Consider the following 230686-nt stretch of genomic DNA (forward strand, 5'->3'; position numbering starts at 1 on the left):
CGGCTACGCCTCCCTCCAGCCCGGCGCAAGCAGCACCGAGAAGGCCTCGTACTACTTCCAGGGCTCGCCGAACACCGCCTCCCGCACACACACCTTCCGAGGCCCCTACGAGGACAACTGGCAGGCCACCGACAACACCGACTGGGCGCAGCTCGTGTTGGCGCCCTGCGGTGTGCAGCGGAACTTCAACATCAACACCGAACTCCGGGTGAACGCCGGCACGTCCAACCCGGCCACCACCAGCTACATGACCATGGACTCCACCGACGGTGACATCAACACCGTCTACCACCTCGCCTGGAAGGAATGCCCCAGGAAGTGAGCTGACCCACCGTGCAGCGCCCCGGACCGGCTTCCCCTTCACGGCCGGGGCACTGCCCCCCAGCGGCCCCCGGGGGCCGCGGACCGCGCGGCGCGCAGTCCGGCAGCCTGCGGCCTGCGGAGAGCCGGCGCGGGCGCGGACACCCCGCCGGCCACCGGCCACCGACCGCCGCGAGCAGCCCGTAGCTCCCCGCTCCCCGCTCGCCGCTCCCTGTTCCCGGATCCCGGATCCGGGATCCGGGATCCGGGATCCGGGATCCGGGATCCGGGAACAGGTGCGGGTGCGGGTGCGGGTGCGGCGCCGCCACCGGCTGACGTTGAACCAGCCGGAGAAGACCGAGCATGGAAGGGCCTCGGGCGACGCCTCCCGGGGCCTCGTGCCGTCGAGCAGCTCCCGGCGACAAAGCGACCCCTGTCGACCGCGAACAGCTTCTGCCACACGGCCTGTTCGATGATCGTCACGCCCGCTCAGCCGCAGCCGGTCAGCCAGGTGCCGGCGACGTGCTCGCCGGCCAACCGGTCCAGGCTGCACGCCACCTCGGCACGGCCGCCCGCGCCCGGGAATCCACAGGCGCACCGCTACCGGAGGCCGAACGCGACGACGTCGAACGCATCACCGCCAGGATTCTTACGGCGCTTCACGCGGAGGAGTTCGCCCTCGAGTTCTCCACCGGCGTCGGCGGCGACCCTGACGCAGGACACGTCTGCGGGCGGACGGGGAGTGTGGAGAGGGCTGAGGAACCGGACACGGTCACCTTGTCAGGACGCCACTTCGGCTCGGCGAGGGAGAGGCTGAGCTTGTCGTTCGACGGTTCAGGCTGAGCAACGCCTCAGTCTCCCAACGGATTGGGGGGCTGGGTCCGAGGATCTCTGGGTCAGTCGGCTCTGCCGATGACGCCGCGGGCCGCGAGGCGGAAGTCCTTGACCGCCTCGTAGAGGGTTCGCTCCCGTTCGGCGGCGAGAGCGGTGTCCTCGGCCTTGCGGGTGGTGTTTCCCGCGTGGGCGTTCTCGGCCATCCGCCGCATGACGTGTGAGAGATCGCCGGAGGCGTTGGCAACGCGTTCGGCGACTTCCGCGAGGCGTGCCGGCCCTTCGAGAATGACGACTTCGCCCGCACGGTGGACCTCACGGGCCAGAGTGACGAACCGGGCTATCCTCTCGTCGACATCAGCAAGGTCGGGGTGGTCTGAACGCAGCGCGTCGAGGACGGCGTCCATGGTGATGTCACGGTCATGAAGCGCGCTGAGGTAGCCGGCGTAGGCGTCACGGCGACGCTGCCGGCTCCATTGGGCATGCTGGGACCGCGCCTGAGCACGGCCGTTGACGATCGCGGCCCCGAGAGTGGCGGCGGAACCGACAGCGGCGCCCAACAGCGCGGCAAGTCCTGAATCCATGAGCCCCAGTCTGCCGTTCCCGCTTGTTCATCCAAGTCGCCGGGGCTTCCTGCCCTTTCGTGGTGGGCGGGTCGCAGGGCGCCCGCGCCGGCCACCGGGCGGCGGGGCCTGGGGTGCTGGCGGGGTGTCCGGAACTCCATGATCCCGGCCCCACCCCCGGCCGGAATTGACCCATGATTCCGGGCCTTCAATGCACCCTTCCCCGGGTCTTTTCGGAGTCTAGATTCAGTGGTGTCGCCGGGAACACCAGCCGGCGGAACCACCAAGAACCCGGGAGTGACCATGACGTTCACCAGTGCCGCGAAGCCCGTCCTCGTCCGGGCCGAAGAGGCCGAGACCCTGCAGGACGGAGCGACCAGCCTGATCACGCTGCTCGCCGACTCGAACGCCACCGGCGGTGCGCTCACCGCCAACCGCGCGACCCTGCACAAGGGCTCACCCGGCGCTCCCGCACACTTCCACACCCGGGCCACCGAAATGTTCCACGTCCTCAGCGGAACCATGCGGATCCTCCTCGACGACCAGATCCTCACCCTCGGCAAGGGCGACTTCCTGACCGTCCCCCCGACCGTCCCGCACGCCTTCGCACCCGCCCCCGACAGCGAAGCCGAAATGCTCATCGTCTTCACCCCCGGAATGGACCGGTTCGACTACTACCGGCTGCTCGAACGCGTCTACCGCGGCGAGGCCTCCGTACAGGACATCCGCGACAGCTCCCAGCAGTTCGACAACCACTACTACGACAGCCCCCTCTGGCAGCAGGAACTCACCCGCCGCTGAACCGCCCGCCACACAGGACGAACGACCTGGGGCAGAACACGCCAGCGCAGGTCAGGTCGGGCCAGGGCCAGGTCGATGGGACCGCCGAGCCGGTGGGGATGCGTCCTCATCGCAGCAGGGCAGGGCCGGGTCGACGGGGAACGCAGAGCCGGTGGGGATGCATCCTCCTCGCACCGAGGGGCGCGCCGCCTCCCGGCCCAGCCCCCCCGCCCGGGTCCGCCGCGGGTTCAGGAACCTGCGCGCGAAGACGGGCACGCCGGCGGGTGCACCAATAACCCACCCGCCCCGGTCCCGGCGGCCCGCCCGGCTCGAAGAACCGGCGGCCCGCCGGGTCCCGGTTCAGGGTGGGGGCGGGGTTCATGCCGGGCACGGGTTCACGCCGGGGCCCGGCTCACGGCGGGGCGGGGGCACGCTGGGGACAGATTCACCCCCGGGGCTCGGTTCACAGTGGGGCCCGGCTCACGGCGGGGGCGGCAGGATCTGGCAGAGCGCGGCGAGGGCGGCGGCGTACGCGTGGTCCGGCGGGGTCGCGTAGCCGACGACCAGCCCGTCCAGCGGCGGCGTCTCGGCAGCGGGGTGCCTGAAACCGGTCAGGCCGTCCAGTGCCAGGCCCAGCCAGGTGGCGGCGTTCACCGTGGCCGTCTCGGTACCCGGAGGCAGCCGCAGTACCGCGTGCAGACCCGCGGCGATCCCGGTGACCTCGACATGCGGCGCGTGTTCGGCGAGCGCGGCAACGAGGCGGTTGCGGCGCTCACGGTAACGCTGGCGCATCTTGCGGATGTGCCGGTCGTGAGCACCGGAGGTGATCAGGTCCGCGAAGGTGAGCTGGTCCACCACACTCGTCCAGCGCTCACGACGGCCCTTCGCGTCAAGGACCGGACCGAGCAGATGCTCCGGCACAACCATCCAGCCCAGCCTCACAGCCGGCGACACACTCTTGCTCACCGACCCGACATACAGCACGTGGTCGGGATCCAGCGCCTGAAGGGCGCCGACCGGCTCACGGTCGTAGCGGAACTCGCCGTCGTAGTCGTCCTCGATCACGCAACCGCCGCGGGCGCGCGCCCAGTCGACCGCCGCGTTACGCCGCCCGGGATCGAGCGGCCCGCCGACGGGAAACTGGTGGGCCGGGGTGAGCAGCACCGACCGCACCCCGCGGCGGGCGGGAAGCTCCTCGGTCCTCGTGCCGCGCTCGTCCAGGCCGAGCGGCACCGTCCGCACACGCTCGGCCGTCAGCAGGGCGCGGTGGAAGGCAAGTCCGTAACCCTCGACCGCGAGCGTTCCACGCAGCACGCCGCCGCCGAACAGCAGCCTGAGCGCGTCGGAGAATCCCGAGCAGATCACGATGCGCTCCGGGCCGGTGCGCACACCCCGTACCCGGGCGAGGTAGTCCGCCAGCGCGGTACGCAGCTCGATCCGGCCCTGCGGATCACCCGGCCCGAAAGCGTCGTGCGGGGCCGCGGCGAGCGCCCGGCGGGCGGCGGCCGACCAGGCGTTCCTCGGAAACGACGAAGCATCCGGCTGACCCTGCATCAGATTGTGTACGGGTGCGGCCGGCCCCGCCGGCGGCCGCTTCGGCACACGCACCACCCGGGCCGGTGCGGCCCGCTCCGCGACCCGCGTGCCGGAACCCTGCCGGGCTGTCAGCCAGCCCTCGGCGACCAGTTCCGCGTACGCGTCGGCGACCGTGTTCCGTGTGATGCCGAGATCGGCCGCGAGCGACCGGTACGGCGGCAACCGCACCCCGGCCGCCAGCCGCCCCTCCCCGATCGCCTCACGCAGAGCCCGGGCAACAGCGGCCCGCCGCGAACCCGACCCGGCCAGCTCCAGATGCAGATCGGCACCGATGCGCTCGGCCAGATTGACCCATGAACCCGACACTCCAATGCACCTCTCAACGGGTCTGTGGGCTCCCTAGATTAATGACCATGACCCACACCACCACACCCCGGGCCGACTTCGCCGCCACCGCCCCCAAAGCATTCAAAGCCCTCATCGCCTTCGACACCGCCGCCCGTCAAGGCCTCGACCCCGCCCTCGTCGAACTCATCCAGATCCGCGCCTCCCAACTCAACAACTGCACCTACTGCCTCACCATCCACCTCAACCACGCCCACAACGCCGGCGAGGACAACCTCCGCCTCCACATGATCGCCCACTGGCGCCAGGCCACCCACTACTTCACCCCCAAGGAACAAGCCGCACTCGCACTCACCGAAGCCATCACCCTCATATCCACCCACGGCGTCCCCGACGAGATGTACGCCCAGGCCCGAGCCGAATTCAACGACGACGAACTCACCCACATCCTCGCCGTCACCTGCTCCATCAACACCTACAACCGCATCACCATCACCACCACCAAAACCAACCGCCCGCCCACAGACACCGGCACGCACCAACACCACTGACTCCCGCGACGGCATGGCCCCGTGAGCAGCGGCCACCTCCCATCAACAGGCCAACGACGAAACGCCCCCCTCGTCGCCTCGGCGCGGCCTTGGCCGCCACTCTGTCGCTGACGACCCTCGCCGTCAGCCCGGCCCAGGCAGGCACTCTGCCCTGGCCGAAGACCGACTGCCCCAGCGAGATGGCCATCAACGCACACTTCAAGGTGGCCGACCCCAACGATCCCCGCATGTACTCGGAATGTAACGCCTGGTTCCCGCTGAAGAAGACGTGCAAGAACGGGATGCACTTCTCTCCCACGCAGCTGAAGTGCATGAGGCCCGAGGATGCGGGCGCGGACCCCAAGTACGCACGTTAGGGCGTCTCCTGGGGGTGAGGTTGACCGGTGTCAGGAGCGAAGCCAGAGGCGAATGGCGGCGACGGCCACCGTGCCGTGGAAGATGTACGCCCGTGTGTCGAAGCGGGTGGCGACGGCGCGGAAGCCCTTGAGCGCGTTGATTGTTCGCTCGACTTCGTTGCGGCGCGCGTCTACGTCCATGCCCACCGTCAAGGCCGCGTAGATCCTCGAACTCCCCCTCATCGACGGGGGCAAGATTCGCAAGGCCGACATCCCCGAACACTGGGGCCTGAGCGACTGGGCCGCCGGCGACATCGAAGGCATCCTTTGCGACTTCTACAAGCGCTGGCGCGACGAAGCCGAACTGCCCCGCGCAGCGGCCTGATAACCAGCGCCCCCGCCGGACGACCGGCGGGGGTGCCCGCAACCCGGACCAGGCGCACAAGTGTAACCGCCGGTAAGATCAGCGTTCAATTCAACAGAAAGTTGAAGTGCTGTCTCTGTGCGAATCAAGGGCGGCCCGCCCCCACCCCACTACACCGAAGGGCCACAGCCATGACCGAGCCCGCGCCCGAGCTGCCCCCCCGCCCCACAGAAGCAGCCCCGGGGGAAGACCGCGCTCCTGGTGGCCGCCGCCGTCGCCGCCACCGCGATAGGCGCTGGCGGCTACATCCTCGGCCGCATCACCGCCCCGACCGACACCGCAGCAGCGGACCCCTCGCCGTCGATCTGGCAGGACACCCGCGATTACCCGGACTCCTCAAGCCAGACCAGCACCCCCGAACCCACACCCACCCCCACGCCCTCCGGTGCGCCGATGGGCAAGAAGGTCACCAACGGATCTGCCACTGTCGTCGTCGAAAAGGTCTACGAGGCCGACACCGCCCGCACCTACGACGACAAGACGAAGAAGGCTGGCGAGGGAGCGAAGTACGTCCTCGTTGACGTGACCGTCTACAACGACGGCAGCGAATCCTTCACGCCTGCGTGTGCGCAAGGCATCTCCGACGGCGTGATGGACGCCGACGGGCGCACCTTCGACGCCGTCTACGACCTGACCCTCTCCCGGGATCAGGACAACTGCCAGGAACTTCAGCCCGGTTTCAAGGAGCGCGTCACCTACGTGGCACGGATGCCCAAGGACGCCACCGCCGCGCAGTGGCTGTTCTCCGGCGACGACAGCGACACCAGTACCGCCGTAACCCTGAACACCAAGACCACCAAGAGCTGAGGGCCCCATGACCACCCCTGCCCGCCTCGCCTACGCCGCTGATCAGCTCCTCACCTGGGGAGTCATCCGCCACGGCACGCCCCTCACGATCCAGTGGCAGGAAGGCAAGCGCGGCGAGACCACCGAGAAGGTCAACGCCTGGAACGCCTGGCTCGACGCCGACCCCGCCCGCCGTGACATCACCTGGAACGCCGACGCCCGCCCTGGGTGCCACGAATACCTCACGTGGGGGGCCGAGCCCGGTGAGCACTACGCCGCGAGCGGCCTGCTGAAGCAGATATGCAAACTCTCCAGTATCTACCCCTACACGAGCCTCGACGGCCTGTCGTTCGAGTCGCCGAAGTACCTCATCCTGCCCGGCGGCGTCTCCCTGTGGGAGCTGCGCCGGTATATCGACACCACGACCGGCCAAACCCCCGTCTGACCCTGGAGGCAGCCGAGAACGGCGAATTCGCCGATTCCCTGGGCTGCCCCTCCCACGACCGCGGCCCCCGCCGGCCAGGCGGGGGGGTACCCATGCCGGATTGTCCGCCGGCACAACCCGAACCACCGGAAGGACCGCCATGCTCGTACGCGCCGACCACGCCGAAATCATCCGCGAGACCCTCGCCGCACCCCACGCCGAACACCTCCGCGCCTACCTCGCCCACCTCTTCCCGGACCACGTGACCGCCGTCGCCCACCAGACCGACACAACACCCCGGCACATCCGCCTGTACTCGCGGCACGCCACCGACGAGGGATGCGCCTCCCTGCTCCACATGACCGGCCACTACGCCGACATACACATCCCCTGGGGCGTCGCACGCCGCTACCTCCCCGGCCACCAGCGCACCCAGGACGAGCGGAATAAGGGCTATATGCGCATCCACCTCACTGACGAGGCGTCCGTCACCCTCGCGGCCAACCTCACCCGCGCCGCCGTCACCTGCGCCGACCTGCGTGCCGCCGGACTCCTCCCCCCGGTCGCTGTGACCGCGCGACAGGAGCGCCACGACGACTGACCCCGTCCGGCTCCCGCACTACAGCGCCCCGACCGGCGGAGGCGCACTGCTGCCCCCACCTCGAAAGGCCCCGCACCGCCATGCGGAAGACCACCACCGCCGTCATAGCCACCGTCACCGCCGCCGCGGCCCTCACCGGCTGCGAACTCCCAGACCCACCGAAGGACGACAAGGCCAAGTCCAGTGCTCCGGCGCCGAAGCCGACCGGGCCGCAGTGCCCCACGCGGGGCAAGAAGGTCACCGCCCACGGGGCGACCGTCACCGTCACCACGCCCGAATGCGACGAGGACCAGGACACTTTCGCCCCCAACCGCGCGAACGTGGAGGTCACCAACCACCGCGACCCCACCGCCACATTCGAGATCACCACGCAGGTCGTCGACGCAAAGGGGAAGGTCTACGCCACCGAGGAGTCCAACCCCGGCTACGCCGACAAGGGCACAACCGAGCGTCAGGCAGTCCTCTTCGACATCCCCCAGGACGGTACCCGCACAAAGCTGGTGATCACCAAGATCGTCCGGTACGACTTCGAAAAGCCCGACCGATCCTCCGGCAGCTCCAGCGGCGGCGCAGACGTGCCCGACGTCGACGTACCAGAGGTCGACCGGCCCTGGATCTGCCGCCGGAAATGGTGGTGTTGAACCCGCCGGCCAACGCCGCGCCCCCGAGCCCCGTCCCGTCCGGCGGGGCCTCGCCGTACCCGGGGTCAGGACTCCCGCGCCGCCCTCTGTTCCTCCACCAGCACCGCCACCCGCGACTCCATGGCCGTCGCCGACTCCGCCGCTGCCTGCGAGAGGTCTCCACCAGCAACCCCAACAACCTCCCCGCGACAGACTCGACCCGCGCCGGCAGCGCCGCCCCCTGCTCGGCGGGATCTCTGCAATCGGCTAGGGCCGCTCGCCGCCTCGCTCGGTCCGGCGTTGAACGAGGTGAGGAGCACAACGAGCTCCGCCGGGTTTCCGGTCGGTGCCACCCCCTCGTGGAGTGTGTGGGCCGCGACGGCCCGCAAGGGTCACCATCCGCTTCCCCCGCACCAGCCCTCTGCGCTCGTAGCATGCAGGCAGCGATGTCACGCGGGAAGACGGCACGTGGGTAAGCCTGTCTCTCGACGTACAGGGCCACCACCGGCCGGGGTTGTGCGTGTTCAGCGCGGAGCGGCGGATACTGCTCTCCCAGCAGTCGCGGTCCGTGCTGCTCGCCGTTGCCGATGGACACCTCCACGGCGTCGACTACTGGCGCACCGACGAATACCGCCCCTGCCACCCGCCACTCCGCGCCGATGCGGGGCGTGCCCTGGCGGGAAACCCGGAACGGTGGGCTCACCGCATCGCCCAGCACCTCATCGACTCGCTAGTCCGGGTGTGGCGTCGACGGACGTGGACTGGGAGCGGATCGAGCCGCCACGCCCGGACCGGCTCCGACTGATCAGCGAGCTCCTCGCAGCGGGAGACACTGTCCGTACGTCATGAGTCGCTCCTCAGCCGTCTCAGGGAGTCACGCGCCGTGGCTACGACGAACGCCGGGCACAGGGTGTTGGGCGACGCTGAAAATGCCGACGGGTGCGGCATTCAAGGTGCCGATGAGTGGAAGCGGAATCGCCCCGCTGGATGTGGTCCCAACGGGGAGATCGTGGGCGAGGTGTCGCGCCGGTCGGCAAGGTGTCGGGGTCAGTGAGTTCTCTGCGACTGTTGCCGTCCCCGATGGGGACCCACTGTGATCGATTCGTCTACTGTGCTGGTCATCATCGGCAACGCTGTTCGTGTCTGTGGGGGGCCGGAAAGTGAAATTCAGCCCACGTGTTCGGTTTTGGGCGAACATCGGTGGTTGCGTCTTTTGGGTGGCGGCCGGTTTCCTGTTGGTGCCGGAGGGCCCCGTCCTTGAGGGTCCATGGTTGTGGGTCGCCTGGATCGGCGCTGTGTTCGGGTTTCTGGGCGCGTTGCGGGGTGTGTATCTGGCGAGGCAAGAGAGACCTTCTTCTGAGTGAGCGAAGGCCGAAACTCTCTGTCAGTCGAGGACTTCGGTGACGGCAGACTGAGCGGCTTTCTCGTCGACGAGGGACTTGCCGGCCGCGAACGTGGCGACAAGGGACTGCAGGCAGAGGTTGTTGACCGCGCGGGGGAAGCCGCGCGAGGTGGCGTGGATCAGGGTGACCGCGTCATCGGTGAACAGCTGGTCGCTGCGGCCGGCCAGGCCGAGGTGGTGCTTGATGTAGCTGGCGGTCTCGGCCGATGTCATGCCGGGCATCGTGTAACGCAGGGCGGTCCGTTGCTCGAGGGCGGCCAGGACCGCGAGTTTCATCGTCCGCCGCAGGGTCGGCTGGCCAACCAGCAGGCAGGACAGAGGCGAGTCCTGGTCCATGGCAGTGTTCGTCAGCATTCGGATGGCTTCGAGCTGTTCGTCGGACAGCAGATGAGCTTCGTCCAGCACCAGAACCGGGGTCCGGCCGCGCTCTTCGCGTTCGGCGGCCAGGGCCAGGCCGGTCTGGGCGGTAAGGCGGGAGCCGAGGTGGGAGGGCTGCTGGCCGAAGGCGGTGACGATCGCCTCGTGGATGCCGCGGACCCCGATCATGGGGTTGGGCAGGTAGATCACGGTGTGTTTCGACGGGTCGATGCCGTGCAGGACGGTGCGGACGGAGACGGTCTTGCCGGCGCCGACCTCACCGGTGACCACGCCGATGGAGCGTTCGGAGATGCACCAGGTGATGCGGGCGACGGCTTCGTTGTGAGACGCGTGGCGGTGCAGCATGCCGGGGGCGAGGTCACGACCGAAGGGCGTGCGGGTGAAGCCGTAGTAGGCCTGGAGTTTCTCAATCACGGTGGTCCTCCGAGGGGGTGGCGGCCAGGTCGGTGAGGTCGACAGTCGGTGGCATCGGCTCGCTCAGGGCGGCGTTGACCTTGTCGGCGAGCTCGGCCTTGTGGGCGGTGTCGATCAGGCCGAGGTAGTCGATGCCGGTGGTCGCCCGGGGTTCCTCGGCGGGGGTCTCGGGCCGGGCCTTGGGGTGGGAGTGGCGGCTGACCTGGTAGGGCAGCGCGGTCCCGGCGTCCTGGCCGTTCGCCCTGACCCGCAGGAAGGACAGGTCGAAGGGGTCGAAGACCAGCTCGACCCTTTGGCCGACCAGCAGAGGGTCGACCTGGTAGCGGTTGCCGTGCAGGGACACCAGCGCGGTCTTGGACACGGTGCGGTGTTCCGACCAGCGGAAAGCTTCCGCGAGATCGGCGGGGTTGGGGACCACGAGCGGACGGTCTCCCATCCAGCGGGCCAGCGGTGCGGCTCCCGTCTCGGAGTGCACCCGGCGGTGGTAGACGTTCTCCGTCCAGGCCGTGAACAGCCGGTTCATCTCCAGCAGGCTCTCGATCTGCCGTCCCGCCTTGCCGTCACCGGAGGCGATCTCGACGACGAACTCACTGTTCACGGTGCGGAAGAACCGCTCGATCTTCCCCCGGCCCTGCGGCCGGCCGGGAGTGGAGTGCACCAGCTTGACGCCGAGCTTCGCGCAGGCCCTGAGCAGCCACGAGTCCACGAAGGCGGAGCCGTTGTCGACGTAGATGTAGCGCGGGACACCCCTCGCGGCCAAGGCCGGCCGCAGAGCGGCGGCCAGGCGGACGGTGTCCTCCGCGAACCCCCAGCGATGCCCCATCACGGCCCGCGAGTGATCGTCCACGAACGCGAACAGATACGTCTTTCGGCCGGCGACCATCGGCCCGTGCAAGGCGTCCCCGGTCCACAACTCGTAAGGACCATCCGCCTCGAACCGCCCGAACACCGCAGACGGGGCGGCAGCCTTCAACGCATCCAGACCTTCGCGGACGATCATCCGCTGGATGGTGCGTTCGTCAGGCGCCCAGCCCCGCTGAGCGCCGATGATCCGGCGGATCTGTGCCGCCGACCGTGACGGATTCTCCTTCTTCAGCGCCGCCGCCAGGTCCAGGATCTCCTGCGGCGTGCGAGGCCGGGACTGACGGGGCGAGGGGACCAGGGCCTCGAACCCGGCCCGCTTCCACTCGTAGATCCAGCGGTCCAGGGTCCACCGGGTGATCCGCACCGCCCGGCCGTCCGGGTCGACATGCGTCATCGACGCCAGTTCCCGTACCAAGGCACCGCGTTGGCGCCTGGACAGCGTCGGATCAGCCGCCTCCCTGATCAGCATGTAGCGGAACAGCCCGATCGCCTGAGCCCGCTCCAGCCGTGTCTGGTCTTCCTGACCTGGCATCTGACCACCAGCCCTCTCACGCAGCGTGAACACACACGCGTGACGGTGACAGTCCGTGTCGGCGTGGCGTCAGAGTCGACTGGTGTTGATCGTTTCTGAGGGCCAGGACGGCGCCAGCAGTATCCCGCCGGACACAGCGCAGGCCACCAGCCAAGGCGACACCTTGCCGACATTCGGCCACCGCGACACGACCGACCACCAGGCCCCGACCACCGCACTGACCGCGTCCGCGAAGACCGTGCGGGCCGGCCCGGGAGGAGCCGGGTCAACCCCGGCATCCACCAGCACCACCGTGAAGAACCGCCTCACCCGCTCCGCCCGGGAGGCGAACCTCCGCAGCCACCCGCGAACCGTCTCGACCGGGCGGCCCAGCCTCTCGGCGATCACCCGTGCCCCCGCCCCCGCTGCCTTCGCAGCAAGGGCCCATCCGATCACCTCAGCCAGATCCGCCCGCCTGACCAGCGCGAACACCGGAAGGAGCACATGCGACATGCCGCAGCCCAGACACCTCGCCCGCCGGGGACGGACTCCGAACGGCCTGCCGGCCGCATCCCGTAGTACGCGCGAACGTGCCCACCCCCACGGCCGCAACGAGCCAGCACAATCCGGGCATACCAACTCGCCTCGCAGCAGCCGCACTTCAGCCCTCGCCGGGTCAGCCTCTACCGTGAGCACAGCCCTCCGCGCGCTACACGGCCCTCCCGGCGCTCGGCCAAGAGATACCGGGAGGGCCTTTCACATGCCCTTCGTCGGCAAGGTGCCGCCCCAAATTTGCACCTCTTCGTCGGGCAGGCACGCTTACCGATCATGTCGGCACGAAGCTGCCCAGACTGCCGCACTCGTAGGCATTTTCAATGACGTCTAACAGGCCAGCGCCCTCAGAACGTCCGCCATGTTCCCGAGCTCCCCCTCCAAGTCGCCCTGGAAGGGGTGGCCCTGGTGCGTGCACGGCGCGTCCCGCAGCGCCCGGTCGCCGGCCTGCGCCGCGTCGAACGCCGCCTCGACCTCACCGTCCTGCGGCGTCCTCGTAGCCAGGTACGGAAGCGCGAGGACCAGACCCAGCGTCCAGAAGTACGCGAGCGGCCCGCGCGGATCGGCGGTCAGTTCACGGGCGCACTCGACGACGAGCCGCTCGTACGCCGGCGGCTCGTGGTCGACGTACTCCCTCATCTCCTCCCAGGCGTCGATCAGCTCGGCCGCACTTCCAGCGGTTGACCGTTCCGTCATCGCCAGCCTCCTTGTCCATCTCCCCGCACCGCTCGTATGCGCGACGATCGGGTCCCCCGCCCAAGTCAGCGAGCAGGCTCGCACATGCCCAGACATCGAAAACAGCCGGCACCGCCGAGGCACCCGTGAGCACACCGCCCTGAAGCCGGACACCCCCCACGCCGCAGCCCGAGCCGCGCTCACCCCTGTACATGACCGACCAGGAAGAGGGCAGGGAGAAGCCGCTCGGGCTCAGCCCCGACGAGCACGCCAGCCGCTGGATCGGAAAGCAGGGCGCGTCTGCTTGTCGGAGCCCGCAACCTACCGCTGGTCATCCTCTGACTCCCACACCCTGCCCTCAAAGGCAGGGAGTCCCACCACGGCCCGCCGACCGTCCCGGCCGAGCCCCCCTGCCTTCTCGCGCCACGCCGTGGCAGGTGCCGTGCATCGAGGAACCGACAGAAATCCGATGACCCGCTGGGGCGCGCCCCGGGCCAGGGCGACGAGCACGCTGAACGCCGCCGCACCGGTCCGGCGACGTCACCCCCGGTCCCGGCGCTCCTCGTCCCCTCCCCCACCATGCTCCGCGCCGGGCGGACCGGACCGGACATGGTCAACGCTCCGCCTCACACCTCACACCTCACACCTCACACCTCACAGCTTGACGCCGCCGCTCGGCCACCTGGGGGAACACGCTGTGAGCCATACAGGCCTCACAGCTTCGACGCACCCCCTTCGATGTGCCGCCCGGCGCAAGGTCCGCTGGTCCAAGGACACTCTGCAGACCCCGTATCTCCCGGCTCCGCAACCGCCTGGGCACCGACACCGACGGCACCCTCCACACGGGCAGGACACGGGGAGCGCCGGCCGGGGGGCTCGCACCCACCCGGGGCCCCCGGCGGTGACGGTGGCGCGTGAGGGGGCTGGTCCGGTGCGGGAGCCAAGATCGATTGTCAGTGGCGGGTGAGACGGTGGAGCCATCAAGTCACGAGACGGGGAGTGGCCATGTCGGGCAGTCAGAACTACATCAATCACGTCGCTCTGGTCCTGGACGCCAGTTCGTCCATGTCGCACCTGAGCCGCAAGGTCGTCGAAGTCGCCGACCAGCAGATCGCCTACCTCGCCCGCCGCTCCAGGGAACTGGAACAGGAAACCCGCGTCACGGTGTACGTCTTCGCCGACAAGGTGGAGTGCGTCATCTACGACAAGGACGTCCTGCGGATGCCGTCCCTGAAGCAGCTCTACCGGGTCGGCGGAATGACCGCACTCCTCGCGGCGGCGCTGAAGTCGCAGCGGGAACTCGCGCAGACCGCCCAGCTCTACGGCGACCACAGCTTCCTGACCTTCGTCCTCACCGACGGCCAGGAGAACGCAAGCCACCGCAGCCCCGACGCCCCCGCCGGCAACCCGCGTGAACTCGTCGAGGCCGTCGCCAAGATGATCGGCACCCAGGACGACAACTGGACACTCGCCGTCCTCGTCCCGGACCAGATGGGCAAACGCGAAGCCATGCAGTGCGGCTTCCCGAAGGAGAACATCGCCATCTGGGACGCCACCAGCACACAAGGCCTCGAAGAAGCCGGCCAGGTCATCCAGCAGGCCACCGAAAAATTCATGGTGGGCCGCGCCCAGGGCATCCGAGGATCCCGGGCGGTGTTCTCCACCGGCGCCGACGCGGTCAACAAGGACACCATCGAAGCAGCCGGCCTCACCCCGGTGAACCCGTCCACGTACCAGCTGATCCCCGTGGCACGTGACGCGGCGATCCGGGACTGGGTCATCGAATGCGGACACACCTACCGCACCGGCGGCGCGTTCTACCAGCTCAGCAAGGCCGAAAAAGTCCAGGCACGCAAGCAGATCGCCGTACTGGAAAAGAAAACAGACAAGGTGTACACCGGGCCGGAAGCCCGGGCCCTGCTCGGACTCCCCGACACCGAAACCCGCGTCAAGCCCGACCACAACGACGACTACACCATCTTCATACAGAGCACCAGCGTCAACCGGAAACTCGTCCCCCACACACGCCTCCTCCTCATGAACTGACACCCCGAAACCCCACAAGACCCGCGCGCCAACCGAAACCCACCACACCACAACCTCACCGGAACCACGCTCGCCCCCGACCACCCACAACCCGCGGCCCGCCTGAAACCGCCGCGAACCCACCACCAGGGCCCACCAAGAGCACGGAGCCCTGCCACTCGGGAGGGGAAGCGGCACAGCACCCCAACAGGGACCGCAGAGCCGCCCAGCCCTCTCAACGAGCACAGCCGCACCCGCCTTCATGAAACGGCGATCGATGATGTCCACTGCGTGCGGAAGACCCAGGAAGCCGGCGTCCGGGCACGACCCATGCTGCGGGGCCGGTGAGACAGGTCTGCCGGGTTGCCCGAAAATGGCTCTCCGCTCGGGTGGTCGGGCTCACAGTTCGGGGCCGTGGATGACCTTGCGGTTCGGCTGAAGAATCTGTTGTTCCCGTCGGTGGCGGACGTGGTGGTGCTGCCGTGGACGTGAACACCGCGAAAGTGCGCCTCGGTGTCCGGTGCACGACGGCAGGCGCGTCATCTCCGTTGTGCGGGACGTGGCCGGACCGCATTCATGGCTCCTACTCGCGGACCGATGCACCGTTCTGGGACTGGCTGGTGTTCGAGCAGATCGACGATGTGGATGTCGAGGTGGCTACGGCTGCGTTCGGCACGGTCGCGGTGGTGGCGAGAGGCCGGGAAGCCGGGAAGCCGGGAAGCCGGGGCGGCGTGTCCGGGCTGCGGGCGTTTCTCGGACTGAGTCCACGACCGTTACCGGCGCAGGCTGAAGGACCCTCCGCGCAGCGGGCCACGCGCCACCAGGCGACGCCCAGGGGCCATACCCGCGGACGCGGGGAGCAGGGCCTCGCCGTCATCGAGTACGGGCGCAGCGTACCGATGACGTGGCACGCCCAGTCACGCTGGGCATCGTGCTCCGTTGGGTCTGACGCACTCCAGGAGAACAGCGTTCACGGCAGCATGATGATCTCCTGCATAGAGTGACCATGCGCCTGGCTGGTCCGTACGAGGGCCTCCGGCGGCGAGCGAATGAGGCTGCAATGAGTGAACCGGCGAAGCCCGAGATCGACCTTCCGGAGGGTGAGGCTCCCACCGAGCTGACAATCCGCGACCTCGTCGTCGGGGACGGGCTCGAGGCGAAGCCGGGCAGGGTCGTCCAGGTTCACTACGTCGGGGTCACCTTCGAGTCCGGAAAGGAATTCGACACCTCCTGGGACCGGGGCCAGACGTTCAAGTTCGCCGTGGGCGGTGGCAAGGTCATCAAGGGCTGGGACCGCGGGGTCAGAGGGATGAAGGTCGGCGGCCGGCGCGAGATCATCGTTCCCCCGCGCCTCGGCTACGGCAACCAGTCACCCTCGCCGCTGATCCCGGCGGGCTCGACACTCGTCTTCGTGGTGGACCTGCTCTCCGTCGCAGTCTGAGACCTTCTGCTACCCGGCCTCTCCGTGGGGGAACCAAGGCCGGGCAACACCTGCCGGCCGACCGCGACACCACACCCGTACACCCGTACACCCGTACACCCGTACACCCTTCACCCGCAGCCACGGACACGGACCACGCGCCGGCAACACCGCATCGGCGCCCGTGATCCGCAAACGGCAGACACCCCGGTACCGGGCCTGAACCCCAGCTTGCCCGGACCGCCGGGCCGGCGGCCATGAGTGCCGGCGGCCCGGGGGGGCCGGCGGCCGGGGGTGCCGGCGGCCATGAACCCCGCGAAAGAATCGTCCGCGCGGCGACCTCACGCTGCCACCTCTCGTGGTCGCCGGGTCCCGCCCCTCGATCGCAGCCAGGACTTCTCGTACGCTCCCAGCCCGGCGCTCCCGGACCGACGATGCCGTTCGATTGAACGGCTGGTCACGAACTCCGGCTGCCCCACTCGTACGCTCACCTCGTAGCCTCCGCACATGACTGATGATCCGTTCCAGTGCGGCGGCGTTCTCTGCCATGACTACGGTGACCGAGACGAAGCGGACCACGCGGATCTGACGATCATCGAGAATGTGCAGCACCACGGATGTCACGTCGTGACGGTTCCCTCCCGAGGACGAGATCGGTCCTGGATTCGCCTACACGATCAGCCTCTCGCACACTCACGGCGCACCTGAACTCGCCATGTTCGGGCTCGATGTCCACGTCATGCACCGCATGCTCAACAGGCTCGGAGCGAAGTCAGCCGCGGGCGCTGTACCGGCTGAGGGCCAGAGGCATCCTGACGTGTCGACGGTCACCAAGTCGCGCTCAGGCAGGTCGATCTCCGCTGGTACCGGACGTTCTTCGGCCGGGCCATCGGGTTCTACCGGCGGCCTCCTTTCCCCATGCTGCACGTTGCGTGGCCCGACGTGGAATCGGTTCACGGCGCCCTCGATGCTGCCCGAGTTCCAGTCCAGGGTGAGCCCGGCTGTCACAGCGTCGAGGCCCCGCAATAGGTGCAGTGCGAAGCCGGTGAGACCGGGTAGCCGGCCGGCATCGACTGCGTCGATCCAGGCAGGGAGCGTGCTGCCGAGGCGGCCTCCGAGCATCTCGCCGAAACCGCGGACGTGTCCGACGGCCGCTTCCAGTCCGGGGCAGCGTGTCAGAACATCTTTCAGGGCTACGCGGTCCCCCTCGTTCGTAGCGGTGGGGTGAACGGTGAGCCGGCCCGTGACCTGCCGCACTGTCGGCGACCGCGGCGGTGCGGCGGACGGAGCCCCGCGCAAGGTGGCGATGTGCGCGCGGACCATGGAGTAGGTGACGGGAGCGTGCTCGGCAACCAGCTCGCTGTGCGGTCGGGTGGATGCTGGTGCATCCTGCGGCGAATCGCCGCCCCAGGGAGGGCTTGCAGGGGTCCAGCCTGCTGGACCGGGCCGGTTCTCGCGGAAGGTCTCCCGCCGGCGTGCGGCGGCCGCGTACCGGAGAGCAGCGCCAACTGCTCATGGCCGTCACCCAGTTGGAGCCATGACAAGCACGGTCCGGCGGTCTCGGCCGCCGGGCCCACTGCCCACTGCCGGCTGCCGGCTGCCGGCAGCCAGGCGGATCGTGGCGCAGCGCCTACGACAACGTCGTCGAGACCGACACGGCCCGCCCCGACGTCGACCACTTCGTATCCGTACCCGCGACAGCTCGACCCGCTGTCTCCCCTGGTCATAGCGAAAGCGGGATGCCGCTGACGGATGGCGGGGCGCCGATTTCCCGGAAGCCGCCCAAGGCTGCTCCGCGACAGCGACCGGTGACGGACACATGGGTCGTGACCGGGACCACCCCGGCGGGCCCGCAAACCTGTGCCTGAGCCTCGGCCGGCGCTGTGTGGCGTTCGGCCCAATGGCCGGCGTCAATGACCCACTGCGGATGTCGCGCGACGTACGTTGCCGGGGAAACCGCAGGAGGCGTTGATGACCGATCACCCACACATCGCCGTATTTCACCGCACCTTCGCTGCATTCTCAGCCGGCGACATGGATGCGCTGGCGGAGGTGTTCCATCCCGATGTGGTCTGGCACGTCGGCGGGAGGAACCTGCTGGCAGGAGATCACCAAGGACGTGAGGACACATTCGCGCTGTTCGGCCGGGAATTCCAGCTGACAGGCGGAACGTACCGTCCGCAGCTCCACGACGTGCTCGCCAACGACGACCACGCGGTCGCTCTCCTCCATGTCAAGGCGTCACGTGAAGGCAAGGACCTCGACATGGACTACGCCCTCGTCCTCCACATGAGGGACAGCAGGATCACCGAGGGCTGGGTGCTCGTCACCGACCCGAGCACGTACGACGACTTCTGGTCGTGACCGCCCGCGCCGGGACTCCCCCACAGCCAGGTCCATCAAGCGCCCCACGTCCTCCGTTCGTGTGTCCGCCGCCGTCACCGTGACCCTTCCGCTGGATCCGCTGCTCCCACGCAAGGCCTACCTCGGGGTGGCGGCGCGATATCGCCCCAAGCGCGCGATACAACGAGGTTCTGCCACGCTTTGCGGGGCGCTCCCAAGTCTGCTGACGGTTCCGGCGGCCGGCCACGTACACACCCCGATCCGAGGAGCCAGAACGAGATGGACGACGACGGACTCCGATCGAAGGTCGCCCTGGTGACCGGAGGAGCGACCGGGATCGGGCTCGCCACCGTTCGCCGGCTTCTGCCTGAGGGCTGCGCAGTCATGATCGCGTCCAGGAACCGTGAGGTGGGCGACGCAGTGGTTGCCGATCTCGGCACCGAGCGAGTCGCGTTCCACAAGGCTGACGTCACAGACGAGCCAGCGGTCGAGTCCGCGGTCGACGCCACGATCAAACGCTTCGGCCGCCTGGACTATCTGTTCAACAACGCCGGCGTCGAAGGAACCGTCGGACCGATGGCCGCTTGGTCCGGTGACGACATCGAAGCGGTCCTGAGCGTGAATGTGAAAGGCGCCTTCTTCTGTATGAAGCACGCCGCGCCACGAATGGAACCCGGGTCGGTGATCGTGAACAGCAGCTCCTTCCTCGGGACGATTCCCATGCCGCTCGCCAGCCCGTACGCGGCCAGCAAAGCAGCCTTGCTGAGCTTGACCCGCTCGGCCGCCGCCGAGCTCGCCGAGCACGGGATCTCGGTCTTCGCGATCTGTCCCGCAGTTGTCGACACCCCCTTGATCGACCGGGTATCACAGGCGGCGGGAGTGCCGAAGGCAGCCCTCGCAGAGATGGTCTGTCCCAGCCACCGAGTAACCTCCCCCGACCGGGTCGCAGACGTCGTGACCGGACTGCTGAAATCGCCCACCTCCTTCGAGACCGGATCGGCACTGCGGATCGATCCGAACGAGGTCCAGCGCATCGGGCCCTGACCCGCAGTCTGCGGCTTTACGGCTACGGCTACGGCTACGGCTACGGCTACGGTCACCGTGCGGCGAACTGGGCCAGGCGCCGACGAAGTTCCAGGTCCTCTCTCGCCCTGCGCGACCTCCAGGGCCTTCCGAACCTGGGCGACCTCTTCCCGGTGAGCCTGCTGTTGTTGCGAAAGGCGTGCGCTGAGGGCTCGTACCACTGCTGAGGCCGACGACGGTTCGCCCGCATCGGGACCGGTCGCAGGCGCCGCTCGATCGCGGCACCCAGTTCCTGGTGCCCGTAGAGGAAATCGGCACTCACCGCCACTTCACGGGCGCAACAGCCGTGAAACTGACGGACTTTCCTGCCATGGCCAAACGGGAGAGGGCCTCCGGCACGTTCTGCGGCGTCCTCACTCCGGGCGCTTGTGACTGCTTGCAGAGGTTGTGGCAGCGGGCTCATGAAACGGCTTCCTTCGACCCTGCGGAGGGCGGCTCGGGCGGTGAGGCCTGCTCCGCGGACCGCCCGGAGTCGGCCATCGTCGTGGACGCCGATCCGGTCGAGGACGACGAGGACCTCGGTCAGGGCGCTCGTCCCGGTGAGCCGGCCGGCGAGCCAGATATTGTCCCCGCCCATCGGCTCGCCGTAGCGGGCGGTGAACTGTGTCCGGCGGCGGGTGACCAGGGCCTCAGTCTGAGCGAGCTGGTGCTGGAGCTCGTCCCGGTGGCCGGCGCCGATGACGAACTCGTCGCACGAGCCTGGTCGCGGTGACCGCCCGGTCCAACCGATCCAAGAGCGACCAGGACCCGGCCCAGTGGACGCCGCCGCTGCCCGACGCGCACTGCCGCTACGTCGGCGAGTGGACCGCCACCAAGCTCCGCCGGGGCCTCACCGCCTACCAGGCCGAAGCAGACGCGCTGAGGGTCTACGCCGAAAGCTCGTGCGAGACCACCGTCGTCCACTACACCGGACCCTCACAATCGAACCTCTAGGTGACGCTCCGCGACCGCTCCCCCCAATCTCTATGCCAGAACCGACTTCGGCATTACTCGTCGTCCGGAGAGCTCTTCACCCTTCACTGTTTGGACCCTTCTCGGGGATTGCTGGTGCTGACTATCTTGACTTTGTAGTGGCTCGCACCGGGCGCCGGCCAATTGGCCGGCGCCGGGGCTGGGGAAACCGCCGTTGCAGGCCGATGGGGGCTTCTGCTGTGCCGCGGTGGCGAACTTGACCAAGGGGGAGTCAAGTTGACGCGAATACGAACGCGACCGTGTGCCTGGTTAGGGGTGCTGGCCCTTGTCGTGGTCAGTGCCGTGTTCACGGTTCCGCTGGCCCCGTCCTCGCAGGCCGCCGACACCCGGCAAGCGGTCGCTGCGGAGAAGCCGATCCCGACCATCACGATGCGGGTGGAGATTCCCGCGCAGGAGCTCGACCGGGTCAGTGCCGAAGCCCGAAAGCTTGCCGGGCACGCTCACCGCAGTTGGCGGGGCTGAAGTATGTGAAGCGAACGGCGGTGCCCCCGGCCGCGCGAAGGCCGCTGTCACTGCTGCGCGCCTCGCAGCTTTCCGCGCAGCATGCCAATACCTACCGCCAGGCGACCACGAACGACGCGGCGACGCTGTCGGCGGCGTCCCGGGCACCGGCGCCCATCGGCGAGGAACCCGCGGCCGCTCGGCTGGCCGAGTGCTTCAACGCGGGAGGCGCCGGCCAGGGCAACGGCCGCATCCACGACCGGTTCACCTACTGCCTGCGGATTGACATCGTGGTGAGCTATTTCAAGATCAGCAAGGACAAGCCGCCAGAGCATCTAGGCGACACCTACGGCACGCTTGAGGTGTTCGCCCAGGGCGACAACCTCCAGCGGCGGGTGCGGGTGTTCTCGCGGATTCAGGAAAACTCCGTGCGCTACGACTGGAACAAGCCGGGGGACAACATCTGGATAGCGCCGTACCTGGCACTGGGCTTGCTCGGCCAGTGCGACGCAAAGTCCAGCGATCTGTGCTCCGCCACAGGACTCGCCCCCCAGCATGCCATGGGCGGAATGGAACAGGAACACCCAATGGTTCTATTGGGACATCCTCGACAAAGAGCGCGCCACGCTCGGCCGCGACAAGATTTCCGTGATCCGATGGCACGTAGAGTTCTTCCAGAGCGATCCGCGGTACGCGGGCACGCGACGCGGGACGGACCCACGCATCATGCGCTGCGACTCGGCCACGTACTTCAACCGTCCGCGTGTGGGCAACGAGCCGAAGGCGTGCGTCTTCTTGGAGGCAATCCCGCGCCTGACCTACAACCTTGACTCCAAGGCCCGCGCGGTCGCGGAACACATTCAGCAGGCACAGAACCACCCGAACGACACCTACCCACTGCTGGTTCCGACGGGGACTCCACCACCGCGCGACAAACGCATCCCCGGCAAGTACATCGCCGGTGACCCCTACGCTCCTGGTCTGCACCGGATCACGCCTGAACTGCACCCCGAGTCCAAGGACAACGAGAACCACAAGGACGGCGCCTGCTACTTGAAGGGGCCCTATCAGGACATGTACTGGGACACCGGGCTGCCCACGCCGCCACTGCCGCCCGACGAACAGTGCGACGAGTACCCGTTCAGGTCAACCCTGGAAGGAGCCGCCAACGACTACTGGGACTTCTCCGGCAAAGCCGTTCCGCGGAGGGACAACGCCAGCGCCGGCGGGGAGTTGTTGTGGTACTACCTGAATGACCGGATCCTGGCCTATGACTTCGAGCTGCCGTCGCCGCGGGACATCAACGACCGGTTCTACGTAGAGATCACGACTGGCTGCGGTGAATGCGGCGGCGGTGGCGGCGGACCCGTGCCGCCGGGGAACGCCCCACCGACGGTGGATGCCGGACCCGATGTCACCGGACCGGAGGGCGCGGCCGTCGCACTGAACGGCACCGTCACCGACCCGGACGACACCCCGGACGTCAACTGGTCCTACCAGCTGGGCAGCAACACGGATCCCGGGATGACCTGCCGGTTCAGCGCCAAGGAGCAGGCGAGGACGACCATCAGCTGCACCGACGACGGCACGGTCAAGGTCACGCTGGCCGCCGACGATCACCACCATGGGGGCCCGGTGACGGACACCGCGACCGTCAGCGTCACCAATGCCGCTCCAGCCGTGCGGATCGACAGCCCGAAACCGGACCAGCTGTTCAACGGCCGTGAACCCACCCCGGTGACCGTCTCCTTCGCCGATCCGGGTGCGAACGATGCGCACACCTGCACCCTCACCTTCGGTGACGGCAGCCCACCCGTGCGCGGCACCGTGCAGGAGCAGGCGGGCATCGGGCAGTGCACCGGCGGCCACACCTACGGCTACGACGGCCTCGGCCCGCGCACGATTCGTGTCACCGTGGACGACGACGACGGCGGGACCGCATCCGACGCGGTTCGGGTCGTCATCTACGTACCGGGCGCAGGCTTCGCCGCACGTGTCACCGGCCTCATCGGCATTCCACGCACCCCGGACGTGCACTGCCCGCCGAGCGACACGCAGTCGACGGCGGCCCTCAGTACGCTGCTGGGAAGCGTCAAGGGACTCAACGTCGACTGCAGCCTCGACACCCAGGAGGGCCGAACCGTGGTGGACACGACAGTCGGTGACGTCAACCTGCTTGCCGGTGCCATACGGATCACCGACATCGAGAGTCACTGCACCGCCGGCGCCGAGGGGATCAGCCGGTCGTCGCGCCTGGGCGCGATCAACGGGATCTCCATCGGTACCGGCAAGGGCTCGCTGACCATCGGGGGCATCGCCACCGTCAGCTACAACGAAACCACCACCGACGACCGTGGCCGCCTCGTTCAGAACGCCATCCGGATCACGACTCCGGTACAGGAGATCACCATCGCGAACTGCACGCTCGGCTGACGCCACACGCCGAGCAGGGAACGCGGAAGCCGTGCCGCGGGAACGACCTGTCCCCGCGGCACGGCTTCCCTGTGCTCGCCTGTCCTGCTCCTACCGAGCCGTCCTTCTCGTCCTCGTCACCCTCGTCGTCCCCCCGACTCGTCCGCGTTGGCGTCGAGGACGTAGCCGCTGAGCCTGTCGATGGCCTCGGGGTCGTCCTCGGATTCACGACGTACGCGACCCGAGCGAGCTCGCACCCGGCACGGTGGACGTGACCCAGCAGGAGCTCGACGAGGCGGTCGCCCTGATGGAGGCCATCCTCGCCCATGCCGAACGGCGTGGGCCTGCGGAGCACCGGCCGATTCCCCGGTTGAGACCGACGGTCCCGGACATACTGGAGGTGTGCCCTTGCCGCCCCTTGTCGTGCCCAGACTGCGGGAGCGAGCCGGTGAGGCGCTGCTGCGCCGGGTCGCGGGTCCTGCCGCGCACGAGAAGCGCGACCGCATCCACGGCACACCCGGGCCCCGGTGGTTCGCCCCCGATCGGCCCGTGCGGGTGGTGCACGCCGACGCGTCGATGTACGTCGGCGGGCTCGCCGCCCTGCTCCTCCAGTCGCTCCACCCTGTGGCCATGGCGGCCGTCTCGGCCCACTCAGGCTTCCAGGGAGATCCGTGGGGCCGACTGCAGCGCACGAGCACCTTCCTCGCGGTGACCACGTTCGGCACGAGTGAGGACGCCGAGCGCGCGGTGCTGCGGGTGCGCCGGGTGCACGAACGCGTCGTCGGGACCTCGCCGGCCGGCGTACCGTACCGGGCGTCCGATCCCCACCTGCTCACCTGGGTGCACACCGCCGAGGCCTACTGCTTCCTGCGCGCCCACCAACGGTACGGTCGGCATCCGCTTCCCCCGGAGGGGCAGGACGGTTACGTGGCCGACATGGCTCAGGTCGCCCGCCGACTGGGCGTGACGCATCCGCCGGAGACCCGGGCCGAGCTGGTGAAGTGCCTCGCCGGCTACCGGCCCGAGCTTCGGGCCACCCCGGAGTCCCGCGCGACGGCGCGCTACCTGCTGGCGCACCCTCCGCTGCCGCGTCCGGTGCTGCTCCCCTACGCCTTCCTCGCCGCCGCGGCGGCCGAGCTGCTGCCGCCGTGGGCCAGGGCCGCGGTCGGCCTGCCCCTCACCACCCGCCTCCTGCTGCCGCTGGCCCGGCCGGGTGGGCGGGCGATCACGGCGGCGATCCGCTGGGTGACGTCCGCGGTGCCGGTGAAGGAGGCAGCGCCCGTCTCACCGTTGCCGTAACCCGGGGCGTCGGGCTGGGCACCGCTGCTCGCGGAGAGCCGGGACAACGCCCGCAGGGCCCTGGAACGGCCGCGGCGAGGGACGGTCCAAGGGTCTGTCCGCGGAGCCCCCAGCGCCGCAGGTGGGCGTTGGCGGCGAGGAACCCCGTGTTGGTGGCGCGCTCCGTCAGGGCTACTGCCGGGGCTGTGCGCACGAGGTCTCCTGCCAGGGTGACGGCGGGGTCCGGAGTCCGGGCGGCGGGCCGGTCCCATTGACCATGGGCGGGGAGGGGGACAGCCTGCGCGCGTCGTGACGCTGGTCGACGATCTATGTGGAATGGGGCTCCGGGTAGACCCGGTGCAGCTGCGCGCGACGCTCGCCGGTACATGGCGGCGCCGTCCTTAGTCGGCCGACACGCCTGCGCCAGTCCGGCGTCGGCGTGCAGCACGCCGACGCCCTCGCGACGAGAGCTGGGCATACAGACAGGACCCATGAAGTCGCCACCCGCCCGTCATGGAGCGCGACCGCCACGCCTCCCGGCGATCTCCGCTGCCGCGCCGCGGGCGCCGATTCACGGGAGGGTGACGTGCATCCCACCCTCGGCCAAGACCCAGAAGCGCCGACTGAGGCCACCCGGCCCGGTGGGTCCCGCTGCCGGACGGGCACCACGATCGCCAGAGCGCTATGCCCTGATTGCACAGATATGGTGGGAAGCGTGATCGAGTCTGGACGGCCGCGGCTCCGCAGGCGCCCCGGCACGGGAATGTTTGTGCGGCTGTCGCCGGTCATCCTGACCGTCGTCATCGCCAGCCTGGCATACAGCACTCCGCCGGAAATGGCGTTCAGCCGCCTCCTGCCCGCAGCGCCGGCTCTCGCCGCCGCCATGTGGCCGGTGCTCCCCACCGTCCTGCTCGGAACGGTCTGCCTTTTTCTGATGATCGGCCTCAGCCTCGTCTTCCCCGATCTGGGGACGTGGTGGACGGCTGCGGGGATCATCGCGGTTACCGTGGCCGCCGCGTATGGAAGCCATGTCCGGCTCCAGCGGGAGCGCACGCTCTTCCAGGTACGGCTCGTCGCCGACGCCGCGCAGCAGGTAGTGCTGAGCCCCATGCCCCGCCGCTTCGGCAGCATCGAGATCGAGTCGCTGTATCTCGCGGCCGCGGCGGAGGCCCGCATCGGCGGGGACTTCTACGAGGTGGTCGACACGCCATACGGGGTCAGGCTGCTCATCGGTGACGTGCGGGGCAAGGGCCTGCCAGCAGTGGGCGCGGCCGCGGCGATCGTCAACGCCTTCCGGGAGGCGGCCTACAGCGAGACCGACATGGTCGACGTCGCACGCAGGCTTGACGCCAGCAGCACCCGCTACAACGCCGGCTTTCCCCCCGAGGGGCCGATGGAGCGCTTCGCCACCGCCCTTCTCGTCGAGATCCCGCACGAGGGCAGACATATCGACATCCTCAACTGCGGACACCCTCCACCGCTGCTCCTGAACCGCAGGAGACTCCGCGTCCTCGAGCCGGCCACCCCGTCGCCACTGCTCAGCCTCGCGGAGCTGATCGGCGATCAGTACAACGTCGATACCTTCGACTTCGCTCCCAACGACCTGCTGCTTCTCTATACCGACGGGATCGCCGAGGCCCGCGCCAGCAACGGCGAGTTCTTCCCGCTGGCAGCTTGGATGCGTCGACAGCCACCGACACCGCCGCGCGAACTGCTCACGGCTCTTCACCGCGATCTCGTCCGCTACAGCAGAGGACGCCTTGACGACGACATCGCCGCCCTCGCCGTACGCCTCTGTGAGCCCTGAGGCACGGAGTCCCAGGGTCCAGCACGAGCTGGGTGACCGGGTCGCGACGGCAGCCGAGCAGCACCAGAACCTCTGGGAGCAGCTCCGGGCGGGCTGTCGGGCCTTCCTGGCCGCAGGTACCGACCCGGCGGTGCGGCAGATCCTGCTGGTCGACGCCATGACCGTGCTGGGCTGGGACGAGTGGAGGGCGCTGGACGAGGAGTCCTCCGCCCGGCACCTCACAGATGCCCTGACGGCGCTCGCCGCGGCCGGGACCGTCGCCGAGCAGCCAGTGGAGCCCCTGGCCCGGCTGCTCTCGGGGGCGATGAACGAGGCCGCCCTCTGGATCGCGGGGGCGGGGACCCTCAGGCCGCGGAGCAGGCGCTCGACCGGCTCCTGGCTGGTCTGCGCACCGGGACGTAACCCTCGCGCGAACTCCCAGGATCGAGCCGTTCGACGCCACTGGTTGGCTTCCTGACATGTGTGGTGGGAGGGGCGGAGACGTTCGGAGCGCAGGAGTTCGGCGGCTTCGTCGCGTACGAGACGCTGCCCGACACGCGCGGCATCGCCGCAGCTAACCCGTTCGAGTAGGTACCCCGCCTGGAGCAGTCCGCATGCGTCCGATCCGTACCGGGCTGACGCTGTACGCATGTCGCATCAGGAGCCGCAGCCCGGCTGGGGCCAGCCGCCGCAGGGCCGGGGGGCACCGCCCCCTCGCCGTAAGGGCAGGACGGGAAAGATCCTCGGCTTGTCGTGCCTCGGCCTGATCGTGCTGATCGTCGTTGTGGTCGTCGCCGTCTTCGCCGTGGGTGGAGGGGATGACGAGCCCGACCGGACGCCGACAAGCCCTGCCACGCAGCCCACGGCGGGCGAACTGACGGCCTCCCGGCAACCGCAGGAGGAAAGCGGCCCGCGAGGGGACGTGAAGATCACGGCATGCCAGGTGGACCCTGTCACGAAGTGGGCCGGCGCGAAGCTGCTGATCACGAATCGGTCCAGCAAGGCCAGCAAGGCCAGCAACTACATCGTGCAGGTCGAGTTCGTCGACGCATCAGGCAAGCGGCTGAGCGAGGCGACCACCGCCACCAACAACGTGGCTCCGGGGCAACAGTCGGAGGCTACTGCGCAGGGGCTGGACCAGATCACGACCAAGGTCACGTGCCGGATCACGGATGTGACCCGGTTCGCATCCTGACCCCTCAACGCCTTCGTGCGGTGAAGCAGTATGGGCGGGCCGCGTCGCAGCCGCCCCTGATTTTCGGGGTAGCCACGCCGGTATACCGCGCGGCATACTAAATGCATGGCAGACACGACCGTCAAGATCGACGACACGACACGTGACCGGCTCAAAGCGCTGGCTGACGGCGCGGGTATGTCCATGAAGGACTACCTCGCTCAGGTGGCCGCCGAGAAGGAGCAGGAGCGCCTTCAGGACACCGCGACGGCTGCCTTCCGCCGTGCGATCAGCGCTCCGGGCGTCGTGGACCGGTTCGATACCGAATTCGGCGGGCTGCCGGCGGCGGTCAAGCGCGAGAATCCGCAGGCGGCCTGAACCGGTGGATCTGCTCATCGACCACCGGTGGCTCCTGGAGCGCCAGGAGGACATCCTCCGTAAGGACCTCACGGTCGACGACCTCTCGGTGCTCGTCGGCATGGCCGCCCGCCACCGGGTCAACACCCCACGCCTCGACCAGGCCGACCCGGACGCCTTCTGGCGCGCCGCGGTGTTCCTGGAGGAGTGTGTCCTGCTGCGCCCGCTCCCTGCCCGGAACGAGCTCTACGGGTACGGCATCGCCATCGCGTACCTCGAGGCATCCGGCCACCGTGTGGACACCACGTTCGAACCGTGGCGCGACCTGGTCAACGACATTCGCGCACTCCGTCTGAACTCCTACGACATCGCCGATCGTCTTCGGTCCTGGGGCATCTCCTGAGGCGGGCACTTCGACGTAGGCGTGTTGTCTGTTCAGTCGGGACCTGTCCGGCCGTTCCAGGCCGTCGTGGTGCGTCGCGTAGGCGGAGGAGGTACGCCGCAGTCAGCGCAACGGCACGGTCCTCGTCTTTCGACAGCTCCACGAGCGCGCGTGACGCCGTCGTGCCCGGGACTGCGGCCAGCGCCTGGGGCAGGCGCCGCGGACCACGACGTCGGGGTTCGCGAGGGCAGAAGGCTGCCCGAACACCACCGTCGCGCAGGAATCGGCCCCGTAGCCAAGGGGCCCCTGGCCTTTGCTCGTCGAGCACGGGAGTACGCGGTTGTAAGGCATCCCGCCGCTCCGAGGCCAGTTCTCTTCTCGACAAAACGTCAGGAGCGCCGATCCGGCGCTTGCGCCCGTGAACGGCATCCGCGCCCGAACGATCGCGGTATCCCACGGGCCGGGCCCGTGGGATACCGGAGCGTCACTTCGAGCAGTACGCCTGGGCGTTGATCTCGTCGCGTGTCAGGGTCTTGCCCTCCTCCGTCAGGTACTCGTCCGGAGCCAGGATCTTGTTCTTCAGCCGGGCAAGGGTGACCCAGTGGTCCTGGCCGTTCTTCTCCTTGCCATGAACCCGTTCCATCACCGCGACGTAGAAGCCGTCGGGGAGCGGGGCCTTCAGGGGGCGGAGTTCGTTGCGGAAGCTGGACTGCACGCCGACGGTGAAGAGGCCGCGCTTCGCCTCCTCCGTCGCCGCGGTCGTCGCGCTCCACAGGGTCGTGAAGCCGTTGCCGTCCTCGCCCTCGCCCACCGCCTCGACGTAGATGCTCGCACCATCGACCTCGCTCGTGGCACACAGCGGGTACGCCACCACCAGGTTGCCCGAGGCGTCCAGACGGAAGCCGAAGTCGATCTGACGGGGGGCCGTCCCGGCCAGGTTGCAGCCCGTCAGGGTGAGCGCCGCCGCCGCGAAGGCAGCGGCGACGCTCACCCTGAGCGTTCTTCTCACGGCGTGGGGCACGAATAGTCGCCCTTCATCAGATCCGCGTCGATCTCGTAGCTGTTGGTGCACGGCTCCAGGCCCTCGCCGAAGTACTTCCAGATCATGGACGTGTCATTGCGGTCCCACTGTTTGTCGTGGTCGTGTCCGGTCACATAGGTATGGCCGAACGTCGTCCCGCCCCGCCCGTAGCCCACAACGAAACGGGTGAAGGCAAGGCGTCTTTCCGCAGGAACACTGACCCACGCCAAGCCTGAAGGCATCGACCTCTGCTTCCACTGCACCCAAGCGGACCCACCGTTGAGCGCCTGACCGCGAGAGCCCCCCGAGCGGTGGGCACCCACCCCATCCACGGTTCGCGAACAGGCGGACCGAGCACTTCCCGCCCGCCCCGAGTAGTCGGCAAGCCCGCGCAGCTCGTGCAGCCGCGCGCCCTGTACCCCCGGGCACGGGACCGCACCCGGGGGCGGGCAGGCAAGCTGAAGGCCGAGGGGGGCGAGAGATTGCAACCAGTGACGGCAAGGACCGAGGCGCGGGACCGTCCCGTGGGCACGGGGTGTCAGGCGGCGTGGTCGAAGCCGTGGCCTACGTGGTGCAGTACGGCTTTCTGGCCGCCGGCGAAGGGGGCGCGCCAGTCACCGGTGGTCCGGTAGAGGTAGTCGGCATATATGCCGAGGCCGATGAGGTCGGGGCGGCCGTCCTCGGTGACATCGCCGACAGCGATGATCTGGTAGTACGCGTTCCAGCCCCCGCCGATCCTGGTGCGCGGAGCGAACGCGCCGTCACCCTTTCCGAGGTACAACCAGAGAACGCCGTTCTTGTCACGGGCGACCAGGTCACCGGCCGCACCGCCGGCGATGTTCCCGAGGGCACTCAGCTCGTTGTAAACACCCCAACCGTCTCCGATCTTCTGCCGGGGAGAGTAGGGCTTCGCAGCGTTCCCCGTGCCGGGGTACAGCCACAGGCCGCCAGCCTTGTCCAAGGCGACGACATCGGGGCGGCCATCGTTCGTCAGGTCACTGCCGGCCTTGATCTTGTCGTAGATCTGCCAGCCTGTGCCGACCTTGAGGCGGGTGGCGTAGTTGCCTCGGCCGTTGCCCTGGTAGAGCCACAGCACGCCGGACCGGTCGCGGGCGAGGAGATCGCCGACCGCCGTCCCACCGAGGTTGCCCGTCGCTTCGATCGTGTCGTAGATATGCCAGCCTCCGCCGACTTGCTGGCGGGTGATCAGATGCAGCGACTTGTCGTAGTAGGTGGTGTCGACCCGCCACAACACGCCCATGTGGTCCCGCTGGAGCACATCGAGGGAGCCGTTGTCGTTGAAGTCGTGCGGTTGGGCCTTCCGGACGACTGTGAACGATCCGGAAGCCGTGAAGTCGAGAGGGACCCCGTCGGTCGACTCGGCTGTGATCGTCCAGGTGTAGTCGCCGTTCGGGGCATCGCCGCCGTTCACCGGGTCGAAGGCTTCCCAGAACATCCTGAACGTGCGCGGGGTCCCCGCGCTACCGAGCGGGTGCGTGGTCGTGATCCCGGTCTGCTTGTGACGCAGGACCACGGTCGCCCATCCGTCCTGGGTGAGCTCCCACTCCAGCGGGACGTAGTCCTTGCCGGTCATGTCGATCACAGGCGGGACCGTGTGCCGGACGAGCGAGACGTCGTCCCCCACGACAACCGCTCCGGCTGCCTTCTCCGCCGTAAGCGATGCAGCTCCAGCCGGGGCGCCCAGCGCGCCCGCTCCGGTGACCGCGAGGACGGTGGTGAGGGCAGCGAGAAGCCGCCACCGGGTGGAGTCAGCACGACGCACGTTCAGTTCTCCCTCAGGACCTCAGGCGCACAGCGCGCCACACCCTTGGACGCACGAGAAGGCGAAGGGGTGTACGGGCCGGTTACGTTCCCCGCAGGATCGTCGAGAACTGTGCCGAGGGCCGTGGGGATGCAGACGATCAGGACCCGGCCGCACCGCGCGAGGGATGATGGCGATGGAATGACGGAACACAAGGTCAGGAGCTTCCATGGCGCAGCGGGTTCACCAACCCCGTGAGGACGCGGAGTTCGATTTCATCCTGAGGATGAGCGGACTCCCGGTCCTCGCATACTTCACCGGGACATGGCCCAAGGCAATCGAGCCCTGCCGGGCGATGGACCTCGTCGTGGCCGGCATCGCCGACGAGTACACCGGCCGCCTGACGGCCGTCCGCACCGACATCACACGATGCCCGGCCGCAACCGAGCGATACGGGGTCACCGGAGCCCCGTCCTACGTCCTGCTGAAGGAGGGAGAGGTGGTGGCGCACGGCACAGGGCCCATCACCACCGCCGAGGTACGGGAGCTCCTCGACGGCCACCTCTGAGCGGTCGCCGCGACACCGCACCCACACCCTCCTGGTACAGGGAGCAGTACAGCACCGCCCACCGTCGCACGCTCCTGACCACCTGCGACGACGTCTGCGTGAAGCGCTGCCGCGCAAGCGAAGCCGCCACGACCACCGGCTGACCAGCAAGCCGGGAAGAGAGGCAAGGCGCAAGCAAGCCGGACCCAGCCGTCTGGCCGGTCCCAACTCCGTTGAAAACAGACGAGCGGGACTGCTGCGCCAGCGCCCGGCGTCTGAACCCTCCGGGCCATGCTGAGACGGCTAGCGGTCGGACCCAGCGCCCTGGACGGTGCCGGGGTAGCCTGCGCGATACGGCCATAGAGGAGCCGCGGGCCCTGGCAGGGCACCTCCACCGAGCCTGCGAGGATGTCACCTCTACCCGCTGCTGCGGGACACCGTGGTCTGACGCGGCAACTGAGGTCAATCGCCCAGGTGGGAGCGCCGGTGTGGCGGTCGTGCCCCGCTGCGTGGGCGCCGGATGATCTCACGGCCGGGTTCGGCGGCGGCCCCAGCAGAAGAGACTTATCCAACCATCCTCTTTGCTCACGATGCCCGGACCGTCCTCACGGTGGTAACGACGCAACATGCGGCGGCGCAAAGGAGTCCCAGCCACGAAGAGGACTGGAGCGGCAACGACTGCACCGACCGTCACGGCGGGTCGGACGGCCTGGACCCTGACGACGTTCTCTATGCGCATCGCTCCAGTCTGCCCAACAGAAGAGACTCGTCCACCGCTCTCACGGAATGTGTGCCAGAACCGAGTTTTGACACCACTTGGAGGCTTGTGGTGGGAGCCTCCGGGTGCTCTGCGTGGTGAGCGGGCGCCGGTGCCACCGAAGACCAAGGCCGGGCTGGCCGTCTCTCGTCCCGGGCTCGTCCGATTGGTCGGACCTTCAGTTGGTCGCGCCAGGCGCGGCAGAGCTGAGGTTATGAATACGTCACCGGACCATCCATGAGCATCAACCTCAGGAGTCACACGATGCGCCCCATCAGAGCAGCCTGTCTCGGCACGGCCACCGCGCTGGTCACGCTTCTCGCCTGCGCCCCTGTCGCGGCCGCCTCCGCGACGGGCACCGATACCGCCCACACCAAGGGCAAAGACCGCGTCATCACACTCATCGGCCGGCTCGCGGAGCAGTCGCGCTTCCCCGTCAACCCCGGCGGCGCCCCCGCCCAGGGCGATCGGACCGTCGTCCGCTCGATCCTCTTCGACGAGGCCGGCAAACAGGTCGGCGAAACCGCCGGCACCTGCACCACCACCCGCGTCGCCGACGGCGGAGCAGAGGTGTGCATCGTGACCTACACCCTCCCCGGCGGCCAGCTCTCCGTGCAGGGGATGGTCTTCGGCCATCTCAACCCGGGCCCTCCCCCTTCGTTCGACAACGGGATCACCGGCGGCACCGGGGAATACGACCGGGCTCGCGGCTCCGTCCACGCCGACACGATCGCCACAGGCACGAGACGCTTCACAATCGACCTCAAGGGCTGAACCGGAAGGAAAGGGACGGCGCGGCACGGGCCTACGACCTGCGTCAGAGGAGCCGGTCGGCAGCATGACAGCTTGTCGGCCGACTCCTCCGGAGCGGAGCCCGTCTCAGCTGGCTCCGTCAATGCCTGAAGGCGTCCTTTCCCTTCTCCCCTGCCTGCTTGACGTCGGCTTTGACCTGATCTGCCCGCCCCTTCATTTCCAGGCTCTCGTTTCCGACGACCTTGCCGGCGGCCTCCTTGGCCTTCCCCTTGGCCTTCTGGCCGATGTTCCCGGCCTTCTTTCCCGTAGCCATCTCAAACCCCTTGCTCGACTTTTCCACGGAACGACGGAGTGCCGTTGACGTAGGGGGCACCCCCGCGGCTTCCCTCTCCCCGGACGGTTACTCGGAACCCTCCGGATTCTCCGCAGCGATCCGCGCGTCCTTTCGGGATGCGGAGCCGACCGGACCCATCAGGGCAGAGGCAGCAGCGTTCCGAGAGGGCCGAGAGCGAAGGTTGAGGCCTCCAGCGTGAGGCCGTAGCGGTCGAATGATGCGGTCATCCGGTCGTGGAGGATCGGCTGGGGCGCCGGCCGCCCTCGCGGGGCGTAGCAGATGCACGATCGCGGGCTGCGCCTCGGCCACGGAAGGCACCAGCTCCTCAGCGTCCTCGTGCCGATTTGTGTTGACCGTGGGGAAGTAGGCAGATACGAATCAGGCCGATGCCGCCTTGCTCGCCGGGTGCACCTTCAGCAGCACCCGCTCGCTCCGATAATGGCGAGCAGGTCATCCAGCAAGTCCAAGGATCTTTACGAGACACGCGCTTAGCACGATCAGAAATGCCGCCGAAGCCGAGCGTCAGTCCGTGCCATTCGCCGTCTCTTCATCGTCCCCGGCCAGCGCCATTCCCGACCGGGCACGCCGTCGATGGCTCGTGTCGCACCAGGGGTAGCTACGGCTGCGGCGACAGGTGCAGAGTGCGACGCAGAACCGCTCCGATGTGACAAGAACACCGCCGCCCTGCCTGCTCCGGTGCGACGCATCGCCTCAGCGAGCCGGGCTGACCCGGGCGAGGAAGTGATCTCCACAGCTGCGAAGTGACCCACGAGGCACCCGCGCAGCGCGCGGTGCAGCCCGAACAGCGACATGAGGTTCACGACGGCCAACATCTGCGCCGGCGCCGCGTCGACATGCCTGCCGTAGGTCGTGTCCACGCCCAGATCGGTCATGAGGTCCGCGAAAGTTGCGCGTGGACACGTTCCGCCCTGCCACCGCCGAACTCATCGAATTCAACCGCCGCCATCGCCGCCTTGGCACGTCCCCTACGCCGGGGCAGCACCCAGGCGTGCGGGTCCGCCTCCTTCAGGTGGTACAGGGAGCGCAGCATCGCGTACTCCTTCAGCTGCCACAGCTCGCCCTCGTCCCGCAGGAAGTGTGAGATGCCGCCTCCGTGCACGGGCTCCACGCGAATCTGGCCTGGTCCCCATGTCGTGGCGAAGGAGTGGTGCTGTAGGAGGACGCTCCCGACGACGGAAGGTCCTGGCAGTACGCCGTGGTCGGGGCTGACACGAGCGCCTGGCGAAGCTGGAAGTGGCCCTGGCAGACGCGATGCGCCTCCGGCTGGACTGACGCGCGCCGCCTCCCACGGGCCGAAGCCGACCGCACCTACGCCACGCCTTCCAGGCCGCGCATGAGGCTTGACATCAGGGGCAGTCGCTCGGAGACAGGAATGCCGCGCCGGGGAGGCCGGTGCGACCACGGTCTTTCGGAGGTGTGGTCATGGTCCCCCTTCTTCTTGTCCTCCTGCTGATTCTGGTGCTTTTCGGAGTCGGGTTCGCTGCGGAAGCCCTGTGGTTCGTCGCCATCGCGGTTCTGGTCCTGTGGGTGCTGGGGTTCTTCATGCGTAGCGCATCAGGACGCTGGTACCGCTGGTGAAAGTGGGAAAGGTCGCGCCCGTCTCCCTGCAGGGAGACGGGCGACACTCCGCCGTCCGGCGCGAGGAAAGGGCCCGTCGCATATGTCATGCTCACGGCAAGCCGGCGTACGCTCGTACAGCGGGGCGAAGCGTCCGAGCTACGACCAGTTGTACGCCGAGGCGCAGAGGCGGACCTTCACGGCAGGTCCACCATGAACAATGCCGAGCTGAAACGCTCACTGAGCTACTGCCCAGCGCAGCCGCTGTCCCTCACCCGTCCCCCGCGAGCCGGAGCCGCGTCCGCTGACCCGATGAGCCTCCTTCCTGAGCCGCGGGGCTGAAGTGGGCGGGGGCTCGGGTCTGAAGTGGGTGCCGCGGTATCCCCAGGATCACGACCACGCCGGGGCCACGGGCCTCAGTTCTGCCTACCAAGCCGGACCGGGCTCTCTCTTGGAAACAAACGTGACGGGCTTGACCGCACCGGTGGGGCACCCCGCGCCTTCAGCGACGCCCGCCTCGCGCAGGGCGATGGCAACCAGTCCGTTGTGCCTGCGAACTGGCTTCCTGTGCAGTCCTCCTGGTCGCCCGGTTGTTCACCGACGAGGACCACGGAGCTTCGGCGAGCGAATTCCCGTCGTCCACGGTGGCTGGCACGCATACGGAAAATTTCATCAGGCGCGGAGCGCCCGGCGCGATGTCCGGCAACGGAGCCGTCATGTCGAACCCAGCCAATGAACCCGTCGGGCTACCGTCAGCGACACGGCGGATCGCTTTCGCGCGGGAGAGAGGGGTCGCTGGGACAGCGAACTCGAGCAGAGGGACCGAGGGCGAGATGAAGTGGTCACTGTCGCTGCTGGGTGCGGCACTGGTGGTGTTCATGCTGCGCGACGTGTTTCACACGCTGTGGCATCCCACGCGTCACGGCGGGCTGAGCAGACTCGTGATGACGACGCTGTGGCGTCTCTCCAGCCACGTCAGTGGCCGTCGCAGGGCCGCCGGGCTCGCTGGACCGCTGGGCATGGTGGTGGTCGTCTCGATCTGGACGCTGGCGATCGCGATCGGTTGGGCGCTGGTGTACTGGCCCCACATGCCCGAAGCCTTCACGTATTCCCCCGGGCTCGAACCCGACGCGCACGCCGGCCCCATGGACGCGCTGTACGTATCGCTCGTGACGCTGGCGACACTCGGTCTGGGCGACATCGCACCGACGACGGGCTGGCTACGCCTCTTCGCGCCACTCGAGGCACTGGTCGGATTCGCCCTTCTGTCGGCAACCGTGACCTGGATCCTCGGCATCTACCCCGCGCTCGCGCGGCGCCGAACGTTCGCCCTGCGCCTCTCTCACCTGCGCCGCACGCATGCCACGACCGAGGCACTCGACTCCGACGCCGGCGCGGCCATCCTCGACAGCGTGGCCGCCGACCTATGCGTGGTATCGGTCGACTTCATGCAGTATCCGGAGTCGTACTACTTCTACGACGGCGACGATCGCGCGTCGCTCGCCGAGCAGATCGGCTACGCAGCGCAGCTCGCCGATCATGCGGCGAAGGCCCGGCACCGTGACGTCGGCCTCGCTGCAGAGGTTCTGAACGCCGCGATGGACGATCTCGCGATCATTCTGGACGAGCGATTTCTGCACACCAAGGGGAACACGGACAACGTACTGGACTCGTACGCCGCCGAGCACAGCATCAAGACACCGTAGGCGACATGCACACCGCACCAACCAGCGTGGGCCCTCCCGCCAACCGGATGGGCCACCATGCCCAGCGGGCCGCAGGGCCCGAAGTACGACGCTCTGAATTCATCTGCCAATGAGGCGCCGCGCACGATGGGTTTCATCAGGGTGATTGCGGCAAGCCGCATCACATGGTGCGTATCGGCTACACGATGATGACCGAGCAGGCCGGGCCCCGAGAACTGGTGTCCCACGTCGTCGGAGCGGAGCACGCCGGCTTCGACTTCTCCGTCATCTCCGACCACTCGTTCCCCTGGCTCGACTCCCAGGGGCACGCGCCGTACGCGTGGAGCGTCCTGGGCGCGGCGGCGCAGGCAACTTCGCGTATTCCCCTGATGACGTTCGTGACCTGTCCGACCTTCCGATACCACCCTGCGGTGATCGCGCAGAAGGCCGCGACCATGCAGTTGCTCTGCGACGGCCGCTTCCGCCTCGGCCTCGGCTCCGGCGAGAACCTGAACGAACACATCGTCGGACCCGGCTGGCCGGCCGCCCACGTCCGCCTGGAGATGCTGGAGGAGGCCGTGGGCATCATCCGTAGGCTGCTCGATGGCGGGTACGTCACTCATCACGGTACGCATTTCGACGTGGAGAACGCCAAGCTCTGGGACCTTCCCCCGGCACCGCCCCCGATCGGCATCGCCGTCTCGGGAGAGCAGTCCTGCGAGATCGCGGGCCGCCACGCGGACGTGCTGATCGCCGTCGAACCGGACGAGGACCTACCGAGGGCGTTCGCGGCGCACGGTGGCGCCGGCAAGCCCTGCGTCGGCCAGCTCCCGGTCTGCTACGACCCCGACCGCGCCGCGGCGGTGGCCCGGGCGCACGACCAGTTCCGCTGGGCCCTCGGCGGCTGGGAGGTCAATGCCGAGCTGCCCGGTACGGCGGGCTTCGCCCGAGCCAGCGCGCACACCCGTCCCGAGGACGTCGCCGAGGCCATCCCTTGCGGCGACGTTGTGCACGACTTCATCGACGCCGTGCGCCCTTACGTCGAGGCCGGGTTCACCGAGGTCGCCCTGGTGCAGATTGGGGGCGACCGCCAAGAACCCTTCCTGGACTGGGCGGAGAAGAAGCTGCTGCCCGGCTTGCGGGACCTTTGAGGGAGTCGAGATGAACCGGGCAGCGCTGTTCGATGTCGACGGCACCCTCGTCGACACCAACCACCTGCACGTGACTGCGTGGTGGGAGGCCCTGCGCCAGGCAGGGCACTCCGTCCCGATGCACGCTGTCCACCGTGCTGTCGGTCTGCCCGGCGAGGACCTGCTCGATCACCTACTGGGTAACGACCGCGACCGTACGCACGACGATCGTCTGAGCGCTGCGCACGACACCCTCTACGCCACGTACTTCGACCGCCTTCCGGCCTTGAACTCCGCCTCTGAGCTGCTGCGGGCACTGGCACGCGGTGGCTGGAGAGTCCTGCTCGTCACCTCTGCCAAGGACAACGAACTCAGGGCTCTGCGCCGGGCGATCGACGCCGGCGAGGCGATCACGGAGACGGCCACCGCAGAGGACGTCGAGGACGGCAAGCCGGCGCCCGAACCGGTTCGACAAGCCCTGGAGCTGGCGCGAGTGCCGGCTGAGCGTGCGGTGTTCGTCGGCGACACGGTCTGGGACATGAAGGCCGCCACGGCGGCCGGTGTGACATGCGTGGGAGTGCTGTGCGGCGGCATCCCCCGACACGATCTGGAGGAGGCCGGCGCCGCCGCCGTCTACCGGGATCCCGCTGATCTTCTGGACCAACTCCACGACAGTCCCTTCTCCTCGGTGACTGCCTGATGCGTCGTCGCCCGAGAGCCGGTCAACGTGTCCCGATGGAGCGCCGCGTCACATATCGCCGCGTCACATTTCGGTGAAGGGCCGTGTCGTCTCGGTCGTCCATTCGATTCGGTCTGCCTCACTGCCGTCGGGCCGACGGCCTACGTCTCCCCCGGCTAGCGCCATAGGTCCGCAAGGTCGACGTCGACGAGGGCGTATGCTCCACCCCGGCCAAGCAGCATCCGGACGCACCCCCTCCGGGCGCCCGGCCTCAGCGGCCAGCCGCGGCGGGAACCGCTCTCACGGTAGTGGCGTGCCGCCGGCGGCATTAACGATCTCGCCCGTAATGTAACCGCCCGGCGACCGGCCTCCGCGACAAGGCGCGAGGTTCTCTCGGCCCTCCTGCTTCCCCCGGCAGGTGCGCGAGACGACGTCGGCGCCTTCGCGTGCGTAGGCGAGAGCGACGGCCTGGCCTACGCCCGAGTCGCCACCGGTGATCACGGCAAGTCGTCCCACGAGGAGTCGACGCCCCTCATAGGACGATTCACCATGATCCGGAGGTGGATCCATCGGACCGGTCCAGCCAGGATCCTCCTGCTGTTGGTCGGGAAAGTCCGGTCGCGGGTGGGCCGTGACGAGGTCTCGCTGTTGACCTTCTTGTGCCGCCATGCCGCATCCCGGATGCTCATCGGCTCCTGAGTCAGTGGCCGAGCGACTTCTTCAGCTCCGACTTGTTCATCGACGACCGGCCGTGGATGTTGCGGCGCTTCGCCTCTTCGTACAACTGGTCGTACGTGGGGCCTTGCAAGCCGCCACCCGAGCGCTGACCACCACGCTTCGACGAGGACTTGTCCTGCGTCGAGGTCTTGCTCGCTGTGCGGGACTCGCCGGAACGTGCGCGTTCCTTGTTCACGGTGCGGGCTGCGATCTCCTTCGCACGCTTGGTGCTCTCACCCCGCTCCTCCGCACTCTCCTTGATGTGCTCGTACTGCCGCTCCCGCTTGGAACTCGATCCGCGAGGCATGACGGGTCCTTCCCTGGTACCTGGAACTGGTCGCTTCGCCGTCAGCTTCTGGCGACCTCCGGCATCCGGCAGAACGTGCGCCGCCAGACGGCTCACGCCGGCTCTGTCGGGCTGCGGCCGGGGGCCTCGCGGCGACGATCAGCCGTGGCGCATGTCATCGGGGTCGACCGGGACGGGGCCCGGCCCGGATCCCTGAGCCTCGGACTGCCGCGGTCCCCGAACGGAGGCATCGCTGGGCGTCAGGCCTGCCTGCCCGCTGCCCGGCAGCGCGGTTTCGCTGTCGGACGGTGCGATGCGGCCGCGCCAACCGCCGCTCTCATGTCCGCGCTCCTCGATGAACCCCTTGAAGCGCTTCAGATCACCCTTGACCCGCCGGTCGAGAATACCGAGCGTGTCGCCAGCCTTCTCGGCGAGCTCTTGGGGTTCAACGTCCATCGCCAGGCTCACGCGCGTGTGCATCTCGTCCAGGGACTGGAATGTGACAACCCCCTTCTGCTTGACGTCCCCGCCCATCGTCCGCCACGAGATGCGCCCGTCGGGCAATTGGTCGACAATCTCGTCCTGGACACCCTCTTCGGGCACGGGTCCGCAAGGCGATGTTCATCGCGCTCCTCAAGGACGGGACCGGAGTCGCAGCGTTGGGCCGGGACGTCGGCCGGCGCTGGCGCGAAGCAGTGCCCAGTTGGCGGCAGGCCCGTGTGGTGCTCTTCGGTGAGGCCGCCAGAATCCTGACCCTCGCCGTCTGCGACTGGGCGGGCGTAGCCCTGTCCGACGCGGCGGCCGCCGACTTGGCACGCGACTGCACGTCCATGGTCGACGGCTTCGCCACCCCCGGCCCCCGCCACCTGCGCGCTCGACGGGCCCGTCATCGCCAGGAGGAAGCCCTCGCCGACCTGATCAAAACCGTGCGCGAGACCCAGGAAGCAGACCGGACGAGTTCGGCGCTGCAGACAGTGGCGTGGCACCGTGATCCGGACGGGAACCTCCTTCCCCGCACACCGCCGCCGTTGAGCTGCTGAACATTGTCCGGCCCACGGTCGCGGTCGCCTGGTTCGCGGCGTTCGCCGCTCACGCGCTGCATCGGTGGCCCCGTCACCGGGACCTGCTGCGCACCGATACCGAGGGAACGTACGCCGAAGCGTTCGCACACGAGGTACGGCGCTTCTACCCCTTCGCGCCCTTCGTCGGCGGCCTTGCGGCCCAGGACCTCACCTGGCGCGGGGAACACATCCCGAAGGAGACCCTGGTACTGCTCGATCTGTACGGCCAGAATCACGACCCTGCACTCTGGGAGCACCCGTACAAGTTCGACCCCCATCGATTCACCGGCCCGGACGGCCCGCGGAGCCCGCTGGACAACCTGATTCCCCAGGGCGGCGGGGACCCCGCCCGCGGCCACCGCTGCCCCGGGGAGGACGTCACCGTGGCAGCACTCGCCGTCATCGCAACGGAGCTGGCGGGGTTGGAGTACATCGTCCCGAGGCAGGACCTGACCATCCCCCTGTCTCGCATGCCAACTCTCCCACGCAGCGGCTTCGAGCTGTGCCTGGTGTAGTCACCCGGCCCCTGCCAGGGAAGGGACGATCTGGCGCAGCCAACATGGCGATGCCTCCCTTCGACCGCCAGGGGCTTCACGGTGCGGTCGTTGACAGCGAGGCGTCTTCGGGCCAGGCAGCGCGCAGCATGCGTCGGGGTCGCGTCGCCTCCGCCTGATCAGGGGTGTTGTGGGTTGGCATGCTCCTGCGGCGCGTTCCAGTCCCGTCAGGGAGCTTCCTGTCTGCCGTCAGCGATCCGAAGGCCGCACCGACGTGGGCAGGTCGCGGAGGGGCTGCCGTCAGTGGATCGGCAGCGGGGAATCGGCACCCCGCTGACGCAGTTCGGCAGCGATCGCCTGTACCACGGTGTACTCCGGGCCCCCGGTGTTGTCCGCGATCAGCAGCCCGATGAAGGCACCGGTCGCACCCAGAAGCAGCAGACCCAGCAGCAACATGGCCGCACGTCCTTCCGCGAGGCGCGCCCCCGCCCACGGCTCGCGCCTACCCCCGCGGCTCGCATGAAACGCACCACGCCATCGGGCTGCCCGCCGTCGACGACGCCACCACGTCGACCGGCCGACCTGCCACCCGGCCGGACGGCCAGGTCAGTCCGTCCTCGGTGTTGCTCCTCGTCGGGGTGAGGCATAGCGGTGTGGCGGGCGGGCACGCGAGGTGCATGGCCAGAGACACGGACAACGACGAGCAGGTCCGGCGCCCTGGGGCGGGCGGACATCGGACGGTGCCGCACACGGCCGACGTGCGGATCGAGGCGTGGGGTGCGAGTCGGGAGCAGTGCCTGGTGGAGGCGGTGCTGGGCATGGTCGAGTGCTTCGCGGACGTCTCCGGGGTACGGGCCAGGGCCTCGCGACAGGTGCAGCTGGCCGAGGGAAGCGACGACGAGCTGCTGGCCGCGCTGCTCGACGAGGTCGTCTTCCGGCTGGAGGTGGACGGCGAGGTGCCCGTGGACGTCGAGGCGGAGACGGTCGACGGCGGGCTTGACGTACGGATGGCGGTGACGGACGTACGGTCGGTGCCGATCACCGGCGCCGTGCCGAAGGCCGTGTCCTGGAACGAGCTGCGCCTCGCGCCCGACCCGTACGGCTGGGCGTGCGCGGTGACGATCGACGTCTGAAGCGGCGGGCACGGCCGGCGGCGTGCACGGCCATGGGTGCCGCCCCCAGGCGCAGCTAGCCCTTGACCACTCCGAGCGGGACCAGTCGGGCCACCTTGCGGCACAGCCCCGCGCCCTCGCTCGCCCCCACGACCGCGTCGACGTCCTTGTACGCCTCCGGGGTCTCCTCGGCGAGTCCCTTCAAGGACCGGGGGCGGACCGCGATGCCCTCGGCCTCCAGGCGTGCCCGCAGCTCCTTGCCCCCGACCGTCCGCGCCGCCTGGTGGCGGCTCATCACGCGGCCCGCTCCGTGGCAGGTGGAGAAAAAGGCGCCACCGCCGGGTATTCCCGCGAGGACGTACGAGGCGGTGCCCATGGTGCCGGGAATGAGTACGGGCTGCCCTGCCTCCCGCAGGTCCGCGGGCAGCTCGGCGTGTCCCGGCGGGAAGGCGCGGGTGGCGCCCTTGCGGTGCACGCACAGGGAGCGCGGCGCACCGTCCACCACATGAGTCTCGATCTTGGCCAGATTGTGGGACACGTCGTACACGAGAGTCAGCCGGGTGTCCGCCTCACGACGGAAGATGCGGCGCGCCGCCTCTGCCAGCAGCTGGCGGTTCGCGCGTCCGTAGTTGGCGGCCGCGGCCATCGCTCCCAGGTAGGCGCGGCCCTCCGGGGAGTGCACCGGGGTGCAGGCCAGCTGCCGGTCCGGCACCGTGATCCCGTAGCGGTTCATGGCCCGGTCCATGGCACGTACGTGGTCGGAACAGATCTGGTGGCCCAGCCCGCGCGAACCGCAGTGGATCATCACGCACACCTGGTCGAGGGCGAGCCCGAAGGCGGCGGCGGCCCGCTTGTCGTACACCTCGGTGACCTGCTGGATCTCCAGGAAGTGGTTGGCGGAACCGAGGCTGCCGACCTGCCCGAGCCCACGCTCCCGCGCCCGCTCGCTCACCTGACCGGCATCGGCCTCGGCGACCGCTCCGCCGTCCTCGCAGCGCAGCAGGTCGCGCTCCTCGCCGTGCCCCTGTTCGACCGCGTACCGCGCCCCGCCCCGCAGGACGCGTTCCAGCTCGCCATGACCGCTCAGCCGCCACACGCCACCCGGTCCGGCGCCCCGTGGGACGGCCCGGTCGAGTCCGTCCATGACCGAGGGCAGCACCGAGTCCAGCTCCCTCCGCTCGCGGTCGGCGGCCAGCAGGCGCACGCCGCAGGAGATGTCGAAGCCGACTCCTCCGGGCGACACCACGCCGCCCTCCTCGATGTCGGTGGCGGCGACTCCGCCGATGGGGAAGCCGTAGCCCCAGTGGATGTCCGGCATGGCGTACGAGGCGACCACGATGCCGGGGAGCGTCGCGACGTTGGCCACCTGCTCCAGCGACTGCTCGGCGTCCCGCAGCAGCTCCCGGGAGGCGAACACCACCCCGGGCACCCGCATGCCCGGCCGCTTCTCGATGCGACAGCGGTACGGGCCTTCCTCCACGAGCTTCATGACTACCGCCTCCTGGCACGGCCGTCGGCTTCGTCACTCTCCACGCGTTACCTGCACAGCGCCGCGTAAACGGCTGCGCCGGAGGTCCTGACGCTCGTCGGCTCCGACGCGGGTGCGGAAGCCCATCACGTGGTGTGCGTCGCGTTCCGCGGTCCTGCCGAAACGGGCCGTTGAACCCGCGGCGAGATCGGCGATGTCGAGCGGGGCCGACGACCGACGAATCATCACGTGCCGTGCTGTCGGTGGGGGTGCAGACTCGCTCCATTGGTGGATATGGGGGCGCTCCAGGACGCGGTCGGTGACTGGGCGAGCGGCGGTCCCGGCGGGCCGACGAGCGAACTGGCCGTGCGGCGGGGCCTGCGGACGGCGGTGCTGCTGGAAGGGCCGAGCGACCGCGCAGCCGTCGAGGCGCCGGCCGCCAGGCGTGGCCGGGACCTGGCCGCCGAGGGGGTGGGCCTGGTGACGATGGGCACGCCGCCGCCCCCGCCCCCGACCACCCCATCCCCAACAGGTGTAGGAGCGCCAGGGGTTATTCCGGCGGCGTCCCGAGCCGCTCGGCCAGGAAGGCGATGATCTTGTTTCGGGCCTGCACGGTGGGGTGACCTTCCTGGTCGACGAGGTGGGCCGTGACGACGCTGTGGGCGCAGCCGACGACGTCACGGAAGAAGGGCGGAGGATTCGTGTTCGCCGTCTCGGCCTTGAGCACGCGGCCGTCGAACGCGTCCCCGAGCAGCGCCCGGTACGCAGCGAACCGTTGGCCGGTGCACCACCTGTCGTGCTCGAAGCGGTACGCGAGAACCTTCAATCCGTCTCGCGCTACGCGGTCAGCCACGGCAGCCGCGTCCTCGTCGCTCATCTCCAGGCCGCCGGGGTCGTCCAGCGGAAGCGACGGATGGTTGACGACCGGCGCGATGACAGCGGGTTCGAGCGCCATGGTCAAGGCGAAGTTCCCGGTGAAACACAGACCGACGGCCCCGACGCCAGGTCCACCACGCTCGGCGTGCGCCAGGCGAGCGAGGCCGCGCAGCCATGTGACGACGGGGCTGGTGCCGCCACCGGCAAATGCCCGGAACTCGGCACTGACGCACGCGCGTCGAACGACGGTCTCGCGGGCCTCGGCGAGCGGATAGGCACCGTCGACGCCGAAGAGAGAGGGCACGTACACGCAGAAGCCCGCATCGCGCACCCACCGCGCGAACCGCGCGACGTCGGGGCTGATGCCCGGCATCTCGGGCATGAGGATGACCGCCGGTCCCGACCCGGCGACGTACACCGTCTTGTCGACGTCATCGACGCTGACGGCTCGCCGAGAGAAGTCGTCCAAAGGGTCGCTCTGACCTCGCTTGATTGTCATGACCGAGATGATGCTGAAGCGGGCGCCCTCCTGAGAAGCGGCGGCATCGCCACGTATCCCGGTAATATCGCCACCCGTTTCCAAGGCGCCGGAGGGGGCCGCATGAGTCCGCTGCGAGTGGGTGTGCTGGCCTACCCCGGCTGCTTCGCGTCGGAGGTCTACGGAGTCCCCGACCTCCTGGCCATGGCGACTCACGTCGCCGCGGCGCAAGGAGCGGCCCAGCCGGCGTACGAGACGTGGGTCATCTCGCCCCGGCGGCGTGTGATCGCGTCCGGCGGCTCGGTGCTCGACGTCTCGGCGGTGCGCCCCGTGGACGTCCTGATCGTGCCGGGCTTCGAGCTGTCGCCCACCCTCGATCTCGACGCGACACTCGCGAACCTGGGACCGGAAGCAGCGTCGATTCGGTCGCAGGCGGCCTCCGGGACGGCTGTCGTCTCGATCTGCGTAGGCGCCTTCCTGGTCGCTGAAGCCGGGCTGCTCGGCGGACGCGAAGCCACCACGTCCTGGCTGTTCGCGGACCGTTTCGCCCGCCGGTACGCCGACGTGGGCCTCCGCCCGGAGAGGCTGGTCGTGACCGACCGGGGGGTGACGACCACCGCGGCCTTCAGCGCCATGTACGACTTCGCGCTGCAGTTCATCCGCGAGCACGACGGCCCCCGCGTCGCCCGAAGCACCGCGCGTATCGCGCTTGTCGATGACGCACGTTCCACGCAGGCGCCCTATGTCGACTGGGAGCTCATACCCACTGCCGGCAGGGAGTTCTCGCTCAGCGTCAAGCGGTGGCTCGACCAGAACCTCGGTGCTCGCTATGACCTGCCCGCCCTCGCCCAGGAGTTCCACGTGAGTACGAGAACCATGCTCCGGCGCTTCGGCGACGAGGCCGGTGAGACGCCGCTCGCGTACCTGCAGAGGGTCCGGGTACGTCGCGCCGGACACCTGCTGGAGACGACAGACCTGACCATCGCGAGCATCGCCGCCGAGGTCGGGTACCGCGACGCCGGGGCGTTCAGCGGCATCTTCCGCAGACACACAGGCCAGCGGCCGAGGGAGTACCGGGCGGTATTCCATCGCACCGGCGGCCTCCCCCGAGGTGATCCGACGCTGACCTGCACATAGAGCAGTGAACTGCCGTACAGACAGCGCGATGATGTCCCGGTCCGCCCAGAAGCGGCCGACCGGGACATCGGGATCGATCAGGCGAGGTCGAAGCGATCGAGGTTCATCACTTTGTCCCACGCCGCCACGAAGTCACGCACGAACTGCTCTCCCGCGTCGTCGGACGCGTATACCTCTGAGACCGCACGAAGCTGGGAGTGCGAACCGAAGACGAGGTCGACGGCCGTGGCCGTCCACTTGACCTCGCCCGTGGTCCGATCCCGGCCCTCGAAGACGTTCTCCGCCGACTCCGACGTCTTCCACTCCGTGCCCATGTCGAGCAGGTTGACGAAGAAGTCGTTCGTCAGTGTCTCCGGCCGCTGGGTGAGAGCGCCGTGTGGCGATCGTTTGAAGCCGGTGTTCAGGGCCCGCATGCCGCCGATGAGAACCGTCATCTCGGGAGCGGTCAGGGTCAACAGGTTCGCGCGGTCCAGGAGGAGGGTCTCCGGCGACAGCTTCTCTCCAGCCCGGAGGTAGTTGCGGAACCCGTCCGCCCTGGGTTCGAGCACGGCGAACGCCTCCACGTCCGTCTGCTCCTGCGAGGCGTCCGTGCGCCCCGGCGTGAACGGGACCGTGATGTCGTGCCCGGCGTTCTTCGCGGCCTGTTCGACGGCCGCGCACCCGCCCAGGACGATCAGGTCGGCGAGCGAAACCTTCGTTCCGCCGGACTGCGAGCGGTTGAAGTCCTGCTGGATCTGCTCCAGCTTCCGCACCACCTCGGCCACCTCGGGCAGGTCGTTGACCTCCCAGTCCTTCTGCGGCGCGAGTCGGATCCGCGCCCCGTTGGCTCCACCACGCTTGTCCGTCCCGCGGAAGCTCGCCGCCGACGCCCAGGCGGTGGTGACCAACTGCGGGACTGACAGCCCCGAGGCGAGGATCCTTTCCTTGAGGGCGGCGATGTCCGCCTCCCCGACCAGTTCGTGATCGACCTCGGGCACGGGGTCCTGCCACAGCTGCGGCTCGGGAATCCACGGGCCCAGGTAGCGGGAGAGGGGTCCCATGTCGCGGTGCAACAGCTTGTACCACGCCTTGGCGAACGCGTCCGCGAGCTGGTCCGGGTTCTCGTGGAAGCGCCTCGCGATCGGCGCGTAGACCGGATCCAGCTTCAGCGAGAGGTCCGTCGTCAGCATCATGGGAGCGTGCCTCTTCGACGGATCATGCGCATCGGGCACCGTGTCCTTCGCCGAGGGATCCTTCGGAGTCCACTGGTTCGCACCGGCCGGGCTCGTCGTCAGCTCCCAGTCGTACCGGAACAGGTTGTCCAGGTACCCGTTGTCCCACGTCGTCGGCTCGGAGGTCCACGCGCCCTCCAGCCCGCTGGTGAGCGTGTCGGTGCCCATACCGCTGCCGTACGTGTTCCGCCAGCCGATGCCCTGCTGCTCCATGGGGCAGGCCTCGGGCTCCGGACCGATGTACGAGGGATCGACCGCACCATGGCATTTGCCGAACGTGTGGCCGCCGACGATGAGCGCGACCGTCTCCTCGTCGTTCATCGCCATGCGCCCGAACGTCTCGCGAATGTCCCGGGCGGCCGCGATCGGATCTGGATTGCCGTTGGGCCCCTCCGGATTGACGTAGATCAGTCCCATCTGTACGGCACCGAAGGGACCGGTGAGTTCCCTGTCGCCGGTGTACCGCTCATCTCCGAGCCAAGTGTCCTCGGGGCCCCAGAAGATCTCCTCGGGTTCCCAGATGTCCTGTCGCCCGAAGCCGAACCCGAACGTCTTGAACCCCATCGATTCCATGGCACAGTCGCCTGCGAATACCAGAAGATCGGCCCATGAGATTTTCCGGCCGTATTTCTGCTTGACCGGCCAGAGCAGCCGGCGCGCCTTGTCGAGGCTCGCATTGTCGGGCCAACTGTTGAGGGGGGCGAAGCGCTGGGCGCCGGAGCCGCCACCGCCCCGGCCGTCGGCGATGCGGTACGTCCCCGCGGCATGCCAGCTCATCCGGATGAAGAGCGGCCCGTAGTGGCCGTAGTCGGCCGGCCACCAGTCCTGCGACGTCGTCATCAGCTCGAAGAGGTCGCGCTTCAGCGCGTCGACGTCGAGGGTCGCGAACTCCTCCGCGTAGTCGAAGTCCTCGCTCATCGGATTGGCCTCGGGCGAGTGCTGGTGGAGAACCTGAAGGTCCAGCTGATTCGGCCACCAGTCCCGGTTGGTCCTGGGCCGGGTCGGCGTAGGTGTGGGGGAGGAGATTGCCGGGTTCTCGCTTTCGCTGCCGGACACGTTCGTCCTTCTTCCTGTCTCGGTGTTTCCTCTCGGCGACCGTATGGTCGCGCACCGTAGACCGCACCGCTACGAGAACACGCAGGGCACCCCCGCGTAACAAACAGTCAAATTCCGAAGCTGTTTGGGACCGGCTCAAGGATTGACGGCCGGAAAGCACCGCATGCGCGCTTACCGTCGGACCCCGACATCTCCCGGTAAACTTCCTCACCCCACCGAGCCAGAACAGGTGAACCCATTATGAGCGACCTGCTGGAAGCACAGTTGGGCTGTTCAGGCCGCCCCCGTGAACCCGCCGCATACGCTCCGGCTCGCGGTGCCGACCGAGGCGTTCGCCGGCCTCGATGCCGGGCCGCGCGATGCGCGCGACGAGCCCGCGCTCGCGCAGCCAGGCCAGGTGTTCGGCGGAGAAGTACGCCGTGTCCGCGCGGAGTTTGACGGGTCGGCGCCGCCGTGGTCCCCGGCGGGAGCGGACGGCGGGAATGCCGCGGATGAGCGGTTTGAGGGCGAGGCTGTCGTGCATGTTCGCGCCGGACACGGCGACGGCGAGCGGGATGCCCTGGGCATCGGACAGCACGTGCAGCTTGCTGCCCTTCTTGCCGCGATCGACCGGGTTCGGCCCGGTCAGCGATCCCGCCCTTTGGCGCGAACGGAGGCCGCGTCAACGATCGCCGAGGTCCGGTCCACCTCGCCCCGGGCCCCGGTTCGTCCAGTACCGCCCAGTGCAGCCGACGCCAGAGGCCGGCCTCGGTCCATACCGTGAAGCGGCGATGCGCGGTGGCGGGCGACGTGCCGAACGTCGGCGGCAGAGCCGCCAGGCACAGCCGCTGGTCAGCGCGTACACCACTGGCGTGAACACGGCCCGCTCGTCACACGGAGCGGTCCCACCACCTTGCGGACGAGCAGCGAACGACGGCAGCAACGGGGCGGCCAGCTCCCAAAGTTCATCAGGAACCAGACGCTTCGACAGATCAGCACCCACGACCGGCATCATGCCGCAGGAACATCAAGTCACGTGAGACAACCTCTAAGCCTTGATTGGTGCGGCCGACCGGGCGGCCTGCTCGATCTTCGCGCAGTAGGCTGCACGGGCTTCCTCGTCGATCTGCCTCTCGTGTTCGGCGCGCAACCCGGTCCGGCCGTCGAGGCCCTCGCGCAGGATATCGGCGTGCCCGGCATGCCGGATGGACTCGCCGAGGACATGGACCATGATGGCGAACAGGTTCGTGTCGGCATAAGGCTCCGGCCACCACGGCACGTGACCGGGGGCGTCGAGGGGAAGCTCGTTGATCGTCGCGTCCGAGTGTTCCCACGTGCGCCGGTAGAACCCGATGATCTGATCGCGAGTCTCGTCCTCGTTCGCCCACAGATCGCTGCCGTCGGAGTCCTGCCACCGGGGCAGCGGATCCGGGGAAGGGCGGTCGAAGACCTCGCCGAAGTACCTGGCCTCGACGGTGGCCACGTGTTTGACCAGGCCGAGGAGGTTGGTCCCGGTCGCTGTCAAAGGTCGGCGGGCGTCGTATTCGGACAAGCCGTCGAGTTTCCAGAGCAGCGCCTTGCGGTCCCGCCGCAGCCTCCCGTGCAGGTTGTCTTTCGCGAATTCATCGATCATGCGGCATGAGCCTGCCATGGGCTGCTCGTGGTCTCAAGATCCCGTACATGGTCCGCAACGACTGGCAGAGCCGAGGCCTGGCCATGGCCGCCGCCCTGACCTGCCACAAGAAGCTCGCGAAACTTGCCACGTGAGACAACCTCTAAGCCCCACCCCAGGTGGCCGCTAGTTTCCGCGGTGCCCGGAGGGCCTCGACCTCGGCGCGGCATGGCGGGCAGAGCGGTTCTCCGAGGCGTCGCGGGCGTGCGGGTCGACTTCACGCAACTCAGAAGCGGTCAGGACCGCCATAACGGTGCAACTCGTATGGGGTGCAGCGGCTCGGTGGAAGACCCACTCGGCAGGAGGCTGCCGGGGAAGGAAGATCGGCGACCACCAGCCTCGTGGTGGGCGGCGGCCGCCCGGGGCGCGCCCGGGCTCGGCCAGACACGAAGGCGGAGACGGCCGACAGCACGGTGCGGGCTGAAGGTCATCGGCGGGCGCAGTCGAACGGCCGCCGGGTGGCGTGCGCGCGGAGCCGCCCGTCGGGCGGTTCCGCCTACGGCGCGTCGGGTTCAGTCGGTGATGTACCAGTCGTTCTTGAGGTACTCCAGGGTGTAGCTGCCGAGGTCGCTCTCGGAGAAGGTGGCGGAAGCCCTGACCGCTTCGACCGGCATCTCGATCTTGTCGGGCGTGCGCACGGCGATGCGCTGTGGGTCGACCGTCGCGGTTTTCAGGGCCTCCTTCTGCGCGGGCGAGATCATCTGGAACACGGCGGCGTACGTCGACGCGCATGGACCGAACCCCTGGTCCTGTGCCTTCTTCGCGGCGGGCCCGGCCACTTCGCAGACCGTGTCGATGTCCTCACGGCCCAGGGCATGGAGGTACTGCACGTAGCGCTGGATCGCGCCCTCCTTCGTCCTGGGCGCGGGCTGGTCGCCGGTCGGCTCGGCCGACGGCTTCTCGGTCCGAGCGGAAACGGACGGCGTGGCCGGCGGCTCTTCGGCACCCGTGGACGCGGACGGCTGCGGAGGCTTCGCGTCCGTGTCCTCCTTCGCTGTGTCCGGACCGCACGCGCACGCCACCAGCGCCACACAGGTCGATACCGCCACGCTCACCATCGTCCGCGCTCTCATTCGGTCCCCTCACCATCAGCCGACAACACGTCAAGAGGTCACGCAGGAGCCGGGGGAACGGTTCCCCAGCCGGTCCAGGCGGGACATCGGCCGGTTCACGGAGGGCACCCGAGTCCGCGCGCGCCGCTGCACGAGGCCCCGTGCGCTGAAGGCGGGAGCCGGGGCCGCTCGCGCGCGCCACCGCCAAGGTCCACCTGGGCGGGGACGGCCGCATAGATGGCCGAGGCCGGCTTCTGCTGTCCCTGCCGGACATCTGCCAACCCAGCCATCAGCAGCTCCTGTTCGGAGTCGTACAACAACCCGCCGCAGAGCTACACCCCCCGAGAACGAGGCCGCCCAGGAGCTCAACGAACCCACCTCACCCCACGTCACACCACACCTGGCTACGTTGATCTCTAGGAACAGCGTTTCTTGATGGATTCCGGACTCAGTCGGTGATCATCCGGTGCGGGAATGTCGAGCAGAAATGACGGCGTTGCCGTGGGGCGGCGAGAAAAAGGGAAGGCGGGAGCCAACTGGTCGTTGGCAGGATGTCCGCGCTCAACATCCGATGGGAAAGGACCGACAGCCGTGGCTCGTGCCATCACTTTGATCCGCTCCGCCTCCCTGTCCGACGTCGCCGAGTACGCCTACGCGGCCACTGCGCCCGCCGAGTCACGCCTGATCTTCCTCGCTGGGGCGTGTCCGCTGAACGATGACGGCTCCACAGCAGCGATCGGGGACTACGCAGGCCAGGCAGCGAAAGCCATGGAGAACATGCAGGCCGCTCTCTCTGCCTCAGGTGCGTCACTGCAGGACGTCATCAGTACCCGGGTCCTCGTCGCATCGGCCCGGCGGGAGGACCTGGTGGCCGCCTGGCAGGTAGTCCGGGACTTGTTCGCTGACCATGACGTCCCCAGCACCTTGATGGGCGTCACCGTGCTCGGCTACAAGGACCAACTCGTCGAGATCGAGGGCGTCGCCGCCGTGCTCGATTCTTGAGACCTTTTCCAAGGACACCGCGAACGCGGGGACGGCCAGCCGTCCGCCAGGACGGCTGGCCGCCGAGGAACGTAGGCTGCGGTCAGCCGGCCTTGGCGGGCTGCTCAGCTCGCGCTGGGGTGTGACCGAGGTACGCGCCAAAGGGGCAACGAGATGATCTTGAAGCCCTGAGCGCTCGGCCGCATTTCAGAGGGACACGAGGGTCACACGCTGTTCTGCCAGCGGCAGAACAGCGACCGAACCGGGCTCGACGATCACTACAGTCCAGTCTCATGACGACGATCACGACGCGCACGGTCGAGTACCCGGCGGACGGTTTGACGATGATCGGGCACCTCGCGCTCCCGGCCGGTGTCGACCGCCGGCCCGCGGTGCTGCTCGGACCAGAGGGCATGGGACTCAGCGACGTCGAGCGCCGGCGGGCCGATGCTCTCGCCGAGCTGGGATACGTAGCGCTGGCCTTCGACCTTCACGGCGGGCGCTATTTGGGCGACCCCGAGGAGATGCTGGCCCGTTGCATGCCGCTGCTCGCCGATCCCGACCGGATGCGGGGCATCGGCCATGCGGCGCTCGACGTGTTGCGCACCGAACCGCGGACCGACCCCGACCGGATCGCCGCCGTCGGCTACGGCACCGGGGGCGCCGTCGGGCTGGAACTCGGGCGCGACGGCGTCAACCTGCGCGCGATCGGGACAGTCAACGCGCTGACCACGGGCCGACCGGGCGAGGCAGCGCGCATTCGCTGCCCGGTGTGGGCCGGGGTCGGGTCGGAAGACCCGATCATGCCGCCCGCGCAACGGAACGCGTTCACCGCCGAGATGCAGGCCGCGGGCGTCGACTGGCGCCTCGTGGTCTACGGTGGCGCCTTGCACGCCTTCCACCACCCGCCGGTCGACCACCCCGTGGTCCCCGGCGTCGGCTACCACCCACAGCACGCGCAGCGAGCATGGCGCGACGTCGTCGACCTGCTCGCCGAGTGCCTGCCCGTGACGGAGGATCTGGGGGCATGACCCAGGCAAACAGCCTGGCGCCAGGTTTGGTTCGCGTCGGGCACTGACAGTCCCCTCCCCTCAAGTCCGCATAGCAGAAGCACATTAGGGCGGGTGCTCGATCGCGGAGACGCGTTCGCAACTGCCGCAGTAAATGCCGGATTTACTGCGCGACGGAGCCCCGGCTGTGACCGTCGCGACCTGCGGCTGCAGTCCGCCTGGCTCAAGGCCCACCATCCGGCCGCGCTGTACGCGGGGCTGTTGGAGCACGACCCCGGCATGTGGCCGGCCCGTGTCATCGTCGCCGACGCCCGCCGCCACGACGTCCCCGTCCTCCCCGTCCTCCCCGTCGACATCAACCGCTCCCGCCCCGCGTACGCGGTCGAGGAAACCGACACCGGCTGGGCCGTACGCATCTCGCTCTCCGCCGTGAAGGGCGTCAGCGACGCGGAGGTCGAGCGGATCGCCGCCGGACAGCCCTACAACTCCCTCCAGGACCTCTGGCAGCGCGCCCACCCCTCCCGATCGCCGAACGGCTCATCCAGATCGGCGCGCTCGCCCCGCTCCAGGGCGATCTCACCGCCGCGACTTGTTGCTCCAGGCAGCCGAGCTGCACCGTCACACCCGCGCCCGGCCCGGGGCCGGGCAGCTCCCCAACGACGACGCTCTCATCACCGCCGGACCATCCGGGCTCAGGAGATGACTAGCCGCGAAGTCCTCGACAGCGAGCTCCAGGTGCTGAGCATCGACGTGTCCCAGCATCTGATGGAGCACCACCACCGGCTCCTGCAAGAGGTCGGTGCCACCAACGCCGCACACCCCAAGGCGATGCACCCCGGGCAGCAGGTACTCGTCGCCGGTGTACGGGCCTCCACGCAGACCCCGCCGATCGCCAGCGGCAAGCGGGTCATCTTCGTCACCCTCGAAGACGGGTCGGGGCTCGTCGACATCGCCTTCTTCGAGGACTCCCACGACGACTGCGCCCACACCATCTTCCACAGCGGCTTGCTGCTCGTGCGCGGCACCGTGGAGGCGCGCGGCCCGCGTCGTATGGTCGTCGGACGCCTGGTGTGGGACCTGGAAGAGCTCGCGGCCGCCCGCCGCGACCACGGCCCCCAGGCCGTCCTCGACGTCCTCGGCCGCACCACCTCCGCGCCCACCCCCGCCCAGCAGCCCATGCCGTCGAGGACGCTCGCCAACGGCACCACCGGCGCCCGCCTCCATCCGTACGCCGACCTTCTGCCCGCCGGCACCCGCTCCGCCGACCTCAACAATCGCGGCCACATCAGCCCCGGTTCTCCAGGCCGACGCATGTCTCACGAGACGTACCTGGAGGCTGCGTGCGGTGAGGGGGGTGGTCGTGCCGAAACCCTGCCGGCCTCGTCGGTGATCTCCGGCGCCGCAGTTCTGGCCGCCGGAGCCGCTGCCTACGCGGTCGCGCGGTGACCGCCCGCAGGGCGTGACCGCGGCAGACACGCATCAGCTCTGGTCAGCGGGTGCGGCGGGAGCGGGCCAGAGCTCGCCCGCCCAGGGAAGCACCGGTCAGCCCCAGCAGCAGGGCCACGTAGGCTCCGCCCAGCCCGTTGCCCGTGCCGAGCCCACCGTCTGCGGTGGCCGCGACCAGCCCTCCGAGAGCCATGGCGATCAGCCCCGAGATCACGGCCGCCGTAGCCCCGAGCGAGCCGTTGGCGATGCCGAGACGACCGGCGGGTCGGGTCAGCGCCAGCACAGCGATGACCACGGCGGCCAGCCCCAGCAGCCCGCCGGTGGTGGCTCCGAGCCTCCCGAGGCTGAAGTCGGTGACGTCGGCGGCGACAGGCTGGACCGAGGTGTGTGCTGCCGCTGGTGTGGCAAGACCGAGCCCGCAGAGCAGGGCGGTCGCGGAGGCGGCGAACAGGCGACGAGCGGACATCAGGGTGCTCCTTCTCTATCCACGACTGGATGTGGATAGAGCATGGCGGCCGGACCCCTGGCAGGTCGTCCAGCAGGCGCAGGCACTCACCGCTACCGCGGACGCGGCAGACGCCGCGGAGCTACTGCGCATGCGGTAGTCAGGCGCTCGTCCATGAGCGGGATTCGCCCGCGGCGGCCTCGGGCTACGGTGCGCGCATGAGTAAAGGACGGTTCCGCGTTCGAGTCGGTGTCAGGGACTTGCTGATCGCCGTAGGCGTCGCGGCGGCGCTATTGGTCACTGGTCTGTCGGGGCATCACTCCGCCACGGGCCTCGACCTGCTCGGCTACGTGCTGTTGGCGGTGGGCGGCCTGGCGCTGGTCGCGGGCCGCCGGGCTCCGGTTGCCGTCCTCGCGGTCAGCGGGTTGTGCGCGGTGGGGTACCAGGCGGCGGGGTTCGACGTGGCTGCCGTCGCGTTCCTCTTCGCGGTGTACGCGGCCATGCGGGCGGGACATCGCATCGCCACGGTGGCGGTGAGCGTGGCCGTGCTGGCCGCTCTCCCCCTCGCCGCCCTGGCATCGGGCCTGCACGACACGGGCGAGGCGTTCGCGCAGGCCCGGGGCGCCCTCGAAATCGCCTGGCTCATCGCTGCCGGCGCCGCTGGCGAAGCGCTCCGGCAGGCTGAGCAGCGGGCCGACGAAGCGGAACGTACCCGCGAGGAGACCGCGCGGCGCCGCGCCGACGAGGAGCGGCTGCACATCGCGCGCGAGCTGCACGATTCGCTCACCCACCAGATATCTGTCATCAAGGTGCAGTCCGAAGTGGCCGTCCACGTTGCCCGTAAGCGCGGTGAACCGGTGCCGGAGGCCCTGCTGGCGATCCGGGAGGCCGGCCGGGAGGCGTCTCGCGAGCTCCGCGCCACCCTGGAGGCGCTGCGCGACGACGACAAGTCCCCACCCCGTGGGCTCGACCACGTCCCGGAACTGGTCGAACGGGCCGGCAAGAGCGGCTTGCAGGCGACGCTGACGATCGACGGACAGCGCCACGACGTGCCTGCCGCAGTAGGCCGGACCGTCTACCGGGTCGTTCAGGAATCGCTGACCAACGTTGCCCGCCACGCCGATGCCGGCACGGCGTCGGTCTGCATCGACTACCGGCCGGACGCCCTCGCCATCCGCATCGACGACGACGGCAAAGGCACACCGGGCAGCGCGCCGCAACCCGGCATCGGGCTCCTCGGGATGCGCGAACGAGTCACCGCCCTCGGCGGCCGGCTCCACGCCGTACCGCGCAGCGAGGGCGGCTTCACCGTCCAGGCCGAACTCCCCCTGGAACCAGCCTCATGATCCGTGTCCTGCTGGTCGACGACCAGCCGCTCATCCGAAGCGGATTCCGCGCGCTCCTCGACCTCGAAGACGACATCGAGGTCGTGGCCGAGGCCGCCAACGGGCAGGAGGGCCTGGAGCTCGCCACAGAGAACCTGCCCGACATCGCGCTCATCGACATCCAGATGCCGGTCCTTGACGGCATCGAGACGACCCGGCGCATCGCAGCCGACCCGGCCCTGGCCGGAGTGCACGTCGTCATCCTCACCAACTACGGCCTGGACGAATACGTCTTCAACGCACTGCGCGCCGGCGCGGCCGGATTCCTCGTCAAGGACATCGTGCCGGAGGACTTCCTGCACGCCGTACGCGTCGCCGCGCGCGGCGACGCCCTCCTCGCACCCTCCATCACCCGCAAACTGATCAACCGATACGTCACCCAGCCGCCTCCCACCGCCACCAACACGGCCCTTGAAGGGCTGGACCAGCCGCGAACGCGAGGCCGTTGTCCTGGTCGCGCAGGGCCTTTCCAACGACGAGATCGCGGACCGTATGGTGATCAGCCCACTGACCGCGAAGACCCATGTCAACCGGGCCATGACCAAACTCCGGGCCCGCGACCGCGCCCAGCTCGTGGTCCTCGCCTACGAATCCGGCCTGGTGACACCGCACAACTCCTGACACCCAGCAACGGCTACGTCAAGGTCGCTCAATGAGGGGGGTCGGTCCGGACGTGCGCATGTTCTTCTCCAGGGACGTAGTGCGGGAACCCGTTACTGCGTGAAGCCGGTCCAGGTGGCCTGCTCGACGGTCCGCTCGGCTTCCTCGCGCCGCCACCGCCGGAAATCCAGCACGTCTGACTCGGTTGCCAGCCGCAGGTCCAGGCCCTGGCCCTGGCTTTGTTCACGACTCCCGGTTCTGGCTGAACTTCTGTGATGTGGTCACGCTGGGAGACGACCGGGCGGCTCCTAGCGGCGTCTGAGGTCGCAAAGAAGGAGTAGTGACCGGCTACTAAACGATAGCTGGGATGGGGCTGACCGGATTCGAACCGGTGTCCTCCCACATGCGGTGAAGGCGCGACGACCACTGCGCTACGAACCCCATCCCTGTCGTGATCATACGAGCCGCCGATGCTTCGTCGCTTCGGATTTCGAAGGCATCCCCGTGCTCTGCGTGGTGAGCGGGCGCCGGTGCCACCGCAGACCAAGGCCGGGCTGGCCGTCTCTCGTCCCGGGCTCGTCCGATTGGTCGGACCTTCAGTTGGTCGCGCCAGGCGCGGCAGAGCTGAGGTTATGAATACGTCACCGGACCATCCATGAGCATCAACCTCAGGAGTCACACGATGCGCCCCATCAGAGCAGCCTGTCTCGGCACGGCCACCGCGCTGGTCACGCTTCTCGCCTGCGCCCCTGTCGCGGCCGCCTCCGCGACGGGCACCGATACCGCCCACACCAAGGGCAAAGACCGCGTCATCACACTCATCGGCCGGCTCGCGGAGCAGTCGCGCTTCCCCGTCAACCCCGGCGGCGCCCCCGCCCAGGGCGATCGGACCGTCGTCCGCTCGATCCTCTTCGACGAGGCCGGCAAACAGGTCGGCGAAACCGCCGGCACCTGCACCACCACCCGCGTCGCCGACGGCGGAGCAGAGGTGTGCATCGTGACCTACACCCTCCCCGGCGGCCAGCTCTCCGTGCAGGGGATGGTCTTCGGCCATCTCAACCCGGGCCCTCCCCCTTCGTTCGACAACGGGATCACCGGCGGCACCGGGGAATACGACCGGGCTCGCGGCTCCGTCCACGCCGACACGATCGCTACAGGCACGAGACGCTTCACAATCGACCTCAAGCACTGACTGACCCTGCCCCCGCCCGGTGAAGCCTGGCGGGGGCACCTTTACGTGCTCTCGGCAGGCCGATCCCAGACATCGCCGCGTACGGCTCGGCCGGCCCTCGTTGACCGCCGCCGCACCATAAGCCCCCGACCCTCACGGACCTCGATAGCGGCGGCGTCTCCCCGGCATCCCTCCGGCCGTCGTCCACTGGTCGACCGACTGGGGATCCGGACCGGCGCCTCGCCGACGGAGTTGTCGACGGACTCCGAGTGGGGGTGCACGAGCGCGGCGAAGCGGACGACCGAACGGTGACGATCACCGGGACAGCCTCAGAGACCTGTCCTGTAGTGAGAGGCGAGCTAGCGAATGAGGGGACGTCATACGATCGGAAGGGCCGAAGCGGCGGCGAACCTCCACGTCCACGGCACGGCCGGTCACTCCGGCTCTCCTCCAAGCCGAACCCGGCGAACGCCGTCATCCGGGCGGCTCGCCTCGTGACCATGCTGGAGGGTCAGCCGCTGCCCGCCTCCTCCGCGGCCGGAATCCCGCGGCCACGGAAGATACGCGGAACGATCACGGTGCCGTCGGCGAATTGATGTGGGTTCACGCTGCAGCCGACAGCCTGGCATGCCTCGATCGCGACCCGCGTCCAGCGGCGAGGAACCGCCATCAGGCTATGATGTGACTCACATTGACAACCTGTCACGTCCTGTGCGTGTCGCTTGTCCCATGAGCGTCACCGACACCGAGTCGGCGTCCGACCTTGGGAGATCGAGATGAGCAACGGCCACCACATCGTCGTGCTGGGCGCCGGCTACACGGGCATGTTCAGTGCCATCCGGCTGGCCCACCGCACCCGCCGCACCGGCGTGAGGATCACGCTGGTCAACCCGTCGAGCCGGTTCGTCGAGCGGCTGCGGATGCACCAGCTCGCCACCGGTCAGGAGCTGGCCCACCACCAGATCCCTGACCTGCTCACCGGGACCTGCGTCACGTTCGTCCAGGGCACCGCCACCGCCATCGACGCCGAGGCCCGGCAGATCACCGTCGACGGCGCCAAGATCCTCGGGTACGACACGCTCGTCTACGCGCTGGGCAGCTCGACCGACACCGGCAGGGTCCCCGGCGCCGACACCCACGCATTCACCCTCAACAGCCCGGAGATCGCCGCCCGATTCGCCGCGCGGCTGACCGAGGTCGCCTCGTCCGGCGGCACAGTCACCGTCTGCGGCGGCGGCCTGACCGGCATCGAGGCGGCCACCGAGATCGCCGAGAGCCACCCCGGCCTGGACGTCACGCTGATCAGCCTGGACGAGCCCGGCGGCATGATGGGCGTCAAGGCCCGCGCCCACCTCTACCGCGCGCTGGCCCGCCTCGGCGTCACCCTGGTCAGCGGCGCCCGCGTCACCCACGTGCGGCCCGACGCCGTCGAGCTGGCCGACGGCCGGCTCGTCCGCTCCGACGCCTGTCTGTGGACCACCGGCGTCAAGGTGTCGCCGCTCGCCGCCGACGCCGGGATCGCCACCGACGACCGCGGCCTCATCCTGGTCGACGCCACGCTGCGGTCGGCGTCCCATCCGGAGATCCACGCCATCGGCGACGCCGCCGCCGTCCGCCTGGCCTGGGGACAGATCCACGGCACCTGCCAGAGCGGCATGCCCACCGCCCAGTACACCGCCGACACCATCCCGCGGCTCCTGCGCGGCAAGGCCGTCAAGCCCTTCCGCTTCGGCTACTTCCACCAGCCGGTCAGCCTCGGCCGCCGCGACGCCGTCATCCAGTTCACCAAGGCCGACGACACGCCCCGCCGCATGCACCTCACCGGCCGGAGCGCCGCCGCGTACAAGGAACTGGTCAGCGGCAGCCCGCTGACCACCTACCGGTTCAGCAAGCGGATGAACGTCACCACCATCATGTCCAAGGGCGGCCGCGCCACCCGCAGGCCTGCGGCATGAGGGGCCCAGGGCGCTCCCGGCGCCGTGACCTGGGCCTCGCCGCTCGGGTCGTGACGCCGGCAGCATGAGCCGACGGCCGACGCCCAACAGGACCCGTACATCGCACAACGCAGGCTGCTGTTCGGCCTCGACGGCGGGAGCAGAGGGTCAGCGTCGCAGCAGGGCGCAGACGAAGTCCTCCTGGACGGCGCGGACCTTGGCCAGCAGCTCAGGCTTCATGCTCTTGCTGGTCTGGGTGTTGATCGAGAAGGTGAGGGACCGCTTGCCGTCCGCCGTGCCGACCGCGAGCTGGGTGTAGCCGGGGAAGTTGCCGGTGTGGCCGTAGACCGTGCCGCACCGGGTCGCGTAGCGGAAGATGGCCAGTCCGCCCGCGTTGACGCCGGGACCGGCGGGCTCCGAGGCGGCGCCGGGGATGAAGGTCCGCTGCTGGCGGCGAGTCTCCTGCGACAGGAAGCCGGGGCCCCCGGCCCAGGCGCGGAAGAAGGCGCTGAGGTCTTTCGGTGTCGAGACGATACCGCCGGAGGCCCAGACTCCCGACGCGCTGAGGACCTCGCTGATGTCCTCCGGCGGGGCGGGCGGCGTCACGTCGTAGCCGTGCAGGTACGGCCTGGGCAGCCGGTATCCCTGGGGAAGGCTGGTCTGCTCCAGGTCGAGGGGTCGGTACACGAGCCGTTCGAGCAGTTGCTCGTAGCGCTGTCCCGTGGCCGCCTCGGTCATCAGGGCGACGGCGATGTTGTCGGAGTTCGAGTACCCGTAGCGTGATCCCGGCGGGAACAGCAGGTCCTCGCCGGCGACGAAGTCGAGCAACCGGCGGGAGTCGAATTGGTGTCTGGGGTCCTCTTGCAGGATGTCGACGAACGCCTGCGCTGTCGAGAATTCGGGCAGCCCGCTGGTATGGCTGAGCAGCTGGCGGAGCGTCACCTGGTGCCATGCGGCGGGCAGTGACGGCAGGCGCTCGCCGATCGTGTCGCCGAGGTCCAGCTTGCCGCGGTCCACCAGGCGAAGGGCGACCGCTCCGCTGAAGGCCTTGGCGACGCTCGCGATCCGCATGTGATCGGTCGCACGGGGCGGGCGGCCGGTCCTGGTGTCGGCGACGCCCGCCCGGTAGACCGCCGTCCGGTCGCCCTGCCGCATCAGCGCGATCACTCCGGGCGGCCCTCCGTCCGTACGGACGAGGTCGTTCAGCAGCTTGCGCAAGGCCTTGTCCGGGGGTGGCGGCGTGCGCGTGGCCTGCGCGGGATGGACCAGGGCGGCGAGTGCCACGGACGCGGCGAGGGTGGCGACGCACAGGCGCAGACGTGCGCGCGAGCGGGAACGGTTGCCAGGGTCAGGGTGTGCCGGCACGGGGACTCCTTCACGGTGATGCCGGGTGGACGTGCACCCGGCCAAGGGGATCCGACCCAGCATCAGACGCACCGCCGGGACCTGCCCGCCCGATGCTCCATCCGGCTCAGACACCGCGCGTCCCGGCGTGAGCAGCCACTGGCGGGAGGGACGGCGGGACGGCCGTCGGGACGGGCGGCTCCCGCGTCGGAGCGTCGGAGAACCCGCGCCGAGGCTCTGCGTGGCGGTGGCCTGCGACCGTCGCCGAGCCGGGTCCGAGTCCGTGACGACGACCCGTGGCTTCGTTCGTTGCCAGTGCTTCTGGCTCAGATGGCTGCGCACCGACTTACAGGGCACGCCCTAACGCGTCGGCCCGCCCGCTCCTCACCTGCCCCGGCTCGGCCGCCGGCAGCGTCACCGACCGGTGCGGCTCAGCGGGTCCGGTAGCGCGCGTAGATCAGCCCGCTGTCGAAGGCACGCTCCTCGACCAAATCGAGATCGAGGCGCACGCCGTCGGGAAAGAACCGCTTGCCGCCGCCGACCACGCTCGTGGTGATGAACAGGTGGTACTCGTCCACCAGGCCGGCCGCGATCGCCTGGGCCGCGAGGTTCGGGCCGTCGACGGTGAGGTCGTGATCAGCCTCGGCCTTGAGCTTGCGCACCGCGTCCGGGTCGAAGGTCCGCTCGATCCTGGTCTTCGCGCTGGACACCGACTCAAGCGTGGTGGAGTACACGATCTTTTCCGCGGCCTGCCAGTCACGGGCGTACTGGAGGATGTGCGGCGGCTGGTCCGGCTCGGTGTGCGCGGTCTCCCAGTAGACCATCGTCTCGTACATCCGTCGGCCGTAGAGGTACGTGCCGACGTGGCGGAAGACGTCGCCGATGAAGGTATGCACCTCCTGGTCTTCGGCCCCGGTACCGAGGTCGCCCTCCGCCGCCTCGGCGTAGCCGTCGAGCGAGGTGATCATCGAGTAGATGAGCTTTGCCATGCGTCTCCTTCGGGTACGAGCGCGACGGTGCGCCAGCGGTCCTGCAGGCTGTGACCTCCGCACGACCCGGAACTCATCGATCGACTGGCCGGCCGGTTCCGCCAACCGTCAGATCCCGGACGAAGCGCACCTCGTCGGCAGCCTGCCCGCGCAGTTCCGCGTCCTGGCCACCCGCTACGCAAACGAGCGGCCTACTACCGGTCGGAGACCATCATCGCGGCCCATCGTGTGGTCCGCGCGTGGCGCCATGACACGACTTCCCGACCGCGTAAATCGAAGATCCACTGCCCCATCATCTCGCATGGCAATGACAGCCGATCAGCAACTACATGCTCTGCACGTTCATCCCTACCTACCTCTGCACATACGCGAGTAGGCCGGCACCAGCGTCTCCAGAAGATCCAATCCGCTTGTGTGATGGGATGTCCACCAGCGCTCGCAGAGGGCCGGGGGGCACGCCTCAGCAATGAACGAGGGAAGGGGGGAGGGGGGAGGGGGCCATGACGAGCGGGCACCAGACGCACGGGGCGGCCTCCGCCCGGCGGCCGTTGCAGACGCGCGCCCTTACCCGTGAGGCCGGGCGGGCACGGTGGCTCCTGGACGCCGGGGAGTGGCGCCCTGCCACAGCGGACTCCGACGCAGCAGCGCGCGTCCTGGCCCGCCTCGCGGCCCCGCTTCCGGCCCGACGGGCAGCGGCTACACGGACGCTGGACACGGACCGGGACCGGCGCCTCCAACGCATCCTGCGGACCACCCTCCACCACCTCGACGCAGGCGCCGTCAGCCCGCCCGCAGCCGCCCTCCTGGCCGCCGTCGCCCGCGCCTTCCTGCCTTGGCACGCAACCCCGAACCCACCGCCCGCAGCGGCGGCCCCGAGATACGGAACTCAGGCGGGGACGGCAGACGGCCTGGCCGTGCCACCGACGGAGGCGGGTGAGGCCCTGCTCCCCGATCTGATCGCACTGTTCGCCGTGCTGGCCTCGGCGAGCCCGCCCGGGACCGTCCCGCTCACACCCCCGGTCGAGCCTTGGCAGATCCGGTATGCGGGCCGCTTCCGTCGTTACGGCAGAGCCGCTTTCGGGGTGTGGACGGCCGAGACCGTCGGCTGCCCGGCGTGTGGAGGTAAGGCCGGCCCGTGGACGGTGACCTGCGACTGGCGCCTGATCTCGCTGGGCTGCCCGTGCGGGGTGGTGACCCACGAGCACGGCCTCGCCTTCTCCGAAGTCTGGCTTCTCCTACCAGACACGTGACCGGGCGTCGCGGCCGACCGCCCGTACTGCGACGCTCTGTTGGCCAACTCGAACGCTCACTGGCCAACTGAGGCGCTCAGTCACAAGACCTGAAACGGCGACCCGCGAAGTCCGGGGCTGGTACTCCAGCTGTAGATCGTGATCTTGCTAGTCGGGTATGCGGTGGAGATTCCCGGAGTGGCACGTGTCAGGACACCCGCCCTCGTCCGTCCCGCAGTCGCCCAGCGAACGCCCGCGCGACGGCCAAGTCCCCAACGTTCGGCCGCTGCTTATTGATGCCGCCGACGAGCTTGAAGGGCGTCCAGGTGTCGAATGCCCGGCACGAGAAGCTCCCGTCCACCTCAAAGCCCTTGCCTTCGAGGAGCCGGACCAGAGGGCGGGTGAAAGGCGCCAACGGCATTTCGGGGAGCCCGCTGGTGGCGAACACGAACGCCCGGCCCCGACCGGTGGGAAGTTCCTTGACGAAGTCGGTCAGGCGGGGGTGGAGCCTGCCGTAGAAGACACCCGAGCCGAATCCCACGAGGTCGGCGCCAGCCAGCTCCGCCAGGTCAGCCTGCTCGGGGGAGACGACCTTCGCGCCCAGCACCTGGGCCATGCTGTCGGCTACGCGACGTGTATTGCCGTGTGAAACGGAGGTGCACACGATGACGGCCTTCATCCTCACGATCCCTTCTCTCGCTTCCGTAATAGAGGACAACGCAGCAGCGTCAGATGTGACACCCCGTGAGTGTGATGACAGCCACACGCTATGGGCCCAGCGAAAGGCCCCGGCCGTCCACTAGCCCAGCAATCAGTGGTGATGCTGCTGTTCGGGGGCGGAGCGGGAACGGGCGTGGCTACCGTTGATCACCGTGAGTTGTGTGGACAAACGATGAGACGGTGCCCGCAGGTCACAGCAGAGATCCAGCCCGATGGCGTGTGGCGTTCGAGGTGGCCATGGGCCGGATCGCGGGCCGGATCGCTCGGTACGAACCTAGCCTGCGTGCTGGGCGATTGGTGCTGAGTCTGCTGTCGGACCTGCCGCGCAGGAACTGCTGGACGATCGCGGAGTGGGCCGGGGATGCCGGCCCACACGGCATGCAGCATCTGCTGTGCCGGGCCGCCTGGGACGCCGATGCCGTCCGCGACGACGTGCGCGAATACGTCGTCGAGCGCCTCCACGAGGAGGACGCGGTTTTGGTCGTCGACGAGACCGGCGACGTGAAGAAGGGCACCCACACCGTCGGGGTCCAGTGCCCAGCTGTCCTGTTGGCGGCACGAGGCGGAGTGGACGAAGGACGTCATGGTGGCCGAGACCTGGGCGCTCGTACGGGCCTTCGTCCACCACGCGGTCGCGGCCGCGCAGCCGGACGCCGTGGTGACGGCCCCGCGCGCGGCAACCGACACGACGTCGCGAGCGTGACAGCGAGGTCTGGTCCTGGGTGGTGCCCGTGATGGCGTAGTGTTGCGCTTACCGACGCGGGGTGGAGCAGCTCGGTAGCTCGCTGGGCTCATAACCCAGAGGTCGCAGGTTCAAATCCTGTCCCCGCTACTGAAGTGACATGAGGCCCGGATCCTGTGGATCCGGGCCTCATGCGCGCTGTCACCAGGGAGCGCCTTCATCAGCGACTGAGTGCTTCCTTCAGTTGGCGAGTTGAGCACAGCGGCGGGAGGGTGGCGTCCCGCTCGTCCACGGACGGCCGCCGGTCTGGCCACGGACGGCCGCCGGTCTGGCCACGGCGGCAGCTGATCAACGGCGTACGGTTCCGGGTCCATACCGGTGTTCCGTGGCGGGACGTGCCTGGCGAGTACGGACCGTGGGGCCGGATCTATGACCTGTTCCGCCGATGGCAGCGGGACGGCACCTGGCATCTCCTCCTCACTCGGCTCCAGTCCCTGGCCGACGCGAAAGGTGCGATCGCGTGGGACCTCGGCGGCGCCTCCACGGTGTGCCGTGCCCATCAGCACGCGGCTGAGGCCCGGAAGCAGGGTGACCTGCAGAAGGAACTGCCGGGCACTGTGTTCACCGAACCCGGTGAACACGGGCTGGGACGTTCGCGCGGCGGGTTCACCACCAATCTGCACCTGGCCGTCGAGCGGGGGCCAAAAGCCCATGTCGCTCGTGGTGACCGCTGGGCAGCGCGGGAACTCGCCGCGGTTCGAGTCGGTGCTGGGGAAGGTCCGCGCGCCCCGCATCGGGCCGGGCCGGCCCACGGGTCCGCCCTGATCGCGTGCGGGCTGACAAGGCCTACGCCTCCCGGAAGAACCGGGCCTACCTGCGCCGCCGCGGGATCCGCTGCACCATCCCCGACAGGGCCGACCATGCGCGTGACGCCTGCCAGAAGGGGGCTCTCGCGGCGGCCGACCTCCGCAATTCGACCCGGTCGACTACCGCGAGCGTCATGCGGTCGAATACGGGATCAACCGCCTCAAGAGGCACCCTGCCGTCGCCACCCGGTACGACGAACTCGCCGACCGCTTCGAAGCGTGCGTGCCGGTCGCAGCCATCAACGAACGGCTGTGACCGGTACGTGGCCACGTCTCAAGCCCACACCGCTTTGACCACGGCGTGGCCTGACGGAGCCGCCCGCCCGTAGAACCCTTGGAGGTCCCTGTGATGGTCAAGGAGTTCCTGCCTGGTCCGGCCGAGGGCAGTGAACCTGGCGCCGACAACGTTCCACAGCTCGTCGAAAGAGACAGTTGCAAGGAAATGCGCGGCCTGTGACACCCCAGGCGACTCCAGAAACATCAGCGGCGGATCGGAGGGGTCAACCGCCGCTACCTGCGACGACGCCAGATCAAGCACACCATTCCCGAACCGAGGAACCAGCGGGCCAACCGGCAACGAACGGGAGGCAGAGGCGGCCGACCCGCAGGCTTCGACAAAACGATCTACAAGCGAAGGAACGAAGTCGAGCGGACGATCAACGCGTTGACGAATTCCCGGGCCGTGGCGACGAGGTTCGACAAGCGCGGCTACATCTTCCACGGCACCGTCACGGTCGCCTCGATCCGACTTTGGCTCCGCCCGTGATCTACACCCGATCTCTAGTTGCCGGTCGTGCCGTCGAGCATCTCGCGCAGGATGTCCAGGTGGCCGTTGTGGCGGGCCGTCTCCTCGGTGAGGTGGAGGAGGATCCAGCGCAGGTCGACGTGGAGGCCGTTGCGGATGGCTCGCTGGGCCTGCTTGTCCAGGTCGTTCCCGGCGACCAGTTCGCGGTAGCGGGCGCTCTGTTCGGCGTATTCGTCGAGCAACTGCGTGAGCGGGAAGTCGACGGCGATACGCATCTCGCGGTCGGGGTCCTCATCGGTCCAGGGGCCCTGGTCTTCCTCGCCGAGGAAGACCACCTGGAACCAGTAGTACTCGACCCAGCGGAGGTGGTTGATCACTCCGCTCATGGTCATCAGCGGTGAGCCCGGCAGGAGCGCCTTGCGGGCGTTCTCCGCGGAGACACCGTCGCACTTGGCGCGGGCGGTCTCACGTGCGTAGTCGAGGAACGTGGTGAGCTGGGTGCGCTCGTCCCACGCGGGCGGCGTGTCATCGATTCTGGTCATCGCGCGAAGGATCCCCAACCACCGCGCCCGCTGTCGAGGCATTTATCGACGGACCCCACCTGCTCCACCCAGCGCCTTGTCCAGCGGGGCGCTACAGCGACGCAGCGCCGACAGGCCGCCCGGCATGATCCGCCGGACGGGCCCTAGTGTCCTGAGTCGGAGATTCGTCGGCAGTAGGCGGCGACTTTGTCGAGGATCTCGTCGGCGGTCTTCGTCCAGATGAACGGCCTGGGGTGTTCGTTCCAGTCAGCGAGCCAGCTGCGGATGTCGCGTTCCAGGGCTTGGACGGAGCGGTGGACGCCTCGCTTGAGCTTCTTCTGCGTGAGCTCGGCGAACCACCGCTCCACCAGGTTCAGCCAGGACGAACTCGTCGGTGTGAAGTGAAGATGGAAGCGCGGATGCGCCAGCAGCCACTTCTTGACTGCAGGCGTCTTGTGGGTGACGTAGTTGTCCAGGATCAGGTGGACATCGAGGTCGGCGGGGACTTCCTTGTCGAGCTTGGCCAGGAATTTCTTGAACTCGACGGCCCGGTGGCGCCGGTGCAGGGAGCCGATCACCTTGCCGGTGGCGACTTCCAGTGCGGCGAACAGGGTGGTGGTGCCGGCCCGGACGTAATCATGACTGCGGCGTTCGGGGGTGCCGGGAACCATCGGCAGCACGGGCTGGGACCGGTCGAGAGCCTGGATCTGGGACTTTTCGTCCACGCAGAGCACCAAGGCCTTCTCCGGTGGGTCGAGGTAGAGGCCGACGACGTCCCGGACCTTGTCGATGAACAGCGGGTCCGTAGACAGTTTGAACGTCTGCGACCGGTGCGGCGCGAGCGCGAAGGCCCGCCAGATCCGGGAGATGGCCGACTGCGACATGCCCGTGGCCGCCGCCATCGACCTTGTCGACCAGTGGGTGGCGTTCTTCGGCTTCTCCTCCAGCGTCTTGACGATGACCCGCTCGACGTCAGCGTCGGTGATCTTCCGCGGGACACCCGGCCTGGGCTCGTCGGACAGGCCGTCCAAACCGCGTTCGAGAAAGCGCCTCCGCCAGGTGCGGACCGTGTCCGGAGTGACCCGCAGCCGACGTGACACCTCCATGATCGAGTGCCCGTCGGCGCATTCCAGCACGATCCGCGACCGCTGGGCCAGCGCCTGAGCCGTCGTGCGGCGGCGCACCCAGCCCTCCAGCACAGCCCGCTGGGCATCGGTCACCGACAACGGCGGAATCTTCGGACCCGGACGACTCATACCGAACCAACGACGAATCTCCGACTCAGGTCACTAGTAGTGCTTCGTTAGGTTCTGCGTCTGGTTCTGTTGCGGGGCAGGGTGTGTCCGCAGGTGGTGCATGTTCCGGTCCAGCACCTCAGCAGGTCCTGAATCGCGTCCAGGATCTGGTAGAGGGTCAGGCCGGTGTGCGGGCTTTTGGGTGGAGCCGGTGGAGGGTGAGGAATGCCTGGGCGGCGGTGACGAGGGTGACGTGGTGGTGCCAACCGCGCCAGGTGCGCCCCTCGAAGTGGTCCAGGCCCAGGCCGTGTTTGAGTTCGCGGTAGTCGTGCTCGATCCGCCACCGCATCTTCGCCCACCGCACCATGTCCTCGATGGGCGTATCGGTCGGCAGGTTGGTGATCCAGTAACCGTTCGGCTCGGCCTGGCCGTCGGGCCGTTCGACCAGCACGGTCCGCACCGGCAGGACCCCGTCCCACTGGTAGCGACCGCCGCCGGCTTCCTGGGCGGCCCGCAGGGCCTGCTTGCCCGCCGGCCGCACCCGCAGCACCGTCAACCGCGAGGTCATCGGGCCCTTGCTGCCCTCTCGCCAGGTGACCTCGCTGAAGCCGACAGATTCCGCCGAGGCCAGGCGGGACAGCGAGCACGGTTCGGTGCGATAGCGCGGCAGCGTGGGCGGACCGAGCCCTCCACAGGGAGGCTGGAAGGGCTCGACGCCCTCCGGATGGGCGACTTCCTTGCCGGTCAGCGCCACCACATAGTGCAGTCCCCGTTCCTCCAGACCGAGCCGGAACGACGTGCTCGTCCCGTATCCGGCATCGGCCACGATCACCGGCGGGGCGAGTTTCCAGTCGGCGAGTGTGTCCAGCAGGTCCAGGGCCAGACGCCACTTCTCCCGGTGTCCCACGTCCTCGGGAACTCCGGCTGCCCGGCAGCGGGCAGCATCGTCGGTCCACTCGCGAGGCAGGTAGAGCTGCCAGTCGAGCGGACATGATGCGGTGTCGGTGGCCGCGTGCACACTGACCGCGACCTGGCAGTTCGCCCGCTTGCCCAGAGCGCCGCAGTACTGGCGGGCCACCCCCACCGACCGGGTGCCGCACTTGGGGAACGACACGTCGTCGATCACCCACACCTCGGGCGTGACTGCCTCGGTCAGACGCTGGGCGATCCGCTGCCGCACCGGCAGTGGATCCCACGGCGACTGGTTCACGAACTGCTGCAGGGCCTGCATGTTGCCGTCCGGCAGCCGCTCGGCCATCGGCTGGATCGACTTCCGACGCCCGTCCAGCATCAGACCCCGCAGATAACACCCGCCCCACCGCCGCTGATCCCGCCGCGGAAGCGAGGCGAACACATCGGCAACGAACTCCGATAACTCACCCCGGAGCCGTTCCACCTCCCCAAGCCTCATGACCGGAAGATGCCCACCACCAGGCGAGATCACCCGACGTAACGAAGCACTACTAGGCGCGGATCCGCTGCATGGCGGGTCGAACTGGGTGCAGCCGTTGACATTCCCGTCGGTGACGTGAACGCCAGGGGCCGGCCCTGTCCGTCGCAGGCGAGGCGCATCTTGCTGGTCAGCCGGCCTCGCGACCGGCCGAGTGCCTCGCCTTCCCAGGCCCCATTTCGGGCCCCGGCCGCGTGCTGATGCGTCCGCACCGTCGTCGAGTCGACACACACGATCGTCCAGTCGACCGCGCCGACCGCGTCGGTGTGCTGCTGGACGTGGGCGAGCAGCCGATCCCAAGTTCCGTCGGCCGATCAGTGACGGAACCGTTCGTGGACCGTCTTCCAGGGCCCGTACCGCTCGGGAAGGTCACGCCACGCGGCACCCACGCGGCACCCGTGAACAGCTTCCGCAAGATCCGTTCACCACCTGGCGGCGGTCCCGCACGGGTCTTCCCATCCGGCCCGGCACCAGCAACGGGGCGATCAACGCCCATGACTCATCTGTCAGTTCATGACGTCGCACCACGAACGGGCCGACGACCCACCCACTTTCCCGACACGACCGAGGACCTGTCCGACCAACCCTGCGGGTAATCCGAGCACCGGTCCGATCCGGCAGGTCGGGAACCCGGAGGCGCCGGGCCGGGAGATTCTTGGCGCGCTGGCCCTGGTAGACAGTGACCGGTGGGTATCCAGGAGCGCGAGCGCAAGATGTACCGGCCGCTGCGGCGGGCCGGCCTCGAGGTGATCCCGAACGCCGTGCCGGACGGCACGATGCCGTTCGTCTTCGGATACCGTCCCGACGACATCGTCGGCGGCTTCTCCCACCGGTACGAGACCCCACGGCTCGTCGAGCGTCTCAACGAGGACTGGTACGACCTGGCGGTCTCCTCGGGGCTTCTCGACCGGCGGCGCGAGTTCCTCGTCCAGCTTCCCCAGGGCACCCGCACGCACGGGGCCGCCTTGCAGGACATGCACTGGGGCCGGCGTACCGCACCGACGGCCTGGACCCGGGTCCGGCTCCTGGACCGCTGGGACATCATGGGCCGGGGCGCGGCATCGGCGTTCCTCGGCGTACACGCGGGCCACCCGGGCTTCGGCATGATGGCTCTCGACAGCAGTGTGTACGTCAGCGCCTCGACGGGCGAGAGAGGCGTCGATGTGATCATGGTGCGCCACCCGGACCGCTCGGGGAACATCCTGCAGTGGCTGGAATGGTTCGCACGGTGGGACAGTCCCTACTCCGACCGCGAGTTGCAGGAGCGGATCGCCGTCTGGCTCGCGGGCCGCGACGCACCGTGTGCTGTCAGCCGTTCAGACCGATGACGCCGCGGCGCCAGTGGCCGAGGCCGGCGAGGTTGTTGTTGTCCAGCTGATCATGTGACGTTCTGCCATTCGGCGACGGTCCTCGCGGCCGGTGGCGGGATCGCCGACGGGCGATCAACGGGATCCTGCACCGGGTGCGGACCGGGGTGCAGTGGTGTGACCTACCGGAACGCTTCGGCCCGTGGAAGACGGGCTGTCCAGGGAGCAGGTCACCCCGTTCAGTGCGGTGACGGTTGCGGGTCCAGGGCGTTGCCGACGGTGCAGCCACCCTCTCCGGGCATCCGCTGGATCCGGGGCGGCACCCACACCTCGGTGGCGCCGGGGCCCACGCGGGCAAGAAGGCAGTCCTGCGCGTCGAAGCCGTTGCCCGCTACCGACAGGAGAACGCCGACCCGGCCGCCGTTCGCCTTCACCTCGGTATGGATCGCCGGATGCAGGTCCAGGGCGGCGAGCCGACGGCGTACCTCGGCCTCGTCCGCCCGGCCGCCCTCCGGCACCCGGGGAAGATTCGCGCGGAGCTCCTCGTACGGCAGCCGCGGCGGTTCGGGTGGCGGGGCGAACGTCAGCGGAGGGCCGTCCGGGCAGTCCACGTGGCGGGGATGCTCACGCCACTCCGACCTGGGCGACACCCGCACCGCGAAACAGCGCCGCACGGCGACCTCCTCAAGGTCGAGCCATCCGTTGTACGCCGAGCCGGACGTGCGGACGACCACGTCGACGCCGTCCCCGCCGTGCGTCGAGATACCGTCACCGGCAGCACCTCCACCCCGTCGATGCCGGAGGCGGAGCGCCCGACCTCCTCGGCCGTGCGCGGACGCCGGCCGTAGAGCCGCTCCCCCGCCTTCCTGGCCACCTCCCGTGCGGCGTCCACCGCCTCGTCCTCGGAGGACTGCACCACCCCGCAGCCGACGGTGAACAGCAACAGCGGGGCGAGCAGCAGCAGTCGGCGCATGCGTCCACCCTTCCGGCGCCGCGCGCCGCGGGCGACCGCTCGCGTACTCAGACCGGCGTAGGTGATCGTGCTCACTGCCGGACGCTACTGACGTTGAGCTCCTGGCCTCGTAGGGGCCCGACCGGCACCGCCGGCAGTTCCACGATGTGTTTCCTCCGCCGCCTCCTGTGAAGGTGTTCGACGTGGCGACGTGTGGGTGGTGCCGTCTACGAGCGGTGCCAAGGAGCTGGAGCCGGCCCCCGCGCGCCGAGCGGTGCGCGGGGGTCGGGTGTGGCCTCGGCGTGCCCCGGCGTCGGTGTGAGCTAGAGCGGCGGGCGGGTCGGTTGGGTTTGCCAGAAGTCACACTGGTGGTCCGACGCGAACGACGAACTGGTACGCGTCGAAGCCGGGTTCAGGGTGAGCACCTTCCCGGAGCCCGTGGGGGGCCAGGCGGTCTGTCCCGGGACCGTCGGGGAGCCGAAGCGGGCGAAGGCGCCCCAGTAGCGCTTCATCCGCGTCGCCAGCGCCGCTTGGGCCGGGGCGAGCGGCCGGTCGCCCGCCGTGAAGTCGTGCAGGTAGGCAAGCTCGGCGCTGTGCGCGTTCGACATGTCGAGACCGGGAACCTGGGCACCTGCCAGTGTCGGGGAGTCGGGGTCGTCGAACTCGTAGACGTACGTCGGCACTTGCGAGGCGAAGAGCCGCCCCGACCACGCCGTGTGGCAGGCGAAGGAGGAGTCCGTCATCACCGCCGACAGGGCCAGGTACGGCGAGCCGTACGCCGAGACCGGATAGCGGGCGAGCACCTCCGGGCCCGCCGTACCGTACGTCGCCAGGATCTGCGCCGTGTACTCCGCCTCCGTCAGTCGCGGCTGTGACAGCGCCACGAAGAGCCGCGACTCGGAGCGGGTGCTCCCGATCAGCACCGGCACCTTGTTCCAGTCGCCGCTCCCGATCGCGGCGGCCGGATCCAGCGGCAGCAGTCCGTCACCCGAGGCCGGTCCCGAGGTCGGCAGCGTGCGCGCCGCCTCGACCAGTGCGGCGGCCGGGGCGGCGCGCAGGCACGCGGCCACCTCGGCCGGCTCGGCGCAGCCCGCCGCCTCGGCGAACGCCCGGGCCTGTGTCGCGGCCCGCGCGCTGTCGGGCGTACGGAGCAGTGTGCACGGACCGCTCTGGAGCACGACACGGTGGAACAGTCCGGCCGCGGAGGGCGCCGCGAGGAGGCCGCAGACCGAACCGCTGCCCGCCGACTGCCCCGAGACCGTCACGTTGGCGGGGTTCCCGCCGAACGCCGCGATGTTCTCCCGTGTCCAGCGCAGCGCCTGGATCTGGTCCAGCAGACCGAAGGAACCGGAGCGCCGGGCGTTCTCCCGTGCAAGTTCGGGAAGAGCGAGGTAACCGAGCTGCCCCAGCCGGTAGTTGATGCTGACGACGACGCTGTTCGTGAGGTCTGCCGTCGTCCGGCCGCCGAACTGGGTGCCGGTTCCCTGGCTGTACGCACCCCCGTGTATCCAAAGGATCACCGGCAGCCGGGCTCCCGCCCTCGCCCCCTTGGGGCGGTACACGTCCAGATAGAGGCAGTCCTCGCTGACGGCGGTCGGGTCCGCGAGGCCGAACGGCGAGAACTGCACACAGGCCGGCGCCTGGCGGTTCGCCTCCCGCACGCCGCCCCATCCACGCGGCTCGCGCGGCGCCCCCAGCCGGGCATCCCCGACCGGGGGCGCGGCGTAGGGAACGCCGAGGAACTCCTGTGCCCCGTCGTGGTTCTGGCCGCGCAGCGTGCCCTGCGCGACGGTGACCACGGGCCGCGCGGACGTACCCGTCGAGGCAGTCGCCGAGGCCGAGGCCGTGGCCGGGACCGTCGACGCCAGCAGTGCCACCAGTGTGAGGGCCGTACCCAGCACAGATCGATCTCTTGCCGGAGTGGGTCGTTTACCGGGCCGCTTCATCCGTCCTCCTGAGCTCGTTGGTGGGGATCGGTCAGGGAAGCAGACCGGTGAGCAGGGCTGCGGTGACGGCGTGGTCGGCGGCGCCGGTGTTCCAGTTGGCGCTGATCGGGCTGACGGCGATCCTGCCCGTGCCGACGGCCTCCAGGTCGCCACCCTTCGCCGCCGGGCGCAGGTCCACCGTCACGCCGACCTTCCAGGTGCCGTCGCCGGAGTCGGTGAAGTCCGGTTCGAGGACCGTCTGCGGGTCCTGGAAGGTGGTGGACACCCCGGCGGCGGTGCCCTTGCCGTCTGCTCCGACGACGGGGTGGTTGACGTTCAGACCGACGCCCTTGGGCAGCAGCGGCCCGGACTCGGCCCGCGTACGCAGCCGGTCGATGAGCTTGACGGCGAAGTCGAGCGTCGGACCCATCGCGTTGACGGTGGTGACCGGGTCGGGTGCCGAGAGGCCGCCCGTGCTCAGCGCGATGGCGGGTACGCCGGACTCCACCGCCGCGACGGCACCGCCGACCGTACCGGAGTGGGTGGCGAGACCGGCGACGTTCGGCCCGAAGTTGGTGCCGGACACCACCAGGTCGGGGGCGCGGCCCTCGAACACTTCGGAGAGACCGAAGGCGACCGAGTCGCCGGGGCTGCCGTCGACGGCCCACACCTTCGGTTCTGGGTGCTTCACCGTGATCGTGGGGGCGTTGGACATCTTCGTACCGGTGCCGCTCTGATTGGTGAGCGGGGCGACGATGGTGACGTCGTGTCCGGCGGCGGTCAGCCGCTTGAACGCCTTGCGGATACCGGGCGCGTTGTAGCCGTCGTCGTTGGTGAGCAGGATCCGCAGCGGCGTCGCGGGCCTCGCGGGCGCGACGGGCGCCGCAAGGGTCCGTGTGGTCTGCGGGGAGGCGACCGCGGGGGCCGTGCCCACGAGGGCGGCGGTGCACAGGATCAGCACGGCCGGCGGCAGAACTCGCTTGCGACTCACAGAAGGCTCCTGGGAAGTAGGGAAGGAGAGGGTGGGGTGGCGCGAGGGCGCGGTACGGGAGGGTGTGGTGCGTGAACCGGCGGGCACGTGGCCCTCGGCATGCGCCCGCCGGAGCAGGGGCCGGGCGCGTCGGCGCGCGATGCGGCCGACACGGCTCAGTGGGACCCGCTGGATCCGCTGGACCCGCCGGACGCGCTGGATCAGCCAGTCGCCAGGACCAGCACGGTCAGTTGGGTCAGCGGATCAGGTCGGTCAGGTGGATCAGGTGGTCAGCGCACGCTGCGGATCGGGAGGATGGCGAGCGCCCCGATCAGCGACAGGGCGCCGCCGGCCAGGAAGAGGGGGGTGTACCCGCCCAGCCCGGTGACGATGGCGGACGCGACGAACGGCGCGATGATCTGCGGTCCGGCGTTCGCGATGTTGAGGACGCCCATGTCACGCGCCGCGTCCTCCGCGCGGGGCAGGACCAGGGTGACGAGCGCGGTGTCGACGGCCATGAAGCAGCCGAAGGCGAGACCGTTGAGCGCGCTGAACACGAGCATGCCGGTCCAGGTCGGGCTGACGACGGGCACCACCATGACCAGTCCCGCGAGCGCGGCCGAGACACCGACGAACACCTTGCGGCGGTTCCACCGGTCGGACAGCAGGCCGCCGACGATGGTGGACAGCGCCACGGCGACCATCGACACCGGGGTGAGGATCGCCATCGCCGCGGGCGGATTCAGCCCGGCGGGAAGGGCGACGTGGTCGCCCAGGATGTACAGCTGGTAGCCGACGACGGAGAAGTACCCCAGCACCATCAGGGCGCGGCCGATGAAGGCCCAGCGGAAGTCGTGGTTGGCCAACGCGGAGAGGAACGCCGCGAGTTGAGATCCCTTCGGGGCCTTCTCGACGGGCTCGTCGCGGGGGGTGTCACGGCAGAAGACCGAGAGCAGCAGGGCGGCGACGGCGACGATCGCACCGAAGGCCAGGTATCCGGTACGCAGATGGGTCGCCGTCTGCGCGGCGAGGAGGACTCCGACGGTGCCGCCGATCGGCATGCCGAGACCCACCAGCGCGGACGCCGTGCCGCGGCGCGCGGCGGGGACGCGGTCGGGCACGATCGCGGTGACCGCCGCCTGGTAGGTGTTCATCGTCGCCTGGACCAGGCACCAGCCGATACCGACGAGCAGCGCGGTGGAGACGCTGCCGAGGAAGGCGAGGGCGATCAGCGCGCCGAGGGCACCACCGAGTATCCAGGGGTTGCGGCGGCCGCTGCGGTCGGAGAGCGCGCCGGCGATCGGGTTGAAGGCCGTCGCGAAGATGGCGCTGATGCCGCCGATCAGGCCCAGGACGGCGACCTTGTCGTCGGGGGCGATCGCGGCGACCTGGGTGGGCAGGAGGACGGAGCCGACGCCCAGGTAGACCGCCATCATGGCGGAGTTGGCGACCAGCAGCAGGAGCATGAGCCCGCGCTGGCGCGGAGCTTCCGGTTCCGAGGTGGCGGCGGCGGTCGTGGTGGCGGCGGTGATGTCGGCGCCTGCCGGGGGCGGTTCGATCGGATCGGTGAGCTCGTTCGTGGCCATGACGACTCCTGGGAGGACGGAGCGGGGAGGTGGACGGGCGCGGAACCGGGGGGGTCGGACCGGTGCCGGTGGGCGTGCGGGCGGTACGTGGTCGTGCGGTACGCGGATGAGGGGTACGCCACGTGAGCGGTCGCGGGGGGCGGCGGTGTCACCGGAGGACCGCCGCGGACGGTTACGGGCCGGAACGTGTTGTTACACGTGTTACCAGCAGCGCTTGGACACTGTGTAGCACCCATCCCCGCGTCGGGCTAGGCCTTGCGCAAGGTCGTTGCACAGATCGTGACCGATCGGAGAATCGCACGTGGGGCACGTGTAACCGGCTCGTTGGCGGTGCCGACCAGGGCGATCGCGCCTCGAGACCATCTCGCTCTTGTGGCGGCGGTCACACATCCGCAATACTCCGTGCCGCACCGCGACGACCCCACGGCTCCGCTGCGCCAACCCGGCCGCGCCAGCCGTACGACCGTCCAGCCGTACGATCGTCCGGCCCATGGCCTCGCGACCGCCGCGCCTCCCCCGCCGGCGCACCCCTCGCTTCCACGCTTTCGCACACCCCGCCTGAGCGCGCACCTTCCGAACGCCGCCGGATTCCGGACACCCCTTCCGAACGTCCCGTTCGACAGACACCCCGCCCCGCCTTCGGGTGCACCGAGCGCGCCCCTCCGCGCAGCACCCCTCCGCGCACCCCCGCACCTCCCCTCCGCACACCCCCGCGCCCGCTCGTCCGCGTGCCCCACCGCCCGGGGTGAAAGACCGCGAAAGGCCCGCCATGCAGAGCCCACCCGACTCACCCGACGCCGTCGCACCCCCGCTCCCCGCGCACCCTCTTCGCGGCCCGCACCACCACCTCCCGACACCTCCCCCGCGCCACGCCCTCGCCGTCGGCATCGCGCTCCTCGTCGCGTCACTGCTGATCGGACTGCTGCTCCGGGTCACCGACCGCCCGTTCTTCCAGGCGCTCGACGACAGCTGGGCGGCTTCGACGGACGGCTCCCTCACCGACGCGGCCACGGATCTCGCCACCGTCCTCGACCGGCTCGGCGGGCCGCTCGGCACGATCATGCCTCTGGCCCTGAGCGGCTGCCTCTGCGTCTACGGCCGCTGGCGCTCGGCCCTGTTCGCGTTCACGACCGCGGTCCTCGCCGGCACGATCGTGGTCCTGCCCCTCAAGACCCTCGCGGACCGCCCCCGACCGCCCCACCCCTGGGTCCTCGTCAACGACGGCTCGTACCCCTCGGGCCAGGCCTTCAGCGCCGTGACCCTGATGATCGTGGTCGCGGTGGTGGTGTTCCCGCCACGTGCGCGGCGCTGGTGGTGGCCGTTCGGCGCCTCGTACGTCGTCACCATGATGTGGAGCCGCACCTGGTTGCACGCCCAGTGGCTCAGCGACACCTTCGCCGGCGCGCTGGCCGGCGCCGGTGCCTGCCTGGTCCTTTGGCGGGTGTTCGCACCCCTGCTGAAGACCGAGGCCGAGCGGACGGCGACCAACACCCTCTGGCTGTGACGAGCCGAGGATCGCAATATCGCGCAACATTGACGGTCGACCATTTTACGCAATACCCTCGATCGGGTCGGCGCGTGTTCGGCGCCCGATCCCGGAAGGATTGGCTCATGGCACTCACGACAGGCCCGGATCACACGCTGGTCGATCTCCCCGCGGGGCGCCTGCGAGGCGCGGTCGAAGGCGGGGTCGCCGTGTTCCGCGCCGTGCCCTACGCCGCTCCCCCGGTCGGCGACCTGCGCTGGCGCCCCGCCCGCCCGCACCCCGGCTGGAGCGGCACCCGGGACGCGACCACCGACGGCCCCAGCGCACCGCAGCTGTACATGGAAGGCGGGGATCCGGTCCTCGGCGGCCATGGATCGCCGCCCTTCGACGAGGACTGCCTGACCCTCAGCGTCTGGACCCCGGCGGCCGACGAGGCCCGCCGCCCGGTGCTCGTCTGGATCCACGGGGGCGGCTTCGTCTCGGGCTCCGGATCGCTGCCTTACTACTCCGGCGAGACCTTCGCCCGGGACGGCGACCTGGTGGTGGTGGGCGTCAACTACCGTATCGGACCGCTGGGTTACCTCTACACCGGACCCGAGGAGGGCAACCCCGACGGCGCCGGCAACCCCTGGCTCAGCGACCAGCTGGCCGCCCTCCGCTGGATCGCCGCGAACATCGCCTCCTTCGGCGGCGACCCGGAGAACATCACCGTCGCCGGGCAGTCGGGTGGCGCCCTGTCCACGGCCGCCCTCGCCGGACTCCCCGAGGCCCAGGGGCTGATCAAGCGCGTGATCCTGCAGAGCCCGCCGTTCGGCCTCGACCTCCCCGGCCCGGACACGTACCTGGAGCGGACCGCCGCCTTCATGGAACTGGCCGGCGTCAAGACCGTCACGGAACTGCGCGAGGTTCCGTGGCCCGCACTGATGGGTGCGACCGGCGGGCTGTTCGCCCGGACGACGCGCTGGGGCTACTGGCCGACCCCGTTCCTGCCCGTCGTCGACGGGGTCACCCTGACGCGCCACCCGGTGGAGGCCCTGTTGCACGCGGCCGCGACCGGCATCGACGTGCTGATCGGCTGGACCCGCGAGGAGGCCAACTTCGGCTTCGCCCTCGACCCCGGGTACGCCGCCGCCGGCCGGGAGCAGGTGACCGCCCGCATCGCCGAGACCTTCGGGGCCGAAGCCGCGCCCGGGGTGTACGCGGCGTACGAACGTTCCCGGCCCGGCGCGCGCCCCGCCGACGTCCTGATGGACCTGATCACGGACGAACTCTTCCGCGTCCCGGCACTGCGACTCGCCGAGGCAAGGGCGGAGTCGGGCAGGCCCGTGTGGGCCTACCAGTTCGACCTCCCCACGCCCGCGCACGAGGGCCGACTCGGCGCCGCCCACTGCCTCGAACTCCCCTTCACCTTCGCCAACTTCGACCAATGGTCGGCGCCGTTCCTGGCCGGTCTCGACCCCACGGTCCGCGACGGCCTGGCGGACACCATGCACCGGGCGTGGATCGCCTTCGCCCGCACCGGCGACCCCAACCACCCGCGGATGCCGAGGTGGGACCCGTACGGCCCGGACACGCGCACCACGATGCGCTTCGACTCGGTCGTGACCGCCCTCGGGGACCTCGCCGGTGACTCGCGTCGCCTGCACGGGACGGTTGCGTCGACCCTCCCGGCGTCAGGCGAACACCCGCGTCACAGCTGAGGGAACGACGGAACAGCGGTGGGCCCCGCACTCTCGTGCGCGGCCCACCGCTCTCGTGATCTAACTCGTGTAACCTCGGAGGGGAAGAACCACACGACCGCAGGCAGATTTCAGCGCAGGGAGCGTCGAGGGACGTCATGGCCGAAGAAACCCCCGTCCCCGCCTCGATCACGAGCGCCGATGTGGCACGCCTCGCCGGGGTGTCCCGCGCCACCGTCTCCTTCGTCCTCAACAACACGCCGGGCCACCGGGTCAGCGAGACCACCCGTAACCGCGTCCTCGACGCGGCCGACCGGCTCGGATACGTCCCGCACGCCGCGGCGCGGTCCCTGCGCGCCGGACGCAGCAACCTCGTCCTGATGCCCGCGTCGATCTCCGCGATCGGCCGGCTCGTCAGCGACTGGGTCGACGAGCTGCACAGCGAACTCGACCGCCGCGGCTACACGGCCGTCCTCCACGCGGGCCGCTTCACCGACCCCGTCGACGCCGCCAGGGCCTGGGCGGAACTGCGTCCGGCCGCGGTCGTCGCCCTCGACGGCGACCGCCTCACCCCGCAGGCCACCGAGGTGCTGCGCCGCGCCGGGGTGCGTGGAGTGCTCGCCTTCGCGTCCCGCCCCGTGCCCGGTGCCCACACCATCGGCTTCGACCACGGCCTCATCGGGGCCACGGCCGCCGAGCACCTGATCTCCCGCGGGCGGAGCCGGATCGGCGTCGTCATGCCCCAGGAGCGCGGCCTCGACGCCTTCGCCCGGCCGCGCCTCGCAGGGGCCGAATCCGTCGCCGCCCGACACATGGCCACCGTCACCCCGGTGGAGCTCGCCTACACCCGCGAGTCGGCGGCCGCGCTCGCCCGGCGCTGGACGGACCTGGACCTGGACTCCGTCTTCGCCTACAACGACGAGTACGCCGCGCTGCTGCTGCACGCGCTCCAGGCCGAAGGCATCGCCGTACCGGACGAGGTGGCGATCATCGGCTCCGACGACCTCGTCCTCTCCGCGTTCCAGCAGCCGGCACTCAGCACGATCCGCCTGGACCTGGCCTCACCGGCGCACATCGCGGACGCCCTGCACGAACTGATCGAGACCGGTTCGACCGCGCCACTCCCCGCCATAGAGGCCGTACTCGTCCACCGCCAGACGTCCTGAGCCCGCGTGGCGGGCGCCACGCGAGGCGGCTCCCGGTCCGTGCGTTCCACGGACCGGAAGCCGCCTCGTTCCGTCATGGAATCGCGGGCGCGGCCTCCGGGGTGACGGGCGCGGCGGCCCCCCGGCCGCCGCGGTCCGATTCCCGGCCACCGCGGTCGGATTCCCGGGCCAGCGCGGGGGCACAGAGCCACCACGCCAGCAGGCCCGCGCCCGCACCGGCGGCCGCTCCGGCCGCCGTGTCGGTGAGCCAGTGCGCGTGGAGCCAGGTACGGCTCCACATCATGGCCAGCGTGAACACCGTGCCTCCGAGCCACCATGCCCGCCTGCGCGCGGCGGGGACCAGCAGGACGCCGACGAGTACGACGAGCAGCGCAGCGCCCGCCACATGGCCGGACGGGAACGAGCCGTGGTCGACCCGGACCAGGGGGTTCGCCGGACGCGGCCGGTCCACCAGGCGCTTGAGGCCCTGGACGACGAGCAGGTTGCCGGCGAAGTAGACACCCAGCAGAAAGCCGGCCGAGGTCCACCGTCTGCGCAGGAGCAGGAAGAAGAGCAGGGCGAGCGGTACGACGACACCCAGCGGGCCGCCGAACCAGTTCAGGACCGCGGCCGGTATCCAGTACAGCCCGTCGTGCGGGCCGCCCATCCAGGCCAGCCACTGGTCGTCGAGGCCCTGGAACGGCGGGTTCGCCGGGTCGGGACGGATGGCGAGGGCCGGCAGCGCGGAGACGCCGAGCAGCAGGAGCGCCGCCACGAGGACACCGGGACGGCGCGCGGACGCCACCGCCTCGGTCGGTCTCTCTGCGGCGGGGGACGGGGTGACCGGATTCCTGGACATGAGTGCCTCTCGCGACCACGGGGATGGTACCCGCGGCTCTTGGGTGCTCGACGTTCCCGCGGGGCCCGGCGTGGACCGGACCCCGCGGCAGAGCGGGACGTGTGACGGAAGGTGAGATGGGGCGGGGCGGGGCGGGGCGGGACTGGAAACGCGCGTGAGCCTCAGGCCGCGACGTCCAGACGCGTGAGCCTCAGCTCGCGTCCAGATGCCGGGCCAGGAACGCGACGCTCTCCGAGACGATCTCCGGGATGTCCGGGGAGCCCAGGAAGATGTGGTCGGCGCCTTCGACCGGCCGCAGCGTCACCTCGCCACCCGCCCCCGTCAGGGCCTCGGCGAGCGCCTCGCTCTGGCTGAACGGGACCAGGCCGTCCCGCGTGCCGTGGACCAGCAGGAACGGCGGCGGGGTGGAGCCCTTCGCGTACGTCACCGGGCTCGCCGCCCGGGCCAGTGCCGGGCGCTCCGCCTCGGCGCCGCCGAGCAGGGCGTCGTACGGGTCGGGGAACTCGGCGCCCGCGGGCATCCCCGGCAGGGGGTGACCGGCCAGCGCGACAAGGTCGGAGACCCCGTACCAGTCGACGACGGCCCGGACACCGGTCTCCCCGGTGCCCACCCCGTGCGCACCCTCCAGCGCCTCGGCGTCCTCGCTGCCCGGGCCGACGAGGCCGGCCAGGGCCGCCAGGTGGCCGCCCGCCGACTCGCCCCAGACGGCCAGCCGGTCCGGGTCGATGCCGAGGACGTCGGCGAACCGGCGGACGTAACGGATGGCGGCCTTCACGTCGTGCAGCTGGGCCGGGAAGGGGGCTTCGAGGCTGTGCCGGTAGTCGATGGAGACGAGCGCGAGCCCGGCGGCCAGGACCGATCCGTGGAGCAGGGCCGCGGGCACGGTCGGCGGCGGGTAGCGACGGTCGCCGTCCAGCCAGCCGCCGCCGTGGATCCAGACGACCGCCGGGAACGGTCCTTCTCCGGAGGGGACTTGGACGTCGAGGAGCCGGGGGCGGTAGCCGGGCGTCGTGGCGTACGTGACCCCCTCGAAGCGGCGCACCCCGTGCTCGTCCGTCACGGGCGCCACCGGGGGCTGGTAGGGCGGGGGCGGCCAGGTCATGTCGGCCAGGTCGAGCTCGGCCGGGTGGGATTGCGTCATTGCGGCCCTTCTGCCGGCCCCGGGTTCGTAGCGTTTTGTCCGAAATGCTTGCGCGCGACGCCCGGGGAGACGTAACGTGTTACACGTGTTATCAAAACTCTAGCGACGCGTTTCAGCTGAGGACAAGCCCGTCAGCTGTCCGATTCTCGAGTTGGTTACACGAGTGACCATCGGTTCCCGTCGCGCACCCCCTCTGGGAGCACGTCATGCTCGCCGTCACCGCTCACTCCGCCCCCCGCGTTCCGGCCCCCGTCCACGCCCACGCGACCGCGTCCACCCCCTGCCCCACCCCCTCCCCCAGCCCCGTCAGGGCTTTCGCGCGCTGGGTTTCCGGGCCCACTCCCGCGACCGTTCCCCTGGTCCGCACCCGCGTCCGCGCCGTGCTCGAAGGCTGGCGGATAGCCGCCGACATCGCGGACACCCTGCTGCTGGCCGTCAGCGAACTCGTCGGCAACGTCGTCCGGCACGCCACCGCCTCGACCGGCCGGATGCGCGTCGGAGTCTCCAGCGGCGGGGGCTGGCTACGCCTGGAGGTCACGGACGGCGCGGCCGGCCCGGTCCGACTGCCCGAACCCGCCGCCGAGGTCGATCCGGACGCCGAGGGCGGGCGCGGCCTGCTCCTGATCCAGCTCCTCGCCGCCGAGGCGGGCGGCGAACTCGCCGTACTGGTCCACGAGTTCGGCAAGTCCGTGCGGCTGCGCGTCCCCGCCTCCTGAGCCGCTCGCGCACCGCGCGCCGATCCCATGGGGCGCGCGGCGGACTTGAAATATCGCGGAATCTTGACGGACGCCAAAATGTCGAGATACTTGCACCGTCTCCCCCGCTGCTCCCTGATCGAGGTGCCGCCCCATGGAGCTCTCCCCCTCGGCTCATGCCGACTCTTTCTGCCGCGACCGGCTGCCCGACTTCTCTCTCTGGCCCGAACTGCACTTCGAGCTACCGGAGTTGGACTACCCCGACCGGCTCAACTGCGCCCGCAGCCTGCTCGACGACGCCGTCGAGCGCTGGGGCCCCGACCGTCCCTGTCTGCTGACCCCGACCGACCGCTGGACCTACGGCGAGCTCCAGCGGCGTGCCGACCAGGTCGCCCAGGTGCTCACCGAGGACCACGGGCTCCGGCCCGGAAACCGCGTCCTGCTGCGCGGCCCCAACAACCCCTGGCTCGTCGCCGCCTGGTTCGGCGTGCTCAAGGCCGGCGGTGTGGCCGTCACGACGATGCCGCTGCTGCGCTCGGCCGAACTCGCCGAACTGTGCGAGATCAGCCGTCCGACCGTCGCCGTGTGCGACCACCGCTACCTCGCCGAACTCGAAGCGGCGTCGGACGTGCCTGGCTCGCCCGGACATCCCTCCCCGACGGCCCCGGCCCGCCTGCCGGTGATCCCGTACGGCGGGCCCGACGAGGGCGATCTGACCGCCCTCTGCGCCGCGAAGGAGGGCCGGTTCACCGCCGTCGAGACCGCGGCCGACGACGTGGCGCTGATCGCGTTCACCTCGGGGACGACGGGACGCCCCAAGGCGACTCTGCACTTCCACCGGGACGTCCTCGCCAACGCCGACACCTTCTCCCGGCACATCCTGAAACCGCGCCCCGACGACGTCTTCACCGGCACACCGCCACTCGCCTTCACCTTCGGCCTCGGCGGGCTCGTGGTCTTCCCCCTGCACGTGGGCGCGGCGACGCTGCTGATCGAGCAGGCCGGGCCCGAGCAGTTGGCCGACCTGGTCGCCGCGCACGGCGTGACCGTGCTCTTCACCGCGCCCACCGCCTACCGGGCGATCATGGCCGCCGGGGCGACCGGGCAGCTGTCCGGCCTGCGCCGCTGCGTGTCCGCCGGGGAACCCCTGCCCGCCGCCGTGTGGGAGGAGTTCCACGCCGCCACGGGCCTGCGCGTCATCGACGGCATCGGCGCCACCGAGATGCTGCACGTGTTCATATCCGCCGCGGACGAGGACATCCGGCCCGGCTCCACGGGGCTGCCGGTCCCCGGATACCGCGCCGCCGTGGTCGACGAACAAGGTGATCCCGTACCCGACGGCCGGCCCGGACTCCTGGCCGTCACGGGTCCCACCGGCTGCCGCTACCTCGCCGACCCGCGGCAGACCACGTACGTCAGGAACGGCTGGAACATCACCGGCGACACCTACATCCGGGACGCCGACGGCTACTTCTGGTACGTGGCCCGCAGCGACGACATGATCGTCTCCTCCGGGTACAACATCGCCGGGCCGGAGGTCGAGAAGGCCCTCGTCGCCCACCCGTACGTCGAGGAGTGCGGGGTCGTCGGCGCCCCCGACGAGAAGCGCGGCATGCTCGTCAAGGCGTACGTCGTCCTGCGCGACGGTGTCCCCGCGGCCGAGGCCACCGCCCGCGAACTCCAGACGCACGTCAAGCAGGCCATCGCTCCGTACAAGTACCCGAGGGCCGTCGAGTTCGTCGCGGAACTCCCGAGGACCGCCAACGGCAAGCTCCAGCGCGGCGAACTGCGCGGCCGTGCGCGGGCCGAGGCCCGCGCGGAGGACACCCGTACGCAGCTCGCCGCGACCGCGGACACCCGTGCCGAGCTCGCCCCGACCGAGGACTCCCGCGCGGACCCCGCGACCGGCGGCTGCGCAGACGGAGCCCCCGAGGCGCTGGTCCCGCACCTGCCCAGCGTCACGGTCGAGCGCCGCGTCGAGTGGCCCGACACCGACGCCGCCGGCCACTACCACCACTCCACGGTGGTGCGCTGGGTCGAGGCGGCCGAGGCCGTGCTGCTGCGCCGCCTGGGGCTCTCCCACCTCTTCGGCAGTACGCCCCGCGTGCACTTCGAGGCCGACTACCGCGCCCGGCTCTGGTTCGGCGAGGCCGTCCGCACCGAACTGCGCGTCACCAAGGTCGGCGTGAGCTCCCTGCACTACGCCTTCACCGTCCTCGGCGAGGAGGGCGCGGAGGCCGCCACCGGCCGCATGGTCATCGCCCATTCGGCGGCCCGCGCCACCGGTACCACTCCGTGGCCGGCCGATGTCCGCGAGGTCCTCACGAAGGCGGGCCCGCAGGCCCCCGAGCTGATCACAGGAACCACAGGAGGTACCCCGTGCGCGTAGCAGTCATCGGAGGAGGGCCCGGCGGCCTGTACTCCGCGGCCCTGGCCAAGCAGCTCTCCCCGGACTGGGAGGTCACCGTCTGGGAGCGCAACGCCCCCGACGACACGTTCGGCTTCGGGGTCGTCTTCTCCGACGAGACCCTCGACGGCATCGCGACCGCCGACCCGGAGATCCACGCCGCCATGTCGGCGGAGTTCGCCCGCTGGAGCGACATCGACGTCCGCTACCGGGGCCGGACGCTCACCTCCGGCGGCCACGGCTTCGCCGCGCTCGGCCGCCGGAACCTGCTGAGGATCCTCCAGGACCGCTGCGCGGCCCTCGCCGTGGACGTCCGCTACCGCACGCAGGCGCCGCAGGCCGAGCGGCTCGCCGCCGAGTACGACCTGGTGGTGGCGTGCGACGGCGTCCGGTCGGCCACCCGCGCCGCCTACGCCGACACCTTCGGCCCGGACCTCGACGAGCGGTCCGGCCGCTACATGTGGCTCGGCACCGACAAGGTCTTCGAGGCCTTCACCTTCGTCGTGGAGGAGCGCGACTTCGGCACCCTCCAGGTGCACGCCTACCCGTACGACGACACCCGCTCCACCTTCATCGTGGAACTCGACGAGGACGCCTGGCGGCGCGCCGGGTTCGCGGAGTCCGCCGACCGCGCGTACCCGCCCGGCTCCAGCGACGAGGAGAGCATCCGGCGCTGCGAGGAGATCCTCGCGGGGCACCTGGACGGCCACCGGCTGCTGCCCAACAACTCCAAGTGGCTCCGCTTCACGACGGTACGCAATCGCACCTGGCGCCACGAGAACGTGGTCCTGCTCGGGGACGCGGCCCACACCGCGCACTTCTCCATCGGCTCCGGCACCAAGCTCGCGATGGAGGACGCCCTCGCCCTCGCGGCCTGCCTGCACGAGCACCCGGACGACGTCCCGGCCGCGCTCGCCGCGTACGAGGACGAGCGCAGGCCGGTCGTGGAGTCGACCCAACGGGCCGCGCAGGCCAGCCTGGAGTGGTTCGAGAACATCGACCGCTACACCGGCCAGGATCCGCACCAGTTCGCCTTCAACCTGCTGACCCGCAGTCGTCGCGTCACGTACGACAACCTGCGCGTCCGTGACGAGGCGTTCACCACCGCCGTCAACACCACCGCGCCCGTCCCGCCGATGTTCCGGCCGTTCCGGATCGGTGGTCTGCGGCTGCGCAACCGGGTCGTCGTACCGCCGACCGCTCTCGCCACGGCTCGCGACGGTGTCCCGGGCGACTTCGACCTCGTCCATCTGAGCACCCAGGCACTCGGCGGGGCCGGCCTGGTGATCGCCGGCATGACCGCCGTCGGCGCCGACGCCCGCCCGGACCCGGGATGTCCCGGTCTGTGGAACGACGAACAGGAGGCCGCCTGGCGGCGCATCGCCGGTTTCGTGCACGGCCAGAGCGACGCGTGTCTCGGCATCCAGCTCACCCACGCGGGGCGCCGCGCGGCCGCCGGACCGCCGCTCGCCGCCTCGGCGCTGCCCTGGGACGAGCAGGGCCCGGTGCCCCGTGAGGCGACGCGTGCCGACATGGACGTGGTCGTACGGGACTTCGTGAGGGCTGCCGAACGCGCCGACCGGGCGGGGTTCGACGCCCTGGAGCTCCAGTACGGGCACGGGCACCTGCTCTCCGGGTTCCTCTCGCCGCTGACCAACCGGCGCACCGACGAGTACGGCGGCGAGCTGGCCGGGCGGTTGCGTTTCCCGCTGGAAGTGCTGCGTGCCGTACGGGAGTCGTGGCCGTCGGGGAAGGCGCTGCTGGTACGGATCTCCGCAGCCGACTGGGCGGAGGGCGGTCTGAGCGAGGACGACGCGGTGGGCGTCGCCCGCGCTCTCGCCGAGGCGGGCGCCGACGCGATCGACGTCTCCACCGGCGAGGTCGTGGCGCACGAGCGGCCCCGCTTCGGGCGCAGCTACCAGACTCCGTACGCGGATCTGATCCGTAACGCGACCGGGGTCCCGACGATCGCCGTCGGCGCCATCTCCACGTACGACGACGTGAACTCGATCATCCTGGCCGGCCGCGCCGACCTGTGCGGGGTGGGCCGCGCCCAGCTCCACGACCCGCTGTGGACGCTGCACGCCGCCGCGGCGCAGGGCTACCGGGGTCCGGCGGCGCCGTGGGCGCCGTCCTGGCGCGCGGGCAGCGGCCGTCCGCCCGCCGCCCGCACGGACCGGGTGCCTCCGCGGCTCGAACTGCTGAGGCGGCCCGCCTCCCCCGTGCACCAGCGCTGGCTGCCGCGCGTCGCCACTGCCACGGTGCCGACACCGGCCTCGGTGCAGACACCCGCCGCCTCGGTGCCGACACCCGCCTCCGCGCCCACCGAAGTGGCCACGGCCTCCCGCGCCCGATGAAAGGGCAGAACCCGATGCGACAGCCCCCTCCCCCGCCGCCGGCCCTCGACACCCTGCCCCGTTTCACGGCCGCCGCCGTCCAGGCCGCGCCCGTCTACCTCGACCCCGCCGCCACCGTCGACAAGGCGGTCGCCCTGATCGCCGAGGCGGCCGGGAACGGGGCCCGGCTGGTCGTCTTCCCCGAGGTGTTCGTCCCCGGATACCCGTACTGGAACTGGACGATGAACCCGGTCCAGGGCTCGCCCTGGTTCGAGCGCCTCCAGCGCGCCTCGGTCGACATCCCCGGCCCGTACGTCGATGCCCTGCGTGCCGCGGCCCGCCAGTACGGGGTGGTGCTCGTGATCGGCGTCAACGAGCGCGCCGCCCACAGCCTCGGCGTCCTCTACAACACCCTGCTCACCGTCGGCCCGGACGGGGAACTCCTCGGTGTGCACCGCAAGTTGGTGCCCACCTGGGCCGAGAAGCTCACCTGGACCGGCGGCGACGGCAGCTCACTGCGTGTGCACCCGACACCGGTCGGCCCGCTCGGGGCCCTCGCCTGCGGCGAGAACACCAACACCCTGGCCCGGTTCACCCTCCTCGCGCAGGGCGAACTCGTCCACGCCTCCTGCTACATCGCACTGCCCGTGGCACCGGCCGACTACGACATGGCCGACGCGATCGCCGTACGGACGGCCGCGCACAGCTTCGAGGGCAAGGTCTTCTCCGTCGTCGCCTGCTCCACCGTCTCGCCCGAGATCGTCGACGCCCTCGCCGGGGACGACGAGGAGCTGCGCGCCCTGTTCCAGCGGCCGCGCAGCGCTCTGTCCGGCATCTTCGGCCCGGACGGCCGCCCCGTCACCGAGCCGCTCGTCGACGAGGAGGGCATCGTCTACGGCGAGATCGACCTCGGCCGCTGCATCCAGCCCAAGCAGATGCACGACATCACCGGTCACTACAACCGCTTCGACATCTTCCGCCTCGAAGTCGACAACACCCCGCGCCCACCCGTGACCTTCACCGCACCGCGGACGCGGCCCCTGCCCGTCACCGCACCTGAGGAGGACGTATGACCATCGAGCAGGACGACACCATGCTCGGCCGCGCCCGGGTCTCCGACACCCCCGAACTCACGGCGTACTACGGCGAACTCGAGGCGTTGGAGGCGGGCGCCCTGTGGACCGTCGCCAACGACATCGAGCCCTGGTACCCCCAGCCCAAGTCCGTTCCCACGCTGTGGCGTTACGCGGACCTGCGGCCCCTCGTCCACAAGGCACTCGGCCTCGTCCAGGCGGACGACGCGGGGCGCCGTGTCGTCATGCTCGTCAACCCCGGGCGCAGGGACGTCAGCGCCGCCGCCGGCCTGCTCTACACCGGGCTCCAGATCATGGGCCCCGGCGAGGCGATGACCGCCCACCGCCACCAGGCAGCCGCGCTGCGCTTCGTCCACGAGGGCACCGGCGCCTGGACGATCGTCGACGGCCAGAAGCTCAAGGTCGGCCCGCGCGACTTCGCGATCACCCCGAACGGCACCTGGCACGAGCACGGCAACGACGGGACCGACGCACCGGTGATCTGGCAGGACGGCCTGGACATCCCGCTGGTCAACGCCCTGGACGCCGGGTTCTACGAGGTGCACCCCGAGCTCTACCAGACCCCCGGGAAGGTGGTGAACTCCTCCGTACTCACCTACTCCGGCACCCTCCTCCCGTACGGGGCGGAGAAGTGGACCCGGCCCTACTCGCCGCTGCTCGCCTACCCGTGGGAGCCGACGTACGAGGCCCTGCGCGCCCTCGGCAGGGCGACCGAGGGCTCTCCGTACGACGGCGTCATCGCCGAGTACACCAACCCGGTGACCGGCGGCTCGGTGATGCCGACCATGGGCGCCCACATGCAGTTGCTGCGCCCCGGTCAGGCCACCGCGGCCCACCGGCACACGGGCTCGGTGATCTACACCGTCGCCAAGGGCCGGGGCGCGTCGGTGATCGCCGGACAGCGCTTCGAGTGGAGGGAAGGGGACATCTTCTGCGTCCCGTCCTGGGCGTGGCACGAGCACCGGAACCTCGACCCGTCCGAGGACGCCTGCCTCTTCTCCTTCAACGACTTCCCCGTCATGCGCTCGCTCGGCTTCCACCGCGAAGAGGCGTACCCCGACAACGGCGGCCACCAGCCGGTCACCGCAGACCCCACCGCCTGACCCAGCCAGAGGAGCCCTGCCATGCGTTTGCTGACCTTCACGACCGCCCCCGACGGCGCCGCACCGCGTCTTGGCGTCGAGACCGACGGCCAGGTCCTCGACCTCGCCGCCCTCGCCGACCACGCCGGCGTCCCGCTCCCGCACGACCTGCTCGGCCTGGTCCAGGCCGGTCCCGCCGCGCTGGACACCGCCCGCCGGCTGCTCGGCGCGGACCTGCCGGCCCACGCCGTCCACCGGACGGAGGACGTCCGGCTCGCCGCCCCCTTCCGCCCCGGCAAGATCATCGGGGTCGGCCTCAACTACGTCGAGCACGTCGAGGAGTCCAGCCGCAGCCTCGACACCGACAAGGAACTCCCGCCCCGACCGGTGCTGTTCAGCAAGCCGGCCACCGCTGTGACCGGACCGGGGGCGCCGATCCTGCACAACGCCGACCTCACCAGCCAGCTGGACTGGGAGTGCGAACTCGCCGTCGTCATCGGCCGTACCGCGTTCCGGGTGAGCGAGGAGGACGCGTACGACCACATCTTCGGCTTCAGCATCGTCAACGACATCAGCGCCCGCGACCAGCGCCGCTCCGGCCAGTGGTTCTTCTCCAAGGGTCAGGACTCGTACGCGCCGTTCGGCCCGGTGGTCGTCACCGCCGACGCGATCCCGGACCCCATGGCACTGGACCTCTCGCTGCGTGTCAACGGCGTCACCAAGCAGAAGTCGAACACCCGGCACATGCTCTTCCCCATCGCCCGTCTGATCGCCGACATCAGCTCGGGTGTGACCTTGGAGCCCGGCGACGTCATCGCGACGGGCTCGCCGTCGGGGGTCGGGGCCGGGATGGTCCCGCCCGAGTTCCTGGCACCCGGTGACACGGTGGAGGCCACGGTCGAGCTGGTCGGCACCTTGGCCAACCCCGTCGTCGACGCCCGCTGATCCCCGTCCCACATATCCGTACGAGAACCGAGGAGTACCCGTGCCGCCCCGCACCTATCGCATCGGCCAGATCGTGCCGAGCTCCAACGTCACCATGGAGACCGAGGTCCCCGCGATCCTGCGCGCCCGCGCGGCCGTCGCACCCGACGAGCGCTTCACCTTCCACTCCAGCCGGATGCGCATGACGCAGGTGACGCCGGAACAGCTCAAGGCCATGGACGCCGACTCCGACCGGTGCGCCGTGGAACTCTCCGACGCGCGCGTCGACGTACTCGGCTACGCCTGTCTCGTCGCCATCATGAGCATGGGACCCGGCTACCACCGGGTCTCCGAGGAGCGGCTGCACCTGCGCACGGTCGAGAACGGTGCCCCGGCGCCCGTCGTCACCAGCGCGGGCGCGCTCGTGCACGGACTGAACACGATCGGCGCCCGGAAGATCGCCCTGCTCGCCCCGTACATGCGGCCCCTCACCCGGACCGTCGTCGACTACCTCACCCGGGAGGGCATCGAAGTCCTCGACCACCAGGCTCTGGAGATCCCGAACAACCTGGACGTGGCCGCCCACGACCCGGCCAGGCTGCCGGGCCTCGCCCGCGCCCTGGACCACACCGACGCCGACGCGGTCGTCCTCTCGGCCTGTGTGCAGATGCCCTCGCTGGGCGTCATCGAGGAAGCGGAGCAGCTGCTGGGCAAGCCGGTGGTGTCGGCCGCCGTGTGCACGGCCCACCAGATGCTGCGCGCCCTGGACCTTCCGGCCGTCGCCCCGGGCGCCGGGCACCTGCTCTCGGGGGCGTACGCCTGACCCCTCAAGGCCCGGAGGGGCCCCGATATGATCGCGACCGCGTACAACGGAAGGCGATCATGTCGGACAGCCCCCTCAGGCCCAGCTCGTTGATCAACACGGTCTACGGGGCGTTCCTGCGCCAACTCGGCGGCTGGATCTCCATCGCCGACCTGATCACGCTCATGGGCGAACTGGACGTCGACGGCCCGGCGGTGCGCTCGGCGATCTCCCGGCTGAAGAAGCGCGGAGTCCTCGAACCGGAGCGCCGGGGCGCCACCGGGTACCGGCTGAGCCCGGACGTCCTCCCGGTCTTCGACGAGGGCGACCGCCGGATCTTCGCCAGCCTGGAACCCGCCGACCTGGCGGACGGCTGGGCCATGGCGGTGTTCTCCGTACCGGAGTCGGAGCGGTCCCACCGCTACCAGCTGCGCACCCGCCTGACCTGGCTCGGTTTCGGCAACATCGCCCCCGGCGTGTGGCTGGCGCCGGGCCGGCTGCTTGAGGACGCCCGGAGCATGCTCGTACGCCTCGGCCTGAGCGACTACGTCCACCTGTTCGCCGCCGAGTACGCGGCCTTCAGCGACCTGCCGGGCACGGTGAGTTCGTGGTGGGACTTCCCGGCGATCCAGAAGCAGTACGCGGAGTTCACCGACGCGTACGCCCCGGTGGCCGCGCGGATGGCAGCGGCCGAGGCGGAACCTGAGCCCGCCGAGGCCTTCCGGCACTACGTCCCGCTGCTCACCCAGTGGCGTCGCCTGCCGTACCTGGACCCGGGGCTGCCGACGGAACTCCTCCCGGCGGACTGGAACGCGGTGGCCGCCCGGCAGGTCTTCCAGCGACTCCACGCGATGCTCCTCGAACCGAGCCTGCGCCACGTCGGCGAGGTCACGGGGCTGCGGGGCTGAGGGCGGTACGAGGCCTCGGCCGGCGCGCCGGCCGCGTGCCGGCGGCGCCACCTCCACGCGTTCGCGTCAGGTGACTGCGTCGAGGAGGTGCGGGCTGTTGTTGCGGACGTTGTTCACGGCCATGGAGACGAGCCGGGCGTCGAGCCGGCCGTCCGCGGGCTGGGTGAGCAGGGCGCGGAGGTCTTCGGTGTTCTGGTGGTGGGGGTCGAGCCAGGCGTCGTAGTGGTCCGGGGCGAGGGCGAGCGGCATGCGGGGGTGCACGCGGCCGGCTGCGTCCGTGGCCTCGGTGGTGAGGATCGTGCAGGTCATCAGCCAGGCGCCGGGATCGTCGTCGCTCGTGACGTCGGGGTTGCGCCAGTACTCGTACAGACCTGCCATGGCCATCAGCCGACCGTCGCTGGGGTGGATGAAGTACGGCTGCTTGCGGGGCTTGCCCGTCGCCTCGTCCTTCACCGTTTCCCATTCGTAGAAGCCGTCGGCGGGCAGCAGGCAGCGCCGCTTGGCGAAGGCGCGCCGGTAGGCGGGCTTCTCGTGCACGGTCTCGACCCGGGCGTTGATCATCCGGGCACCGGCCTTCGGGTCCTTCGCCCACGACGGCACCAGGCCCCATGTGAGCGCCCGTAGTTCACGGCGTACCTGGTCCTCTTCGTCCCGCGCGACGCGTTCGAGGACCGCGTAGACCTCGTCGGTCGGCGCGACGTTCCAGCTGGGCGCCAGTGCTTCCTCGGGGCGCCAGTCGGTGACCTGGAAGAGTCGGGTCAGATCCGCAGGACTACGGGTGGAGGCGTAGCGGCCGCACATACCGCCACTGTGCCACGACACCCGCAGTCGGACGGCATCCGCCGCAGGCTTCCTCATCGGGCGTGCTGCCCGCGCCGACGACCGCGACGCCGGGGGCACGACGACTGGCGGTCCGCCCCCGCAGCGGGATGATGGAGGGGACCCGTGCATCCGCTGCGCACGCGGACGCGGACCTGCGTTGAGGAGGGATGCGGTCTGGATGAGCGCGGCGGCCTTTCCTGCAGGCCCGGACGCGGCGGGCAGTGACCTTGCTCTGGAACCGGGCGGTCTTCTCGACGTACTCGGGGTGGCCGCGATCGTACTGAACGCGTCCGGGCGCATCGTCCTGTGGAGCCCGCAGGCGGAGACGGTCTTCGGATACCCGGCGGAGGAGGCCCTGGGCCGGCCCGCCGCCCGGCTCCTGGTCGAGGACCGTCACCGGCACCTGGTGCTGTCCCTGTTCGAGCGCGTGATCGCGGGCGGCGGGCCTTGGGTCGGCGTCTTCCCGGTACGGCACAAGGACGGCCGCACGATCCCGGTCGAGATCCGCAACACCCGGCTCCAGGACGATCAGGGACGGTTCTACGCCCTCGGTCTGGCCTCCGACCGGACCACAGTGCGGCGCGTGGAACAGGAACTCTCCCTCTCCTCCCGACTGGTCGCCCACTCGCCGATCGGCCTGGCCGTCCTGGACCCCGACCTCCGGTTCATCCTGGTCAACCCGGCGCTGGAACGCATCGACGGCCGGCCCGCCGCCAGCCATCTGGGCCGTACGTTCCGTGAGGCGGTGGCGTCGCCCGACGTCGACGCGCTGGAGTCGACGCTCCGAGAGGTCCTGCGGACAGGGACCCCCGTCCTCGCACGGACCCTGCGGGGACCCGACGGGCCCGACGGAAGCGAGCAGGTGTGGTCGATGTCCCTCTACCGCCTGCAGACCCCGGGGCGGCTCGTCATCGGGGTCGCCGCCTCGGTCGTGGACATCACCGACCAACACCACGCGGCCAAGGCCGCCGCACAGGCAAGACGCCGCCTCGCGGTCGTCGCGGACGCCTCCGAGCGCGTCGGCACCACGCTCGACCTCGACCTCACCGCCCACGAACTCGCCGACCTGGTGGTGCCGGAGTTCGCCGACATCGCGGCCGTCGACGTCCTGGAGTCCATCCTGGCCGGACCGCACCTCCAGGGCACCAGAGCAGCTCCAGGGACGGCGGTGTTCCGCGCGCTCGCGGTGAAGGCCGCGTACCCCAGCCCGGCCGAGGCGGCCGCCGACCCGGTCGGCGAACCGGCCCGCTACGACACGGAGCGACTGGTCACCCGGTGTGCCCGGACCGGCCGGCCCGTACTCGTCGAGCACGTCACGGAGGGCGACCTGGCCCGGATCGCGCGTGACGGCTCCGCCGCGGCGCTCCTGCGGCAGGCGGGCATCCACTCCTACCTCGCCGTCCCCCTGCGCGCCCGCGGTGTCGTCCTCGGCGTGCTCGACCTGAAGCGCGCGCGCAACTCGGCGGCGTTCGACCAGGACGACGTACTGCTGGCGGGCGAGCTGGCGGCCCGCGCCGCGGTCGCGATCGACAACGCCCGCTGGTACCGGCACCAGAGCCAGGCCGCACTCGCGCTCCAGCGCCATCTGCTTCCGCACGGCCCTCCGCGCCTGAAGCGGCTCGATGTCGCCGCCCGCTACCAGCCCGCGTCGGCGGCGGTCGAGGTCGGAGGGGACTGGTTCGACGCCATTCCGCTGCCCGACGACAAGACGGCCCTGGTCGTGGGTGACGTGATGGGCAGCGGCATCAACGCCGCCGCGACGATGGGGCAGCTGCGCACCGCGGCGCACACGCTCGCCGGCCTCGGTCTCGCCCCCGCGGTGATCCTGAACCAGCTGGACCGTACCGCCGCCGATCTGGACGACGCGATGGCCACCTGCGTGTACGCCGTGTACGACCCCCACCGAAGGAGCTGCCGCCTCGCCTGCGCCGGGCATCCTCCGCCCGTGCACGTGCCGGCCGGCCTGGCCCCGCGCCTGCTCGACCTGCCCACGGGCGCGCCCCTCGGCGTGGGCGGCGTCCCCTTCGAGACCGTGGAGCTGCCGTTCGCCCCCGGTGACACCCTGGTCCTGTACACGGACGGCCTGGTCGAGACCCGGGACCAGGACATCGACGTCCGGCTGGCGGCCCTCACCGATCTGCTCGCGCAGTCCTCCTCCCTTCCTCTGGAGGAAACCTGTGACCTGCTCCTCGGCGCGCTGAGACGCCCTGACGGCCACGACGATGTCGCTCTGCTGATCGCCCGCGCCCAACCCCCACCCGGTGAGGACCAGGAGCAGGAGCAGGGTCTGCGGCTGGGCCAGGACCAGGGCCACGGCGGCGAGGACCACGCTCGGGACCGCGGGTACGGCCGGAAGGAGGCGGCACCGTGAACGGCACCTCGGTTCCCGGTGGCGGCCTCCCGCCCTTCTCCGAAGAGACCGCCGTCGCCCTGCTCGACACCCGCGGAGTGGTGAGCGGCTGGACACCGGAAGCCCGGGCCCTGCTCGGCCGGTCCGCCGCGGACGTCGTCGGCCGACCCGCGCGCGCCCTCCTCGCGAACCCCCTCTCCTGGCCGGCGCTCGTGCAGGCGTACGCCCAGGGGGAACGGCGCGGCGAGGCCGTGCTGCGTACCGGCGGGGGCGACGACCTGCCCGTCGTCTTCAAGACGTTCGGACTCAACGGCGGCGACGGACACGGCGGTGCGAGAGAGCACCGGGGGCACAGGGAGCACAGGGCGGGAGACGAGGCCTGGTGCCTCGTCCTGGCGGCCCCGGCGGCCCTGGCCACCCGCTGGAACCAGGACCGGGCGTTCATCAACGAACTGTTCCTCCAGGACCGGGTGGGGCTCGCCGTATTCGACCCGGGCCTCCGGCTCCTCCGGACCAACACCCATCTCCTGCCCTACACCGGCGTACCGCCCGACCTGCGGGGACGCCGCCTGTCGGACTTCCTGTGGCCCGGGGACGCGGCGCCGGTGGAGGCGCAGCTACGAGGGGTCCTGCGCACGGGTCGGCCGCTGGTCGGGGCCGAACAGCTACTGCGGACCGTCGAGGATCCCGCCGGCGGAGTGTTCATCACGATCTCGGCGTTCCGGTTGCAGGCTCCCGACGGCCGGGTCCTGGGGCTTACCGCCCTCTTCACCGACGTCACCGAACTGCGCCGCTCGGGCGAGCGTCTGGCACTGCTGCACCACGCCACGGCCTCGGTCAGCGGTTCGCTCTCGGTCAAGGACACGTGTGCGGAACTGGCCGCGGCGCTCGTACCCGGTCTGGCCGACCTGGCCGTCGTGGAGATCGCGGACACCGTGTCATCGGGCGAGGAACCGCTACCCGACGGGGAGGGCCGGCTGGTGCTGCGCCGTACGGCCGTCGCGGGGCAGCCCGCGGAGGGAGACGGCCCGCGGGCCTCGAGCGTGGCGCGCGTCGCACCCCCGATCGCGGACACCGGCACCGGCACCGGGGGCTACCCGATGACCATGACCGCTCTTCTGCGCGCGCGAGGACTGATCCTCGGCCGGGTGTCAGTGGGCCGGCACGCCGACCGTGGCCTGTACGAGAAGGCCGACCACGACCTCCTGCGCGAGATCGCCGACCGCGCGGCCCTCGCCCTGGACAACGCCCGCCGTTTCGCCCGCGAGCACCGGGCAGCCGTCGGCCTGCAGCGCGCCATGCTGCCGCCCAGGCAGACCGAGACCGTGGCGGCGACCACATCGGGCACGTACCTCCCCGCCAACACCTCGACCGGCGTCGGGGGAGACTGGTTCGACGTCATTCCGCTGTCCTCCGCGCGGGTCGCCCTGGTCGTGGGGGACGTCGTCGGACACGGACTCGCGGCCACCGCCACCATGGGCCGACTGCGCACAGCCGTCCGCACCCTCGCCGATCTCGACCTCGAACCCGACGAACTACTCACACACCTGGACGATCTGGTCGCCCAGCTGGTCGCCGAACCCGAGGACCCGGCGGACGAGGACTCCGAGGACGACGGCCGGGACGCCTGGGACGACGGATGGCGCGACCGCAATCCTTCCACCTCCACGGGCGCGACCTGCGCGTACGCGATCTACGACCCGGTGTCCCGGACGTGCGTGGTGGCATCTGCCGGGCATCCACCGCCGGCGGTGGCGGATCCGCAGGGCAACGTCTCGTACCTGCCGGTCGACCCGGGCCCGCCGCTCGGCGTCGGCGGTCTGCCGTTCGAGACGACGGAGGCCGACGTAGCTCCCGGCACAGTCATCGCCCTCTACACCAACGGCCTGATCGAGAACCGGGACGGCGACCTGGAAGCGGGGATGGCCGAACTGGCCGGTCACCTGGCCCGCCCCGGCGCCCTCGGCGGGTCGCTGCGCGACCTCGGCAGGGAGATCGTCGCGGGTCGTCCTGCCGCCGGACTCGGGGACGACGTCACCGTGCTGCTCGCCCGTACCCGGGCCGTACCGGCCGAGGACGTGGCCGCCTGGGAGGTCGAGGCCGATCCGGCCGCGGTGGGCACGATGCGGGAGACCGCGGCGGCACACCTGCGCACGTGGGGACTGGAGGAGCTGGCCTTCACCACCGAACTGGTGCTGACCGAACTGGTCACCAACGCCATCCGGTACGCCGGCGGGCCGGTCAGGATACGGCTGATCCGCGCGGGCCGGCTGATCTGCGAAGTGTCCGACCCCAGCGCCACCCACCCCCGCATGCGCCGGGCCCGGCTGACCGACGAAGGCGGCCGCGGCCTCTACCTGGTGGCTCAGCTCACGACCCGCTGGGGCAGCCGCTACAGCCGGAGCGGCAAGACCATCTGGGCGGAGCAGGAGTTCGGACCCCCCGCATGACTCCAGCGGCGCGGTGCGATACGAAGGCTTCCGTGAACGATCAGAACCAGACCTCGACCGTCCGGGTTTTCATAGCGCTCGCGCCGCCCGACGACGCGAAGGCGGAGCTGGCCCGGGCGCTGCGGCCGGCCTACGAGGCGTACCCGGGCATGCGGTGGAACCGCATCGAGGACTGGCACATCACCCTGGCGTTCCTCGGCGAACTCCCGGTCGCGACCGTACGGCTCCTCCAGCCGCCGCTCGCGGAGTTGGCGGCGGCACGCAGCCCCCTGAAGCTGGCGCTGCGCGGCGGCGGACACTTCGACGGACGGGTGCTGTGGAGCGGGATCGACGGCGACCTCGAAGGCCTGCACCTGCTGGCCTCCGAGGTACGCGCCGTGGTCAAGGCGTGCGGGATCCCCATCGAGGACCGCCCGCTGCGCCCGCACCTCACACTGGCACGCGCCCGCCGAAGCGATCCCACATGCGTGCTGGACGCCGCCTCCGAACTCGACACCTTCACCGGCCACCCCTGGCCGACCCCACGCCTCCACCTGGTCGCCAGCAACACGGCCCGGGGCCCAGGCCCGATCCACTACCGCGACGTCGGCTCCTGGCACTTCGGCGGAGGTTACTGAACCGCGGTCGCGTGTCCAGCGGGTCAGGACCTGGGCCATGGCACGAACACGGGCAGCCCGGATCCTTTCAGTCACACGCGCCTGCCAAGCCCGGTGCGGTCGTTGACCGCCAAGGCCGACGACAAGCACTTCACTCTCGACGGCATCACCGAGTCACTCATCCGCCCGGACGGTCACATCGCCTGGGTAACCCGCACTACGGACCCCGACGACCTCCGCAGCGCACGCTCGCAGGCCCTGCATGCCCGGATCCGCCCCAGCTCGTGCGCTTGACCACCGACAGGAGCCATTGACGTGAACATGGGCACCGAGAAGGCGCGACCGAAGCGCCCCTGCCGGAACGAGCGCCTCCGGGCCATGGGGCCCCGCTCCCGAGGCCTGCCTGCGCGTACGCCTCTCGACTCCCTCTCTACGCGGGCGGGGACGCGGTCACTCAGGTCGTACCGCGCTGATCCGTACTGTCCCGACGGAGCTGCTCCGCGCGGAGGATGAGGCGGTCGATGCTCTCGGCGAGATCGGGGCGCGTGGCCCGAAGGTGGTCGCGGGCTGCGGCCAGGGGGGCGACGAGCGCGGCGGCGTCATCCTCGGCGAGGGCGCGGTCGAGGTCGGCGAGGGCCGCCCGTGCCGCCTCGGGAAGGTCGGTGAGGGCGGTGATCTGTCCGGCGAGCCGGCGCAGGTCGGCCGCATGGCCTCGGGCCCAGATCACGACCGCGCGATCGGCGGCGCGGCGGTCGCGGGTTGCCTTGACGCGTTGTTCGGCGGTGCTGCCATCGGCACCCGGTCGGAGCCTGAGGTAGCGGCGCTCGGCGGCCTGTCGGCTGGCGACGCCGAGCGGGTGGGCGAGGTCGGCCCAGCTGGCCCCGGCTCGGCGGGCCGCCTCGATGAGGTGGGATTCCCACGTGCCGAGCTCGTCGCGTACCTCGCGCAGCAGGAGCAGGGAGGCCAGGGCCCGCCCCGGCCCGTCCTCGATCTGCCTGTTCTCGGCCTGCCCGTCGTCGCCCGGCCCGTCGTCGCCCGGCCCGTCGTCGCCCGGCTCGGCGTTGGTCGCGCCGGGGTCCGCAATGCGTGCCGCACGCAGGGCCGCGCTGATGACGTCGAGCGCCGCGGTGGCGGCGAGGAGGGATTCCGGGCTCGCGCGACGCGCGTCGCCGTTTCCGCCGCCCGGTTCACCCTGGGTGTTCTCGCGGCGGATCTCCCGGTGAATTTCCCGGCTCTCGTCACTCGCGGTCACAGGATTCCTCCGCCTGTCATCCTTTCGATGACTTCCTTCTTGTCATCAGATGGATGACATGTTACAACGGAAGTGAGGTGAAGCGCATTGGCAGATGCTGACTGAACCGACTGGAGGTGTTCGTGATGTTGATGCGCACCGATCCCTTCCGCGAGCTCGACCGGCTCACCCAGCAGCTCCTGACGCCCGGCACCTGGTCAAGGCCGTCCGCGATGCCGATGGACGCGTATCAGAAGGGTGACGAGTACGTCGTCGCCTTCGATCTGCCGGGAGTCTCCCCGGAGGCGATCGACATCGACGTCGAGCGGAACATGCTGACCGTGAAGGCCGAGCGGCGTCCGGCAGCCGACACGGACGACGTCCAGATGGAGCTCTCCGAGCGGCCGCTGGGTGTCTTCTCCCGGCAGATCATGCTGGCCGACACGCTCGACACCGAGCACATCGCCGCCGACTACGACGCGGGTGTGCTGACCCTGCGCATCCCGATCGCCCAGCATGCCAAGCCCCGCAAGATCACCATCGAGAGCCGGGGCGAGCGCAAGGAGATCAGCGGCTGAGCCGAGCCGCACCGTCGGCTCCACAGCGGAGGACGCGGCACGGTTCCTCCCCTTCCCGTGCCGCCGTCCTCCGCCCCCTCCCTCCGCCTCTCACGAGGGGAGCAGCAATGCTCAAGGACCTGTTCCTCAAGGAAGTGCAGGAACGCGGAAAGTACGACTCCATCCAGGAGGCCGACCGCGCGGCCCGTGTGGTCCTGGCGCTCCTCGGCGCCCATCTGGTCGGCGGCGAACGCGCCGAACTCGCCGCCCGGCTCCCCGAGACATACTCGTTGATCCTGCTCAACCCGCTTCAGGCCGCTGAGCCCCTGCCCCCCGACCGTTTCGTGCGCGCCACCGCCGCATGGATCGAGGGAGCCACGGACGAGACCGCCCAGTGGGACATCGGCGCCGTGCTCAGCACGGCCTCGGACGCCGCCGGCGGAGAACTCACCCACCGCATCCTGATGCAACTCCCCCCGGGGTACGACCTGCTCTTCGGCCGCCCGACGTCCGTGTGACACCGAGGCCACACCGGTGGCGGGGTCGGCACCGGCCCCCGAGGTGTTGACCCGTCCTGCTGTGCCGTGGTCCTGTGCCGTGGCCCTGTGCCGTCGAGGGTGGTCGGCTCCGGCGCAGGGTTCCAGTCGGCGGCGCTTGCCCGCGTCACCACCGTGACGGCGGAGGCGGCGGTACGACCGGGGGGCGGTCGTTGCAGGTGATCGTGTTGGGGAGCAGCCAGGTCGCGAGCCAGTCGCCGTCGTTGCCGCCGCGGTCCTCCAGGGCGAACTCGGAGCCGGTGGCGGGGAAGTTGAACGAGCCGCAGTTGTTGACGCCGACCCCGCCCACGCCGCGTGCGTCGACGTTCTCGAAGGTCGCGGAGCCCTTCACCCGGGCGCTGACGACCGAGGTGCCGGTGCCGTCGACGCGGATGTCCTTGAAGTGGACGCCGGGGATCTCGTAGCGGTCCTTCACCGCGTACTCGCTGACCAGCATGATCGCGTTGTAGGTGCTGTCGAGGTAGTGGTCGCCGGTGACCCGGATGTCGGCGTCGAGGCTCTTGTCCAGGGCGTAGAACCAGATCGCGCCGAGCCCGATGTTCCAGTTGAGGTCCAGGGTGCCGGCGCGCACCGTCGTGTTGTCGGTGAAGCGGAGCGCACCCGTGAACGGTTCGGCGCCGAAGCGGGCGCCCGCGTGGAGGCCGCTGCCCTCGCGGACCGGATCGGCGACCAGGTTGCCCGTGACGGTGTTGTTCCCGCCGCCGTAGATCGCGATGCCGTTCGCGAGGGTCGGTGACTGGACGGTGTTGTGCGAGAAGGTGTTGTTCGCGTTCGCGGTCCCGTCCGACCACATGGCCAGGCCGTCGTCGCCCGTGTTGCGGACGAAGTTGTCGCGCACCTCCGAGTCGGTGACACCCGTGTGGAAGTTCAGGGCGTCGGCGATCTGGTCCACGATGACGTTGTCGGTCACCTTCACGTCCGACATCGGGCCGTCGAACCAGAGGCCCACCTTGGTGTGGTGGAGGTAGAGGCCGTCGATCGTCGACGCGCTCATCGCGCCGCCGATGGCGTTGACCTGGTCGGTGTCGACACGCTCGCGGACGTCGCCCTCGATCGCGAAGCCGGACAGGTGCACGTTGCGGCTGCCGCCCTCCGCCGCGCTCCTGCCGTAGAAGCCGACGCCCGTGTTCGTCGAGCCGTCCGGCGCGGGCTCGTCCAGGGTGACCTGGCGGCCCTTGATGATCGTGTGCCAGTTGCCGGCGCCCTTGAGGGTGACGTCGTCCACGACGATGTGGCGGTTGACCTGGTACGTACCGGGCGGCAGGTAGACGGCGCGGTCGGCGCGCCGCGCGAAGGCGATGGCGCGCTCGATCGCGGGCGCGGCGTCCCGCCGGCCGGTCGGGTCGGCGCCGAAGGCGAGGACGTTGACGGCCCGGTGGTCGACATACGGCCGGCCGACGAGCTCCGTGTCGAGCAGGTCCACGACGGTCCAGGCGGCGCGGCTGCCCTGCGGCACGGTGAGGCGTACGCGGTCGCCCGCGCGGTACGTCCTGTCCAGGCGCAGGCGCTGCTCGTCGTAGAAGTGAGTGGGGCGGAACGGCTTGTCGAACCGGGGTGCCGGCGTGGTCGCCGCCGGGACGCAGGAGCACTCCGTGGTCCACCAGTCGGGGTGGAGGAGGTCCGCCCGGGGGTCGTTGGTGAAGGGGTACTGGTTGTAGAGCCAGGCGTACTGAGAGGTGAGCGTCATCGACGTGCGGTGGCCGCCGTTGACGGTGACGTGCAGGGGCGCGGTGATGCCGCCGCCTTCCGGCGCGTCGGGGATGCTGTAGCGGACGGTCAGGGCGTTCGCCGCGCGAGGGAGGACGAACTCGACGTACTGACCGGGCGTCAACCGGACGGCTCTGCGCCCGGACGCCTCGGAGGGCAGCGTGTACGGCGTGCGGTCCGGTCCGATGACGACGCCGTCGGTACGGGCGTTCTCCGCCTCCTGCTCGTCGAAGGCGACGTCGGCGCCGCGGCCCGTGACGAGCTCCGGGTCGAGGGCGGCGCGGGTGACGACCGGTCGGCCGATGCTGTCGGCCGCGGGTGCGGCCGCGGCGGCGTCGTAACTCACGCCGAGGACGAGGAGCGCGCAGACGACGGCGGTGGTTCTCCTGCCGGTGTGGGCCCGGGGTCGGAGGCGGCTCGGGAGCATCGGGCCTCGCTTCTGTCAGGTGGGGAGGTCGCTCGGCGGCCGGCGGAACACCGGCGGCGTGGGGACATTAGGCGCGTTCGTGCACCACCACAAGGCTTTGGTCGCAAAATTGCGCATCTTCAACAGAATTCTGCGTTCTCGCTGTGCCAGCATTGCGATGGACTGTAGATCCGGGTGCGCCGGAGACGCCCTCACCGCCTCGTCCCCAGCACCCCCCGAGCGGCGGCGTCAGGCCTGCAACGCCGCCTCCACCGCTGCCAGCTCCTTCGCCGGGTCGACCGTCCGGGCCAGCACGTCCAGGTCGTCCCGGCTGTAGCGGGCGCTCACATCCTCGTCCCAGCGGGCCGTGGCGGTCCGCAGCGGCTCGACGGCTTCCATGAGGCGGCCGAGCCGGTGCAGGACGAGTCCGTAGTACCCGGCGGCTTCCGTTCGGTACGCGGAGTCGCCACCTTCTTCCCAGGCCACCTGGAGAAACGGCTCCGCCTCGGCGAACGCACCGCGCTGGGCCTTCAGTTTGCCCGCGAGCATGGCGTTCAGCGGGGACCCGTCGCCGGCCGCGCGCACATACCAGCGCTCGGCCTCCTGGTAGTCCCGGTGGTACTCGGAGAGCCACCCCATCTGGTTGCACGCGTCGTGGTGGCCCGCCTCGGCGGCCGTCCGGTACCACCGGTCGCGCAGCACGGGCCGGCGTAGCGCGCCGTACAGCTCCGCGAGGTCGTACGCCGCATCCTCGTGCCCGGCCAGCGCGGCGGGCTCGATCCAGCGGATCAGGTGGAGGTCGTCCGCGCCGGCCCAGTCGCCGAGGATCCTCCCGTACGCGTACGAGGCATGCACGTCGCCCGCCTCGGCCCGCTCACGCAGTCCGGGCAGTCGGCGCAGGTCCTTGCCGGGGCCGACGCCGCCGCCCGCGCGGATCGCGGCGATCCGGGCGAGCTGCTCGACCACGTCCTCGTCGTCCTCGCCGACCTCCCGGAACCAGCGCTCGGCCTCCTCGTACCGCCGCTGCCGTTTGTGGAGGAGCGCGAGGTTCCATTGGGCCCGCGGCTGCCCCTTGGCGGCTGCAAGGCCGTACCAGTGCTCGGCGTCGCCGAGGTCGCCGCGCTGCTCGTGCAGGACACCCAGGGCGTACGCGGCGCCTTCGTAGCCCTCCTCGTGGGCCTGGAGCACCAGGCCACGGGCCTCGGGCCAGGACTCCTCGCCGCCGGTCTCCGTCAGGAACACGGCGTGGTCCACGCGGGCGGCGGCGCTGAGCCCGGAAGCCCTGCGGTACTGACGGGCCGCCTCGATCGTCAGACCCGGGTAGTCGCGGAAGTGCTTCTCCAGGTCGAAGAGCGGGCGCAGCGCCTCGACGGCGGCGTCCCCGTCCCCGGCTGCCTCGGCGGCATCGAGTCCGGCCGCGACACGGTCGAAGTCCTCGCCGATCGAGTCGAAGAGCTGCGCCCAGCGGAAGACCGCGATGTCGCCCAGCTCGATGTCGCTCATCAGGAACTTCGACGCCTCCTCGAGACGCCCCTCGGCGGCGATCAGCTTGCCGAGCTCGATCTTGCAGTCGAGGTGGCGTCCGCCCTCCCAGCCGCGGCGGAACCATTCGACAGCCTCCGGATCACCGTCCTCGCGGAGCAGTACGCCGAGTCCGTAGGCGCATCCGGCGTGCCGGTCGGCGACGGCGCGGTAGAGCGCGTCCGCGGCCTGCCGGTCACCCCGGATCTTCCGGTACCGGGCCAGGGTGTAGTGCGAGAAGGCGTCGCCGGCCGCCACCGCCTGCTCCCAGTACGGGATGCCTTCGTCCACGTGCTTGCGGAGCACGAAGAAGTCGGTGTGCCGACGGGCGGTCTTGGCGTCGCCGGCACGAGCGGCGGCGACGAGCGCCTCTCCGTGGGCCTGTATCTCCTCCATCATGATCCACATCGTGCCAGGTGGCGCCAAGTCCCGGCCAACCGGTGGCTGTTCGCCGTCAGACGCGCAGCCACACCCCCGTGTCCCGCGGCAGACGCCCCTCGGCGTCGAGCGGTCCGCTGGCGAGGAGGACCCGCTCGTGCGGCGGGAGGGCGGCGGGCGTACCGGAGAGGTTGACGACGCAGACCAGACCGTTCGTACGGGCGAAGGCGAGCACCCCCTCGCCGGCGGGGAGCCAGGTCATCGGGCCGTCGCCGAAACCCTCCTCGGTGCGGCGCAGGGCCAGCGCCGTCCGGTACAGCGCGAGCATCGACTCCGGGTCGCTCCCCTGGCGGTCCACCGCGTAACGCGCCCAGTCCCGGGGCTGGGGCAGCCACGGCTCGGAAGCCGGACCGAAGCCGTACGAGGGTGCTTCGGCGGTCCACGGCAACGGCACGCGGCAGCCGTCGCGTCCGGGGTCGACGCCCTCGGAGCGGGCGTGCATGGGGTCCTCGATGCGGTCGAGCGGGATGTCGGCCTCGGGCAGCCCGAGTTCCTCGCCCTGGTACACGTACACCGATCCGGGCAGGGCGAGGGTCAGCAGCGCGGCGGCGCGGGCGCGCCGGGTGCCGAGGTCCAGGTCGGTGGGGGTGCCGAAGGCCTTCGTCGCGAAGTCGAAGCCGGTGTCGGCGCGCCCGTAACGGGTGGCGGTCCGGGTGACGTCGTGGTTGCAGAGGACCCAGGTCGCCGGGGCTCCGACCGGGGCGTGCTCGGCCAGGGTGTCGTCGATGGTGCGGCGCAGCCGGGCCGCCTCCCAGGGGCAGGAGAGGAAGTTGAAGTTGAAGGCGGTGTGCAGCTCGTCGGGGCGGAGGTAGCGGGCGAAGCGCTCGGAGTCCGGCAGCCAGACCTCGCCGACGAAGACCGCCTGGTACGTGTCGGCTATCGCGCGCCAGGACCGGTAGATGTCGTGGAGTTCGTCCTGGTCGATGTACGGGTGGGGGTCGACGCCCTCGACGAAGTCGGCGAGCGCGGGGTCCTTGGCAAGGAGCGCGGCCGAGTCGATCCGTACGCCGGCGACACCACGCTCGAACCAGAAGCGCAGGACGTCCTCGTGCTCGCGGCGGACCGCCGGGTGGGCCCAGTTGAGGTCCGGTTGCTCGGGGGTGAAGAGGTGGAGGTACCACTCGCCGTCCTCGACCCGGGTCCAGGTCCGGCCCGAGAACTGCGAGGGCCAGTTGTTGGGCGGGAGTTCGCCGTTCTCCCCGCGGCCGGCCCGGAAGTGGAACAGCTCGCGCTCGGGGCTCCCGGGGCCGGCCGCCAGGGCCGCGCGGAACCAGGCGTGCTGGTCGGAGACGTGGTTGGGGACGATGTCGACGATCACCCGGATGGAGAGCTCGCGGGCTTCGGCGATCAGCTTCTCGGCCTCGGCGAGGGTGCCGAAGGCGGGGTCGATGGTGCGGTAGTCGGCGACGTCGTACCCGCCGTCCACCAGCGGGGAGAGGTACCAGGGGGTGAACCAGACGGCGTCGACGCCGAGTTCGGCGAGGTAGGGCAGTCTCGCCCGGACGCCCGCGAGGTCCCCGGTGCCGTCGCCGTCTCCGTCGGCGAAGCTGCGTGGGTACACCTGGTAGATGACGGCGTCGCGCCACCAGTCGTCGGTGCGGTGCGAGTGAGGGGCTGCCACGTGACGGTCCTTTCGGGCAGGTCGGGGTTCTTCGTCGCCGGCCCGGTCGCTGCGGGGCGTGTGGAGGGCCGGCGACGAAGGCCTGGGGGTGCGCGGGTGCGGAGGCGGGAAGGGGTGCGGTCAGCCCTTGAGTCCGCCGGCGGTGAGACCGCTCATGATGTTGCGCTGGAAGACCAGGAAGATGAGCAGGGTCGGTACGGAGGCGATGGTCAGCGCGGCGATCAGCACGTTCACGGGCACGCCGTTGGACAGCGAGTAGATGCCGACGTTGAGCGTCTGTTTCGCCGGGTCGGGGAGGGTGAGCAGCGGCCAGAGGAAGTCCTTCCAGACCCCCACGACGGCGAAGATCGACACCACGCCCAGGATCGGCCGCGAGATGGGCAGCACGATCGACCACAGGATCCGCGTCGGGGAGGCCCCGTCCATCGACGCGGCGTCGAGCAGCTCCCTCGGGATCGAGTCGAAGAACCGCTTGAGCAGGAAGATGTTGAAGGCGTTGGTGACCGACGGCAGCCAGATCGCCCAGGGCGTGTTGAGCAGGTTGCGTTCCACGACCGGCACGTCCAGGACCGTGAGGTACTGCGGTACGACGAGGACGGTCGCCGGGATCATCAGGGTCGCCAGCATCAGGCCGAGGATCGCCTTGCCGAGGACGGGCCGCAGCTTGGAGAGCGAGTAGGCGGCCGCCACGTCGAGGACGAGTTGGAAGGCGAGCGCGCCGAACGCGTAGTAGAGGGTGTTGAAGAGCAGGGTGGCGAGGTCCATGACCTCCCAGGCCCGCGTGTAGTTCTCCGGCGTGAACGACCCGGGCACCAGGGTCGGCGGTGTCTGGATCACTTCCTGGGCGTCCTTGAAGCCGCTCGTCACCAGCCAGTAAAGGGGGCCGAGGAACGCCAGGGTGAAGCCGCCGACGACGACGGCGAAGACGGTCCAGTAGATGACCTTGCCTCGGGGGCGGGCGAGCTGTGACGGCGAGATGAGTGTGCGTGTGGACATGCTGGTCTCCCCGGTCCTACTCGTCCTCGGCGCGGCTGAGCTTCACGTACGCGGCCGAGAATCCGGCCAGGAGTACGAGCAGGAGCAGGCCGAGCGCCGCCGCGGCACCGTAGTTGTTGAAGTTGAAGGCGTACTGGTAGATGAGGTAGACGACCGTCGTGGTGGAGCCCTCGGGTCCTGCGCCGCCGGTGAGCAGGAAGGGTTCGACGAAGACCTGCATGGTCGCGATGATCTGCATGAGCAGCATCAGCGAGAGGATGAGGCGGGTCTGCGGGATGGTGACGTGCCATATCTTGCGGAGCAGGCCGGCGCCGTCCAGTTCGGCCGCCTCGTACAGCTCGCCGGGGATGGACTGGAGCGCGGCGAGGTAGATGAGGGCCGCGCCGCCCATGTTCATCCAGGTCGAGGCGATGACGACGGAGAGCATGGAGAGGTCGGGGTCCTGGAGCCACTGCTGCTCGGGCAGGCCGATCGAGGTGAACAGCTCGTTGAGCAGGCCGTAGCCGGGGTCGTACAGGTACTTGAAGAGGAGCACCGAGGCGACCGGCGGCAGCATCACGGGCAGGTAGACGAGCAGCCGGAGGTAGCCCTGTCCGTGGTGGAACTCGTTGATGACGAGGGCGACGACGAACGGGACGGCGAAGCCGAAGACCAGCGCGAGCACGGTGAACAGGAGCGTGTTGCGCCAGGCCTGCCAGAACGCCGGGTCGTTGAAGACCGTGACGAGGTTGTCGAAGCCGACCCAAGTGGTCGAGCCGCCCTCGGTCTTCTGGAAGGCCAGGAAGAACTCCCTGACCATCGGGTACCAGGAGAAGACCGCGAAGCAGAGGACCGCGCCGATGAGGAACCCGTGGGCGGTGAGGTTACGCCGCAGGCTCTTCGGGAACCGCCCGCCGGGGGGCGCGTGGTCCGCCTCGCGCGGCGGGGAGTGGCGGGGGGATCCCGTCTTGCTCGGGGTCAGGCTGGGGGCCGACATCGTCGCTCCTTGGTGCTGGTCTGCCGGGGTTGCCGGGTCGTCGTCCTGTGGATGGCCGAGGGCCCGGGCCGGGGCGGCTCTTCGGTCCGCCGCCCCTGCCCGGGATCCGGTCACCCGGTGGCGAGGACCTGGTTCACCTGCGACTCGGCGGTGGAGAGCAGCTTGTCGATGTCGGCGTCCTTGTTGGTGAGGATGCCCGACATCACGTTGTCGAGGACCTTGTAGACCTCCTGCGCCTTCGGCGGCTCCGCCTTGCCGGCGACGGGGTTGTCCATGAAGGTCTTGAAGTTCGCGACCGGCATGGTGGCGTGCTGCACGCGCGCGGCGTCATCCGTGGTCTTGGACTCGTTCAGCCAGAAGTTGGGCTGCGGTACGCCGACGGGCAGACCGTCCGCCTTGGCGCGGGACCACTCGAACTGGCCCTTCCCGACCGTGAGGTTCTTGAAGTTCAGCCAGGCGACGGCGGCCTTGATCTTGTCGGCGGAGATCCCCTTCTTGACCATGTAGTTGTTGCCGCCGGCCAGGGTGGCCTTCTCGCCGGGGATCGGGCCCATGCCGAAGTTCTCGTACTTCGCGCCGAGTTGCTGGACCATGTACGCGATGTCGTCGGGCGCGGCGAGGAACATGCCGAGCTTGTCGGTGGCTATCTGCTTCTGCAGGTCGCCCCACTTGAGCAGCTGGGTCTTCCCCATGCTGTCGTCCTCCCAGCGCATGGCGTGGAGGTTCTTCGCGACCTGCTTGCCGAGTTCGTTGTTGAAGGCGGCCTTCTTGCCGCTCGCGTCGACGACCTCGCCGCCCACGCTGTACATCTGCGCGGTGAAGTGCCAGCCACCGGTGTTGCCCGCGCTGTACTCGCCGAAGCCCGCGACCCCGTTGCCGAGTCCGGCGATCTTCTTCGCGGCGGCGCGGACCTCCTCCCAGGTGCGCGGCGGCGCGTCGGGGTCGAGCCCGGCCTGCGTGAAGAGCTTGCGGTTGACGAGCAGGCCCATCGTGTAGTTGCTGGTGGGCAGCCCGTACAGCTTGCCGTCCTGCTTGAGCGAGCCGAGGACGTTCGGGTCGATGTCCTTCAGGGCGGGGACCGTCTTGTCGTTGACGTACGCGGTGATGTCGGCGGCGCCGTCGTTGTCGAGAACCTGCGGCAGGTCGGTGAAGTAGGTGTAGAAGACGTCCGGCTGCGACTTCGCCTTGAGCATGGCGGTGAAGCGGGGCGGTTCGAGGCACTGGCCGGCGGTGGAGCGGCCCTCGATCGTGACGTTGGGGTACGTCTTGTTGAAGGCGGCGACGTCCTCCTTCCACTCCTTGAGCTCGGCCGCCTTCGCCGCCGGGGGCATGCAGTCGATGGTGAGCGTCACCTTGGTCTTCGGGTCCAGCGGAGCGGCGGGGTCGGACGAACCGCCGCCCTCGGAACCGCCGCTGCCGTTGCTGTCGCTGCTGCTCGTACCACAGGCGGCGAGCGCGGTCAGCGTGAGCGCGGAGACGAGGGTGACCGCGCTGGCGCGGCGCGTACGGCGGAACCGGGCACTTCTCATGGGTGGTCCCCTTCGGGCATGAACGTGGAGGTCACCCCACCGCCGGTGCGTTTTGTGGGGCGCGCCACACTCAACCACCCCCAACAAGTGAACGCAAGATATCGCGCTGATTTCGTAATTGCCTGACAAGAAAAAGAAGGAGACCGGGGAATCGGGGTCCCTGACGGTCGATCGCCCCCCACGCACGCAAGGCCGGCGCAAGCAGCCGCAAGCCGCCCGCGCCGACCTCGCCGGGCCTGCGCCCGTGGTGCCGCCGGGTCCCTGCCCGTGATGACCGGCGGTCGGCCGTGATGTCCGCCGGACCCGCTAGGGGTTGACGTTGATCTTGAAGGTGGACGTGGTGTTACGGATGTCCACCGCGTTGTTGCTCAGCTGAAGGCCGTTGAAGGTCACCTCCCCCACGGCCGGCCCCTGCCCGGACTCGGGCATCTCGTTGGCCCACAGACCGAAGCCGGACTTGGCGTCGTAGGCGTCCCCGCTCTTGCGCGCGCCCGTGATCGAGATGTCCGTGAAGACGGTGTCCTTGATGGGGAACTGCGGCTGCCCGCCGACGTAGTTCGTCTGGAACATCACGCCGCTGTACGTCGGGTCGACGATGTCGACCTGGTTGACCCTGATCCCCTGGAAGACCTTGGAGGCGGAGAACACCCAGATGCCCGGGAAGGTCTGCGAGCCCCAGAAGTGCCCGCCGGCCCGGACGATCGAGATGTTCTCGAAGGTCGTGGGATCGGTGCCGAAGCCGTTCATCGGGTAGCCGAAGTCCAGCGAGGAGATGGTGATGCCGGAGTAGACGAGCGTGTCCGCGATGTGGATGTTGCGGAAGGTGTTGTTGTAGCCGCCGTAGACGGCGACACCCGCGGCCCGCCAGGTCAGCGTCGACGTCAGGTTCTCGTAGACGTTGTTCTTCATGTCCGCGCCGCCCGCGTCGATCGCGGAGAACAGCGCGAAGCTGTCGTCGCCGGTGGCCCGGGCGTCGTTGTTGGTCACGAGGTTGTCCGTCGACCCGTTGGTCATGTTGATGCCGTCGGCGAACATGTTGCGGATCCGGGAGTTCTTGATGGTGATCCGGTCGGTGTTGGCGCCCCAGTAGAGGCACACCATGTGCTCGTTCCAGATGTCGTCGATGACGATGTCCGTGACGTTCGCGAAGTCGAACACCTTGCCCGGACCGTCGATCCTCGAGGTGTAGTTGCCGAAGTACGCGAAGCCCTTGAAGAGCGAGCCCTTCGCCGCCGCCTCGGCCCGGAAGCCGACGTCGGTGTTGTCCTGCGTCGAGGGCGCGTGGAACTTCGTGTACCAGGGGCCGGCGCCGACGACCTTCACGGGCTTTCCGTACACCTGGAACTTGCTCGACGTCTGGTAGTCGCCCGGCGGCAGGTAGACGCCGACGAGGGTGCCCGTGGTGTCCATCCGTACCTTGTCGAGGGCGTTCTGCACGTCCTGGTGGCCGAAGCCTGCCGGGATCGTGTACGTGGCCGGGTCGGGGTTGGCGACCGGCGCGACCTGCTCCAGGTTGATGAAGTCGATCGCGTACGGCTGGCTGTTCGCGGCGTCCTTCTGCAGCCGGATCCTGCTTCCCGCCCGCACGGTCTCGCCGAGCATGACGTTCGCCTCGTCGTAGATGTGCCGCGGGGCGCCGGACCCCGGCGAGTTGCCGGGCGCGGTCTCGGCGCCGTACAGCCAGGCGTACTTCGACGTCACCGGGAGCGCCTTCTTGAACACCCCGTCGACGTACACGTTGATCGTGGAGTCGATGCCGCCACCGCCCGGGGAGTCGGGCAGCGAGACGCGGGCGACCAGGGTGTTCGTGTCGGCGCGGGTGGTGAACTCGACGTACTCGCCCGTCGCGTCGAGGTTCACGGCCTTGCGGCCCGAGGCCTCGCCCGCGATGTCGCCGACGGTCCGGTTCGGGCCGACGACCTGCGCCCCTCCCCCGGCGGTGCCGTCCTCCGCCTCGTACATGTCGTACGGCATGTTGGCGCCGCGGCCGACGAACAGCGGCTGGGTGGAGGTGTTGTTGGCACGCTTGACCGGCAGTTCGTTGGCGTCGTCGGCGAGGACGACCCGCACGGTGTACGAGCCGTTGACGGCGGTCCAGGATCCGAGGCTCACCTCGACCGTGGCCCCGGCGGCGATGGCTCCGTTGTGCGCCCCGGTCAGCGTCCTGACCGTGGCACCGGTGGAGTCGACGAGGGTGAGCGTGATGCCGTGGCTGCCCGTGGCGCTCGCCACGGTGCCCTGGTTCTTCACGGCCACCTTGAAGGTGACGGCCTGGCCGGCCGCGGGGCTGGACGGCGACGTCGTGACCGAGGACGCGACCAGGTCGGAGCTGGAGACCGGCTTGACCACCAGGTCGGTGGGGCTGGTGAAGGTGTTGTTGGACTCGTTCTGTTCGATGACCGCGTTCGCCTCGTCGGCGACCGCGCTCAGCTGGTACGAACCGGCGTCCCGCGCGCCGATGGAGGCGCTGACCGTGGTCTGGGCGCCGGCGGCCAGGGCCCCGACCTGGGCGGTGGCGACCTTGGTGCCGCCGAGGCGCAGGGCGACGGCGCTGGCCGGTGCGGCGGCCGGACCGCTGTTGCGGACGGTGGCGCTGACCGTGATCGGGTCCGACTCGACCGGGGAGGCGGGCGAGGCGGTCAGCCCGGTGACCTCCAGGTCCGGGTTGGGCGCCGGAACGCCGATGACCTGGAACTCCGCCAACTGACCCGCCGAGGAGCCAGAGTTGGCGGTGAACTTCAGCTGGACGTCGGCGACCCGGGCGGAGAGCGGGATCGTGACGGTGTTGCCCCCGCTCGCCGGGTTGAAGGTGTAGCTCTTCGCGGCGACGAGGCTGCTGTGGCCGGACGCGCTCTGCTCGCGGCCGAGGACCTCGATCGTCTGGCTGCGGGTGGCCCAGGCGGCGTCCGGGTTGAGCTTGAGGACGAGCCGGTCGAGGTCGGCGTTGGAGCCGAGCTTCACGGTGAGGGTCTGCGGGTAGCTGCCGCCCGCGCCCTCCCAGTAGGTCGCCACGTTGTTGTCGTTGGCGTTGACCGCGGCGTAGGTGTGCACCGTGGAGGAGGCGGCGATCTCCTTGCCGACCGCCAGGTTGGAGCCCGTACCGCCGGTGCCGTCGCGGGTCACGGCGTTGCTGTTGGCCGACTGGTTGCCCGCCGCGTCCTTGGCACGGACGTGGTAGGTGACGGTGGCGGAGGCCGGCTGGGTGTCGGTGTACGTGGTGACGTTGCCGGCCACGCTGCCCCGGAGGGTGTTGTTGGCGTAGACGTCGTATCCGGTGACGCCCACGTTGTCCGAGGAGGCGTTCCAGGTCAGCTTGATCTGACCGGCGGCGGGCTCGGTGAGCGCGAGGTTCGCGGGCGCGGTGGGCGCCTGGGTGTCCCCCGTGTCGCCGGTACGGGTCACGGTGTTGCTGTCGGCCGACTGGTTGCCTGCCGCGTCCTTGGCGCGTACGAGGTAGGTGACGGTCTGGTTCGCCGGCCGGGTGTCGGTGAAGGTGGTGACTCCCCCGGCGACGCCGGTGAGCAGGGCGCCGTTGGCGTAGATGTCGTAGCCCGTCACTCCGACGTTGTCGGTGGCGGCGTTCCAGGTGAGCCTGATCTGGTCGGTCGCGGGCTGGGTGTAGGCGAGGTTCGCGGGCGCGGACGGGGCCTGGGTGTCGCCGGTCTGCGGGCCGTAGACCTCCAGCTCGGAGAGCTGGCCGGCGGGCTGGACGCTGTTCGCCGTGACCAGGACGCGGACGTACCGGGTGGTGGTGGCGTCGAAGGTGATCGTCGCGGAGTGTCCGCCGGCCGTGTCGAAGGTGTGCGCCTGGGAGGCGGTCAGGTCGGTGAAGGCGGTGCCGTCGGTGCTGCCCTGGATCTTCAGGGTCTGACTGCGGGTCTCCCAGGTGGAGGGCAGGCGCAGGACGACCCGGTCGACGCGGACGGCCGAGCCGAGATCGGCCTGGATCCACTGCGGGAGGGCGTTGTTGGCGCTCTCCCAGTACGTGGCCCGGTTGCCGTCGTTGGCGTTGCCCGCCGCGTACACCTCGGTGTGGCTGCTCGCGGTCAGCGTGCGTCCGCTCGCCAGGTTGACGGAGGAGCCGTCGGCGGCGTGCACCTCCAGCTCGGAGAGCTGGGCGGCCTGCCAGCCGGTGTTGGCGGTGATGTCGACGCGGACGAACCGCGTCTGGGTGGCGGGGAACGTCACCGTGACGGTGTTGGCCGCGCCCGGGGTGAAGGTGTAGGTGGCGGAGTTCTTGAGGGTGGCGAAGCTGGTGCCGTCGGCGCTGCCCTGGACGGAGAGCGTCTGGTTACGGCTCTCCCAGCCGGCGGGCAGTTTCAGGACCACCTCGTCCACGCGGGTCGTGGTGCCGAGGTCGGCCTGCACCCATTGGGGCAGGCTGCTGCCCGCGCTCTGCCAGTACGAGCCCTGGTTGCCGTCGGTGATGTTGCCGGCGCCGTACTCGGCCACGGCGCTGCTGGCCGCGGCCGCGTCGCCGAGGGCGATGTTGGGGCCGCCCGCGGCCTGCGCGGTCACCAGGGGACCGCCCAGTGCCAGGAGGCTGGTCGCGACCACGGCGCTCAGGAACCGTGGTCTCCAGTCGGAGAAGATGCTCATCTGTCCTCTCAGTCCTCGATCTCGATCTCGGCCTCGTGCCCGACCGGCGACGAGGCACGGCTCAGTGGCGGCGGCCCCGCCGGAACGGGGCCGCCGCACGGGGTGTGGCGTGAGGGTGTTGCGTGAAGGGGGCTTGAGGTGTGGCGTGACGGTCAGTTCCGGTTGACGACGAACTGCGAACCGGGCTCGATGAGGACGTCGCCCTCGGCCGAGTTGGTGATGGTCACGCCCGTCAGCGTCGCGCTGCCGCGCGCCCCGCTCATCGCGAGGACGCCGGAGCCGTTGTTCGACTTGTCGATCCGGACGTTGGTGATCTTCACGTCCGGCATCTCGCCGCCACCCGTCTTGAACTGGATGCCGTCGTACGTCGAGTCGACGATGTCGGTGTCCCGGATCGTGACGCCCGGGATGGGCTGGCCCTGCGCGAAGAGCGTGATCGCGCCGAACTCCTGGTCCTCGTTCCAGAACGCGCCGCCGGTGCGGTGCAGGGCGTTGTTGGCGATCAGGGTCTGCCCGGTGAAGGGCAGCGGGTCGTGGTCGGTCGCCAACATGATGCCCGGGTAGTTCATGGTGTCCGAGATGATGTTGTTCTCGATCGTGTTCCCGAAGCCGCCGTAGATCGCGATGCCGTTGGCGCGCCACGGGAGTTGGATGGTGTTGTTGCGGAAGTGGTTATTGGATCCAATATCCACTGAGGTGTCCTTGACGTACTTGCTGGCCCACACCGCCAGCGCGTCGTCCCCGGTGTTGCGGAAGGACGAGTTGAAGACGGTGGAGTTCCGGGTGCCGTTGGCGAAGTTGATGCCGTCGGCGTAGGTATTGCGGATCCTCATGCCGGTGAACTCAACACCGTCGCCAGGACCCCACAACTCGGGGATGTTGGAGTAGTCGCGGCCGACCCAGGCGCCGACGTTGGCGTGCTCGATCCAGACGTTGTTGATCTTGGTGCCCTTGCCGAAGCGGCCGTTGAGGCCGACTCCGCCCTCGGCGTTGCCGTCGCCGCCGCGGATCTGGCCCGACCCGAAGATGGCGATGTCGGAAATCTGCGTGTTGTCGTCGATGTCGAAGCCGAAGTTGCCCTCGTGCGGGTGGTTGATGCCGCCCGCCTGTTGCGGCGGGGTCAGCGTGTACAGCTGGGAGTGCCACATGCCCGCGCCCCGGATCGTGACGTCCCGGATGCCGACCTGGTTGAACTGGCCCCGGTTGAGCGGGTCGTCCGTCAGGATCTTCTGCTCCTGGCGCCACTGACCGGCGGGGATCCAGACGCAGGGGATCTGGCCGTTCTGGTCGGCGGTCACCGCCCGCTGGATGGCGTCGGTGTCGTCGATGCCGTCGTTGGGCACGGCGCCGTACTCGGTGATGGAGACGCAGTTGGCCGGCTTCGCCGCCGGGGGCGCCACCTGCTCCAGGTTGATCAGGTCGATGACGTAGAAGGCCGCCGAGTCGCCCGCGTCGCGCTGGAGCCGGAACTTCGTGCCCACGGGATAGGTCTGGGTGAGCAGCGCCTGGGACTCGTCGAAGAGCCGCCGCGCGTCACCGCCGGGCCGGTTGGTGAGGCCCTCGGGGTCGTCGCTGGTGCCGTAGAGCCAGCTGTACTTGGACGTCAAAGTCAGCTTGCGGACGAAGACGCCGTCCGCGTAGAGGCTGATCGTTGCCTCCGCCCCGCCGCCCGCGGCGGAGTCGGGCACGGAGTTGCGCACCACGATCGAGTTGGACGGGTTCGTCGCGGTGAACTCCACGTACTGGCCCTGGGAGTTGAGGCGCACCGACTGGCGGCCGGAGGACTCGGTGGCGAAGTTGGTGTGGCCGAAGGTCCGCTTCTGGTCGGCGGTGAGCAGGGTGCCCTCGTAGCGGGCGTCCTCCGCCTCGTACTCGGTGTACGGCACGGCCGCGCCGCGTCCGACGACGAGGGAGCGGGTGAAGACGTTGTTGTTCTCGTCGGTCTCGGCGACGGTCCCGGTGGCGTCGGCGGTCGCGGTGAGCGTGGCACCGCCGCTGGTGGCGGTCCAGGTGCCGGAGATCGCGACGGTGGCGGTCTGGCCCGCGGCGATCGCGCCCGCGGTGCCGTTCAGGGTGGTGGTTCCGGCCGTCAGGCGGGTGACCGAGCCGGCCGGGACGCCCGTGGTGCCGCGGTTGTCGACCGCGACGGTGAAGGTGACGGCGGAGCCGACGGCGGGGCTGGCGGGGTTGGTGGTGATCCCCGTGACCCGCAGGTCGGGGCCGGGGCTCTGGCCGACGACGAGTTTCGCCGCCGCCGTCCGGCTGTTGTTGCTGTTGTCCTGCTCGGCAACGGTGTCGGTCGGGTCGACCACGGCCGAGACGGTGTACGAGCCCATGGGGCGCTTGCCCACCGTGACGGGGACGGTCGCCGAGGCGCCTGCGGCGAGCGCGCCGACCGGGGCGGAACCGGCCACGGCGCCCTCCAGGCTGACCTGGACGGTGGTGGCGGGCGCGGCGGCCGTGCCGGCGTTGCGCACGGTGGCGTCGACCGTCACGGAGTCCGTCTCGGAGGGGGAGGACGGGGTCCAGGTCAGGTCGGTGACGGTGAGGTCGGGGTTGGGCGCGGCCGTGCCGACGACCTGGAACTCCGCGACCTGGCCGCCGGGGGCGCCGGTGTTGGAGAAGAAGGTCAGGCGCAGGTCCGCGTACCGGCCGGTCACCGGGATCGTGACGGTGTTCTGGCCGGATGACGGGCTGAAGGCGTAGTCGGCCCGCGCCTTGAGCGAGGTGAAGCCGGAGGCTCCCTGCTCACGTCCGAGGACCTCGATCGCCTGCGTCCTGGGGCCCCAGGCCTGGTCGGGGTTGAGCTTGACGACCACGGCGGTCACGTCGGCGTTCGCGCCGAGCTTCACCGTCAGGCTCGACGGGAAGCCGGCGGACTCCCAGTAGGTGGTGGCGCTGTCGTCGTTGGCGTTGGCGGCCACGTACGTCTGCGTGGTCGAGGTCGCCTCGATCGGCTTGTTGCGCGCGAGGTTGGTCCCCTGCGGCGGAGGGTCGACCGGTCCGCCGTCTCCGTAGACCTCGAGCTCGGACAGCTGGGCCGCGTTCCAGCCGGTGTTCGACGCCACCTGGATCCGGACGTACCGGGTGGTGACGGAGGTGACGGGGATGGTCACGGTGTTCGCCTGGGCGGGGGCGAACGCGCGGGACTGGGCGGCTGCGAGGGTGGTGAAGGAGCTGCCGTCGGTGCTGCCGAGCACACTGAGGGTCTGGTTACGGGACTCCCAGGTGGTGGGGAGCTTCAGTACGACGCTGTCGACCTGGGTTCCGGTGCCGAGGTCGACCTGCACCCACTGGGGGAACGACCCGACCGGGCCCTCCCAGTAGGACGCCTGGCTTCCGTCGGTGACATTGGCGGCCGGGTACGCGCCGTGGGCGCCGCCGGCCGTGGCCGTTCTGCCGAGCGCCAGGTTGGGCCCGGCGGCGGCTGCCGCGTGTGCGTGGACGGGAAGGAGTCCGACGGCGACCAGTGCGGCTATCAGCATGCCGACCGTCAAACGCCAGCTCAGGATTTTGCCTCTCATATGGGCCTCTCCGCCTGCTGGGGCCGCGGCGCCGCGCCGAAAGCAGTGACTCACGCCAGGAACCCAGCGGAACTCTGACAATGAATGACGGCTGGATACAGACTTATTGAGCTTTTTCGTTAATCTTTTGCACCGTCGGGGTGTCAGGTTTCTATCAGGTCACCGCTTTGTCAACAGCCGTGACATGACCTCGCCTTGGGGCACCGCATCCGCGCAGGTCAGCGTCGAAGCGCCGGAGGTTCCCGGGCGCGCGCGGACGCGCACGGACGCGCCCGGACGACAAAACGGCTCCGGCGCCGGGGAGGCGGAGTGCCTCCCCGGCGCCGGAGCCGAGGAACGATCAAAGAGGGAAGGGGACTTGACTCAGCCGAGCGGCGGCGGAGCGGTGGACCCCCGCACCACGAGCTCGGGCTCGAAGAGGAGCTCGCCGGGGTCGGTCTGCGTGCCCTGGATCTGCGCGCAGAGCAGCTCGACCGCCGCGCGCCCCATCGCCTCGATGGGCTGACGGACCGTGGAGAGGGGCGGCTCCGTGCAGTTCATGAAGGCGGAGTCGTCGAAACCGACGACCGAGACCTGCGACGGGACCGAGAGCCCGCGCCGGCGAGCGGCCCTTATGGCACCCAGGGCGAGCGGGTCGCTGGCGCACACGATGCCGGTGACCCCGCGCTCCAGGAGGCGATTGGCTGCTGCCTGGCCTCCTTCGAGGGAGAAGATCGATCGGACGACATGCTCGTCGGGCAGCTTCGCGCCGGCCGCTTCGGCCGCCGCGCGGGCCGCTTCGAGCTTGCGGCGCGACGGGACGTGGTCGCTGGGGCCGAGGACGAGCCCGATCCGCTCGTGCCCGAGCGAGGCGAGGTGGCGCCAGGCCTGCTCGACTGCGACGGCATCGTCGCAGGAGACGCACGGGAATTCGAGCCCCTCGATGGAGGCGTTGATGAGAACGACCGGGATCTTGCGCTCCGCCAGCTGGTGGTAGTGGTCGTGCGGCGCGTCCGCCTGCGCGAACAACCCGCCCGCGAAGACGACACCGGACACCTGCTGCTGAAGGAGCAGCTCCACGTAGTCGGCCTCGGAGACGCCACCCTTGGTCTGCGTACAGAGCACGGGGGTCAGCCCCTGCTGCGCGAGCGCGCCGCCGATCACCTCCGCGAACGCGGGGAAGATGGGGTTCTGCAGCTCCGGCAGTACGAGCCCGACAAGGCGCGCCCGCTCTCCGCGCAACTGCGTGGGCCGCTCGTATCCGAGCACGTCCAGGGCGGTAAGAACCGACTGCCGCGTCGCCTCGGAGACACCGGGCTTGCCGTTCAGCACACGGCTGACCGTCGCCTCGCTGACTCCCACCTTCTTGGCCACTTGAGCAAGTCGTCGCGTCATGAACGCAAGACTATCGCAAATCTCGCAAGAATGTTGCGTACCCAGGCTCAAGGTCGCCCCGGTTGGGTCAGGAGTGAGACGGGGCGGGCGGAGTACGCAGAGAAGCACGTGGCCTTGCGGGTCACCGTGACGTTCTCGACGTACCGGGGGCAGGAGCGGGCGACAAATCGGCGCCGACGGCCTCGTCCTCATCGGTGGAGCCGTCGCCGGTTCCACCCAGGCTCCGCCCTCCCGGACACGACCGACGCGACCGACGCGACCGACACGACCGAGGAGCGCGAGTCGGTGAGCCGCCTCCTGAGGGTGCCCGCCCCCTCAGTGCCGGGCGGTCAGCCCGCGAGGGGCTGCCAACGGCGCTCCCGGGTTGGTCGCGAGGTCCTCGATCGCCGGGCGGTTGGAAGCAACTCATCCCGTACGGCGGTTGAGCCCTCCTCAGGTCTTCCCTCGGCGGGTGCGCCCTCACCCGCAGGGCGGATACGGTCCGCCGAAGCGGATGAAGCGCGGCCGCGATGTCCACGGCCAGCATGTACGCCATGACGACAACAGCGACCACCCCTCTCCCCGCCGCCGCACCTGCGCCCGTCTGGGCTCGCCGCGCCGCCCACGCCATCGCTCTGTGCGCCGTCCCGTCCGGCCTGTGGCGCATCGCCATGGCGTCCGGTGTCTACGTCGGCTACAGCGACCAGGTTCTGCGTGACGTCTTCGACATCCCGGGCTGGGGCATCGCATACGTCGTCGGGCTCTCGGTCCTCATCGAGCTGGGCGCTCTGTTTCCGGTACTGCTCGTCACCGACCGGTGGCGGCCGCTGCACCCCAGAGTCCTCGCCCCGCTGGCCTGGACCGCCTCGGGCATCCTGGTCCTGGTGACGCTGTGGCAACTCGTGGTCGCTTTCACGGTCGAGAGCCAGACGTACATGTCGAGCGGTACGGCACAGACCGTCTGGGGCTTCACCTTCGCGCCGCTGTTCGCCATCCCGGCCCTGATGACTGCGGTGACCTGGTCGTACGCGAAGCGGCACCGGGCCCGGGGGCAGGCCTAGCCCTTCTACGTCCTTGACATCGGCTACCCCAGTCCCACCACTTGGCGGTCCGACGAGCGGAGTAATAGTCAAGTCCTGTGGACAAGGAGTGGTGGGCTGTCGGCAGACGGATGGGCTTGAGTCTCCACTAGGGGGAGACCCCAAGGTGGGGGCATGCACGACGACACGCTCTACTCGATCGGCGAGCTGGCCCAGCGGACCGGTCTCACGGTCAAGACCATCCGGTTCTACTCCGATCGCGGAATCGTGGCGCCGACTGACCGGAGCCCGGCCGGCTACCGCCTTTACAACGTAGATGCCGCTGCACGCCTGGACCTCGTGCGAACCCTGCGCGAACTGGGACTGGACCTTCCTACGATCCGGAAGGTCATGGACCGGGAGCTCTCTTTTCCCGAGGTCGCCGCGGCGCACGCCGAAGCACTGGCGGTACAGATCAGTACCCTGCGCCTGCGGCGCGCGGTGCTGACGGCAGTGGCCAAACGCGGGTCCACCCCCGAGGAGACGGATATTATGCACAAACTTGCCCAGCTCTCCGAGGACGAACGCCGACGTCTGATCGGCGATTTCCTCGACGCCGTCTTCGGCGGTCCTGACGCCGCGCCCGTATTCGCGGGGGTCATGCGCTCGATGACCCCGGAGCTGCCTGGCGACCCGGAGGCGGAGCAGGTCCAGGCATGGGTGGAACTGGCAGAAATGTCCCAGGATCCGGATTTCCGAGCCAGCGTACGGCGGATGGCCGAGTACCAGGCAGCCGAGCAGGCCCGAGGTGACACCACGGGCCCGCGCCGCGACATTGCCGCAACCGTCCGTGACCAGGCCGGCCCGGCCTTGACCGCGGGCATCGACCTGGCCTCACCCCAGGCCGATCCAATCGTCGCGGAGCTCACAGATCACTACGCGCACCTCCTCGGCCTCCCGACGACGTCAAGCTTCGCCGCCGGCTGGCGACACGGCTGGAGAGCGTGAACGACCCCCGCAGAGAGCGATACCTCCAGCTGCTCGCAGTGGTCAACGGCTGGCCGGCCCCGGAGAGTCTGGCTCCAGCGATCGAATGGTCCGTCCAGGCTCTGCGCGTCCGGACACAGCAATGACGGGGCGGTCGCAAGGCGGCATGAGCCGGACACGGCTGGCGTCTGGTGAAAACGCCGCCGCACATGATCGGTTTGTGAATGCCCCCGTCATACTGCAGGCGGGAGCGACGCCGTCTGCTCCCGCTCTCGTCCTTCGACCCTGGCGCATGGAGGACGTTGCAGCGCCGCCCACCTTCCCTCTCGATGGCCACCTACACATACGGCGCATGGATGTCTGAGGTTCACTCGACGTCTGCGGATCGGTTGAGGCCGCCTATGCCGCGAGGGTCTCGGGGCGCTCAACGAAGTGGCCGCGTTCACAGTGGGCGCCGGCCCGGACCAGTGCGACGAGGTGGGATGCGTTGACGCCAGCGCGCCTGGGCGGATTCGATCGGCGGGTTGGGCCGACTTCGGTAGGGCGTCCAACATGTTCGCGGGTTTGTGCGCCCAACAGCGTTGTTCGCGGGTGGCGGGGAAGACCTCGGCCAGGGCCTTCCAAGAGCCCAGCGTGCCGTCGCCGACCGCCATGACGGGGGCGCGCATGCCGCGCCGGCGCAGTCACGCAGCGACGCCCATGCCTCAACGCCCGGCCGATCGTGGAGGACCCCACCTCGTAGATCTCCGACAACTGCGGCAAGTTCACGATGCAAGGCAGGATGGGACATGGCCGCGCGGGCCGGTTTGATCTTCACACACCAGACAACTCGCGTCGGCGTCTCTACGTCCCCGCACTCACCGACCAAGATCAATCGCAGGTCGGGGCCCATTAGGGTCGGGGCATGACGTCACCCCTTGCCAGCAGTGCCTTCGACTCGCTCCTCCTCGACTCCGTGCCCGACCAGGAGGCGCTGCGCCGGGCCTACGAACTCCCCAAAGACGCGGCATTGCGCAAGCAGATGACCGAACTCACCGAGCAGACCCGGCGGTTGATCGGCTGCTCATCGCTGGTCCTGGTCGCCAGCGCGGACGCCGAGGGCAACTGTGACGTTTCCCCGCGCGGCGGCCCCGCCGGGTTCGTCGCCGTCCTGGACACACGGACGGTAGCGATACCTGACGCGACCGGCAACAAGCGTCTTGACACCCTGCAGAACGTCGTCGCCACCGGACGGGCCGGGCTGCTGTTCGTCATCCCGGGGCGCACCACGACGCTCAGGGTGAACGGCCGGGCCTGCGTCTCCACCCGCCCGGAGCTGCTGTCGCAGCTGACCGCCGTGGGCAAGCCGCCGGCCAGTGCGCTGGTGCTGGGGATCGAGGAGGTCTACCCGCACTGCCCCAAGTCGCTCCTGCGTAGCGGGGCCTGGAAGCCGGAACAGTGGCTGCCGGGGGACGCCCAGCCGACCTCGGCCGAGGTGACGCTGGCCCAGCTGCGGATGCCGGAGCTGACGATCACTGACATCGAGCAGGCGGAAGCGGATTCGCTGAAGTACCGGTACGAGTAACGCGCCGGCACTACCGGCCCGTACGAGGACTGGGCCCCCCACATGGATCAGGTGGCCGCCCGCCAGGTCCCCCTGCCCGCAGACGTGGCGGGGGCGCGCCAGCTCCTTGACGCGCGCCTGGACGAACTCGTGGACAAGCAACCGCTGGTCGTGCGCGAGGCCTTCAGCGAGGGCTCCTTAGTACTCCAGCCGTAGTTCGTGATCTCGATCGTGAAGGGCGCCGAGGAGGCAGCTGGCAGCGTCGATCATCTGGACGAGACCGACCACGCCGTCGCGGGCGTCCGTTCCTTCTCCGCCTACCCGAGTCCACCGAGACGGAGGGCGTTCCTTATCTCGCTGAGCTTCGCGGTCGTCGCCGGGGTCCACTCCTTCGCCTGCTCACCGAGACGGAGGGCGTTCTCAATCTCGCTGAGTTTCGCGGAGGACAGAACGCCCGCTCGCTCGATCAGGTCGTCCCGGGACACGGTGGTCAGCCACGTGCAAGGGGTAAAGCCCGGACGCGGCAACGCGAACCGCAGCACGCCTTCAAAGGGCAGTCCTTCCGCGGCGCCTACTGCCACTTCGACGCCCAGACCGGTGATGTCGACACCCGCCCGAGCGACGACCTGCATCACCCGGATCCCGGACGCGTCGTCTCCCGACAGCAGCACGACCGGCCGCCGCTCGTCGAACTCCACCCACCAGACCTCGCCACGTTGCACATGTCCTCCTGACACAGGAACGGCGGGCGGACGCTGGGCGACCCCGACGCGCTGTGGAGACGGGTGCGGCCACCCGTTGATCATCGGTGTGTGAAGACAAACGATCACGCTGTGGCCGCGGGTCACAGCGTAGACCCTGCCCGCTGGCAGGAGGCGTTCGAGGGCCTGATGAGCCGGATAGCGGGACGGTTCACACGGGTCGAACCCCGGTTCCGGGTCCGGAAGTTGGTGCTCGGACTGCTGTCGGACCTGCCGCGCGAGAACTGCTGGACCATCGCCGAATGGGCCGGGGAGAGGACCCCGGACGGCATGCAGCACCTGCTCGGCCGGGCCAAGTGGGACGCCGACCGGGTCCGCGACGATGTGTGTGACTACGTGGTGGACCACCTGCACGACGACCAGGCGGTACTGGTGGTCGACGAGACCGGGGACGTGAGGAAGGGCACCGACACGGTCGGCGTCCAGCGCCAGTACACCGGTACCGCGGGCAGGATCGAAAATGCCCAGGTCGCCGTCTGCCTGGTCTACGCCGGCCGGCGCGGGCACGCGGCAGTGGACCGGGAACTGTACGTCCCGCGTTCATGGACCTCCGACCCTGACCGCTGCCGGGATGCCGGACTCGACCAGGACACCGCCTTCGCCACCAAGCCGGAACTGACCACTCGTATGGTTGCCCGGTTCCTGGACGCCGGCCACCAGGCCGCATGGGTCGCCGGCGACGAGGTCTACGGCGGCAACCCCAAGCTGCGAACCGCACTGGAGGAACGCGGCACCGGCTACGTCCTCGCGGTGGCCTGCTCGCACGAAGTCACCACCGGGGCGGGGAGGCTCCGTGCGGACACCCTGACCAAGAAGGTGCCCAAGCGGGCTTGGCAGAAGCTCTCCGCAGGGGCCGGGGCCAAGGGCCACCGTCTCTACGACTGGGCAGTCATCGACCTCGCCGACCCCCGACCCGGGAGTCGTCAGCTGCTGATCCGCCGTAACCGCAGCACCGGCGAACTCGCCTACTACCGCTGCTACTCGCCCGCACCCGTGCGCTTGAGGTGTACGGGGCGAATTTCTCGACGTCGAAGAAGACGCTTTCCCACACGGCCTGCCCCGCGGCCACTACGGCACAGCGCGTGTACAGGAACACGTCGGACGACTGAGGAAAGGGACCGCCGTCCCAGGCCGTCAGGTCGACCACCGGCAGGGTGCCGAACTTCTCCTGATCCAGGCGGTAGAGAGCCTCGGCATGGCGCTCCGCGAAGCCGATGATGTCGGGGACGGAGCGGCGGCCCAGCTCTTCGGCGAGGCGCCGGCAGTTCGCGTGGGTGGCCTCACCGTTCAGGGTGGCTATCAGCGCCCAGAAGTCGGCCCATGTCATTCTCAGGGGCGCAGAATGTCACGGCGGTCTGACATCCAAAGCTGACATCAACGACGGCGGATGGTGACGGTCGTACTCGGCTGTCCGCAGCAGTCGTCGGCACCGTTGCCGCCCCTGGCGAGGGCCGGAAGGCCGAACTCGCAGGTCGGATGTCGAGCAGCGGCCCGGGCCGGTATACCTCACTCCCGGGGAAAACGGGCCCCTGCGCTGTTCAGACACGAGGGCAGTCCGATCTCTACCCCGGGCCGGGCCCGGGCGTACGGTGGCTCTGTACCTGCGGTGGGGCGCCTCATACCCCCTGCCCGCCGTCACGGAGCGGGGGCACTGGCGGTGTTCGGTGTGCGGAGGGGGGTCGGCCTGGGCCCCGCGGATTCGCCCGGCCCTGGGCACTTACGGCGAGTACAGCACGCCGGACGAACTGCGAGTCGGTGACGTGTACAGCGTGCAGCCCCCGATGGCTGCCGAGGAAGTGAAGTGGCGGAGGGCGCGGGCCGGGTAGCGCAGGGGCGGGGCGAACTCGCGTGCATCTTGGTCCGGTTGACGACGCCGGCGCTCCAGGGCAGTTCGATCCCAGCGATACGGCATCGCGGTCACGGAAGGGAACGGAACGCGGTCGCGGTCGCGGTCACGGCGGACAACCTCAACCCCGGGGCGTTCAGCCGGCCAGGCGGCCCCGCTGCCGTGGGCTTGGGGGCATCCAGTACTACGGAGGGGTGGTGTTGACGAGTTCGGGATGCAGTCGCCCTCGCGCCACGGCAGCAAGGGCGTGCTCTTGGTGAAAGGTGCTCGTCATACCGTGGAAGAGGAGGCCGAGGATGACCTGGACACTGGGCGAGAAGTTCGAGACACCTGACGGAACGGTCCGGTGGAAGGCCCTCGGCAGCGGAGAACCGGTCGTGCTGGTGCACGGGACCCCGTACTCCTCCTTCCTCTGGCGGGACATCGCTCCCGCCCTCGCCCAGACCCGTACGGTCTACGTCTTCGACCATCTCGGCTTCGGCCAGTCGGACCAGCGCGAGGGCCAGGACCTCAGCCTGGCGGCTCACGGCAGGAACTTCGCCCGGCTGCTCGACCACTGGGAGCTGTCCAGCCCCAGCGTCGTCGCCCACGACATCGGCGGAGCCGTGGCACTGCGGACCCTGCTGCTGGAGGAACGGAGCTACAGCGACCTGACCCTCTTCGACGCGGTGAGCGGCGGCGAGTGGGAGCGAGGGCTCTTCCAACTCATCCTGGAACACACGGACGTCTTCCAGCAGCTGCCGGACTACGCCCACGAAGCGCTGGTCGCCAGCCACCTGCGGCACGCCACGCGCATCGGCTTCCGGCAGGAAGTCCTCGAAGCGTTCCTCGCCCCATGGCGCGGGGCCGCGGGAAAGGCCGCGTTCTACCGCCAGTACAGCCAGATCAGGCAGAAGGACACCGCCGCTTACGAGACCCTGCTGGGCGGGATGTCGCTTCCCGTACGCCTCATCTGGGGCCGCGAGGACCGCATCCTCCCCCCGAAGTACGCCCATTGGCTACACGCGCGCCTCCCCCACGCCGAACTGCACTGGATCGACGGCGCCGGCCACCTCCTCCAGGAAGACGCCCCCGCACAACTCATGGCCTACCTCACCGCCCCGTTCCCTACGGGCACGTGACAAACGGACCGCGCGATGTGGTGACGGCCACGGCGCTTCATAGCCGGGAATTGCTTGGCTGAGGCGTCCTGTCGGCGCGTAGCATCCGCCCATGATCGAGGACGCGGTACACGCTGGGACGGGACGTGGCGACAGTGAGGACCGGGAGGCGGGGTCGCTCCGGGAGGTGTCCTGGCGGGGCAGGCGCGTCGCCCTGGCCCCGCTTGATGTCGATGACGCGGAGCTGGTGCACGGCTGGCGTGCCGACCCCGCGACCGCCCATGAGATCGGCATGTGGCCGCGCACCCTCTCAGCCGTACGCGAGCGTATCGAGCGCGACCGCGACGACCACGACCGCGACGACTTCCTCGTCCTGCTACCCGATGGCACACCGATCGGCCATATCGCCCTGACCGACCAGGACCTCGTCGACGGTACGGCCGACATCATGCTGATGCTGGACGCCGACCACCGAGGCCAGGGATACGGGGTGGACGCCGTGGACGCACTGGTCGACCTTGCCTTCGGCGAACTGCCCATGCATCGGGTCCAGGCCGTCACCCACACCACCAACAGCGCCGCCCTCGGCGTCCTGGCCAGGGCCGGCTTCGTACAGGAAGGGGTCCGCCGCTCCGCCTGCCTGCACCGCGGCCGCCGGTACGACGTCGCAGTGCTGGCCCTCCTCCGAGACGAGTGGCAGGCACTCACCCGGCCCCGTTCCTGGGACCTATCAGCCCCCGCCCAGTAGCCCAACGGGGCAGAGGCTCCCTGCTCTCGCTGCGGGGTGGTGGGTCTCGGCGGCGTGAAGGAGGACGGCCAGTTGTACGTAGCAGCCGCACCGTCGTTCGGCTGCGTGGAAGGATGAGCCCATGTGGTCGCGACTGGCGTTCGGGGACGCGTTACGGGCCGAGCTGGGATCGCCCCGACGCGCTCGTAGACTGAGCAGCAGCCCTCGGTCGCGTGTGTGGCGCGTCGAGCTGCCAGAGACAACGGCGGTGGTGAAGCAGGTCGTCGGCGGTCATGATGCCGACGAGCGATACGCCCGCGAGGTTGCCGCCCTGCGGCTCGCCGCCCGAGCTGAGACTCCGGTGGTGCCCGCGTTGCTGGCCACCGATCCCGGCGAGCGGATTCTGGTCCTGGAGCATCTGGATCACCGACGCCCGGCCGCCGACTGGATCGTCGACTACGCAGGCGGGTTGGCACGGCTGCATGCCACCGCCCGTCCGGAAGACGTGGGGGTACTCCCCCGGTGGCAGGGCCCGGACCAGGCCGATATCGACTCTTTCCTGCGGCTGGCCGTGGCTCTGGAGGTTCCTGTCGGGCCTGGCGTGTCCGGCGAACTGCATGACCTCGTGAACCGGCTCGACCGGGCGACTGGGCATGCCCTGCTCCACGGGGATCCCTGTCCGGGTAATGATCTCCACACCGCCACGGGGATCAGATTCATCGACTTCGAGCAGGCGTCACTGGGCAGCGGCTTGATGGAGCTCGCCTATCTGCGCATCGGTTTTCCGACCTGCTGGTGTGTCACTTCAGCGTCGGAGCCGCTGCTGGAACGGGCGGAGAGCGCATACCGCGATGTGTGGCGCGCCACGACCGGCTCCGAAACCGAAGATGACCTCACTGACGCGTGTGCCGGCTGGCTGCTCCGCGGCGACGGGCTGGTTGAGCGGGCACACCGCGAAGGCACCGATCACCTGGCCCGGATTCCGCACCGGGACTGGAAGTGGGGCACCGCGACAGCCCGGCAACGGCTCGTCCACCGGCTCGGTGTCGTCAGCCGGATGACGGCCGACCACGCTTCTCTCAGCGACATGAGCAGCCTCAGCGCCGCCATGCGCCGACGCATGCTCGCGCGCTGGCCCGGGCTTCAGCCAGTCCCGACGAAGCGACCATAGAGGGCCGACCGACACCCGCAAGTACCCTCGGCGAGTCCCTGGCAGGCTGACCTGTATCGCACTCGGCGACAGTGTTGGTCAGGTGATGGCTTGTTGCTCGGCGCGGGCGCGGGTGGCGATGAGGACGAGGCGGCAGGAGTCGGCGCCCAGCGTCATTGCCCGCCCGAGTGTTCGATCTGGAGCTGGAGTTCGGGGTCGTTCATCGCCCTGCAGGCACGCTGTCCGTATCGCTGCGCATGATCCGCTCCTCCGCGTCGGCCAGCCAGAAGAAGACCGGCGGCAGCCCGAGCTCGATCACAGCCAGTGCGATCTGGAACCAGTGCGGCCAGCCGTGCACGGCGAGCGAGAGCAGCCGGCCCAAGCCGCCCAGCAGGAAGACGCCGGCCAGCCACCGCACCGCCCGAGCCGGGATCGGACGCTGCCGCGCGCTCCAGATCCAGGCCAGCCCGTAGCCGACGAAAGCGGCACCCATGAACCGGCCCCAGCTGTCGACCGTCGCGCCGGCGGAACCGACCCCGGGGGTCGCCGCGTTGCCGAGCGCCAGGTGGAACAGGCCGATCGCCACGCAGGCCCAGCCCATCATCAGTGTGAGCGTACGCAGAGCCCTGGCCATAGCCCCTCCAAGTCGTCCCAGCCACGCTTAGTTGACGTGTGTCCACTAGGCTGGCGCGCTAATAGACGTATGTCAACTAAGATGCGGTAGTGCCTCCCCGCAAGCGACTCACCCCCGCCGACCGCCGCGCCCAACTCCTCGCCGTCGGCGCACGCCTCTTCGCCGCACACCCCTACGCCGATGTGCTGATGGAAGACGTCGCCGAGCAGGCAGGCGTCTCCCGGGCCCTGCTTTACCGTCACTTCCCCAGCAAGCACGCCCTCTTCGCAGCCATCTACCAACAGGCGGCGGACCAGCTGCTCGCCGAGACGCGGTTCGACCCGGCCGACTCCCTGGTGGACCAGCTCATTCAGGGCTTGGACGTCCATCTCGACTACTTCGTGGCGAACCGCAACGCCGTCCTCACCGCGAACCGGGTCCTCGCGGGCGACCCCGTGATCCAGACGATCATGACGAACGAGCTGGACGCGCTCCGTGCACGGCTGTTGACCGTCCTCCCACTCGCGGACGAGAGTGCCCGCGAGGCCGTGTCCGGCGTACTGAAGAGCTGGCTGGTCTTCGTCCAGGTCCTCTGCGTCGACTGGCTCACCCAGGAAACCTGTACGCGCACCCAGCTGCGCGACGTCTGTATCGGTGCGGTCCTCGGCGCCCTCCGACCGCTCCTCACCGAGGACCCCGCCCCTGACTGGCCATGACAAGGAGCCCGGTGCGGCGTCAAAGGGCTTGACGTAAACACCACGTAGGGAGCTCAGCGCATTATCGGCGAACCGGCCCCGCCACCTCATCCGGTTCGGGAGCGACGGCGAGGCAAAGCGCAGAGCGGTACCGGCCGTTTTCAAGGATCCCCGTCACTGGCCTGGCCTGGAAATGCTCCACGTGCGGCAACCGCCCGATCGGGTGGTGAAGAGAGCCCACTCGCCCCAGGCGCAGGCCGATGTGGTGTGTCGCAGCAGGTGGGAGCCCTAGGGTCCCCGGTATGAGCATCCCCACAGAACCGATGGGCAGCATCCCCCGACCTCGGTACCTGCTCGACGGCATGGCCGAGCACGCCGCCGGCAGACTTGACTCCGCCGGCCTGACGCGGCTTCAAGAACGGGCCGTGAGCGAGACCGTCAGTCGGCTGGAGGCCTTGGGCAGCCCCGTCGTCGTGGACGGCGACCAGTCCAAGCCCAGCGCGTACACCTATCCCCTGACCGGGCTTGCCAACCTGGCTCCGGACGGTGTCGTCATCCCCTACGCCGACGGCCACACCCGGCAGCTTCCCCGGCTGACCTCCGGACCGTTCACGTACGGGACCTTCGCGCAGACCTACCTGCGCGCCGCACTCAAGGTCGCCAGCCGTCCGGTCAAGCAGACAGTCGTCGCGCCCTCCTTCCTCAGCCTCCTCTACCCCGCCGATTCCATCTCCGGCTACTCCCGCGAAGCCTTCCTGAGCGACCTCGCCAACGAGAGCGAGAAGGAGATTCGCGGCTGCCTCGACGCGGGCGCCGACTCCGTCCAGCTCGACTACGGCCACGGGCGGCTGGCACTCAGGCTGTCCCCGAGCGGGGAACTGCTCCGCGACTTCATCGCGCTCGACAACGAGGTGCTCGGCCGGTTCAGCCCGGCCGAACGAGCCAGGATCGGAGTGCACACCCACCCCGGTGCCGACCAGGACTCCGTCCACAGCCTGGACGTCGACTACACGGGACTGCTCGCCGAGCTCTTCCGGTTGAAGGCCGGCAACTTCTACCTCCAGATGGCGAGCGAACCCGAACCCTCGCGGGCACTCAAAGTCGCCAGCGAGTACTCAGCCGATGACCAGCGGCTGTTCATCGGCGTGACCGATCCGATCGACCCCCGTGTGGAGACCGCGGAGGAGGTGGAGGAACGGGTGCTGGAAGCGGCCTCGTACATCTCGGTCCAGCGGCTCGGTACTTGCGACGACGCCGGGTTCGCACCGTACGCCGACGACACCTCCACGTCCCGCGAGATCGTCTTCGCCAAGATCGAAGCACGCGTCAGGGGGACCCGCATGGCCGCCGAGAAGCTCGGCCTGTGACCCACGGCCTTCACGCCGCCGTGAAGGCCCCCCACCCCCCACGTCCGCCCCGCCCCGACCTGGGGCGGGGCGGACGTTCTCACCTCGCCGGGGAGGACAAACGTCGCCGGATCGGCTCGGCGTTCATCGTCAGCGGTTCCTTCGATGGCCAGCCGGCCGTGTAGCAACGACGACAGTCGGCTGCCGTGCCCGCCCTTTCGAGGTGTTCAGCACGTGGCCCAGGTGCGGAGGCCCACCGCCTCCGACCGGCTCACCCCGGCCCGGGTCCGAGGGTTCAGGAACATCCGCGCTCACCTCGCCTGCCCCACCCGTGTTCCCAAACCCCGAGGCGCCGGGCCCGGACAGACACCCGACGCCAAGAACAAGCACCGAGCGCCCGGCTACGACGTCGGCAAGACCGTCAGACGCCCCGAGACCCTCAAGGCCATCGGCAAGCCTGGCAGGTCCTGGTAGATAAGGAACAAGCTGAGGCCGGTCGGGGCGCAGGGCATCGGCAGCAGCCGGCCGTTCTCGCCGATCGCGTTCCCGGGTGCGTTCGTCTCTCGGTCCTGCCGGACCGCGACACGGCCATACGTCGGTCTCCCACACCCGGGCGCCACCGCAGCGAAGGCTGCTGCGTACGTCCTCGGCGACGGCGGCAGCGAGCACGCCCGTCACCGAGCCGCTCCCGCCCGCGCTGTCCGTCGAGGCGTGCACCTTGAAGGACGTGACGGGCCGGACGTACCCGGGCAGGCCGTTCGGGGCCTGGCGCCGTGACGAGTCGGTCCGCACGCTCGTGCTGCTCGGCCACTCCGCCACCTCCTCGTACGGTGTGCGGGCCGCTCTGTGGTCAACCGGACACCCTTCAGCGGCGGGTCCAGGACGGCCGCCGTCACGGTAGTCCTCGATCCTCCTCGCCGTCGCCACCGAGGGAGCACGACACACGTCCTCCGCTCCACCGGCGGTTTCGGTGACGATCGGTCCGGGGCGGCTGCGCATGTCGACGCGTACCCATGGAGTGGTCCGGCCGGTCAGTGGGCGTGGGTGGGGGGTGCGGGCTGGTTCTGGGGGGTTGCGGTTGTGTGGTGGGGGGTGTGGCTGTCGTGGCCTGGGATGGTGCCGTCCGGTTTGGCTACCAGGAAGAGGCCGGCCATGCCCATGTCCGAGTGGCTTTGGACGTGGCAGTGGTACATCCAGGCGCCCGCACCTACGTGTTCGCCCGCGATGATCTGGAAGCCGAAGGAGTCCGCCGGGCCCGTGATCTTGTTGTCGATGACTTGGCTCACGTCGTCCGGGCCGGTCAGGAGGCCCGTGCGGTTGTCGGCCCAGCGGTGGCCGTGCATGTGGAACGTGTGGTAGTACTCGCCGTGCGTGATCATGATGATTTCCACCCGATCGCCCACCGTCGCCTGGAAGTTGGGTGGGTCCGCCGCCGGGCGGTTGTTGATCGTCATGTCGTTGAAGACGATCGTGAACTGCTTGTCCGGGAGGATGTAGCCCTTGCGGCGCACCACCAGCGGGCCGTACAGGCCCTTGCGGATGCCGCCTGTGCCGTGGTCCGTGCCCACGACGTGGTCGTGGTAGTGCCAGTAGCCGGCGCTGCCGGGGCGCCAGGTGCCGTCGGGGCGGCGGCCGGGGGCGTGGGTGCGCCAGGTGTACGTGCGGGTGGCGCCCGGCTCGACGTGGCTACCGCTCATTCTCGTACCGTCGTTGGCGATGTCGTAGTCCACGCCGTGCGGGTGCAGGCTCACGGGGGCGTCCATCAGGTTGTGGAACTCGATGTGGATCGTGTCGCCCTCGTTGAGCTCGATCACGGGCCTGGCACGGTGGCCTTGCCCTGTTCCAGCCCGTAGCCCATCCGGCCGTCCGCCAACTTCTCTGCGTACAGCGTCATATGGCGTATCTGGCCCCCCGCCGGGGCAGTTCCTGGTGTGGCAGCTGGGGCAGCAGTTGAGGTGGAAGCCAGAGACAACGATGTCATACCGGTCGCGGCCACGGCGGCGCGGTGGATCCTCCGCCGTCGAACCGCCAACCCGAGCGACGCGAACGGCGGCCGGCACACGGCCGAGGTGACGCTGACCCCGGGCCGGTACCTCTTCAAGTGCACGATCCCCGGGCACGGCCAGATGCAGGGCATCCTCACCGTCACCGAGGGCAGCGGCGAGGACACCACCGCTCCGGAGACGACCGCGAAGGTCGACGGGGACCGTAACTCCGACGGCGCGTACGTCGGCCAGGCCACGGTGACGCTCGGCGCGACCGACGCGGGATCGGGGGTCGACAAGGTCGAGTACGCGGTCGGCGCCGACGGGCCGTGGCTGCCGTACACCGCGCCCGTCGTCGTCGACCAGGTCGGCGCGCACACGATCCGCTACCGGGCGAGCGACAAGGCCGGCAACACGGCTGCCGAGAAGACGGCCGCGTTCACGGTCGTCACCCGTCCGACGGACGACACGACGGGACCCGAGACCTCGGCGACGGTGACCGGTGAGCAGGACGCCCAGGGCCGCTACCTGGACATGGCCACGGTGACGGTGACCGCGTCCGACGCCGGGTCGGGCGTCAACACCATCGAGTACGCGATCGGCGAGGGCGCCTGGCAGCCGTACACCGCGCCCGTGATGGTGCACCAGGCCGGGACGCACACCGTCCGCTTCAAGGCGACGGACAAGGCCGGGAACGCGGCCGCCGCGAAGTCGGTCGACTTCACGGTCGTGACGCAGCCCGACCCGGACACCACCGCCCCGCTGGCCTCCGCCTCGGTGGCGGGATCTCAGGACTCCGACGGCGCGTACATCACCAGCGCCACGGTGACCCTGTCGGCGAACGACGTGGACTCGGGCGTCGAGCGGATCGAGTACTCGTTGGACGGCGGCCCGTACCTGGCGTACACGGTGCCTGTGATCGAGGACCGGGTCGGCCATCACACGGTGCTGTACCGGGCCACGGACAAGGCGGGCAACACGTCCGTGGCGCAGAGCGTCGCCTTCACCATCGCCGAGGGCGGCGGCGTGCCGGCGCCGGACTGTCCCGAGTTCGACGAGCGGTTGACGGTGATCGTCGGGACGGTCGACACCGGCATCCCGAACCGGATGACCAACAGGCGCTGCACGATCAACGAGCTCATCGAGGACGAGAAGGACTGGTCGTCGCACGCGCTGTTCCTCAAGCACGTCGACACGGTGGTCGACCGGCTGCTCGCCGACGGTGTCATCGACACGCGCGAACACCGGAAGATCTACCGCGCCGCCAAGCAGTCGGGCATCGGCAAGCCGGGCCAGACCGAGGGCTACCGCGACCTCTTCGACGGCACCGAGGCGACCTTCTCGAAGTGGCAGCACGTCGGTGGCGGCAAGTTCGCGCTGAGCGCGGACGGGGCCATGACCAGCAGCACCACCGTGCCGGGCCTGGGCATGCTGTGGTTCCCGCAGCGGCAGTACGGCGACTTCTCGCTCAAGCTCCAGTGGCGCGACGACGCTCCCGGCGCGGGCAACGCCAACAGCGGTGTCCTCGTACGCTTCCCGTACGTCCACGGGAATCCGGAAGAGTCTCGTCCGGAGTGGGTCGCCATCAAGTACGGCCATGAGATCCAGGTCCTCGACCGGCCCGACGGCGACATGTACAAGTCGGGTTCGGTCTACGGCTTCGACCGCGTGGGCCTCGCCGGCGCCGGGGTCACTCCCAAGGGCACCTGGAACGACTACGAGATCCGGGTGGAGGGCCAGCACTACTCGGTCTTCCGCAACGGCAAGCTGATCAATGAGTTCGACAACACCGGTGGCCAGGTCTACGAGCCGCCGCGCTCCGACGACCCGGGCACGGACGGCCGGCGGTACGCCTCCGGCTACATCGGCCTCCAGGTCCACGGGACGACGGACGTCGTCTCGTACCGGAACATCCGGGTGAAGGAGTTGTGATGTCCGCTGCCCGATCGGGCTGAGGCCCGGGAGGGCTGAGGGCTCCCCGGGCCTCGACCCGGGGAGCTCCTGGCGCGGCCGGCCGGCCATCGCGGCGCGGTTCTGCCACGGTCGGCCGACCGCGCCGACGCATGTCCCGCACGGTCGGCCGTCAGAGCCCGGGGCCGGTGTAGCCGGGGTCCGGGTGCTGGCGGGGCGTGTACCACTCGGTGAGCCCCCACACCCCGAGAGCGAGTGCGGACAGGGTCGCGAGCCCGGCGATCCAGGGGCGACGCGTCGATCGCACGGCCAGCGTCCAGCTGAAGAGCGGTATCACGATGCCACCGAGCACGATGAGCGGCAGATCGACGAAGAGCACGCTCAGATCGCGGGCATGGCCCTCGAACCCGCCGTCGATGCTGAACGCGGCCCGCGGTGCCCACACGAGCAGCCCGGCTATCGCGCCGAGGCCTGCGAGGAGGCATCCGGCGGTGCTTTCGGTCTTCTGGTTCATATGCCCACCACCTGAGTCGTTCGTCCGGGGTCGCACGGGTCGCACGGGTGATGCGGGGTCAGTCGCCGGGTTCGGTGATGCGGCTGTGCAGGGTACGGCGGCGTTCTTCCACTTGGGCTGCTCGGGCGGACAGCGCTACGACCGCTTCGGTCAGTACCGGGTCCGTGATGGCCGGGAACTCCTGGGACACTGCCTCGCGCAGGGTCTCCGGATCGGTCAGGGCGGCCGTCAGCAAGGTCGTCGCCGTCTGCTCGTCCGCCGTTCGCAGTGCTCGGGAGCCGGCCTGGTCGCGGGTTCGGAGGAGGTACCAGAAGGCGGGAGGCAGGGCCACTCCCCCGGAGACAGTGGCCTGGCGGGACTCGTTGACCCGGGAGATACGGAGGGAGTCGTGGCCGTCCAGTTCCCAGAGCAGGGTGCCGTCGGCGGTGTACGCACGAACTCCTGTACGGGTCTTCGACTCGGCCAGGACCACGTCCTCCGCCGCGCCTTCCGGTGGCGACCACAGGCCCCAGGGCTCCTGGCCGGGGCGGTCGATGTCGAAGCGGGCCGTGCGGCCGTCGATGCTCTCCACGAGGTAGTGGTCGGGAGCGTGGTCGCGGTGGCGGGTTCGGAAGAGGATCCGGGTGCCGACCAGGCCGTTCCGGCTGCCCAGCGGGGAGTCGGAGAGGCCGGCGGGGAGTGGTGCCAGTTGGAGGGCCTCATGCGCCAGGGTCATGCCGGTCTCGGTCGGGTCGCCCTCCGGGGTGCGGCCGGGGAAGTCCGGGAGTGGTGTCGCGGCCTGCCGCTCACCGCTGGCCTGGTCCACCGACTCCCAGGGCCGCCTCCCGTAGACGGCGTTGGTCCAGATCGTGGAGCCGTCGGAGAGCTGGAGCTCGTCGCTGTCGATGCCCTCCCGGCCGCCCGGGCGCAGGATCCGGGTGCCGCTGTGCCGGCCGCTCCCGTCCGCGGATTCGAACTGGAAGCCGTACGCCCCGTCGAGGCTGCCGCCGAACGGGACCAGTCCGCGCAGTTGGTCCGGGGTGAACGGCTCCTCGGGGCGGTCGGCCCACACCGCGGTGTCGCAGTAGTTCGGGTTCGGCTTCTCGGTCCAGCTGACGAGGAAGGATCCGCCCACGTAGTGGACGGCGAACATGGTCGCTTCCTGCGGGACCGTGAACCGGCAGGAGGCCCGTACCCCGTCCGGGGCCACGGCCACCGCCCTGTCCCTGCCGAACACCGTCAGCAGCGGCCAGGTGGTGGTCACGCCCGCCACCCCGGGCAGTCGGCCCTCCTGTGGCCCCTCGTTGCTCGCCGCGAAGTCCGCGTACACCGACTCCAAGGCCGGCCAGGCCAGTTCCTCCGGAAGACCGGCCGCCAGGGAGCGTCGGAGCGCGCCTGCCGCGCCCGCCGCGCCCGCCGCGCCCGCCGCGGCAAGGTCGTCCGCGATTCCGGTCAGGGCCGCTGTGGTCGGGGGGTCCAGGAGGAACTCCAGCTTGAAAAGCGCCTCCTCGGCGCCGGCCATGCCGCCGCCCGCGACCGTGTCGATGAGCTTGCCGACCCGGCGGGCCACCTGGCGGGCGATGCCCTCATTGCCCGGGAGCAGCGTCACCGCCGAACCCGGCTGCCGTTCGCGCTTGATGGACCAGTCCGGAAGCAGCGTCGCGTGGACCGTGCGTTCCAGCCGCGGGCCGAACACCGGGTCGGCGGCCAGCGCGGCGAGGTCCCGTCGGGACCGCTCTCCCCAGAAGCGCAGGCGCGCCTCCGGGCCCGGGTCCTCGACCTCGACCCCGGTAGCGAGGCACGCGTCCAGCACGTCCGCGTCGAGGCCCTGGTAGTGGTGTCGCGTCAGGTGCAGGGCCAGCGCGTCGCCGCCCTCCGCACCCATGCGCGGTCCCAGGCGGCCGATCACGTCGAACAGTTCCGCCGGTAGCGGCTGCCGCGCGACACCGCCGCCGCTCTGGGCCGCGTACTGGTACATCCGTACGCAGTTCCCGACCCAGTGGCGCAGCCCGCCCTGCGGCGCCACCCGGCCGGACTCCATCGCCGCTGTCGCGCCCGAGGCGATCAGCATGCGCAGCCACGGCCCGCCGTCGGTGGCGTTCTGCGGGAAGACCTCCACCAGGCCGGCCGCGACCGCGTCCGTGGGCGGGTGAGCCGCGAAGAGCTTGGCCGCGGCGTTCAGCAGGGCGTCCGGTACCGACTTCTCGCGGGTGACGGAGAGGATCGCGCCCACCAGCCGCGCGGCCTCCGCGTCACCCAGACTCGCCTCCTTCGCCGAGGCACGCACGCGACGCACGAGGTCCGACGGGAGGTCCGCAGGCGAACTCACCCAGGCGGTGAGAAAGGCGTCCAGCGCCGCGTGCGCGGCGGTGGGCTCCAACGTCTCGGCGAGGAACCGCTGATGGGCCGCGAACTCCTTCGCCGGCATCGCCCCGCCCTTGGCGAACAGCAGGGCGTTGGCCCGGCGGTAGGCGGCGTCCACGGGCAGACCGTGCTCGGCCTCGGCCGCCCGCGCCGCCGCGTACGCCCGGCCGCCCGGCCGGCTCCCGCCACCGATCAGCCGGTGGCCCACGGTGTCCCAGAACCACGGCAGGTGGGCGGGCGGCAGCCGGCGCGCCCGCGTCGCCATCGCGTCGACGAAGCGGCCGGGCTTGGTCCAGGTGCGGTTGAGTTCGCCCGCCATGGCCGCGACGAGGTCACGGGCCGCGGCGGAGGCGTCCGGGTCGTGGGCGGCGGCCCAGTCCGCGTACGTGGTCGAGGCGTGCGTACCGGCCGTGGGCAACAGGGCGTCGAGCGAGGCGATCATGTGCCCGATCGTCGCACGGCCCACTGACAACGCCCGGGGCGCGGGTGCGGCGCACGGTCGGGTGGCGCGTGGAGGGTGGCAGAGTGGGATGGGGTTGTCAACCTTCGGTGCGCGGTGTGCTGTTCGCCGCGCGCACCCGGCCTTCCTGGCGTCCCTTCGTCCGATCAGAGGATTCCGTCATGTCGCTCAACCGATTCCCCCGTTTCCGGCATCGGTTTCTCGTCACGCTGCCCGCGCTCGCGCTTCTGCCGCTCGCCGGATGCGCCGACTCCCCTGCCCCCGCTGACGCCGCCCCTGTGTTACGAGGCTCGTCCGCGTCGCCACCGAGCGGGGCATCGGACGTGCGGGCGCGGTTCCGGGAGCTGGAGCGTTCGTACGATGCGCGGTTGGGTGTGTACGCGATCGACACCGGCAGCGGCCGGGAGGTCGCGTACAACGACGGGGCTCGATTCCCGTACGCCTCCACCTTCAAGGCGCTCGCCGCCGGGGCGGTGCTGCGCGACCGGTCGCCCCGTGACATGGACCGGGTGATCACGTACTCGCGGAGCGATCTGGTGCCCCCCTCCCCCGTCACCGAACGCCACACGGAGACCGGGATGACCCTGAACGAGCTGTGCGACGCCGCCGTCCGGCACGGCGACAACACCGCCGCCAACCTGCTCCTCGACGAACTCGGCGGGCCGCGTGCGCTCGACGCCGTACTCGAGGAGTTGGGCGACGACGTCACCCGCATGGAGCGGCGTGAGCCGGAACTCAACCAGTGGGCGCCGGGTGCGACGCAGGACACGAGCACCCCGCGCGCGCTCGCGCGGGATCTCCGCGCCTTCGTGCTCGGGGACGTGCTACGGCCGCCCCAGCGCGAGCAGTTGACGACCTGGCTTCGGACGACGACGACCGGCGCGGAGCTGATCCGCGCCGGTGCGCCCGCGGGCTGGGTCGTCGGCGACAAGTCCGGAGCGGGCAGTACGTACGGCACCCGTAACGACATCGCCGTCCTGTGGCCGCCCGGCCGGGCCCCGATCGTCGTCGCCGTGCTGTCCAACCGTCACCGCGTCGACGACCGCTACGACAACCAGCTGATCGCCGACGCGGCCTCGGCGGTCACGCGCGCCCTGAAGTGATCAGAGGACGGTGGCCCGGTGGGTGATGCGGCCGTCGAGGACGGTCAGCAGGACCGGCAGGTCCGCGAGGGCGGTCGCGGAGGTCGTGAGCGGGTTGTCGGCGAGGACGGTCAGGTCGGCGCGGTAACCGACGGCGAGCCGGCCCGCCCGGTGCTCCTCGCCCGCCGCGAACGCGGGACCGGTCGTCAGCCCCTGGAGGGCATCCAGGGCGTTCAGTGCCTGGTCGGGGCGGTGCGGGGGCTGGTTGAGGTCACGGGTGGGGCGGCGGTGCCGAGCTCCCGCCATCACGCCCAGGGGCGGGAAGGGCGCGATCGGCCAGTCCGAGCCGAGGACGACCGTGGCTCCGGACTTCCGCAGGTCGCGGCAGCGCCACGCGCGCGAGGCGCGCTCCTCGCCGAGGCGGCGGGACCAGTTGTCGGTGTGGTCGGCGCGGGTGAAGTCGCAGCAGTGGGTGGGCTGCATCGAGGCCACGACGCCGAGTTCGGCGAAGCGGCGGAGGGTGTCGTCGGGCACGCTCTCGATGTGTTCGATCCGGTGCCGGACGCCGCCGTTCCCGTCTTGCTCGTCTTTCCCGTCTTTCGCGCCGGTGGTGGTCGCCTGGGCCTTCTCGACCGCGTCGAGTACGTGGCGTACGGCGGCGTCCCCGATGGCGTGGGTGGCGGTCGGCACACCGGCGTGGTGCAGCGCGGCGATGGTACGGGTGTAGGCGTCGGGGTCGGGCCAGAAGGCGTGGGTGGACTCGCCGTGGCGGTCGGGGTGTTCGAGCCAGGCAGTGCCGTTGTCGATGGTCCCGTCCATGAACAGCTTGACGCCGTCGACGCGCCACAGTTGCCCGCCGGTGCCCTGCTGCTCTATCAGGGCGCGTAGCCCGGCCTCGTCGGTGCCGGGCTGGCACCAGGGGGCGACGCGGAGCCGCAGGGGCAGGTCGCCGACCGCTTCGAGTTCCGCGTAGAGAGCGAGGCTGTCGCCGTTGGCGTCCATCGCGTGGCCGCCGGTCAGGCCGGTCGCGGCCATGGCCCGCAGGGCGGCAGCGAGGCGGTCGCGGCGTTCGGCGTGGGTGGGCTGGGGCGCGGCGCGTTCGACGAGTTCGCAGGCCGCGTCCTCCAGGAGGAGGCCGGTCGGCCTGCCCTGCTCGTCGCAGACGATCTCGGCGGACTGGTCGAACGTCCGCGGGCCGTCGATGCCCGCGAGTTCGAGGGCGCGGGGGCTCGCGAGGGTGGAGTGGGCGTCGAAGAGCTGGAGGAGTGCGGGTACTCCGTCCAGTACGGGGGCGAGTGCGGCGGCCTCGACCGGATGGTCGCCGAACGCGTTCGGGTCCAGGCCCCAGCCGAACAGCCAGGCACCTGGTTCGAGCGTCCGGACCTCGCGGGCGAGGGCCTCGCGGAGGGAGGGGAGGTCGGTGCAAGCGGAGAGGTCGAGGCCGTGGGTGAGTTCGGCGCCGGACACCGGGTGGAGGTGGCCGTCGGTCAGGCCCGGGGTGACGACGGCGCCCTTGAGGTCGATCACGGTCGTGGAGGAGTCGGCGAGCGCGCGGATCTCGCGGTCGTCACCCAGGGCGGCGATCCGGCCGTCGGCTACGGCGAGGGCGGTGGCCGGCAGGACATCACCCGTGACCGGGTCGAGCAGCCGGGCCGAGAGGAGGACGAGGGAGGTTCGCACTTCAGCTCCAGGGGGTGGGCGGTTGGGGGCGAGGGGTGTGGGGTGTGGGGTGTGGGGTGTGGGGTCGAAGACAGGCGAGTGGGGTGGGGGTGCTGCGGGTTCAGGGGCGGCGGCGCCGGGATGGCGGCAGCGAGGTAGCCGGGGCGGGTCCGGGCAGGGTGGTCTCGGGGGCCGGGCGCGGTGGTCGGGGACGGGGCACGGTGGTCGGGTGCGGGCGTCGCCTAGCGACCACCGCTCAGGCGGCAACCCGGGCGCCAACCCCAGGCGACAGCCTGCGGACGTGAGACCCCGGCGGGGTCAGACCCTGAGGACTCGGACCCGCAGGTCTGACCCCGGGGTTCAGACCCGTGCGACAGCCCTGAGGTGTCAGCCCCTGCGTCAGCCCCCTGCGTCATCCTCGGCATCACCCCTGCGGCATCAGCCCCCTCGGCGACAGCCCGCAGACGTCCCGGCATCAGTCTCCGCTCCGCCGTGGGCGTCAGCCCTGCGACGTCTGCCCGAGGCGGAAACCCCGCAGACACCACGTCCTTCGGGCTAAGCACCGGGGTCGCCCTGCGCATCAGACCCGCGACCTCAGCCCGAGCCGACCAACCCGCAGACACGATGCCCTGCAACCTCAACCCCGACGCCAGCCTCAGCGTCGCCCTGCGGCGTCAGCCCAAGCGGACAGCCCGCACGAAGTAGCCCCCGGCGAAAGTCCCACAACATCAGCCCCCTTCCCCGCCAGCCCTGAGCGTGCCGACAGGCAGGCCCAGTTCTCGTTCTGCCGTCGTGACAGCCATGCGCGTCACCACCTCCGGGCGGTTGCTGCGGTCGGTGTTGGCGTGGGCCGCGAGGCCGTCGAGGACGACCAGGATCTGGATGGCCGTCGCGCGCGGGTCGTCCGTACGGAACTCACCCGAGGCCACGCCCTCGCGGATAAGGCCCTCCAGCCGGTCGTCGGAGGCGAGTTCCTGTTCGGCCACCCGGTCGCGTAGGAGGGGGCGGTAGCGGCTCAGGTGGCGGGCGTTGATCCAGAGGCGGCTGATGTCGTCGTACGCCTCGCCGGTCGACAGCGCGAAGTAGCGCGCCAGGTGCTCCGTGGGTGTGCCGTCCGGCCGGTCGGCCGGCAGCAGGCCGTCGAGCTCGCCGGTCGCGGCGGTGGCGAAGGCCTCGGCGACGAGTTCTTCCGCCGAGGGGAAGTAGTGGCTGATCAGTCCGGGGCGTACGTCGAGCTCCTCGGCGATCCGCCGGAGCGTGACGCACTCCAGTCCTTCGGTCAGGGCGACGCGGGCGGCGGCCTCGACGATCTCCGCGCGGCGGGCCTCGGGAGATTTGCGAACTCGTTTGCGCTGGACGCTTGACGACATACCGGTGATGCTATTGAGTGTGCGACCAATAAGCAAGCAGGTGGGCACAACACGCATCCGGAGGGCCTCATGGCTTCCCCCATCCCCGACCCCCGCCCCGGCGCTCAGGCCGCACACATGACGCCGTCGGCAGCCGCCGACCGGCCGGGCCGGGTCGAGGTCCACGGCATCGACCACATCCCCGACGCCGAGCGTCACGGGTACCCCCGTGAGCTGTTCGCCGTCTGGGCGGCGGCCAACGTCAACTACCTGAGCCTGGTGGTCGGCGGCGCCCTCGTCCTCATGGGCCTGAGCCTGTGGCAGGCCCTCGCCGTGATCGTCGCGGGCAATCTGTTCTGGCTGCTCACGGGCGTGCTCGCGATGTCAGGACCGGCGGCGGGCGCGCCGAGCGAGGTGATCACCCGGGCGATGTACGGGGTCCGCGGCAACCGCGTGAACAACGCGGTCACCGGCTGGATGATCTCCGTCTGCTACTTCGCCCTGAACCTGGCGGCCGCCGCGACCGCGGCCTTCGCCCTCGTCGCGAAGACGGGCCTGCCGGCGAACACGGCCGTGAAGATCGCCGTCGTGCTCGTCATCGCCGGGATCACCCTGACCATCAGCGTCTACGGGCACGCCCTGATCGTGAAGCTGTACCTTCCGATCACGCTCGCCCTCGCCACGGCATTCGGCGTGGTGGCCTACGCGGTGCTGCTGCACGCCGACTTCGGGTACTCCCCCGAGGCGCGGCTGAGCGGCGCGGATCTGTGGGCGACGGTGCTCGCGGGCGTCACGCTCATCGCCGCGGGCCCGCTGTCGTACACCACCAGCGCCGACTTCTCCCGCTATCTGCCGCGTACGGCGTCGCCCCGCGCGGTCGCCGGCTGGACCGCGCTGGGCGGGTTCCTGCCGAGCGTCGCCGTCTGCTCGCTGGGGGCGCTGGCGGCGACGGCCGTCGACATGACCGATCCGCAGACCGCGCTTGAGCGAATCCTGCCGGGCTGGTTCACGCCTCTCTTCCTGCTCGCCTTCGTCCTCGGCACGATCGCGATCAACGCACTCACCGCGTACAGCGCCGGTCTCGCTCTCCAGGCGGTCGGCATCCGGATCCGCCGCTCCTTGAGCGTGATCGTCGACGGGGCCGTCGCGTCGGGGCTGACGCTGTACGCGCTGCTGGTGTCCAACTTCCTCGACACCGTAAGCAACGTCCTCCAGCTGACCGTCGTACTGCTCGGCCCGGCGACCGCCTTGTACGCCACCGACGTCGCGCTGCGCCGCAACCGCTACGACGGCCTCGCGCTGATGGACGAGACGCCGGCCAGCCCCTTCTGGTACTCGGGCGGGGTCAACCTGGCGGGTGCGCTCGCGCTCGGGGCGGGGGTCGGCGCGGCCGCGCTGTGCGTCAACACGCTGTACACCGGCCCGATCGCGGCCGCCTTGGACGGAGTGGACCTCGCCCTGCCCGTCGGCATCGCGGTCACCTCTGGCTGTTACGTGCTCCTGTACGCGCTTCTGCGGCTCGGGAGCGGTCGCCCGTCCAAGCCGTAGGCGCAAAGGAGTTACCCTTGCGGGTAATAGGCAAGAAGCTATTGCGGTCCTTACAGCCGCTGCCTCGGAGGCGGACCCCTTCATGCGCCTGTTCATCCCGGACACCCGCCCCCAGCGGGTCATCGCCGCCTCGAACTTCGTCAACACCGTGGGAAGCGGGCTGTATTTGACCGCCGGGGTGCTGTACTTCACCCAGGCGGAGGGCCTTTCGGCCGGGCCGGTGGGGCTCGGGCTCGGTATCGCCGGGGCCTTCTCGCTCGCCGCCGGGATCGCCGTCGGACGGCTCGCCGACACCCACGGGGCGCGCGGGGTGTACGGGGTCACGCTCGCCGTCCGGGCGGCGGCGACAGGGGGCTTCCTGCTCGCCGACACCTTCTAATTCGTAAGTAATTAGAGGTTCTGGATCTCTGATGGCCCGGGGCGGCGTGTTCCGCTCGGGCAGGACGTGTGTGGTCCGGTCGGTGCCGTGGTGACCCCTACGACACCTCCGACCGTGCGAGGTCTGTAGAAAGACCGGTGGCGCTGGGTGCCGGCCGGTCCTCGCACGTTCTGCCCTCACGGGCCCGTCGGGTTCGGGATCCTCGATGGATGAGCTGCCGCACGGTGACGCGTTCTTCCTCACGAGCCTTGAGCTCTGGACACGGCGTGCGCCCGTGCGGTCCGGCGGTGCCGCGCACGGCTGATGAGGTGGCGGACCTGAGAGTCCTGGAATTAGTGCGCCGTGCGGCCCCGCGTGCTCGCGTTCGAGAACAGCACCGGCGAAAGGGCGGGGTATGGACGTGTTCTGCGGGATCGACTGGGCGGAGGGACACCACGACGTCGCGATCATTGACGACACCGGCAAGCAGCTGGCCAAGTGCCGCATCAACGACGACCTGGACGGCTACGAGCTTCTGCTGGACCTCCTGGCCGAGCACGGCGACACCGCCGAGGCACCGATCCCCATCGCGATCGAGACCAGCCGGGGCCTGCTGGTCGCCACGCTGCGGACCGGCAACCGACAGATATTCGCGGTCAACCCGATGGCTGCCTCCCGCTACCGTGACCGGCACGGCGTGAGCCGCAAGAAGTCCGACCCCGGCGACGCCCTGGTCCTGGCGAACATCATCCGCACCGACATGCCGATGCACCGGCCGCTGCCCGCCGACAGCGACCTGGCCCAGGCCGTCGCCGTCCTCGCCCGCGCCCACCAGGACGCGGTCTGGAACCGGCAGCAGATCGCCAGCCAGCTCCGCTCACTCCTGCGCGAGTACTACCCGGCCGCGCTCGATGCCTGGCACGAGAAGGCGGGCACCCTGACCCGTCCCGATGCCCGCAAGATCCTCGCAGCGGCGCCCACTCCCACGCTGGCGGCTCAGCTGCCGACGTGGAAGCTGCGGCTGATGATGACGAACGCGGGCCGCAAGCGCGGCATCACCGAGGACGCCGAACGCCTCCATGCGCTGTTCCGTCAGGCGGCCGCCCGCCAGCTGCCCGCGGTCGAGGAGGCCATGGGCATCCAGGCGAAAGCTCTGCTGACCCAGCTCAACGCCGCCTGCAAGGCCGTCGACGAGCTCGCCAAGGCAGTCGAGCAGACCTTCCGCGCCCATCCCGACGCACCGATCATGCTCAGCTTCCCCGGCGTCGGCGCACAGGTCGGTGCCCGCCTCCTGGCCGAGATCGGTGACGACCGAACCCGCTTCGCCACCGCCGGCGGACTGAAGGCATACGCGGGCGCGGCCCCCATCACCCGGGCCTCCGGCAAACGCAAGTACGTCGGCCGCCGGTTCGTGAAGAACAACCGGCTCAACCACGCCGGGTACCTCTGGGCCTTCGCCACCCTCACCCACTCGAAGGGCGCCAACGCCCACTACAGACGACGACGCGAGGGTGGGGACTGGCATGCCCAGGCCCTGCGGCACCTGTTCAACCGGATGCTGGGACAGCTCCATCACTGCCTGCTCAGCCGCATCCACTTCGACGAATCCATTGCCTTTCCTGCAGCAGCCGGCGCTGCTGCCTGATTGCCCAATCCGCTGGGTGCGTCTGGCGAGGCGACTTGTCAGTGGCTGCTGCTAGCTTCCGCTGCACTGTCGGAACGGATGCAGAGGCGGAGCTGTCGTGGGTGCGTCGGGGTGGGAGTACTACGTTCCTTACCAGGAGGATCTTGGAGCGGCCTTGGATGCCCTGAGGCAGAAAGTCTTCGAGGAGCAGCACTACTACTGGGATCCCTGGGGCCAGGACGACGACGATGAGGCCAGGGTGCGACCGTCAACGCTCGACCAGTTGTGGGAAGACGAGCAGGTTCAGGAAGAAGGGACGCACTCGATCCTGGACATGCACAGGGTGTTGCGGCCAGGTGAGGATCCTGACTTTGGCACCGTGCAGCCCGTTCAGCCCGCCGAGGCTTACAGGATGGCCGGGACCGACCGCCTCACGCGGGCACATGTGCAGGCCGTAGAACCGCTTGCCAGTCAACGCTGGTTCGGCAGATGCGCGGTCCTGCACGACGCCCAGGACCGTCCGGAGGAGATCTACTTCTGGGGCTTCTCCGGTGACTGAAAGGCCCTTGCCGACCGGCGCTTGAGAAGCCTGTCGCTTGACGGCTTAACCGCATGAGGTGTCCTACTGTTCGTCCTCGCGGTCAGCACGGCAACGGCGGCACAGGCGGCGGGACTTGCGGCACGGAGCCCGATCATCCGGTGCCATGGGGGGTGACCGGCCGCAGGAGTTCCGCGCGTACCTGCGGTCCGTGACCGACATCGGCATCTCACTGGGCGCCCTGCTGGCGGGCTGGGTCGTCCAGGTCGGCACCCATACGGCGTACGAGCTGCTCGTCGTCGGCAACGCGGTCGCCTTCGCCGCATCCGCCGCCTTCCTGGTCCTGCTGCCGCCGGTCACGCCGCTGCCGGCCGCCGGGGGTTCGCGGTGGGGCGCGCTGCGGGACCGGCCCTACCTGGTCCTCACTGCGCTCGACGGCATCATGGCGATCCAGTTCAAGGTCCTCACCGTGGCCATCCCGCTGTGGTTGGTCGAGGTCGTCGACGGGCCACGCTGGCTCATCTCCGGCTCCATGCTCGTCAACACCGTCATCGTCATCGCGTGCCAGGTGCCGGCCAGCCGCAGTATCGACTCCCCCAGGGCCGACGGGGCCGCGTACCGGCGCTCGGGCGTGGCGTTCCTCGTCTCCTGCGGGCTGATCTCGTTATGCGCCGGTGCGCCGGGATGGGCCGTCGCCGTGCTGCTCCTGACCTCGGGCTCGGTACCGGTCTCGCGGAAGCGGTCGGGCCGAGCCTGCTCATCGCGCTCTGCATCACATGGGGGCGGCCCGGCTGGTACGTCATGGGAGCGCTGTTCGCCCTCACGGGCCTGGCGGTGCGGTGGGCGGGGCGACGGTCGTCGGGCGGGACAGGCGCGGCTCCCGCCGGGGCGCGACCGGCCACGCGGGGGAAGGTTCCGGTCGGCCGCTCCTGACCCGAGTCCAGGGTGGGTCGGGCGGGAGCGGAGGTCAGAACTTCTCCGGCTTGATCAGGGCGGCCACCAGGTAGCCGACCAGGCTGGCGGCCACCAGTAGGCCGACGATGTTCTCCACATCCATGCGTGGCCGACTCCCTTGGTTCGGAGGTTCCGTGACGACGTGTCGCATCCAGACACACCGAACCGCGTCCGCACCGGCGCGCACAGGTTGCTTGATGCCTTCCTGGCGCGCTCGGCGCCGATCCTGACGTCGTACTGACGCCTCACCCGCCGGGCCGCCTACCGGCTGAGTTCGGCCCGCTCGTCCAGGCGCGTCAGCTTGTGCGGGTTTCTCACCACGTAGATCCGCGTGACCTTGCCGTCCTCCACCACCAGGCTCACCGCCGACGGTTCGCCGTCGAATTCGAGCCGGCCCGCGGGCGCGCCGTTGAGCCAGACGGCCGTCGTCCCGAAGGCGGCGACCACGCGGTGTGCGCGGGCGAGGAGGGGCGCCACGAGGTCGGCGCCGTGGATCGGGGTCAGGGCCGCGGCCACCTGCCCGCCGCCGTCGGTGATCAGGACCACGTCCGGCGCCATGACCTCCATCAGCTCCTGCAACCGTCCGGTGTGCGCATGGCGAGCAGGAACCGGTCCACCACGGCATGCTGTTCCGACGGGCTCACCCGCACCCGGGGCCGCCGGGCCGCCACGTGCTCGCGGGCCCGGCGGGCGATCTGGCGCGCCGTGGCGGCGGTCCTGCCGATGGCGTCGGCGATCTCGTCGTACGGCAGGTCGAAGACCTCGCGGAGCACGAACACCGCCCGTTCCGTCGGCCCGAGCGTTTCGAGGACGGTGAGCATCGCTATGGAGACGCTCTCGGCGAGTTCGACGTCCTCGGCGACGTCCGGGCTGGTCAGCAGGGGTTCCGGCAGCCACTCGCCGACGTACTCCTCGCGGCTGCGCGCCATGGAGCGCAGTCGGTTGAGCGCCTGCCGGGTGACGGTCCGCACGAGGTAGGCCCGCGCGTCACGCACCTGCGCCCGGTCGACGTCGGCCCACCGCAGCCAGGACTCCTGCACCACATCCTCAGCGTCGGCGGCCGAGCCGAGCATCTCGTACGCGACGGTGAAGAGCAGGTTGCGATGGGTGACGAACGGGTCCTCGGTCATGCCGTGGCCGCCACGGCGGACGGCTCGGGACGCGCGGCGAGCGGGATCTCGCAGGCGTCGGAGTAGCCCTGCGAGGTGATGCCGAACGCCGTGTTGGACCGGGCCGCCAGGTTCGCGAAGCCGACGTAGGCCGTGAGTTCGACCAGCGCCTCGGGGCCGAGCGCGTCGAGCAGGCGCGCCGACAGTTCGTCGGTGACGGTCGTCGGGGTGTTCGTCATGGCTTCGGCGTACGCGAGGACGTCACGCTCCAGCGGGGTGAAGAGCTCCGACAGTCGCCAGCGCGGCACCTGGCTCGCCTTGGCCGGGTCGAGGTTCCGGTTCAGGGCGAGGAAGTAGTTGATGTCGAGGCACCAGCTGCAGCCGATCTGGGCCGCGACCGCCATGTGCGCGAAGCTCTTCAGGCTCGCGTCGGCCGCCTCCCACTCCCCCACCCGGGCCGCGAACTCCTGGTTGGCCAGGGTGAGTTGAGGATGGTTCCAGAGCACCTCGACGGGTTCCGGCACGGAGCCGAGCTGCTTGATCATGGTGTCGCGGAGCTCGGCGGGGAGCTCGGCCTTGGGGACGCGGAGCGTCATGGTGGTCTCCCTAAGAATGTGAGGCGGTCCGGGAGGACCGGGTGTGGCTGATGGTGGGCTGCCGTTGATGGCTCGAGAGGAATGGCCGCCCGGTCCTCCGGGACGCTCCGACCACTGATTGAGAACTGCGGTCATCGCTGGTTAGGGACCTGTCGGCGGGGTGTTCTTCGGACCACGGAAGTGCTGGTCACGGTGGAACGGAGCTTCGGGGTTGAGTACGCGGCAGGCGCGGATATGGGTCGGTATCGATGCCGGCAAGGGGCACCACTGGGCGGTGGCGGTCGATGCCGACGGCGAGACGGTGTTCTCGACGAAGGTGATCAACGACGAGGCCCAGATCCTCACCCTCATCGACACCGCACGGGAACGAGCTGATGAGGTGCGGTGGGCGGTGGACATCTCCGGCCGCGCCTCGACGCTGCTGCTGGCCCTGCTGGTCGCGCATGACCAACACGTGGTCTATGTGCCGGGCCGGACGGTCAACCGCATGTCCGGCGCCTACCGGGGCGAGGGCAAGACCGACGCCAAGGACGCCCGGGTGATCGCAGACCAGGCCCGCATGCGCCCAAAGGACTTCGCCCCGCTGGACACGCCGCCGGAGCTCGTCTCGACGCTGCGGGTCCTCACGAACTACCGAGCTGACCTGATCGCCGACCGCGTTCGGCTGATCAACCGGCTCCGTGACCTGCTGGTCGGCATCTGCCCGGCCCTCGAGCGGGCCTTCGACTACTCCGCGGCCAAGGGTCCGGTGGTCATGCTGACCGAGTACCAGACCCCGGCCGCCCTGCGCCGGATCGGTGAAAAGCGGCTGGCGACGTGGCTGGAACGCCGCAAGGTCCGCGGCGCCGCAGCCGTCGCGGCCAAGGCCGTCGAGGCGGCCCAGTCCCAACAGATCGCACTGCCTGGCGAGAAGCGGGCGGCGAAGCTCGTCTGCGACCTCGCCCACCAGCTCCTGGCGCTGGACGAGCGGATCAAGGACAACGACCGGGAGATCCGCGAGACCTTCCGCACCGACGAGCGGGCCGAGATCATCGAGTCCATGCCCGGCATGGGCCCGATCCTCGGGGCCGAGTTCGTTGCCATCGTCGGCGACCTGTCCGGCTACAAGGACGCAGGGCGCCTCGCCTCTCATGCCGGCCTTGCCCCGGTCGCTCGGGACTCCGGGCGCCGCACCGGCAACTACCACCGGCCCAAGCGCTACAACCGCCGCCTGCGCTGGCTGTTCTACATGTCCGCCCAGACCGCGATGATGCGGCCCGGCCCTTCCAGGGACTACTACCTCAAGAAGCGGGCCGAAGGGCTGCTGCACACCCAGGCCCTGCTGTCCCTCGCCCGCCGCCGGGTCGACGTCCTGTGGGCGATGCTGCGCGACAAGAGGCTGTTCACCTCCGCCCCGCCGGTCACGCAGACGGCTTGACTCGATCATTGAGATTCCTCTTGGACTACGTGTGCCTGTCCGGCCTTTCGGCATGAAGACACCGCCGGAGCCACGTACGTGACATGGGGCCGCGCCCCGCAGAAGCCGAGAAGGGGCCCTGCGCCGTCGCGCAGGGCCCCTTCCGGGTGCCGGGTTGGCGGGTTGCCGGCTTGCCGGCTTGCCAGGCTGTCAGGCCTTCAGGGCGGCCGCTCCGAAGGAGACGTCGAAGCGGTCGCACCAGATGGTGACGCTCGTGAAGGCGGAGGCGTCGGTGCCGGGCGGGAGCGGGTAGTTCTGGTCGCCCTTGTTGCCCTTCAGCTTGCCCAGGCTCAGGTACTTGCCGTCGTCGAAGACGCGCCACCCGGCAACGCCCTCCTTGACCGGGGCGTCGGTCAGCCAGACGCGCAGGTCCGGGCCGTTGCTGGTGTCGAGGTCCTCCAGGCGCAGGGTCAGGCTGCCGTCGGCGAGGCGGATGAGCTTCACCTTGCCCGTCGTGGCGTGCTCGTGGCTGATCAGCGTGCCCTGCGCGACCGTCTGCGGCCCCGCCGCCGGATCGGGGGCGCCGGCTCCGGGGGAGGCGGCTCCGGGGGAGGCGGAGGCCGAAGCCCCGGGCGCCACCGTCGGGAGGGCTTCGTCGATCGTCTCGTTCTGCCACAGCTTCCAGGGCTGGAACCAGTAGAGCCCCACGACCCCCAGCGCCACCGCCACCACCATCGCGCCCCACAGCAGCGACTTCCTGCCCCCACGTGCCACGATCGACCCTTCCTCCGTGCTGTTCAGCTTCCGTCCCCCGCATTCCATCGCAGGTGGGGCGGGGTGCGCCAGGTCGGAGCCATGACGAAAGTCTTACGGCGCGCCATCGGGGCGATCCCGGCTCAGAAGGAGAACAGGGGCTGCGGGGTGCCCGTCTCCGCGTACCGCTTGAGCGAGGTCATCAACTGCCCCCAGGTGTAAGCGGAATGGGGCAGGAACGGGTCGTCCGCCTGCCAGCCGGTGTGCCGGAACAGCACGCGGGTCGTGCCGGGCGCGTCGGGGACGTCGGAGAGGTCCCAGGAGATGACCGTGCCGGACCAGTGGGGCGGGAAGGCGCCGACCGACGTCCACTGGACGCGGCCCTCGTCTGCCCGGTCGCGGCGGAGCCGGAACGGTTCCGGTACCTGGGGGAAGTCGAAGAGCAGGGTCTCGTCCTTCCGGTCCACTCCGGTGGTCCACCAGCCGGTGAGCCCGTCGTGGGTGTTGAGGGCGGCCAGCACGGCGGCCCGGCCGGCGTCGATGTCGACCTGGAAGGTGATCCCGGTGATCGGGGGCGTGGGCGTGGGAGTGGCGGACTGGGGTGCTGCGGACATGGTCGTGCTCCTTGTACGTGGGGGGGTGGGGTTGTACCTGGGGGTTGCCCGTGGGGGTGGGTGGCCGCGTCAGACCGTGAAGTACGGGACCGGGCGGCCGCCCTCCACGTACTCCTTCAGGCGCATGAACATGCCGGCCCACCCCATCGTGACCTCGCGGAACATGTCGTCGATCTCCGCGAAACCGGTGTGGTCGAAGCGGACGAGAGTGCCGCCCTCGGGGTGCTCCTCCAGCGCGTAGCGGAGCTTCGTGTCCAGCCACTGCGGCGGGCCGCCCTGGACCGTCTGGGCGAGCAGCTTGCCGTCCTCCGCCTGGTCGACACGGAAGTCCCAGGTCATGGGCGCGCCCGGGAAGGACAGCCGGTGCAGCGCGCCGACGCCCTCGCCGATCTCGGCGGCGGTGGTGAACCAGCCGGCCACGCCTTCCCCGGTGGAGATCGCGCGGTAGACGGTCGCGGGGTCGGACGCGACGTGGATCTGCAGGGCGATGTCGGGCATGGGGATTCCTCGGGTCGGGGGCCGTACCGCCGATCGGACGGCCTTTCGCTTTAGTCAACACTAAAATGACTCCTCCGGTGATCGCAAGTTGCAGTGATGACTAAAATGAGGGCCATGGATGCGGTGAAGGCGGTGGCCGAACCCAGACGGCGCGAGATCCTGCGGCTCGTCTGGGACGCGGAGCTGTCCGCGGGCGAGATCGCCGAGCGGTTCGACGTCACCTTCGGCGCGGTGTCGCAGCACCTCAAGGTGCTGCGGGATTCCGGCCTGGTTACGCTGCGCCAGGAGGGCAAGAAGCGGTTCTACCGCGCGGACCGCGCGAACATGGGCCCTCTCGCCGACTACCTGCAGTCCATGTGGGCGACCAGGCTCGACTCGCTCGCCGCCCTGGCGGAGGCCGCCGAGCGGGCCGAGGAGACTCAGCGAGCCGAAGAGACCGGGCGAGAAGCCGAGACCGGGCGAGAAGCCGAGACCGAGCTGGCCGAAGGGACGGACAGGACGTGAGTGTGAGCGACGGTGTGGTCACGGTCGAACGGCGCATCGCCGCCCGTCCCGAGACCGTCTTCTCCTTCTTCACCGACCGCGACAAGTGGCTCTCGTGGATGGGCGCCACCGGCGAGTTCGTCTTCGAGCCCGGCGGCGCGTACCGGACCAACGTCACCGGCGCGAACGTCGCCGAGGGCCGGTTCGTCGAGATCGACCCACCCAAGCGGCTCGTCTTCACCTGGGGCTGGGCCGAGGGCGGCCTGCCCGTGCCGGCCGGATCGAGCACCGTCGAGATCACCCTGGAACCGACGGCCGACGGCACCCTCCTCCGCCTTCTGCACACCGGCCTCCCCTCGCCCGAGGCGTGCGCCGCCCACGAGCAGGGCTGGATCCACTACGTCGACCGGCTCGCGGTAGGCGCGGAGGGCGGGGACCCCGGCCCGGACGCCTGGATGTAGTCCCGGCCGCTCTCGCCGCCGCCCCCACCCGCGCCGCTCCGCCGGCTCCGGTGCCGCACCAGCGCGCCGATCAGGACCGCCGCACCCGCCACGGCGTACACGGTGGTGCCCACCGCGTACGAGTCGGAGAACGCCTTGCTGCTCACATACTTCGCCGCACCCGCCACCGCGACGAGCAGCCACTCCCAGCGCCCGTCCAGGGCGACGAGGGCGATCAGGAGCAGGGCGTACCAGGAGTAGCCCGGGGTCAGGAGCAGGAAGGCGGTCCCGGTGACCAGCAGCGCGCCGCTCCACGGGCGTTCGGGATCGCCGCGCCGGACGACGTACGCGCAGACCACGAGCATCGCGGCGACCAGCGCCGGAAGGGCCCAGGACGGCGGCAGGACGAGGCGCAGCAGGGCGTAGCGGTTGCCTGCGTCGGCGTCGTCGTACCCCTCCTCCTCGACGTATCCGCCGAGATAGCCGAAGACGGAACCGTCGGAGAGCAGGATGTACGGGACGTACGCCAATACGGTCACGGCCGCCGCCGGTACCAGGATCGCCGCCGCGTCCCGTACCCGTCGTACGCCGGACAACGCACCGGGCAGCACGATCGCCGGCATCAGTTTCACGGCGATGGCGGCGCCGATGAGCGCTCCTCCCGCCACCCTTCGGCGCGCCACGAGACCCAGACCCAGCACGGCGAACAGGACGCCGAGTACGTCGACATGGGCGTTGTTCACCGCTTCGATGGGGACGGCGGGACACCAGGCCCAGTAGGCGGCGTTACGCGGATCGCCCCGGCGGCGCAGGATCAGGAGCAGCGCCCCGGTGATCGCGACGGACACGAGCGCGCCACCGATCTGGAGCGGTTTCAGGCGTGTGCCGTCCGGCGAGAGCACGTGGACGCCGAGGAAGTAGACCTCGGCGACGGGCGGGTAAATGGTGTGCACGGTGGGGCGGTTGAGACGGGTGCAGTGGAGCGTGCCCGGGGCGGTCTCCCTGTCCGGTCGGGTGGCGGCGGGCGGAGCCGGAACAGGAGCCCGGGCCGGGCCTCGGCAGGCGGCGCCGGTCGGGAAGAGCCAGTCGTCGCGCAGCGGCGCCAGGGCGCGGTCGGCGGGAGCGTGGTCGTACGGCGAGATGCCCGCCGCCTGCACCCGGCCGTCCCAGGCGTACCGGTACGCGTCCGTACTCGTCCGCGCCTGGGCGACCAGGCCGGTGGCGGCGACCAGCGCCGAACCCGCCAGGACGAGGACGACCGCGTGCCGGGGCGGCACCTTCCGCAGGGCGAGGACCGCGGCGGCGAAGAGCGCCCAGGAGGCGGCGTACCACCAGGAGAGCCCGCCGGGGTCGGCGTAGTACCCGTCCTGGCGGACGGTGCACACCAGGACCGTGGTGAGTGCGGCGAGGAGCCCGCCGGCCAGGGCGGTTCGAAGAACGATCACACCCCGCAGCCTGGCAGCCGGCGGGGGTGCGCAGGGCCCGGCGCCCCGGCCGTCCGTGTTTCGTAAGGAGTCGATCCGCCCTTCAGGGACCGATGGGCGGTGAGATGGAGCGCATGAAACCGCGCATCCCGCCCCCACCGCTGCCCACGTTCCGCGCCCGCCTCCACGACGCGAGGACGGCCACCTCGATCGGCCGTTGGCTCGGGCTCGCCATGGCCATCTGCTTCGTCACCGGCGTCACCAGCCACTATCTCCAGCGACCGCCGGACTGGCTCGCCGACGTGCTGCCGAGCCGGCCGACCTGGGGGTACCGCTTCAGCCAGGGGCTGCACGTGGCGAGCGGCCTCGCGGCCATCCCGCTGCTGATGGCGAAGTTGTGGGCCGTGTATCCGAGGCTGTTCGTCTGGCCCGCGGTGCGGTCCGTACGGCACGCGCTTGAGCGGCTCTCGGTGGCCGTCCTGGTCGCGGCCGGGGTGTTCCAGCTGTTCACCGGGTTGCTGAACATCGTCGAGTGGTACCCGTGGCCGTTCTCCTTCGTCCCCGTGCACTTCGCCGTGGCCTGGTTGCTCGCGGGCGCCCTGCTGCTGCACATCGTCGTCAAGTGGCCCGAGATCAGGTCCCATTGGGGACGTCGGTCCCCCGGCACGCTGGAGCTTCCCGCCGAGGACGGACCGGACCGCCGGTCCCTCCTGACCGGTGTCGCGGTGGGTGTCACGGCGGTGACGCTGACGACGGTCGGCCAGTCGTTCACGCCGCTGAAGCGGCTGGACCTGCTCGCGCCACGCCACCCGGACCGTGGCACGCAGGGGCTGCCGATCAACCGTACGGCCTTCGCCGCCGGGGTGAGCGCGGCGGCGGCGCGCGACTGGCGGCTGACGGTGGCCGGTCCCCGGCCGTACACGCTGAGCCTGGCCGACCTGCACGCCATGCCGCAGGTCGAGGTGCGGCTGCCGATCGCCTGTGTGGAGGGGTGGAGCGTGGAGGCCGGCTGGACCGGCGTACGGATAAGGGATCTGCTGGAGCGGGCGGGAGCGCCGGCGAGTTCCCGGGTACGGGTGGTGTCCCTGGAGCGCCGGGGCGCGTACCGGGTCATGGAGATGGGCTCGGAGTACTCGGAGGATCCGCTGACGCTGCTGGCACTGCGGCTCAACGGGCAGGAGCTGTCCCTGGACCACGGTTTCCCGGCCCGGATCATCGCGCCGAACCGGCCGGGCGTGTGGCAGACCAAGTGGGTCGCCGGACTGGAGGCGCTGTGATGGTGGGCCGTTATGTGCTGGGCGCGTTGGCGGTCGCGATGATGGGGCTCGGCGCCGTACTCGTGGTGCGCACGGGGACCGTCTGGGAGGTCGTGCTCTGGCTGGTCGGCGCGATCGTGCTGCACGACGGGCTGATCGCGCCGCTCGTCCTCGGCCTGGGCCTGCTGCTCGCCGCCCTGCCGGCGCGCGGCACGGTGCGCGCCGGACTGATCGTCGCGGGTTCCCTGACGCTGATCGCGCTGCCGTTGATGCTGCGGCCCGGCACCGCGCCCAACCCGACGGCCCTTCCCCTGGACTACGTCCGCAACTGGCTGGTCCTGATGGGGGTGGTGGCCCTCGGTACGGGCGCGGTGCTCGGCGTACGGCGGCTGGCTCAGCTGCGGCGCCGCAGCTGAAGGAAGCTGCGGCCCCGGGCCCGCCAGCGGCGCTCAACCCACCACCCGGTGGCGTCGGCGTACGCGGGCAGGGCCCGGGCGCCGACGCGCGCCCAGGGGAAGTCGGCGCCGCGCGCGCCGCGGCCGTCGACGACCCGGACCTCGATCCGCTCGTCGACGTCGGGTCCCGCGGTCTCCACGAGGGCCTGTCCGCCGGGCGCCACCAAGGCGGCGGCGCGTCCGAGGAGGCTGCCGGGGTCGCCGCCGATGCCGATGTTGCCGTCCATCAGGAGGACCGTGCCCCAACGGCCCTCGCTGGGCAGCGGGTCGAAGACCGACCGGCACAGGGCGGATCCGCCGCCGGACACCGTACGGTCGACCGCCTCCGGGCACAGGTCGATGCCAAGGACGGGCCGGCCGGCGGCGGCGAGCGCGTGCACGAGGCGCCCCGGTCCGCAGCCGATGTCGAGGACGGGGCCCTCGCAGCGGTCGAGCACGGTGGCGTCCGCCGGGTCGGCCTCCGCGCACCAGCGTTCGACCTCCAGGGGCAGGAGCCAGCCGTCGGCCCGCCGGAGGAAGAGCGGCCCCTGCCCGGTGCGGAGGGCGTCGCTCCAGGGATCGGCGCGCCAGGGGTGACGGGGTACGGGGGTCTGCGCGTGCTCGGTGACGGGTGGTTCCGGGGCCGCCCGTAGGCGGCGCTCGACGCGCCCCGGCCCGGTCGGCGGGTCCAGCGGGCGGCGGGGCTCCCCCGGCGCCCTCCTGACGTGGAGTTCCTGCGTCTCCGACTCCAGCGCGCTCATCCGATTCCGATCCCGGTCCCGGTCCCGATTCCGATCCCGGTCCCGGTCCCGATGCCGATCTCGGTCATCTCCTGGTGGCGGGCGGCGAAGCGGCTGCGGGGGGCCTTCTCGGCGACCGCGCGGGCGTCGGCGGCCGTGTCGACGTCCCGGAGCGGCGGCAGGTCGCGTACACGGAGGCCGGCGGCGACGAGCCGCGCACGCTGGACCGCGCCGGTCTCCGGTACCGACATGGGCACCCCGCGCAGCAGCGCGGGGTCGGGGGCGGCGAGGCCCAGCGCCCAGAAGCCGCCGTCCTCCGCCGGTCCGAACCATGCGTCGCAGGCGGTGAAGTCGAGTCCGGCGCCGAGGAGCTCGGGGGTCACCTGCGGGGTGTCCATGCCGATCAGCAGGGTGGGACCCGTACAGCCGGCGAAGGCGGCGGCGAGTCGTTCGTCCAGGCCGCCGGGGCTCTGGGCGACGACCTCGAAGCCGTACGGGAGCCAGTCGCCGGGTGTGCCTTCGAGGGCGAGGACATGGCGGTCGGCGGGCGTGTCGAGCGCCGTGGCCAGAGTGTCGGCGAGGGCGGCCTCGGCGAGCCGGGCGGCCTGTCGGGGGCTGAAGGGCGGGGTGAGCCGGGTCTTGACCCGGCCGGGTACGGGTTCCTTGGCGATGACGAGGAGGGTGGTCACCGGTTCGCCTCCAGGGGTGCGTTCGCGGTGGCCATCGGGGTCGGGGCCTCGGACGGGGATTGGGGCTGGGGCTGGGATTGGGACTGGGAGGGCTGGCGCCGGGCCTGGGGCCGGGGCTGGGACTGCGGCGCCTCGCGCAGGACCTTGCGCATGTCGCGTACCGCGTTCCAGGTCCCCCGCCAGGTGCCGGTGACCTTGGACTTTCCCGTACGGGACAGGTACGGGACGTCCCTCTCCTCCACGCGCCAGCCCGCGTCGGCGGCGCGAACCACCATTTGGAGGGGGTAGCCGCTGCGGCGGTCGGTGAGGTCGAGGTCGAGCAGCGCCTCGCGGCGCGCGGCCCGCATCGGGCCGAGGTCGTGCAGGCGGAGTCCGGTGCGGCGGCGCAGCATCCGGGAGAGGGCGAGGTTGCCGGCCCGGGCGTGGGCGGGCCAGGCGTCGCGCGTCTGGGGGCGCCGGCGGCCGAGGACGAGGTCGGCCTCGCCCGCCGCCACCCGCTCGACGAACGGCACGAGAAGACCGGGGTCGAGCGAGCCGTCGCAGTCGCAGAAGCAGACGATGTCCGCGTCGGCGGCCAGCAGACCCGCGTGGCAGGCCGCCCCGAAGCCGCGGCGCGGCTCCTGGACGACGGTCGCGCCGAGGGCGCGGGCGATGGCCGGGGAGCCGTCGGTCGACCCGTTGTCGACGACGATCGCCCGCCAGCCGGGCGGCACCCTCTCCAGGACCCAGGGCAGGGCCCCTGCCTCGTCGAGGCAGGGCAGGACAACGTTCACCGCGTACGTGGTCGCGGAAGGCGAGTCGGTCACGGACTTCACCGTACGAATCCGGAACGGACAAAAGGGATGTGTGAACCTTACGAAACGCGGACATCGCCCCCTTGCCCCACCCCGGACGAGACCGCGTCGCCCGACCGGTGCGAGGCTGATCCCCATGCAGCAGCCTGAACAGCCCACGCGGACACCGCCGCACATCCTGGTCGTGGACGACGATCCGACCGTCGCCGAAGTGGTCACCGGCTATCTGGAACGCGCCGGGTTCACCGTGGACCAGGTGGCCGACGGGCCGTCCGCGCTGGCAGCCGCCGCCGCGCGGTGGCCGGATCTGGTGGTCCTCGACCTGATGCTGCCGGGGATGGACGGCCTGGAGGTCTGCCGGGAGTTGCGCAAGCGCGGCCCCGTGCCGGTGATCATGCTGACGGCGCGCAGCGACGAGGAGGACCGCATCCTCGGGCTTGAGATCGGCGCCGACGACTACGTGACCAAGCCGTTCAGCCCGCGTGAACTGGTCCTGCGGGTGGAGGCCGTGCTCCGCCGCCACACCCTGGCCCCGCGGCCGGGGTCGCTGCTTCGGGTGGGCGGTCTGGAGGTCGACGCGGCGGCCCGCCGTGCGACGAAGAACGGCCGGGAACTGGCGCTGACCCTGCGCGAGTTCGACCTCCTGAGCTACTTCGTGCAGCATCCGGGCCAGGTCTGCGACCGCGAGCGGCTGATGCGGGAGGTGTGGGGCTGGGACTTCGGCGATCTGTCGACGGTCACGGTCCATGTCCGCCGGCTGCGCGGCAAGATCGAGGAGGACGCGGCCCGTCCGCTGCTGATCCAGACCGTGTGGGGCGTCGGCTACCGCTTCGAGGCGGACGGGCGACGCCCGGAGGACGGCGAGGCGAGCGACGACCACCGGCCCGCAGCTACGCCCGCCGATGGGCGCGCCGACGGTGCCTCCGACGAGCCGGACTCCGGCCCGGCCGGTCCTCCGGACGACGGTTCCGACGCGACCACCACGACGGAGGGCTGACCGTGCGCGACATACTCCTCATCGCTCTCTACGCCTTCCTCGGCGCGGCGGCGGCCGGTCTGCTGGGTGCCGCGCTGCTGCGGATGGTGCGGCGGCGTTCGGTGGCGGTGTCGCTCGCCGTCGTCGCGAGCGTCGCCGTGACGGCGATGCTCGCGGGGACGCTCGCGGTGGCCTGGGCGATGTTCCTGTCGCCGCACGACCTGTCCGTGGTGACCACGGTCGTCGCCATGGCCGCCGTCGCCTCGCTGGGCACGGCGCTGCTGCTGGGCCGCCATGTCGTCGTCAGCGCGCGGGAACTCGCCGTGGCGGCACGGGATTTCGGCGAGGGCGGGGTGTTCACCGCGCCCGGCGCGCCCGCTCCTGCCGAACTGACCACGCTGAGCCGGGAGTTGTCGGCGACCAGTGAGCGGCTGACCGCGTCCCGGGAGCGGGAGCGTGCGCTGGAGACGTCGCGCCGGGAGCTGGTCGCCTGGATCTCGCACGATCTGCGGACCCCGCTGGCCGGTCTGCGGGCCATGTCCGAGGCTCTGGAGGACGGTGTGGTCGCCGATCCGGCGCGCTATCACCGCCAGATCCGGACCGAGGTGGACCGGCTCAACAGCATGGTGGGCGATCTGTTCGAGCTCTCCCGGATCCACGCGGGCGCGCTGACGCTGAGCCCGATGCGGCTCTCGGTGGACGACCTCGTGGGCGACGCGCTTGCGGGCGCGGTGCCGCTGGCGCGCGAGCAGGGGGTACGGCTGGTGGGCGACCGGGTCGCGGCGGTGCCGGTGGAGGTCGACGGCCGGGAGATGAGCCGGGTCCTGGCGAACCTCCTGGTGAACGCCATCCGTCACACGCCCGCCGACGGCACCGTCGCCGTCGCGGCCGAGCGCCGGGCCGAGTCCGTGGTCCTGTCGGTCACGGACGGCTGCGGCGGCATCCCCGAGGACGCGCTGCCGCGGGTCTTCGACACGGGCTGGCGGGGTACGGAGGCCCGTACCCCGCCCGGCGGCGCGGGGCTCGGTCTGGCGATCGTCCAGGGCATCGTGGAGGCGCACATGGGCCGCGCCGACGTCCGTAACGTGGACGGCGGCTGCCGCTTCGAGGTCACGCTCCCCGCAGCCCGCTCGTAGCGAACTCGGCCATCCCCTCGGCGAAGCCGACCTCGGGCTTCCAGCTCAGGTCGGTGCGGAGGCGCGCGGAGTCGGCGGTGATGTGGCGTACGTCGCCGAGCCGGTACTCCCCCGTCACCACCGGGGCCGGTCCGCCGTGGGCGGCGGCGAGCGCGGTCGCCATCTCGCCGACGGTGTGCGGGTCCCCGCTGCCGGTGTTGTACGGGGTGAGGGTCGCGGGGGCCCGCTCGTCGAGGGCGTCCAGGGCCAGGGCGTTCGCGGCGGCCACGTCCCGTACGTGGACGAAGTCGCGGCGCTGGCCGCCGTCCTCGAAGACGCGGGGGGCTTCGCCGCGGGCGAGGGCGGAGCGGAAGAGGGAGGCGACGCCGGCGTAGGGGGTGTCGCGGGGCATCCGGGGCCCGTAGACGTTGTGGTACCGCAGGGAGATGGCGCGGCCGCCGGTGGTGCGGGCCCAGGCGGCGGCGAGGTGTTCCTGGGCGAGTTTGGTGGTGGCGTACACGTTGCGCGGGTCGGCGGGGGCGTCCTCGCCGACGAGGCCGGGCGCGAGGTCGGCGCCGCAGTCGGGGCAGCGGGGTTCGAACCGGCCTGCCGCGAGGTCGTGTTCGGCGCGCGGGCCGGGGCGGACGGGGCCGTGGGCGGGGCAGTCGTAGCGGCCCTCGCCGTAGACGACCATGGAGCCGGCGAGGACGAGCCGGCCGATGCCGGCCTCGGCCATGGCGGCGAGGAGGACGGCGGTGCCGAGGTCGTTGTGGGTCACGTAGTCGGGGGCGTCGGCGAAGTCCTTGCCGAGGCCGACCATGGCGGCCTGGTGGCAGACGGCGTCGACGCCGTCGAGGGCGCGCGCGACGGTCTCCCGGTCCCGCACGTCCCCGTGCAGCCACTCCGCCTGGGCGGGCGGGGACGGCGGCGGGCCCTGGTGGGCGGTCGGGAGAAGGGCGTCGAGGACGACGGGGTGGTGGCCCCGGGCGGCGAGGGCGTCGACGATGTGGGACCCGATGAACCCGGCGCCGCCGGTGACAAGTACGCGCATGAAGGTCACGGTACGGATCGGCGGGGGCTCCGGCGGGTGGCTGCGTGCGGCCGTCCGGGTTTCGTAAGGTTTCAGGGCGGCCGGCACGCGGTGGCGCGGCGCGGGGTCTCAGCGGGGCGGCAGGACGCGGAACTCCTGGCCGTCGGGATCGGCCATCGCCACCGGGCCGGTGTGGACCTGGCCCGTGTCGAGGCGGGTGGCTCCGAGGGTGACGAGCCGGTCGACCTCGGCCTGCTGGTCGCCGCCTGCGGGGGGCGCGAGGTCGAACCGCAGCCGGTCCCTGCCCGCCCTCGGCATCAGCGGCGGCCCGCCCCAGGTGACCTTCGGGCCGCCGTGCGGCGAGCGGATCGCCGTCTCCTGGTCCTGGTCCCAGACCAGTGGCCAGCCCAGCGCCTTGCTCCAGAAGTAGCCGACCTCCTGCGAACCGTCGCAGGCGAGCGCTCCGATGAACCCGCAGTCGGCGAGGAAGGCGTTGCCGGGCTCGATGACGCAGAACTCGTTGCCCTCGGGGTCCGCGAGGACCACGTGGCCTTCCTCGGGGGTCTGGCCGATGTCGATGTGCCGGGCGCCGAGGGCCAGTGCCTTCGCCACGACGTCCTGCTGGTCGTCGAGGGAGGTGCTCGTCAGGTCGAAGTGCATCGGGTTCTGGACCGACTTCTTCTCGTCCCTCGGGAGGAAGCGGAGCCGGAAGCCGGTGTCGTCGCTCGGCAGGAGGACGATGCCGTCGTCCGCGTCGTCGGTCGTCTGCCAGCCGAGGAGCCCGGACCAGAACGCGGCGAGGCGGGTCGGGTCGTGCGCGTCGAGGCAGAGGGCGTGGAGGCGGGACGTCATCCCTCGGTCTCCGTTCCGCCGGTGCGCCGCTCCCCTATGGATCGGGAGTGGCGGTCCACCGGCAAGCAGGCTTCATCCAGTTCGGGCTGGAGCCTGACCGTTCGGCGCGGCGCCGGTCAACTGATTAACGGCGCCGCGCTCGAACGCGCGGGTCACGGCCCTCGCGCAGACCCTCCCCCCTCGACGGCTCGGAGCCCTCGGGTCGCTCGGCCGGCGCCGTCAGGAGTGCAGGCCCTGGAGGCCCTCGTACGCGGACATCACGACGTCGAGGCCCCGGGTCTCCTCCGCGGGTTCGCGCATCTGGTTCGTCACGTACGCCACCGCCATGCGGGCGTCGGGGTCGATCATGACCAGGGAGCCGCCCCAGCCGCCCCAGCCGTAGGTGGTGCCGAAGAGGCCGTATCCGAGGCCCCAGTGCATCGGCATGCCCAGGACACGGTCCTCGCCCTCGAACTGCCCTTCCCGGGCGCGCCCGGTGCCCGCCTCCGACAGCAGGCGTACGCCCTTCAGGGTCCCCCCGCAGGCCATCACCGACTGGACGAGGGCGACCGAGCGGGCGTTGCCGAACCCGCTCGCCGCGGGGATCTGCGCGCGGCGCCACGCCACGCTGTTGCCGTCCCGGACGCGGATGCCGGTCCCGGAGGCGGGCATCGCGTCGGGCCCCGGCGCGCTCGCGGCGTAGTCCTCGTCCTTCCCGGGCGGCGGGACCACGCGCGCGACCCGGTCGTCGTGCTCGGCGGACAGCCCGATGTGGAAGTCCGCGCCCAGCGGCCCGGCCACCTCTGCGGCGAAGAACTCCCCGACGGTGCGGCCGGTGATCCGGCGCACGACCTCGCCGACGAGGAATCCCTGGGTGAGCGAGTGGTATCCGCCGTCCGCCCCCGGCTCCCAACGCGGGGGCTGCGCGGCGAGCAACGCGGTGATGGACGGCCAGTCGCAGAAGTCGTCGAGTGTCACCGGTACGTCCCACTCGGGCAGGCCCGCGGTGTGTGAGAGCAGGTGGCGGACGAGCACCTTCTCCTTGCCGGCTGCGGCGAACTCGGGCCAGTAGCGGGCGACCGGTGCGTCGAGGTCGAGCGTGTCGCGGTCGGCCAGGATCAGCGCGCAGAGGGCTGTCATCGTCTTGGTGACGGACCAGACGTTCGTGATCGTGTCCCGCCCCCACGGCGTGGTCCGTTCGGCGTCGGTGAATCCGCCCCAGACGTCGACCACGGGTTCACCGTCCACGAAGACGGCCACCGAGCCGCCCGCGTCACCGCCGTCGAGCAGCGCGGCGAGTTTTTCGGGTACCGCCGAGAAGAGGATGTCGCAATCACCATGAATGTCGGCCATACCCGGCATTCAGCTCTTCTGCCGACGGTGTTGTCAACCGAATATGGGGTCGCGGTGCCCCGGTTCAGGTGCTCAGAGGCTCGCGAAGAGGTCGTCGAGGGGCGCCGGTACGGAGGCGGAATCGAGGGCCTCGACGAGGAGGCGGCCGTAGCGGATCTTGCGGCCCTTCTTCGTACCGAGGAAGCGCCGCACCTGCTGCTCGCGGGGGCGGCCGTGCTGGGCGGGCTGGTGCAGGAAGGTCTGCCAGGGACGGAGGTCGCCCTCGGCGGCGACGACCTCCTCGACCTTGGCGGTGCCGAGCGCGCGGATGAGTTCGTCCTCAAGGTCGGCCGCGCACACGAACAGGGGCGCGTCCGCCCCCTCAAGGGCGCGGTCGTAGAAGGGCCGCTCCTGCACGTCGCAGAGTCCCACCAGGCGCAGGCCGAGGCCGGACGGCCCGAGGAGTCCGGCGTACCGGCCGACGCTCATCGCCCCGCCCATCGACACCACGCACACGCCCTCGGCGGCGAGGTCCCGCCCCCGCCGTTCGGCCAGCGTCTCGACGGCCGCGAGATCGCTCAGCCCTTCGAGCAACACCGCCACCCGCACCCCGGCTGCCCCGGCCAACTCCCGCGCCGCCCCACCACAACCCCCACTCGCCCACCCAGAAACGGCATCCCGAAACGCCAGCATCTCGATCACGCCCCGAGTCTCCCCCGCCCACCACCACGACGGCACGGGATTATCCACCGACACCGACCGTCCGCACGCGGAACCAGGGCGCCCCGGTCGCCCCGGTCGCCCCGAGCTGGACGGCGGGTCTACGGCCGGTGCAGGCGTACCGGGAGGGACTGGTGGCCGTTGCTGATCAGGGACGGGAGGGGGTGGAGGGCCTGTGGGGGGACGGCGAGCTCCACGTCGGGGAAGCGGGTGAAGAGGTGGTCCAGGGCCGTGGCGACCTCCAGGCGGGCCAGCGGGGCGCCCAGGCAGAAGTGGATGCCGTGGCCGAAGGCCAAGTGGTCCTTGGTGGGGCGGGTGATGTCGAAGGTGTCGGCGGTCGGGCCGTGCCAGTCGGGGTGCCGGTTGGCCGCCGCGTACGAGGCGAGGATCGCGTCGCCCCGGGCGATGGTCCGGCCGTCGGGGAGCGGGATGTCCGTGATGGCGTAGCGGAGCGGGAGGTGCTTGACGGCGGGCTCGTGGCGGAGGGTCTCCTCCACGACGTCGTGCCAGCCGGCGCGGCCCGCGCGAAGGTGGGCGAGCTGGTCGGGGTGGGTCAGGAGTGAGGTGACCGCCTGGTCGATGACGTTCACGGTCGTCTCGTAGCCGGCGCTGATCACCAGCAGGAGCGTGTCGCGCAGTTCGGTCTCGCTCAGCGTGGAGCCGTCCTCGTCGCGCGTGGCGATGAGGAGGGACGTCATGTCGTCGCCCGGCTCGGCACGTTTGGCGGCGATCAGGTCGTCCAGGAGACCGTAGAGACGTACGGCGTTGGCCGTCGCCTCCTCCGAGGTGAGCGTTGTGTCGAAGACCCCGTCCACAAGCGAGCGGAAGCCGGCGCGCCGGGCCTCGGGGACGCCCGTCATGTGGCCGATGAGAGCGATCGGCAGCGGGTACGCGAGCCGCTCGCGCAGATCGACCACCGCGCCGCGCGGCTCGGCCGCCAGGTCGTCGAGGAGCCCGGTCACCAGGGCCTCGACGACGGGGCGCAGCGCGGCGACGCGGCGGGCGCTGAACGCGGGGGCGACCAGCCGGCGCAGCCGCGCGTGGTCGGCGCCGTAGGCGGTGAACATGTTGGTCACCGCGACCCACAGCGCGAGCGGCCACTCGGGTACCGCCTTGTCGAACTCCGGCCAGTGGCGGCGGCCGTCCTTGGACACGTCCGGGCCCGTCAGGAGCTTCTTGAGCAGCAGCGGGTCGGTGATCGACCACGCCCGCACGCCGAGAACGTCCACCGGCGCGGCGGCGCCGTGCGCGCGCAGCAGCCGGTGTTCGGCGTGGTGGTCGGCGCCGGTGGGGTCGAGCACGATCGGGGGGTCGGGCCGGATCACGGAGGTCCTTTCGAGGAGGTCGACAGGGCGCGAGCTCCTTCCAGGGTGGAGGCCGTGCGTTGCTGACGGAAGATCAGGATGTGGACGCGTGGCCGGTTTCCGTGGCTGCCGGTCCATCAGGTCATCCGTCCCGGACTCTTGACTCCGCTCACAGCAGTCGGGATCCTCGACCACGCCTTTCGTGCGGAACATGACAATCCCATATGGCAATCCCTCGGCACCCTCGACCGAAGACGTGAGTGATGTCCATGAGACCCCCCACGCACAGCCGTATGTCCGGCAGGCGCGGGCCGCTCGCCGTGCTGGCGCTGCTGCTCGCCACCGTCGCCCTGCTGCTCGGCCCCGCGCCCGGTTCGGCCGCCGACACCTCCTGGTGGAACCCGGTCGCCCGCCCCGCGCCCGACTCCCAGATCAACGTCACGGGCGAGCCGTTCAAGGGCACGAACGCCAAGGGCGAGGTGCGTGGGTTCGTCGACGCGCACAACCACCTGATGTCCAACGAGGCGTTCGGCGGGCGCCTCATCTGCGGGCAGACCTTCTCGGAGAAGGGCGCGGCCGACGCGCTCAAGGACTGCCCCGAGCACTACCCCGACGGCTCGCTCGCGATCTTCGACATGATCACCAAGGGCGGCGACGGCAAGCACGACCCGGACGGCTGGCCGACGTTCAAGGACTGGCCGGCCAATGACTCGCTCACCCACCAGCAGAACTACTACGCCTGGGTGGAGCGGGCCTGGCGCGGCGGTCAGCGGGTACTCGTCAACGACCTGGTCACCAACGGCGTGATCTGCTCGGTCTACTTCTTCAAGGACCGCAGCTGCGACGAGATGACCTCGATCCGGCTGCAGGCCCGTAAGACGTACGAGATGCAGGACTACGTCGACACGTTGTTCGGCGGCCCGGGCAAGGGCTGGTTCCGGATCGTCACCGACTCCGAGCAGGCCCGCAAGGTCGTCGAGCAGGGCAAGCTGGCGGTCGTCCTCGGTGTGGAGACCTCCGAGCCCTTCGGCTGCAAGCAGATCCTCGACGTGGCGCAGTGCTCCCGGGCCGACATCGACCGCGGACTCGACGAACTGCACCAGCTGGGCGTGCGCAGCATGTTCCTCTGCCACAAGCTCGACAACGCCCTGTGCGGGGTCCGGTTCGACCAGGGCGCGCTGGGCACGGCGATCAACGTCGGCCAGTTCCTGTCGACCGGCACCTTCTGGCAGACCGAGAAGTGCACCGGCCCGCAGCACGACAACCCGATCGGACTCGCGGCATCGCCGCAGGCGGAGCAGCGGCTCCCGGCGGGCGTGACGGTGCCGTCCTACGCGTCCGACGCGCGGTGCAACAAACGGGGCCTGACCGAACTCGGCGAGTACGCGGTGCGCGGCATGATGCAACGCAAGATGATGCTGGAGGTCGACCACATGAGCGTCAAGGCCACGAGCCGGGCGCTGGACATCATGGAGTCGGCGTCGTACCCGGGCGTCATCTCCTCGCACAGCTGGATGGACCCGAACTGGACCGAGCGGGTCTACGGTCTCGGCGGCTTCATCACCCAGTACATGAACGGCTCCGAGGCCTTCAGCGCGGGGGCGAAGCGGACCGACGCCCTGCGTGAGAAGTACGACGTGGGCTACGGCTACGGCACCGACATGAACGGCGTCGGCGGCTGGCCGGGCCCGCGCGGCGCGGACGCCCCGAACGCCGTGACGTACCCGTTCCGCAGCACCGACGGCGGCTCCGTCATCGACCGGCAGACCACCGGGCAGCGGACCTGGGACCTCAACACCGACGGCGCCTCGCACAACGGCCTGGTGCCGGACTGGATCGAGGACATCCGGAAGGTCGGCGGACAAGGCGTGGTCGACGACATGTTCCGGGGCGCGGAGTCGTACCTCGACACCTGGGGCGCCTCCGAGCGCCACCGGGCCGGGGTGAACCTCGCCTCGGGCGCCCCGGCCTCGGCGTCCACCACCGAGTGGTGGAACCCCTTCACCGACTTCGCCCCCGGCCGGGCCGTCGACGGTGACCTGGGCACCCGGTGGGCGAGCGAGTGGAAGGACGGGCAGTGGCTCCGCCTCGACCTCGGCCAGCCGCAGCTGGTCAAGCGGATCACGCTCGACTGGGAGCGGGCGTACGGAAAGGCGTACCGCGTCGAGCTCTCCGACGACGGCACGAACTGGCGTACCGCCTGGTCGACCACGAGCGGTGACGGCGGCCTGGACACCGTCCAGTTCTCCGGTACGACCGCGCGGTACGTCCGCATCCACGGTGATCAGCGCGGCACGGAGTGGGGGTACTCGCTCCGCGAGGTCGGCGTCTACAGCGGCTGACGGAGATCAGGAGATCCAGGATCCATGGACGGGGTGGGGCGGCCGGTCCGGTCGCCCCACCCCCGTTCCGTACGAGAAGGGAACCACCCCATGTCCCGTATGCCGCTCGTCGAACGGCGCCGGCAGTTGACCGAGGCCGCGATCAGGGCGATGACCCGGGACGGCGTGCCGAGGACGACGACCCGGTCGATCGCCGCGGAGGCGGGCGTGTCGTTGAGCGTCTTCCACTACTGCTTCGACTCCAAGCAGGCCCTGCTCGAGTCCGTGATCACGGCGATCACCGACCACTATGTGGGGACGGTGAAGAAGGCGCTGCGGCCCCGCGAGACGTTCCGGGAGACCATCCGGGCGGGTTTCGGGGCGTACTGGGAGCATGTGCGGGCCCATCCGGGCGAGCACATGCTGACGTACGAACTCACCCAGTACGCGCTGCGCACCCCGGGGTTCGAGCCGCTGGCCCGCCGTCAGCACGAGCGGTACGCCGATATCTACCGCGAGCTGATCGAGGAGCTCGACGCCGGCATGATGCTCGAACTCCGGGTCCCCGTGCCGGTCCTGGCCCGCTATCTGGCGGCGGTCACGGACGGCCTGACCCTGAACCTGCTGGTCGTGGGCCACGCCGAGGAGTCGTCAGGCGCGCTCCTCGACCTGGTCTCCGATCAGGTCGCCGCGCTCGTCGGGGACGGGGGCGGCGGCGCCGTCTGACCGTCGAGTGCCGGGGCGAGGACGGCGAAGGCGCGCTCCATCAGTTCGGCGGGGTCGTCGGTGCCGTCTCCCGCGCTCCACTGCTGGAGCGTGACGTCGAACGCGGTGAGCGCCACCCCGGCGGCGAGCCGCGGGTACAGGTCGGCGGCGCCGTCGGGCCTACCGCCGGGGGACAGGCCCGGACGGTGTGTCAGCCCCAGACGGTCTGTCAGTTCCGCCGCGAGGTCGTCGCTCCACCGCAGCCGGCGCTCCAGGAAGCGGGCGTGCAGGGCAGGGGTGCCGAGGATCAGCCGCACGACGCGCAGGGCCCGCTCGGTGTGGTCCGGGTGGTCGGTGCAGGCGTCGATGGGGACCGCCATGGCGTGGCGCAGCGCCACCGAGGGCGGCTCTTCGGCGGGGCGGGCGGCCAGTTCGGCGCGGATGCCGGTGCCCATGTCGGCCAGGAACTGGACGACGACGTCCTCCTTGGACGCGAAGTAGCGGAAGAACGTCCGCTTGGACACGCCCGCGGCGGCGACGATCTCGTCGACGGTGACCGCGTCGAAGCCCTTCACCGCGAAGAGTTGCAGCGCCGCCTCGGTCAACTCGTCCGAAACGAGCTGCCGTTTGCGCTGGGCCAGGGTCAGTTCGGGGCGCGTAGTCACGAGGCCAGCGTACACCTCATGCCCTCCATGACACTCAGGCGCGCATTGACACTTAGTGCCACACGCGGCAACCTGTGCCGTATGACGGAGACTCAGCAGTGGACCGCCGAGCACATCCCCGACCAGACCGGACGTGTGTACGTCGTCACGGGCGCCAACAGCGGCCTGGGCCTGGCGACCACGCGGGCGGTCGCCCGCCGGGGCGGGCAGGTGATCCTGGCGGTGCGCGACGAGACCAAGGGCCGCCGGGCGGTGGAGCAGATCACCGCCGAGCATCCGGGGGCCCGGCTCGACGTGCGCCGGCTGGACCTGGCCGACCTCGACTCGGTGCGCGCGTTCGCCGACGGGCTGCGTGCGGAGCACGCGCGGCTGGACGTGCTGGTCAACAACGCCGGCGTGATGGCGCCGCCGTGGACCCTGAGCGCACAGGGCCACGAACTGCAGTTCGCCGCCAACCATCTCGGCCACTTCGCGCTGACCGGGCTGCTGCTCGACCGGCTGGCGGCCGGGGACGACCCGCGCGTGGTGACGGTGAGTTCGCTCAAGCACCGCAAGGGCCGCCTACGGTTCGACGACCTCCACGGCGAGCGGGGTTACGCGCCCATGCCCTTCTACGACCAGTCCAAGCTGGCCAACGCCGTCTTCGGGCACGAACTGCACCGGCGGCTCAGGGCGGTCGGCAGCCCGGTCCGCAGTGTCCTCGCCCATCCCGGGTACGCGGCCACCAACCTTCCGGCGGCGACGCCGGTCCCCCTGGTGCGCGTGCTGTTCGGCCGGCTGCTCAAGCCGCTCGCCCAGACCGCGGAGCGCGGTGCGCTGCCGCAGCTCTACGCGGCGACCGCCCCCGGCGTCGAGGGCGGCCAGTTCTACGGGCCGGGCGGGCCTGGCGAGATGCGCGGCGGGCCGGCCCTCGTGCGAATCTCCCCCGCGGCGACGGACACCGGGACGGGCGGCCGGCTATGGGAGGTGTCGGAACGGCTGACCGACGTGCGGTACGACATCGGGGGCGGCGCGTCCGAATGATCGGTTTCCGGGGCGGGTCCGGGCCCGGTCGGCCGGTGGGGGTCCGGTTCGGGGTCAGGGCTCGGTATAAACGGGCGCATGCACCATGCCGAACGCTATGAGCTGACCTTCCCGGTGTCGGGTGACTCCATCGTGGTCACCCGGACGGACCGCAAGGGGGCCGGCGGACACCCCGTGTACTCCGACGAGACGGGCATCGTGCAGGCCGAGATCGACGAGGAAGGCAACGTACGCATGGTCGCGAGCGGGGGGCAGCAGAGGCACGACGTACCCGCGCGCGCCGTACCGCTGGAATGAGCGGTACGGGCCTCTACGGCTCTCGGCGCGGCGGGCGACGTCGTGCGGGCTACGAGCTACGGGCTACGTCCTGCGGGCTACGTGCTGCGGCTGCGGCTGGGCTCAGGCGTACGGGTCGAACGGGATGCCGGCCGGCTTCGCCTTCGCGAGGTGCGGGCCGAAGTTGCCGTCCTTGAGGCCGAAGACGGCGCTGCCGAAGTTCGCCTGGCTGAGCTTGTCGCGCAGCCCCGCGGGGTAGCCGTTCCAGCCGACCAGGGACGGGAACTGCCACAGGCGCTCGTGGTTCTCCGGCGGCTCGTCGTTGGAGTTGGCGGGCCGGAAGGCGTGGGTGCTCAGACCGTCCTTGTGGTAGACGATCTTGGGGTGGGTCCCGTCCCAGCGGATCTGGTCGCGGCCGTAGGTGTTGAAGTTGCCGTGCGCCGAGGTGGAGACGTACTTCGCCTCGTTGTTCTGGATCCAGACGACGACGTGCTCCCAGTCGTGGCGGTGGCCGCCGAGGCTGCTGCCGACGACGGCCTGGTCCTTCTCGAAGTACAGGCCGTAGAGGACCGCGCACCAGCCGTTGTTGCACTTCGCCCGCGCGTACCCGTTGGTGTTGTCGAGGTCCCAGGAGTCCCGGCACTGGCCGTTGAGGGCGCCGGACGGGTTGAGCCCGCCGTTGATCGTGCCGTCGGGGCCGATCGCCGGCGTGGAGTAGCAACCGTCCGTGTCGTAGTCGTACGCGGGCTGGAACGTCTGCTCAAGCCAGTCGGCGTTGGCGGGCAGCGCCGTGGGCGGCGCCGCGAACGCGCTGCCCGGGATGGCGACGACCAGGGCGATGCTGCTGCCGACGGTGACGGTGACCCGTCGGATCCACGAACTCGTCTTCACCTGTGTCCTCCTGAGGGACTGCCATGGGGGGGTGCGACATGGGTACGGAAACGGGCACGCGCGAGGCCGTGCGCCCGACCGCCGGCGGGGGGTGTACCGGTGTCGGACGCACGGTCTTTGGCATGCCCAGATCAGTTGTCTCGAACCCCGCTGTCGCGCGGAGGACCGGCCGATGTCGGCGCGATGAAGCGTGGCGTACGGCGTCCCGTCAGACCTTCGCCGACGACGGCAGGTTGGGCGCCGCAGCCCCGGTGTCCGCGCCGTCGGCGTCGGGCGCCGGGCGGACCGGGATGAGGAAGGCGACGGCCGCCGCCGCGAGCCCCACGCCGCTGCCGATGAGCAGCGCGACCCGGAAGGCGTCCTCGGAGGGCAGGAGATGACCGCCGAAGTCCGTGGTCAGCTGGGCGAGGACCACGCCCATCACGGCGGCTGAGACGGAGCTGCCGATCGACCGCATCAGGGTGTTGAAGCTGTTGGCCGACGCGGTCTCGGAGCGGGGCACGGCGCCCATGATGAGGGCGGGCATCGCGCCGTACGCGAGACCCACACCGGTGTTGCAGATGAGGGTCACGACGAGCAGCCCGACGGTCGAGTCCATGAGCGGCAGGGCGCACGCGTAACCGACGGCGATGACCAGGCTGCCGACGCCGAGGGTGATCTTGGGGCCACGGGCGGCGGTGAGCTTGGCACCCAGCGGGGCCAGGATCATCATCATCAGCCCGGCCGGGGCCATCCAGAGGCCCATCGCGAGCATCGACTGGCCGAGACCGTACCCCGTCGCCTCGGGGAGCTGGAGGAGCTGGGGCACGACCAGGGACTGCGCGTACATCGCGAAACCGACGAGGACGGACGCCGCGTTGGTCATCAGGACCAGCGGGCGGGCGGTGACGCGCAGGTCGACCAGCGGTTCGGCGGTACGCAGTTCCCACCAGCCCCACGTCAGCAGCGCGACGACGGAGGTGGCGAGGAGGCCGAGCGTCGTACCGCTCGTCCAGCCCCAGTCGGAGCCCTTCGACACGCCGAGCAGCAGACAGACCAGTGCGACGCCCAGGCCGAGCGCGCCTGGCACGTCGAAGCGGCCGGCGTCCGACGCGGTACGGCCCGCAGGCACGAGCAGCCGGACGAGGACGCCGACCACCGCGGCGAGGGCGGCGACGACCCAGAACAGCACGCGCCAGCTGGCGTTCTCGGCGACGGCGGCGGAGAACGGAAGGCCGAGCGCGCCGCCCACGCCCATCGAGGCGCTGATCAGGGCGATGGAAGCACCGAGCCGCTCGGCCGGCAGGACATCACGCAGCAGGCTGATGCCCAGCGGCACCACGCCCATCCCCAGGCCCTGGAGACCCCGGCCGACGATCATCGGGACGACACCGGAGGACAGCGCGCAGACGACCGAGCCCACGACGAGGGGCGCGATCGAGACGAGCAGCATCCGCCGCTTGCCGTACATGTCACCCAGTCGCCCGGCGACCGGCGTGGCCACCGCCGCCGACAGCAGGGTGGCCGTGACCACCCAGGAGGCGTTGGAGGCGGAGGTGTCGAAGAGGCTCGGCAGGTCGCCGAGGAGGGGCACCACCAAGGTCTGGGTGAGCGCGGCCACGATGCCCGCGAAGGCGAGGACGCCGACCACGCCGCCCGGGCGGGCGTCGGTCTTCGATCTGGTCACGTGGTTCTCCCTCGGGCAACGCGTGCACGACGCGGCTGATCGACATGCATGATGCATATCAAGTGCAGGATACACACTGCCTGTACCATGCATATGCCCGGTGACGTGTGACCGTGCGCGGCACGGGTTGGGAGGATGGGGTCATGGAAAAGCCCACGCACCTGATCGAGTTCGAGACCATGCTCGTCGGGCGGCACTCGCATCTGTTCAACCCCCGTGCGCGCGGCGCCGGCGGGCGGCTCGACCGGAGCGCCTATGTGCTGCTCAGTCGGATCGAGATCGACGGGCCTCTGTCCATCGGGCAGCTGACCGAGGCGTTCGGCCTGGACACCTCCACGCTCAACCGGCAGACCGCCGCGATGCTGAAGGCCGGGGTCGTCGAGCGGATCGCGGACCCCGAGGGCGGGATCGCCCGGAAGTTCAGCATCACGGCGGAGGGGCGGCGTCGGCTGGACTCGGACCGGGCCGCCAACGTCCACGGTCTGGAGCGGGTCCTTGCGGACTGGACGCCCGACGAGGTCGCCGACTTCGCCGCGTACCTGCGGCGCTTCAACGGCGACATCGAGCGTCTGGAGGGCCGCCCCTGGCCGCGCCCCGAGACGGATGGGACGCGTGAGACGCCTGATCGGGCCTAGTTCTTGCCCGACCTGAACAGGGTGTCCTCGACCGCGCCGAGGTCGCGGTTCCAGTACGTGACACGGGGGTTGAGTCCGGCGTTGAGGAAGTCGATGTCCGTGGACAGCGCGATGTCGAGCGACGCCACGTCCCTGTTGCTGTTGAACGCACGGTCCTGGTAGCCGAGCGAGAACGACTCGAAGGCGGTCGTCCGCTCACCCCCTCGGAAGAGGAACACGCCCGCGTACGCCTTCTCCTTCGGCCCGATCGTGGCGAGCGCCCGCGGGTTGGGACCCATCGGCGCGATCGGTCCCTCGATGTCGGGTCCGAGGCCGACGTACGGGTAGTGGTAGAGGGTGCAGGGCTTGTCGGTGAAGTTGGTGGCCGTGATGAGCATGTTCTGCCCCGAGTCCTGCCGCCATACCGACGAGGTGATCGACAGGTCGTTGTCGTTGCAGGCCACGGTGCCGGGCTTGCCCGAGCCGCCGCCCTTGCTCGGCGAGGCGCTGGTCGTGGCGGCACCGGGCGTGGCGCTTCCGGCCGTGCTCGGAGTGCCGGAGGGCGGGGCGGGAGTGGTGGTGCCGCCCGTGCTCGGCGTCCCCGTCGCGCTCGGGGCGCGGGAGGGCGTGGCGCCCTTGCCCTCGTCCGTGCCGCCGGACGAACAGGCGGCGGTGGAGAGGAGCGCGGCGACCGCCGCGACTCCCAGGGCGTAGGTGGTCCGTCTGTTGCGGGCAGTGCGCATGGTGAGCCCCCGTATGCCTTCAGTACCTTCAGGTGTTTTCCGGCCGATCGGCCGACCGTTCGGTTCTGCCCGGGCGCCATGGCCGGAACGCTCTGGGTGCAGGACCGTTACGCCTTCCGGACATGAAGGTCACCATTCCGTTCGCGGGCCTGCCGTAAGCGGCCACCTAGACTCCCGCCCATGACGACAGCGACCGCCGGCATCGCCCGGGATCTCGCGCCGACCGGCGCCCTGCGCGCCTCGATCAACCTCGGCAACCCGGTGCTCGCGCACGGCACGCCGGACTCCCCCGGCGGGGTCACCGTCGACATCGCCCGGGAGATCGGCGCGCGGCTCGGCGTACCGGTCGAGCTCGTCTGCTTCGACGCGGCCCGCAAGTCCTACGAGGCGATGGCCACGGGGCGCGCGGACCTCTGCTTCCTCGCCGTCGAGCCCGCGCGCGAGGCCGAGGTCGCCTTCACCGCCCCCTACGTCGTGATCGAGGGCGTCTACGCCGTGCCGGCCGACTCGGGCCTCGCCACGCCCGCCGACGTCGACCGGGACGGGGTGCGGATCGGCGTGAAGCGGGGCTCCGCGTACGACCTCTACCTCACCCGCACGCTGCGGCACGCGACCGTCGTACGCGGCGAGGAGGGCGTCGACATCTTCCGTACGGAAGGTCTGGAAGTCGCGGCGGGGATCAGGCAGCCGATGACCGCGTTCGTCGCGGCGCACCCCGGCGTACGGCTGATCGGGGACAGGTTCATGGAGATCCGGCAGGCCGTCGGCACGACGACGGCGCGCCGGCCGGAGACCGTACGCTTCCTCTCCGACCTGGTCGAGGAGCTCAAGGCCGACGGCTTCGTCGCCGAGGCGCTGCGGCGCGCGGACCAGTCCCCCGGCCTCGTGGCGCCGCCCCGGCCCTGACGCGACCCGATCATGTTGATCTTTGGCCCTCGCCGCGCTTTCGGCCTCCCGGCACCAGGGACGAGACTGGCGTGACGGCGAGAACGCCGATGCACCAGGAGAGGGAGAACGATGGCTCTGGAGATGCGTGAGACGTGCGAGCGCTGCGGGACGGCGGCGCTGCCGCAGGACACGCCCGCCCGCATCTGTTCGTACGAGTGCACCTTCTGCGTGCCCTGCGGCGACGCGATGAACGACGTCTGCCCCAACTGCGGCGGCGAGCTGGTCCCCCGGCCGCGCCGCGTGGTCGCCGCGTAGGGCCGCCGGCGGGGGCCTGCGCCTCGCGCGCCGGGCGCCGTGTCGGTGGGGGCGGGGCGGGTAGGCGCCGGGGTGGAATCGTCTTCGCCGCACCGGGAGGTGGCCGTGAAGCTGCACTTCCTCGACCCGCTGTACGAGCATCCGGGGCCCGTCGTCTCCGTCTACCTCGACACCTCACGCGCGGGGGACGATCCCGACCGGGCGATCGAACTGCGGCTGCGGACCGTGCGGGCGAGTCTGCTCGCGCAGGGTGCCGACGAGGCCACGATCGGTGCTCTCACGCGGGCGGCCGGCCGGGACCGCGAGGTGGCCGGTGCGCACGGGCTCGCGATGTTCGCCTCCCATGGCCGGCTCGTCCTCGCGGAGCGGCTGCCCGAGCCCCCGGCCGTGAGCAGCGCCCGGTACGGGATGCTCCCGGACGTCCTCCCGCTCGCGCTCCAGCATGCCCCCGACCTGCCCTACGCGGCCGTTGTCGTCCACCACGTGCACGCCCCGGAGCACGGGGGCGGGGAGGAGGAGTGGGAGGTGGACCACGAGAGCGGCCGCTGGCCGGTGAGCCGGGTCGCACCGGGGCCGCGCTCCCACCGCCGTATCCCCGCGGTGGGCTGGCCGAAGGAGGCCGCGCAGCTGGTCGCGGAGCTGACCGACGGCGTGGAGACGGACGGCGCGGAGGCGATCGTGCTCGCCGGTGACCCGTGGGCCGTGAACGGCCTCCTGCGGTCCGCCCCGCGGAAGGTGCGGGAGGTGGCGGTCAAGCTCAAGGACGGGCACCCGCACCGGCCCGATCCCGGCCGGGCCCTGTTGGAGGACGAGCTGGCCGAGCTGTTCGCCGGGCGGTTGCCGGCGCACGACCGGCACCAACTGGACACGTACCTCGGCCAGCGGGCCCGCCACCCGGAGTACGCGGAGGGGCTCGACGCGGTCGTCGCCGCCCTGCAGCGCGGGCAGGCGCGGGCGCTGATCCTCGACCGCCCCGTACAGCACACCCCGCATCTGTGGGTCGGTTCGGCGCCCACCCATCTCGCCGTGTCCGAGGAGGAGTTGAGCGCCTTCGGCCTGCGCTTCTCCTGGGAGGAGCCGGCCGCGGGCGCCGCGCTGCTGCGCGCGGCGGCCGGTACACGCGCCGAGTTGATCGTCGTACCCGAGGACGAACTGCCCGTCGAGGACGGTGTGGCGGTCCTGTTGCGCTACACCGAGGACTGACCCGTCTACTCCGAGGCCCGGCTCCTCAGTACGAGCAGGGCGATGTCGTCCGTGCGCTTGGACGGGGGGCGTACCCGGTCCAGGAGGGTGTCGATGAGCGCGTCCAGGTCCCGGTCGTCCGCCGCGGCGAGATGGCCGGTCAGTTCGGCGAGGGAGTCGTCGAAGTCGGTCCCCGGGGTCTCGACGAGTCCGTCCGTGTAGAGGAGGAGCAACTGCCCGGCCACGAACGGGATTTCGGTGACGGGGTAGGTGGCGTCAGGGTCGATGCCGAGCAGCGGGCCGGGTGGCACTTCGACTGGGGTGGTGCGCCGGTCGGGGAGACGTGTCAGGGGCGGCGGGTGGCCGGCGCTGGCGAGGCTGAGGCGTTGCCCGGCGAGGTCGAGGTGGGCGTAGAGGCAGCTGGTGAACAGGCCGGGGTCGAGTTCGATGAGCTGCTGATTGGCGGTGGCCAGCACCTGGTCCGGGGGCCCGCCGAGGGGCGCGTGGGCGCGGACGCCGGTACGGACCTGGCCCATCAGGGCGGCCGCGTCGACGTTGTGGCCCTGGACGTCGCCGATGACAGCGGCGGCGGCGTTGTCGCCGAGCCTGATCAGGTCGTAGAAGTCGCCGCCGATGTCCATGCCGCGGGTGGCGGGCAGATAGCGGGCGGCGACGTCGAGGCCCGCCACGGCGGGGAGGCTGTGCGGCAGCAGGGCCCGCTGGAGCCCGTGGGCGAGCCGCTGCTTGGTGTCGTAGAGCCTGGCCCGGTCGAGGGCCTGCGCGACGAGGCCGGCCAGCGAGGTCAGGACGGCGCGCTCCCCGGCGGCAAAGGCGCGGGGGTGGTCGTAGGACATCAGGCAGAGACCGACGGGCCGGCCGGAGACGATCAGCGGCAGAAAGGCCCATGCCTGTTTGTCGGTGAGCGGCCGCACCTCGGGGTAGATCCGTCGCATCTCCTCGGCGTCCCCGATGAACGAGGGGATGCCGCTGGCCACCGTCTGTCCCGCCGGCGTGGAGACGGCGTCGAGCGACAGGGCGTCGAAGCGTTCGATGACCTCGGCCGGGTAGCCGCGGTGGCCGCTGATCCGCAGCCGGCCCGAGTCGACCGTTGCCAGGATCAGGCCCTGGGCACCGAAGGCGGGCATGATCTGGTCGGCGACCAGATCGACGACGTCCTTGACCCCGACGACCTCGGTGAGGCCCGCGGCGAGGTGCATGAGCTGGTAGAGCTGCCCTGCGCGGGCCGGGGCGGCGGTGGTCGTCGTCTCGCGCCGCGGCGCGGGTGCCGCCGGGGGCGCTCCGCCGGTGGGGACGATACGGACGCTGACGCCGCCGCCGTCGGGATAGAGGTGGAAGTCCAGCCACCGGTCCGGGGGGCGGCAGGCGGTGAAGGAGACGGGCTCGCGGCTGATCACCGCGGCACGGTAGCGCTCCTCGTAGGTGGGGTCGTCGAGCCAGGGCAGGGAGTCCCACGGCAGCGTTCCCAGCAGGGCGGAGGCGTCGCGGCCGAGGAGCTCCGCGCAGCCCGAGCTGAGGTAGGTGATGCGCCCGTCCAGGTCGAGGGCGCAGCTGCCGCCGGGCAGCCGTTCTGCGAAGTCGGCGGCGGCCCCGGCCGCGCTCAGGGGCCGGCGGCCGAGGTCGAGCGGAACCTCTCGGGGCGCCTCCCCGGGGACGTGGGGCTGCCCGGACGCGGCGGCGTCCGCCAGGAGGCGGGCCAGCCGCCGGCAGCAGGAGAAGACGTAGCCGTGTTCGCGCCGGGTCAGCACGGGCGGGCGGGTGGCGGGCCACATCAGGAGCAGCGAGCCCCAGCGTCCGGTGCCGGAGATGGGCGCGGCGGCGAGCGCGAGCGGGTACGGGAGGGCCATCGCCGTTCGTGGGTAGGAGCGGGCCATCTCCTCCTGGCTGCCCACCCAGACCAGGCGGTCCTCGCGCACCGCGTCGGCGACGGGGGCCGGGGCCGCCAGCGGCACCCGTGCCCAGGGAGCGGCGAACTCGGCCGGGGCACCGCAGAGCGCGTCGATGCGCAGGACGGCGTCGTCGGGTGCGAGGAGGTAGACGGCGCCGATGGAGGCGCCGGTGCGGCGGACCGTCTCCATGAGCGCGGTGTCCACTGCGCCGGCGCCACGGGCCGGCCCGACCGTGCTGGTCACCAGACACCTCCAGCGTCGCAGCCCCCATTATCCCGCCGAAAGGCGGGGGGGGGAGCGGGGCGAGCGGGCTGGAGTGGGCTGACCAGGCCGTGCCGGCGGGGCGAGCCGTGCTGTCAGTGCGGGACCGGGTCGGCGTAGCCCCTGCGGCGGGCCGCCGACGGGCGGCAGCGGAGGAGGCGGGCCACTGTCAGCAGGCCGCCGCGCAGCGCGCCGTGGCGGCGCAGCGCCTTGACGGCGTACGTGGAGCAGCTGGGCGTGTACGGACAGCACGGCGGACGGGTCGGGCTGATCTCGTCCCGGTAGAACCGCACGCCGGTGTACAGCGCTCCCGCCACCCGCCCCGCCGGTCGGTCTCCGGCCGGGTGGTGGCCCGACGAGGGCCGCACCAGGGCAAGGAACAGGGCCGGGAGCAGTGTCATCGCCATTTGGGGGCAGCACTGCGCCGAACAGGCGACGTACTGGTCGAGGCAGCCCGCGCAGCAGCCTTCTTCCTTGTCCTCGCGCCCCCGGCGCTTGCGGGCACGCCCGGGCCCCTTGGTCGTTGTCATTTCGTCCCCTCCACGATCGTAGGGATCTTACGTACCACTCGCGGGGGCACCTGGGACGGGCCCGCCCCTGGTGGGGGCGGGCCCGTCGGCCGCGGTCAGCGGCCCGTCGTACCGGCGGTCGTGCCGACCGGCGCCGGGGCGTAGCCCGTGGGCCGGGCGGTGAACGTGCCCCGGCCCTGGGTCCGGCCGCGCAGCCGGGACGCGTAGCCGAACAGCTCGGCCAGCGGAACGGTCGCCGTCAGGACGGCCGTTCCGGCGCGCGCGGTCGATCCGGAGACCCGGCCGCGCCGGGCCGCCAGGTCACCGAGCACACCGCCCACGGCGCTGTCGGGCACCGTGACCGTGACCTCGACGACCGGTTCCAGGAGCACCATCGCGCAGGCCCGCAGGGCCTCGCGGAGCGCGAACCGGCCGGCCGTGCGGAACGCCATCTCCGAGGAGTCCTTGGAGTGGGTCGCCCCGTCGGTCAGCGTCACCCGCAGGCCGGTGACCGGGTGGCCGCCGAGCGGACCCTCCGCCAGCGCGTCCCGGCAGCCGGCCTCGACCGCGCGGACGTACTCCTGGGGCACGCGGCCGCCGGTGACGGTGGAGGTGAAGGCGAACTCGCCCTCCTCGCTCGCCCCGACCGGCTCGACGTCGAGGACGACATGCGCGAACTGACCAGCGCCACCGTCCTGTTTGACGTGCCGGTAGACCAGACCGGTGATCCCGCGGACGACCGTCTCCCGGTGGGCCACCTGCGGTCTGCCGACGGCGATCTCCAGGCCCTGGGCCCGGCGGATCTTCTCGACGGCAACCTCCAGGTGCAGTTCGCCCATGCCCGAGAGCACGGTCTGCCCCGTCTCGGCGTCGGTGCGGACCGTCAGCGAGGGGTCCTCCTCGACGAGTCGGGCCAGCGCCGATGCCAGCCGGTCGGTGTCCAGGCTCCGCCGCGCCTCGACCGCGACGGACACCACCGGATCGGCGGGCGTGGGCGGTTCGAGGAGCAGCGGGGCCGAGGGCGCGCAGAGCGTCGCACCGGGGCGGGCCGCCTTCACGCCGACGACCGCGACGATGTCCCCGGCCCGGGCGGTGTCCACCTCGGTGTTCCGGTCGGCCTGCACGCGCAGGATCCGGCCGACGCGCTCGGTGCGCCGGGCTGCCACGTCGAGCACGACGTCCCCCTTTCCGATGGTCCCCGCGTACACGCGGAGGTAGGTGAGCCGCCCGGTGGCGGTCGAGTTGACCTTGAAGACGAGCGCGGCGAACGGTTCCGCCGGGTCGGCGGCCCGCTCCTCCACGGCCCCGTCGGGCGGGCCGTCCAGGGTGCCGCGCACGGACGGCACGTCCAGGGGCGACGGCAGGTAGGAGACGACGGCGTCGAGCAGCGGCTCCGTACCCCGGTTGCGGTACGCGGAGCCGCACAGCACGACCACGCCGTCGCCGGTGCGGGTCAGGTCGCGCAGCGCCGCCGTGAGCGTGTCGGCGCCGAGCGCGTCCGCCGCGCAGAACTCCTCCAGGGCCTCCGGATGGAGCTCCGCGACCGCCTCCTCCAGGGCCCGGCGCCGCAGCCGCGCCTCCGCCACGAGCCCCTCGGGCACGGGGCCCTCGGTGTACGTGTCGGCGTCCGCGGCCCAGACCAGGGCGCGCATGCCCACCAGGTCCACGACGCCGGTGAAGGCGTCCTCGCGGCCGATGGGCAGCTGGACGACGAGCGGCACCGTGTGCAGGCGGTCCCGGATCGACGCGACGGCGGTGTCCAGGTCGGCGCCCGCGCGGTCCAGCTTGTTGACGAAGGCGATCCTGGGGACGCCGTGCCGGTCGGCCTGGCGCCAGACGGTCTCGCTCTGCGGTTCGACCCCGGCGACGGCGTCGAACACGGCGATCGCGCCGTCGAGGACGCGCAGCGAGCGCTCGACCTCGTCGGAGAAGTCGACGTGTCCAGGGGTGTCGATGAGGTTGATCCGGTGACCGTCCCAGTCGCAACTGACCGCCGCCGCGAAGATGGTGATGCCCCGGTCGCGTTCCTGCGCGTCGAAGTCGGTGACGGTGGTGCCGTCGTGGACCTCGCCGCGCTTGTGGGTGGCGCCGGTGAGGTACAGCATCCGCTCGGTGACGGTGGTCTTGCCCGCGTCGACGTGGGCGAGGATGCCCAGGTTACGGACGCGGTCGAGTGGGCTGGTGGCGAGCTGACGGGAACGGGAAAGCGGGGTACGCACGGCCCGGACCTTTCGGTGGGTACGAGAAAGGGCGGCGCGATTCCCGGACGAAGCGGCCCGGAGGCGGGCGGAGGACGACCTCGCGGCACACGGCGCGCGTCTCAGGGCGCGCCGGGCCGGCGGGGGTCAGGTGTTCGTCACGGGGTCCGGTGGCGGCCGCGCAGCCGGCACCGGGGAGACCGGGACGTCAGGATCACGTCGTACCGGGACCGGGGAACGACGACGGTGGTGTGGCAACGCACGGTCGGGCTCCCCTCGTTCGGTCTGCGGCGCGCACACCGTGATCTCGGTGGCGCGTGCTGCGAGTGTAGGGAGGGGAGCCCGGTCGGGTCACCGGATTTTCGGGAGGTCCCGCTCGGCGAAGTACCGTGCCACGTCCGCGTCCGTGACCTCGGCGAGCGTGGGCGGTGTCCAGTGCGGGTCGCGGTCCTTGTCGACGACCTGGGCGCGGATGCCCTCGACGAGGTCGGCGGAGGACAGAGCCGTGTGGGAGAGCCGGAACTCCATGTCGAGGACGGCCTCCAGGGAGTCCGTGCGCCGGGCGCGACGGAGGGCCGCGAGGGTGACCTTGAGGGCGGTGGGCGACCTGGTCAGCAGGGTGTCCGCGGTCTCCTTGGCCGCCGGAACACCGGAGTCGAGGAGCCGGTCGACGATCTCCTCCACGGTGTCGGCGGCGTAGGCGGCGTCGATCCAGTCGCGGGCCGCGGCCAGCCGACCGGGCGGCGCCTGCCGCGCGAACCGGGGCAGCACCTCGTGCGCGGGCGCCCGGGTGAGCTCCTCGGCCAGCCGGGGAAGGTCCTCGGACGGCACGAAGTGGTCGGCGAGACCGGTCAGGAGGGCGTCGGCGGCGCCCGCCGCCTCGCCGGTCAGGGCGAGATGGGTGCCGAGCTCGCCGGGCGCCCGGCTCAGCAAGTACGTACCGCCGACGTCGGGGACGAAGCCGATGCCCGTCTCGGGCATGGCCACCCGGGAGCGTTCGGTGACGACACGGACGGAGCCGTGGGCGGAGACGCCGACGCCGCCGCCCATCACGACGCCGTCCATGAAGGCCACGTACGGCTTGGGGTAGCGCGCGATACGGGCGTTGAGCCGGTACTCGTCCCGCCAGAAGCCGAGGGTGGCGGTGCCGCCGGCCCGGGCGTCGTCGTGGATGGCCCGGATGTCGCCGCCCGCGCACAGCCCGCGCTCCCCGGCACCCTGGATGACGACGGTCTCGACGGCCGGATCGTCCTCCCAGGCGGTCAGCGCCTCGTCGATGCGGAGCACCATGGGGTGGGTGAGCGCGTTGATGGCGCGGGGCCGGTTGAGCGTGAGCAGGCCGGCGCGCCCTTCGGTGCGTACGAGGACGTGCGGACCGTCGACGGCGGTCCTCGCGGGGCTCGGGGACGTTCCCGCGGTCATCGCGTCTGCTCCGCCGGAGCGGGGGTCTGGATGCGTCGTCTCATGGTGTCCCGTCACTTCCCTCCGAACGATCTCGCGGCCCACCGTATCGGGACAGCGAGACGGGAGAACGCACGCCCCGGGCCGCCCGGTCCGGGCCGTCGAGGGCGGCTGTGGCGGGGTGACGCCATGCTGCTGCCTCCTGAGAACACCCTGTTCGTGCCGGGTCCCCACCCCGCGCTGCTGTTGGGGACGCCCCTGTCCACGAGGACCTGCCCGCGCTGCACGCGCTGCACGCGCCGGACGGGGCGGACGGGGCGGTGCCGTCGTGTCCGGGGTGGAGTGTCGTTCCGCGGCTCACGCTGTGTGTGGTGGACGGGCCGGCGGACGCCGGGTGCGTCGTGCCGGCCTTCGGCGCGCCGGTGGCCGGTGGCGCGGGGACGCCCGACGACATGGCGGGCTGGTGCGAGGACGTCGAGCGGGCGGGCGGCGCGGTCGTCGTCTCGCTGCCGGAACTGCCCCGGACGCTCGACTGGGCGTGGCTGCTGAACGGCGGTGCCGCCCGGGGCGGGTTCGTTCCCGTGCTCCAGGCCTGACTCCCGGGGTGCGTGCACACTCCGGAACGGGGGCTTTCCCCCAGCGCGGTTGAGTACGCGCACTCAGGTCCAGAGGGCCGGGGCGTTCGTAGCCTGCCTCGTATGAACAGTCATCAGGCCGTCGCGGACGGCCCTCTCCGTGTCGGGATCACCGGGGTCGGCGCCTGTCTGCCCGAGCAGGTCGTGGATTCGGAGCGGCTGCGGCGGCGCGTGGTCGCCGGGAGCGGGATGGCGTTGCCCGCCGGGGTGTTCGAGCGGGCCACCGGGATCATGACGCGGAGGGCCGTGCGATCGGGTGAGTACGCCTCCACTCTCGCGGTGGGGGCCGCCCGGCAGGCGCTCGGGCGGGCGGGAGTCGAGCCTGCGGACATCGACCTGCTGGTGTTCGCCTCCGCCACGCGCGACATGGTGGAGCCGGCCACCGCGCACATCGTGCAGGCCGAACTGGGTTCCCGGGCACACGCGTTGGACGTGACCAACGCCTGCAACAGCTTCGTCAACGGCATCGACCTCGCCCGTACGATGATCCTGGCCGGGCGCGCCCGGCGGGCCCTCGTCGTCACCGGTGAGACCCCGAGCCGCGCCGTCCGGCACGACCCGGCGGACCTGGCGCAGTTCCGGGACGGGTTCGCCGGCTACACCTTCGGCGACGCGGGCGCCGCCGTGGTCCTGGAGACGGTGGACCGGGGCGGGATCCTCGACGTGGACAGCGAGACGCACTCCGAACACTGGCCGGTCGGCGGGATATTCGGCGGCGGTTCGCGTCATCCGCGGGGCGACGAGCACACGTACTTCCAGGGCGACGGCAGCGAACTGCGCGAGGTGTTCGAGAAGGTGGGCACCTCGGTGCTCGACCGGATGCGGCACCGTACGGGCCTGGACTGGCGTCACTTCCGCTACGTCCTGGTCCATCAGGTCACCGTGCCGTATCTGGAGCGGTTCGTGGAGATCACCGGCGTCCCCGAGGACCGGCTCGTCGTCACCGTGCCCGAGCTCGGCAACATCGCGAGCGCGACACTTGGCGTCCAACTCGACCGGGTGTACGACGAGTTGAGTCCTGGGGACCGGGTGCTGCTGGTCGGTCTCGGCGGTGGGGTCAGTCTGATGACGATGGTCTGGGAGAAGTCATGAGCGACACACTGTGGGTGGTGGTGCCCGCGCATCAGGAGGCCGCGCGCATCGGCGACACGCTTCAGGCGCTCGCCGCGCAGGCGGACCGGGACTTCCAGCTGGTCGTGGTCGACAACGCCTCCGAGGACGACACCGCCACGATCGCCCGCGCCTTCGGTGAGCACGCTCCGTTCCCCGTCCATGTGCTCGACGAGCACGACAAGGGCGTGGGCTGCGCCGTGGACACCGGCTTCCGGTACGCGATCGAGCACGGGGCCGCGCTGCTCGCCCGTACGGACGCGGACTGCCTGCCGCACCCCGGCTGGACGGCCGCCGCCCGGGCCGCGCTGCGCGACGGCGCGGGTCTGGTGTGCGGCCGGATCGACGCCCGCCGGGACGAGCACGGGCCGGTGGGGCGCGCCGCGTTCCGTACGCTCGTGCGCGTCGCCGCGGTCTTCGGCCGGGTACGGCCCGCGCACCGGCGGAGCCAGGGCTACCTCGCGCCGTACCGGATGCACGCGGGCAACAACATGGCGATCACCGCGCGGCTGTACGAGGCCGTGGGCGGGATGCCCCGGCGGCCCTCCCCCACCGACCGGCTCTTCCTGAACCGGGTGCGGCGGTCGACGACGGCCATCGTGCACGCCCGCGACATGGTCGTGGAGAACTCGACCCGGCGGTTGCGCGCGTACGGGATCGTCGGCACCGCCCGCTGGTACCTGGACCGGGGACCTGGGCAGCACGGAGAGGACCCGCGCTGATGCTGGACGCTCTCGACCACACCCTGCGGGCACACCCGGACCGCCCGGCCGTGCTCGGTACGACCCGGTCCGGCGCCGTCCGGACGAAGGCGACCTGCGGAGAGCTCGCCGACCTCGCCGACGGGTACGCGGGCGCGCTCCACGAGCGCGGACTGCGGCGCGGCGACACCGTCGGGGTCGCGGTGCGGCCCGGGCCGCGCGCCCTGGCCGTCATGCTCGCCGTGCACCGGCTCGGGCTGCGGGCGGCCGTGCTCGACCCGGGCGCGGGCCCCGACGTGCTGCGGGCCCGGCTCGCGCTGGCCCGCCCCGACATCGTGCTCGCCGACGCGACGGCCCAGGCGGTCGCCGGCTGGGCGCGGCCGCTCGCCCGCCGGGCCCGGCTCGCGCTGCCGGACCTCGCGGAGCTGGGCGGCCCCGTGGCCACGGTCGGCAGGCGGCTGCCGGGGTGCGCCCCGGCCCTGGAGTCGGGGGCGGGCGGCTCGGTCCTGCCGCGTGCGGTGGACGAGGACGGGGACGCGGTGATCGTCTTCACCTCGGGCACGACGTCGCGGCCTCGCGCGGTCGTCCACACCCGTTCGTCGCTGGCCGCGGGCATGGCCACGGTGACCGATCTCGTACGTCCGGAGGCGGGGCGGGCCGTGCTGGGCGGTACGTTCTTCGTCCTCGTACCGTCGCTCGCGAGCGGCGCGCCGGTGGCGCTGCCGGCACGCTCGGCGCAGGTGCTGGCCCGTCAGATGTGCCGACTGGCGCCGCAGGCAACGTACTTGACGCCGCCTCAGCTGAGGGCGGCGCTGGCGGCGGACGCGCGGTTCGGGGGCCGGGTGTGGACGGGTTCGGCTCCCGCGAGCGCGGAGCTGCTCACCCGGGTGCGGCGGGCGGGGGCGGCGGAGGCCTGGGGGGTGTACGCGCTCACGGAGCTGTTTCCCGCCGCGGCGGTGGAGCAGGCGGAGAAGGCGGCGTTCACGGGGGACGGCGATCTGGTGGGCGCGCCGCTGCCGGGGGTGACGGCGCGGACCGGTCCGGGCGGCGAGCTGCTGCTTTCCGGCCCGGCGGCGCGGCACCGCTACCTCGGGGAGGACCCCGAGCGCTGGGTCGGCACCGGTGACCAGGGGAGGACCGACGGGGCCGGGCGGATCGTCCTCGCGGGCCGCTGCAAGGACATGGTCCTGAGGCGGGCGGAGAACATCTACCCGGGGCTGTACGAGCCGGCGCTGCACGTGCCCGGCGTCGAACTGGCCCTGCTGGTGGGCGTTCCGGCCGCGGACGGCGACGAGCGCCTGGTCGCCGTGGTCCAGCCGCACCGGCAGGCCGACCCGGACCGCGTCCGCGCGGCCCTCGCGGCTCCCCTTCGGCGGATGGGCACGGCCCGCCCGGACGCGCTGCTCCTCGCCGACATCCCACTCGCGGGCCGCTCCCGAAAGCCGGACCGCGCGGCAACGGCGCGGCTGGCAGCGGGGCGGATGCCGGGGGCGGCGCGATGAGGTCCGGGCGGGAGCACGCGACGCGGGCAGGGGTACGGGTGGAGCTGGGTCCGGTCCTGACGGACGGGGTGGCCCTTGGCGCGGGCGCGGGGGCCGCCTTGCAGGCCGGACCGGATGCCGCCGCCGGGCGCGGAATGCGCACTGCCCTGCGCGCGGTGTCGAACGCCGGCGCCGGGGCGGACCTGGGGGCGGAAGCGGCCCCGGGACCCGCCGCATCGGATGCCGACCGGATCCCCGACGGGGCCGGCACGGGAGGTCGGCCGGAGGGCGGCGCCGTGGCGCCGGCGGGTGGCGTGGCCGCCATGCGACGGGCGCGGTGGCGGGATCGGCGGGTGTACACGCGGTCGCATCCTGTGTTGTTCGCGTTGCTCGCGGCGGTGCGGCGGCGGGCGGTGGTGCGGCTCGGGCGTGCCGTCCTGGTGAGTGGTACCGAGGCGTACCGCGAGGCCCTCACGCGGATTCCGCTGGACCGGGCGGCGGCCGGGACCACCGGTGGTGCCGCGCGTGAACTCTCCGGTGGGGGGACGCTGTTCGACCAGGAAGGCGCCGATCACCGCGACGCCCGGCGCGCCGTCGCCGAGGACCTGGGCGCGGCCGGGGTGGAGCAGCTGCGGCCGGTCTGGCGGGCGGTGCTCGACCGCGAGCTCGCCCCGCTCGCCGCCGGGCAGCCCGTCGACCTCGTCCCGCTCGCCCGCGAGCTCGCCGGGGCGACCGTCCGGGCCATGCTCGACTGCCCGGCCGGCGCCACGGCCCTCGCCGAGGCTGCGGGAGACGCCGCTGCCGCCGCCGTACGCGATCACCTCCCCGGCCCGCGACCTCCGGGCACCGCCCGCGCGGCGGCCAGGGCGACCGCGCGCCTGGAGGCCCTGCTCGGCGGCGGAGCCACTAGCACGCCGTCGCGCACGGCGCCCACGTACCCGCACCGCGGCAAGCGGTCGCCCGGCACAACACCCCCGTGTCCAGGCGGGGATCGTCGCAGCGATCCCCCGTGCGACGGACCGGGTACGCATCCCAGCGCCCCGGGGCCCCGCCCGCGTCAGGCGCCCACGCCCTCCCACGACGACATCGCCCTGCGCGCCATGATCGCCGTCGCCGCCGTCAACACCACCGTCGCCGCGCTCCCGCGCGCCGTCGCCTGGTGTGCCGACGGCGGGCTGTGGGAGCAGGCGGCGGACGATCGGCTGCGGCCCGTGCTCGTCGGGGAGTTGCTGCGGGTCGTCGCGCCGTCGCCGTTGTTGCCGCGCGTGGCGGCCGCCGACGCCGTGCTCGAAGGGTGCCCGGTGAAGGCCGGGGACCGGCTGGTCCTGGTGGCGCGGCATGCCGTGGGCGCGGACGTCGATCCGCCGGACGCCCACCGCCCCGCCCCGCCCGCCGTGAGCCGGCTCGTCTTCGGCGCCGGTCCGCACGCCTGCCCCGGCGCACGGCTCGCCCTCGCGCAGCTGGACGACGTCCTGGCCGCGCTCGCCCCGTACCGTCCGGCCGTCGTCACCACGCGCGTGGACCGGCGTGCCGCGCTGCCCGGCTGGCGCCGGCTCACCGTCCGCGCGACGACCACCCCCCGCCCCCGTACGGAGAACCCCTCGTGATCACGATCGCCGTCACCGGAGCGAGCGGCTTCTGCGGCTCGCACGTCGCCGCCCTCGCCGCCGCCCGCGGCGCCGAGGTCCTGTGCGTGGGGCGGCGGCCGGGGCCGGTCGGCAAGCACGTCCCGTGGGACGCCGAGAGCGGGCCGCCCGACCTCGCCGGGGCCGACCTCGTCGTGCACTGCGCGGCGGCCGTCGGCGACCCCGTGTCCGGTTCGCCGGCCGAGGCGACCATGCGGGCCGTGAACGTCGACGGCACCGCCCGGCTCCTGGAGGCCGCCGCGGGCCGCCCGGTGGTCTGGGTGAGCAGCTCCAGCGTGTACGCCCCGGGCCCCGGCCGGGACCGGATCACCGAGGACCATCCCGTGCGCGGGCAGCTGAACGCCTACGGCCGTACGAAGGCGGCGGGCGAGGCCCTCGCACTCGCGGCCGGTGCCGTGGTCCTGCGGCCGCGCGCGGTGTACGGGCCCGGCGACCCGCACCTGGTTCCCCGGCTCCTCGACCGCGTACGGGCAGGCCGGCTGCTGCTGCCCGGCCCCGACGTCGTCCTGAGCCTGACGGCCGTCGAGAACCTGGCCGACGCGTGCCTCTCCGCCGCCGACTGGCGCCCGGGCGCGTACAACATCGCCGACCCCGTTCCGTACCGCCGCGACGAGACGGTCACGACGGTCCTGCGGGCGCATGGCGTACGGGCCCGGATCCATCACCTCCCGCTGCCCCTGGCCCGGGGCGCGGCCGCTGCGGCCGAGGCCCTGGGGCGCGTCCGGCCGGGCTCCGAGCCGCCCCTGACGCGGTACGCCGTCGATCAGCTCGCCCACCGTGTCGTCCTGGACGTCTCCAAGGCGGAGTCCCAGGGCTGGCACGCCGCCCGCACGCTTGCCGACTACGTCACGGCCTCACCGGTCTGAGCGTGCCGCTCGGCCGGACACGGAGCGTCGCCCGTCGTGGACGCGCCGCGCCGGGGAGCACGGCAACAGGACATGCCCCATCACCTGATGTATGCCTTTCACATGGATGCCCGCCGGCGCGACCCCGCCTCACGCCTCTCCCGGCGTGGCGGGCGGCTGCTGCTCAGCGCTTCGTTCTCGCTGATCGCGGTGGTCACCGTGGTGGACATCCTGGCGCCGCCCGAGGTCCATCTGGGGCCGTTCCTGATCGCCGCGCCCGCGGTGACGGCCTCGTTCGCGGGGCCGCGCATGACGGCGTTCGTCGGTGCGGTCGCGGTCCTCGCGCAGTCGGTGGTGGCGATCGTGCGGACGAGCCTGACCGACCTCAACCACACGTACCAGATCGTCGCGCTGATCCTGATCTCCATCATCGTCACCTTCTTCGCTCACCTGCGCGAGGTGCACGAGAGCAAGGTGACCCAGCTCCGCTCGATCGCCCAGGCCGCCCAGAGCGTCGTCCTGCGCCCGCTCCCCCACCGGGCCGGCCCCCTGCACATCGCGTCGGTCTATCTGGCCGCCGAGGAGGAGGCGCAGATGGGGGGTGATCTGTACGCGGCGGCCCGTACGGCGTCGGGGACCCGGCTGCTGATCGGCGACGCCCGGGGCAAGGGACTCGACGCGATCAGCGAGGCCTCCCTCGTGCTCGGCGCCTTCCGGGTCACCGCCCGCCGGGAGACCGAGCTGCCCGCGCTGATCGGGCATCTGGAGGCGGGCGTCGGGTCGGCGGAGGAGGCGGCGGACGAGACGGTGTCCGGAGCCGGGGTGCGCGAGGCGGCCGACGACGCCGACGAGGCCTTCGTCACCGCCCTCGTCCTCGACATCCCCGATCGTGAGCCGGTGGTACGGCTGGTGAACTGCGGGCACCCGCCGCCGCTGCTGCTGCGGCGCGGGCAGGTCGTCCCGCTCGACACCGCCGACGCGAGCCCTCCGCTCGGACTCGCCGACGTACTCCCCCCCGACGTCACCGTGGAGACCTTCCCCTTCGACGTCGGTGACGTCCTGCTGCTGTACACGGACGGGGTCGTCGAGGCCCGGGACCGCACCCGCGCCTTCTACCCGTTGGGGGAGCGGCTCGCCGTCTGGGTCGGCGACGATCCCCCGACTCTGCTCGGCCACCTCCGGGACGACCTGCGGGCGTACGCGGGCGGCCACCTCGGTGACGACGCGGCCCTCGTCGCCGTCGAACGCCTCGCCCCGAATCCCCCGAATCCCCCGACTCCCTGACCCCCTGACCCCCTGGACCCCCGAAGGAGCGCGCGATGCCGGCGGACGCGAGTTTCGGCACGTCGTACTGGATGCGTGGCACCCCCTCCCCGGACCGCCCCGCCCTCACCGAGGATCTCTCGACCGACGTCGTCGTCATCGGCGGCGGCATCGCCGGCCTGTGCACCGCGTACGAGCTGGTCCGCGCGGGCCGCCAGGTCGTCCTCCTGGAGGCCGGACGGATCGCCGGCGGGGTCTCCGGTCACACCACGGGCAAGCTGACCGCGCTGCACGGCCTCACCTACGCCCGGCTCCGCGACACCCACGACGCCCTCGCCGCCCACCGCTACGCCCTCGCCCAGCGGGACGCCCTCGACCACGTCGTCCGACTCTGCGAGGAGGCGGGCGTCGACGCCGAGCTCGAGCGGGCCCCCGCCTACACGTACGTGACGGACGCGCGGCGAGCCGACGAGGTCCGCGCCGAGGCGGCGGCCGCCCTGGACGCCGGGCTCGACGCCGCGTACGTGACGGAGACCGACCTGCCCTTCCCGGTGGCGGCGGCCGTCCGCCTGGACGACCAGCTCCTCTTCCACCCGCGCAGATTCCTGCTGGGCCTCGCGGACGACTTCGTCGCGCGCGGCGGCACGATCCACGAGCACACCACGGTCACGGAGTTGAAGGAGCACGCGGACTGCCGGCTCACCACCGCGTCCGGTCACACGGTCCGCGCCCGGGACGTCGTCGTCGCCACGAACTTCCCGCTGACCGTGCACAGCTCGCTGCTGGCCCGGCTCGCAGTGCGGCGCGAGCTGGTGGTGGCGGCCCCGGTACCGAAGGACCGGGCGCCGCAGGGCATGTACGTCACCCCCGAGGACCGTACGCGTTCGGTGCGGACCGCTCCGTACGACGACGGTCACCGGCTGCTGATGGTGACCGGTGAGGCGTTCGTGCCCGGCACGGACCATGCCGGGGAGCGCCTGGAGCGGCTCACCGGGTGGGCCCGGCGGATCTTCCCGGGTTTCGCTGAGGCCACGACGACGTACCGGTGGGCGGCGCAGGACGTGCGGTCGGCGGACCACCTCCCGTACGTCGGCCATGAGCACCCGGACACCCAGCATGTCTTCGTGGCCACCGGTTTCGGCGGCTGGGGCATGAGCAACGGGGTGATGGCGGGGCGGCTGCTCGCCGCCCATGTGACCGGGGGGCCGCGCCCGGACTGGACCGAGCTGTTCGATCCGCGCCGCCACCTGCCCCTGCGGGAGTTCCCCGATGTGGTCAGGGCACAGGCGTCGGTGGCCCGCCACTACGTGGTCGCCCGTCCGCCGCGCTGCACGCACATGGGCTGCGAGCTGGGCTTCAACGAGCTGGAGGACGCCTGGGAGTGCCCGTGCCACGGCTCGCGCTTCGCGGCGGCGGACGGCCGGGTGCTGCAGGGGCCGGCGACCCGCCCCCTGCAGCCGTCGGACGCCGCCCCGCCGTCGCGGGAGGCCGCGGTGCCCGAGCCCCCGCAGTGACGCGGGGGCGCGCCCCAGGTCAGCGGCGCAGAGGGCCCTCGCAGCGGAAGTCGGACGTGCCTGCGCGGCCGTTCGACCAGATGTCGACGGGTCCGAAGGAGCAGTTCATGTCGTTGAAGTTGTCGCCGCCGGTGCGGCTGCGGTCGAGGACGAAGTAGTCGACGGTCTCGGACATGTCCTTGAAGACCTGGTCCGGGTCCGATGCCGCGCCGAGGTTGGCGGTGATCCGGCCGGTGCAGACGAAGCGCGGCAGCGTCGGGTCGCCGTTGCCCGTGCAGGTCGGCGTGTTGCTGGTGGCGGCGGCGAAGGCGGCCCGTATCTGGTCGGGGGTGGCGTGCCGCAGTCCGGCGGTCGGCTCGTGTCGTGTGTCGGGCACGAACAGGTCGTCGACGTCCGCGATCTGCCGGTCGAGGAAGGCGTCGTAGTCCCGCTGGGTGCCCGCGTCCCTGCCGACGAGGCCGCGCCAGGTGTCGTAGCCGCGGACGTCGCCCGCCCGGAGGTAGCCGTACATGGCGCGCAGCTGGTCCGGCCGCTCGGTCCACAGGTATTCGAAGAAGGTGCCGGCGTACGCGTAGAAGCGGAAGCCGTCGCCGTCGTAGGTGGCGTGCAGGATCTGGTCGACGGTCATACGCGGGCCGCCGCCGGCGGTGTCGCCGATGACGCTCTGCACGAGGGACTTGCGGACGCGGATGCCGTCGTCGCGGGTGGCGCCGTCGAAGAACTCCGCCGTGCCCTCGTCCATGGCCGTCGTGCGGTCCTTCTCGTACCACGGGCCCTCCCCGAAGAAGCCGGGGACGGCGAACCGGCCGTTGAGGTAGTGGACGTACTCGTGGCGGAACAGCTCTTCGAGGGTGAGGCTGGAGTCCTGCGGCACGCGGCGCTGGTACGTGTAGAAGGTCGCGCCGCGCTCGATGTAGACGCCGCCGTTCTCGGTGCCCATGCCGGTGAGGATGGGGTGGTACGTCTCGTAGTCCTGGCGGGAGGCGTAGAGGACCACGGTGAGGGCGGTGTTGGGGTCGCCGGCGAGCGGCTGCTCGCTGCCGAGCACGCGGTGGAACTGGGCCTTGACCTGCTTGCTCGCGTAGTAGAGCTGGTCGACGGTGGCCCGGTCGAGTCCGGTGCGGACCTTGATGGCGCCGTTGTCGTAGCTGTACGTGTACGGGAAGATCCTGGCCTCGATGTCGGCCTTGCAGACCTTGTACGGGGCGCACGCCTCGTAGAAGTTGAGCCAGCCGACCAGGGAGGCCCAGGGGGCGCTGCCCGTGCCGAAGGTGGTCTCCACGGGGCCGAGCAGTCCGCCGAGGTCGCTGACGATGCCGGTCCGGAGGCTGTCGATCTGGCCGAAGCGGCCGTACTCGCCGAGGGCGTCCCGCACGATCCAGGCGTTGGCGGTGCCCTTGAGGTGGCCGTGGCCGGCGAAGGCCTTGAAGGCGGCACGGTAGGCGGGGTCGCGCTCGGCGGCGGCGCGGAAGGCGGTGTCCTGGTTGCCGGGGTAGACGCCGAGGTAGTTCACGGAGAGCGCGGCGAGGGCGGCGCCGCCCCAGGTCGGGTCGGTCGCGGTCTGCGGGTGACCAGCGCCCATCCGGGCCAGGACCTTGGTGATCAGGCCGAGTTGGTGCTGTCGGAGGCCGGGGGCGCTGCCGGTGTAGAGAGCCTCGCGGAGGGTCTGGGCGTTCTGCGGGGTGACGTCGAAGGTCCGCGGGGCGGTGGCGTAGGCGCCGGTGGCGGAGCGCATCGCGGCGACGGTGGGGGCGTCGGTGATGTCGATCTCGGACCGGCTGAAGTCGTGGTAGGCGACGGCGTGGAGGTAGGTGAACATCTCCAGGAGACGGCTGGAGTTGCGGCCGTCGTGGCCGGCGGCGAGGCCGGCGATCCGCTGCGCGACGGCCTGGACGTGGGCGTCGGACATGACGGGGGCGAGGCGTGCGTCCCAGGTCCAGATGAGGCCGCGCAGACAGCCGTCGGCCTGGACGGCGGGGTCGGCGAGGAAGTCGGCGAGCTGGGTGGGGGTCAGCGTCGTGATGCCGTCGAGCGTGCAGGGCACCCCGGCGGCGGTCGTCTCGGCCGCCGCTGCCCGTGCGGCGGTGCGGGCCGGGTCCGTGGTGCGCGGGGCGGTCTGGGCGCCGGGGACGCGGCCCTGGGTGATGCCCCGGGGCGCGGCGGCGGGACCGGTCTTCGCGGCGGGGGCCGTCGCGCGCCGCTCGACCTCGTCGTGCGGATTCGGGTTCGTCTTCGAGGCGTACGCCGCCGGTGCGGCCGGTCCGGTGACGCGCGGGGAGACGGACGCGGGGGTCGTGGTCGGGGCCACGGCCTGGGCGGAGGAGGCGAGCGGTGCGGTGAGGCCGGCGGTGAGCACCGCTGCGAGCAGGGTCGTGCGCACGGTTCTGTGCTGGGACACGAGGTCTCCTGTGGGGGTGAACTTGGTTGGGAGGCAGGGAGGTTGGCATGCCCCTGCCCTGGGCATGCCGGGTAACATAGCAATGTGAAATTGCACTGAGAAGCCTTATGCACCGTCAGTTTCCGCGCCGGATCCGCCCTCATGTGCACCGGAGACCCGCCCCAGGGGTCAGAAATCCAGTTCACGCAGGGTCTGTTGAGCACCTTGGCAAGCCGAGTGGCATGTGAAATATTACTGACGTGCCCACGAGACACCCTTCCACGGCGGCCGACGTCATCGTCGTCGGCGCCGGAATGATCGGCGCGGCCTGCGCGTACTACGCCGCACGCGCGGGCCTCTCCGTCACCGTCGTCGACCGCGGCCCCGTCGCGGGCGGTACGACCGGGGCGGGCGAGGGCAACCTCCTGGTCTCCGACAAGGAGCCGGGCCCGGAGCTGGACCTCGCCCTGCTCTCGCTCCGCCTGTGGCTCGAACTCGCCCCCGACATAAGGGCGGAGACCGAGTTCGAGCCCAAGGGCGGTCTGGTGGTCGCCTCGGATCCGGCCGGCCTCGACGCCCTGCGCCGGTTCGCCAAGGAGCAGGGAGCGGCCGGTGTCGAGGCGTACGAGATCCCCGGCGACCGGCTCCACGACCTGGAGCCGCACCTCGCCGAGGGCCTCGCCGGGGCCTTCCACTACCCGCAGGACGCGCAGGTGCAGCCGGCGCTCGCCGCGTCCCGGCTGCTGCGCGCGTCGGGCGCCACGCTGCGCCTCGGCGAGGAGGTCACCGCACTGCTCACCGGGGCCGACGGAACCGTGCGCGGAGTCCGTACAGCGACCGGAGCCGAGCTGTACGCACCCAACGTGGTGAATGCCGCGGGGAGTTGGGGCGGCGCCCTCGCCCGGCTCGCCGACACGGACCTGCCGGTCCTGCCGCGTCGCGGCTTCGTCCTGGTGACCGAGCCGCTGCCGCGCGTCGTGCGCCACAAGGTGTACGCGGCCGACTACGTCGCCGACGTCGCGAGCGACTCGGCGGCGCTCCAGACCTCCCCGGTCGTCGAGGGCACGCCCGCCGGGCCGGTCCTGATCGGCGCGAGCCGGGAGCGGGTGGGCTTCGACCGGACGCTGTCGCCCCGGACCGTGAGCCGGCTCGCGGCGGGCGCGGCACGTCTGTTCCCGGTCCTGGCCGGCGTACGGGTGATGCGGGTGTACGCGGGCTTCCGCCCGTACCTGCCCGACCATCTGCCGGCCATCGGCCCCGACCCGCGCGTCCCGGGGCTGCTGCACGCCTGCGGCCACGAGGGCGCGGGCATCGGACTGGCCCCGGCCACGGGCCTGTTGATCTCCCGGTTCCTGACCGGGGCCGCCCCCGATCTGGACGCCCGGCCCTTCCGTCCGGGGCGGTTCTCCGAGGAGACTCCGGAGGACCTCTCGTGACCCGGCTCGATCCGTACTCCGTGTACTCCGTCCCCTTCGGCTGGGAGTGAGCATGCTCCGTCGTTCCAGGCCCCGCGCCGAGCGAACCGACCGTACCGAACGCGCCGCCCGCGACCCGCTCTCGCTCGTCGATGCGAGCCCGTCCGGGCCGCCCGTCCCCTTCACGTTCGACGGGCGGCCGATGACCGCGCTGCCGGGGCAGTCGCTCGCCGCCGCGCTGTGGGCGGCGGGGATCCTGGCCTGGCGCACGACCCGCGTCGGCGGCCGGCCGCGCGGGGTCTTCTGCGGGATCGGCCAGTGCTTCGACTGCCTGGTCACCGTCAACGGCCGCCCGGGCCGCCGCGCCTGCCTCGTCCCGGCCGCACCCGGGGACGTCGTCACCACCCAGGAGGGACACGGCCGTGCCGACCTCGACACCCCCTGACGGCCCGGAGCGGCGGGACGCGTCCGTCCCGTACGACCTGGTCGTCGTCGGCGCCGGACCCGCCGGGCTCGCGGGGGCCGTCACCGCCGCCGAGCGCGGGCTCTCGGTGGCGCTGCTCGACGGCGACGCCCAGCTCGGCGGCCAGTACTACCGGCATCCCGCACCCGGTCTCGGCGCCGCGCGGCCGGAGGCCCTGCACCATGACTACTCGGCGTTCGACGGGCTGCGCAGGCGCTGGGAGGCGAGCGGCGGCGTCCACCTCCCCGAGCACCACGTCTGGACCGTGACGGCCGAGCGGGCCGCGGGAATCCGGGGTGCGGGGGCGGACGGCGGCTCCTGGGCGGTGCACGCCGTCACCGGGCCCGACGGCGACGGGGACCGGCCGGCGCTGATCCGCGGGCGGGCCGTCCTCCTGGCGACCGGTTCGGCCGAGCGACACCTGCCCTTCCCCGGCTGGACGCTGCCCGGGGTGGTCGGCGCGGGTGGCGCACAGGCGATGCTCAAGTCGGGGCTGGTGCTGCCCGGTGGGCGGGCCCGGCCGAGGGTCGTCGTGGCGGGCAGCGGTCCGCTGCTGCTTGCCGTGGCGTCCTCCCTGGTCGCGGCCGGCGCCCGGGTGCCGGCGCTGGTGGAGGCGGCCGGCTATCTCGGTTACGTACGCCGGCCCGGCGTCCTGGCCATGGCCCCCGACAAGTGGGCGGAGGCCTTGGCGCACGGCGCGCCACTGGCCGCGCACGGGGTGCGGCCGTACGTGCGGCACGCCGTGGTCCGGGCGCACGGTACGGAGCGGGTCGAGGCGGTGACCGTGGCCCGGCTCGACGGGGAGTGGCGGCCCGTCCCGGGCACGGAGCGGCGGATCGCCTGCGACGCGCTGGCCGTGGGGCACGGCCTGGTCCCCCGCATCGACCTGGGTACGTCACTCGGGTGCGCGACGCGCACGACGGAGGACGGCGCGGTGGCGCTGGTCGTGGACGCGAGTCAGCGTACGTCCGTGCCCGGGCTGTGGTCGGCGGGCGAGACGGCCGGCGTGGGCGGCGCCCGACTGGCCATGGTGGAGGGTGAGTTGGCGGGGGCGGCGGTCGCCGTGCGGCTGCGGGGGTGCGCGGCGGAGAGCCCGCCCGCGCGGACCCGGTCGCTGCTCCGGACGCGGTCGCGGTTGCGCGGATTCGCCGCGTTGATGACGGCCGCGCACGCACCGAGGGACGGCTGGGCCGACTGGCTGGACGACGGTACGGAGGTGTGCCGCTGCGAGGAGGTCGAAGCGGGGCGCGTCCGGGAGGCCGTCGAGGGCCTGGGCGCCGGTGACGCCCGGACGGTGAAGCTGCTGACGCGGGCGGGCATGGGGTGGTGCCAGGGGCGGATCTGCGGCCCGGCGGTCGCCTGCCTGGCCCGCGGCGCCGGGCGAAGGGGCACGGACGCGGATCCCGTGCACGGCCCCCTGCCCGGCTCCCCCGAACGGCGTCCGCTGGCCGTGCCGGTGACCCTGGGGGCGCTGGCGGCACTGGACGAGGCCCTGGACCTCGCGCCGGACGGCGACCGACCTCGTACCACCACCGAACCGACATGACGATCCGGATCCGGATCACCCCACGGCACACACCGCCTCCGCCGCCGCCCGCCACTCGTTCCTGACGAAACATCAGTGCAATGTCACATCTCATAGATGAAGGGCTCCCTGTGACCGTCACTCCTGCCCCCGCCGAATGGACCGTCGCCCGACCCTGGCGCGGCATCATGGTCGCCACCGCGCTCCCCTTCCATGACGACGGCCGGTCCGTCGACCACGACGCGTACGCCGCCCATGTCCGGTGGCTGCTCGACAACGGCTGCGACGGCGTGGTGCCGAACGGTTCGCTGGGCGAGTACCAGACCCTGAGCGACGAGGAGCGCGCCCGGGTCGTCCGTACGGCCGTCGAGGCGGCGGGCGACGGGGCGCGCGTCATGCCCGGGGTCGCGGCCTACGGGAGCGCGGAGTCGCGGCGCTGGACCGGGCAGGCCGCCGAGGCGGGCTGCGGTTCGGTGCTGCTCCTCCCGCCGAACACCTACCGCGCCGACCCCTCCGCCGTCCGCGCGCACTACGCCGACGTGGCCTCGGTCGGCGTGCCGGTCGTCGCGTACAACAATCCGCACGACACGCGCGTCGACCTCACTCCCTCCCTGCTCGCCGGGCTGCACGCGGACGGTCACATCGTGGCGGTGAAGGAGTTCAGCGGCGACGTCCGCCGGGCGTACGAGATCGCTGAACTCGCCCCCGAACTCGACCTGTTGATCGGCGCTGACGATGTCCTCCTGGAACTGGCCCTCGCGGGCGCGGTCGGCTGGGTCGCCGGTTACCCGAACGCCTTCCCGGCCTCCTGCGCGGAGCTGTACCGGGCCGCCGTCAGCGGCGACCTGGACCGCGCGCTGCCGCTGTACAAGGCCCTGCACCCGCTCCTGCGCTGGGACTCCAAGACAGAGTTCGTCCAGGCGATCAAGCTGTCCATGGACATCGTCGGCCGCCCCGGCGGTTCCTGCCGTCCGCCCCGCTCGCCCCTGACGGGTGCGGTGGAGGCCGAGGTCAGGGCCGCCACCGAGAAGGCCGTCGCCGACGGCCGGAACTGAGAGGAGCCCGCCGTGCGTACCCGTCATGTCTTCCACGCCGTCGACTCGCACACCGAGGGCATGCCCACCCGCGTCGTCACCGGCGGGGTCGGGGTGATCCCGGGCTCCACCATGGCCGAACGCCGGCTGCACTTCATCGAGCACATGGACCACGTCCGGACGCTGCTGATGTACGAGCCCCGGGGCCACGCTTCGATGAGCGGCGCGATCCTGCAGCCGCCGACCCGCCCGGACGCCGACTACGGGGTGCTGTTCATCGAGGTGTCCGGGTTGCTGCCGATGTGCGGCCACGGAACGATCGGGGTGGCGACCGTCCTCGTGGAGACCGGCATGGTGCCGGTCTCCGAGCCGGTGACCACCGTCCGGCTCGACACCCCGGCCGGTCTGGTACGGGCGGAGGTACGGGTCGAGGACGGGGTCGCCAAGGCGGTCAGCCTCACCAACGTCCCGGCCTTCAGCGCCGCCCTGGACCGCGAGGTGAAGGTGCCGGGGTTCGGCGCCGTCCCGTACGACCTGGCCTTCGGCGGCAACTTCTACGCCTTCGTCGAACTGGCCGCGCTCGGCCTTCCGTTCGACCGTGAGCGCAAGGACGACCTGCTCAGGGCCGGTCTGGCGATCATGGACGCGATCAACTCGGCCGACCGGCCCACGCATCCGCTGCACCCGGAGATCGGCGGCGTGAAGCACGTCCATCTCACCGCGCCCGGCTCGGACGCGCGGCATTCCCGGCACGCGATGGCGATTCATCCCGGCTGGTTCGACCGCTCCCCCTGCGGCACGGGAACGTCCGCGCGCATGGCCCAGTTGCACGCACGGGGCCTGCTGCCACTCGACGAGGACTTCGTCAACGAGTCCTTCATCGGGACCCGGTTCACCGGCCGGCTGATCGAGGAGACCGAGGTCGGCGGCGTACCGGCGGTGGTTCCGGTCATCACCGGGCGGGCCTGGATCAGCGGTACCGCGCAGTATTTCCTCGACCCCGACGACCCGTTCCCGGGAGGGTTCCTCATGTGAAATTGTACGCTGGTGCGGCGCCGCGCCCCGGCAGCCGGGCGGCGCGACAAGCGGAAGTCGGAGAACGGCACATGGGCCATCTGAAGCAGAGTCATCTGATCACCACCCGGGAACGTCTGCGGGACCAGGTGGCCCACGCTCTGCGCGCCGCGCTGATCTCCGGTGAACTCGAGCCCGGCGCGGTGTACTCGGCGCCGGGCCTGGCCGAGGACTTCGGCATCTCCGCCACACCGGTGCGGGAGGCCATGCTCGACCTCGCCCGTGAGGGCCTGGTCGAGCCGGTCCGCAACAAGGGCTTCCGGGTGACGGAGGTCAACGAGCGGGATCTCGACCAGTACACGGACATCCGGCTGCTCATCGAGGTGCCGACGGTGGGCCGGGTGACACTGACGGCGGACCGCGAGGAGCTGCGGGCGCTGCGGCCGATCGCCGAGGAGATCGTCGAGGCGGCCCGCGCCCATGACCTCATCGGCTATCTGGAGTCGGACCGGCGTTTCCATCTCACGCTGCTCGGCCTGTCGGGCAACGAGCGCCTGGTGGAGACGGTCGGCGACCTGCGCAAGCGGTCCCGGCTGTACGGGTTGAACGCGCTGGACGAGCGCGGTGAGCTGCTGCCGTCCGCCGAGGAGCACCTGGAACTGCTCGACCTGATGGTGGCGGGGGACGCGATGGGCGCGGAGGCGTGCATGGTCCGCCATCTCAGCCATGTGCGGTCGCTCTGGGCCCGGGACGACGCGGCCGGGCGGCCGTGGGCGGGCCGGACCGTCGGCGGACCACGCGACGCGCGCTGATCGCTCAGACCTCAGGAGAGGTACGCGGTCTCGGTCCAGACCGTCTTGCCCTCCTCCGACCAGCGCACGCCCCAACGTTCCGACAGCTCACCCGAGATGAAGAGACCGCGTCCGCCCTCGTCGGCCGCCCGGGCGCGGCGCAACTGAGGGGCGGCCCCGCCGCTGTCGGATATCTCGGAGGTGACGGTGTGGTCCACGGCGTTACGGATGAGCCGAAGCCGGATCGGTGAAGTGCCGTACCGGATCGCGTTGGTGACGAGTTCGCTGACGATGAGTTCGACAGCGAAGGCGGTCTCCTCCAGGCCCCATTCCGCCAGTCGGCGGACGGCCCAGTGGCGGGCCTCGGCGACGGAGGCCAGTTCCTGCTCGATGCCCCGTTCGGCGACGTCATCCGCGCCGAGGGCCCGGGTGCGGGCGACGAGGACGGCCGCCTGGTCGGCGGGCAGGCCGTCGAGGTCGGTGGCGTCGAGCGTACGGGGTGGGGTCAGGTGGGCGCGGAGCGCGGCCAGGGCCGGGTCGTCGGGTGCCGCGTGACCGGAGAGAAGGACGATCGTGCTGCCGGGCGGGACGGGGATCTCGCCGGCGGCGAACGGCGGTCCGTCCTCGCCGAGCGCACTGGTCTCCTCCAGCGGGTGGGTCCGCCAGTTGCCGCCAGGGGTGCCGACGAGGACGGTCTGGCGGCCCGCGCGGGCGATCGCGCAGGTCTCCGTGACCGGGTCGTGCACGGCATACACGCACTGGGCGGTCAGGCGTTCGTCCGTACCGGCGGTCGGGTGTTCCTCGTCGAGTCGGTGGGTGACGTCGTCAAGTCGGGCGAGCAGGTCGTGCGGGTCCAGGTCCAGAGCGGTCAACGCCTGGGCGGCAGAGCGGAGTTGGATCATGGCTGCGGTGGCGTCCGGCCCGAAACCGGCGATATGGCCGACCGTCAGGGCGACGCGGCTGCCGGAGAGCGGGATGACGTCGAACCAGGCGCCCGTGCCGAGTCCGGTGGGAAGGTAGCGGTGGGCGGTCTCCATGGTGCTGCCGGCGGTACGGCCGGGCCGGACGAGGTTGCCCTGGAGGGCGAGCGCCACCGCGTGGGAGTGCTCGTAGCGGCGGGCGTTGTCGACGCAGACGGCGGTGTGGGCGGCGAGGTCCGCGGCGAGCCGCAGGTCGTCGTCCTCGAAGGGGTCGGGCCGGTGCGGCCGCGAGAAGCGGGCGACGCCGAGGAGGACGCCCCGCAGGACAATCGGCGCGACGAGGGTGGGTCCGCCGGTGGCGGGCCGCTCGATGTAGGGCACGCCCCGATGCGGATCGACGACGCCATCGGCTCCAGCTCCGTCGGCCGGCGACAGTACGGTACCCACCTCAGGCGCCTCGTCGTGGTCCGGCGGCCAGACCGCCGCGCAGCGCGGTGGCTCGTCGGTCACCGGGATCACGTCGGCGTCGGGGCCGAGGAGCGGTGGCGGGGTGAGCGCGACGGCGGCGACGTCGGCCAGGACGGGTACGACCGCCTCGGCGAGTTCCTGCGCGCACCGCACGGGGTCGAGGCTGAGGCCCATCCGGGCGTGGACGCGGTGCAGCACGGCGAGCCGGCCACGGGCGCGGTCGCGGGCGGTGACGTCCACGGCGGAGGCGACGAGACCGAGCGGGTCGCCGGCGTCGTCCTCGAGCCGGAACACGGAGACGGAGAAGATGTGTTCGCGCGTGGGGTCCGCCGTCGGGTAGCCGGCGACCCGGCGGTCGAAGTCGGGTGTGCCCGTCGCCAGGACCCCGCGGAGGCGCTGCTCCATCGGCAGGGGCTCGAAGCGTTCGTAGACCTCGGTGAAGTACCGGCCGACGATCTCCCGCTCCGGAACCCCCCGCATGCCGACGGCCGCCGAGTTGACCCGGAGCACGCGTAGCTCGGTGTCGAGGACGTGCAGGCCGACCGGGGACTGGGTGAAGACGGCCTCCAGGACGCCGGAGCGGATGCCTCCGGGGAGCGGTCCGGCCGGCCAGAGCCCCCAGCGGCCGGGTCCGTCGTCCCCGTCCTCCAGGGGACCGACGGTCACGCCCTCGGTGAGTGCGGCGGCGTCGACCTCGGTCAGCAGCTCGGTCACGGGCCGGCCGAGGATGCGGTCGCGGTCCACCCCGAGCAGCCGCTCGGCCGCCCGGCTCCAGGCGACGACCACACCGCGCTCGTCGAGGACGGCGACGGCTCCACGCCCCTCGCGGCCTTCCCGGCCCGCGGGTACCTCACGCTCTGCCATCGTGCCTCGCACTGGGCGTCGGCGGACTCCTGCCGTTGTCGAGGCAGCCTAACCGCGCCCGGGGGACGGGGCATCCCGGCCGCCGCGGGCCCTGCCTCGACCAGCGCGCACGCCCGTAATCTCCGATAATGGGTGCTATGGCCCGTAAGGAAGCACCGCAGCACGCCCACTCGACCGTGACCGTCAAGGGCCGGGACATGCGGCTGCGCACGATCGGATTCGCGGCACTCGCGGCGCTGGCGATCTGGTTCATCGCCGCGAACACCGGGTCCGTCACGATCAGGCTGTGGATTCCCGAGGTGACGCTGCCGCTCTGGAGCGTCCTCACGGTCACGCTCCTGGTCGGGGTGGTCCTCGGTCTGTACATCGCCCGTCGGCGCGCCCGGCGCTGACCGGCACCCGGATGGGCGACAGCGATCCGCGGCTGGAGCCGGGCGAGGCGCTCGCGGCGACCCGCGTCGGCTGTTTCGCCTGGCATCCGGCCACCGGCCGCCTGTCCCTGGACGACGTGGGCCGGGCGGTGTTCGGGCTGCTCCCGGCGGAGTTCTCGGGTCTCGCGGCCGATCTGCGGACCCGGATCCGGGGAGCGGACTGGGCGCTGCTCTCGGGGCTCTCGGCGGATGTCCTGGCCGGCCGCCGGAACGCGTACAGCGCCTATTTCCGGGTCGTGCTCCACGACGGCCGGGACCGCTGGACGCACGCCCGGGGCAGCGTGGTCCGTGAGCGTCCGGGCGGGTCGGTCCGGGTGGTGGGGGTGGTACGGGACGCGACGCTGGATCTGGCGCACACCGCGTTGCGACTGCCGGGCGAGGAGCAGCAGGATCCGCTGCGCGCCCTGGGTGAGGGCGCGCTCGCGCTGGCCCGGGCGATGAGCGTCCGCGAGGTCGCCGGGGTGCTCGGCGCCGAGGTGAGTCTGCGGCCGCTCGGGGCGAAGGCGATGTCGCTGGGCGTGCTGGAGCAGGGGCGTCTGCAGATGGTCCGTACGGTGCTCTCCCCCGGTGCGACCGATTTCCCGCGGCGGTCGCGGCTCGCGGACTCCTGGCCGCTCAACGACGTCGTTCGGACGAGCAGCCCGCTCTACTTCACCTCCGTCCACGCCTTCATGGACCGTTATCCGAAGCTGGCGCCCTACCGGCACGGCTTCGGCGCCACCGCCGCCGCGTTCCTGCCGCTGCTCGACGAGGGGCAGCCGCTCGGGGCGATCGGCGTGTTCTACGACGACCGGTCCGTCTTCTCGCACGCGGACCACACCCTGATGACCGGCTGGGCGAAGGCGGTCGCCCGGGCGGTGCACCGGGTGCTGCCGCTCGACCGGTCGCGGGAGATCGCCGCGGCCCTGCAGAACGCCATGCTGCCCCGCCGGATCCCCCGGACGCCCGGCGGCCGGGTCGCGGTGCGGTACCGGACCGCCCGGAAGGGGGTACGGGTCGGCGGCGACTGGTACGACGCGGTGGTGCTGCCCGACGGTGGCCTGGGGCTTGCGATCGGTGATGTGCAGGGGCACGACACCGAGGCAGCGGCGCTCATGGGGCAGGTGCGGGTCGCCATGTCGGCGTACGCGGCGGAGGGCCACGGGTGCGACAGCGTGCTCGGGAAGGCCTCGGCGTTCCTCGCCGGGCTGGACGCCGACCGGTTCGCGACCTGCCAGTACCTGCGGGTCGCGCTCACCACCGGCGAGGTCCACGCGGCGAACGCGGGCCATCCGCCGCCCCTGCTGCGCCACGCCGACGGCACGGTCGAGCTCTTCCGGCTCGCGGGCGGCCCGCCGCTGGGCCTGCCGGCCGAATGGGGGCTGGCCCGCTATCCGTACATGAGCGCCCGGCTCGCGCCGGCAGAGACGCTGCTGCTCTACTCCGACGGGCTGGTCGAGAAGCCGGGCGAGGACTTCGACGTCGGGCTCGCGCGGCTCGCGGCCGCCTTCTCGGACGGCCCACCCGACCTGGAGGAGCTGGCCGACCACCTGCTCGACACGCTCACCGGCGGCCCGCACGCGGAGGACGACGCGGCGCTCCTTATGGTGCGCAGGGACGACTCCGGGCCGGTCGGCTAGCGTCGAGGCAGGCCGGGCCGGTCGTACCACCGCCGTATTGGTTCAGGTCCGAACCAATCCTTGGCCAACTGCATACTGCCCCCTCGGAAGTTCATCCAAGACTTACCTCACGGATGTATACCTTTGAGCTCGGCTCCCCCATCCTTGTCCACCGTGCGCCATTGGGGCACTCCGTGACACGAGAGGCGGGGCATTGACTCCCATCAGCCGCAGGGGATTCGTCGGGATCGGGGCAGGGCTCGCGGCGGGCGCGGCGCTGCCCACGGGTACGGCGTCGGCCGCCGCCTCGGCCGCGACCGGCACCATCACCGACGTCAAGCACGTCGTGGTCCTCATGCAGGAGAACCGCAGCTTCGACCACTACTTCGGCAAGCTGCGCGGCGTGCGCGGCTTCGGCGACCGGGCGGCGGGCAACATCCCCGGCGGCTGGGGCATGTTCAACCAGCCCAACTGGGGCGGCCGTCAGTACCCGTGGAAGCTGAGCGCCACCCCGCCGGCGGGCGGTGTCGACGGCGAGACCCTCGCCCAGTGCAACGGCGACCTGCCGCACAGCTGGACCTCGCAGCACGCGGCCTGGAACAAGGGCCGGATGGACAACTGGGTCACGGGCGTCGGCAACACCCGCACCCTGGGCCACCTCGACCGCGGCGACATACCGTTCCACTACGCCCTCGCCGACAACTACACGGTCTGCGACGCGTACTTCTGCTCGGCGCTCAGCGCCACCGGCCCCAACCGCACGTTTCTGTGGAGCGGGAAGATCGACGCGTCCAGCAAGGACGGCGGCGACGAGTCGGGGCTCACCTGGGAGACGTACGCCGAGGCGCTCCAGCGGGCCGGCGTGAGCTGGAAGGTCTACCAGAACGCCCAGGACAACTACGGCGACAACGGCCTCGCGTACTTCAAGAAGTTCACCGACGCGCGGCCGGGCGACCCGCTGCACGACCGGGGCATGGGGTCGGTGCCGAAGGTCACCGGTTCCACGCCGGACGACATCGCCGCCGCGATCCGCGCGGACGTCGTCGCCGGGACGCTGCCGCAGGTCTCCTGGGTGGTGGCGAGCGAGGCGTTCTCCGAGCACCCCTACGCACCGCCCGGCGACGGCGCGCACTTCGTCGACCTGGTCTACCGCGCGCTGGCCGCGAACCCCGAGGTCTTCGACTCGACCGTACTGTTCCTCAACTACGACGAGAACGACGGGTTCTTCGACCACGTGCCGCCGCCGGTCGCCCCGCCCGGCACCCCCGGCGAGTACCTCGACGGCGTGCCGATCGGCCTCGGGTTCCGCGTCCCCATGCTCGTCATGTCGCCCTGGACGCGCGGTGGCTGGGTCAGCTCCGAAACCTTCGACCACACCTCGGTGCTGCGCTTCATGGAGACCTGGACGGCCGCCCTCGGCAAGCCCGCGACCTGCCCGAACATCAGCGCCTGGCGGCGGAAGGTCACCGGTGACCTGACGGGCGTCTTCGACTTCGCGCGCCCGGTGTACGGCGTCCCCTCGGGTCTCCCCTCCACGGCCAAGGTCATCGGGCAGTCGACCTGCGGCCCGCTGCCCAACCCCGTGCCGCAGGACAACGCCCTGCCCGCGCAGGAGTCCGGCACGCGCCCGGCGCGAGCCCTGCCGTACCAGGTCAACGGAAACCTCGACCGGTTCGAGTTCGGCGCGGCGGGGAAGATCCTCGCCTGGTTCTCGATGACGAACCAGGGCGCGCAGGCGAAGCGGGCGGCACACTTCACGATCCACCCGCACCAGCACCGGGACACGGCGGCCTGGCAGTACACGGTCGACCCGGGCGCGACGTCCACGGACTACTTCAACATCGGACTCGGGTCCGGGTCGGGCAAGTACGACATCTCGATGATGGGCCCCAACCGCTTCCTGCGGCGCTTCATCGGCGACGCGTCCAAGGCGGGGAAGGCGATCGAGGTCGCGGCGCGGTTCGCGACGGAGCCGGGCACCGGGAAGACGGCGATCTTCTTCAAGCTGACCAACACCTCGGCCGGCCCCGTGACCTTCACGATCCGCTCGAACGCCTACCGCACGGACGGGCCGTGGACGTACACGGTGCCGGCGAACTCCTCGCGCGAGGACTTCTTCAACGCCGTGGCGTACAGCAACGGCTGGTACGACTTCACGATCATGGCCGACATCGACGGCACGTGGTCGCGCCGCTACACGGGCCACATCGAGACGGGTGCCGCGAGCATCACGGGCTGACGCGCACACATCCACCGTTCCGACCAAAAGGGACACAAAGGGTTTTTATCCCCCCTTGTGTCCCTTTTCCCAACTCGGCGGAATTTCCCCTCATGTCCGATATGAAATGGCGGGTGAGGCGAATCACGCCGGTGCCCGCGATGACCTTTCCGCGTGCTTCGTTCCCTTGCCCGGCAAGGAAGTTCGGTGCGGCGCGCGCGGCCCGGAACCACCTTCGGAATGACCCGTTCATTCGGCGTCTTGTTTCAGTCGACATTTCTCGCCTACGGTCACCTCCACCCGGACGGAACGCCGAATCCTGCCACCGTCCGAAAACACCGCTCATTCACCCGATGGCAGGAGCGGGGGACCCACCTATTCGCCGGTCCGGATTTCCGGAACGGCTCGGGGTGAAGTCGCCGACATGCGACCGGGCATCTCCAGCCCGAACCCGACAGCTCACCCCGCAGGCGCCGGAGAGGACTGCATCATGCCCGCACACGGTAAGCACCGGCGCCCCAAGCGACGTCCCCTGACCCGCGGTATCGCCCTGGCAAGCACGGGTGGGGCCGCACTGGCCCTCCCCCTCGTCGCCACGGCCACCGCGCATGCCGCGCCCAGCGCCGCCCCCGGGATCGCGCCGGTCGAGAAGACCGTTCTCAGCGCCCCGGCGAAGATCGCGGAATCAATTCCGGCCGCGCGGAATTCCGCCCCGACGACCTATACCGTCACCCGCGGCGATTCCCTTTCGGTGATCGCACAGGAGCAGAGCGTGCGGGGCGGCTGGAAGGCGCTGTACCAGGCGAATCGCAAGGCGGTGGGTGACAACCCGTCACTTATCCACCCCGGTCTGGAACTGACGCTTCGCGGCAAGGCCGCCACCGCCCCGAAGAAGCCGGCGGCGCAGCCGAAGTCCAAGGCCCGTACGACGAGTACGAAGCGCGCCGACCGCTCGGAGCAGCGGACCGCCCCCGCCAAGGCGGCCCCCGCGAAGGCTCCCGCGCAGTCCACCCAGTCCACCCAGGTGGCCGCCAAGAGCTACACCAACGACCTCGACGGCTGGATCCGCGAGTCGCTGGACGTCATGCAGAAGTACGGCATCCCCGGTTCGTACGAGGGCATCCAGCGCAACATCATGCGCGAGTCCTCCGGCAACCCGCAGGCCATCAACAACTGGGACTCCAACGCCGCCAAGGGCACCCCGTCCAAGGGCCTGCTCCAGGTGATCGAGCCGACGTTCCTCGCCTACCACGTGCCCGGTACCTCGATGGACCTGTACGACCCGGTCGCCAACATCACGGCCGCCTGCAACTACGCGGCGGACCGGTACGGCTCCATCGACAACGTCAACGGCCCGTACTGACAGCCGGCAGGCCCGTACCGACAGCCGGAAGCGGTCGGGCCTGACGGCTAGAAGTGGTCGGTGAACCAGCCGGCCGCCAGTTCGCCGACCTGTTCCAGGGTGCCGGGCTCCTCGAAGAGGTGTCCGGCACCTGGCACGACGACGAGCCGGTTCTCGCAGCTGAGCTGTCGCTGGGCCGCCTCGTTCAGCTCCTGCACGAGCGGGTCGTGGCCTCCCACGATCAGCAGCGTGGGGGCCCGGACCTGGCCGAGGCGCGGGCCCGCGAGGTCCGGCCGGCCGCCGCGGGAGACCACGGCGGCCACTGCGGACAGCGGGTCGGCCGCGGCCCACAGGGCGGCCGCGGCACCGGTGCTGGCGCCGAAGTAGCCGGTCCGCAGTGCGTCGAGGCCGGGCCGGCCGCCCAGCCAGCGGGTGGCGCGGGCCAGCCGGTCGGCGAGGAGTTCGGTGTCGAAGACGTTGGCGCGGTCGGCCGCCTCCTCCTCGGTGAGCAGGTCGAAGAGGAGCGTGCCGAGACCGGCCCGGTTCAGGCTCTCCGCCACGGCCCGGTTGCGGGGGCTGTGCCGGCTGCTGCCGCTGCCGTGGGCGAAGACCACGATCCCCGGCGCGCCCTCGGGCACCACCAGCCGGCCCGCGACCTCCACCTCCCCCACCGGCATCAGCACCTCAGGGTCCTGGTCGCCCGCGCCGGGCCCGGCGTGGTGGCGCTCCAGACAGGCGACGACCTCCTCGTCCGGCGTCTGCGAGAAGTCCTCGTAGAACTGGCCGATCGCGTAGAAGAACTCCGGCTCGTGGACGCTGATGGTCTCGTCCGCCTCCCTGCCGATCCGCTCCGGCCAGTCGCTCGGGGCGACCGGCACCGCGAGGACGATCCGCGCGGCCCCCTGGGCGCGGACGACCCGGCAGGCCGCCACGGCGGTGGCGCCCGTCGCCAGGCCGTCGTCGACGACCACGACGGTCCGGCCGTCGAGCCGGGCCGCCGGCCGGGGGCCCCGGTAGCTCCGGGCCCGCTGCCCGAGCACCGTCCGCTCACGCGCCTCCACGCCTGCCAGGTCTCCGGAAGAGACCCGGGCGTCGGCCAGGACGTGTTCGTTGAGTACGCGTACGCCGCCCTCGCCGATGGCGCCCATGGCCAGTTCCGGCTGGTAGGGCACCCCGAGTTTGCGGACGAGACAGACGTCCAGGGGAGCCCCGAGGGCGTCGGCGACCTGTTCGGCGACCGGCACGCCGCCGCGGGGAAGTCCGAGGACCACGACGTCACGGCCCTTGAGGTGCTCCAGGCGGGCGGCGAGCTGCCGTCCGGCGTCCGTGCGATCGGTGAAGTACATGTCCCGCTCGTCTCCCTGGTCCTGAGCGTGTACCCGGTCCTGGGCGTGTCCCGGGTCCCGGGTGTGCGCGCGGGCGGCTGGTGCGCCGCCGCCGTCCGTCAGACGGGGCGGGCGACGAGGGTTCCGTCCTCGTCGAGGTCGACCCGCGTGCCGTAGGGCCGGCTGGTCCGGCCGAGTACGTCGTGGAGCCAGCGCGCGTCGCGGCCGGGTGCGTACTCCAGCCGCATGCGCCGGGCCCGCAGGGGAATGATGCGTACCTCCTGGAGTCCGCCGTCGTCGGGGCGCACCGACGCGAGGTACAGCAGCCGCAGGTCGTCGCGGTACTGCTCGTAGCCGGTGATGCCCTCGTAGTCGTTGATCAGGTCGCCGCAGCCGTACAGGACGAGCTTTCCCCGGTACACCTCCAGCGGCCGGGCGTGGTGCGAGGAGTGGCCGTGCACCAGGTCCGCGCCGGCGTCGATCAGCGCGTGGGCGTAGTCGACGTCGGGGCGGGAGAGCGCGTACCCCCAGTTCGAGCCCCAGTGGAGCGAGACCAGGACGAGGTCGCCGGGGCGTTTGGTGTCCCGGATCCGGTCGAGGAGGAGGCGGGCCGCGGTGGCGCCTGGCCCGGCGGCGAAGTGGACGCCGCCGTGCCGCGCGGTGGCGGCCCAGGCCCGCGGGATGCCGCTGGAGGCCATGCCGAGGGCGTACGCGACAAGGCGCCCGCCACCGGGCAGGTCGACGGTCGCGGGCCGGGCCGCCGCCTCGGCGTCCTCGCCCGCGCCGACCGTGCGCACCCCGTGCTTGGCGAGCAGGGCGAGGGTGTCGTCGAGCCCGGCGTGGCCGTGGTCGAGGACGTGGTTGTTGGCCAGGACGCACACGTCGGGGCGGACGGCGGTCAGGCTCGGCAGGTTCTCCGGGTGCATCCGGTAGTGGACGGCCTTGCCGGGGGCGAACGCGTCGCTCGTGGTGACGGCCGTCTCCAGGTTCACGACGCGGATGTCCGGGGCGGCGGCGTCCAGGGCGCCGAGCGCGACGCCCCAGGGGTAGGCGAAGTCCACCCGGTGCGGAATCGGACCGCTGACCGCCTCGGCGAGCGCCACATAGGACCGTGCATCATGCACGTACCGTTCGCGCAGGGCGGGGTCGCCGGGATGCGGGAGGATCTGGTCGACCCCGCGGCCGAGCATCACGTCGCCGCAGAGGAACAGTCGGACCTGGTCACTGCCCATGTACCCAGGGTAGACGCGGAGCGCTCGGCGGGCCGGTGGGGATCATGTCTTCGGGGTCGGGGCCACGGGCGGGTCCACCGTCAGGGCCTCGTAGCCGGGCAGGGAGCCGTTGTGGCCGATCCAGCCGTCGACGAGATGGTGCGAAGGCGGTGGCCGCCGACGCGGGGAGGGCGAGTGCGCCGGTGACGGCGACCCCCACGCAGACCGGGCGCCGGCGCGCCGGGTGACGCGCGTACGAGTTCCTGATGGCAGGCCTCCTGCCGGCCGAGGGCGACGCTCCTCCCCCAGGCGAGGCCCGCCCGACGGGCCCCGCATCGGGAAGGGGAGCGTCGCCCTCGGCCCGGGTTCCGCCTCGACCGCCTCCTCGACGCGCCTCAGAAGTTGCCGTAGTTGACCTGCCAGGTCGGCAGGCCCATGCGGCGCCAGAGGGCGACGACCCGGTCGCGGTCGTCCAGCGACACACGGACCGCGTAGCGGTGCCGGATGTGCGCGTCGAAGAGCTCGGCCTTGACGATGTCGTCGCCCCGGCCGTCGTCCGAACCCCTCATCCACAGCTCGTCGTACGGCACTTCGTGGCGGGCGAGCCACGCCTCGGTGAGCGCGCGGTGGTCCTCGCTGCGTCCGGACAGCAGCACGATGGTGTCGTTCTCGGCGCTGCGGAAGGCCCGCAGCGCACGCGCCACGGAGACGTTCAGCAGGTCGAGGTCGCAGCGCGTGAAGTCGTACGGGCCCCGGTCGCCGCGCAGCGCGAGCGTGCCGTCGATGTCGCACAGCACGGCCGAAGGGAGCGTCGGATCGGGGACGTACGGCGCGGCGGTGGGAGCCGCGCCCAGCCACTCGGCGGTCAGCCGCCAACCACCGCGGACCGCCTTGGCGTGCTTGTCGGCGAGGATACGGATGATCTCCTCGCCGACGGACCGCTCGCGCGCCGCGTCACGCCGTACGCACTCCTCGACCGGTACGTCGGTGAAGTCGTGCACCACGAACCGGGCGTCGAGGCCGACGACGGCCGCCTTCAGTCGCTTGGGGATGTGCGGGGTGAGGTGGGTGTTGTCCACGACGACGTCGAAGCCGCCCTCGACGGCGGAGCGGACGGCCGCGTCCTGGATGTCGAGGACGGTCCGCTCGTGCGCGTGCGAGCGGCCGCGCTCCGGGGCCGGGACGTCCATCATGGTGCGCAGGTCGTCCAGGTTGACGCGGCGCATCCGGCCCTCGGCCTCCGCCTGCAGCGTGCGGGCGGCCGTGGTCTTCCCCGAGGCGGGGAGCCCCGTCATGACGTGTACTTCGGGCACGGCTCAGTTCTCCAGGTCGGTGGTGTAGGGGTCGGTCGCCTCGGGCCTGATGGCGCGCCAGACGAAGAGGTCGGTCGAACGCCCGTCGAGGCGCAGGAACATGGCGGACCGTACATCGGGGTCGACCGGCAGCGCCTTGACCGCGCGGGCGAAGGCGCCCCGGTCGCCTGCCAGGTGGGCGAGGGACGCGTAGGCCTTGTCGATGGCGCGCTCACGCTCCGCAGCCTCGTCCTCCAGGCGCGCGACGACTCCGCGTACCCAGGCGTCGAACTCGTCCGGCACCTGCTCCAGGAGCGCGTCCAGCGGCCGGCCGCCGGTCGATGTGACGCCGCCGAGTTCGGCGACCGAGCAGCCCAGGCCCTGGGCGAGGCGCTTCACGGCCGTGCCGGCGAACCGCTGGATGCCGTGGCTGCGCCAGATGTCCCGCTCGGTGACACCGGTGAGCACCTTGTGGAGGCGTACGTACTCGCTCAGCTTCGCCTTCGCGCGCACCCCGGAGGCGTAGCGCAGCACGAAGCCCTCGGCGTCGGTGCCGGTGGCGCGGTCTCCGCCGGGCAGGGTGTTCGACTCGGTCAGGGCGAGCAGTTCGTCGAGCGGCATGGCGGGCCAGGTCCGTACGACGGAACCGATCGCGGTCCAGTCGACGGCGGCCTCGGCGAGCGGGATCTCGGTGCCGTCCGGCCCGAAGGCGGCGAGCAGGACGAGGTCCCGGCGGTCACCGTAGTCCACGACGATACGGTTCTGCGGGTACACGATCTCGGCGAGGTAGGTCACGCCGGGCGTCAGGGCTCCGGTGTCCCGGCCGTCGAGCCGGCGCTGCGCCCAGGTCGCCTGCGCGCTGATGAAGGACCCCTTGGACGCGACCTGCCAGCGGCCCGCGTAGTGGAAGACCACCGCGAGGCTGCCGTCGACCTTGTCGTAGACCTCGAACGGCTCGTCGGGCAGCGCGGGCGCGTAGGGCTGACCGCTCTCGTGCTCACCGACGTTGAAGAACTTCGGCAGCGGCAGCGCGACGATCGTGCCGGTCGCGTCGTCGGCGACGAGCCCACGGCAGCGCGTGGTCACCTGGTTCCAGATCCGCTCGTACTGGCACGCCCGCGTGTACGTGTAGATGGACAGCGGCAGTTGGGGGTGTGCCTTGCGGGTGACGTGCCCGGCGTCGATGGCCGCGGCCAGCTCCTGTGCGGGCAGCAGTTCCTGGAGAGTCAGGTGTGCCTGGCTCATGGTTCCTCCTGGTCGGTGGTGACTCATTGTCACCTGCGGAGGCGTCGAACCGACAATGGATTTCCGGCGACGCGCGGGCGGCCGGCGGGCGGGCGGCGGCCGGGCAGGAGACGGGCGGCGGGTCGTCCGATCGGATGACCCCGAGGTCCACCGGTCGGTGCTGCACGGAGATCCACAGGGCCTACCGGCTCGGGACCAAGGTCGGCCCACCATGGTGGGGAGAGCGGACCGACTGCCTCCGCCACACCGGGAAGGGACGCGTCCGTGCCGCTGACCGCCGTGCGAAGGAGAACCGCCATGGATCCGAACGACCAGCTGCTGCTCACGGCAGCCGACCGGGGGGACACTTCGGCGATCCGTGCCGCGCTCGACACCGGCGCGCACGTCGACTGCCGGGACGCGGAGCTGCGCAGTCCGCTGCTGCTGGCCGCGCGGGCGGACCGGGTCGACGCCGCGGCCCTCCTGGTCGAGGCGGGCGCCGACCCCGACGCGCGGGACAGCCGGGCGGACACCCCGTGGCTGGTGACCGGCGTGACGGGCAGCGTGGGGATGATGCGCGTGCTGCTCCCGGCCGGCCCCGACCTGACCCTCACCAACCGCTTCGGCGGGACCTCGCTCATCCCCGCCGCCGAACGCGGCCATGTCGCGTACGTACGGGCCGTCCTGCGGGAGACGGACGTGGACGTACACCACGTCAACCGGCTCGGCTGGACCGCTCTGTTGGAGGCGGTCATCCTCGGCGACGGCGGCCGGGCGCACGAGGAGATCGTGGAGCTGCTGATCACCGCCGGCGCGGACCCGCTGCTCGCGGACCACGACGGAACCACTCCACTGGAACACGCCCGACGCCGCGGCTTCGCCGGCATCGCCGGACTCCTCGCGGCCGCCTCGGCCCGTGCCGGAGACGAGACCTCCCGATGAGCCGCGCACGAACCACGAACGCAGGGACCGGGGCCGGCGCCCACGCGAACGCACCTGCTCGGGCCGGCGCACCCGCGAACGTACGGGCGGGGACGGGGACGGGGACTCGGATACGAGGGACCGTACGACCCGAGCGACGCGTACGACCCCAGCGACGCGCGCGCGTGCTCGTGCCGCTCGCCGCGCTCGCCGCCGTCCTCGTCGGCTGCGCGCCCGACGGGGGCGCCGACGCGGCACCCCGGGAGGCCTCCGCCACCGCGTCCTCCCCCGCACCCCCGCCGGCGTCGGCTCCCACGCCGACCCCGGACGGCACCCTGCTCGTCGCCGACTTCGGCTCCGACACGGTCACCTTCGTCGACCCGCGGCGCGGCGCGACCGGTTCCGTCGAGGTCGGTACGGCGCCGTACGGCCTGGCCGTCGGCGATGACGGGCGGGCCTGGGTGGCCACCGCCGAGGGCGTCGCGGTGGTCGACACCCGTACCCGCGCGCGGCTCGCCCTCATCCCGTACGAGACGGAGAGCGGACCTGTCACGACCGGCGAGTACCGGGGCGGCGGCATGGGCATCGCGCTCTCCCCCGACGGCCGCCGGGCGTACGTCGGCGTCAACGTGCCGGGCGGGAACGGGACCGTCGAGGTCATCGACACGACGAGCCGTGAGGTCACGGCGACGGTCGACGTCGGGCGGCGTCCGTTCGACGTCGACGTGGCGCGGGACGGCTCCGAGGTGTACGTGACGGACCACGACTCCTTCGACGTGACCGTCGTCCGCGCGGACACCCTCGACCCGCGTCGCATCGAGGTCGCCCCATACGGCACCGAGGGCGGTCTGGGCTCGTGGCTCAAGCCGCACTACGCGGTCGTACGGCCATCGGACGGCCGGCTGCTGCTGCCGTTCGAGGGCGAGCGGCTCGTGGTGGTCGACCCGAGGACCGGCCGCTCGGAGATCGCCCCGATGACGGCGAACACCCACCAGCACGGGGCCACGATCACGCCCGACGGCACACTGCTCGTCGTCGGCACGGGTCCGATCGACCCCTCCGAGGACGCGGGCCCCTCGCTGACCGTCCGCGCGCCGGACGGCACCGAACGGGTCCACCCGCTGGACGGTCCGCACGAGGACGTCACCGTGTCGAAGGACGGCCGCACCGCGTACGTCACCGGCGGCTTCACCCGCGACGGCTACTGGGACGGCATCACCGTCGTCGACCTCACGACGGGCGAGACACACCGCCTGGCGGCCGGCGAACGCCCCCTCGGCATCGCGGTCCTATAGCCGGACCGGGCCGTCCGGCGTGTGGTACTTCACCTGTCACAACGCACCCTTCCCCTCGGCGAGGAGAGCCCCGTGGTCCCGAAGCCTTCGTCCGTCGCCACCGTCTTCCGCGACGTGCGCCCCCGGGGCGGTCCGCCGGCCGACCTGATCGCGGTGGACGGGGTACTCGTAGCGGCGGACGCCGTCCCCGAGGGCACGGTCGTGGAGTACGTGGACGGGGCCTGCCGTCTTGCCCTGCCGACGTTGTCGACGCGCACCTCCATCGGCTGGCCTCGGACGGCGGCGCGGACCTCATGGGCCTGCCGCGCGCCGATCTCCGCCGGTTCGCCGGCCGACTTCATGCTGGTGGACGGCGAGTGCGTGGCTCAGGTCGTGGTCGACCAGCCGCGCCGCGAGCTGGTGGTCCGGGCGGGCCGCGTGGTCGCGGAGGACGGCCGCCTGCGCTGAACCGGAACTGGATCGCGCCCGGCCGCGTCCCCTCCCCCGAAGGGGGTCATGTGGAGGCCACGGAGAAGAAGAAGCGCGGGCTGCTCACGGCGATCGTCGTGGCCGTCGTCGGCGGACTGCTGCTGGTCCACCAGTGGCTGCCCGGCCTGCCCGGACACCCGATGAGCCTGGTCGAAACGTTTCTGCCCTGGCTCGGTCTCGCCGTGCCCCTCGGCCTGATCGTCGCCGCCGTGCGCCGCTCGGCCGTCACCGCCCTCGCCTGTCTGACCCTCGCCGCCGTCTGGGTGGGGGTGTTCCGCGAGCCCCTCTGGTCGCCCGACACCCCCCGGACGTACGACCTGACGGTCGTCCAGCACAACGTCAGCGACGAGAACACCAGCCCGTCCCGCGTCGCGCGGATCCTCCTCGGCCCCGACCCCGACGTCATCGCCCTCCAGGAGCTGACGCCGTCGAGCCTGCCCGCCTACCGGATCGCCCTCGACCCCACGCACCCGTACCGGGCGACCGTGGGGACGGTCGGGCTGTGGTCGAAGCACCCGCTGGCGGACATCGCGCGCGTCGACATCAAGCCCGCGGAGGTCGACGCGGGCTGGGACCGGGGCCTGCGGGCCGTCGTACGCTCCCCGCGCGGCGATGTGACGACGTACGTGGCCCATCTCCCCTCGGTCCGCGTGCGGGCCACCCAGGGGTACGCGACCGGCTGGCGTGACGAGAGCGCCGCCCGTCTCGGGCGCGCCCTCGCGGCCGACCGGTCCACGGCGGTACTCGTCCTCGGCGACCTCAACGGCACCGTCGACGACCGGGGCCTGGCCCCCGTGCTGTCCCAGGTGCGTGGCGACCGCGACGACTTCGCCTTCTCCTGGCCCGTGACCCTGCCGCTCGCCCGCATCGACCACGTCCTGGCGCGCGGCGAGGCCGAGGTCGGCGACACCTGGACGCTGCCCGACACCGGCAGCGACCATCTGCCGGTGGCCGCCCGCGTACGGCGCTGACGGCCGGCGGCCGTGAGGTCGGCGGCCGTGAAGGCTGCCGTGGGTCGTCATCCGGTCGGTCGCCCACGGTTGGCCCGCACGCCCAGGGGTCGGGAGGCTGGTGGGGTGGCGTGGCACCCGTACCGCTCCACTCCGGTGACCCACCCCGCGAGGAGACGGCCGATGACCACGTCCGCGTACCGCTACGACGATCTGCGCGCCATCTACGTCAACTGCACCCTCAAGCGCTCCCCCGAGGAGAGCAACACCGAGGGGCTGATCGACCGCAGCCGGGCCGTGATGGAGGGTCAGGGCGTGACGACCTCGCTGCTGCGGGCCGTCGACCACGACATCGCGACCGGGGTGTGGCCGGACATGACCGAGCACGGCTGGGCGTCGGACGCCTGGCCGGAGGTGTACGAGCAGATCATGGCCGCCGACATCCTCGTGCTGTGCGGTCCGATCTGGCTCGGCGACAACAGCTCGGTGATGAAGCGGGTGATCGAGCGGCTGTACGCCTGCTCCAGCCTGCTCAACAGCGAGGGCCAGTACGCCTATTACGGCCGGGCCGGCGGCTGTCTGATCACCGGCAACGAGGACGGCGTCAAGCACTGCGCGATGAACGTGCTCTACAGCCTCCAGCACCTGGGTTACGCGATCCCGCCGCAGGCGGACGCGGGCTGGGTCGGTGCGGCCGGGCCCGGGCCGTCGTACCTGGAGCCGGGCTCGGGCGGGCCTGAGAACGACTTCACCAACCGCAACACCTCGTTCATGGCCTGGAACCTGATGCATCTGGCGGCGATGGTCAAGCGGGCCGGCGGGATCCCGGCGCACGGCAACCAGCGCGCCGCCTGGGACGCGGGCTGCCGCGAGGACTACTCGAACCCCGAGCACCGCTAGCACGCCCCGGCGCCACACGAGAAGCCCTAGAAGAGCAGGCGCAGCGCCACGTCCCGGTAGTGGCGGATGTGGTGGAGCGAGCACTCCGCCGCCGCGTCGGCGTCGGCCGCGGCGATCGCCTCGTACAGGACCCGGTGTTCGTCCCAGAGCGAGCCGGGGTCGTCGATCTGCTGGAAGAGCCAGCGCAGCCGGCCCTCCAGTGATTCCAGGGTCGTGGCGAGCAGCTCGTTGTGCGAGAGTTCCACGATGTGGTGGTGGAAGGCCGTGTTGGCGCGCGAGACGCGTTCCGCCCGGCCCGAGTCCGTCGCCTGCCGCGCCTCCTCCAACAGCTCGCACAGTTCGTCGAGTTGAGCGTCCGTGCGGCGTTCGGCGGCGCGGCGGACGGCGAGCACCTCCAGGGCCTCGCGCATGTCGAAGAGGTTCTCGACGTCCTGGCGTGACAGCTGCTTGACGACGATCCGGCGCGGCGAGAGCGCCTGCAGGAACCCCTCCCCCATCAGGATCCGGATGGCCTCGCGCACCGGTACGCGGGAGACCCCGAACTCCTCGGCGACATCGCGCTCGACCAGCCGGTCGCCGGGCTTGAGCCGGCCGGTGATGATGCGGTCCCGCAGCCCTTCGCAGACCTGGTCGCGGAGCCATCCGCCGCCGTTCGCCGGCGTGGTCGCGCCGGCCGCCTGGGTCCCGGTCATGTGTCCTCCCCGTATCGAAGTCATCACGGTATACCAAATGCTTGACGACTCCCGGGGGCGCCCTCATTCTTTGGTATACCAAAACGCGGAGGCGGTGGTTCCCTCCGTGTTTCACCCTGTCCGATGCGTGAATCGAGGGTTTGCCCATGAGTACCCCATCGGTCGGCGAGGCGGCCGAGGCAACCGCCGCCCCCGCCCACGGAAGACGCCCCAGCCGGGTGCGCTGGAAGATGTTCGTCCTGCTGCTGGGCGTCGTCGCGCTCAACTACATCGACCGCGGCTCCGTCTCCGTCGCACTGCCACTGATCACCGAGGACCTCGGGCTCTCCAAGGAGACGACCGGCTTCGTCCTGAGCGCGTTCTTCTGGACGTACGCGCTGATGCAGATCCCGAGCGGCTGGCTGGCCGACCGCTTCGGCCCCCGCAAGATGGTGTCGGGCGCGTGCATCGGCTGGGGCGTCGCCCAGTCCGTCACCGCCGCGGCGACCGGCGCGGGCTCGCTGCTCGGCTACCGCCTGCTGCTCGGCGCCGTCGAGGCGCCGGTCATGCCGGCCGGCGGCAAGCTCAACGCCCAGTGGCTGCCCGCGAAGGAGCGCGGCCGGGGTGCCGTGCTGCTCGACGGCGGAGCCCCGCTCGGCGCGGCGCTCGGCGGTGTCCTCATCTCCGCGCTGATCGCCTGGACGGGCAGCTGGCGGCTCAGCTTCGTCATCGCGGGCCTCCTCACCGTCGCCGTCGGTCTGTACGCCGCCTGGTACATCCGCGACACCCCGCGCGAGCATCCCGGGGTCGACGAGGCGGAGGCCGCGTACATCGAGCGGGCGCACGCGGAGGAGGACGCGGCCGGTCCGGCCGTCGAGCGCACCGGTCTGCGCCCGTACCTGCGGCACCGCGCCTTCTGGGCCATGTGCCTGGGCTGGATGGGCTTCAACGGCGTCTTCTACGGACTGCTCACCTGGGGCCCGCTCTATCTCTCCGAGACCAAGGGCTTCGACATCAAGACCATCGGCTGGTCGACGCTGGTCATCTTCGGCGCGGGCTTCGTCGGCGAGCTCACCGGCGGCTGGCTCTCCGACCGCTGGAAGGCGGCGGGCGCGGGGGCGAACAAGGTCATGCGCACGATGATGGGCGTCGCCGGCACGGCCGTCGTCGCCGGGCTCCTGGGTGTGGTGCTCGTACCGGACGCGGCGACCGCCGTCACGCTGCTCTCCGTCGTCATGTTCTTCCTGCGCTGGGCCGGCCTGTACTGGTCGCTGCCCTCCATCCTGGCCGGCCGGGCCAACGCCGGAGTCGTCGGCGGCGCGATGAACCTCTCGGGCAACATCGCCGGAATCGTCACCCCGATCGCGGTCGGCTACATCGTCGGCGGCACCGGTTCGTACACCTGGGCGCTGCTCTACTTCGTCGGCGCCGGCGTGCTGTTCACGCTCTCCTCCCTCGTCCTCGACTACAGCAGAAGGCTCTCCGTCCGATGACGCGTATCGGCATGCTCACCCCGTCCTCCAACACCTGTCTTGAGCCGGTGACCTACCGCCTGCTGACAGAAGAACGGGACGTCACCGCGCACTTCGCCCGGGTCCCCGTCACCCGCATCGCCCTCGACGGCGGCTCCGACGCCCAGTTCGACCCGGCGCCGATGGTCGCCGCCGCCCGGCAGCTCGCCGACGCGGCTGTGGACGTCCTGGTGTGGAACGGCACGTCCGGCTCGTGGCTCGGCGTCGAGCGCGACCGCACGCTCTGTGCCGCTCTCACCGAGGCGACCGGCATCCCCGCCACCACGTCCACCCTCGCCCTGCTCGGCGCCTGCGCCGCCTACGGCGTGACCCGGCTCGGGCTCGCCGTCCCGTACACGGCGGACGTCGCCGAGCGGATCGTGACGACGTACGCCGCCGAGGGCCTGGAGTGCGTGCTCGCCGAACCGTTCGGCGTCAGCGACAACGAGGCGTTCGCCCGGATCCCGGAGGCCGAGGTCGCCCGCCAGATCGAGGAGGCCGCCGCCGGCTCCGTCCACGCGGTCGCCGTCGTCTGCACCAACGTGTACGGGGCGGGGGCGGCGGCCGGGCTCGAAGAGGCCCTCGGCGTCCCGGTCTTCGACAGCGTCGCCGCCACGCTCTGGCAGGCGCTCGACCTCGCCGGGGCCCACCCGGCCCTCGGCGCACACGGCGACCTCCTGCGCTCCGGAAGCCTGCGCGCCCGCTTCCAGCAGGTCCTCGCCGAACTGCGCGAGGCCGTCGGCGCGGACCGCACGACGCTCCGGCTCGACCTGCCCGCGCACGGCCTGCACGTGGATCTCACGGCGGCCGAGGCCCTCGGCCCGGGCGTCCGGTCGATCCGCCGCGACGCCTCGCTGGACCAGCGCCGGCTGAACACCGTCGAGTGGCTGGAGCGCCACCGGGTCCCCCTCGTCCAGCCCCGCTTCGCCGCCGACCCGCATCCGCCGCAGGCCCTGATCGACGTCTACGGAGTCCACGCCCAGCTCCTCTCGCCGGTCGTCCGCGACGCGGAGATGACGGGCTGGATCTCCGCCCACAGCCTCGCCGAGCGGGACTGGAGCGCCGCCGACCAGGCCGTCATGGCCACCGCGGTCGACCGTGTGCACCACCTTCTCGACACGTACGGAAAGGCCCCTGCCGCATGACCACCAAGGACATCAAGATCGCGCTCGGCGTCGACGTGGACGCCGTCGCCGGCTGGCTCGGCAGCTACGGCGGCGAGGACTCGCCCAACGACATCCAGCGCGGTGTCTTCGCCGGCGAGGTCGGCACCCCGCGGCTCCTGAAGCTCTTCGAGCGGTACGGGATACGCACCAGCTGGTTCATCCCCGGCCACTCGATCGAGACCTTCCCCGAGCAGACCCGGATGGTCGTGGAGGCGGGCCACGAGGTCGGCGCGCACGGCTACTCCCACGAGAACCCGATCGCGATGAGCCCCCAGCAGGAGGAGGACGTGCTCGCCCGCTCGGTCGAGCTCATCGAGGAGTACACCGGCCGCAGGCCGCGCGGCTATGTGGCGCCGTGGTGGGAGATGTCGCCGCACACGGCGGCTCTGCTGCACACGTACGGCTTCTCCTACGACCACAGCCAGAACTACCGGGACTTCACCCCGTTCTACGCCCGGGTCGGCGACAGCTGGACGAAGATCGACTACACGAAGGAGGCCAAGGACTGGATGCGGCCGCTGGTCCACGGCCACGAGGTGGACCTGGTCGAGTTCTGCGGCAACTGGTACGTCGACGACCTGCCGCCGATGATGTTCAACAAGCACTCCCACAACAGCCACGGGTACGTCAGCCCGCGCGCCCTGGAGCAGGACTGGCGCGACCAGTTCGACTGGGTGCACCGCGAGCTGGAGTACGCCGTCGTGCCGGTCACGCTCCACCCGGACGTGAGCGGCCGCCCGCAGGTGCTGCTGATGCTGGAGCGCTTCATCGAGTACGTGTCGGGCCACGAGGGCGTCAGCTTCTGCACCCTGGAGGACGCTGCCGACGACTTCCGGCGCCGGTTCCCCTTCGACGGCGCCGAACGCCCCGCCGACATGCGCTGACGGCAGCATCTGACCGTGCGCTGCCCGTGTGCGGACCGTGCGCGGACTCCCCCTCAGGAGTCCGCGCACGGGGCAGTTTTGGATTGTCGGACGATCATCCCTACGATCCGCCCCATGATCACGAGAAAACGGCTGTCGACCGGGGCGTGCGCGCTGCTCGCCGTCCTGGCCGTCGGGCTGTTCCCGAGCGGCGCCGCCGCCGACGAACCCGCGGCGAAGGAATCCCCCAAGGTCGAGCTTGTGCTCGACGTCAGCGGCTCGATGCGCGCCCGCGACATCGACGGCCAGTCCCGGATGGCCGCCGCCAAGCAGGCCTTCAACGAGGTCCTCGACGCGGTGCCCGAGAAGGTGGAGCTCGGCATACGCACCCTCGGCGCCGACTACCCCGGCGACGACCGCAAGAAGGGCTGCAAGGACACCCGGCAGCTCTACCCGGTCGGCCCGCTCGACCGCACCGAGGCCAAGACCGCCGTCGCCACCCTCGCCCCCACCGGCTGGACCCCGATCGGGCCCGCCCTGCTCGGCGCGGCGGAGGACCTCAAGGGCGACGACAAGGCCCCCCGCCGCATCGTGCTCATCACGGACGGCGAGGACACCTGCGCCCCGCTCGACCCCTGCGAGGTGGCGCGTGACATCGCCGCCCGGGGCATCCACCTGACCATCGACACCCTCGGCCTCGTCCCGAACGCCAAGATCCGCCAGCAGCTCACCTGCATCGCGGAGGCGACCGGCGGCACGTACACCTCGGTCCGGCGCACCGAGGAACTCTCCAAGCGTGTACGGCAGTTGGTGGACCGCGCGGCCGACCCGGTCGTCACCCCGGTGGCCACCGAGGGCGCCGAGCGCTGCGCCTCCGCCCCGGTGCTCAAGCCCGGTCTGTACACCGACCGCGAGACCTTCGGGCAGCACCGCTGGTACAAGGTGGACGTGCTCCCCGGCCAGGAGCTGCGCGCCTCCGTGAGCGTCTCCGCCGACCGTGCCGTGAACAACGACTACGGCGTGCTGCTGCGGGCCGTGACCGTACGGGGCCGGGAGATCGTCCGAGGCTCCGAGGCGGGCGACGGACGGACCGACGTCATCTCGACCGGTCTGCGCTACCCCAAGCAGCGGGTGGACGGCGCCGACGCGGACAAGCCCGCGGCGGAGACCGTCTGCCTCCAGGTCAGCAACTCGTTCTCCGCGCCGCCGTCGGTGAAGACGACGCCCGGTATGCCCATCGAGCTGACCGTCGACCTGGTCGACGGTCCCGACGAGGCCTCCGACGTGGCCGCCTTCGGCCTCGGCCGGGGCTGGTGGCTGCTCGGCGTGCTCGTCCTGGCCGGTTTCGTGGGCGGTCTGCTGTGGGGCTGGGCGTCCCGCTGGCGCGTCGCCGTCTGGAGGACCAACTGATGCGTACCGTACGCGCGCTGAGCGCCGTCCTCGTGGCGGGAGCCGCCCTGTTCGGCCCGGCCGCCGCGCCGGTCCTGGCGGACTCGGCCACCCCGACCCCGAGCGGCAGCGCGAGCGCCGAGTCGACGGCGGGACCGACCGAGGCCGGCACCACCTTCCGTACCGCCGCCTTCTTCCGGCAGGGCCTGCAGGCGACCGCCGAGGCCTCCACGGGTGACTACCTGTACTGGGTGTTCCCCGCCGACACCGGGCAGCGGCCCACCGTGACCGCCTCGGTCACGCTGCCCGAGTCCACCGCCCGGCACGGCGCCTCCACCTGGCGGATCGACGTCTACGACGGTCTGCGGCGCCGCCAGCCGTGCATGTACGGAATGCAGTCCAAGGCGGCGGCGAAGGAGGCTCCGTCCGTGGAGCTGTCCTGCACCCTGCGCCCGGTCCGCCCGTGGGCCGACGCCTGGGACGACGATCCGCTGCCCGGCAGTTACTACATCCGGCTCACCGTCACCGGCCTGCCCGAGGAGGACCTCGGGCAGCCGTTCACGGCCCGGATCGGTGCCGGCTCGGCCGACAAGGGCGGAGCGTACGCGGGCGGCGGCTCGCTCGCGGCGCCGCTGGTGCCCGGTGCCACGACGGAGGACGCGACCGCGGCCGACGCCCCGTCGGCGGTCGAGGCGCGGGCGCCCGAGGACGGCTGGTCCTCGGGCTGGTGGTCCGACCGCTGGATCTGGACGGTCGCGGGCGGCGTGCTCGGCGCGCTGGCCGGCATCGGCGGCTATACGCTGACGCGTGGCTCCGGCCGCCCGTCGCGGGTCCCGCCGGCCGTCTGACGCCGAAGCGCCCCGAGCGGCCACGGGTCCCCCGGACCCGTGGCCGCTCGGCGATTTCGTCTCCCCGTAGCCTGGGCGCATGCCGGAACCGACCGCCCTGCCCGACGACGCCTCGCTGAAGGTGTACGCCGTCACCGACCCCGAACGCCTCTACTCCTTGGCGACCGAACCGCCTCGCGTGGCAGGCTCGTTGAGCGCGCCGGAGATCATGAGCCTCGCCGAACTCCTGGCGCGGCAGCGCTCCCAGGCCGCCACGGACTGGGCGGTACGGCTCGGGGAGTACGCCGCCCGGCGTACGGGCGCGCCGGGCGCGGTTCAGCTGATGGCCCATGTCGTACGGGAGTTGGTGCGGCGCCCGAGTTCGGCGACGCTCCCCCCGTACTTCGAACTGCCGCCGAAGGCGGACGACCCCGACACGGAGTTCCGCGCCTGCCTGCTTCAGGAGATGGCGCTGCGCTGGGGCCTGGACCGGGAGCCGTACACGGCGTACCAGGCGGGGCTGCGCGAGCTCGGCCATCCGCTCGCCTGGCTGCCGCTCGCCTCCTTCTACTTCGAGAGCGCCATGCGGGAGCGGGCCTGGTGGCGGGGTTCCACCCTCGGCTCCCTGAAGTCGGACGAACTGCACGCCCGCTATCCCGAGATACCGCCGACGGCCGCCGGGGCCCTGGCGGGCCGCGGCGCGCGCCGGGCACCGGACGACCGGCGCACCGAGGCCGCGATGGACCCCCTCGCCGAACTGGCGTCGTCGGCAGTGGAGTTCTTCACGATGCCGGAACCGCTCGACCCGGCCGACTTCAACTCCGCGCTGCTGACGGCGATCGGCTCGCGGTGCCTGGCCGGGCTCACCCCGGACACGCTGGCGGCCGCGCACACCACCGCGGACGACCTGGCCGGCGATCTGTGCGTCGCGGCGTTCTCGGGCGGGGTGTGGGGCGACGGCCGCCCGGGGGCGTACGTCCGGCTGTCGACCTGGCGCGCGCTGTACGCCCTGATGGACCTGGACCCGTCCGTCCCGCACACCCGGGCGGTGCGCGCGGCGGCCGAGTACCGCTGGCTCCGGCTGGCGTTGGCCCGCCGGTCCGGGAACGACTTCTTCTTCGGCGACCTGTCGGACATGGCGTTCGCCGTCCTCGACCCGACGCGCACCCGCGTCGCGATCATCGCCGCCTCGGACACGGACTGACGGCCGACACCCCGCTCAGCTCCCCCCCGGGCGTACCAGGCCGATGTCGTAGGCGTGGACGGTGGCCTGGGTGCGGTCGCGCAGGCCCAGTTTGACCAGGATGCGACTCACATGGGTCTTGACGGTCTGCTCCGCGAGAACGAGCCGAGTGGCTATCTCGGCGTTGGACAGACCGTTCGCGATCAGCGCGAGCACCTCGGTCTCACGCTCCGTCAGATCACCGACGCGGCCCTTGAGCGGGGCCCGGGGCGCGGCGCTGAGCCGGGAGAACTCGGCGATGAGGCGCTTGGTGATGTTCGGTGCGAGCAGGGCCTCGCCGCTCGCCACTACCCGTACCGCGTGGGCGAGTTCCTCGGCGGAGGCGTCCTTGAGGAGGAACCCGGAGGCACCGGCGCGCAGCGCTTCGTACACGTACTCGTCCAGGTCGAAGGTGGTCAGGACGAGCACCTTGACGGTGGAGCCGGCGGGTTCGGTGAGGTGGCGGGTGGCGTCGATGCCGTTGGTGCCCGGCATACGGATGTCCATCAGGACGACGTCGGGGGCGAGTTCGACGGCCTTGGCGACTGCCTCGGCGCCGTCGACGGCCTGGCCGACGACCTCGATGCCGGGTTCGGCGTTCAGCAGCACCGTGAAGCCCTGACGGACCATCATCTGGTCGTCGGCGATGAGAACCCGGATCGTGCCGCTGGTCATGTGCCGTCCTTCTGTGGGGTGTTCGGTACGGGGAGGGTGGCGGTCACTTCGTAGCCGCCGTCGGGGGTGGGTCCCACGGCCAGTTCGCCGCCGAGCATGGTGGTGCGTTCGCGCATCCCGAGCAGGCCGTGCCCGGGTCCGGGCGGTCCGGGCGGCCCCGGTGAGGAGAGGGCGGAGGCCGGGTCGGCGGGGCGGGTCGGTGGGGTGTTGGCGACGCGCAGGGTGAGCCCGGTCGGCCGGTGGCCGATCTCCACCCGTACCCGGGCGCCGGGGGCGTGCCGCATCGCGTTGCTGAGCGCCTCCTGGACGATGCGGTACGCCGAGAGCTCGATGCCGGGGGCCAGCGGCATGCGCTCCCCGGTGGTCGTGGCGTCGACGGTGAGTCCGGCGGCGCGGACGTTGGCGAGGAGGTCGTCGAGGCGGTCCAGGGTGGGCTGGGGCGCGTGTCCCGCCCGGTCCGCGTCGGGGTCCTCGGCCCGCAGGACGCCGAGGACGCGGCGGAGTTCGGTGAGCGCCTCGACCGCGTTCTGGCGGATGCCGGCCAGGTGTTCGCGCAGTTCGTCGGAGGGGTTCTCGACGAGATGCGGGGCGACCTGGGCCTGGATGGAGATGACGGACATGTGGTGGGCGACGACGTCGTGCAGTTCGCGGGCGATCCGCCCGCGCTCCTCCAGGAGGGTCCGACGGGCCCGTTCCTCGGCGGTGAGCTCCTCCTGGACGGTGAGCCGGGTCCGGGCCACGCGGCTGCCGCGTTGCGCGGCGCCGACGATCACCGCGATGGAGAAGGCGATCGTGCCGCCCGTCAGGGAGCCCTCGGCCGACGTGAGGAAGATGTTCAGCGCGCCGGACAGGACGGTGACGGCCAGGGCGATCCCGGCGGCCGGCGCCGACACCCGCAGGGCCAGAAGGAACAGGAGCAGGGTCTGCAGGGCGATGCCGTACGCGCTCCAGGGCCACAGCCCCTGTGCGTCGGCGGCGTGCTGACTACTCAGCCCGATCAGGAAGAGCGCGGTCGTGGAGATCCACCAGGCCCCGGCGGGTCGGGACAGGGCGAGGACGAGCGCGACCACCTGGACGACGATGAGCGCGCGGGTCTGCCCGAAGGGGCCGACCACCCGTGCGTACACGTTCACGTCACCGATGCCCACGAGCACCGCGAACAGCGCGACATGGGCGTGCGGCAGCCTGCCGAGCCAGGTGTGGCGGGGCAGCGGGTCGCGGGCCCAGGTCCACAGCTCGGCGCGGAGCGTCCCCGGTGTCTCCCGCAACGCGCCCCGCAGCCACGCCTGATGGCGCTCCCCCATGTGTTCCCCCTTCGGCCCGTCCACCCTAGGCACGTCGCGCCTTCCGCCTCGCGGCGGGGCGCGCCTCGCGGCCGGGCCTGCCGCCCTGTTCGTACGTACGGAAGGCGGCGCAGCAGACCAGCAGCGCGGCGGCGAAGAGCGGCAGCCAGGCGATGCGGGCCAGGATCCAGCCGTATCCGTCGGGGACGGAGTGGAGGCCGGGGAGCGGGCCGTGGCCGAGGAGTCCGCCGGCGAGGAGGCCGGTCGCGGTGACGGCGATCATCGCGGTCTGGTGCCAGAGGAAGACGGTCATCGCGCTCAGGTTGAGCAGCGCCACCGCGGCCCAGGCGGCGGGCCGGCGCAGGGCCCGGCGCAGCGGGCCGAGCAGCAGCAGTGCGCCACCGCACTGGGCGAGGCCGAAGGTGACGGCGGCGAGCGTGGGCGGGTTGAGGTTGGAGACCGGGGCGCCGGGGACGCCGACCATGGCTGCGGGGTAGCCGGCGAAGAGCACGAGGAGGGCGGTGGCGGCGGTCCCGCCGAGCAGCAGGGTCCAGCCTGTCCTGCGGTCCTTCAGGCCGTTCCGGGCCCAGGCCGCGCCGAGGCAGTACGGGACGAGCCAGCCGGCGGCCACGTTGATCCAGCCGAGCCAGGCAGGCCCGTCGAGGCCGAAGCGGATCAGGTCGACATGGAGGACGACGGCGAGCGGCCACAGCGGGTGGACGCGGGCGACGAGCGGGGTCGCGGCGGTGAGCGCGGCGAAGACGAGCAGGAACCAGAGCGGTGAGAGCACGAGCTTGCCGAGGGTGTGCACGGTCTGCCAGGGCACCCCGGCGGCGAGTACCGCGAGGGCGACGACGGTCCAGACTGCGAGCACGGCGGCGACCGGCCGGAAGAGCCGGCCGAGGCGGGCCCGGAGCCAGTCGCGGTAGGGCT

At 71.1% G+C, this 230686-nt stretch carries 199 protein-coding genes, 2 tRNA genes, 25 pseudogenes and 1 riboswitch (1 of these 227 cut by a window edge); of the genes and pseudogenes, 133 read left to right on the plus strand and 93 right to left on the minus strand.

Translation table 11 applies throughout. The annotated features are described in order from the left end of the window. Window positions 1–322, plus strand: a 322-nt coding sequence (locus tag Q5762_RS10815) for a DUF4360 domain-containing protein (protein WP_315891810.1), incomplete at its 5' end; no start/stop codon positions are given. A gap of 500 nt (window positions 323–822) precedes the next feature. Next, the gene (locus Q5762_RS10820) at window positions 823–1143 is read left to right on the plus strand and encodes a hypothetical protein (protein ID WP_315891811.1); all 321 of its coding nucleotides are present in this window, start codon (window positions 823–825) and stop codon (window positions 1141–1143) included. Window positions 1144–1196: 53 nt separating this feature from the next. Here the strand turns inward: Q5762_RS10820 and Q5762_RS10825 are convergent, their stop codons facing one another. Beyond that, window positions 1197–1715, minus strand: coding sequence for a proline dehydrogenase (locus Q5762_RS10825; protein ID WP_315891812.1), 519 nt, complete (start codon window positions 1713–1715; stop codon window positions 1197–1199). A gap of 282 nt (window positions 1716–1997) precedes the next feature. Between Q5762_RS10825 and Q5762_RS10830 the strand changes: the two genes are divergently transcribed. Next, a complete protein-coding gene (locus Q5762_RS10830) occupies window positions 1998–2495 on the plus strand; it encodes a cupin domain-containing protein (protein WP_315891813.1) in 498 nt (165 codons plus the stop codon). Between the two features lie 459 nt (window positions 2496–2954). On the opposite strand, the gene Q5762_RS10835 is transcribed toward Q5762_RS10830, so the two are convergent. Beyond that, window positions 2955–4376, minus strand: coding sequence for a PLP-dependent aminotransferase family protein (locus tag Q5762_RS10835; protein ID WP_315891814.1), 1422 nt, complete (start codon window positions 4374–4376; stop codon window positions 2955–2957). A gap of 47 nt (window positions 4377–4423) precedes the next feature. Between Q5762_RS10835 and Q5762_RS10840 the strand changes: the two genes are divergently transcribed. Continuing rightward, window positions 4424–4906, plus strand: a complete 483-nt coding sequence (locus Q5762_RS10840; RefSeq protein WP_399494876.1) for a carboxymuconolactone decarboxylase family protein — start codon at window positions 4424–4426, stop codon at window positions 4904–4906. Window positions 4907–4995: 89 nt separating this feature from the next. Continuing rightward, entirely contained in the window at window positions 4996–5262 is a 267-nt protein-coding gene (locus tag Q5762_RS10845) for a carbohydrate-binding module family 14 protein (protein ID WP_315891816.1), read from the plus strand. Window positions 5263–5292: 30 nt separating this feature from the next. On the opposite strand, the pseudogene Q5762_RS10850 reads toward Q5762_RS10845, so the two are convergent. Then, a pseudogene (locus Q5762_RS10850) lies at window positions 5293–5427 on the minus strand (IS5/IS1182 family transposase); the annotation flags it as partial. Between the two features lie 439 nt (window positions 5428–5866). On the opposite strand from Q5762_RS10850, the gene Q5762_RS10855 reads away from it, so the two are divergent. From Q5762_RS10855 to Q5762_RS10870, 4 genes are all read left to right on the plus strand, one after another. Next, window positions 5867–6472 carry a DUF4352 domain-containing protein gene (locus Q5762_RS10855; RefSeq protein ID WP_315891817.1) on the plus strand — a complete coding sequence of 202 codons (606 nt, stop codon included), beginning with the start codon at window positions 5867–5869 and terminating at the stop codon, window positions 6470–6472. A gap of 7 nt (window positions 6473–6479) precedes the next feature. Continuing rightward, window positions 6480–6896, plus strand: coding sequence for a hypothetical protein (locus tag Q5762_RS10860; RefSeq protein WP_315891818.1), 417 nt, complete (start codon window positions 6480–6482; stop codon window positions 6894–6896). Between the two features lie 139 nt (window positions 6897–7035). Continuing rightward, window positions 7036–7476, plus strand: a complete 441-nt coding sequence (locus tag Q5762_RS10865) for a hypothetical protein (RefSeq protein ID WP_315891819.1) — start codon at window positions 7036–7038, stop codon at window positions 7474–7476. Window positions 7477–7556: 80 nt separating this feature from the next. Beyond that, a complete protein-coding gene (locus tag Q5762_RS10870; RefSeq protein WP_315891820.1) occupies window positions 7557–8117 on the plus strand; it encodes a hypothetical protein in 561 nt (186 codons plus the stop codon). Between the two features lie 1363 nt (window positions 8118–9480). Here the strand turns inward: Q5762_RS10870 and Q5762_RS10875 are convergent. The 4 genes from Q5762_RS10875 to Q5762_RS10890 all read right to left on the minus strand — a co-directional run bounded on the left by Q5762_RS10875 (window position 9481) and on the right by Q5762_RS10890 (window position 12913). Beyond that, on the minus strand, window positions 9481–10290 hold the full coding sequence (locus Q5762_RS10875) for an AAA family ATPase (protein ID WP_315891821.1): 810 nt from the start codon (window positions 10288–10290) through the stop codon (window positions 9481–9483). Then, a complete protein-coding gene (locus Q5762_RS10880; RefSeq protein WP_315891822.1) occupies window positions 10283–11686 on the minus strand; it encodes a DDE-type integrase/transposase/recombinase in 1404 nt (467 codons plus the stop codon). The genes Q5762_RS10875 and Q5762_RS10880 overlap by 8 nt, the downstream gene beginning before the upstream one ends. A 69-nt stretch (window positions 11687–11755) precedes the next feature. Then, on the minus strand, window positions 11756–12178 hold the full coding sequence (locus Q5762_RS10885) for a hypothetical protein (RefSeq protein WP_315891823.1): 423 nt from the start codon (window positions 12176–12178) through the stop codon (window positions 11756–11758). Window positions 12179–12547: 369 nt separating this feature from the next. After that, entirely contained in the window at window positions 12548–12913 is a 366-nt protein-coding gene (locus Q5762_RS10890; RefSeq protein WP_315891824.1) for a hypothetical protein, read from the minus strand. 984 nt (window positions 12914–13897) lie between these two features. On the opposite strand from Q5762_RS10890, the gene Q5762_RS10895 reads away from it, so the two are divergent. The 18 genes and pseudogenes from Q5762_RS10895 (at window position 13898) to Q5762_RS10980 (ending at window position 28586) form a co-directional block, all read left to right on the plus strand. Continuing rightward, entirely contained in the window at window positions 13898–14938 is a 1041-nt protein-coding gene (locus Q5762_RS10895; RefSeq protein WP_315891825.1) for a vWA domain-containing protein, read from the plus strand. A 461-nt stretch (window positions 14939–15399) separates the two neighbouring features. After that, window positions 15400–15921: a hypothetical protein gene (locus Q5762_RS10900; protein WP_315891826.1), complete on the plus strand. Its 522-nt coding sequence runs from the start codon at window positions 15400–15402 to the stop codon at window positions 15919–15921. 56 nt (window positions 15922–15977) lie between these two features. Then, on the plus strand, window positions 15978–16358 hold the full coding sequence (locus tag Q5762_RS10905; RefSeq protein ID WP_315891827.1) for an FKBP-type peptidyl-prolyl cis-trans isomerase: 381 nt from the start codon (window positions 15978–15980) through the stop codon (window positions 16356–16358). 655 nt (window positions 16359–17013) lie between these two features. Continuing rightward, a pseudogene (locus Q5762_RS10910) lies at window positions 17014–17094 on the plus strand (DUF4262 domain-containing protein); the annotation flags it as partial. Window positions 17095–17168: 74 nt separating this feature from the next. Further along, a pseudogene (locus Q5762_RS10915) lies at window positions 17169–17366 on the plus strand (DUF4262 domain-containing protein); the annotation flags it as partial. A gap of 942 nt (window positions 17367–18308) precedes the next feature. Continuing rightward, window positions 18309–18701 carry a nuclear transport factor 2 family protein gene (locus Q5762_RS10920; RefSeq protein WP_315891828.1) on the plus strand — a complete coding sequence of 131 codons (393 nt, stop codon included), beginning with the start codon at window positions 18309–18311 and terminating at the stop codon, window positions 18699–18701. A 258-nt stretch (window positions 18702–18959) separates the two neighbouring features. Beyond that, window positions 18960–19724: an SDR family oxidoreductase gene (locus tag Q5762_RS10925; RefSeq protein WP_315891829.1), complete on the plus strand. Its 765-nt coding sequence runs from the start codon at window positions 18960–18962 to the stop codon at window positions 19722–19724. 349 nt (window positions 19725–20073) lie between these two features. Then, window positions 20074–20475: a hypothetical protein gene (locus tag Q5762_RS10930; RefSeq protein WP_315891830.1), complete on the plus strand. Its 402-nt coding sequence runs from the start codon at window positions 20074–20076 to the stop codon at window positions 20473–20475. Beyond that, a pseudogene (locus tag Q5762_RS10935) lies at window positions 20460–20696 on the plus strand (HNH endonuclease); the annotation flags it as partial. The gene Q5762_RS10930 and the pseudogene Q5762_RS10935, both read left to right, overlap by 16 nt. 309 nt (window positions 20697–21005) lie before the next feature. Further along, window positions 21006–21197: a hypothetical protein gene (locus Q5762_RS10940; RefSeq protein WP_315891831.1), complete on the plus strand. Its 192-nt coding sequence runs from the start codon at window positions 21006–21008 to the stop codon at window positions 21195–21197. Further along, the gene (locus tag Q5762_RS10945; protein ID WP_315891832.1) at window positions 21185–22006 is read left to right on the plus strand and encodes a hypothetical protein; all 822 of its coding nucleotides are present in this window, start codon (window positions 21185–21187) and stop codon (window positions 22004–22006) included. Before Q5762_RS10940 ends, Q5762_RS10945 begins: the two co-directional genes overlap by 13 nt. Continuing rightward, window positions 21942–23609 carry a choice-of-anchor P family protein gene (locus Q5762_RS10950; RefSeq protein WP_315891833.1) on the plus strand — a complete coding sequence of 556 codons (1668 nt, stop codon included), beginning with the start codon at window positions 21942–21944 and terminating at the stop codon, window positions 23607–23609. The genes Q5762_RS10945 and Q5762_RS10950 overlap by 65 nt, the downstream gene beginning before the upstream one ends. Window positions 23610–23990: 381 nt before the next feature. Further along, window positions 23991–24887, plus strand: a complete 897-nt coding sequence (locus Q5762_RS10955; RefSeq protein ID WP_315891834.1) for an oxygenase MpaB family protein — start codon at window positions 23991–23993, stop codon at window positions 24885–24887. Between the two features lie 694 nt (window positions 24888–25581). Then, window positions 25582–26673: a PP2C family protein-serine/threonine phosphatase gene (locus tag Q5762_RS10960; protein ID WP_399494885.1), complete on the plus strand. Its 1092-nt coding sequence runs from the start codon at window positions 25582–25584 to the stop codon at window positions 26671–26673. Beyond that, complete coding sequence (locus Q5762_RS10965) at window positions 26663–27130, plus strand: hypothetical protein (RefSeq protein ID WP_315891835.1); 468 nt, start codon at window positions 26663–26665, stop codon at window positions 27128–27130. The genes Q5762_RS10960 and Q5762_RS10965 overlap by 11 nt, the downstream gene beginning before the upstream one ends. Window positions 27131–27301: 171 nt before the next feature. Continuing rightward, window positions 27302–27847 carry an FxLYD domain-containing protein gene (locus Q5762_RS10970; protein ID WP_315891836.1) on the plus strand — a complete coding sequence of 182 codons (546 nt, stop codon included), beginning with the start codon at window positions 27302–27304 and terminating at the stop codon, window positions 27845–27847. Between the two features lie 105 nt (window positions 27848–27952). Beyond that, window positions 27953–28204: an antitoxin MazE7 gene (locus Q5762_RS10975; RefSeq protein ID WP_315891837.1), complete on the plus strand. Its 252-nt coding sequence runs from the start codon at window positions 27953–27955 to the stop codon at window positions 28202–28204. A 4-nt stretch (window positions 28205–28208) separates the two neighbouring features. Continuing rightward, a complete protein-coding gene (locus tag Q5762_RS10980; RefSeq protein ID WP_315891838.1) occupies window positions 28209–28586 on the plus strand; it encodes a toxin Doc in 378 nt (125 codons plus the stop codon). A gap of 70 nt (window positions 28587–28656) precedes the next feature. Here Q5762_RS10980 and Q5762_RS10985 read toward each other — a convergent pair. From Q5762_RS10985 to Q5762_RS11000, 4 genes and pseudogenes are all read right to left on the minus strand, one after another. Beyond that, window positions 28657–28782 (minus strand): annotated as a pseudogene (locus Q5762_RS10985) (MerR family transcriptional regulator); the annotation flags it as partial. A 267-nt stretch (window positions 28783–29049) separates the two neighbouring features. Next, entirely contained in the window at window positions 29050–29556 is a 507-nt protein-coding gene (locus Q5762_RS10990; RefSeq protein ID WP_315891839.1) for a hypothetical protein, read from the minus strand. A gap of 14 nt (window positions 29557–29570) precedes the next feature. After that, window positions 29571–29849 carry a hypothetical protein gene (locus Q5762_RS10995; protein WP_315891840.1) on the minus strand — a complete coding sequence of 93 codons (279 nt, stop codon included), beginning with the start codon at window positions 29847–29849 and terminating at the stop codon, window positions 29571–29573. 275 nt (window positions 29850–30124) lie between these two features. Then, window positions 30125–31369: a VCBS repeat-containing protein gene (locus Q5762_RS11000; protein WP_315891841.1), complete on the minus strand. Its 1245-nt coding sequence runs from the start codon at window positions 31367–31369 to the stop codon at window positions 30125–30127. 208 nt (window positions 31370–31577) lie between these two features. On the opposite strand from Q5762_RS11000, the gene Q5762_RS11005 reads away from it, so the two are divergent. Next, window positions 31578–31916, plus strand: coding sequence for a thioredoxin domain-containing protein (locus tag Q5762_RS11005; RefSeq protein WP_315891842.1), 339 nt, complete (start codon window positions 31578–31580; stop codon window positions 31914–31916). 1000 nt (window positions 31917–32916) lie between these two features. Next, complete coding sequence (locus tag Q5762_RS11010; protein WP_315891843.1) at window positions 32917–33426, plus strand: allene oxide cyclase barrel-like domain-containing protein; 510 nt, start codon at window positions 32917–32919, stop codon at window positions 33424–33426. Window positions 33427–33544: 118 nt separating this feature from the next. On the opposite strand, the gene Q5762_RS11015 is transcribed toward Q5762_RS11010, so the two are convergent. The 3 genes and pseudogenes from Q5762_RS11015 to Q5762_RS11025 form a co-directional block, all read right to left on the minus strand. Beyond that, entirely contained in the window at window positions 33545–33745 is a 201-nt protein-coding gene (locus tag Q5762_RS11015) for a CsbD family protein (protein WP_399494889.1), read from the minus strand. A gap of 516 nt (window positions 33746–34261) precedes the next feature. Then, window positions 34262–34417 (minus strand): annotated as a pseudogene (locus Q5762_RS11020) (CDGSH iron-sulfur domain-containing protein); the annotation flags it as partial. After that, a pseudogene (locus Q5762_RS11025) lies at window positions 34369–34874 on the minus strand (iron-containing redox enzyme family protein); the annotation flags it as partial. The pseudogenes Q5762_RS11020 and Q5762_RS11025, both read right to left, overlap by 49 nt. 308 nt (window positions 34875–35182) lie before the next feature. On the opposite strand from Q5762_RS11025, the gene Q5762_RS11030 reads away from it, so the two are divergent. The 4 genes from Q5762_RS11030 to Q5762_RS11045 all read left to right on the plus strand — a co-directional run bounded on the left by Q5762_RS11030 (window position 35183) and on the right by Q5762_RS11045 (window position 38832). Beyond that, window positions 35183–35338 (plus strand): hydrophobic protein, encoded by a 156-nt coding sequence (locus Q5762_RS11030; RefSeq protein ID WP_315891844.1) that lies wholly within the window; start codon window positions 35183–35185, stop codon window positions 35336–35338. Window positions 35339–36150: 812 nt separating this feature from the next. Beyond that, on the plus strand, window positions 36151–37023 hold the full coding sequence (locus Q5762_RS11035; RefSeq protein ID WP_315891845.1) for an ion channel: 873 nt from the start codon (window positions 36151–36153) through the stop codon (window positions 37021–37023). Between the two features lie 164 nt (window positions 37024–37187). Beyond that, window positions 37188–38153 (plus strand): TIGR03557 family F420-dependent LLM class oxidoreductase, encoded by a 966-nt coding sequence (locus Q5762_RS11040; RefSeq protein WP_315891846.1) that lies wholly within the window; start codon window positions 37188–37190, stop codon window positions 38151–38153. Between the two features lie 10 nt (window positions 38154–38163). After that, the gene (locus tag Q5762_RS11045; RefSeq protein ID WP_315891847.1) at window positions 38164–38832 is read left to right on the plus strand and encodes an HAD family hydrolase; all 669 of its coding nucleotides are present in this window, start codon (window positions 38164–38166) and stop codon (window positions 38830–38832) included. Between the two features lie 679 nt (window positions 38833–39511). Here the strand turns inward: Q5762_RS11045 and Q5762_RS11055 are convergent. Together Q5762_RS11055 and Q5762_RS11060 are read right to left on the minus strand one after the other, a co-directional pair. Further along, window positions 39512–39835 carry a plasmid stabilization protein gene (locus Q5762_RS11055; protein ID WP_315891848.1) on the minus strand — a complete coding sequence of 108 codons (324 nt, stop codon included), beginning with the start codon at window positions 39833–39835 and terminating at the stop codon, window positions 39512–39514. 279 nt (window positions 39836–40114) lie between these two features. Further along, window positions 40115–40393 (minus strand): annotated as a pseudogene (locus Q5762_RS11060) (cyclase); the annotation flags it as partial. 38 nt (window positions 40394–40431) lie between these two features. Between Q5762_RS11060 and Q5762_RS11065 the strand changes: the two are divergent. Both Q5762_RS11065 and Q5762_RS11070 read left to right on the plus strand, forming a co-directional pair. Continuing rightward, on the plus strand, window positions 40432–40854 hold the full coding sequence (locus Q5762_RS11065) for a hypothetical protein (protein ID WP_315891849.1): 423 nt from the start codon (window positions 40432–40434) through the stop codon (window positions 40852–40854). A gap of 86 nt (window positions 40855–40940) precedes the next feature. Continuing rightward, complete coding sequence (locus Q5762_RS11070; RefSeq protein ID WP_315892059.1) at window positions 40941–41390, plus strand: cytochrome P450; 450 nt, start codon at window positions 40941–40943, stop codon at window positions 41388–41390. Window positions 41391–41669: 279 nt separating this feature from the next. On the opposite strand, the gene Q5762_RS11075 is transcribed toward Q5762_RS11070, so the two are convergent. After that, window positions 41670–41825: a hypothetical protein gene (locus Q5762_RS11075; protein ID WP_315892074.1), complete on the minus strand. Its 156-nt coding sequence runs from the start codon at window positions 41823–41825 to the stop codon at window positions 41670–41672. A 221-nt stretch (window positions 41826–42046) separates the two neighbouring features. Here Q5762_RS11075 and Q5762_RS11080 point away from each other — a divergent pair, with 221 nt between their 5' ends. Further along, the gene (locus Q5762_RS11080) at window positions 42047–42502 is read left to right on the plus strand and encodes an archease (protein ID WP_315891850.1); all 456 of its coding nucleotides are present in this window, start codon (window positions 42047–42049) and stop codon (window positions 42500–42502) included. 55 nt (window positions 42503–42557) lie between these two features. On the opposite strand, the gene Q5762_RS11085 is transcribed toward Q5762_RS11080, so the two are convergent. Further along, window positions 42558–43970 (minus strand): RtcB family protein, encoded by a 1413-nt coding sequence (locus tag Q5762_RS11085; protein WP_315891851.1) that lies wholly within the window; start codon window positions 43968–43970, stop codon window positions 42558–42560. Window positions 43971–44234: 264 nt separating this feature from the next. On the opposite strand from Q5762_RS11085, the pseudogene Q5762_RS11090 reads away from it, so the two are divergent. Further along, window positions 44235–44441 (plus strand): annotated as a pseudogene (locus Q5762_RS11090) (ATP-dependent endonuclease); the annotation flags it as partial. Window positions 44442–44499: 58 nt separating this feature from the next. Here the strand turns inward: Q5762_RS11090 and Q5762_RS11095 are convergent. After that, window positions 44500–45408 (minus strand): dienelactone hydrolase family protein, encoded by a 909-nt coding sequence (locus Q5762_RS11095; RefSeq protein WP_315891852.1) that lies wholly within the window; start codon window positions 45406–45408, stop codon window positions 44500–44502. A gap of 18 nt (window positions 45409–45426) precedes the next feature. Here Q5762_RS11095 and Q5762_RS11100 point away from each other — a divergent pair, with 18 nt between their 5' ends. Then, window positions 45427–46440, plus strand: a complete 1014-nt coding sequence (locus Q5762_RS11100) for a helix-turn-helix domain-containing protein (RefSeq protein WP_315891853.1) — start codon at window positions 45427–45429, stop codon at window positions 46438–46440. Between the two features lie 77 nt (window positions 46441–46517). On the opposite strand, the gene katG is transcribed toward Q5762_RS11100, so the two are convergent. The 4 genes from katG to Q5762_RS11115 form a co-directional block, all read right to left on the minus strand. After that, window positions 46518–48707: a catalase/peroxidase HPI gene (katG, locus tag Q5762_RS11105; RefSeq protein WP_315891854.1), complete on the minus strand. Its 2190-nt coding sequence runs from the start codon at window positions 48705–48707 to the stop codon at window positions 46518–46520. A gap of 238 nt (window positions 48708–48945) precedes the next feature. Then, a complete protein-coding gene (locus tag Q5762_RS11110) occupies window positions 48946–49335 on the minus strand; it encodes a transposase (protein ID WP_315892060.1) in 390 nt (129 codons plus the stop codon). 33 nt (window positions 49336–49368) lie between these two features. Continuing rightward, window positions 49369–49701, minus strand: coding sequence for a transposase (locus Q5762_RS39940; RefSeq protein WP_399494895.1), 333 nt, complete (start codon window positions 49699–49701; stop codon window positions 49369–49371). 33 nt (window positions 49702–49734) lie between these two features. Continuing rightward, complete coding sequence (locus tag Q5762_RS11115; RefSeq protein ID WP_315891855.1) at window positions 49735–50319, minus strand: DinB family protein; 585 nt, start codon at window positions 50317–50319, stop codon at window positions 49735–49737. Window positions 50320–50324: 5 nt separating this feature from the next. Between Q5762_RS11115 and Q5762_RS11120 the strand changes: the two genes are divergently transcribed. Next, entirely contained in the window at window positions 50325–50453 is a 129-nt protein-coding gene (locus Q5762_RS11120; protein WP_315891856.1) for a hypothetical protein, read from the plus strand. Between the two features lie 417 nt (window positions 50454–50870). On the opposite strand, the gene Q5762_RS11125 is transcribed toward Q5762_RS11120, so the two are convergent. Continuing rightward, window positions 50871–51407, minus strand: coding sequence for a hypothetical protein (locus tag Q5762_RS11125; RefSeq protein ID WP_315891857.1), 537 nt, complete (start codon window positions 51405–51407; stop codon window positions 50871–50873). Window positions 51408–52001: 594 nt separating this feature from the next. Between Q5762_RS11125 and Q5762_RS11130 the strand changes: the two genes are divergently transcribed. The 3 genes and pseudogenes from Q5762_RS11130 to Q5762_RS11140 all read left to right on the plus strand — a co-directional run. Then, entirely contained in the window at window positions 52002–52412 is a 411-nt protein-coding gene (locus Q5762_RS11130; RefSeq protein ID WP_108154447.1) for a RidA family protein, read from the plus strand. A gap of 272 nt (window positions 52413–52684) precedes the next feature. Further along, a complete protein-coding gene (locus tag Q5762_RS11135; protein ID WP_315891858.1) occupies window positions 52685–53422 on the plus strand; it encodes a dienelactone hydrolase family protein in 738 nt (245 codons plus the stop codon). A 186-nt stretch (window positions 53423–53608) separates the two neighbouring features. After that, a pseudogene (locus Q5762_RS11140) lies at window positions 53609–54706 on the plus strand (OB-fold nucleic acid binding domain-containing protein); the annotation flags it as partial. Window positions 54707–54890: 184 nt separating this feature from the next. Here the strand turns inward: Q5762_RS11140 and Q5762_RS11145 are convergent. Continuing rightward, window positions 54891–55313 carry a DUF6223 family protein gene (locus tag Q5762_RS11145; protein WP_315891859.1) on the minus strand — a complete coding sequence of 141 codons (423 nt, stop codon included), beginning with the start codon at window positions 55311–55313 and terminating at the stop codon, window positions 54891–54893. Between the two features lie 197 nt (window positions 55314–55510). On the opposite strand from Q5762_RS11145, the gene Q5762_RS11150 reads away from it, so the two are divergent. Both Q5762_RS11150 and Q5762_RS11155 read left to right on the plus strand, forming a co-directional pair. Then, the gene (locus tag Q5762_RS11150; protein WP_315891860.1) at window positions 55511–56638 is read left to right on the plus strand and encodes a histidine kinase; all 1128 of its coding nucleotides are present in this window, start codon (window positions 55511–55513) and stop codon (window positions 56636–56638) included. Then, a pseudogene (locus tag Q5762_RS11155) lies at window positions 56635–57298 on the plus strand (response regulator). The gene Q5762_RS11150 and the pseudogene Q5762_RS11155 overlap by 4 nt, the downstream one beginning before the upstream one ends. A 347-nt stretch (window positions 57299–57645) precedes the next feature. Here the strand turns inward: Q5762_RS11155 and Q5762_RS11160 are convergent. Next, window positions 57646–57719 (minus strand) — tRNA-Ala (locus Q5762_RS11160). Window positions 57720–57959: 240 nt separating this feature from the next. Between Q5762_RS11160 and Q5762_RS11165 the strand changes: the two genes are divergently transcribed. Next, complete coding sequence (locus Q5762_RS11165; RefSeq protein ID WP_315891861.1) at window positions 57960–58469, plus strand: allene oxide cyclase barrel-like domain-containing protein; 510 nt, start codon at window positions 57960–57962, stop codon at window positions 58467–58469. A 490-nt stretch (window positions 58470–58959) separates the two neighbouring features. Here Q5762_RS11165 and Q5762_RS11170 read toward each other — a convergent pair whose 3' ends face one another. Next, complete coding sequence (locus Q5762_RS11170) at window positions 58960–59118, minus strand: hypothetical protein (protein ID WP_315891862.1); 159 nt, start codon at window positions 59116–59118, stop codon at window positions 58960–58962. Window positions 59119–59224: 106 nt separating this feature from the next. On the opposite strand from Q5762_RS11170, the gene Q5762_RS11175 reads away from it, so the two are divergent. Next, entirely contained in the window at window positions 59225–60403 is a 1179-nt protein-coding gene (locus Q5762_RS11175; RefSeq protein WP_315891863.1) for an FAD-dependent oxidoreductase, read from the plus strand. 147 nt (window positions 60404–60550) lie between these two features. Here Q5762_RS11175 and Q5762_RS11180 read toward each other — a convergent pair whose 3' ends face one another. Further along, the gene (locus Q5762_RS11180; RefSeq protein WP_315891864.1) at window positions 60551–61747 is read right to left on the minus strand and encodes a serine hydrolase domain-containing protein; all 1197 of its coding nucleotides are present in this window, start codon (window positions 61745–61747) and stop codon (window positions 60551–60553) included. A 410-nt stretch (window positions 61748–62157) separates the two neighbouring features. Further along, window positions 62158–62715, minus strand: a complete 558-nt coding sequence (locus Q5762_RS11185; protein ID WP_315891865.1) for a dihydrofolate reductase family protein — start codon at window positions 62713–62715, stop codon at window positions 62158–62160. Between the two features lie 500 nt (window positions 62716–63215). On the opposite strand from Q5762_RS11185, the gene Q5762_RS11190 reads away from it, so the two are divergent. Beyond that, on the plus strand, window positions 63216–63965 hold the full coding sequence (locus Q5762_RS11190; RefSeq protein ID WP_315891866.1) for a hypothetical protein: 750 nt from the start codon (window positions 63216–63218) through the stop codon (window positions 63963–63965). A gap of 187 nt (window positions 63966–64152) precedes the next feature. On the opposite strand, the gene Q5762_RS11195 is transcribed toward Q5762_RS11190, so the two are convergent. Then, window positions 64153–64623 (minus strand): flavodoxin family protein, encoded by a 471-nt coding sequence (locus tag Q5762_RS11195; protein ID WP_315891867.1) that lies wholly within the window; start codon window positions 64621–64623, stop codon window positions 64153–64155. A gap of 278 nt (window positions 64624–64901) precedes the next feature. On the opposite strand from Q5762_RS11195, the pseudogene Q5762_RS11200 reads away from it, so the two are divergent. The 4 genes and pseudogenes from Q5762_RS11200 to Q5762_RS11215 all read left to right on the plus strand — a co-directional run. Then, window positions 64902–65198: pseudogene (locus Q5762_RS11200) on the plus strand (transposase); the annotation flags it as partial. Window positions 65199–65422: 224 nt separating this feature from the next. Further along, window positions 65423–65496, plus strand: a tRNA-Met gene (locus tag Q5762_RS11205). A 41-nt stretch (window positions 65497–65537) separates the two neighbouring features. Further along, the gene (locus Q5762_RS11210; protein WP_315891868.1) at window positions 65538–66506 is read left to right on the plus strand and encodes a transposase; all 969 of its coding nucleotides are present in this window, start codon (window positions 65538–65540) and stop codon (window positions 66504–66506) included. Window positions 66507–66714: 208 nt separating this feature from the next. Then, window positions 66715–66978 (plus strand): annotated as a pseudogene (locus Q5762_RS11215) (IS5/IS1182 family transposase); the annotation flags it as partial. Window positions 66979–66992: 14 nt separating this feature from the next. Here the strand turns inward: Q5762_RS11215 and Q5762_RS11220 are convergent. The 4 genes and pseudogenes from Q5762_RS11220 to Q5762_RS11235 form a co-directional block, all read right to left on the minus strand. Then, entirely contained in the window at window positions 66993–67499 is a 507-nt protein-coding gene (locus tag Q5762_RS11220) for a DinB family protein (protein ID WP_315891869.1), read from the minus strand. Between the two features lie 143 nt (window positions 67500–67642). Further along, entirely contained in the window at window positions 67643–68734 is a 1092-nt protein-coding gene (locus Q5762_RS11225) for an IS630 family transposase (protein ID WP_315891870.1), read from the minus strand. Between the two features lie 157 nt (window positions 68735–68891). Next, a complete protein-coding gene (locus Q5762_RS11230) occupies window positions 68892–70124 on the minus strand; it encodes an IS701 family transposase (RefSeq protein WP_315892061.1) in 1233 nt (410 codons plus the stop codon). Between the two features lie 78 nt (window positions 70125–70202). Further along, a pseudogene (locus tag Q5762_RS11235) lies at window positions 70203–70691 on the minus strand (IS5 family transposase); the annotation flags it as partial. Between the two features lie 158 nt (window positions 70692–70849). On the opposite strand from Q5762_RS11235, the gene Q5762_RS11240 reads away from it, so the two are divergent. Further along, window positions 70850–71491, plus strand: a complete 642-nt coding sequence (locus Q5762_RS11240) for a hypothetical protein (protein WP_315891871.1) — start codon at window positions 70850–70852, stop codon at window positions 71489–71491. Window positions 71492–71556: 65 nt separating this feature from the next. Continuing rightward, window positions 71557–71682 (plus strand): annotated as a pseudogene (locus tag Q5762_RS11245) (transposase); the annotation flags it as partial. Window positions 71683–71709: 27 nt separating this feature from the next. Here Q5762_RS11245 and Q5762_RS11250 read toward each other — a convergent pair. The 4 genes from Q5762_RS11250 to Q5762_RS11265 all read right to left on the minus strand — a co-directional run bounded on the left by Q5762_RS11250 (window position 71710) and on the right by Q5762_RS11265 (window position 76903). Then, window positions 71710–72204: a translation initiation factor IF-2 gene (locus Q5762_RS11250; protein WP_315891872.1), complete on the minus strand. Its 495-nt coding sequence runs from the start codon at window positions 72202–72204 to the stop codon at window positions 71710–71712. Between the two features lie 541 nt (window positions 72205–72745). Beyond that, window positions 72746–74323, minus strand: a complete 1578-nt coding sequence (locus Q5762_RS11255; RefSeq protein WP_315891873.1) for a carboxylesterase family protein — start codon at window positions 74321–74323, stop codon at window positions 72746–72748. Between the two features lie 76 nt (window positions 74324–74399). Continuing rightward, entirely contained in the window at window positions 74400–75338 is a 939-nt protein-coding gene (gene surE / locus Q5762_RS11260) for a 5'/3'-nucleotidase SurE (protein ID WP_315891874.1), read from the minus strand. Window positions 75339–75607: 269 nt separating this feature from the next. Next, window positions 75608–76903 carry an MFS transporter gene (locus Q5762_RS11265; RefSeq protein ID WP_315891875.1) on the minus strand — a complete coding sequence of 432 codons (1296 nt, stop codon included), beginning with the start codon at window positions 76901–76903 and terminating at the stop codon, window positions 75608–75610. Window positions 76904–77672: 769 nt separating this feature from the next. Between Q5762_RS11265 and Q5762_RS11270 the strand changes: the two genes are divergently transcribed. The 3 genes from Q5762_RS11270 (at window position 77673) to Q5762_RS11280 (ending at window position 81234) form a co-directional block, all read left to right on the plus strand. Beyond that, window positions 77673–78407, plus strand: coding sequence for a phosphatase PAP2 family protein (locus Q5762_RS11270; RefSeq protein ID WP_315891876.1), 735 nt, complete (start codon window positions 77673–77675; stop codon window positions 78405–78407). Window positions 78408–78514: 107 nt separating this feature from the next. Further along, window positions 78515–80089: a carboxylesterase family protein gene (locus Q5762_RS11275; RefSeq protein WP_315891877.1), complete on the plus strand. Its 1575-nt coding sequence runs from the start codon at window positions 78515–78517 to the stop codon at window positions 80087–80089. A gap of 137 nt (window positions 80090–80226) precedes the next feature. Further along, window positions 80227–81234 (plus strand): LacI family DNA-binding transcriptional regulator, encoded by a 1008-nt coding sequence (locus Q5762_RS11280; protein WP_315891878.1) that lies wholly within the window; start codon window positions 80227–80229, stop codon window positions 81232–81234. A 73-nt stretch (window positions 81235–81307) separates the two neighbouring features. On the opposite strand, the gene Q5762_RS11285 is transcribed toward Q5762_RS11280, so the two are convergent. Further along, window positions 81308–82072, minus strand: a complete 765-nt coding sequence (locus Q5762_RS11285) for a phosphatase PAP2 family protein (RefSeq protein WP_315891879.1) — start codon at window positions 82070–82072, stop codon at window positions 81308–81310. Window positions 82073–82262: 190 nt separating this feature from the next. Beyond that, window positions 82263–83213 carry an alpha/beta hydrolase gene (locus Q5762_RS11290; RefSeq protein ID WP_315891880.1) on the minus strand — a complete coding sequence of 317 codons (951 nt, stop codon included), beginning with the start codon at window positions 83211–83213 and terminating at the stop codon, window positions 82263–82265. 206 nt (window positions 83214–83419) lie between these two features. Here Q5762_RS11290 and Q5762_RS11295 point away from each other — a divergent pair, with 206 nt between their 5' ends. The 9 genes and pseudogenes from Q5762_RS11295 to Q5762_RS11335 all read left to right on the plus strand — a co-directional run bounded on the left by Q5762_RS11295 (window position 83420) and on the right by Q5762_RS11335 (window position 93461). Further along, window positions 83420–83929, plus strand: coding sequence for an ATP-binding protein (locus Q5762_RS11295; RefSeq protein WP_315891881.1), 510 nt, complete (start codon window positions 83420–83422; stop codon window positions 83927–83929). 133 nt (window positions 83930–84062) lie between these two features. Continuing rightward, window positions 84063–85703, plus strand: a pseudogene (locus Q5762_RS11300) (AMP-binding protein); the annotation flags it as partial. Window positions 85704–85922: 219 nt separating this feature from the next. Continuing rightward, window positions 85923–86297: pseudogene (locus tag Q5762_RS11305) on the plus strand (acyl-CoA thioesterase); the annotation flags it as partial. Further along, window positions 86288–88672, plus strand: coding sequence for an FAD-dependent monooxygenase (locus tag Q5762_RS11310; RefSeq protein ID WP_315891882.1), 2385 nt, complete (start codon window positions 86288–86290; stop codon window positions 88670–88672). The pseudogene Q5762_RS11305 and the gene Q5762_RS11310, both read left to right, overlap by 10 nt. A 14-nt stretch (window positions 88673–88686) precedes the next feature. After that, on the plus strand, window positions 88687–89724 hold the full coding sequence (locus Q5762_RS11315) for a carbon-nitrogen hydrolase family protein (RefSeq protein ID WP_315891883.1): 1038 nt from the start codon (window positions 88687–88689) through the stop codon (window positions 89722–89724). Beyond that, on the plus strand, window positions 89721–90848 hold the full coding sequence (locus tag Q5762_RS11320; protein WP_315891884.1) for a cupin domain-containing protein: 1128 nt from the start codon (window positions 89721–89723) through the stop codon (window positions 90846–90848). The genes Q5762_RS11315 and Q5762_RS11320 overlap by 4 nt, the downstream gene beginning before the upstream one ends. A gap of 21 nt (window positions 90849–90869) precedes the next feature. After that, complete coding sequence (locus Q5762_RS11325) at window positions 90870–91772, plus strand: fumarylacetoacetate hydrolase family protein (protein WP_315891885.1); 903 nt, start codon at window positions 90870–90872, stop codon at window positions 91770–91772. 94 nt (window positions 91773–91866) lie between these two features. Then, complete coding sequence (locus Q5762_RS11330) at window positions 91867–92574, plus strand: Asp/Glu racemase (protein WP_315892063.1); 708 nt, start codon at window positions 91867–91869, stop codon at window positions 92572–92574. 59 nt (window positions 92575–92633) lie between these two features. Next, window positions 92634–93461, plus strand: coding sequence for a PaaX family transcriptional regulator C-terminal domain-containing protein (locus Q5762_RS11335; RefSeq protein WP_315891886.1), 828 nt, complete (start codon window positions 92634–92636; stop codon window positions 93459–93461). A gap of 66 nt (window positions 93462–93527) precedes the next feature. On the opposite strand, the gene Q5762_RS11340 is transcribed toward Q5762_RS11335, so the two are convergent. Further along, window positions 93528–94262, minus strand: a complete 735-nt coding sequence (locus Q5762_RS11340; RefSeq protein ID WP_315891887.1) for an SOS response-associated peptidase — start codon at window positions 94260–94262, stop codon at window positions 93528–93530. A 199-nt stretch (window positions 94263–94461) separates the two neighbouring features. On the opposite strand from Q5762_RS11340, the gene Q5762_RS11345 reads away from it, so the two are divergent. The 4 genes from Q5762_RS11345 to Q5762_RS39945 all read left to right on the plus strand — a co-directional run bounded on the left by Q5762_RS11345 (window position 94462) and on the right by Q5762_RS39945 (window position 99973). Then, window positions 94462–96654 (plus strand): SpoIIE family protein phosphatase, encoded by a 2193-nt coding sequence (locus tag Q5762_RS11345; RefSeq protein ID WP_315891888.1) that lies wholly within the window; start codon window positions 94462–94464, stop codon window positions 96652–96654. After that, on the plus strand, window positions 96651–99083 hold the full coding sequence (locus Q5762_RS11350; RefSeq protein WP_315891889.1) for a SpoIIE family protein phosphatase: 2433 nt from the start codon (window positions 96651–96653) through the stop codon (window positions 99081–99083). Before Q5762_RS11345 ends, Q5762_RS11350 begins: the two co-directional genes overlap by 4 nt. Then, window positions 99080–99700, plus strand: a complete 621-nt coding sequence (gene thpR, locus Q5762_RS11355) for an RNA 2',3'-cyclic phosphodiesterase (protein ID WP_399494910.1) — start codon at window positions 99080–99082, stop codon at window positions 99698–99700. The genes Q5762_RS11350 and thpR overlap by 4 nt, the downstream gene beginning before the upstream one ends. A 93-nt stretch (window positions 99701–99793) precedes the next feature. Beyond that, window positions 99794–99973 (plus strand): hypothetical protein, encoded by a 180-nt coding sequence (locus tag Q5762_RS39945; protein ID WP_399494912.1) that lies wholly within the window; start codon window positions 99794–99796, stop codon window positions 99971–99973. A 160-nt stretch (window positions 99974–100133) separates the two neighbouring features. On the opposite strand, the gene Q5762_RS11360 is transcribed toward Q5762_RS39945, so the two are convergent. Then, on the minus strand, window positions 100134–100892 hold the full coding sequence (locus tag Q5762_RS11360) for a type III effector protein (protein ID WP_315892064.1): 759 nt from the start codon (window positions 100890–100892) through the stop codon (window positions 100134–100136). Between the two features lie 164 nt (window positions 100893–101056). Between Q5762_RS11360 and Q5762_RS11365 the strand changes: the two genes are divergently transcribed. Both Q5762_RS11365 and Q5762_RS11370 read left to right on the plus strand, forming a co-directional pair. Beyond that, window positions 101057–101488: an Hsp20/alpha crystallin family protein gene (locus tag Q5762_RS11365; protein ID WP_315891891.1), complete on the plus strand. Its 432-nt coding sequence runs from the start codon at window positions 101057–101059 to the stop codon at window positions 101486–101488. A gap of 107 nt (window positions 101489–101595) precedes the next feature. Further along, a complete protein-coding gene (locus Q5762_RS11370; protein ID WP_315891892.1) occupies window positions 101596–101985 on the plus strand; it encodes a DUF2267 domain-containing protein in 390 nt (129 codons plus the stop codon). 145 nt (window positions 101986–102130) lie between these two features. Here Q5762_RS11370 and Q5762_RS11375 read toward each other — a convergent pair whose 3' ends face one another. The 9 genes from Q5762_RS11375 to Q5762_RS11415 all read right to left on the minus strand — a co-directional run bounded on the left by Q5762_RS11375 (window position 102131) and on the right by Q5762_RS11415 (window position 120715). After that, window positions 102131–104158, minus strand: coding sequence for a glycosyl hydrolase family 28-related protein (locus tag Q5762_RS11375; RefSeq protein WP_315891893.1), 2028 nt, complete (start codon window positions 104156–104158; stop codon window positions 102131–102133). A gap of 228 nt (window positions 104159–104386) precedes the next feature. Further along, on the minus strand, window positions 104387–106057 hold the full coding sequence (locus Q5762_RS11380) for a tetratricopeptide repeat protein (protein ID WP_315891894.1): 1671 nt from the start codon (window positions 106055–106057) through the stop codon (window positions 104387–104389). A gap of 55 nt (window positions 106058–106112) precedes the next feature. Further along, the gene (locus Q5762_RS11385) at window positions 106113–107717 is read right to left on the minus strand and encodes a glycoside hydrolase family 13 protein (RefSeq protein ID WP_315891895.1); all 1605 of its coding nucleotides are present in this window, start codon (window positions 107715–107717) and stop codon (window positions 106113–106115) included. A 120-nt stretch (window positions 107718–107837) separates the two neighbouring features. Next, window positions 107838–108713 carry a carbohydrate ABC transporter permease gene (locus tag Q5762_RS11390; protein WP_315891896.1) on the minus strand — a complete coding sequence of 292 codons (876 nt, stop codon included), beginning with the start codon at window positions 108711–108713 and terminating at the stop codon, window positions 107838–107840. 16 nt (window positions 108714–108729) lie between these two features. Then, window positions 108730–109689, minus strand: a complete 960-nt coding sequence (locus Q5762_RS11395; RefSeq protein ID WP_315891897.1) for a sugar ABC transporter permease — start codon at window positions 109687–109689, stop codon at window positions 108730–108732. A gap of 110 nt (window positions 109690–109799) precedes the next feature. Continuing rightward, the gene (locus tag Q5762_RS11400) at window positions 109800–111218 is read right to left on the minus strand and encodes an extracellular solute-binding protein (RefSeq protein WP_315891898.1); all 1419 of its coding nucleotides are present in this window, start codon (window positions 111216–111218) and stop codon (window positions 109800–109802) included. A gap of 306 nt (window positions 111219–111524) precedes the next feature. Continuing rightward, a complete protein-coding gene (locus Q5762_RS11405) occupies window positions 111525–115817 on the minus strand; it encodes a discoidin domain-containing protein (protein WP_315891899.1) in 4293 nt (1430 codons plus the stop codon). A gap of 152 nt (window positions 115818–115969) precedes the next feature. Next, the gene (locus tag Q5762_RS11410; protein ID WP_315891900.1) at window positions 115970–119341 is read right to left on the minus strand and encodes a CARDB domain-containing protein; all 3372 of its coding nucleotides are present in this window, start codon (window positions 119339–119341) and stop codon (window positions 115970–115972) included. Between the two features lie 363 nt (window positions 119342–119704). Continuing rightward, on the minus strand, window positions 119705–120715 hold the full coding sequence (locus Q5762_RS11415; protein WP_315891901.1) for a LacI family DNA-binding transcriptional regulator: 1011 nt from the start codon (window positions 120713–120715) through the stop codon (window positions 119705–119707). A 533-nt stretch (window positions 120716–121248) separates the two neighbouring features. Here Q5762_RS11415 and Q5762_RS11420 point away from each other — a divergent pair. Beyond that, window positions 121249–121755 carry a hypothetical protein gene (locus Q5762_RS11420; RefSeq protein WP_399494918.1) on the plus strand — a complete coding sequence of 169 codons (507 nt, stop codon included), beginning with the start codon at window positions 121249–121251 and terminating at the stop codon, window positions 121753–121755. A gap of 153 nt (window positions 121756–121908) precedes the next feature. Next, window positions 121909–122846: pseudogene (locus Q5762_RS11425) on the plus strand (MerR family transcriptional regulator). A gap of 372 nt (window positions 122847–123218) precedes the next feature. Here the strand turns inward: Q5762_RS11425 and Q5762_RS11430 are convergent. Then, window positions 123219–123418 (minus strand): annotated as a pseudogene (locus Q5762_RS11430) (transposase); the annotation flags it as partial. Window positions 123419–123604: 186 nt separating this feature from the next. Between Q5762_RS11430 and Q5762_RS11435 the strand changes: the two are divergent. Beyond that, complete coding sequence (locus tag Q5762_RS11435) at window positions 123605–124264, plus strand: MSMEG_1061 family FMN-dependent PPOX-type flavoprotein (RefSeq protein ID WP_315891902.1); 660 nt, start codon at window positions 123605–123607, stop codon at window positions 124262–124264. A gap of 42 nt (window positions 124265–124306) precedes the next feature. After that, window positions 124307–124459, plus strand: a complete 153-nt coding sequence (locus Q5762_RS11440; RefSeq protein WP_315891903.1) for a hypothetical protein — start codon at window positions 124307–124309, stop codon at window positions 124457–124459. 101 nt (window positions 124460–124560) lie between these two features. Here the strand turns inward: Q5762_RS11440 and Q5762_RS11445 are convergent, their stop codons facing one another. Next, entirely contained in the window at window positions 124561–124965 is a 405-nt protein-coding gene (locus Q5762_RS11445; protein ID WP_315891904.1) for a type II toxin-antitoxin system PemK/MazF family toxin, read from the minus strand. 168 nt (window positions 124966–125133) lie between these two features. On the opposite strand from Q5762_RS11445, the pseudogene Q5762_RS11450 reads away from it, so the two are divergent. Next, a pseudogene (locus Q5762_RS11450) lies at window positions 125134–126042 on the plus strand (IS701 family transposase); the annotation flags it as partial. Window positions 126043–126067: 25 nt separating this feature from the next. Here the strand turns inward: Q5762_RS11450 and Q5762_RS39950 are convergent. Further along, a pseudogene (locus tag Q5762_RS39950) lies at window positions 126068–126331 on the minus strand (DUF4240 domain-containing protein); the annotation flags it as partial. Between the two features lie 815 nt (window positions 126332–127146). On the opposite strand from Q5762_RS39950, the gene Q5762_RS11460 reads away from it, so the two are divergent. From Q5762_RS11460 to Q5762_RS11470, 3 genes are all read left to right on the plus strand, one after another. Beyond that, on the plus strand, window positions 127147–127971 hold the full coding sequence (locus Q5762_RS11460) for an alpha/beta fold hydrolase (RefSeq protein WP_315891905.1): 825 nt from the start codon (window positions 127147–127149) through the stop codon (window positions 127969–127971). A gap of 91 nt (window positions 127972–128062) precedes the next feature. After that, complete coding sequence (locus Q5762_RS11465; RefSeq protein WP_315891906.1) at window positions 128063–128698, plus strand: GNAT family protein; 636 nt, start codon at window positions 128063–128065, stop codon at window positions 128696–128698. 121 nt (window positions 128699–128819) lie between these two features. Then, on the plus strand, window positions 128820–129848 hold the full coding sequence (locus Q5762_RS11470; protein WP_315891907.1) for an aminoglycoside phosphotransferase family protein: 1029 nt from the start codon (window positions 128820–128822) through the stop codon (window positions 129846–129848). A 199-nt stretch (window positions 129849–130047) separates the two neighbouring features. On the opposite strand, the gene Q5762_RS11475 is transcribed toward Q5762_RS11470, so the two are convergent. Continuing rightward, window positions 130048–130461, minus strand: coding sequence for a DUF4345 domain-containing protein (locus Q5762_RS11475; protein WP_315891908.1), 414 nt, complete (start codon window positions 130459–130461; stop codon window positions 130048–130050). A gap of 89 nt (window positions 130462–130550) precedes the next feature. Between Q5762_RS11475 and Q5762_RS11480 the strand changes: the two genes are divergently transcribed. From Q5762_RS11480 to Q5762_RS11490, 3 genes and pseudogenes are all read left to right on the plus strand, one after another. Continuing rightward, window positions 130551–131156, plus strand: a complete 606-nt coding sequence (locus Q5762_RS11480) for a TetR/AcrR family transcriptional regulator (RefSeq protein WP_315891909.1) — start codon at window positions 130551–130553, stop codon at window positions 131154–131156. 281 nt (window positions 131157–131437) lie between these two features. Continuing rightward, the gene (locus Q5762_RS11485; protein ID WP_315891910.1) at window positions 131438–132502 is read left to right on the plus strand and encodes a 5-methyltetrahydropteroyltriglutamate--homocysteine methyltransferase; all 1065 of its coding nucleotides are present in this window, start codon (window positions 131438–131440) and stop codon (window positions 132500–132502) included. Between the two features lie 228 nt (window positions 132503–132730). After that, window positions 132731–132955: pseudogene (locus Q5762_RS11490) on the plus strand (transposase); the annotation flags it as partial. A 557-nt stretch (window positions 132956–133512) separates the two neighbouring features. Here Q5762_RS11490 and Q5762_RS11495 read toward each other — a convergent pair. Further along, window positions 133513–134462, minus strand: a pseudogene (locus Q5762_RS11495) (multicopper oxidase domain-containing protein). On the opposite strand from Q5762_RS11495, the gene Q5762_RS11500 reads away from it, so the two are divergent. Next, on the plus strand, window positions 134461–136398 hold the full coding sequence (locus Q5762_RS11500; RefSeq protein ID WP_315892067.1) for an OmpL47-type beta-barrel domain-containing protein: 1938 nt from the start codon (window positions 134461–134463) through the stop codon (window positions 136396–136398). The pseudogene Q5762_RS11495 and the gene Q5762_RS11500 overlap by 2 nt on opposite strands. Before the next feature lie 151 nt (window positions 136399–136549). Here Q5762_RS11500 and Q5762_RS11505 read toward each other — a convergent pair whose 3' ends face one another. Both Q5762_RS11505 and Q5762_RS11510 read right to left on the minus strand, forming a co-directional pair. Beyond that, window positions 136550–136891, minus strand: coding sequence for a hypothetical protein (locus tag Q5762_RS11505; RefSeq protein WP_315891911.1), 342 nt, complete (start codon window positions 136889–136891; stop codon window positions 136550–136552). Window positions 136892–136949: 58 nt separating this feature from the next. Beyond that, a complete protein-coding gene (locus tag Q5762_RS11510; protein WP_315891912.1) occupies window positions 136950–139676 on the minus strand; it encodes a hypothetical protein in 2727 nt (908 codons plus the stop codon). Between the two features lie 179 nt (window positions 139677–139855). On the opposite strand from Q5762_RS11510, the gene bla reads away from it, so the two are divergent. Then, complete coding sequence (gene bla, locus Q5762_RS11515; RefSeq protein WP_315891913.1) at window positions 139856–140797, plus strand: class A beta-lactamase; 942 nt, start codon at window positions 139856–139858, stop codon at window positions 140795–140797. Here the strand turns inward: bla and Q5762_RS11520 are convergent, their stop codons facing one another. Together Q5762_RS11520 and Q5762_RS11525 are read right to left on the minus strand one after the other, a co-directional pair. Then, window positions 140798–142456 (minus strand): amidohydrolase, encoded by a 1659-nt coding sequence (locus Q5762_RS11520; protein ID WP_315891914.1) that lies wholly within the window; start codon window positions 142454–142456, stop codon window positions 140798–140800. It abuts the gene before it with no gap. A 707-nt stretch (window positions 142457–143163) separates the two neighbouring features. After that, window positions 143164–143805 (minus strand): TetR family transcriptional regulator, encoded by a 642-nt coding sequence (locus Q5762_RS11525; protein WP_315891915.1) that lies wholly within the window; start codon window positions 143803–143805, stop codon window positions 143164–143166. 69 nt (window positions 143806–143874) lie between these two features. Between Q5762_RS11525 and Q5762_RS11530 the strand changes: the two genes are divergently transcribed. From Q5762_RS11530 to Q5762_RS11550, 5 genes are all read left to right on the plus strand, one after another. Next, entirely contained in the window at window positions 143875–145332 is a 1458-nt protein-coding gene (locus tag Q5762_RS11530; RefSeq protein WP_315891916.1) for a cytosine permease, read from the plus strand. 82 nt (window positions 145333–145414) lie between these two features. Next, a complete protein-coding gene (locus Q5762_RS11535; protein WP_315891917.1) occupies window positions 145415–145711 on the plus strand; it encodes a hypothetical protein in 297 nt (98 codons plus the stop codon). 394 nt (window positions 145712–146105) lie between these two features. After that, a complete protein-coding gene (locus tag Q5762_RS11540) occupies window positions 146106–147335 on the plus strand; it encodes an IS110 family transposase (protein ID WP_315891918.1) in 1230 nt (409 codons plus the stop codon). Window positions 147336–147432: 97 nt separating this feature from the next. Further along, window positions 147433–147873: a hypothetical protein gene (locus tag Q5762_RS11545; RefSeq protein ID WP_315891919.1), complete on the plus strand. Its 441-nt coding sequence runs from the start codon at window positions 147433–147435 to the stop codon at window positions 147871–147873. Between the two features lie 145 nt (window positions 147874–148018). Next, complete coding sequence (locus Q5762_RS11550) at window positions 148019–148885, plus strand: hypothetical protein (protein ID WP_315891920.1); 867 nt, start codon at window positions 148019–148021, stop codon at window positions 148883–148885. Here the strand turns inward: Q5762_RS11550 and kdpF are convergent. The 3 genes and pseudogenes from kdpF to Q5762_RS11560 form a co-directional block, all read right to left on the minus strand. Further along, entirely contained in the window at window positions 148820–148957 is a 138-nt protein-coding gene (kdpF, locus tag Q5762_RS39955) for a K(+)-transporting ATPase subunit F (protein ID WP_399494926.1), read from the minus strand. The two genes, Q5762_RS11550 and kdpF, sit on opposite strands and share 66 nt — an antisense overlap. Before the next feature lie 110 nt (window positions 148958–149067). Then, window positions 149068–149936: pseudogene (locus Q5762_RS11555) on the minus strand (RNA polymerase sigma-70 factor). Beyond that, entirely contained in the window at window positions 149933–150511 is a 579-nt protein-coding gene (locus tag Q5762_RS11560; RefSeq protein WP_315891921.1) for a carboxymuconolactone decarboxylase family protein, read from the minus strand. Before Q5762_RS11560 ends, Q5762_RS11555 begins: the two are co-directional and overlap by 4 nt. 211 nt (window positions 150512–150722) lie before the next feature. Between Q5762_RS11560 and Q5762_RS11565 the strand changes: the two genes are divergently transcribed. After that, window positions 150723–151928, plus strand: coding sequence for an IS110 family transposase (locus Q5762_RS11565; protein ID WP_315891922.1), 1206 nt, complete (start codon window positions 150723–150725; stop codon window positions 151926–151928). A gap of 189 nt (window positions 151929–152117) precedes the next feature. Here Q5762_RS11565 and Q5762_RS11570 read toward each other — a convergent pair whose 3' ends face one another. The 3 genes from Q5762_RS11570 to Q5762_RS11580 all read right to left on the minus strand — a co-directional run bounded on the left by Q5762_RS11570 (window position 152118) and on the right by Q5762_RS11580 (window position 153772). Continuing rightward, entirely contained in the window at window positions 152118–152642 is a 525-nt protein-coding gene (locus Q5762_RS11570) for a DM13 domain-containing protein (protein ID WP_315892068.1), read from the minus strand. 161 nt (window positions 152643–152803) lie between these two features. Further along, complete coding sequence (locus Q5762_RS11575; protein WP_315891923.1) at window positions 152804–153274, minus strand: SRPBCC domain-containing protein; 471 nt, start codon at window positions 153272–153274, stop codon at window positions 152804–152806. A 69-nt stretch (window positions 153275–153343) separates the two neighbouring features. Beyond that, window positions 153344–153772: an SRPBCC domain-containing protein gene (locus Q5762_RS11580; protein WP_315891924.1), complete on the minus strand. Its 429-nt coding sequence runs from the start codon at window positions 153770–153772 to the stop codon at window positions 153344–153346. Between the two features lie 114 nt (window positions 153773–153886). Between Q5762_RS11580 and Q5762_RS11585 the strand changes: the two genes are divergently transcribed. Together Q5762_RS11585 and Q5762_RS11590 are read left to right on the plus strand one after the other, a co-directional pair. Continuing rightward, window positions 153887–154276, plus strand: a complete 390-nt coding sequence (locus Q5762_RS11585; protein WP_315891925.1) for a metalloregulator ArsR/SmtB family transcription factor — start codon at window positions 153887–153889, stop codon at window positions 154274–154276. 2 nt (window positions 154277–154278) lie between these two features. Beyond that, window positions 154279–154716: an SRPBCC domain-containing protein gene (locus Q5762_RS11590; protein ID WP_315891926.1), complete on the plus strand. Its 438-nt coding sequence runs from the start codon at window positions 154279–154281 to the stop codon at window positions 154714–154716. On the opposite strand, the gene Q5762_RS11595 is transcribed toward Q5762_RS11590, so the two are convergent. Continuing rightward, window positions 154653–156140, minus strand: a complete 1488-nt coding sequence (locus tag Q5762_RS11595) for a glycosyltransferase family 87 protein (RefSeq protein WP_315891927.1) — start codon at window positions 156138–156140, stop codon at window positions 154653–154655. The genes Q5762_RS11590 and Q5762_RS11595 overlap by 64 nt on opposite strands. A 113-nt stretch (window positions 156141–156253) precedes the next feature. Between Q5762_RS11595 and Q5762_RS11600 the strand changes: the two genes are divergently transcribed. Together Q5762_RS11600 and Q5762_RS11605 are read left to right on the plus strand one after the other, a co-directional pair. After that, complete coding sequence (locus Q5762_RS11600) at window positions 156254–157396, plus strand: molybdopterin-dependent oxidoreductase (protein WP_399494930.1); 1143 nt, start codon at window positions 156254–156256, stop codon at window positions 157394–157396. Then, on the plus strand, window positions 157396–157791 hold the full coding sequence (locus Q5762_RS11605; protein WP_315891929.1) for a hypothetical protein: 396 nt from the start codon (window positions 157396–157398) through the stop codon (window positions 157789–157791). Before Q5762_RS11600 ends, Q5762_RS11605 begins: the two co-directional genes overlap by 1 nt. Here the strand turns inward: Q5762_RS11605 and Q5762_RS11610 are convergent. The 3 genes from Q5762_RS11610 to Q5762_RS11620 are packed head-to-tail and all read right to left on the minus strand — an operon-like array spanning window position 157770 to window position 160053. Further along, window positions 157770–158570 carry a methyltransferase domain-containing protein gene (locus tag Q5762_RS11610; RefSeq protein ID WP_315891930.1) on the minus strand — a complete coding sequence of 267 codons (801 nt, stop codon included), beginning with the start codon at window positions 158568–158570 and terminating at the stop codon, window positions 157770–157772. The genes Q5762_RS11605 and Q5762_RS11610 overlap by 22 nt on opposite strands. Further along, entirely contained in the window at window positions 158567–159238 is a 672-nt protein-coding gene (locus Q5762_RS11615) for a DUF2064 domain-containing protein (protein WP_315891931.1), read from the minus strand. The genes Q5762_RS11610 and Q5762_RS11615 overlap by 4 nt, the downstream gene beginning before the upstream one ends. Then, entirely contained in the window at window positions 159235–160053 is an 819-nt protein-coding gene (locus Q5762_RS11620; protein WP_315891932.1) for a glycosyltransferase family 2 protein, read from the minus strand. The genes Q5762_RS11615 and Q5762_RS11620 overlap by 4 nt, the downstream gene beginning before the upstream one ends. A gap of 115 nt (window positions 160054–160168) precedes the next feature. On the opposite strand from Q5762_RS11620, the gene Q5762_RS11625 reads away from it, so the two are divergent. Further along, window positions 160169–161029: a response regulator transcription factor gene (locus tag Q5762_RS11625; protein WP_315891933.1), complete on the plus strand. Its 861-nt coding sequence runs from the start codon at window positions 160169–160171 to the stop codon at window positions 161027–161029. A gap of 2 nt (window positions 161030–161031) precedes the next feature. Further along, window positions 161032–162144, plus strand: a complete 1113-nt coding sequence (locus Q5762_RS11630) for a HAMP domain-containing sensor histidine kinase (protein WP_315891934.1) — start codon at window positions 161032–161034, stop codon at window positions 162142–162144. Here the strand turns inward: Q5762_RS11630 and Q5762_RS11635 are convergent. The 5 genes from Q5762_RS11635 to Q5762_RS11655 form a co-directional block, all read right to left on the minus strand. Then, window positions 162119–163174: an NAD-dependent epimerase/dehydratase family protein gene (locus tag Q5762_RS11635; protein WP_315891935.1), complete on the minus strand. Its 1056-nt coding sequence runs from the start codon at window positions 163172–163174 to the stop codon at window positions 162119–162121. The two genes, Q5762_RS11630 and Q5762_RS11635, sit on opposite strands and share 26 nt — an antisense overlap. 108 nt (window positions 163175–163282) lie before the next feature. After that, a complete protein-coding gene (locus Q5762_RS11640) occupies window positions 163283–164005 on the minus strand; it encodes a VOC family protein (RefSeq protein ID WP_315891936.1) in 723 nt (240 codons plus the stop codon). 219 nt (window positions 164006–164224) lie between these two features. Then, entirely contained in the window at window positions 164225–165337 is a 1113-nt protein-coding gene (locus Q5762_RS11645) for a serine hydrolase domain-containing protein (RefSeq protein ID WP_315891937.1), read from the minus strand. A gap of 72 nt (window positions 165338–165409) precedes the next feature. Next, entirely contained in the window at window positions 165410–166018 is a 609-nt protein-coding gene (locus Q5762_RS11650) for a TOPRIM nucleotidyl transferase/hydrolase domain-containing protein (RefSeq protein WP_315891938.1), read from the minus strand. A gap of 119 nt (window positions 166019–166137) precedes the next feature. Further along, entirely contained in the window at window positions 166138–167361 is a 1224-nt protein-coding gene (locus tag Q5762_RS11655; RefSeq protein WP_399494936.1) for a cytochrome P450, read from the minus strand. 272 nt (window positions 167362–167633) lie between these two features. Here Q5762_RS11655 and Q5762_RS11660 point away from each other — a divergent pair, with 272 nt between their 5' ends. Then, the gene (locus Q5762_RS11660; protein WP_315891939.1) at window positions 167634–169682 is read left to right on the plus strand and encodes a discoidin domain-containing protein; all 2049 of its coding nucleotides are present in this window, start codon (window positions 167634–167636) and stop codon (window positions 169680–169682) included. Between the two features lie 90 nt (window positions 169683–169772). Further along, window positions 169773–170387, plus strand: a complete 615-nt coding sequence (locus Q5762_RS11665; protein WP_315891940.1) for a TetR/AcrR family transcriptional regulator — start codon at window positions 169773–169775, stop codon at window positions 170385–170387. Here the strand turns inward: Q5762_RS11665 and Q5762_RS11670 are convergent. After that, on the minus strand, window positions 170342–171031 hold the full coding sequence (locus Q5762_RS11670) for a TetR family transcriptional regulator (RefSeq protein ID WP_315891941.1): 690 nt from the start codon (window positions 171029–171031) through the stop codon (window positions 170342–170344). The genes Q5762_RS11665 and Q5762_RS11670 overlap by 46 nt on opposite strands. Window positions 171032–171112: 81 nt before the next feature. On the opposite strand from Q5762_RS11670, the gene Q5762_RS11675 reads away from it, so the two are divergent. Continuing rightward, complete coding sequence (locus Q5762_RS11675) at window positions 171113–172054, plus strand: oxidoreductase (RefSeq protein WP_315891942.1); 942 nt, start codon at window positions 171113–171115, stop codon at window positions 172052–172054. Window positions 172055–172132: 78 nt separating this feature from the next. Beyond that, entirely contained in the window at window positions 172133–172351 is a 219-nt protein-coding gene (locus tag Q5762_RS11680) for a DUF6296 family protein (protein WP_315891943.1), read from the plus strand. Window positions 172352–172453: 102 nt separating this feature from the next. On the opposite strand, the gene Q5762_RS11685 is transcribed toward Q5762_RS11680, so the two are convergent. Further along, entirely contained in the window at window positions 172454–173221 is a 768-nt protein-coding gene (locus tag Q5762_RS11685) for an NPP1 family protein (protein WP_315891944.1), read from the minus strand. A gap of 208 nt (window positions 173222–173429) precedes the next feature. Beyond that, a complete protein-coding gene (locus Q5762_RS11690; RefSeq protein WP_315891945.1) occupies window positions 173430–174887 on the minus strand; it encodes an MFS transporter in 1458 nt (485 codons plus the stop codon). A gap of 143 nt (window positions 174888–175030) precedes the next feature. Here Q5762_RS11690 and Q5762_RS11695 point away from each other — a divergent pair, with 143 nt between their 5' ends. Continuing rightward, window positions 175031–175522 carry a MarR family transcriptional regulator gene (locus Q5762_RS11695; protein WP_315891946.1) on the plus strand — a complete coding sequence of 164 codons (492 nt, stop codon included), beginning with the start codon at window positions 175031–175033 and terminating at the stop codon, window positions 175520–175522. Here Q5762_RS11695 and Q5762_RS11700 read toward each other — a convergent pair. Further along, on the minus strand, window positions 175519–176244 hold the full coding sequence (locus Q5762_RS11700; protein WP_315891947.1) for a DUF4232 domain-containing protein: 726 nt from the start codon (window positions 176242–176244) through the stop codon (window positions 175519–175521). The two genes, Q5762_RS11695 and Q5762_RS11700, sit on opposite strands and share 4 nt — an antisense overlap. A 180-nt stretch (window positions 176245–176424) precedes the next feature. Between Q5762_RS11700 and Q5762_RS11705 the strand changes: the two genes are divergently transcribed. The 3 genes from Q5762_RS11705 (at window position 176425) to Q5762_RS11715 (ending at window position 178650) form a co-directional block, all read left to right on the plus strand. Beyond that, entirely contained in the window at window positions 176425–177150 is a 726-nt protein-coding gene (locus Q5762_RS11705) for a transporter substrate-binding domain-containing protein (RefSeq protein ID WP_315891948.1), read from the plus strand. 111 nt (window positions 177151–177261) lie between these two features. Then, window positions 177262–177447 (plus strand): DUF1272 domain-containing protein, encoded by a 186-nt coding sequence (locus Q5762_RS11710; protein WP_315891949.1) that lies wholly within the window; start codon window positions 177262–177264, stop codon window positions 177445–177447. 105 nt (window positions 177448–177552) lie between these two features. Then, on the plus strand, window positions 177553–178650 hold the full coding sequence (locus tag Q5762_RS11715) for a hypothetical protein (RefSeq protein WP_315891950.1): 1098 nt from the start codon (window positions 177553–177555) through the stop codon (window positions 178648–178650). Between the two features lie 5 nt (window positions 178651–178655). On the opposite strand, the gene Q5762_RS11720 is transcribed toward Q5762_RS11715, so the two are convergent. The 4 genes from Q5762_RS11720 to Q5762_RS11735 form a co-directional block, all read right to left on the minus strand. Further along, complete coding sequence (locus tag Q5762_RS11720) at window positions 178656–180779, minus strand: SpoIIE family protein phosphatase (protein ID WP_399494942.1); 2124 nt, start codon at window positions 180777–180779, stop codon at window positions 178656–178658. Between the two features lie 113 nt (window positions 180780–180892). Further along, on the minus strand, window positions 180893–181327 hold the full coding sequence (gene yidD, locus Q5762_RS11725) for a membrane protein insertion efficiency factor YidD (protein ID WP_315891951.1): 435 nt from the start codon (window positions 181325–181327) through the stop codon (window positions 180893–180895). 95 nt (window positions 181328–181422) lie between these two features. Beyond that, window positions 181423–183525 carry an elongation factor G gene (gene fusA, locus Q5762_RS11730; RefSeq protein WP_315891952.1) on the minus strand — a complete coding sequence of 701 codons (2103 nt, stop codon included), beginning with the start codon at window positions 183523–183525 and terminating at the stop codon, window positions 181423–181425. A 330-nt stretch (window positions 183526–183855) separates the two neighbouring features. After that, window positions 183856–184926 carry an enoyl-CoA hydratase/isomerase family protein gene (locus tag Q5762_RS11735; protein WP_315891953.1) on the minus strand — a complete coding sequence of 357 codons (1071 nt, stop codon included), beginning with the start codon at window positions 184924–184926 and terminating at the stop codon, window positions 183856–183858. 350 nt (window positions 184927–185276) lie between these two features. Between Q5762_RS11735 and Q5762_RS11740 the strand changes: the two genes are divergently transcribed. From Q5762_RS11740 to Q5762_RS11775, 8 genes are all read left to right on the plus strand, one after another. Then, window positions 185277–185501, plus strand: a complete 225-nt coding sequence (locus tag Q5762_RS11740; RefSeq protein WP_315891954.1) for a hypothetical protein — start codon at window positions 185277–185279, stop codon at window positions 185499–185501. A gap of 102 nt (window positions 185502–185603) precedes the next feature. Further along, complete coding sequence (locus Q5762_RS11745) at window positions 185604–186632, plus strand: ketoacyl-ACP synthase III (RefSeq protein WP_315891955.1); 1029 nt, start codon at window positions 185604–185606, stop codon at window positions 186630–186632. After that, window positions 186629–187372: a glycosyltransferase gene (locus tag Q5762_RS11750; protein WP_315891956.1), complete on the plus strand. Its 744-nt coding sequence runs from the start codon at window positions 186629–186631 to the stop codon at window positions 187370–187372. Before Q5762_RS11745 ends, Q5762_RS11750 begins: the two co-directional genes overlap by 4 nt. Further along, window positions 187372–188853 (plus strand): class I adenylate-forming enzyme family protein, encoded by a 1482-nt coding sequence (locus Q5762_RS11755; RefSeq protein ID WP_315891957.1) that lies wholly within the window; start codon window positions 187372–187374, stop codon window positions 188851–188853. Before Q5762_RS11750 ends, Q5762_RS11755 begins: the two co-directional genes overlap by 1 nt. After that, window positions 188850–190439, plus strand: coding sequence for a cytochrome P450 (locus Q5762_RS11760; protein WP_315891958.1), 1590 nt, complete (start codon window positions 188850–188852; stop codon window positions 190437–190439). The genes Q5762_RS11755 and Q5762_RS11760 overlap by 4 nt, the downstream gene beginning before the upstream one ends. Beyond that, entirely contained in the window at window positions 190436–191344 is a 909-nt protein-coding gene (locus Q5762_RS11765) for an NAD(P)-dependent oxidoreductase (protein WP_315891959.1), read from the plus strand. The genes Q5762_RS11760 and Q5762_RS11765 overlap by 4 nt, the downstream gene beginning before the upstream one ends. A 102-nt stretch (window positions 191345–191446) precedes the next feature. Continuing rightward, complete coding sequence (locus tag Q5762_RS11770) at window positions 191447–192607, plus strand: PP2C family protein-serine/threonine phosphatase (protein ID WP_315891960.1); 1161 nt, start codon at window positions 191447–191449, stop codon at window positions 192605–192607. A 35-nt stretch (window positions 192608–192642) separates the two neighbouring features. Further along, complete coding sequence (locus tag Q5762_RS11775) at window positions 192643–194100, plus strand: FAD-dependent oxidoreductase (protein WP_315891961.1); 1458 nt, start codon at window positions 192643–192645, stop codon at window positions 194098–194100. Window positions 194101–194119: 19 nt separating this feature from the next. Here the strand turns inward: Q5762_RS11775 and Q5762_RS11780 are convergent, their stop codons facing one another. Then, complete coding sequence (locus Q5762_RS11780) at window positions 194120–196498, minus strand: collagenase (protein WP_315891962.1); 2379 nt, start codon at window positions 196496–196498, stop codon at window positions 194120–194122. 239 nt (window positions 196499–196737) lie between these two features. Between Q5762_RS11780 and Q5762_RS11785 the strand changes: the two genes are divergently transcribed. The 6 genes from Q5762_RS11785 to Q5762_RS11810 all read left to right on the plus strand — a co-directional run bounded on the left by Q5762_RS11785 (window position 196738) and on the right by Q5762_RS11810 (window position 202740). Next, the gene (locus Q5762_RS11785) at window positions 196738–197913 is read left to right on the plus strand and encodes an FAD-dependent oxidoreductase (protein ID WP_315891963.1); all 1176 of its coding nucleotides are present in this window, start codon (window positions 196738–196740) and stop codon (window positions 197911–197913) included. 52 nt (window positions 197914–197965) lie between these two features. After that, window positions 197966–198337 carry a (2Fe-2S)-binding protein gene (locus Q5762_RS11790; RefSeq protein WP_315891964.1) on the plus strand — a complete coding sequence of 124 codons (372 nt, stop codon included), beginning with the start codon at window positions 197966–197968 and terminating at the stop codon, window positions 198335–198337. Then, on the plus strand, window positions 198315–199901 hold the full coding sequence (locus tag Q5762_RS11795) for an FAD-dependent oxidoreductase (RefSeq protein WP_315891965.1): 1587 nt from the start codon (window positions 198315–198317) through the stop codon (window positions 199899–199901). The genes Q5762_RS11790 and Q5762_RS11795 overlap by 23 nt, the downstream gene beginning before the upstream one ends. Before the next feature lie 80 nt (window positions 199902–199981). Then, window positions 199982–200935: a dihydrodipicolinate synthase family protein gene (locus Q5762_RS11800; RefSeq protein WP_399494949.1), complete on the plus strand. Its 954-nt coding sequence runs from the start codon at window positions 199982–199984 to the stop codon at window positions 200933–200935. 12 nt (window positions 200936–200947) lie between these two features. After that, the gene (locus Q5762_RS11805; protein WP_315891966.1) at window positions 200948–201949 is read left to right on the plus strand and encodes a proline racemase family protein; all 1002 of its coding nucleotides are present in this window, start codon (window positions 200948–200950) and stop codon (window positions 201947–201949) included. A 71-nt stretch (window positions 201950–202020) separates the two neighbouring features. Beyond that, a complete protein-coding gene (locus tag Q5762_RS11810; protein ID WP_315891967.1) occupies window positions 202021–202740 on the plus strand; it encodes a GntR family transcriptional regulator in 720 nt (239 codons plus the stop codon). An 11-nt stretch (window positions 202741–202751) separates the two neighbouring features. Here Q5762_RS11810 and Q5762_RS11815 read toward each other — a convergent pair whose 3' ends face one another. Continuing rightward, a complete protein-coding gene (locus Q5762_RS11815) occupies window positions 202752–204971 on the minus strand; it encodes a PAS domain-containing protein (protein WP_315891968.1) in 2220 nt (739 codons plus the stop codon). A 137-nt stretch (window positions 204972–205108) separates the two neighbouring features. On the opposite strand from Q5762_RS11815, the gene Q5762_RS11820 reads away from it, so the two are divergent. The 4 genes from Q5762_RS11820 to Q5762_RS11835 all read left to right on the plus strand — a co-directional run bounded on the left by Q5762_RS11820 (window position 205109) and on the right by Q5762_RS11835 (window position 210581). Further along, window positions 205109–205363 carry a LapA family protein gene (locus tag Q5762_RS11820; protein WP_315891969.1) on the plus strand — a complete coding sequence of 85 codons (255 nt, stop codon included), beginning with the start codon at window positions 205109–205111 and terminating at the stop codon, window positions 205361–205363. 11 nt (window positions 205364–205374) lie between these two features. Further along, window positions 205375–207021, plus strand: a complete 1647-nt coding sequence (locus Q5762_RS11825) for a SpoIIE family protein phosphatase (protein ID WP_315891970.1) — start codon at window positions 205375–205377, stop codon at window positions 207019–207021. A gap of 193 nt (window positions 207022–207214) precedes the next feature. Next, the gene (locus Q5762_RS11830; RefSeq protein ID WP_315891971.1) at window positions 207215–209239 is read left to right on the plus strand and encodes a phosphocholine-specific phospholipase C; all 2025 of its coding nucleotides are present in this window, start codon (window positions 207215–207217) and stop codon (window positions 209237–209239) included. Window positions 209240–209547: 308 nt separating this feature from the next. Beyond that, window positions 209548–209704: riboswitch (cyclic di-AMP (ydaO/yuaA leader) on the plus strand. Between the two features lie 4 nt (window positions 209705–209708). Next, window positions 209709–210581, plus strand: a complete 873-nt coding sequence (locus Q5762_RS11835) for a LysM peptidoglycan-binding domain-containing protein (RefSeq protein ID WP_315891972.1) — start codon at window positions 209709–209711, stop codon at window positions 210579–210581. A 47-nt stretch (window positions 210582–210628) separates the two neighbouring features. On the opposite strand, the gene Q5762_RS11840 is transcribed toward Q5762_RS11835, so the two are convergent. The 4 genes from Q5762_RS11840 to Q5762_RS11855 all read right to left on the minus strand — a co-directional run bounded on the left by Q5762_RS11840 (window position 210629) and on the right by Q5762_RS11855 (window position 215633). Beyond that, window positions 210629–211906: a phosphoribosyltransferase family protein gene (locus tag Q5762_RS11840; protein ID WP_315891973.1), complete on the minus strand. Its 1278-nt coding sequence runs from the start codon at window positions 211904–211906 to the stop codon at window positions 210629–210631. Between the two features lie 98 nt (window positions 211907–212004). Beyond that, window positions 212005–213117, minus strand: coding sequence for a CapA family protein (locus Q5762_RS11845; RefSeq protein WP_315891974.1), 1113 nt, complete (start codon window positions 213115–213117; stop codon window positions 212005–212007). Between the two features lie 374 nt (window positions 213118–213491). Next, window positions 213492–214409 (minus strand): AAA family ATPase, encoded by a 918-nt coding sequence (locus Q5762_RS11850; RefSeq protein WP_315891975.1) that lies wholly within the window; start codon window positions 214407–214409, stop codon window positions 213492–213494. A gap of 3 nt (window positions 214410–214412) precedes the next feature. Further along, window positions 214413–215633 carry an RNA ligase gene (locus Q5762_RS11855; protein WP_315891976.1) on the minus strand — a complete coding sequence of 407 codons (1221 nt, stop codon included), beginning with the start codon at window positions 215631–215633 and terminating at the stop codon, window positions 214413–214415. A gap of 297 nt (window positions 215634–215930) precedes the next feature. Between Q5762_RS11855 and Q5762_RS11860 the strand changes: the two genes are divergently transcribed. The 5 genes and pseudogenes from Q5762_RS11860 (at window position 215931) to Q5762_RS11880 (ending at window position 220146) form a co-directional block, all read left to right on the plus strand. Continuing rightward, window positions 215931–216554 (plus strand): ankyrin repeat domain-containing protein, encoded by a 624-nt coding sequence (locus Q5762_RS11860; protein ID WP_315891977.1) that lies wholly within the window; start codon window positions 215931–215933, stop codon window positions 216552–216554. Between the two features lie 164 nt (window positions 216555–216718). Next, window positions 216719–217828 (plus strand): YncE family protein, encoded by a 1110-nt coding sequence (locus Q5762_RS11865; protein ID WP_315891978.1) that lies wholly within the window; start codon window positions 216719–216721, stop codon window positions 217826–217828. 263 nt (window positions 217829–218091) lie between these two features. Next, window positions 218092–218275, plus strand: a pseudogene (locus tag Q5762_RS11870) (cytosine deaminase); the annotation flags it as partial. Window positions 218276–218325: 50 nt separating this feature from the next. Further along, on the plus strand, window positions 218326–219267 hold the full coding sequence (locus Q5762_RS11875; protein ID WP_315891979.1) for an endonuclease/exonuclease/phosphatase family protein: 942 nt from the start codon (window positions 218326–218328) through the stop codon (window positions 219265–219267). A gap of 162 nt (window positions 219268–219429) precedes the next feature. Next, window positions 219430–220146 carry a flavodoxin family protein gene (locus Q5762_RS11880; protein ID WP_315891980.1) on the plus strand — a complete coding sequence of 239 codons (717 nt, stop codon included), beginning with the start codon at window positions 219430–219432 and terminating at the stop codon, window positions 220144–220146. Between the two features lie 26 nt (window positions 220147–220172). On the opposite strand, the gene Q5762_RS11885 is transcribed toward Q5762_RS11880, so the two are convergent. Beyond that, on the minus strand, window positions 220173–220838 hold the full coding sequence (locus Q5762_RS11885) for a GntR family transcriptional regulator (protein ID WP_315891981.1): 666 nt from the start codon (window positions 220836–220838) through the stop codon (window positions 220173–220175). 146 nt (window positions 220839–220984) lie between these two features. On the opposite strand from Q5762_RS11885, the gene Q5762_RS11890 reads away from it, so the two are divergent. The 6 genes from Q5762_RS11890 (at window position 220985) to Q5762_RS11915 (ending at window position 227777) form a co-directional block, all read left to right on the plus strand. After that, window positions 220985–222310, plus strand: a complete 1326-nt coding sequence (locus Q5762_RS11890) for an MFS transporter (protein ID WP_315891982.1) — start codon at window positions 220985–220987, stop codon at window positions 222308–222310. Then, complete coding sequence (locus tag Q5762_RS11895) at window positions 222307–223473, plus strand: GAF domain-containing protein (protein WP_315891983.1); 1167 nt, start codon at window positions 222307–222309, stop codon at window positions 223471–223473. Before Q5762_RS11890 ends, Q5762_RS11895 begins: the two co-directional genes overlap by 4 nt. Continuing rightward, the gene (locus Q5762_RS11900; RefSeq protein ID WP_315891984.1) at window positions 223470–224378 is read left to right on the plus strand and encodes a polysaccharide deacetylase; all 909 of its coding nucleotides are present in this window, start codon (window positions 223470–223472) and stop codon (window positions 224376–224378) included. Before Q5762_RS11895 ends, Q5762_RS11900 begins: the two co-directional genes overlap by 4 nt. Before the next feature lie 114 nt (window positions 224379–224492). After that, the gene (locus Q5762_RS11905; RefSeq protein WP_315891985.1) at window positions 224493–225767 is read left to right on the plus strand and encodes a VWA domain-containing protein; all 1275 of its coding nucleotides are present in this window, start codon (window positions 224493–224495) and stop codon (window positions 225765–225767) included. Continuing rightward, complete coding sequence (locus Q5762_RS11910; RefSeq protein ID WP_315891986.1) at window positions 225767–226594, plus strand: hypothetical protein; 828 nt, start codon at window positions 225767–225769, stop codon at window positions 226592–226594. Before Q5762_RS11905 ends, Q5762_RS11910 begins: the two co-directional genes overlap by 1 nt. A 79-nt stretch (window positions 226595–226673) precedes the next feature. After that, complete coding sequence (locus tag Q5762_RS11915) at window positions 226674–227777, plus strand: DUF6183 family protein (RefSeq protein WP_315891987.1); 1104 nt, start codon at window positions 226674–226676, stop codon at window positions 227775–227777. 15 nt (window positions 227778–227792) lie between these two features. Here the strand turns inward: Q5762_RS11915 and Q5762_RS11920 are convergent, their stop codons facing one another. The 3 genes in view from Q5762_RS11920 to Q5762_RS11930 are tightly spaced (at most 25 nt apart) and all read right to left on the minus strand, a layout consistent with a single transcriptional unit that may run on beyond the window. Further along, window positions 227793–228470, minus strand: coding sequence for a response regulator transcription factor (locus Q5762_RS11920; RefSeq protein WP_315891988.1), 678 nt, complete (start codon window positions 228468–228470; stop codon window positions 227793–227795). Continuing rightward, window positions 228467–229774, minus strand: coding sequence for a histidine kinase (locus Q5762_RS11925; RefSeq protein ID WP_315891989.1), 1308 nt, complete (start codon window positions 229772–229774; stop codon window positions 228467–228469). The genes Q5762_RS11920 and Q5762_RS11925 overlap by 4 nt, the downstream gene beginning before the upstream one ends. Before the next feature lie 25 nt (window positions 229775–229799). Continuing rightward, window positions 229800–230686, minus strand: partial view of an acyltransferase gene (locus Q5762_RS11930; RefSeq protein WP_315891990.1) — the 3' portion only. The gene runs 289 nt beyond the window's last position; only the last 887 of its 1176 coding nucleotides appear in the window; its start codon lies off the right edge, out of view; the stop codon is at window positions 229800–229802.

This window comes from Streptomyces sp. P9(2023), from assembly GCF_032436795.1.
Taxonomy (GTDB): domain Bacteria; phylum Actinomycetota; class Actinomycetes; order Streptomycetales; family Streptomycetaceae; genus Streptomyces.

Coding starts and splice junctions, on each gene's coding strand:
- Q5762_RS10970 (WP_315891836.1), top strand. CDS start 27,302: ATGTCGCATCAGGAGCCGCAGCCCGGCTGGGGCCAGCCGCCGCAGGGC.
- Q5762_RS11920 (WP_315891988.1), bottom strand. CDS start 228,470: ATGACCAGCGGCACGATCCGGGTTCTCATCGCCGACGACCAGATGATG.
- Q5762_RS11625 (WP_315891933.1), top strand. CDS start 160,169: ATGCAGCAGCCTGAACAGCCCACGCGGACACCGCCGCACATCCTGGTC.
- Q5762_RS11405 (WP_315891899.1), bottom strand. CDS start 115,817: ATGAGCATCTTCTCCGACTGGAGACCACGGTTCCTGAGCGCCGTGGTC.
- Q5762_RS11880 (WP_315891980.1), top strand. CDS start 219,430: ATGACCACGTCCGCGTACCGCTACGACGATCTGCGCGCCATCTACGTC.
- Q5762_RS11845 (WP_315891974.1), bottom strand. CDS start 213,117: ATGGGCAGTGACCAGGTCCGACTGTTCCTCTGCGGCGACGTGATGCTC.
- Q5762_RS11220 (WP_315891869.1), bottom strand. CDS start 67,499: ATGACCAGAATCGATGACACGCCGCCCGCGTGGGACGAGCGCACCCAG.
- Q5762_RS11890 (WP_315891982.1), top strand. CDS start 220,985: ATGAGTACCCCATCGGTCGGCGAGGCGGCCGAGGCAACCGCCGCCCCC.
- Q5762_RS11645 (WP_315891937.1), bottom strand. CDS start 165,337: ATGGCCGACATTCATGGTGATTGCGACATCCTCTTCTCGGCGGTACCC.
- Q5762_RS11530 (WP_315891916.1), top strand. CDS start 143,875: ATGGCTTCCCCCATCCCCGACCCCCGCCCCGGCGCTCAGGCCGCACAC.
- Q5762_RS11745 (WP_315891955.1), top strand. CDS start 185,604: ATGAACAGTCATCAGGCCGTCGCGGACGGCCCTCTCCGTGTCGGGATC.
- Q5762_RS11295 (WP_315891881.1), top strand. CDS start 83,420: ATGCTCGCCGTCACCGCTCACTCCGCCCCCCGCGTTCCGGCCCCCGTC.
- Q5762_RS11810 (WP_315891967.1), top strand. CDS start 202,021: ATGGGCCATCTGAAGCAGAGTCATCTGATCACCACCCGGGAACGTCTG.
- Q5762_RS11505 (WP_315891911.1), bottom strand. CDS start 136,891: ATGAACCAGAAGACCGAAAGCACCGCCGGATGCCTCCTCGCAGGCCTC.
- Q5762_RS11290 (WP_315891880.1), bottom strand. CDS start 83,213: ATGACGCAATCCCACCCGGCCGAGCTCGACCTGGCCGACATGACCTGG.
- Q5762_RS11895 (WP_315891983.1), top strand. CDS start 222,307: ATGACGCGTATCGGCATGCTCACCCCGTCCTCCAACACCTGTCTTGAG.
- Q5762_RS11475 (WP_315891908.1), bottom strand. CDS start 130,461: ATGGCCAGGGCTCTGCGTACGCTCACACTGATGATGGGCTGGGCCTGC.
- Q5762_RS11340 (WP_315891887.1), bottom strand. CDS start 94,262: ATGTGCGGCCGCTACGCCTCCACCCGTAGTCCTGCGGATCTGACCCGA.
- Q5762_RS39940 (WP_399494895.1), bottom strand. CDS start 49,701: ATGATGCCGGTCGTGGGTGCTGATCTGTCGAAGCGTCTGGTTCCTGAT.
- Q5762_RS11035 (WP_315891845.1), top strand. CDS start 36,151: ATGAAGTGGTCACTGTCGCTGCTGGGTGCGGCACTGGTGGTGTTCATG.
- Q5762_RS11335 (WP_315891886.1), top strand. CDS start 92,634: ATGTCGGACAGCCCCCTCAGGCCCAGCTCGTTGATCAACACGGTCTAC.
- Q5762_RS11150 (WP_315891860.1), top strand. CDS start 55,511: ATGAGTAAAGGACGGTTCCGCGTTCGAGTCGGTGTCAGGGACTTGCTG.
- Q5762_RS11775 (WP_315891961.1), top strand. CDS start 192,643: ATGCCGGCGGACGCGAGTTTCGGCACGTCGTACTGGATGCGTGGCACC.
- Q5762_RS11800 (WP_399494949.1), top strand. CDS start 199,982: ATGTCACATCTCATAGATGAAGGGCTCCCTGTGACCGTCACTCCTGCC.
- Q5762_RS11185 (WP_315891865.1), bottom strand. CDS start 62,715: ATGGCAAAGCTCATCTACTCGATGATCACCTCGCTCGACGGCTACGCC.
- Q5762_RS11665 (WP_315891940.1), top strand. CDS start 169,773: ATGTCCCGTATGCCGCTCGTCGAACGGCGCCGGCAGTTGACCGAGGCC.
- Q5762_RS11395 (WP_315891897.1), bottom strand. CDS start 109,689: ATGTCGGCCCCCAGCCTGACCCCGAGCAAGACGGGATCCCCCCGCCAC.
- Q5762_RS11635 (WP_315891935.1), bottom strand. CDS start 163,174: ATGCGCGTACTTGTCACCGGCGGCGCCGGGTTCATCGGGTCCCACATC.
- Q5762_RS11790 (WP_315891964.1), top strand. CDS start 197,966: ATGCTCCGTCGTTCCAGGCCCCGCGCCGAGCGAACCGACCGTACCGAA.
- Q5762_RS11570 (WP_315892068.1), bottom strand. CDS start 152,642: ATGGTGGTGGCGGTGGCGCTGGGGGTCGTGGGGCTCTACTGGTTCCAG.
- Q5762_RS10975 (WP_315891837.1), top strand. CDS start 27,953: ATGGCAGACACGACCGTCAAGATCGACGACACGACACGTGACCGGCTC.
- Q5762_RS11115 (WP_315891855.1), bottom strand. CDS start 50,319: ATGATCGATGAATTCGCGAAAGACAACCTGCACGGGAGGCTGCGGCGG.
- Q5762_RS11485 (WP_315891910.1), top strand. CDS start 131,438: ATGAGCATCCCCACAGAACCGATGGGCAGCATCCCCCGACCTCGGTAC.
- Q5762_RS11900 (WP_315891984.1), top strand. CDS start 223,470: ATGACCACCAAGGACATCAAGATCGCGCTCGGCGTCGACGTGGACGCC.
- Q5762_RS11375 (WP_315891893.1), bottom strand. CDS start 104,158: ATGCTCCCGAGCCGCCTCCGACCCCGGGCCCACACCGGCAGGAGAACC.
- Q5762_RS11540 (WP_315891918.1), top strand. CDS start 146,106: ATGGACGTGTTCTGCGGGATCGACTGGGCGGAGGGACACCACGACGTC.
- Q5762_RS11815 (WP_315891968.1), bottom strand. CDS start 204,971: ATGGCAGAGCGTGAGGTACCCGCGGGCCGGGAAGGCCGCGAGGGGCGT.
- Q5762_RS11135 (WP_315891858.1), top strand. CDS start 52,685: ATGACGACGATCACGACGCGCACGGTCGAGTACCCGGCGGACGGTTTG.
- Q5762_RS11175 (WP_315891863.1), top strand. CDS start 59,225: ATGAGCAACGGCCACCACATCGTCGTGCTGGGCGCCGGCTACACGGGC.
- Q5762_RS11735 (WP_315891953.1), bottom strand. CDS start 184,926: ATGACCGCGGGAACGTCCCCGAGCCCCGCGAGGACCGCCGTCGACGGT.
- Q5762_RS11230 (WP_315892061.1), bottom strand. CDS start 70,124: ATGAGGCTTGGGGAGGTGGAACGGCTCCGGGGTGAGTTATCGGAGTTC.
- thpR (WP_399494910.1), top strand. CDS start 99,080: ATGACTCCAGCGGCGCGGTGCGATACGAAGGCTTCCGTGAACGATCAG.
- Q5762_RS10870 (WP_315891820.1), top strand. CDS start 7,557: ATGCGGAAGACCACCACCGCCGTCATAGCCACCGTCACCGCCGCCGCG.
- Q5762_RS11525 (WP_315891915.1), bottom strand. CDS start 143,805: ATGTCGTCAAGCGTCCAGCGCAAACGAGTTCGCAAATCTCCCGAGGCC.
- Q5762_RS11925 (WP_315891989.1), bottom strand. CDS start 229,774: ATGGGGGAGCGCCATCAGGCGTGGCTGCGGGGCGCGTTGCGGGAGACA.
- Q5762_RS11440 (WP_315891903.1), top strand. CDS start 124,307: ATGGATCAGGTGGCCGCCCGCCAGGTCCCCCTGCCCGCAGACGTGGCG.
- Q5762_RS11465 (WP_315891906.1), top strand. CDS start 128,063: ATGATCGAGGACGCGGTACACGCTGGGACGGGACGTGGCGACAGTGAG.
- Q5762_RS11435 (WP_315891902.1), top strand. CDS start 123,605: ATGACGTCACCCCTTGCCAGCAGTGCCTTCGACTCGCTCCTCCTCGAC.
- Q5762_RS11190 (WP_315891866.1), top strand. CDS start 63,216: ATGACGAGCGGGCACCAGACGCACGGGGCGGCCTCCGCCCGGCGGCCG.
- Q5762_RS11760 (WP_315891958.1), top strand. CDS start 188,850: ATGAGGTCCGGGCGGGAGCACGCGACGCGGGCAGGGGTACGGGTGGAG.
- Q5762_RS11380 (WP_315891894.1), bottom strand. CDS start 106,057: ATGATGGAGGAGATACAGGCCCACGGAGAGGCGCTCGTCGCCGCCGCT.
- Q5762_RS11210 (WP_315891868.1), top strand. CDS start 65,538: ATGCGCGCTGTCACCAGGGAGCGCCTTCATCAGCGACTGAGTGCTTCC.
- Q5762_RS11165 (WP_315891861.1), top strand. CDS start 57,960: ATGCGCCCCATCAGAGCAGCCTGTCTCGGCACGGCCACCGCGCTGGTC.
- Q5762_RS11055 (WP_315891848.1), bottom strand. CDS start 39,835: ATGCCTCGCGGATCGAGTTCCAAGCGGGAGCGGCAGTACGAGCACATC.
- Q5762_RS11640 (WP_315891936.1), bottom strand. CDS start 164,005: ATGACGTCCCGCCTCCACGCCCTCTGCCTCGACGCGCACGACCCGACC.
- Q5762_RS10930 (WP_315891830.1), top strand. CDS start 20,074: ATGGCCAAACGGGAGAGGGCCTCCGGCACGTTCTGCGGCGTCCTCACT.
- Q5762_RS11285 (WP_315891879.1), bottom strand. CDS start 82,072: ATGTCCAGGAATCCGGTCACCCCGTCCCCCGCCGCAGAGAGACCGACC.
- Q5762_RS11535 (WP_315891917.1), top strand. CDS start 145,415: ATGCGCCTGTTCATCCCGGACACCCGCCCCCAGCGGGTCATCGCCGCC.
- Q5762_RS11075 (WP_315892074.1), bottom strand. CDS start 41,825: ATGTTGCTGCTGGGTCTGCTGCTTCTGGGTGCGACCGGTGCCTTCATC.
- Q5762_RS11710 (WP_315891949.1), top strand. CDS start 177,262: ATGGCTCTGGAGATGCGTGAGACGTGCGAGCGCTGCGGGACGGCGGCG.
- Q5762_RS10880 (WP_315891822.1), bottom strand. CDS start 11,686: ATGCCAGGTCAGGAAGACCAGACACGGCTGGAGCGGGCTCAGGCGATC.
- Q5762_RS11005 (WP_315891842.1), top strand. CDS start 31,578: ATGGCGCAGCGGGTTCACCAACCCCGTGAGGACGCGGAGTTCGATTTC.
- Q5762_RS11390 (WP_315891896.1), bottom strand. CDS start 108,713: ATGTCCACACGCACACTCATCTCGCCGTCACAGCTCGCCCGCCCCCGA.
- Q5762_RS11280 (WP_315891878.1), top strand. CDS start 80,227: ATGGCCGAAGAAACCCCCGTCCCCGCCTCGATCACGAGCGCCGATGTG.
- Q5762_RS10905 (WP_315891827.1), top strand. CDS start 15,978: ATGAGTGAACCGGCGAAGCCCGAGATCGACCTTCCGGAGGGTGAGGCT.
- kdpF (WP_399494926.1), bottom strand. CDS start 148,957: ATGCGACACGTCGTCACGGAACCTCCGAACCAAGGGAGTCGGCCACGC.
- Q5762_RS11470 (WP_315891907.1), top strand. CDS start 128,820: ATGTGGTCGCGACTGGCGTTCGGGGACGCGTTACGGGCCGAGCTGGGA.
- Q5762_RS10925 (WP_315891829.1), top strand. CDS start 18,960: ATGGACGACGACGGACTCCGATCGAAGGTCGCCCTGGTGACCGGAGGA.
- Q5762_RS11885 (WP_315891981.1), bottom strand. CDS start 220,838: ATGACCGGGACCCAGGCGGCCGGCGCGACCACGCCGGCGAACGGCGGC.
- Q5762_RS11325 (WP_315891885.1), top strand. CDS start 90,870: ATGCGTTTGCTGACCTTCACGACCGCCCCCGACGGCGCCGCACCGCGT.
- Q5762_RS11045 (WP_315891847.1), top strand. CDS start 38,164: ATGAACCGGGCAGCGCTGTTCGATGTCGACGGCACCCTCGTCGACACC.
- Q5762_RS11915 (WP_315891987.1), top strand. CDS start 226,674: ATGCCGGAACCGACCGCCCTGCCCGACGACGCCTCGCTGAAGGTGTAC.
- Q5762_RS11265 (WP_315891875.1), bottom strand. CDS start 76,903: ATGGCCACGAACGAGCTCACCGATCCGATCGAACCGCCCCCGGCAGGC.
- Q5762_RS10825 (WP_315891812.1), bottom strand. CDS start 1,715: ATGGATTCAGGACTTGCCGCGCTGTTGGGCGCCGCTGTCGGTTCCGCC.
- Q5762_RS10830 (WP_315891813.1), top strand. CDS start 1,998: ATGACGTTCACCAGTGCCGCGAAGCCCGTCCTCGTCCGGGCCGAAGAG.
- Q5762_RS11370 (WP_315891892.1), top strand. CDS start 101,596: ATGCTCAAGGACCTGTTCCTCAAGGAAGTGCAGGAACGCGGAAAGTAC.
- Q5762_RS10885 (WP_315891823.1), bottom strand. CDS start 12,178: ATGTCGCATGTGCTCCTTCCGGTGTTCGCGCTGGTCAGGCGGGCGGAT.
- Q5762_RS10865 (WP_315891819.1), top strand. CDS start 7,036: ATGCTCGTACGCGCCGACCACGCCGAAATCATCCGCGAGACCCTCGCC.
- Q5762_RS10860 (WP_315891818.1), top strand. CDS start 6,480: ATGACCACCCCTGCCCGCCTCGCCTACGCCGCTGATCAGCTCCTCACC.
- Q5762_RS11400 (WP_315891898.1), bottom strand. CDS start 111,218: ATGAGAAGTGCCCGGTTCCGCCGTACGCGCCGCGCCAGCGCGGTCACC.
- Q5762_RS11700 (WP_315891947.1), bottom strand. CDS start 176,244: ATGCGCACTGCCCGCAACAGACGGACCACCTACGCCCTGGGAGTCGCG.
- Q5762_RS11755 (WP_315891957.1), top strand. CDS start 187,372: ATGCTGGACGCTCTCGACCACACCCTGCGGGCACACCCGGACCGCCCG.
- Q5762_RS11600 (WP_399494930.1), top strand. CDS start 156,254: ATGAAACCGCGCATCCCGCCCCCACCGCTGCCCACGTTCCGCGCCCGC.
- Q5762_RS10895 (WP_315891825.1), top strand. CDS start 13,898: ATGTCGGGCAGTCAGAACTACATCAATCACGTCGCTCTGGTCCTGGAC.
- Q5762_RS10890 (WP_315891824.1), bottom strand. CDS start 12,913: ATGACGGAACGGTCAACCGCTGGAAGTGCGGCCGAGCTGATCGACGCC.
- Q5762_RS11120 (WP_315891856.1), top strand. CDS start 50,325: ATGAGCCTGCCATGGGCTGCTCGTGGTCTCAAGATCCCGTACATGGTC.
- Q5762_RS11580 (WP_315891924.1), bottom strand. CDS start 153,772: ATGCCCGACATCGCCCTGCAGATCCACGTCGCGTCCGACCCCGCGACC.
- Q5762_RS11010 (WP_315891843.1), top strand. CDS start 32,917: ATGCGCCCCATCAGAGCAGCCTGTCTCGGCACGGCCACCGCGCTGGTC.
- Q5762_RS11420 (WP_399494918.1), top strand. CDS start 121,249: ATGACGACAACAGCGACCACCCCTCTCCCCGCCGCCGCACCTGCGCCC.
- Q5762_RS11910 (WP_315891986.1), top strand. CDS start 225,767: ATGCGTACCGTACGCGCGCTGAGCGCCGTCCTCGTGGCGGGAGCCGCC.
- Q5762_RS11410 (WP_315891900.1), bottom strand. CDS start 119,341: ATGAGAGGCAAAATCCTGAGCTGGCGTTTGACGGTCGGCATGCTGATA.
- Q5762_RS11840 (WP_315891973.1), bottom strand. CDS start 211,906: ATGTACTTCACCGATCGCACGGACGCCGGACGGCAGCTCGCCGCCCGC.
- Q5762_RS11460 (WP_315891905.1), top strand. CDS start 127,147: ATGACCTGGACACTGGGCGAGAAGTTCGAGACACCTGACGGAACGGTC.
- Q5762_RS11170 (WP_315891862.1), bottom strand. CDS start 59,118: ATGGCGGTTCCTCGCCGCTGGACGCGGGTCGCGATCGAGGCATGCCAG.
- Q5762_RS11195 (WP_315891867.1), bottom strand. CDS start 64,623: ATGAAGGCCGTCATCGTGTGCACCTCCGTTTCACACGGCAATACACGT.
- Q5762_RS11610 (WP_315891930.1), bottom strand. CDS start 158,570: ATGAGCGCGCTGGAGTCGGAGACGCAGGAACTCCACGTCAGGAGGGCG.
- Q5762_RS11560 (WP_315891921.1), bottom strand. CDS start 150,511: ATGACGCTCCGCGTCCCCAAGGCCGAGCTCCCCGCCGAGCTCCGCGAC.
- Q5762_RS11575 (WP_315891923.1), bottom strand. CDS start 153,274: ATGTCCGCAGCACCCCAGTCCGCCACTCCCACGCCCACGCCCCCGATC.
- Q5762_RS11585 (WP_315891925.1), top strand. CDS start 153,887: ATGGATGCGGTGAAGGCGGTGGCCGAACCCAGACGGCGCGAGATCCTG.
- Q5762_RS11820 (WP_315891969.1), top strand. CDS start 205,109: ATGGCCCGTAAGGAAGCACCGCAGCACGCCCACTCGACCGTGACCGTC.
- Q5762_RS11680 (WP_315891943.1), top strand. CDS start 172,133: ATGCACCATGCCGAACGCTATGAGCTGACCTTCCCGGTGTCGGGTGAC.
- Q5762_RS11365 (WP_315891891.1), top strand. CDS start 101,057: ATGTTGATGCGCACCGATCCCTTCCGCGAGCTCGACCGGCTCACCCAG.
- Q5762_RS11510 (WP_315891912.1), bottom strand. CDS start 139,676: ATGATCGCCTCGCTCGACGCCCTGTTGCCCACGGCCGGTACGCACGCC.
- Q5762_RS11675 (WP_315891942.1), top strand. CDS start 171,113: ATGACGGAGACTCAGCAGTGGACCGCCGAGCACATCCCCGACCAGACC.
- Q5762_RS11225 (WP_315891870.1), bottom strand. CDS start 68,734: ATGAGTCGTCCGGGTCCGAAGATTCCGCCGTTGTCGGTGACCGATGCC.
- Q5762_RS11860 (WP_315891977.1), top strand. CDS start 215,931: ATGGATCCGAACGACCAGCTGCTGCTCACGGCAGCCGACCGGGGGGAC.
- Q5762_RS11085 (WP_315891851.1), bottom strand. CDS start 43,970: ATGAAGCTCGTGGAGGAAGGCCCGTACCGCTGTCGCATCGAGAAGCGG.
- Q5762_RS11705 (WP_315891948.1), top strand. CDS start 176,425: ATGACGACAGCGACCGCCGGCATCGCCCGGGATCTCGCGCCGACCGGC.
- Q5762_RS11080 (WP_315891850.1), top strand. CDS start 42,047: ATGGCCAGAGACACGGACAACGACGAGCAGGTCCGGCGCCCTGGGGCG.
- Q5762_RS11320 (WP_315891884.1), top strand. CDS start 89,721: ATGACCATCGAGCAGGACGACACCATGCTCGGCCGCGCCCGGGTCTCC.
- Q5762_RS11040 (WP_315891846.1), top strand. CDS start 37,188: ATGGTGCGTATCGGCTACACGATGATGACCGAGCAGGCCGGGCCCCGA.
- Q5762_RS11605 (WP_315891929.1), top strand. CDS start 157,396: ATGGTGGGCCGTTATGTGCTGGGCGCGTTGGCGGTCGCGATGATGGGG.
- Q5762_RS11275 (WP_315891877.1), top strand. CDS start 78,515: ATGGCACTCACGACAGGCCCGGATCACACGCTGGTCGATCTCCCCGCG.
- Q5762_RS11030 (WP_315891844.1), top strand. CDS start 35,183: ATGGTCCCCCTTCTTCTTGTCCTCCTGCTGATTCTGGTGCTTTTCGGA.
- Q5762_RS11345 (WP_315891888.1), top strand. CDS start 94,462: ATGAGCGCGGCGGCCTTTCCTGCAGGCCCGGACGCGGCGGGCAGTGAC.
- Q5762_RS11855 (WP_315891976.1), bottom strand. CDS start 215,633: ATGAGCCAGGCACACCTGACTCTCCAGGAACTGCTGCCCGCACAGGAG.
- Q5762_RS11100 (WP_315891853.1), top strand. CDS start 45,427: ATGAGTCCGCTGCGAGTGGGTGTGCTGGCCTACCCCGGCTGCTTCGCG.
- Q5762_RS11660 (WP_315891939.1), top strand. CDS start 167,634: ATGTCCGGCAGGCGCGGGCCGCTCGCCGTGCTGGCGCTGCTGCTCGCC.
- Q5762_RS10920 (WP_315891828.1), top strand. CDS start 18,309: ATGACCGATCACCCACACATCGCCGTATTTCACCGCACCTTCGCTGCA.
- Q5762_RS11415 (WP_315891901.1), bottom strand. CDS start 120,715: ATGACGCGACGACTTGCTCAAGTGGCCAAGAAGGTGGGAGTCAGCGAG.
- Q5762_RS11315 (WP_315891883.1), top strand. CDS start 88,687: ATGCGACAGCCCCCTCCCCCGCCGCCGGCCCTCGACACCCTGCCCCGT.
- Q5762_RS11825 (WP_315891970.1), top strand. CDS start 205,375: ATGGGCGACAGCGATCCGCGGCTGGAGCCGGGCGAGGCGCTCGCGGCG.
- Q5762_RS11330 (WP_315892063.1), top strand. CDS start 91,867: ATGGAGACCGAGGTCCCCGCGATCCTGCGCGCCCGCGCGGCCGTCGCA.
- bla (WP_315891913.1), top strand. CDS start 139,856: ATGTCGCTCAACCGATTCCCCCGTTTCCGGCATCGGTTTCTCGTCACG.
- Q5762_RS11695 (WP_315891946.1), top strand. CDS start 175,031: ATGGAAAAGCCCACGCACCTGATCGAGTTCGAGACCATGCTCGTCGGG.
- Q5762_RS11770 (WP_315891960.1), top strand. CDS start 191,447: ATGGATGCCCGCCGGCGCGACCCCGCCTCACGCCTCTCCCGGCGTGGC.
- Q5762_RS11550 (WP_315891920.1), top strand. CDS start 148,019: ATGGGGGGTGACCGGCCGCAGGAGTTCCGCGCGTACCTGCGGTCCGTG.
- Q5762_RS11270 (WP_315891876.1), top strand. CDS start 77,673: ATGCAGAGCCCACCCGACTCACCCGACGCCGTCGCACCCCCGCTCCCC.
- Q5762_RS11835 (WP_315891972.1), top strand. CDS start 209,709: ATGCCCGCACACGGTAAGCACCGGCGCCCCAAGCGACGTCCCCTGACC.
- Q5762_RS11145 (WP_315891859.1), bottom strand. CDS start 55,313: ATGTCCGCTCGTCGCCTGTTCGCCGCCTCCGCGACCGCCCTGCTCTGC.
- Q5762_RS11750 (WP_315891956.1), top strand. CDS start 186,629: ATGAGCGACACACTGTGGGTGGTGGTGCCCGCGCATCAGGAGGCCGCG.
- Q5762_RS11905 (WP_315891985.1), top strand. CDS start 224,493: ATGATCACGAGAAAACGGCTGTCGACCGGGGCGTGCGCGCTGCTCGCC.
- Q5762_RS11065 (WP_315891849.1), top strand. CDS start 40,432: ATGTTCATCGCGCTCCTCAAGGACGGGACCGGAGTCGCAGCGTTGGGC.
- Q5762_RS10840 (WP_399494876.1), top strand. CDS start 4,424: ATGACCCACACCACCACACCCCGGGCCGACTTCGCCGCCACCGCCCCC.
- yidD (WP_315891951.1), bottom strand. CDS start 181,327: ATGACAACGACCAAGGGGCCCGGGCGTGCCCGCAAGCGCCGGGGGCGC.